The 230,686-nt window shown below is 37.7% G+C and carries 176 protein-coding genes, 9 pseudogenes and 2 riboswitches (2 of these 187 running past the window's edge); of the genes and pseudogenes, 53 read left to right on the top strand and 132 right to left on the bottom strand.

What is annotated here, in order from left to right; genetic code table 11:
• On the top strand, positions 1-828 hold the 3' portion of the coding sequence (locus tag ABLC00_RS07170) for a LysR family transcriptional regulator (RefSeq protein WP_044423691.1). 84 nt of this gene lie to the left of the window's left edge; the window shows 828 of its 912 coding nt (coding positions 85-912); its start codon lies beyond the left edge, outside the window; the stop codon is at positions 826-828.
• A 57-nt stretch (positions 829-885) separates the two neighbouring features.
• On the opposite strand, the gene ABLC00_RS07165 is transcribed toward ABLC00_RS07170, so the two are convergent.
• The 10 genes from ABLC00_RS07165 to ABLC00_RS07120 all read right to left on the bottom strand — a co-directional run bounded on the left by ABLC00_RS07165 (position 886) and on the right by ABLC00_RS07120 (position 10,615).
• Positions 886-1,269: a carboxymuconolactone decarboxylase family protein gene (locus ABLC00_RS07165; protein WP_000064100.1), complete on the bottom strand. Its 384-nt coding sequence runs from the start codon at positions 1,267-1,269 to the stop codon at positions 886-888.
• Complete coding sequence (locus ABLC00_RS07160) at positions 1,266-2,723, bottom strand: NAD-dependent succinate-semialdehyde dehydrogenase (protein WP_033846830.1); 1,458 nt, start codon at positions 2,721-2,723, stop codon at positions 1,266-1,268. Before ABLC00_RS07160 ends, ABLC00_RS07165 begins: the two co-directional genes overlap by 4 nt.
• 138 nt (positions 2,724-2,861) lie before the next feature.
• Entirely contained in the window at positions 2,862-4,031 is a 1,170-nt protein-coding gene (locus ABLC00_RS07155) for a hypothetical protein (protein WP_033846831.1), read from the bottom strand.
• A gap of 25 nt (positions 4,032-4,056) precedes the next feature.
• The gene (locus ABLC00_RS07150; protein ID WP_033846832.1) at positions 4,057-5,463 is read right to left on the bottom strand and encodes a cytosine permease; all 1,407 of its coding nucleotides are present in this window, start codon (positions 5,461-5,463) and stop codon (positions 4,057-4,059) included.
• A gap of 38 nt (positions 5,464-5,501) precedes the next feature.
• Positions 5,502-5,645, bottom strand: a complete 144-nt coding sequence (locus tag ABLC00_RS07145; protein ID WP_000934372.1) for a hypothetical protein — start codon at positions 5,643-5,645, stop codon at positions 5,502-5,504.
• A 123-nt stretch (positions 5,646-5,768) separates the two neighbouring features.
• Positions 5,769-7,238 carry a (Z)-2-((N-methylformamido)methylene)-5-hydroxybutyrolactone dehydrogenase gene (gene tgnC / locus ABLC00_RS07140; protein WP_033846833.1) on the bottom strand — a complete coding sequence of 490 codons (1,470 nt, stop codon included), beginning with the start codon at positions 7,236-7,238 and terminating at the stop codon, positions 5,769-5,771.
• 11 nt (positions 7,239-7,249) lie between these two features.
• Entirely contained in the window at positions 7,250-8,287 is a 1,038-nt protein-coding gene (tgnB, locus tag ABLC00_RS07135) for a flavin-dependent trigonelline monooxygenase oxygenase component (RefSeq protein WP_033846834.1), read from the bottom strand.
• Positions 8,288-8,289: 2 nt separating this feature from the next.
• Complete coding sequence (gene tgnA, locus ABLC00_RS07130; RefSeq protein WP_033846835.1) at positions 8,290-9,222, bottom strand: flavin-dependent trigonelline monooxygenase reductase component; 933 nt, start codon at positions 9,220-9,222, stop codon at positions 8,290-8,292.
• A 30-nt stretch (positions 9,223-9,252) separates the two neighbouring features.
• Complete coding sequence (locus ABLC00_RS07125; protein WP_000987218.1) at positions 9,253-10,044, bottom strand: alpha/beta fold hydrolase; 792 nt, start codon at positions 10,042-10,044, stop codon at positions 9,253-9,255.
• On the bottom strand, positions 10,013-10,615 hold the full coding sequence (locus ABLC00_RS07120) for an amino acid synthesis family protein (RefSeq protein ID WP_000420415.1): 603 nt from the start codon (positions 10,613-10,615) through the stop codon (positions 10,013-10,015). Before ABLC00_RS07120 ends, ABLC00_RS07125 begins: the two co-directional genes overlap by 32 nt.
• Positions 10,616-10,767: 152 nt before the next feature.
• Between ABLC00_RS07120 and ABLC00_RS07115 the strand changes: the two genes are divergently transcribed.
• Together ABLC00_RS07115 and ABLC00_RS07110 are read left to right on the top strand one after the other, a co-directional pair.
• Positions 10,768-11,430 (top strand): GntR family transcriptional regulator, encoded by a 663-nt coding sequence (locus ABLC00_RS07115; protein WP_001049495.1) that lies wholly within the window; start codon positions 10,768-10,770, stop codon positions 11,428-11,430.
• Positions 11,431-11,492: 62 nt separating this feature from the next.
• Positions 11,493-11,777 carry a DUF1330 domain-containing protein gene (locus ABLC00_RS07110; RefSeq protein ID WP_001277471.1) on the top strand — a complete coding sequence of 95 codons (285 nt, stop codon included), beginning with the start codon at positions 11,493-11,495 and terminating at the stop codon, positions 11,775-11,777.
• A gap of 139 nt (positions 11,778-11,916) precedes the next feature.
• Here the strand turns inward: ABLC00_RS07110 and ABLC00_RS07105 are convergent, their stop codons facing one another.
• Positions 11,917-12,489 carry a cytochrome b gene (locus ABLC00_RS07105; RefSeq protein ID WP_033846837.1) on the bottom strand — a complete coding sequence of 191 codons (573 nt, stop codon included), beginning with the start codon at positions 12,487-12,489 and terminating at the stop codon, positions 11,917-11,919.
• Between the two features lie 12 nt (positions 12,490-12,501).
• A complete protein-coding gene (locus tag ABLC00_RS07100; RefSeq protein ID WP_033846838.1) occupies positions 12,502-13,566 on the bottom strand; it encodes a catalase family peroxidase in 1,065 nt (354 codons plus the stop codon).
• Positions 13,567-13,802: 236 nt separating this feature from the next.
• On the opposite strand from ABLC00_RS07100, the gene ABLC00_RS07095 reads away from it, so the two are divergent.
• A complete protein-coding gene (locus ABLC00_RS07095; protein ID WP_032046163.1) occupies positions 13,803-14,207 on the top strand; it encodes a helix-turn-helix domain-containing protein in 405 nt (134 codons plus the stop codon).
• On the opposite strand, the gene ABLC00_RS07090 is transcribed toward ABLC00_RS07095, so the two are convergent.
• Together ABLC00_RS07090 and ABLC00_RS07085 are read right to left on the bottom strand one after the other, a co-directional pair.
• Positions 14,191-14,754, bottom strand: a complete 564-nt coding sequence (locus tag ABLC00_RS07090) for a TetR/AcrR family transcriptional regulator (protein ID WP_033846882.1) — start codon at positions 14,752-14,754, stop codon at positions 14,191-14,193. The genes ABLC00_RS07095 and ABLC00_RS07090 overlap by 17 nt on opposite strands.
• Positions 14,755-15,408: 654 nt before the next feature.
• Positions 15,409-15,753 carry a DUF6864 domain-containing function gene (locus tag ABLC00_RS07085; RefSeq protein WP_033846839.1) on the bottom strand — a complete coding sequence of 115 codons (345 nt, stop codon included), beginning with the start codon at positions 15,751-15,753 and terminating at the stop codon, positions 15,409-15,411.
• Between the two features lie 346 nt (positions 15,754-16,099).
• On the opposite strand from ABLC00_RS07085, the gene ABLC00_RS07080 reads away from it, so the two are divergent.
• Positions 16,100-16,684 carry a hypothetical protein gene (locus ABLC00_RS07080; RefSeq protein WP_033846840.1) on the top strand — a complete coding sequence of 195 codons (585 nt, stop codon included), beginning with the start codon at positions 16,100-16,102 and terminating at the stop codon, positions 16,682-16,684.
• A gap of 143 nt (positions 16,685-16,827) precedes the next feature.
• Here ABLC00_RS07080 and ABLC00_RS07075 read toward each other — a convergent pair whose 3' ends face one another.
• The 13 genes from ABLC00_RS07075 to paaA form a co-directional block, all read right to left on the bottom strand.
• Positions 16,828-17,211 carry a PaaI family thioesterase gene (locus ABLC00_RS07075; RefSeq protein ID WP_033846841.1) on the bottom strand — a complete coding sequence of 128 codons (384 nt, stop codon included), beginning with the start codon at positions 17,209-17,211 and terminating at the stop codon, positions 16,828-16,830.
• Positions 17,212-17,286: 75 nt separating this feature from the next.
• Positions 17,287-17,892 carry a DapH/DapD/GlmU-related protein gene (locus ABLC00_RS07070; protein WP_033846842.1) on the bottom strand — a complete coding sequence of 202 codons (606 nt, stop codon included), beginning with the start codon at positions 17,890-17,892 and terminating at the stop codon, positions 17,287-17,289.
• The gene (gene paaX / locus ABLC00_RS07065; RefSeq protein WP_000062822.1) at positions 17,879-18,844 is read right to left on the bottom strand and encodes a phenylacetic acid degradation operon negative regulatory protein PaaX; all 966 of its coding nucleotides are present in this window, start codon (positions 18,842-18,844) and stop codon (positions 17,879-17,881) included. Before paaX ends, ABLC00_RS07070 begins: the two co-directional genes overlap by 14 nt.
• 53 nt (positions 18,845-18,897) lie before the next feature.
• Positions 18,898-20,187 (bottom strand): phenylacetate--CoA ligase PaaK, encoded by a 1,290-nt coding sequence (paaK, locus tag ABLC00_RS07060; protein ID WP_033846844.1) that lies wholly within the window; start codon positions 20,185-20,187, stop codon positions 18,898-18,900.
• A gap of 40 nt (positions 20,188-20,227) precedes the next feature.
• Complete coding sequence (gene pcaF / locus ABLC00_RS07055; protein ID WP_000390396.1) at positions 20,228-21,436, bottom strand: 3-oxoadipyl-CoA thiolase; 1,209 nt, start codon at positions 21,434-21,436, stop codon at positions 20,228-20,230.
• 12 nt (positions 21,437-21,448) lie between these two features.
• Positions 21,449-22,987, bottom strand: a complete 1,539-nt coding sequence (locus tag ABLC00_RS07050) for a 3-hydroxyacyl-CoA dehydrogenase (RefSeq protein WP_033846845.1) — start codon at positions 22,985-22,987, stop codon at positions 21,449-21,451.
• A 2-nt stretch (positions 22,988-22,989) separates the two neighbouring features.
• Positions 22,990-23,781 (bottom strand): 2-(1,2-epoxy-1,2-dihydrophenyl)acetyl-CoA isomerase PaaG, encoded by a 792-nt coding sequence (paaG, locus tag ABLC00_RS07045; RefSeq protein WP_002046513.1) that lies wholly within the window; start codon positions 23,779-23,781, stop codon positions 22,990-22,992.
• Positions 23,781-24,554, bottom strand: coding sequence for an enoyl-CoA hydratase-related protein (locus ABLC00_RS07040; RefSeq protein ID WP_033846846.1), 774 nt, complete (start codon positions 24,552-24,554; stop codon positions 23,781-23,783). Before ABLC00_RS07040 ends, paaG begins: the two co-directional genes overlap by 1 nt.
• An 8-nt stretch (positions 24,555-24,562) precedes the next feature.
• Positions 24,563-25,624: a 1,2-phenylacetyl-CoA epoxidase subunit PaaE gene (gene paaE, locus ABLC00_RS07035; protein ID WP_004709490.1), complete on the bottom strand. Its 1,062-nt coding sequence runs from the start codon at positions 25,622-25,624 to the stop codon at positions 24,563-24,565.
• 23 nt (positions 25,625-25,647) lie between these two features.
• On the bottom strand, positions 25,648-26,148 hold the full coding sequence (gene paaD, locus ABLC00_RS07030) for a 1,2-phenylacetyl-CoA epoxidase subunit PaaD (protein ID WP_005070011.1): 501 nt from the start codon (positions 26,146-26,148) through the stop codon (positions 25,648-25,650).
• Between the two features lie 16 nt (positions 26,149-26,164).
• Positions 26,165-26,920 (bottom strand): 1,2-phenylacetyl-CoA epoxidase subunit PaaC, encoded by a 756-nt coding sequence (paaC, locus tag ABLC00_RS07025; protein ID WP_001016793.1) that lies wholly within the window; start codon positions 26,918-26,920, stop codon positions 26,165-26,167.
• 12 nt (positions 26,921-26,932) lie between these two features.
• Positions 26,933-27,223, bottom strand: a complete 291-nt coding sequence (paaB, locus tag ABLC00_RS07020; RefSeq protein WP_000389648.1) for a 1,2-phenylacetyl-CoA epoxidase subunit PaaB — start codon at positions 27,221-27,223, stop codon at positions 26,933-26,935.
• A gap of 32 nt (positions 27,224-27,255) precedes the next feature.
• On the bottom strand, positions 27,256-28,194 hold the full coding sequence (gene paaA, locus ABLC00_RS07015; RefSeq protein ID WP_000431128.1) for a 1,2-phenylacetyl-CoA epoxidase subunit PaaA: 939 nt from the start codon (positions 28,192-28,194) through the stop codon (positions 27,256-27,258).
• A 265-nt stretch (positions 28,195-28,459) separates the two neighbouring features.
• On the opposite strand from paaA, the pseudogene paaZ reads away from it, so the two are divergent.
• A pseudogene (gene paaZ, locus ABLC00_RS07010) lies at positions 28,460-30,562 on the top strand (phenylacetic acid degradation bifunctional protein PaaZ).
• A gap of 43 nt (positions 30,563-30,605) precedes the next feature.
• Here paaZ and ABLC00_RS07005 read toward each other — a convergent pair.
• A complete protein-coding gene (locus ABLC00_RS07005; RefSeq protein WP_033846848.1) occupies positions 30,606-31,985 on the bottom strand; it encodes an L-serine ammonia-lyase in 1,380 nt (459 codons plus the stop codon).
• Between the two features lie 449 nt (positions 31,986-32,434).
• Between ABLC00_RS07005 and ABLC00_RS07000 the strand changes: the two genes are divergently transcribed.
• The 3 genes from ABLC00_RS07000 to abaF all read left to right on the top strand — a co-directional run bounded on the left by ABLC00_RS07000 (position 32,435) and on the right by abaF (position 37,190).
• Complete coding sequence (locus ABLC00_RS07000) at positions 32,435-34,006, top strand: APC family permease (protein ID WP_000203776.1); 1,572 nt, start codon at positions 32,435-32,437, stop codon at positions 34,004-34,006.
• Positions 34,007-34,158: 152 nt separating this feature from the next.
• Positions 34,159-35,739, top strand: a complete 1,581-nt coding sequence (locus ABLC00_RS06995) for an aldehyde dehydrogenase (NADP(+)) (protein ID WP_033846849.1) — start codon at positions 34,159-34,161, stop codon at positions 35,737-35,739.
• 161 nt (positions 35,740-35,900) lie between these two features.
• The gene (gene abaF / locus ABLC00_RS06990; RefSeq protein ID WP_033846850.1) at positions 35,901-37,190 is read left to right on the top strand and encodes a fosfomycin efflux MFS transporter AbaF; all 1,290 of its coding nucleotides are present in this window, start codon (positions 35,901-35,903) and stop codon (positions 37,188-37,190) included.
• Between the two features lie 67 nt (positions 37,191-37,257).
• On the opposite strand, the gene ABLC00_RS06985 is transcribed toward abaF, so the two are convergent.
• The 6 genes from ABLC00_RS06985 to ABLC00_RS06960 all read right to left on the bottom strand — a co-directional run bounded on the left by ABLC00_RS06985 (position 37,258) and on the right by ABLC00_RS06960 (position 42,432).
• The gene (locus ABLC00_RS06985) at positions 37,258-38,010 is read right to left on the bottom strand and encodes an AraC family transcriptional regulator (RefSeq protein ID WP_033846851.1); all 753 of its coding nucleotides are present in this window, start codon (positions 38,008-38,010) and stop codon (positions 37,258-37,260) included.
• 44 nt (positions 38,011-38,054) lie between these two features.
• Entirely contained in the window at positions 38,055-39,317 is a 1,263-nt protein-coding gene (locus tag ABLC00_RS06980; RefSeq protein WP_033846852.1) for an FAD-dependent oxidoreductase, read from the bottom strand.
• Entirely contained in the window at positions 39,317-39,547 is a 231-nt protein-coding gene (locus tag ABLC00_RS06975) for a 2Fe-2S iron-sulfur cluster-binding protein (protein WP_016804807.1), read from the bottom strand. The genes ABLC00_RS06980 and ABLC00_RS06975 overlap by 1 nt, the downstream gene beginning before the upstream one ends.
• Positions 39,548-40,651 carry an FAD-binding oxidoreductase gene (locus ABLC00_RS06970; RefSeq protein ID WP_033846853.1) on the bottom strand — a complete coding sequence of 368 codons (1,104 nt, stop codon included), beginning with the start codon at positions 40,649-40,651 and terminating at the stop codon, positions 39,548-39,550. It abuts the gene before it with no gap.
• Entirely contained in the window at positions 40,648-41,580 is a 933-nt protein-coding gene (locus ABLC00_RS06965; RefSeq protein ID WP_033846854.1) for a 4-hydroxyproline epimerase, read from the bottom strand. Before ABLC00_RS06965 ends, ABLC00_RS06970 begins: the two co-directional genes overlap by 4 nt.
• A 168-nt stretch (positions 41,581-41,748) precedes the next feature.
• Positions 41,749-42,432, bottom strand: a complete 684-nt coding sequence (locus ABLC00_RS06960; RefSeq protein WP_025466272.1) for a GntR family transcriptional regulator — start codon at positions 42,430-42,432, stop codon at positions 41,749-41,751.
• 417 nt (positions 42,433-42,849) lie between these two features.
• Here ABLC00_RS06960 and ABLC00_RS06955 point away from each other — a divergent pair, with 417 nt between their 5' ends.
• Positions 42,850-43,758 carry a DMT family transporter gene (locus ABLC00_RS06955; RefSeq protein WP_033846855.1) on the top strand — a complete coding sequence of 303 codons (909 nt, stop codon included), beginning with the start codon at positions 42,850-42,852 and terminating at the stop codon, positions 43,756-43,758.
• A gap of 56 nt (positions 43,759-43,814) precedes the next feature.
• Here the strand turns inward: ABLC00_RS06955 and ABLC00_RS06950 are convergent, their stop codons facing one another.
• A complete protein-coding gene (locus ABLC00_RS06950; RefSeq protein WP_033846856.1) occupies positions 43,815-44,750 on the bottom strand; it encodes a dihydrodipicolinate synthase family protein in 936 nt (311 codons plus the stop codon).
• Positions 44,751-45,095: 345 nt separating this feature from the next.
• On the opposite strand from ABLC00_RS06950, the gene ABLC00_RS06945 reads away from it, so the two are divergent.
• Positions 45,096-46,228, top strand: a protein-coding gene (locus ABLC00_RS06945) for an IS3 family transposase (protein WP_223235881.1) whose coding sequence is annotated in 2 segments (ribosomal slippage) — positions 45,096-45,348 and positions 45,348-46,228 — 1,134 coding nt in all. Because the reading frame shifts where the segments join, the coding sequence is not laid out codon by codon here.
• A gap of 431 nt (positions 46,229-46,659) precedes the next feature.
• On the opposite strand, the gene ABLC00_RS06940 is transcribed toward ABLC00_RS06945, so the two are convergent.
• From ABLC00_RS06940 to ABLC00_RS06930, 3 genes are all read right to left on the bottom strand, one after another.
• A complete protein-coding gene (locus tag ABLC00_RS06940; RefSeq protein WP_044423672.1) occupies positions 46,660-47,094 on the bottom strand; it encodes an I78 family peptidase inhibitor in 435 nt (144 codons plus the stop codon).
• 160 nt (positions 47,095-47,254) lie between these two features.
• Entirely contained in the window at positions 47,255-47,707 is a 453-nt protein-coding gene (gene soxR / locus ABLC00_RS06935; protein WP_002048264.1) for a redox-sensitive transcriptional activator SoxR, read from the bottom strand.
• A 211-nt stretch (positions 47,708-47,918) separates the two neighbouring features.
• On the bottom strand, positions 47,919-48,206 hold the full coding sequence (locus ABLC00_RS06930) for a hypothetical protein (protein WP_016804812.1): 288 nt from the start codon (positions 48,204-48,206) through the stop codon (positions 47,919-47,921).
• A gap of 422 nt (positions 48,207-48,628) precedes the next feature.
• On the opposite strand from ABLC00_RS06930, the gene ABLC00_RS06925 reads away from it, so the two are divergent.
• Entirely contained in the window at positions 48,629-49,288 is a 660-nt protein-coding gene (locus ABLC00_RS06925) for an epoxyqueuosine reductase QueH (protein WP_080775672.1), read from the top strand.
• Between the two features lie 318 nt (positions 49,289-49,606).
• Positions 49,607-50,062 carry a GNAT family N-acetyltransferase gene (locus ABLC00_RS06920; protein ID WP_080593639.1) on the top strand — a complete coding sequence of 152 codons (456 nt, stop codon included), beginning with the start codon at positions 49,607-49,609 and terminating at the stop codon, positions 50,060-50,062.
• A 65-nt stretch (positions 50,063-50,127) separates the two neighbouring features.
• Here ABLC00_RS06920 and ABLC00_RS06915 read toward each other — a convergent pair whose 3' ends face one another.
• The 3 genes from ABLC00_RS06915 to ABLC00_RS06905 all read right to left on the bottom strand — a co-directional run bounded on the left by ABLC00_RS06915 (position 50,128) and on the right by ABLC00_RS06905 (position 53,079).
• Positions 50,128-51,285, bottom strand: a complete 1,158-nt coding sequence (locus ABLC00_RS06915; RefSeq protein ID WP_033846859.1) for a winged helix-turn-helix domain-containing protein — start codon at positions 51,283-51,285, stop codon at positions 50,128-50,130.
• A gap of 130 nt (positions 51,286-51,415) precedes the next feature.
• The gene (locus tag ABLC00_RS06910) at positions 51,416-52,597 is read right to left on the bottom strand and encodes a cyanate transporter (protein ID WP_033846860.1); all 1,182 of its coding nucleotides are present in this window, start codon (positions 52,595-52,597) and stop codon (positions 51,416-51,418) included.
• Positions 52,597-53,079, bottom strand: coding sequence for a nucleoside deaminase (locus ABLC00_RS06905; protein ID WP_033846861.1), 483 nt, complete (start codon positions 53,077-53,079; stop codon positions 52,597-52,599). Before ABLC00_RS06905 ends, ABLC00_RS06910 begins: the two co-directional genes overlap by 1 nt.
• Positions 53,080-53,347: 268 nt before the next feature.
• On the opposite strand from ABLC00_RS06905, the gene ABLC00_RS06900 reads away from it, so the two are divergent.
• A complete protein-coding gene (locus tag ABLC00_RS06900; RefSeq protein WP_033846862.1) occupies positions 53,348-54,199 on the top strand; it encodes a LysR family transcriptional regulator in 852 nt (283 codons plus the stop codon).
• 4 nt (positions 54,200-54,203) lie between these two features.
• Here ABLC00_RS06900 and ABLC00_RS06895 read toward each other — a convergent pair whose 3' ends face one another.
• The 13 genes and pseudogenes from ABLC00_RS06895 to ABLC00_RS06835 all read right to left on the bottom strand — a co-directional run.
• The gene (locus ABLC00_RS06895; protein ID WP_033846863.1) at positions 54,204-55,157 is read right to left on the bottom strand and encodes a M15 family metallopeptidase; all 954 of its coding nucleotides are present in this window, start codon (positions 55,155-55,157) and stop codon (positions 54,204-54,206) included.
• A 7-nt stretch (positions 55,158-55,164) separates the two neighbouring features.
• Complete coding sequence (locus ABLC00_RS06890) at positions 55,165-55,764, bottom strand: hypothetical protein (RefSeq protein WP_033846864.1); 600 nt, start codon at positions 55,762-55,764, stop codon at positions 55,165-55,167.
• Between the two features lie 12 nt (positions 55,765-55,776).
• Entirely contained in the window at positions 55,777-56,583 is an 807-nt protein-coding gene (icmH, locus tag ABLC00_RS06885) for a type IVB secretion system protein IcmH/DotU (protein ID WP_348941280.1), read from the bottom strand.
• Positions 56,584-56,600: 17 nt separating this feature from the next.
• Positions 56,601-57,965 (bottom strand): type VI secretion system baseplate subunit TssK, encoded by a 1,365-nt coding sequence (tssK, locus tag ABLC00_RS06880; RefSeq protein WP_004702450.1) that lies wholly within the window; start codon positions 57,963-57,965, stop codon positions 56,601-56,603.
• Positions 57,966-57,981: 16 nt separating this feature from the next.
• Positions 57,982-59,076 carry a type VI secretion system protein TssA gene (gene tssA, locus ABLC00_RS06875; RefSeq protein WP_033846866.1) on the bottom strand — a complete coding sequence of 365 codons (1,095 nt, stop codon included), beginning with the start codon at positions 59,074-59,076 and terminating at the stop codon, positions 57,982-57,984.
• 21 nt (positions 59,077-59,097) lie between these two features.
• Positions 59,098-61,782 (bottom strand): type VI secretion system ATPase TssH, encoded by a 2,685-nt coding sequence (gene tssH / locus ABLC00_RS06870; RefSeq protein ID WP_080775676.1) that lies wholly within the window; start codon positions 61,780-61,782, stop codon positions 59,098-59,100.
• Between the two features lie 217 nt (positions 61,783-61,999).
• A complete protein-coding gene (locus ABLC00_RS06865; RefSeq protein ID WP_002048345.1) occupies positions 62,000-62,263 on the bottom strand; it encodes a PAAR domain-containing protein in 264 nt (87 codons plus the stop codon).
• A gap of 16 nt (positions 62,264-62,279) precedes the next feature.
• Positions 62,280-63,047 carry an OmpA family protein gene (locus tag ABLC00_RS06860; RefSeq protein ID WP_002048340.1) on the bottom strand — a complete coding sequence of 256 codons (768 nt, stop codon included), beginning with the start codon at positions 63,045-63,047 and terminating at the stop codon, positions 62,280-62,282.
• Positions 63,048-63,049: 2 nt separating this feature from the next.
• Entirely contained in the window at positions 63,050-64,009 is a 960-nt protein-coding gene (tagF, locus tag ABLC00_RS06855; protein ID WP_017398210.1) for a type VI secretion system-associated protein TagF, read from the bottom strand.
• Positions 64,010-64,046: 37 nt separating this feature from the next.
• Positions 64,047-67,886, bottom strand: coding sequence for a type VI secretion system membrane subunit TssM (tssM, locus tag ABLC00_RS06850; protein WP_033846868.1), 3,840 nt, complete (start codon positions 67,884-67,886; stop codon positions 64,047-64,049).
• A 30-nt stretch (positions 67,887-67,916) separates the two neighbouring features.
• Positions 67,917-69,329, bottom strand: coding sequence for a hypothetical protein (locus ABLC00_RS06845; protein WP_033846869.1), 1,413 nt, complete (start codon positions 69,327-69,329; stop codon positions 67,917-67,919).
• Positions 69,326-70,324, bottom strand: a complete 999-nt coding sequence (gene tssG / locus ABLC00_RS06840; RefSeq protein ID WP_001190390.1) for a type VI secretion system baseplate subunit TssG — start codon at positions 70,322-70,324, stop codon at positions 69,326-69,328. The genes ABLC00_RS06845 and tssG overlap by 4 nt, the downstream gene beginning before the upstream one ends.
• A pseudogene (locus tag ABLC00_RS06835) lies at positions 70,288-71,178 on the bottom strand (type VI secretion system baseplate subunit TssF); the annotation flags it as partial. The pseudogene ABLC00_RS06835 and the gene tssG, both read right to left, overlap by 37 nt.
• Positions 71,179-71,265: 87 nt before the next feature.
• Here ABLC00_RS06835 and ABLC00_RS06830 point away from each other — a divergent pair.
• Positions 71,266-71,436 (top strand): annotated as a pseudogene (locus tag ABLC00_RS06830) (IS3 family transposase); the annotation flags it as partial.
• A gap of 106 nt (positions 71,437-71,542) precedes the next feature.
• Here the strand turns inward: ABLC00_RS06830 and ABLC00_RS06825 are convergent.
• Positions 71,543-72,675, bottom strand: a protein-coding gene (locus ABLC00_RS06825; RefSeq protein ID WP_225367773.1) for an IS3 family transposase whose coding sequence is annotated in 2 segments (ribosomal slippage) — positions 71,543-72,423 and positions 72,423-72,675 — 1,134 coding nt in all. Because the reading frame shifts where the segments join, the coding sequence is not laid out codon by codon here.
• A 77-nt stretch (positions 72,676-72,752) separates the two neighbouring features.
• Here ABLC00_RS06825 and ABLC00_RS06820 point away from each other — a divergent pair.
• Positions 72,753-73,684: pseudogene (locus tag ABLC00_RS06820) on the top strand (IS3 family transposase); the annotation flags it as partial.
• Between the two features lie 51 nt (positions 73,685-73,735).
• Here ABLC00_RS06820 and tssF read toward each other — a convergent pair.
• The 7 genes and pseudogenes from tssF to ABLC00_RS06785 all read right to left on the bottom strand — a co-directional run.
• Positions 73,736-74,671, bottom strand: a pseudogene (gene tssF / locus ABLC00_RS06815) (type VI secretion system baseplate subunit TssF); the annotation flags it as partial.
• Between the two features lie 16 nt (positions 74,672-74,687).
• Positions 74,688-75,164, bottom strand: a complete 477-nt coding sequence (gene tssE, locus ABLC00_RS06810; RefSeq protein ID WP_002048404.1) for a type VI secretion system baseplate subunit TssE — start codon at positions 75,162-75,164, stop codon at positions 74,688-74,690.
• A gap of 79 nt (positions 75,165-75,243) precedes the next feature.
• A complete protein-coding gene (locus ABLC00_RS06805) occupies positions 75,244-75,747 on the bottom strand; it encodes a type VI secretion system tube protein Hcp (RefSeq protein ID WP_000653195.1) in 504 nt (167 codons plus the stop codon).
• Between the two features lie 49 nt (positions 75,748-75,796).
• Positions 75,797-77,278, bottom strand: coding sequence for a type VI secretion system contractile sheath large subunit (gene tssC, locus ABLC00_RS06800; protein WP_044423635.1), 1,482 nt, complete (start codon positions 77,276-77,278; stop codon positions 75,797-75,799).
• Positions 77,271-77,774 (bottom strand): type VI secretion system contractile sheath small subunit, encoded by a 504-nt coding sequence (gene tssB / locus ABLC00_RS06795; protein WP_001119042.1) that lies wholly within the window; start codon positions 77,772-77,774, stop codon positions 77,271-77,273. Before tssB ends, tssC begins: the two co-directional genes overlap by 8 nt.
• A gap of 16 nt (positions 77,775-77,790) precedes the next feature.
• On the bottom strand, positions 77,791-78,480 hold the full coding sequence (locus ABLC00_RS06790; RefSeq protein ID WP_022574829.1) for a hypothetical protein: 690 nt from the start codon (positions 78,478-78,480) through the stop codon (positions 77,791-77,793).
• Positions 78,481-79,560: 1,080 nt separating this feature from the next.
• The gene (locus ABLC00_RS06785) at positions 79,561-80,457 is read right to left on the bottom strand and encodes a LysR family transcriptional regulator (protein WP_033846872.1); all 897 of its coding nucleotides are present in this window, start codon (positions 80,455-80,457) and stop codon (positions 79,561-79,563) included.
• 98 nt (positions 80,458-80,555) lie between these two features.
• Between ABLC00_RS06785 and ABLC00_RS06780 the strand changes: the two genes are divergently transcribed.
• The 4 genes from ABLC00_RS06780 (at position 80,556) to ABLC00_RS06765 (ending at position 84,211) form a co-directional block, all read left to right on the top strand.
• Entirely contained in the window at positions 80,556-81,896 is a 1,341-nt protein-coding gene (locus ABLC00_RS06780) for an MFS transporter (protein WP_033846873.1), read from the top strand.
• On the top strand, positions 81,889-82,290 hold the full coding sequence (locus ABLC00_RS06775) for a hypothetical protein (RefSeq protein WP_033846874.1): 402 nt from the start codon (positions 81,889-81,891) through the stop codon (positions 82,288-82,290). Before ABLC00_RS06780 ends, ABLC00_RS06775 begins: the two co-directional genes overlap by 8 nt.
• 95 nt (positions 82,291-82,385) lie before the next feature.
• Positions 82,386-83,330 (top strand): ABC transporter permease, encoded by a 945-nt coding sequence (locus tag ABLC00_RS06770; protein WP_033846875.1) that lies wholly within the window; start codon positions 82,386-82,388, stop codon positions 83,328-83,330.
• Positions 83,330-84,211, top strand: a complete 882-nt coding sequence (locus tag ABLC00_RS06765) for an ABC transporter ATP-binding protein (protein WP_004709570.1) — start codon at positions 83,330-83,332, stop codon at positions 84,209-84,211. Before ABLC00_RS06770 ends, ABLC00_RS06765 begins: the two co-directional genes overlap by 1 nt.
• Before the next feature lie 51 nt (positions 84,212-84,262).
• Here ABLC00_RS06765 and ABLC00_RS06760 read toward each other — a convergent pair whose 3' ends face one another.
• From ABLC00_RS06760 to ABLC00_RS06740, 5 genes are all read right to left on the bottom strand, one after another.
• Positions 84,263-85,285 carry an ABC transporter substrate-binding protein gene (locus ABLC00_RS06760; protein ID WP_033846876.1) on the bottom strand — a complete coding sequence of 341 codons (1,023 nt, stop codon included), beginning with the start codon at positions 85,283-85,285 and terminating at the stop codon, positions 84,263-84,265.
• Entirely contained in the window at positions 85,282-87,093 is a 1,812-nt protein-coding gene (gene atzF, locus ABLC00_RS06755) for an allophanate hydrolase (RefSeq protein WP_032009808.1), read from the bottom strand. The genes ABLC00_RS06760 and atzF overlap by 4 nt, the downstream gene beginning before the upstream one ends.
• A gap of 12 nt (positions 87,094-87,105) precedes the next feature.
• Entirely contained in the window at positions 87,106-87,540 is a 435-nt protein-coding gene (locus tag ABLC00_RS06750) for a CopG family ribbon-helix-helix protein (RefSeq protein ID WP_001125932.1), read from the bottom strand.
• 4 nt (positions 87,541-87,544) lie between these two features.
• The gene (locus ABLC00_RS06745) at positions 87,545-87,670 is read right to left on the bottom strand and encodes a hypothetical protein (RefSeq protein ID WP_001000625.1); all 126 of its coding nucleotides are present in this window, start codon (positions 87,668-87,670) and stop codon (positions 87,545-87,547) included.
• Positions 87,671-87,863: 193 nt separating this feature from the next.
• A complete protein-coding gene (locus ABLC00_RS06740) occupies positions 87,864-88,217 on the bottom strand; it encodes a helix-turn-helix domain-containing protein (protein ID WP_004709577.1) in 354 nt (117 codons plus the stop codon).
• Positions 88,218-88,309: 92 nt separating this feature from the next.
• Between ABLC00_RS06740 and ABLC00_RS06735 the strand changes: the two genes are divergently transcribed.
• A complete protein-coding gene (locus tag ABLC00_RS06735) occupies positions 88,310-88,846 on the top strand; it encodes an NAD(P)H-dependent oxidoreductase (RefSeq protein WP_033846877.1) in 537 nt (178 codons plus the stop codon).
• Positions 88,847-88,882: 36 nt separating this feature from the next.
• On the opposite strand, the gene uca is transcribed toward ABLC00_RS06735, so the two are convergent.
• The 5 genes from uca to ABLC00_RS06710 all read right to left on the bottom strand — a co-directional run bounded on the left by uca (position 88,883) and on the right by ABLC00_RS06710 (position 96,682).
• Entirely contained in the window at positions 88,883-92,488 is a 3,606-nt protein-coding gene (gene uca, locus ABLC00_RS06730) for an urea carboxylase (RefSeq protein WP_033846878.1), read from the bottom strand.
• A 2-nt stretch (positions 92,489-92,490) separates the two neighbouring features.
• Positions 92,491-93,144 (bottom strand): urea amidolyase associated protein UAAP2, encoded by a 654-nt coding sequence (locus ABLC00_RS06725; RefSeq protein ID WP_004709583.1) that lies wholly within the window; start codon positions 93,142-93,144, stop codon positions 92,491-92,493.
• Between the two features lie 15 nt (positions 93,145-93,159).
• Entirely contained in the window at positions 93,160-93,900 is a 741-nt protein-coding gene (locus tag ABLC00_RS06720; protein WP_033846879.1) for an urea amidolyase associated protein UAAP1, read from the bottom strand.
• A gap of 28 nt (positions 93,901-93,928) precedes the next feature.
• Positions 93,929-94,024, bottom strand: a riboswitch (guanidine-I (ykkC/yxkD leader).
• A gap of 189 nt (positions 94,025-94,213) precedes the next feature.
• Positions 94,214-95,377 (bottom strand): zinc-dependent alcohol dehydrogenase, encoded by a 1,164-nt coding sequence (locus tag ABLC00_RS06715; protein ID WP_004887832.1) that lies wholly within the window; start codon positions 95,375-95,377, stop codon positions 94,214-94,216.
• A gap of 231 nt (positions 95,378-95,608) precedes the next feature.
• Positions 95,609-96,682, bottom strand: a complete 1,074-nt coding sequence (locus tag ABLC00_RS06710) for an alpha/beta hydrolase (RefSeq protein ID WP_170318187.1) — start codon at positions 96,680-96,682, stop codon at positions 95,609-95,611.
• A gap of 101 nt (positions 96,683-96,783) precedes the next feature.
• Here ABLC00_RS06710 and ABLC00_RS06705 point away from each other — a divergent pair, with 101 nt between their 5' ends.
• Both ABLC00_RS06705 and ABLC00_RS06700 read left to right on the top strand, forming a co-directional pair.
• Positions 96,784-97,815: an AraC family transcriptional regulator gene (locus tag ABLC00_RS06705; protein WP_033846880.1), complete on the top strand. Its 1,032-nt coding sequence runs from the start codon at positions 96,784-96,786 to the stop codon at positions 97,813-97,815.
• 127 nt (positions 97,816-97,942) lie between these two features.
• Positions 97,943-98,374, top strand: coding sequence for an SRPBCC family protein (locus ABLC00_RS06700; protein ID WP_004887840.1), 432 nt, complete (start codon positions 97,943-97,945; stop codon positions 98,372-98,374).
• A gap of 55 nt (positions 98,375-98,429) precedes the next feature.
• Here ABLC00_RS06700 and ABLC00_RS06695 read toward each other — a convergent pair whose 3' ends face one another.
• Positions 98,430-98,984: a TetR/AcrR family transcriptional regulator gene (locus ABLC00_RS06695; RefSeq protein ID WP_004709592.1), complete on the bottom strand. Its 555-nt coding sequence runs from the start codon at positions 98,982-98,984 to the stop codon at positions 98,430-98,432.
• Between the two features lie 729 nt (positions 98,985-99,713).
• On the opposite strand from ABLC00_RS06695, the pseudogene ABLC00_RS06690 reads away from it, so the two are divergent.
• Positions 99,714-99,863, top strand: a pseudogene (locus ABLC00_RS06690) (transposase); the annotation flags it as partial.
• 63 nt (positions 99,864-99,926) lie between these two features.
• On the opposite strand, the gene ABLC00_RS06685 reads toward ABLC00_RS06690, so the two are convergent.
• A protein-coding gene (locus ABLC00_RS06685) for an IS3 family transposase (RefSeq protein WP_225367773.1) occupies positions 99,927-101,059 on the bottom strand; the annotation gives its coding sequence in 2 pieces (ribosomal slippage) (positions 99,927-100,807 and positions 100,807-101,059; 1,134 coding nt in all).
• A 90-nt stretch (positions 101,060-101,149) separates the two neighbouring features.
• On the opposite strand from ABLC00_RS06685, the pseudogene ABLC00_RS06680 reads away from it, so the two are divergent.
• Positions 101,150-102,132, top strand: a pseudogene (locus ABLC00_RS06680) (IS3 family transposase); the annotation flags it as partial.
• 276 nt (positions 102,133-102,408) lie between these two features.
• Here ABLC00_RS06680 and ABLC00_RS06675 read toward each other — a convergent pair.
• The 13 genes from ABLC00_RS06675 to ABLC00_RS06615 all read right to left on the bottom strand — a co-directional run bounded on the left by ABLC00_RS06675 (position 102,409) and on the right by ABLC00_RS06615 (position 117,444).
• On the bottom strand, positions 102,409-105,414 hold the full coding sequence (locus tag ABLC00_RS06675; protein WP_049082713.1) for a TrlF family AAA-like ATPase: 3,006 nt from the start codon (positions 105,412-105,414) through the stop codon (positions 102,409-102,411).
• A gap of 245 nt (positions 105,415-105,659) precedes the next feature.
• The gene (locus tag ABLC00_RS06670) at positions 105,660-106,880 is read right to left on the bottom strand and encodes a chloride channel protein (protein ID WP_033846117.1); all 1,221 of its coding nucleotides are present in this window, start codon (positions 106,878-106,880) and stop codon (positions 105,660-105,662) included.
• Positions 106,881-107,183: 303 nt separating this feature from the next.
• On the bottom strand, positions 107,184-108,902 hold the full coding sequence (locus tag ABLC00_RS06665) for a biotin carboxylase N-terminal domain-containing protein (RefSeq protein ID WP_033846262.1): 1,719 nt from the start codon (positions 108,900-108,902) through the stop codon (positions 107,184-107,186).
• Positions 108,902-110,485 carry an urea amidolyase family protein gene (locus ABLC00_RS06660; RefSeq protein ID WP_033846118.1) on the bottom strand — a complete coding sequence of 528 codons (1,584 nt, stop codon included), beginning with the start codon at positions 110,483-110,485 and terminating at the stop codon, positions 108,902-108,904. Before ABLC00_RS06660 ends, ABLC00_RS06665 begins: the two co-directional genes overlap by 1 nt.
• A 31-nt stretch (positions 110,486-110,516) precedes the next feature.
• Positions 110,517-111,323 carry a putative hydro-lyase gene (locus ABLC00_RS06655; RefSeq protein WP_022574807.1) on the bottom strand — a complete coding sequence of 269 codons (807 nt, stop codon included), beginning with the start codon at positions 111,321-111,323 and terminating at the stop codon, positions 110,517-110,519.
• Between the two features lie 11 nt (positions 111,324-111,334).
• Entirely contained in the window at positions 111,335-112,099 is a 765-nt protein-coding gene (locus ABLC00_RS06650) for a LamB/YcsF family protein (RefSeq protein ID WP_000496072.1), read from the bottom strand.
• A gap of 34 nt (positions 112,100-112,133) precedes the next feature.
• Positions 112,134-113,387, bottom strand: coding sequence for an NRAMP family divalent metal transporter (locus tag ABLC00_RS06645; RefSeq protein ID WP_080775662.1), 1,254 nt, complete (start codon positions 113,385-113,387; stop codon positions 112,134-112,136).
• A gap of 344 nt (positions 113,388-113,731) precedes the next feature.
• Positions 113,732-114,643, bottom strand: a complete 912-nt coding sequence (mumR, locus tag ABLC00_RS06640) for a LysR family transcriptional regulator MumR (protein ID WP_004709605.1) — start codon at positions 114,641-114,643, stop codon at positions 113,732-113,734.
• A 90-nt stretch (positions 114,644-114,733) separates the two neighbouring features.
• The gene (locus ABLC00_RS06635; protein ID WP_002048456.1) at positions 114,734-114,913 is read right to left on the bottom strand and encodes a zf-HC2 domain-containing protein; all 180 of its coding nucleotides are present in this window, start codon (positions 114,911-114,913) and stop codon (positions 114,734-114,736) included.
• On the bottom strand, positions 114,907-115,527 hold the full coding sequence (locus ABLC00_RS06630) for an RNA polymerase factor sigma-70 (RefSeq protein WP_033846121.1): 621 nt from the start codon (positions 115,525-115,527) through the stop codon (positions 114,907-114,909). Before ABLC00_RS06630 ends, ABLC00_RS06635 begins: the two co-directional genes overlap by 7 nt.
• Positions 115,524-116,285, bottom strand: a complete 762-nt coding sequence (locus tag ABLC00_RS06625) for a DUF2063 domain-containing protein (protein ID WP_033846122.1) — start codon at positions 116,283-116,285, stop codon at positions 115,524-115,526. Before ABLC00_RS06625 ends, ABLC00_RS06630 begins: the two co-directional genes overlap by 4 nt.
• On the bottom strand, positions 116,236-117,099 hold the full coding sequence (locus ABLC00_RS06620; RefSeq protein ID WP_033846123.1) for a DUF692 domain-containing protein: 864 nt from the start codon (positions 117,097-117,099) through the stop codon (positions 116,236-116,238). The genes ABLC00_RS06625 and ABLC00_RS06620 overlap by 50 nt, the downstream gene beginning before the upstream one ends.
• A 69-nt stretch (positions 117,100-117,168) precedes the next feature.
• A complete protein-coding gene (locus ABLC00_RS06615; protein ID WP_033846124.1) occupies positions 117,169-117,444 on the bottom strand; it encodes a hypothetical protein in 276 nt (91 codons plus the stop codon).
• Positions 117,445-117,608: 164 nt separating this feature from the next.
• Between ABLC00_RS06615 and ABLC00_RS06610 the strand changes: the two genes are divergently transcribed.
• Positions 117,609-118,211, top strand: a complete 603-nt coding sequence (locus ABLC00_RS06610; RefSeq protein ID WP_033846125.1) for a DoxX family protein — start codon at positions 117,609-117,611, stop codon at positions 118,209-118,211.
• Here ABLC00_RS06610 and ABLC00_RS06605 read toward each other — a convergent pair.
• From ABLC00_RS06605 to ABLC00_RS06580, 6 genes are all read right to left on the bottom strand, one after another.
• Positions 118,208-119,005, bottom strand: coding sequence for an SDR family NAD(P)-dependent oxidoreductase (locus tag ABLC00_RS06605; RefSeq protein ID WP_033846126.1), 798 nt, complete (start codon positions 119,003-119,005; stop codon positions 118,208-118,210). The two genes, ABLC00_RS06610 and ABLC00_RS06605, sit on opposite strands and share 4 nt — an antisense overlap.
• A 91-nt stretch (positions 119,006-119,096) precedes the next feature.
• Positions 119,097-120,041, bottom strand: coding sequence for a DUF4424 family protein (locus ABLC00_RS06600; protein ID WP_033846127.1), 945 nt, complete (start codon positions 120,039-120,041; stop codon positions 119,097-119,099).
• Between the two features lie 194 nt (positions 120,042-120,235).
• Positions 120,236-120,634, bottom strand: coding sequence for a multidrug efflux SMR transporter (locus tag ABLC00_RS06595; RefSeq protein ID WP_033846129.1), 399 nt, complete (start codon positions 120,632-120,634; stop codon positions 120,236-120,238).
• A complete protein-coding gene (locus ABLC00_RS06590; protein WP_002048441.1) occupies positions 120,631-120,990 on the bottom strand; it encodes an EamA family transporter in 360 nt (119 codons plus the stop codon). The genes ABLC00_RS06595 and ABLC00_RS06590 overlap by 4 nt, the downstream gene beginning before the upstream one ends.
• A complete protein-coding gene (locus ABLC00_RS06585) occupies positions 120,987-121,871 on the bottom strand; it encodes a carboxylesterase (protein WP_033846131.1) in 885 nt (294 codons plus the stop codon). The genes ABLC00_RS06590 and ABLC00_RS06585 overlap by 4 nt, the downstream gene beginning before the upstream one ends.
• Positions 121,868-122,587, bottom strand: a complete 720-nt coding sequence (locus tag ABLC00_RS06580) for an MtnX-like HAD-IB family phosphatase (RefSeq protein WP_033846133.1) — start codon at positions 122,585-122,587, stop codon at positions 121,868-121,870. The genes ABLC00_RS06585 and ABLC00_RS06580 overlap by 4 nt, the downstream gene beginning before the upstream one ends.
• A gap of 434 nt (positions 122,588-123,021) precedes the next feature.
• Between ABLC00_RS06580 and ABLC00_RS06575 the strand changes: the two genes are divergently transcribed.
• From ABLC00_RS06575 to ABLC00_RS06560, 4 genes are all read left to right on the top strand, one after another.
• Positions 123,022-123,777 (top strand): MipA/OmpV family protein, encoded by a 756-nt coding sequence (locus tag ABLC00_RS06575; RefSeq protein WP_002048463.1) that lies wholly within the window; start codon positions 123,022-123,024, stop codon positions 123,775-123,777.
• A 78-nt stretch (positions 123,778-123,855) separates the two neighbouring features.
• Positions 123,856-125,295: an aspartate aminotransferase family protein gene (locus ABLC00_RS06570; protein WP_004709630.1), complete on the top strand. Its 1,440-nt coding sequence runs from the start codon at positions 123,856-123,858 to the stop codon at positions 125,293-125,295.
• A 9-nt stretch (positions 125,296-125,304) separates the two neighbouring features.
• The gene (locus tag ABLC00_RS06565) at positions 125,305-126,372 is read left to right on the top strand and encodes a GNAT family N-acetyltransferase (RefSeq protein ID WP_033854469.1); all 1,068 of its coding nucleotides are present in this window, start codon (positions 125,305-125,307) and stop codon (positions 126,370-126,372) included.
• Positions 126,369-127,259: a hypothetical protein gene (locus tag ABLC00_RS06560; RefSeq protein WP_348941182.1), complete on the top strand. Its 891-nt coding sequence runs from the start codon at positions 126,369-126,371 to the stop codon at positions 127,257-127,259. The genes ABLC00_RS06565 and ABLC00_RS06560 overlap by 4 nt, the downstream gene beginning before the upstream one ends.
• Before the next feature lie 33 nt (positions 127,260-127,292).
• On the opposite strand, the gene ABLC00_RS06555 is transcribed toward ABLC00_RS06560, so the two are convergent.
• From ABLC00_RS06555 to ABLC00_RS06515, 9 genes and pseudogenes are all read right to left on the bottom strand, one after another.
• Entirely contained in the window at positions 127,293-127,610 is a 318-nt protein-coding gene (locus ABLC00_RS06555; protein ID WP_033854467.1) for a hypothetical protein, read from the bottom strand.
• A 249-nt stretch (positions 127,611-127,859) separates the two neighbouring features.
• Positions 127,860-128,927: a PoNe immunity protein domain-containing protein gene (locus tag ABLC00_RS06550; RefSeq protein ID WP_033846134.1), complete on the bottom strand. Its 1,068-nt coding sequence runs from the start codon at positions 128,925-128,927 to the stop codon at positions 127,860-127,862.
• A gap of 2 nt (positions 128,928-128,929) precedes the next feature.
• A pseudogene (locus tag ABLC00_RS06545) lies at positions 128,930-129,022 on the bottom strand (hypothetical protein); the annotation flags it as partial.
• 29 nt (positions 129,023-129,051) lie between these two features.
• Positions 129,052-130,191 carry a hypothetical protein gene (locus ABLC00_RS06540; protein ID WP_227555079.1) on the bottom strand — a complete coding sequence of 380 codons (1,140 nt, stop codon included), beginning with the start codon at positions 130,189-130,191 and terminating at the stop codon, positions 129,052-129,054.
• 75 nt (positions 130,192-130,266) lie between these two features.
• Positions 130,267-130,362 (bottom strand): annotated as a pseudogene (locus ABLC00_RS06535) (GAD-like protein); the annotation flags it as partial.
• A 61-nt stretch (positions 130,363-130,423) separates the two neighbouring features.
• On the bottom strand, positions 130,424-131,698 hold the full coding sequence (locus ABLC00_RS06530; protein ID WP_033846135.1) for a type VI immunity family protein: 1,275 nt from the start codon (positions 131,696-131,698) through the stop codon (positions 130,424-130,426).
• Entirely contained in the window at positions 131,695-132,693 is a 999-nt protein-coding gene (locus ABLC00_RS06525) for a hypothetical protein (RefSeq protein ID WP_033846136.1), read from the bottom strand. The genes ABLC00_RS06530 and ABLC00_RS06525 overlap by 4 nt, the downstream gene beginning before the upstream one ends.
• A gap of 2 nt (positions 132,694-132,695) precedes the next feature.
• The gene (locus tag ABLC00_RS06520; RefSeq protein ID WP_033846265.1) at positions 132,696-135,527 is read right to left on the bottom strand and encodes a type VI secretion system Vgr family protein; all 2,832 of its coding nucleotides are present in this window, start codon (positions 135,525-135,527) and stop codon (positions 132,696-132,698) included.
• Positions 135,528-135,727: 200 nt separating this feature from the next.
• The gene (locus ABLC00_RS06515) at positions 135,728-136,291 is read right to left on the bottom strand and encodes a TetR/AcrR family transcriptional regulator (RefSeq protein ID WP_205200729.1); all 564 of its coding nucleotides are present in this window, start codon (positions 136,289-136,291) and stop codon (positions 135,728-135,730) included.
• A 688-nt stretch (positions 136,292-136,979) separates the two neighbouring features.
• Between ABLC00_RS06515 and ABLC00_RS06510 the strand changes: the two genes are divergently transcribed.
• The 3 genes from ABLC00_RS06510 (at position 136,980) to ABLC00_RS06500 (ending at position 139,621) form a co-directional block, all read left to right on the top strand.
• Positions 136,980-138,227 (top strand): serine hydrolase, encoded by a 1,248-nt coding sequence (locus tag ABLC00_RS06510; RefSeq protein ID WP_033846139.1) that lies wholly within the window; start codon positions 136,980-136,982, stop codon positions 138,225-138,227.
• Between the two features lie 162 nt (positions 138,228-138,389).
• Positions 138,390-139,067, top strand: coding sequence for an HAD family hydrolase (locus ABLC00_RS06505; protein WP_033846140.1), 678 nt, complete (start codon positions 138,390-138,392; stop codon positions 139,065-139,067).
• Between the two features lie 125 nt (positions 139,068-139,192).
• Positions 139,193-139,621 (top strand): GNAT family N-acetyltransferase, encoded by a 429-nt coding sequence (locus ABLC00_RS06500; protein WP_033846141.1) that lies wholly within the window; start codon positions 139,193-139,195, stop codon positions 139,619-139,621.
• Between the two features lie 95 nt (positions 139,622-139,716).
• On the opposite strand, the gene ABLC00_RS06495 is transcribed toward ABLC00_RS06500, so the two are convergent.
• From ABLC00_RS06495 to ABLC00_RS06485, 3 genes are all read right to left on the bottom strand, one after another.
• On the bottom strand, positions 139,717-140,175 hold the full coding sequence (locus ABLC00_RS06495; protein WP_002054486.1) for a hypothetical protein: 459 nt from the start codon (positions 140,173-140,175) through the stop codon (positions 139,717-139,719).
• A 251-nt stretch (positions 140,176-140,426) separates the two neighbouring features.
• Positions 140,427-140,621: a hypothetical protein gene (locus ABLC00_RS06490; RefSeq protein WP_080775675.1), complete on the bottom strand. Its 195-nt coding sequence runs from the start codon at positions 140,619-140,621 to the stop codon at positions 140,427-140,429.
• 156 nt (positions 140,622-140,777) lie between these two features.
• Entirely contained in the window at positions 140,778-141,734 is a 957-nt protein-coding gene (locus tag ABLC00_RS06485) for a 3-hydroxyacyl-CoA dehydrogenase NAD-binding domain-containing protein (RefSeq protein WP_033846142.1), read from the bottom strand.
• Positions 141,735-141,978: 244 nt separating this feature from the next.
• On the opposite strand from ABLC00_RS06485, the gene ABLC00_RS06480 reads away from it, so the two are divergent.
• A complete protein-coding gene (locus tag ABLC00_RS06480) occupies positions 141,979-142,677 on the top strand; it encodes a DUF1826 domain-containing protein (protein WP_033854465.1) in 699 nt (232 codons plus the stop codon).
• Here the strand turns inward: ABLC00_RS06480 and ABLC00_RS06475 are convergent.
• On the bottom strand, positions 142,674-143,159 hold the full coding sequence (locus ABLC00_RS06475; protein WP_033846144.1) for a hypothetical protein: 486 nt from the start codon (positions 143,157-143,159) through the stop codon (positions 142,674-142,676). The two genes, ABLC00_RS06480 and ABLC00_RS06475, sit on opposite strands and share 4 nt — an antisense overlap.
• A 224-nt stretch (positions 143,160-143,383) precedes the next feature.
• Between ABLC00_RS06475 and ABLC00_RS06470 the strand changes: the two genes are divergently transcribed.
• On the top strand, positions 143,384-144,412 hold the full coding sequence (locus ABLC00_RS06470) for a MerR family transcriptional regulator (protein ID WP_033846146.1): 1,029 nt from the start codon (positions 143,384-143,386) through the stop codon (positions 144,410-144,412).
• Positions 144,413-144,489: 77 nt separating this feature from the next.
• On the opposite strand, the gene ABLC00_RS06465 is transcribed toward ABLC00_RS06470, so the two are convergent.
• Positions 144,490-144,702, bottom strand: a complete 213-nt coding sequence (locus tag ABLC00_RS06465) for a cold-shock protein (RefSeq protein WP_002054492.1) — start codon at positions 144,700-144,702, stop codon at positions 144,490-144,492.
• A 754-nt stretch (positions 144,703-145,456) separates the two neighbouring features.
• Between ABLC00_RS06465 and ABLC00_RS06460 the strand changes: the two genes are divergently transcribed.
• Positions 145,457-146,200 (top strand): type 1 glutamine amidotransferase, encoded by a 744-nt coding sequence (locus tag ABLC00_RS06460; RefSeq protein ID WP_033846147.1) that lies wholly within the window; start codon positions 145,457-145,459, stop codon positions 146,198-146,200.
• A gap of 204 nt (positions 146,201-146,404) precedes the next feature.
• On the opposite strand, the gene metC is transcribed toward ABLC00_RS06460, so the two are convergent.
• From metC to ABLC00_RS06445, 3 genes are all read right to left on the bottom strand, one after another.
• Positions 146,405-147,586, bottom strand: a complete 1,182-nt coding sequence (metC, locus tag ABLC00_RS06455) for a cystathionine beta-lyase (RefSeq protein ID WP_033854537.1) — start codon at positions 147,584-147,586, stop codon at positions 146,405-146,407.
• A 239-nt stretch (positions 147,587-147,825) separates the two neighbouring features.
• Positions 147,826-148,554 (bottom strand): AAA family ATPase, encoded by a 729-nt coding sequence (locus ABLC00_RS06450; RefSeq protein ID WP_033846149.1) that lies wholly within the window; start codon positions 148,552-148,554, stop codon positions 147,826-147,828.
• 41 nt (positions 148,555-148,595) lie between these two features.
• Positions 148,596-149,066 carry an Lrp/AsnC family transcriptional regulator gene (locus ABLC00_RS06445; protein WP_002054496.1) on the bottom strand — a complete coding sequence of 157 codons (471 nt, stop codon included), beginning with the start codon at positions 149,064-149,066 and terminating at the stop codon, positions 148,596-148,598.
• 238 nt (positions 149,067-149,304) lie between these two features.
• On the opposite strand from ABLC00_RS06445, the gene ABLC00_RS06440 reads away from it, so the two are divergent.
• Complete coding sequence (locus ABLC00_RS06440) at positions 149,305-149,625, top strand: pyrimidine/purine nucleoside phosphorylase (RefSeq protein ID WP_004709670.1); 321 nt, start codon at positions 149,305-149,307, stop codon at positions 149,623-149,625.
• 121 nt (positions 149,626-149,746) lie between these two features.
• Here ABLC00_RS06440 and ABLC00_RS06435 read toward each other — a convergent pair whose 3' ends face one another.
• A complete protein-coding gene (locus ABLC00_RS06435; RefSeq protein WP_033846150.1) occupies positions 149,747-150,451 on the bottom strand; it encodes an SDR family oxidoreductase in 705 nt (234 codons plus the stop codon).
• 314 nt (positions 150,452-150,765) lie between these two features.
• Here ABLC00_RS06435 and ABLC00_RS06430 point away from each other — a divergent pair, with 314 nt between their 5' ends.
• From ABLC00_RS06430 to ABLC00_RS06415, 4 genes are all read left to right on the top strand, one after another.
• Positions 150,766-151,584 (top strand): isocitrate lyase/phosphoenolpyruvate mutase family protein, encoded by an 819-nt coding sequence (locus ABLC00_RS06430; RefSeq protein WP_033846151.1) that lies wholly within the window; start codon positions 150,766-150,768, stop codon positions 151,582-151,584.
• A gap of 47 nt (positions 151,585-151,631) precedes the next feature.
• Entirely contained in the window at positions 151,632-152,216 is a 585-nt protein-coding gene (locus ABLC00_RS06425; protein WP_033846152.1) for a GNAT family N-acetyltransferase, read from the top strand.
• A 159-nt stretch (positions 152,217-152,375) separates the two neighbouring features.
• On the top strand, positions 152,376-154,541 hold the full coding sequence (locus ABLC00_RS06420; RefSeq protein WP_033846153.1) for a TonB-dependent siderophore receptor: 2,166 nt from the start codon (positions 152,376-152,378) through the stop codon (positions 154,539-154,541).
• A gap of 48 nt (positions 154,542-154,589) precedes the next feature.
• Positions 154,590-155,267, top strand: coding sequence for a hypothetical protein (locus tag ABLC00_RS06415; protein WP_033846154.1), 678 nt, complete (start codon positions 154,590-154,592; stop codon positions 155,265-155,267).
• Between the two features lie 53 nt (positions 155,268-155,320).
• Here ABLC00_RS06415 and ABLC00_RS06410 read toward each other — a convergent pair whose 3' ends face one another.
• Positions 155,321-155,791: a spore coat U domain-containing protein gene (locus ABLC00_RS06410; protein ID WP_004709675.1), complete on the bottom strand. Its 471-nt coding sequence runs from the start codon at positions 155,789-155,791 to the stop codon at positions 155,321-155,323.
• 521 nt (positions 155,792-156,312) lie between these two features.
• On the opposite strand from ABLC00_RS06410, the gene ABLC00_RS06405 reads away from it, so the two are divergent.
• On the top strand, positions 156,313-156,750 hold the full coding sequence (locus ABLC00_RS06405; protein WP_032012109.1) for a DUF2147 domain-containing protein: 438 nt from the start codon (positions 156,313-156,315) through the stop codon (positions 156,748-156,750).
• Positions 156,751-156,842: 92 nt separating this feature from the next.
• Here the strand turns inward: ABLC00_RS06405 and ABLC00_RS06400 are convergent, their stop codons facing one another.
• Positions 156,843-158,147 carry an MFS transporter gene (locus ABLC00_RS06400; protein ID WP_033846155.1) on the bottom strand — a complete coding sequence of 435 codons (1,305 nt, stop codon included), beginning with the start codon at positions 158,145-158,147 and terminating at the stop codon, positions 156,843-156,845.
• A 169-nt stretch (positions 158,148-158,316) separates the two neighbouring features.
• Positions 158,317-158,880: a TetR/AcrR family transcriptional regulator gene (locus tag ABLC00_RS06395; RefSeq protein WP_205200730.1), complete on the bottom strand. Its 564-nt coding sequence runs from the start codon at positions 158,878-158,880 to the stop codon at positions 158,317-158,319.
• Positions 158,881-159,953: 1,073 nt separating this feature from the next.
• Between ABLC00_RS06395 and ABLC00_RS06390 the strand changes: the two genes are divergently transcribed.
• The 5 genes from ABLC00_RS06390 to ABLC00_RS06370 are packed head-to-tail and all read left to right on the top strand — an operon-like array spanning position 159,954 to position 168,008.
• Positions 159,954-161,351 (top strand): TolC family protein, encoded by a 1,398-nt coding sequence (locus ABLC00_RS06390; protein WP_080775678.1) that lies wholly within the window; start codon positions 159,954-159,956, stop codon positions 161,349-161,351.
• Positions 161,341-163,035, top strand: a complete 1,695-nt coding sequence (locus ABLC00_RS06385; protein WP_033846158.1) for an efflux RND transporter periplasmic adaptor subunit — start codon at positions 161,341-161,343, stop codon at positions 163,033-163,035. Before ABLC00_RS06390 ends, ABLC00_RS06385 begins: the two co-directional genes overlap by 11 nt.
• Positions 163,036-163,039: 4 nt before the next feature.
• On the top strand, positions 163,040-165,208 hold the full coding sequence (locus ABLC00_RS06380) for a site-2 protease family protein (RefSeq protein ID WP_033846159.1): 2,169 nt from the start codon (positions 163,040-163,042) through the stop codon (positions 165,206-165,208).
• A complete protein-coding gene (locus ABLC00_RS06375) occupies positions 165,201-167,201 on the top strand; it encodes a hypothetical protein (RefSeq protein WP_045127003.1) in 2,001 nt (666 codons plus the stop codon). Before ABLC00_RS06380 ends, ABLC00_RS06375 begins: the two co-directional genes overlap by 8 nt.
• Positions 167,202-168,008 (top strand): efflux RND transporter periplasmic adaptor subunit, encoded by an 807-nt coding sequence (locus tag ABLC00_RS06370; protein WP_033846160.1) that lies wholly within the window; start codon positions 167,202-167,204, stop codon positions 168,006-168,008. It begins immediately after the preceding gene.
• A 72-nt stretch (positions 168,009-168,080) separates the two neighbouring features.
• Here ABLC00_RS06370 and ABLC00_RS06365 read toward each other — a convergent pair whose 3' ends face one another.
• The 8 genes from ABLC00_RS06365 to ABLC00_RS06330 form a co-directional block, all read right to left on the bottom strand.
• A complete protein-coding gene (locus tag ABLC00_RS06365) occupies positions 168,081-169,178 on the bottom strand; it encodes a hypothetical protein (RefSeq protein WP_033846161.1) in 1,098 nt (365 codons plus the stop codon).
• A 68-nt stretch (positions 169,179-169,246) separates the two neighbouring features.
• The gene (locus ABLC00_RS06360) at positions 169,247-206,695 is read right to left on the bottom strand and encodes a CARDB domain-containing protein (protein WP_111937050.1); all 37,449 of its coding nucleotides are present in this window, start codon (positions 206,693-206,695) and stop codon (positions 169,247-169,249) included.
• A 548-nt stretch (positions 206,696-207,243) separates the two neighbouring features.
• The gene (locus tag ABLC00_RS06355; protein WP_050675168.1) at positions 207,244-207,807 is read right to left on the bottom strand and encodes a TetR/AcrR family transcriptional regulator; all 564 of its coding nucleotides are present in this window, start codon (positions 207,805-207,807) and stop codon (positions 207,244-207,246) included.
• A gap of 652 nt (positions 207,808-208,459) precedes the next feature.
• On the bottom strand, positions 208,460-208,684 hold the full coding sequence (locus ABLC00_RS06350) for a hypothetical protein (RefSeq protein ID WP_004887932.1): 225 nt from the start codon (positions 208,682-208,684) through the stop codon (positions 208,460-208,462).
• Between the two features lie 179 nt (positions 208,685-208,863).
• On the bottom strand, positions 208,864-209,319 hold the full coding sequence (locus tag ABLC00_RS06345; protein WP_348941232.1) for a hypothetical protein: 456 nt from the start codon (positions 209,317-209,319) through the stop codon (positions 208,864-208,866).
• A 277-nt stretch (positions 209,320-209,596) separates the two neighbouring features.
• On the bottom strand, positions 209,597-210,970 hold the full coding sequence (locus ABLC00_RS06340; RefSeq protein WP_071210006.1) for a bifunctional diguanylate cyclase/phosphodiesterase: 1,374 nt from the start codon (positions 210,968-210,970) through the stop codon (positions 209,597-209,599).
• Between the two features lie 365 nt (positions 210,971-211,335).
• Positions 211,336-212,382: a sodium:calcium antiporter gene (locus ABLC00_RS06335; protein WP_228128008.1), complete on the bottom strand. Its 1,047-nt coding sequence runs from the start codon at positions 212,380-212,382 to the stop codon at positions 211,336-211,338.
• Positions 212,345-212,540, bottom strand: a riboswitch (yybP-ykoY riboswitch). Its footprint overlaps the gene before it by 38 nt.
• 61 nt (positions 212,541-212,601) lie before the next feature.
• Positions 212,602-213,795: an MFS transporter gene (locus tag ABLC00_RS06330; RefSeq protein ID WP_033846163.1), complete on the bottom strand. Its 1,194-nt coding sequence runs from the start codon at positions 213,793-213,795 to the stop codon at positions 212,602-212,604.
• Between the two features lie 102 nt (positions 213,796-213,897).
• Here ABLC00_RS06330 and ABLC00_RS06325 point away from each other — a divergent pair, with 102 nt between their 5' ends.
• Complete coding sequence (locus ABLC00_RS06325) at positions 213,898-214,809, top strand: LysR family transcriptional regulator (protein ID WP_004887938.1); 912 nt, start codon at positions 213,898-213,900, stop codon at positions 214,807-214,809.
• Between the two features lie 156 nt (positions 214,810-214,965).
• Here the strand turns inward: ABLC00_RS06325 and ABLC00_RS06320 are convergent, their stop codons facing one another.
• The 5 genes from ABLC00_RS06320 to ABLC00_RS06300 are packed head-to-tail and all read right to left on the bottom strand — an operon-like array spanning position 214,966 to position 219,748.
• Positions 214,966-216,789 (bottom strand): acyl-CoA dehydrogenase, encoded by a 1,824-nt coding sequence (locus tag ABLC00_RS06320; protein WP_033846164.1) that lies wholly within the window; start codon positions 216,787-216,789, stop codon positions 214,966-214,968.
• Between the two features lie 13 nt (positions 216,790-216,802).
• Entirely contained in the window at positions 216,803-217,258 is a 456-nt protein-coding gene (locus ABLC00_RS06315) for a MaoC family dehydratase (RefSeq protein WP_033846165.1), read from the bottom strand.
• A 1-nt stretch (position 217,259) separates the two neighbouring features.
• Positions 217,260-218,168: an SDR family NAD(P)-dependent oxidoreductase gene (locus ABLC00_RS06310; protein ID WP_033854532.1), complete on the bottom strand. Its 909-nt coding sequence runs from the start codon at positions 218,166-218,168 to the stop codon at positions 217,260-217,262.
• 47 nt (positions 218,169-218,215) lie between these two features.
• The gene (locus tag ABLC00_RS06305; RefSeq protein ID WP_348941230.1) at positions 218,216-218,971 is read right to left on the bottom strand and encodes a glucose 1-dehydrogenase; all 756 of its coding nucleotides are present in this window, start codon (positions 218,969-218,971) and stop codon (positions 218,216-218,218) included.
• 12 nt (positions 218,972-218,983) lie between these two features.
• The gene (locus ABLC00_RS06300) at positions 218,984-219,748 is read right to left on the bottom strand and encodes an SDR family oxidoreductase (protein ID WP_002051051.1); all 765 of its coding nucleotides are present in this window, start codon (positions 219,746-219,748) and stop codon (positions 218,984-218,986) included.
• Positions 219,749-220,250: 502 nt separating this feature from the next.
• Here ABLC00_RS06300 and mutS point away from each other — a divergent pair.
• The 5 genes from mutS to ABLC00_RS06275 all read left to right on the top strand — a co-directional run bounded on the left by mutS (position 220,251) and on the right by ABLC00_RS06275 (position 225,823).
• Positions 220,251-222,896: a DNA mismatch repair protein MutS gene (gene mutS, locus ABLC00_RS06295; RefSeq protein ID WP_004709731.1), complete on the top strand. Its 2,646-nt coding sequence runs from the start codon at positions 220,251-220,253 to the stop codon at positions 222,894-222,896.
• Between the two features lie 64 nt (positions 222,897-222,960).
• Positions 222,961-223,491, top strand: a complete 531-nt coding sequence (locus ABLC00_RS06290; protein WP_033846269.1) for a GNAT family N-acetyltransferase — start codon at positions 222,961-222,963, stop codon at positions 223,489-223,491.
• A gap of 345 nt (positions 223,492-223,836) precedes the next feature.
• Positions 223,837-224,160: a ferredoxin FdxA gene (gene fdxA / locus ABLC00_RS06285; RefSeq protein ID WP_002051033.1), complete on the top strand. Its 324-nt coding sequence runs from the start codon at positions 223,837-223,839 to the stop codon at positions 224,158-224,160.
• A gap of 132 nt (positions 224,161-224,292) precedes the next feature.
• The gene (locus ABLC00_RS06280) at positions 224,293-225,015 is read left to right on the top strand and encodes a D-Ala-D-Ala carboxypeptidase family metallohydrolase (protein ID WP_174876286.1); all 723 of its coding nucleotides are present in this window, start codon (positions 224,293-224,295) and stop codon (positions 225,013-225,015) included.
• Between the two features lie 139 nt (positions 225,016-225,154).
• On the top strand, positions 225,155-225,823 hold the full coding sequence (locus ABLC00_RS06275) for an O-methyltransferase (protein WP_033846168.1): 669 nt from the start codon (positions 225,155-225,157) through the stop codon (positions 225,821-225,823).
• Between the two features lie 116 nt (positions 225,824-225,939).
• Here ABLC00_RS06275 and ABLC00_RS06270 read toward each other — a convergent pair whose 3' ends face one another.
• The 5 genes from ABLC00_RS06270 to ABLC00_RS06250 all read right to left on the bottom strand — a co-directional run.
• Positions 225,940-226,782, bottom strand: coding sequence for a universal stress protein (locus ABLC00_RS06270; RefSeq protein ID WP_002051066.1), 843 nt, complete (start codon positions 226,780-226,782; stop codon positions 225,940-225,942).
• A gap of 155 nt (positions 226,783-226,937) precedes the next feature.
• Entirely contained in the window at positions 226,938-227,549 is a 612-nt protein-coding gene (locus tag ABLC00_RS06265; RefSeq protein WP_017393719.1) for a chloramphenicol acetyltransferase CAT, read from the bottom strand.
• The gene (locus tag ABLC00_RS06260; protein ID WP_004709741.1) at positions 227,542-228,141 is read right to left on the bottom strand and encodes a YigZ family protein; all 600 of its coding nucleotides are present in this window, start codon (positions 228,139-228,141) and stop codon (positions 227,542-227,544) included. Before ABLC00_RS06260 ends, ABLC00_RS06265 begins: the two co-directional genes overlap by 8 nt.
• A 93-nt stretch (positions 228,142-228,234) precedes the next feature.
• Positions 228,235-229,425, bottom strand: coding sequence for an HlyD family type I secretion periplasmic adaptor subunit (locus tag ABLC00_RS06255; RefSeq protein WP_002051055.1), 1,191 nt, complete (start codon positions 229,423-229,425; stop codon positions 228,235-228,237).
• Between the two features lie 3 nt (positions 229,426-229,428).
• A protein-coding gene (locus ABLC00_RS06250) for a type I secretion system permease/ATPase (protein ID WP_002051058.1) crosses the window boundary here: on the bottom strand, positions 229,429-230,686 show its 3' portion. Its footprint extends 878 nt past the window's final position; the window shows 1,258 of its 2,136 coding nt (coding positions 879-2,136); the start codon falls outside the window, past its right edge; its stop codon occupies positions 229,429-229,431.

Genomic DNA, 230,686 nt, shown 5'->3' with positions numbered 1-230,686 from the left:
TTAACTCGCTCAGCCATTAGTAAAAATATTGCTCGGCTTGAAGAACAGCTTGGTGTGGCTCTATTTAAAAGAACAACACGTTCACTCAGCATGACTGACGAAGGTGCTTTGTTTTATGAACATAGCCGCCGAGCATTAAGTGAAATACAAAATGCGGCGGCGTTATTAGACCAAGGGAAAATTAACGCAACAGGCCGTTTACGAATGTCTGTGCCAGTGCTGTTTGGGCAACTCTTTGCTGCCCCGCTTATGGTTAAATTTGCTCAGCAACATGCGGACTTACAGTTAGAAATTTCATTTAATGATCGAACTGTAGACTTGGTTGAAGAAGGTTTTGATTTGTGTATAAGAATCGGGGCACTGCCTGATACCACTCAGCTCGTTGCCAAACCGATTGGTCAGCATCGAATGCTACTTTGTGCCTCACCTGACTATTTAAATAAAGCAGGTCCCCTACAACATATTGAGGACTTAGAGCATCACGCCACGATTGCCGATCCGCATTTTGGTCAAATGCAAAAATGGCGACTTCAAAAGGAAAATGACGCGCCTTTATTTATTAAGCCCAAAGCAAAACTCCTTTTAAATGACTTACAAGCCATTAAAAATGCAGCGCTTGCTGGAGCTGGTATCGCATGGCTACCCGATTGGCTCATTCAAAATGAATTACAGGCTGGTAAGCTAGTACAAGTGTTAGAAACCATGTCGAGCATTGCTTTTCCGATTCATTTGGTATGGCCTGCACTGCCGTTTATGCCATTAAAAACCCGTCTTGCAATTGATTATTTAGCGCAGCATTTACCCCCTGAACTGAACAAACAAGCTTAAAATAGATAAAGCCTTGTCCACTTGAACAAGGCCTTTTTAAATATTCAAAGCTAACGTTTATTGCTCAGATTCAAACTCTTTAATTGCCTCTTTTGCAATACGAAAGCTATCTACAGCAGCAGGTACGCCACAGTAAATTGCAACCTGTAAAAGCACTTCACGAATTTTCTCTTTAGGTACGCCATTTCGAAGTGCACCTTTAACATGTAGTTTTAATTCATGCGGACGATTTAAAGCTGAAATCATTGCCAAGTTAATTAAACTACGCTCAGGCTTACTTAATTCTTCACGTCCCCAAACAGCTCCCCAGCAATATTCAGTGACTAATTCTTGAAGAGGAAGATTAAATTCATCGGCATTGTTGATTGAATTATTTACATATTCTTCACCAAGAACTTGTTTACGGATTGCTAAACCCTTTTCAAATTTTTCATTACTCATATATTCAATCCTCCAAACAAGGTGTATTTAATTTCCAGATAATCTTCAATACCGTATTTAGAACCTTCACGCCCCAAACCAGACTGTTTAATTCCACCAAAAGGTGCAACTTCATTTGAAATAAGGCCTTTATTAATTCCGACCATGCCATATTCAAGCTGTTCACTCATTCGCCAAGCACGGCCTAAATCTTTGGTATAAAAATATGCAGCTAAACCAAATTCAGTTGCATTTGCCATTTCAACAGCTTGTTGCTCGGTTTCAAATTTAAATACGGCTGCAAGCGGTCCAAACGTTTCTTGGGTTGCTACATCCATATCAGCGGTAACATCTGCAATCAGTGTCGGTTCAAAAAATAATTCACCCGCAGTATGCCTTTTACCACCAATCACAAGACGACCATTTTTATCTAATGCATCTTGAATATGTGCTTCAACTTTTTTCACCGCATTGACATTAATTAATGGCCCAATGTCATGCTCTGCTTCTAATCCATTACCAATATTAAAGTTTTGAATTTTTTGGCTTAGGGCAGCAATAAATTTTTCATAAATGCCAGCCTGCACTAAAAATCGATTGACGCATACACAGGTTTGCCCTGCATTTCTAAATTTGGCAATGAGTGCTCCCTCAACTGCTACATCTAAATCGGCATCATCAAATACAATGAACGGCGCATTGCCACCCAACTCTAAGGAAACTTTTTTTAAGGTTTTTGCTGAACGCTCAAGCAACATTTTGCCGACTGGTGTTGAACCGGTAAAAGTAAACTTGCGTACGACATCACTTTCAAAAATCGCATCACCAATATGAACTGCATCACCTGTAATCACACTAAAAATTTCAGCAGGCACACCCGCTTGCACAGCTAAGTCCACTAAAGCCAAAGCAGTAAAAGGTGTTTCAGGTGCCGGTTTTACAATGCAAGGACAACCTGCCGCCAAGGCTGGAGCAACCTTACGCGTAATCATGGCGGCTGGGAAATTCCAAGGTGTAATGGCTGCAACGACGCCAATAGGCTGTTTATTTACAACAATACGAGCATCTGGATATGGGCTTGGAATAATATCGCCATACACTCGTTTTGCTTCTTCGGCAAACCATTCAATAAAACTGGCAGCATATAAAATTTCACCCTTGGCTTCGGCTAAAGGTTTTCCTTGCTCACTCGTTAAAATAAAAGCCAAGTCATCTGCATTTGAAATGATTAAATCGAACCATTTTTTTAAAATAATTGATCGATCTTTTGCGGTTTTATTTTTCCATAACGGCCAAGCTTCTTTGGCAGCTGCAATGGCACGCTCGGCTTCAGCCTTACCCATATTTGGGACAGTACCAATAATCTCTAATGTCGCCGGATTTAAAATTTCAGATGTTTGTTGATGGTCTGCATCGCACCACTTTCCAGCAACAAAAGCTTGCTGATGAAATAAAGCGAGTTCATTAAGCTGCATGATCATTATCCTGTTGAGATCTTCTGCATTGATAGTAAAGCGATGCATAAAATAAATTGCTTACCATCAACTTTGTATTATGGCATACCAAAAATTAATTTAAAAAAATTTTCGGTATGTCCGAATGTTTAAATGTCTTTAGAAATAATAAAACAGCGTCAAGTTAAGCAACTTATTCCACTGGTTATCGTCTCCTTGTGCCAATGAATCTTGAGTCCCACCAATGAATGGGTCATTTTTACTCATGATGTATTCAGCCACCAACGACAGCTGTTTATGGTCAATAGACACACCAATAATATTACGGATTGAATCTTTCATATTGTCCTGATCTTTGTCGTACTGACTGTACATAAAGTACGGCGTAATGTTTCCGATCTGCTTAACATTTTTGAAAGAGTAGCCTACATCTGCCGTATAGAACGTTCCTTTGTTAGCGACATAATATTCACTATCGTAAGAACCCATGAGCGAATTATTAGGATTGAGCTGATCCTGATTAGTTACGTCATTTTTACCACCTGTAAGGGTCACATTAAAATTGCCATAATTGGCTTTACCAAAAAGTGCCCATGCATGACGACGCCCATCACTCGAAGCAGTTTTATTTTCAATATCAGATGTCCAATAGGAGCCACCGAGTTGTGTGGTTAAACCATTAACTCCAAGATTTATATCTTGAGTCAATCGGCCTACCCACATGTTCTTTTCTTGCAAATCGGTTTTATTCGGATCATCTGAACTCACATAATTTGCAGTGTAGCGACCTGAATCTTGGGTAGAACCTGTGTAGTTCCCACCGTCTACCGCAAAATAACCCACATCAAACTTGGTTGCTGTCGGCAATTCAAAGTGATAATTCAAACCAAGATTATGAACGTCTTCTAAACCTGCGGTTGTGCTCATACTTCCATATAAGCTATTACCCCAGAAACGTCCCGGTCCAAATGGAATCGGCTGAACACCTGCCACCACCTGATCTGTTTTATTTAATTTGTAGCCTACATAACCATCAACCAACGTAGAAAAATCACATAGACGGTCATATTGATAACAACGATATTCTGCATGACCAAATAACGGTCCACGCTCGTAGTCCAGTTTTAACTGCGCAGCATCAAAACGAATTTTTTGATCAGAAGCAGACTCTCCATAGTGTTTATCTTGATAGTTAGCGCGAACATAGCCTGATACGGTGAGCTTGCCGTATTCACCAGCGGTGTCTCCAAAACTTACACCTGCGTAACTTGGATAGATTACAGCCATCAATGCTGTGCTTAGAGCCGCTTGTAAGTAGCTTTTTTTCATTGTGGGATTCCTTTCACTACAATGCTTATTGAGGTAATTTTGCGTTTAATGCAGGTGCAGAACATTTAATCTTTCCTAGATTAAAGACGTAATACACCACCAGACTCACCACCAATCCAATCACCCATGAAATATCCGCATCCGGAATTACATCGGCCAATGCACCTGTGAAGAAGGCATTTTTTAAGAACGGAATTTGTACCGCAATCCCAATGAAATAAGCCGTAAGCGCTTTTGCATTAAATTTGCCGTAAATACCACCATCACGCGCAAAGATCGATTGAATGTCATAAGACTTTTTATTCACGACATAGAAATCTAGTAAATTAATAGACACCCATGGCACCAAAATAAATAACAGAGCAAAAATCACATTCAAGAAGAAACTAATAAAGTTACTTGATGCCCAAAGCGCCGTTAAAGTCGCTAGAATTAATACAATGATTGATAACACGACTCGGATATTTCGGCTTGGCATCCACTGCCCTGCAAAAGTCTGAATAGAGGTAATACAGGAAAGAACCGCACCGTATAGGTTCATGGCATTGTGACCAATGATATTGCATAAGAACAAAATCATAAGGACATAACCAAATAACCCAGTACCTGTCTTTACCGCTTCCATTGCATCTGCCGTTGAGCCAATACTGACCGCAATCGTCCCAAATGCCATCGCAAAAATAGTTCCTAAGGATGCGCCCAAATAGGTAAAGATAAATGGCTTATAAATACCAATCGACTTCGGTAAATATCGTGAATAGTCTGAGGTATAAGGCGAGAAACTAATTTGCCATACCGCACACAAACCAAACATGGCAAACCAGCCTTTCATATTGAAAGAACCTTTGGCGAGTACATCTGCATTAATATGCGGCACCATAATCATGAGGCCGATGAGCAACGAACCACCCATAAACCAAGTTCCAATTTTATTGAACTTATGGATAAAGTGGTAACCGATCACGCCTATGGTGGTTGCTGCAATTGCGCCAATCACGGTCGCGGTCGGCACAGGAATGGCAGGAACAACGGTATGTAGGGTTTTCCCTGACAAAATAATGTTAGAGATGAAAAAACCTAAATAAATGAGGGTCGTGAACAGTACAACCAGCAATGCTCCATAACGCCCGAACTGTGCGCGGCTCTGAATCATTTGAGGAATGCCGACCTGTGGACCTTGTGCAGAGGTTAAGGCTAGAATCGCTGCACCAAAAAAATGTCCGCAGCAGATCGCAAGCAATGCACTTACGATATTGAGGTTAAAGGTTAAAATTGACATTGCACCCGTAATGACTGCAAGCGGTGCAATATTGGTACAAAACCATAATGTGAATAGATCGCGAACTTTCCCATTACGTTCAGAGGGAGCAACATAATCAATGGAATGACTTTCGATAGCGAAAGCATTATTGCTATTTTCGTTTTGGCTCATATCCTTAATCTCTCTTTGAGGAATTCATTTCCTCAACATCAAAAAATCTGCCCAGCCAAAGTCATTTCAATATGACTCGGCTTCATCTTTTTATTTCCTTTTACAAACAGCTCATATCTCTGTTTGTGTTGTTTTAGCCAAGAAAAAGGTAAAGCCAGTCCAATCAATACTTGATTAAGCATCGATACATCTAGTTTTACGTTTTCAACTATTTAAAGCTTTAGGCGATTGATAAGTTTGACTGATTCATTTTTTCATCCTTGAAATTAAAATCCCGATATATTTTTCATGCCTCAAGTCATGATTTATCTCATGACAAATGGGTCATCAATTGGCTCATCTGAGGTACGTAACCAAACTGTTTTGGTGGTGGTGTAATCTAAAACAGCATTTGCGCCACCTTCCCGACCATGTCCCGAAAGCCCATGTCCACCAAAAGGTGCAAGTGGAGAAACAGCACGGTAAGTGTTTAACCAAACAATTCCCGACCCAATCACTTTTGTCATGCGGTGCGCACGGCTTAAATTGGTGGTAAAAACGCCTGCTGCCAACCCGTAAGGCGTACTATTGGCTTTTTGCACGGCTTCCGCTTCATCTTTGAAACTATCTACTGATAACACCGGACCAAATAATTCCGTGGTAATGCAATCTGCTTGAGGTGCATCGGTGCAATCTAAAATGGTCGGTGGATAGTAATATCCTGCTCGCTCAAGGCTTTTGCCACCAGTAAGAAGTTTTGCACCTTGCTGGATTGAACTTGCAACGACTTGCTCGATTTTTTGGCGTTGGCGTAAAGTACAAAGTGGTCCAAACTCGGTTGCCATCTCATGAGGTAAACCAATTTTTATAGTTTGTACACGCTCAACCAAACGCCGAACAAATTCATCTTTAATGCTTTCTTCAACCAGTAAGCGTGAACCTGCCACACAACTTTGCCCTGTGGCAGCAAAAATAGCAGCGACCTGAGCATTTACCGCACTTTGAATATCTGCATCAGCAAATACAATAAATGGTGATTTTCCACCTAATTCGAGTGAAACTTTTGCAAGATTTTCAGCCGAGTTACGTACAATGTGTCTTGCCGTTTCTGGACCACCTGTAAACGCAACATGGGCAACATCAGGATGACTACTCAACACGGCGCCACATTCAGGCCCAAAACCGGTAATCACATTGACCACTCCAGCCGGAAAACCTGCCTCATGGAACAATTTAGCAAAGGCTAACAATGGCCCAGGGCCGTCTTCAGATGCTTTTAGCACAACAGTACAACCTGCCGCTAAAGCTGGACCCACCTTCACTGCCGATAGAAATAACTGACTATTCCAAGGGACAATTGCAGCAACCACACCTACAGGTTCACGAACAATCCATGCTTGCATGTCTGCCTTATCAATTGGTAGAAAACTACCCTCTAATTTGTCGGCAATACCGGCATAGTAGCGATAATACTCAGCGACATAGGCAATCTGGCTCGATGTTTCGCGAATAATCTTGCCTGTGTCACTGGTTTCAATTTGAGCCAGTTGCGGTGCAGCTTTTTCAATTAAATCAGCCAGTTTATAGAGCAATTTACCACGCTGGGAGGCCGTTAAACCTGCCCACTCCGGTGTTTTTAATGCCCGAGATGCGGCTTGAACTGCTCGATTGACTTCATCGGTTCGAGCTTCCGGCATGTGTGCCCAGACTTCACCTGTTGCAGGATTAATACTTTCAAACGTCGCTGCACCAGATTCAAACTGACCATTAATATAAAGCTGAAAGTCTGCTGTCATGATATTCGCCTCTATGCAAATGCCGGCATAACTTCATTGATCATACGTTCTAATGAGGCTTTTTTACGTTCAAAGCTCATGCCCGTATCAATCCAGAAAGAATATTCGTTATAGCCCATTGCTTCATAGGCTTTTAAGCGGTCAATCACTTCTTGGGCTTGTCCAATCACGTTATTTTTGCGCATCGCTTCTGGTGTATAAAAAGGATGTGCAGCAATTTCTTCAGCACTTAAAGGTGCGATTAAACCTTGTTTAATTTCACGCTCATTTTTAAACCAAGCGCCGAAGTAGTTATAGAAGGTATTAATTTCATCTGCTGCCAGTTGAGCATCTTCTTCACTATCTGCCACATAGGTATGGCGGAGCAACATAATTTCCGGACGCGGTACATCACTGAACTTTTCACAAGCTGCATTGAAATGCCCCATGAGCTTTTCAACTTCTTCGTCACCTAAATGCAAAGGCGTTACCTGTACATTACAGCCATTTTGCACAGCAAATTCGTGGCTATTTGGATCACGGGCTGCAACCCAAATTGGTGGATGCGGTTGTTGAAGTGGTTGAGGAGCTGAAGTCGTTTTTGGAAACTGCCAAAATTCCCCATTATGCTCATAATCGCCTTTCCAAAGGTTTTTAATTGCGGGAATCATTTCACGTAAACGCTGACCTGCACTCCACGCATCCATGCCCGGAACCATACGTTCATATTCAAACGAATATGCACCACGAGCAATACCAATATCTAAACGGCCGTTGGTAATAATGTCAGTCATTGCAGCTTCACCTGCAAGTTTAATCGGATGCCAGAATGGCGCTACTACCGTACCCGTACCTAAACGAACATTTTTGGTTTTATTCGCTAAATCGACCAAATTTAAAAATGGGTTTGGTGCAATGGTAAAGTTCATGGCGTGGTGTTCGCCTGTCCAAACCGCATGCATACCGCCACGATCCGCAATCTGACAAAGCTCAATCATTTCATCATAAAGCTGCTTCTGGGTTTGCTGATCAGAAACACGCTCCATATGCACAAATAATGAAAAACGCATGATTAAACTTCCTCTTTAACGATTTGACGAACTGTACCTGTTGTCTGATTTCCGTAATAAACACCATACGTTTTCAAATGGTTTTCTTTGCGATAGCGCATCAGCATACTTTCTAAAGCACTGTCTACAAACTCAAGTTTTTCAAGATCATTTAAATCGACAAACTGACCTTTGGTGGCTTGAGCTACGGGTGTGTTGCATAAAAATGAAATATATTGCTGCTGGTTTTCAACGTTTTCATATACGGAGTAAATGAAGTTGGCAGAAGCATCTGGCTGATATTGTGCAAAGATTTTCTCGAGCGCTTTATCTGCACCGTCTTTATCTACCATGACATGTGGAATAGTCCATTTATGATCGGCAGTTTCTTCAAGTAAAATGGTATTTTCATGTCCGATAATGGCACTTATCACCACTTTAGGACCAGAGATCACCTCGGCAGAAAGCTTGGCTGGTGTGAAATATCCACCACGATAATAACCAAGACCTGCAAAACCGCTTGAAGCAAAATCTTCCACTTTACCAATTAAAATCGCATGGTCGCCTGCATCGACAACTTGGTAAGTTGTACAGTCAAACCATGCACTGACATGTTCGATCAGCGGATTTTGACAAGCGCTTTTTGACCATGAAATATTTGCAAAACGGTCTTCACTTGGACGAGCAAAGGTATTTGAAACATCCTTTTGCTCTTCTGCCAAAATATTGATTGCGAAATGAGTGGTATTTGCAAAGTTATGATAATTGCTTGATGTCTTGGCAATACTCACTAGAAGTAAAGCTGGGTCCAAAGACACCGAAGCAAAAGAGTTCGCTGTAAAGCCAAGGGGCGTTCCATCTTCTTTACAGGTTGTGACCACCGTAACGCCCGTCATAAATGACCCGAAAGCATCACGTAGTTCACGCATTTTATTGATAGTATCCATTTCACTCATTGTTATATTCCTTCAGCAATGTGTGGCAAATTAAACGCTGGTTTCCAACCACGCTTGCATTGCATTATTCACTTTGTCAGGTGCAGTTAAGTTCACCATGTGACGTTCATTTTCAATGACAATTGCAGTGCCATGCTTTGCCTGTTTTGCCATTTGTATTGCCATTTCTGCTGTTGAATTCGGATCATCCGTTCCGGTCAACACCAAAGCAGGACAAGTGATCTTTGACCAGTCATCTGCATAGGTTTCATCGCCTTGTGCAAACGCAGAATACGCAGTGGTATAACCAGACAAGTCGACATTTTCGAGCCAAGTTTTTACTTTGGCAGCTGCTATACGCTCGACTTCGCTTTCACCAAACCAGCGTTGTAGCGGAGTTTCAACATCAATACGGCCTGTTTTTAACTCTTCAGCTCTTTGGATGACTGCATGACGTGCCTGTGGTGTCCGTTTATACACACCATTGAGTACAGCCATCCGTTTAACTAAATCAGGACGGGTAACACTGACGCCTGTCGTAATGAGTGATCCCATTGAGTGCCCTGCTAAATTTACCGGACCTAAATTTAAGGCTGTAATAAATTCGATGGTCCATTCAACAAAATCTTGTAATTTTGCTTCTGCCGGTAATTTGGTACTTTGACCATGTCCCGGCATATCTACTGAAATCACATGATAATGTTTAGAAAAATATTCAATTTGTGGATACCATGCCGCAGCTTGCATTCCCACTCCATGGATCAGAACCAGAGGCTCTCCTTCGCCTTGCTCAAAATAGTGAGCAATACGGTTATTTGACAGCTGCAGGGTTTTTGACATCATGACCTAACTCTTCCAAATCTTTATAACGATCACCAATACGATGATGTGGTCGACCACCTGTTGCTGCACCAATCACAACAACCAGCTCATCGGCAGCAGGTGCATCTGGAATTGCAAATTGCAATGTTAAGTAATGAGAACGGCGGCCTTCGTCATTTTTATCCATCATTGGAATTAAAATCGGTGCATTTGCTGGGCCACGGGTATTGTTAAATGCCAAATAAGATTTCGCACCAACAGCACTACGGTAAGTATTACCAAAATGTAAGGTGTGAATTAAAGCTGATGCATGCTCAAGTTCACCATTTAAGCCCACCACCGCACTTTTACCAAAAGCTTCAACAGCCTCGCCCGAACCGACTTCATCAAGAATAAGCTTGGTTAAATGCTCGCTTAAGATTGGAGCGATACGACGAATTTCAGGTGTTAGGTTTTCTACATAACCTTGCCCTGCCCAAGGATTTTTAATCACCGCTGCGGCTGCCACCATTTTTAAAGGCTTTGCTGCTTCTTTACCGCCATCTACATAAGTGGTTTCTACATGAAGCACAGTTTTACGTATGAGTTCCATTGCTCTTCCTTGCAAGTAAATTATCTTGTCATTCGTATTATGGTATACCATAATACATACTGAAAAAAAAGCAAGAGTTTGCTATGCTAATTTTTATTGAAAAACATGTGATGAAACTCAACATGTTCAAAAACAGGAAAATTTAATTATTTATGAATCTTAAAATTGAAAACCCGCCCGTAACTTTACGAGAGCTGTGTTTAGACAAAGTGCGTAATGCCATTATTACGGGCTATTTCCCTTCAGGAAAAAGACTGGTTGAAAGAACCTTATGTGAAGAACTTGGCGTGAGCCGTTCTGTAGTTCGCGAAGTGATTCGTTATTTGGAAGCAGAAGGTTTAGTCGAGATTTTGCCAAATAAAGGCCCTATCGTTTCGCTACTTAACTGGGACATCGCTTCACAAATTTATGAAATTCGTCTTTTGTTAGAGCAAAGTGCTGTGGTCGACTGCACTAAAAATCTAGATGAAAAAACTGCTGAAAAATTAAAACTTCTATTAGAAGATCTTAAAGCTGCGTTTGCCGCCGATGACATCAATCTCATTATTGCGACCTCTACCCGGCTTTATGAAACTATTTTTACTACAGCCAATCACCATATTGCTTGGGAAGTGGTTCAACGTTTAAATGGCCGAATTAGCCGTCTTCGTGCCATGACCATGAAATCGACAAAGCGTGAAATTTCAGGTTATCAACGTATTAAAAATATGTGTGAGGCCATCTATCTTCACAAAGACCCTGAAAAGGCAAAACAAGCTGTTGCTGAACATATTGCTGAAGCTGCTGCTGTCGCAAAAAATATTTTAGATGCGTGAAGTCACAAATTTTAGGAAAAGGTAAATAGGCCTTTATTCATTAAGTTATAGGGAAATACGATATGTCTGCGTACTGGATTGCTCATGTCACCATTCATGATATGGAACAATATAAACAATATATGGCCACTGCTCCGCAAGCTTTTCAAAAGTACGGTGCCAAGTTTCTTGCCCGTGGCGGTGCCTCAGAAGTCTTAGAAGGACAAGAGTTTGAACGTCACGTGGTGATTGAGTTTCCAGATATGGAAACTGCACGTGAATGTTATTTTTCACCTGAATATCAGCTTGCCAAAAGTAAACGCCAAGGCTGCTGTGATGTCATGGTGAGTTTTGTTGAAGGGATCTAAATAGCTGAATTGATTTCTCAACTTGAGAAATCAATTCTATTTTAAGTCGTTATATCGGCGAGTTTATTTATATATTTTAAATAAACCCTATAAAAACCTCACCATTAACTCATCGCTCAGTCAAAAACATTCAAGTAAACTAATCAGCGTCCTCTTTTTTAGAAGAAGGCCCCAAAGCCATACTCGAAAATACGCCATCGCGATAAATCCATGCATGTAATAACGCAGCAGATAAATGACCAATAACGACAGCAAATAATAGCCAAGCCAAAATTCCATGTAATGTACGGAACCAAGCGTAAAGCGTAGAGCTGGTTGGTGCTATAGGCGGAAGGTCCCAACCCGGAAATAAAGTGACAGGCCAATTACCTGCCGATAGTGTTGCCCATCCGAACAATGGCAAACTAAACATCAAAATATAAAGTAGCCAGTGTGATGCATGGGCAAGAAATGCCTGCCAGCGCGGTACAGTCGGCGGCAAAGGTGGAATTGGGTAACAGAGTCGGTTTATTAATCTTATGATGACCAATAGTAAGATTGCGATTCCTAAAGGACGGTGAATATCGATTAACCACGGACGCCAAGTAATTGAGGTGGTCATGCCTACCCCAATAAATAGCATGGCCAAAATTGCTGCCGCCATAAACCAATGCAGTATTCGAGCAGTCAAATTAAAATGACGTGGAGCATTATCGTTAGATTTATTTTGCATTGTTCAGCTCTCCTATTTGCCCACGGCATCCGTTGCTTTGCCAAATCCGATTTCACGTAATCGAGCATTGTAAGACTGTGAATAGATCGCCGCTCGTGCTGCGAGTACTGGATCATCTGATAACTCAATTCCGGGTGGCACCAAAGTCGGGTCAAAGTTAATATCACGACATGCGCCATTTACCTGATCAGTTACATTTTTGACCTCTAATGTTCCGGCTATAACTTCTTTACGTTCTTTTGGCCAAGGCTGAGATGGGTCATTCACTGGGTCTCCTGGCTCGGCAAGTTGCAAAACTAGGTCCCAATAGAGCGGCCCCTCAGCCAAACGTTTTTTGATGTCTTTAAATAAAAAATCAGGGTCAGCTTGATCACGTTGCTCTTTGGTCAAACTAATAAATTTTGAATGAGGACGCATAGACCAACGGACTGGCTGTTCTTGTCCATTGGCCGCTCGTAATATAAAGGCATTTACGACATAAAATTCTGCACCGCTAAAACTACCGGTTAATGGCATTTTTGCCTTTTCCTCAATAGACTTACGCGCTTCGGGATATTCTTTTAAAAATGCCTCCACAAGGGCTGGATCAGGTTTGCCAGTAGATGGAACGGGTTTAAATGCTTTTTGCTGCGCCAAAAAACCTTCAGCATTTCGAGTCGGGAAATAGGGAAAGTTGTTTAATTTCATGCGCCACTGCGAATGATCGGCTGCGGAAAGTAATAAAGCCATGCTCACTGTTGCGGTAGAATTATCCGGTGCATGCGGGTTACCGCTACCAATAGAAAACCGGCCAATTGCCGGTATATCCGACTTGGCAAATACAGTGGCTTTCGAGAGTGCCGCTGCCGCACTATTACTGTGGTAAGTGCCATCAAAACAAATCCCTTTACCGTGTGCACGTCGATATCCGGGATCAAAGTTTTTTAATGTGTCACCCAAAAAAGTTTTGGATGTTGTTCGATGTCCAAATAGACCAGCGGTCCAAGCAAATGCCAATACTAAAGCGCCTGCGATTACAGCAATACCCACGAATCGCAGCCAGTACTTCTTTAGCGTTTTAAAATTCAAATTATTCATTCTTCATCCTGTGTAAATTGTATAGCTGCATCTATAAAAAAGTTTGATCCTATAAAAAGAGTATTACTTACATTGATGGAACCATGTTCAAAATTAGTTGAGTAAATAAAATCCTAAAATTTCTGGATCCAATATAGAGATGAGCCTTAATATAATATTTATTCCTGAGCCATATAAGGTACGTACCTCAAGGTTAGTATTAAGCTTATTCACATTTGAATGGAGATAAATAAAGCATGGGTACGAAAAATGTAAAAGTTCCCACCTTGACCGAAAGAGTCCGAAGAGGCGATCTTTTTACTGGAGAGAATAATTGTCAGTCTCGAGAAGCATTTGCTCATGTTACAAGCCTCTGGGGAGTGATATGCCTGATTGCTTTACGTGATGGCACCCATCGTTATAGTGAGTTACGCCGTAAAGCAAACGGAGTCAGCGAAAAAATGCTGACTCAGACCCTCCAGCATTTAGAAAGAGATGGTTTTATACGCAGAACTTCTTATCCAGTCGTCCCTCCCCACGTCGAATATGATTTAACCTTATTAGGTGAGGAAGTCGCTAAACGTGTTGCTGCACTTGCCGATTGGTTAGAGGTTAATTTAAGCGATATTAAAGCAGCCTCTTTAGCTAGTGAGGATGGATAGTGGCGATAAGAAAACGCTCAAACATATTTTCCCGCTCGATTGCCCCATCTGAGCTTAAAAGCTGAATGATTGTACCCTCCACCATATATACAAATAGCTTGGCATCGGTAAAAGAAGCATCCGCGCTTAACACTCTAAGCTGGCTATAAATTTCATTTTTTAGCCATGTTCTGTATCTCACCGCGGTTTGATAGGCGTTGGGATAATTATTTTTAGTTTCAAAAATGGCTTTAAACAATAAGTAATACGGCCCTTCTAAATCGGTATGTAAGTCATAAAGCTTTTTGAGTTTATCTATGGCGGCAGTACCTAGGTCGTACTCGACCATTGCAACCACTTGGTCTTGGAGTCGTTCTTTTTGTACGATCAGGCAAATTTCAATAAAGCGTTCTTTAGAGTGAAAGTAGTTATAAAACGTCATTTTATTCACTTCGGTTTCTTTCACAATTTTGTCGACGCCCACCATGTGAAAGCCACCGTGATGAAACAGATTAATCCCTTTTTTTACTACTTCTAAAGCACGTGTTGAGAGAACTAAATTTGGCATAGTTTTACCGTTATAAATTCTTGTTGTTTGTAAATGAGATACTTTTTTGGGAGAAAAAAAGGCACAGCAAAGCCGTAAAGACTGTGCTTGGCACATCTCAAGTTTTGTTGTTGCTAAGTTTTAAATAAAAAAGACTTTAAGCCTGAAAACCTTAAAGCGTTCAAGCTGCTTTAATTTTTAAGCTGTGTCGTTATAGCTTTTGGCATGGAGAGCCAAGAAATAATGGATGTGCAAAGCCAACTCCTTTTTATTGGGAGTTCTGCCGACATGAATAGAAATTATGGTGGCAGAACGAGAAAGGGTTCGCGGACTGGTACAACAACCAGCACACCCGTAGGTGTCCCTCTCCCGTCCTACCGCTACGGGAGGAGAAGAGGAGATGCTCACACAAAATTATCCCTCAGAAAGGAATAATTCTGATGTTGTTGTAATCGGTCCGCGACGACCGGCTGGCAATGTGGCCAGCAGGCAAAGAATAGTGCCCAACCCTTTTACAGTCAAGCACGCAAAATGCCATTTGTTTTAAATTAAATCATTAGAAAAGTAAGGCTAAATAATGGGTGGGTTATTGTTAAGTGGGGGTTGTAGAGGGGGAAATAAAAAAACAGCCTTGGGAGGCTGTTTTTGGGTAGAGGTTATTAATTATAGAAAAAATTAATAATCTGCAAAAATACTAAATGTCAACTTTCGAGCAATCTTTTCAAATGGCTGAACTATAAATGTTATGTATAAACTTCCCTCAATAGAATTTTTCACTTTATATGGTTCAAAATGGCCTGTACCCAAACCATTTTGAGCATTAATAACAAAAAAAGTTATCTCTCCATTCTCTATATTTTGTACTTTGAATGAATCTGATGGTTCAGCATCATTATAAATAAAATTAAATTTAACCTTTCTTCCATCAATATCAATTTCAATTAGTTCTGCTTGAGTATGAATTACCTCTGATTTTATCAATTTCAGACCATTTACTTTAGTCACTATATTTACAGTCATATCTTATCTCTTATAAATTAAATTTAATAAACATATATATAAGATATTATCAATTTATTCAATACAGCATATTAACAATAAAAATTTAATTTATAAAAATTAAAACCATAAAAGAAACAAGCAAGAATAAAAGATGATCTTTTTCTCATTTTCAATACTACTAAGGTAGTATACCAATAAAATAATATGGCAAATAATCATTTTTGATTTTTTCAATCATCTTTCAACAACCTCATTCTGGAATAACTTTTAATCCTAGTTATAAAAAATTTAGTTTTCCTTAATAACATTTTACTAATAAAATTAGTATTATTAATTGCTAATTTTTTCTTGTAAGGAATTATTGATGTTTGGTTATATACTCTCTTCCTTTAAGGAGTCTTGCTTTAAAATAACTATTTATGCATTTTTTTTTGGATGGATCCCTTTAATTTTAACTTCAAATTTTGTAATAAATCTGATAGATAAATATTTCTATTTTGGTTTTCTAAAAGGAATTAGTGATGCTCAAGCAGGCAGAAATCCGTTAGAGGAAATGTTAAGTGGACTCATTCCATCTAGTAAACCTCTATTAGCGGTCCTTTTTCTGTATGCTTACATACATATATTTCTTTTAATGATTGGTTTTTCATATAGATTTCTTATATATATGAAAAAAAATTTATACAAAAAAAACTATGAATACAAAGATGTTGTTCATTTTTCAATCAACTACAAGCTTTATAGTAAAAAAATGAAATCGCTCATAATTCTTTCAGATTTTATATTTGAAGTTTTATCTGGTGTAATAGGAGCATTTATTGCTTATATTCTATTGACTCAGTCTATATCCAATGAAATATCAAGCTTATTAGATCTAATCTATAATGTTTTTTTATTATTATGGAGTAAAAAATTCCTCGAAAAAACAGTTATTATCTCAAGTCAATAATAGAAAATAGTACTTATACATGTATCTATGATTTTTACATATTTTTTATATATACTCAATTAAATAAATTATTGATGTTAATATTCATCTTATGTGAAAATTTATAATATTTGACTTTACTCTAATTTTTTATGCTTAAGTAACTATAGTGCTAGTCTGTAACACGTAGATGTAAACAAAGCGACTCTATTATTCAAACCGTCTGTTATCAACACTTCATAATGCGCGAATTTTTTACTACTGCCGACCTTGGTTGCCGTTGCAAATAACACCCTATCTTTCGCCCCGCTCATATAGCGAATATCCGCCTGTAGGCCTGTATATGGCGCATCCCCTGCATTACAAGCCATCGCAAAAGCGATATCGGCTAAAGAAAATATGACGCCACCATGTACGCCACCCAAGGCATTCATGTGTTCGTCTTTCACATTAAGCTGACAACGCGCTTCGTCAAAACTGCGATGCAGCACTTGAACACCCAATAGCTCTGCGAATTGATCAACCGCAGCAGTTTCCATTTTTTGCACAAACGTCTCCCTACTCGTGCGAGTATTCCTTAAGTGTTAAACCTATGTATATTGAAATCGACTGATTAAAAGCCGTTAAACACTATCTTGTTTAATCTGATAGTTTGAAGCACTAAAGTCTTTATAGGTCAGGCGGTCATCTGACTCTGAGCTTAAAGGCTGAACTTCTTGCATTGAATTTAAGCAGCGCTGTGCAAGCTCAATGTATTCTTGCGTGCCTCTGGTTTTCCACTTTTTTTCTTGTTCTGATAACTCACGTGCAACCTTAGCAGGACTACCCATTGCCAAAACATTTGCCGGAATTATATCTTTGGTTTTGACCAAGCTATTTGCGCCAATAATGGTGTTTTCACCAATTTCAGCATAGTCCAAAATTACGCTGTTCATGCCGACCAAAACATTTTTACCAATGCGGCAACCATGCAAAATTGCCCCATGCCCTATGTGGCCCATTTCCTCAACTAAAGTCACGCTTTGTGGAAAGCCATGTACAGTGCAGCTATCTTGTATATTGGCATTTTGCTTAATATGAATACGGCCAAAATCGGCACGCAATGAAGCAAATGGTCCTACATATACGCCCGCTTCAATAATCACATCACCAATTAAAACAGCAGTTGGGTGTACAAAAGCCTCTGGACTTACGACAGGAATAACACCGTCAATACTATAACAAGGCATGATTTAACCTCTCATTTGTCGCCACCAAACCTCCGAAACGGCGCCAATAATGTGCTGTGGCATTTGGCATTGGTCCTTCTGCTGTTGCAGCAACAGACAAGAAGTATTCATCCGCAGGTTCAAATACTTTTTTATAAATATTCATGGATAACGTTCGCGCACTAATCGCCGGCCAGTCAGTTGGCAACAACTCAAGCGGTAGTGCAGGGTCTTTCAATAAAATCCGTCGATAATAATGGATCAGCAAAGTTCGAATCTGAAAGGCCTGAACAGGTTCGAGTTGTTCATTTTCCTGCATCAGCAACACGCCAATTTCCCTAAAAATATCGAGAAACTGTAAATATCTTTGGCGTAATTCATCGATAGGCCAGTTGGTTCTGAGCATACGACCAATGGTATCGACCGAATTATTAAAGAGCTGCAAGGTTTCGGCTTTAAACACCACCACTTGCTCACTCATATTTAAATCAACCAACAAGCGTTGCAGTTCAATACGGTTACAACCCGGATAAGCCATTAAGTTTGTCGAAATATTGGCAAACCCTAACCATTCGAGTTCTTTCTTTAACAACGCTTTATTTTCAGTGTCGAGACTAGACATCAGAATAAGATCCCAATAGTGGTCCCACTCTTTCATCTGGTCGTTATAAATACGTTGTTCGGCTTGCAAATAAGTCGAACGGCTCGAATCGGTAATGCGATAAAAACTGGTTCTACCGATTTTGTCCGAACATAACCAATCATTTTTAACTAAACGAAAAACAGAGGTTCTTACAGCACGGTCATTAAAACCAAACAGCTCTAATAACTGAATCAGGCTTGCAAGACTAATGTTTCCACCCCGATGAAGTACTGAATCTCCAAAAATTGTCGAAATAAGCGAAGTTCCACTTAAGGTTTCATTCTTTACAACAGAATCAATTATTTGCTGTATTTTTGCACTCATACTCATGTCTTGGCGTTTAGTTTCAGGGTATAGATTCTATACCCTGAATGATCTTGATGTTAAGCAATCTGACGCATATCGATTACCCGCTTTGCCTTTCCTTCCGAACGAGGTAAGGTCGCTTCTGTCACAACTTCTACAGTAACGCTAATCCCAATCATGGTTTTAATGCGTTTCATCAACTCCTGAGCAAGTTGATTGGCCTGTATAGTACAGTTATGACACATCTCTGTACGGATATGCAAAGTATCCATATGGCCTTTTTTAGTCACCAAAATTTCATAATTTGGAACTAAATGCGGAACTTGCAAAATTTGCTCTTCAATCTGGGTCGGGAAAACGTTCACGCCGCGAATAATCAGCATGTCGTCACTACGGCCCACAATTTTATCCATTTTACGCATTGCCAGATTTTCGCCCGGTAGTAAGCGGGTCAAATCACGAGTACGGTAACGAATAATCGGTAAGCCTTCTTTGGTAATAGTCGTAAAGACTAGCTCGCCAAGTTCGCCATCTTTACAGACTTCACCTGTTTCAGGGTTAATAATTTCTGGGTAGAAATGATCTTCCCAAATGGTTAATCCTTCGCCCTCACCTAAACACTGCATGGCAACACCCGGCCCCATGACCTCAGACAAGCCATAAATATCGAGTGCTTTAATATTAAGGCGTTCTTCGATTTCACGGCGCAGTTCGTTAGTCCACGGCTCGGCACCAAAAATACCGACTTTTAAAGACGTATTACGTGCAGTACCAAATTGTTGTTCGAGCTTTTCAATAATGCTCACGCAATATGATGGCGTAACCATAATTGCGGTAGGTTTAAAGTCTTGAATAAGCTGAACTTGCTTTTCAGTTTGACCGCCAGACATTGGAATAACCGTTGCACCTAAGCGCTCGGCACCATAATGTGCGCCTAAACCACCTGTAAAGAGTCCATAGCCATAAGCCACCTGAACCATATCTTTAGCAGTTAAACCCGCCATGCGTAAGCAACGCGCAACAATGTCCGACCAAGTATTAATATCTTTTTGGGTATAACCCACCACAGTCGGTTTACCCGTTGTGCCCGATGATGCATGTAAACGCACAATTTGCTCTTGCGATACGGCAAACATTCCAAACGGATAGTTGTCTCTTAAATCCTGTTTGGTGGTAAATGGAAACTTTGCCAGATCGTCTAAAGTCACGAAGTCATCAGGATGTACACCCGCTTCATCGAACTTTTTCTTATAGACCGGACTATTTTCATATACAAAAGTCAGGGTTTGTTTTAACCGTTTAGTTTGCAGTTCTCTAAGCTCTGCAAGTGTTAATTGCTCAACATTATCCGTTGTGAGGCTGTCCATCGCCTATCTCCTCATTATGTAATTTTTAAAACCGTCTAAATTAATTTAAATTTTCCAAAATCAGTGCAACGCCTTGTCCAACACCTACACACATCGTGCAAAGTGCATAGCGTCCACCGCGTTTTTTTAGCTCACGTGTTGCCGTAATCACTAAACGTGTACCGCTCATGCCTAACGGATGTCCTAACGCAATCGCACCGCCATTTGGGTTCACGCGTTCATCGTCATCTTTTAGCCCAAGTTCACGCATACAAGCCAAAGATTGGGCTGCGAATGCTTCATTTAGTTCGATCACATCCATCTGATCTAGCGTTAAACCTGTTTGCTTTAAAATTTTCTGCACAGCCGGAACAGGACCTATACCCATATATTTGGGTTCAACCCCTGCACTTGCAATGCCAATCACGCGTGCTAAAGGTTTTAAACCATGTGTATCTGCAAATTCACGGTTGGTAATTAGCACACACGCGGCGCCGTCATTTACACCAGAGGCATTTCCGGCAGTCACCGAGCCACCTTCTTTTTTAAATGGGGCTTTTAGTTTTGCGAGTGCTTCAAGTGTTGTTTCACGCGGATGTTCATCGCGGTTCACCACAACCACGTTTTTCTTACGATCTACAATCTCGACAGGCAAAATCTCATCGTTAAAGAAACCGTTTTGTTGTGCAGCAGCGGTTTTTTGTTGGCTACGTAATGCAAAAGCATCTTGGTCTTCACGACTAATCTGATATTTTTCAGCTACATTTTCAGCAGTTTCGGGCATGCTGTCAGTGCCGTATTGCGCTTTAAGTTGCTTATTTACAAAGCGCCAGCCAATCGTGGTGTCATAAATTTCAGGTGTACGGCTAAACGCTTCGGTCGGTTTAGCTTGTACAAATGGTGCGCGGCTCATTGACTCCACACCACCTGCCAACACAAACTGCGCTTCACCAGCCTTAATTGAGCGTGCTGCAAGGCCTACTGCATCTAAGCCAGAAGCACACAAGCGATTGACCGTCATCGCTGGTACTGTGTCAGGTAAGCCCGCTAACAGTGTCGCCATACGTGCAACGTTACGGTTGTCTTCACCTGCTTGGTTAGCACATCCTAAAAATACTTCGTCTACCGTATTCCACGGTAAGTTCGGGTGTTTATCTTTTAAATATTTAATGGGCAATGCAGCTAAATCATCTGCACGTACTGCACTTAACGCACCTGCATATCGTCCAATTGGGGTACGAATAAAATCGCAAATTAAAACGTCTTCCATGTTGACTCCTGATTATGCAAATTCGGTCATATCACGTGAATATTGAGTAGCAATGTTTTGGGTTTTCGCTACATATTGCTTGAGGTAGATACTCGCGCGATATTTTTCCTCTCCATACAGTACATACAAGTTATTTAAGGTTTGGAGCACATAAGCACCGCCCATTTGTGTCAACCACTGGTAAGGACCTTTAGGATAATTCACTCCATATTTCATGGCATTATCAATATCTTCCAGACTCGCAACACCATGTAAACTTGCTTCACAGGCTTCATTAATGAGTAAAGCGATGGTGCGTAAGGTTAACAGTGCTGGATGGTCTTTAATCCACATCACGCTGATACCAAACTGTGCAAAATAAGCTTCAACTTTAGCCAGATCACTTGCTTCACAAAGCTCGTTATGACTGAGTACTAAAGCCTCTGCGTGCTCAAAATCATGATGCCAATCCATCAAAACCACTTTACGGCTTAAGTAATGAATATTGGCCGACTCCCCTTGGCTTAAACGCAAGTCGATATCATCAATTTGAAGGATATTGTCGTCACTCGCAGATCCGCTTTTTAAACCTAAACGCGTTAAAAAAGCAGGTAGCTGAGACCAAGTCCCTTTTAGCTGAATATGGGCATCGACTGGTTTGGCGACCACAGCTTGAGGCTGAAATGTCTCGTACTGATTTTTTTCGTTATAGCTATAAAAGCCCTGTTTTGACTTACGGCCCCAAGCTCCTGCATCGACCAATTCTTTTTGAATGAGGCTTGGACGGTAGCGTGGCTCGTAAAAAAATTCTTGGTAAACGCTTTGCGTCACCGAAAAGTTAACATCTTGCCCAATGAGGTCGGTTAGTTCACAAGGCCCCATCGCAAAACCACCACATTGCTTTAAGGCATAATCTAGCTGTTCATAGCTGGTGACTTGTTCTTGCAGTGCTCTAAAGCCTTCTGCATAAAACGGCCGTGCAATTCGGTTAACAATAAAACCGGGAGTCGACTTGGTGAGTACTGGAATTTTTTTCCAATTCAACATCAAATTTTTTAGAGCCAAACATAAGCTGTTTGGTGTTTTTAAGCCTTGTACAATTTCAACCAGTTTCATGACTGGCGCAGGGTTAAAAAAGTGTAAACCCACTACGCGCTCGGGGTGAGCAATACCCGCCGAAATTGCAGTCACTGAAATTGAAGATGTATTGCTTGCAAAAATGGTTTGCGCACTACAAATTTCAGCGAGCTGTTTAAATAAAGACTGTTTAACTTCTTTTTTCTCGACGACCGCTTCAATCACTAAGTCAGCATCACGCAGCGCTTCAACTTGATTGACCACCGTTAAACGCGCTAATGCTTCATCAGCTTGCTGTTGTGTGAGCTTGCTCTTTTCAACCAGCTTTTTAAACGTCTGCTCTAAGCCTTGAGCGGATTGTTGCGCTTTTTGAGCATCTAGATCATATAAAACGGTCGAGTGCCCATTAACGATGGCTAACTGGGCAATGCCGATGCCCATGGTGCCAGAACCAATAACGGCAATTCGGGCACGAGATAAGTCTAAATCTGTCATGCTTAACGCCCTTTAAAATTTGGTTCACGTTTATTCATAAAGGCTTGTACCCCTTCACGATAATCTTCGGAACGGCCCGCAATACGTTGTAAGTCACGCTCTAACAGCATTTGCTCATCAAAGGTGTTATTGCTTGATTGATGAATCGCTTTTTTAATGAGAGATAAACCAAAAGTAGGCTGTTTCGCTAAACGTTCAGCAAGTTCAGTCACTTTTGTTTTAAGCTCAGCGTCCTCAACCACATCCCAAATCATGCCCCATTCTTTTGCGGTTTCTGCTGGGAGCTTGTCACCTAACAAAGCCAATCCCATCGCACGCGCATGACCTACAGCACGTGGTAAAAACCATGTACCCGCCGAGTCTGGAACCAAACCTAAGCGGCAAAATGCTTGTACGAAGTTTGCCGATTTGGCTGCAATCACCAAGTCACACGCCAGTGCAATATTTGCCCCTGCACCTGCTGCTACACCATTTACGGCGCAAATCACAGGCTTTGGCATATTTACAATCGTTTTAATGAGCGGGTTATAGTAAGTTTCAATGGAATATCCTAAATCTGGAGCTTCAGCGTTTGGGTCTACTACACGATCACCTAAATCTTGCCCTGCACAAAAGCCGCGACCTTCGCCACTAATCACCACACAGCGAACATCCGGATTTTTGGTCCATTGGTTTAAAACCTCAGCCACTTCACGGTGCATATCAACGTTAAAGCTATTCAGTGCTTTTGGGCGGTTAAATGTCAGGTAGCCAACACCATTTTTTTCTTCAGCAATAATATTTTGATAGTCCATCACTCACCTCTAAACACTGGCTTTCTTTTCTCAAAGAAAGCATTAATCCCTTCGTTTCGATCTTTTGTAGCCGCCAGCCAGACAAAGTTTTGACGTTCAAACTTGAGTCCCTGACTTAACGTTGTTTCATGAATACTTTTAATTGATTGTTTAATCACGCGAATCGCTAAAGGCGCTTGTTTGGCAATCTTGGCTGCCAGTTGAACCGCATATTCAACGGTTAATTCAGTCGGCACCACTTGACTGCAAATGCCATGTTGCTCTGCCTGTTTTACCGAAATCATCTCACCTGTCATGGCCCAGCGCATGGTGAGTTGTTGCCCAACCAAGCGTGCTAAACGCTGTGTTCCGCCGGCACCCGGCAACATACCCAAGGTAATTTCAGGTAAAGCGAATCGGGCATTTTCACCGCAAATCACCATATCTGAATGCAAAACCAACTCAAACCCAGCGCCTAAGGCATAGCCATTGACTGCACTAATCAGCGGTTTACTAAACGCATCAATTTTTTGCCAAAGCTTTGGGCGAATATCGAGTTGCAAAGACACCGCGTCCATTGCAGCTAGCTCGCTAAGATCTGCTCCAGCTGCAAAACATTGAGCATTACCCGTTAAAACCACTGCTTTGACTTGAGCATTATGTTCAGCTTCTTCGAGCAACTCGCACAAACACTGCAAGGTTGAATTGTTTAATGCATTTCTTTTTTCCGGACGGTTTAGGGTTAATAACAAAACACCGTCAGTTGCTGTGCTGGCTTTGATCAACTCTTGCATGACAGCCTCTATTCATCAAAACTCAAGCGAACATTTGAGCCTTTTGGTAAGGTCTGACAGCTCAGCACATAGCCCTTTTCAACTTCATCTTCTTCAAGACTATAGTTCAGGAACATGTCGACTTCGCCTGAAAGCACCTTACAGCGACAGGTCGCACACACCCCACCTTTACATGCATACGGTAAGTCGGCACCTGCACGTAAAGCCGCATCAAGAATACTTTCATCTTCTTGAGCTACAGAAACAATCAGTTCACGACCATCTAAAATGATATTGACCTTTTCTTCTTTACGGTTTGCATCCGCTTCAACACTACGTTTACGCGCTTGTCCTGTATGGAAACGTTCGGTGTGGATTCGCTCTTTGGCAATACCAAAGTTCGGCAACGTGTTTTCTACGGCATTCATCATTTCGTCTGGGCCGCAGGCAAACACATGGTCAAAGTTTGTTTCAAGCACTTCATAATCAAAAAGTTGCTTAAGCTTTTCTGCATCAATACGACCGTTCATGAGCTCGCTGTCATTGAACTCACGAGAAAAAATATTGATGAGTTGAAAGCGTTCTTTAAACTGATCTTTCAAATCCATAATTTGCTCGGCAAACATGGTTTGTTTCCATGAGCGATTGCCATAGAGCAAGGTAAAGTTAGCTTCAGGTTGTTCAAATAAAACTTGTTTAATAATTGATAAAATTGGCGTGATACCACTGCCTGCCGCAACACCTAAATAGTTTTGTCCGCCCATCTTGGCTGCTTTTTGAAAAAACACACCTTGTGGTGGCATCACTTCAAGCACATCGCCCACTTTCAAATGGTCATTTGCCCAATTTGAAAATTGACCCTGATCAATTTTTTTAACCGCAATACTGATGTCTTCTTTGCCCGCATAGCTACAAATTGAATAACAACGGCGGATTTCACCCGCTTCAGTTAAATGGCGAATGGTTAAATGTTGACCCGGTTGAAATTGAAATTGTTCTTGTTGTTCAGGTACAACGTCAAATGCAATACAAATTGCCTGATCGGTTTGAGGCGTAATACTTTTTACTTTTAATGGTACAAATTGGCTCATGGCTGATTTCCTTATCTAAAGACTTAAATACATTTGAAGTAATCAAAAGGCTCAAGACAGTCCTGACATTTATAAAGTGCTTTACAGGCGGTGGAACTAAACTCTGTTAACAGTCGGGTATGTCGGCTTTTACAACGTGGGCACTCGACACCATCATTTAAATGAACGTGAGTTCCGCACTGATGCGCCAACCCTTCAGGTGGTGCAATGCCATAAACTTGTAGTTTCTTTTTCCCTGCTTCAGACATCCAGTCCGTGGTCCATGCTTCTGATAAATCGACCATGACTTTGACCGGTGTCAAAGCTTCTGCGGTAAATGCCTCAACAATTTGTGCTTTGAGCATATCTGTTGCTGGGCAACCGCTATATGTCGGAGTTAGACGAACAATAATTTCTTGTTGATCATTAAGCTCTACACCGCGGATCATGCCTAAATCGACAACCGATAATACCGGAATTTCAGGGTCACTTACCGTTTGTAGAACATCCCAACATTGGTCGATGCAATGACGAATCATTTGCATGGCTCACCTCCTTGTCTTACCAGGTCATTCCCGGATAAGTTCTTTGAATACATTGCATTTCAGCCAATAAATAACCTAAATGCTCGGTATGTAATCCTTGTTTCGCACCACGGCGATAAGCACCGTTCACAGCAACATTTAATTCAAAACGCTTAAGCTCATCTGCAATGGTTTGGTTCCATTGTTCTTTTTCATTTGAAAAATCTGGAATCACACCTTCTGCAACTAGTGCTTGCTCGTCTGCACTCAGTTCAAATAATTCAGCGGTAAAGCGCCATAAATTATTTAATCCGTCTTGCACACGTTGATGTGCTTCATCTGTGCTTAAACTTAAACGTTCCATCCAGCTTGTCGAAAAGCGGATGTGATACTTCACTTCTTTTAAAGATTTCACAGCAAGCGCACTTAATTCAGGAAGTGAGCTTTGCGCTAAAGCCGTAAATAAATGAAGATGATAATGGTCCATCAACCACTGACGTACTATCGTTTGTGCAAAATCGCCATTCGGCTGTTCACACAACAATAGGTTTAAAAACTCACGCTCAGTACGGAAATACGCAAGTTGGTCTTCATCACGTTTAGCTTCATCATATTGACCAGCCAAAGTCAGAAAGTTTCTTGCTTGACCTAACAAGTCCAAGCCGATATTGGCTAAGGCAATATCAATTTCTAGCTCAGGTGCATGCCCGCACCATTCAGCCAAACGCTGAGATAAAACCAGTTGACTGTCGCCAATATGTAATAAGAATTTAGATAAAACTGAATGATTCATTTGCCATTCCCCTTACATGTGCTCAATGCCATCTGGGATATGGTAAAAAGTCGGATGACGATAAACCTTGTCTAAAGAAGGATCGAAAAATTCAGCTTTTTCATCTGGCTGTGATGACTTAATCAGTTCTGAACGAACTACCCAAATGCTAATTCCTTCATTACGACGCGTGTAAACATCACGAGCATGTTGCAGTGCGATTTCATCATCAGGTGCTCTTAAGCTGCCTACATGGCGATGGCTTAAGCCTTGTTTACTACGTACAAATACTTCGTAGAGCGACCAGTTGTTTTTATCTTCCATTTTTATTTCCTCAAATTTTTCCATAAATCTTGTTAAGCCACTTTGTTCGCTTCAAGCTGCTGTTTTTTCGCGTAGACTACTGCTGCATCACGAACCCATTTGCCGTTTTCCCATGCTTTACGGCGTGCTTCGATACGCTCGTGATTACATGGTCCACGTCCGGCAATCACTTCATTAAATTCGTGCCAGTCAATCTCGCCAAACTCATAGTGGCCTGTTTCTTCATTGAACTTTAAATCTGGGTCCGGTACTTCCAAGCCAAGTTGCAACACTTGAGGTACGGTGTTATCGACAAACTTTTGACGTAATTCATCATTACTAAAACGCTTGATTTTCCAAGCCATGCTTTGTGCACTGTTTGGAGAGTGCTCATCACTTGGACCAAACATCATCAGGGCTGGCCACCAGAAACGGTTCACTGCATCTTGTGCCATCTGTTTTTGTTCCGGTGTACCGTTTGCCAAAGCCATCATGGCTTCAAAACCTTGGCGTTGGTGGAAACTTTCTTCTTTACAAATGCGTACCATCGCACGTGCATATGGCCCATATGAAGTACGGCAAAGCGCAACTTGGTTCACAATGGCTGCCCCATCGACAAGCCAACCAATTGCAGCGACATCTGCCCAAGTCAAAGTTGGATAGTTAAAGATTGATGAGTATTTCATTTTCCCATTAATCAACTTTTCCATCATGTCATCACGGTCAGCACCTAAGGTTTCTGCCGCGCTATACAGATATAAACCATGACCCGCTTCATCTTGTACTTTCGCGAGCAAAACCGCTTTACGTTTTAAAGTCGGCGCACGCGTAATCCAGTTTCCTTCAGGCAACATACCTACAATTTCAGAATGGCCATGTTGCCCGATTTGACGAATCAATGTTTTGCGGTAGGCATCAGGCATTTGATCCTTAGCCTCGATCGTAATTTCATTGGCAATATTTTGTTCAAATTTCTGGTAATTGTTTTCCATTCTTTCATTCCCTGTAGGTATCACCCTTAAATCTATTTTTCGATACACAAAAAACAAAGTCAACTATTTTTTTAGTATCAAATTAAATCCACAACAACAAAACAATTTAAACCATTGAAATAAATAAAATTAAGTTAAATGTAAAAAACTTTTTTACTTTTAAAAATCAAAATAAAGTTGACTTTTATACAAATTAATCTGAAATTATGAATCATATTTTTGCAATTTTTATAATTGATGTATCAAATAAAAAAGGAGTTTGGTCATGCTTGAACAAGCACACCTAGAAGGAACCTCAACTGACACAGATTTTCAGCAGTCTGAACAGCAACAGCCTCATCTTGCTTCTTATGTCTATGGAACATGGCATTCGTCTGACGAAGAATTACGTACCGTTTATCATGCCATTACAGGTGAATCGATTTATGCCGTAAGTAGTCATGGCATAGATATGAAACGTGTTGTTCAATATGCCAAACAGAATGGTTCAGAACTGGCTAACTGGACGTTTCACCAACGTGCCAATGCGTTAAAACAAATTGCCCAACATTTACTTGAACGTAAGGAAGACTTCTACAAACTTGCTTATGCGACAGGCGCCACTCGTAAAGATGCGTGGATTGATATTGAAGGTGGCATCCAGACATTATTTGCTTATTCAAGTCTGGTTCGCCGTGAACTCAATGATGAAAAAATTATTACTGAAGATAGCTGGATTCAATTATCTAAAAATGGCACTTTCGGCGCTAAACACATTTTAAGCCCTAAAGCAGGTGTTGCCGTTCATATTAATGCTTTTAACTTTCCAATTTGGGGAATGCTTGAAAAGATTGCACCGACTCTACTTGCAGGCGTGCCATGTATTGTGAAACCAGCAACCGATGGTGCCCAATTAACTCAAGCCGTTGTAAAAGCAATTGAAGAAACACATGTCTTACCAAAAGGCGCACTACAACTTATTTGCGGTCAGACTTATGACCTGTTCGACCTCCTAGGCCCACAAGACTGCGTTACCTTTACAGGTTCTGCTTACACAGGTCAAAAATTACGTAATCACCCTCACCTTAATAAATATTCGATTCCATTTAGTATGGAAGCCGACTCGGTAAACAGTGCAATTTTAAGCCCTGAGGCAAATGAAGAAACTGTTGATTTATTTGTACGTGAAGTCTTCCGTGAAATGACCACCAAAGCAGGCCAAAAATGTACTGCAATTCGTCGTGCTTTCGTTCCTGAAAATTTGTTAGCGACTGTGCAAGAAAAGCTAACTGCCAAACTTGCTAAAGTTGTGGTGGGTGATCCTCAAAAAGAAGAAACCACCATGGGAGCTTTAGCGAGCATAAAACAAAAACATGACGTTGCAGAAAAAGTTGCCGAACTCAGCAAAGATGCAAAAATTGTTTTTGGTGGCAACAATAGCTTTAAATTTAATGCAGATCATCCTGAAAAAGGTGCTTTTTTCGCTCCAACTTTATTGGTGTGCGAACAACCTTAACAAGCAACGAATGTTCATACCACAGAAGCTTTCGGACCGGTATGTACACTCATGCCATATCAAAACATTGAAGAACTCGCTGACCTTGTTTCACGTGGTGAAGGTAGCCTAGTGGCTTCTGTCGTTAAAAATAACGATGAGAATATTGAGCAGATTATTCAAAAAATTGCGCCTTGGCATGGGCGTGTGCATGTACTCGATGCAGAATCGGCAAAAGAAAGTACAGGACATGGTTCACCACTTCCACATTTAGTACATGGCGGACCTGGTCGTGCAGGTGGCGGTGAAGAGTTAGGTGGTATTCGCGCGGTTAAACATTACATGCAGCGCACTGCAATTCAAGGCTCTCCAAACAGTCTGACGCAAATTACTCACTCATGGACTGCCGGTTCGAAAGTTAACGAAGACCGCGTACATCCATTTAAAAAGTCTTTTGATGAGTTAGTGATTGGTGAACGTTTATTAACGGCGCGCCGTACAGTCACCGAAGCAGATATTGTCAATTTTGCTTGTTTAAGTGGTGACTATTTCTATGCGCATACTGACAAAATTGCAGCGGCCGAGTCTTTCTTTGGTGAACGTGTGGCACACGGCTACTTCATTGTGTCTGCCGCAGCAGGTCTATTTGTCGATGCAGCACAAGGCCCTGTGATTGCCAATTATGGTATGGACAACTTACGCTTTGTTGAACCGGTTAAAATTGGTGACTCGATTCAGGTTGAACTCACCTGTAAGCAAAAAACACCTAAACCACAAAAAGACCCTTCTCAGCCTGCGCATGGGGTTGTGGTATGGGATATTAAAGTCAAAAACCAACGTGGTGAACTTGTCGCAACTTACGACATTTTAACTTTAGTTGCTCGCGAAGCTTAATGGTTAAAATGAGATGGGGTCACCTCGTCCCCATCTCTTTTTTTTAGCACTCAATGGCGTTAACAGCGAGACCACCTTTTGAAGTCTCTTTATATTTCTCAGACATATCTCTGCCTGTTTCTTTCATGGTCTGAATCACTTTATCGAGCGTGACAAAGTGTTCATCGTCATCATGAAGTGCCATTTGGGCTGCATTAATGGCTTTTACAGCTGCAATTGCATTTCGTTCAATGCAAGGCACCTGAACCAAACCACCAATCGGGTCACACGTTAAACCCAAGTTATGCTCAAGCCCAATTTCAGCCGCATGTTCCACTTGCTCAGGTGATGCACCTAAAATCTCGGCTAAACCTGCAGAAGCCATCGCACACGCCGAGCCGACTTCACCCTGACACCCTACTTCTGCACCAGAAATAGAAGCATTGAGTTTACATAAAATGCCGACGGCTGCCGCACTTAGAAAAAAGCGAACCACTTTATCTTCAGAAAAATCTTTAGAGAAAGTCACGTAGTAATATAAAACTGCCGGAATAATCCCTGCTGCTCCATTTGTAGGTGCCGTCACTACTCGACCGCCAGCGGCATTTTCTTCATTTACCGCTAAGGCAAATAAATTGACCCATTCCATCGCATGAAAAGTCGTCACAATCAGGTTTGAATTTTTCTTATTTAATAACTTATCGTGAATTTTCTTGGCCCGACGTTTTACGTTTAATCCGCCCGGTAATATGCCTTCATTAATTAATCCGTTGTGAATGCACTGCTGCATCACTTTCCAGATTTCCATAATCTTGCTACGAATCTCAGTTTCACTACGCCAGCTTTTTTCATTTTCAAGCATTAACTCACTTACTGATAACTGATGGGTTCTACATAAGCTTAAAAGTTCAGCCGCACTGTGAAATGGATATGGAACCTTAACATCGTTAGTTTCAGTTTGGGTGTGTGCTAATTGTCTTTGGCTAACAATAAAGCCACCACCTACCGAATAGTAAGTTTCTGCATATAAAATTTCTTGAGCCTCGTTATACGCACTTAACTCCATTGCATTGGGGTGATAAGGCAAAGATTCATCTAAAAAAAGCACATCATGCTTATAGTCAAAAGAAATAGTCTTTTGCCCATTAAGCCGGATGGCTTTATTTTCAAGAACATCTTCAATCAAATTTGTACTTACTTGAGTATCAATATGTTCAGGGTCAAAACCCATTAAACCTAACAGAACAGCCTTGTCTGTCGCATGACCGACACCGGTTGCCGACAGAGAACCGTATAACTTCACCTGAACTCTAACCGTTGCCTGTAAATCGTTTTGCTTCAATAAATCATCCACAAAACTGTATGCCGCACGCATTGGTCCAACTGTATGGGAGCTAGATGGGCCGATGCCAATTTTAAAAAGATCAAATACACTAATAAACACGTAGTCCTACCTTCGATTCATTATTATTCGTATGTTCGTCATTATTGTGTCCTTTCGGATAGCTCTAAAATTATCATTAAGCCATCTATAAAGCACTGAAAATAAATGGTTCATTGCCTAAAAACAATACAATCAATTGCTAGTACAGTCTTTTTAAAAAATTGAATTTTCCATTAATTTAAATGGTAAATGACTCACCTCATATTGAAGAATTGTTCTTTTGAGCAAATAAAATCACGAACCTTTGCCAATTTTTTATAAAAAATATTTGGTTTTCAAGTTATTTAGTTGAAATTTAAACTATTTTAAATATATTAAAAACAAATATTTACGTAATTTTCAAATCATTCATTGCCGATAAATAGAATAAAAATTCCCCTATTTACCAATAACCATATATCGTATACGATATATGAAAGAACAATAGTTCCGTCGTTAAGGAAAACGTAATGACAAGTCAGTTTAAAAAACAGTTATCTCTAATGGATCTTACATTCATTGGCTTAGGCGCCATTTTCGGTTCAGGATGGTTATTTTCAGCAAGTCATGTGGCCTCTCAAGCCGGCCCTGCAGGTATATTGTCATGGATTATTGGGGGCTTTGCCGTTTTAATTCTGGGAATTATTTATTGTGAGTTAGGCGCAGCCTTACCCCGAGCAGGCGGTATTATCCGTTATCCCGTATTTTCACATGGCCCATTACAAGGATATTTATTGGGTTCTGTGACCGTCATTGCCTTTTCAAGTTTAATTGCAATTGAAGTCGTCGCTGCTCGTGAATATGCAGCCGCATGGTTCCCTTCTCTTACCGCCGTACATGATGGTGTTCGAACTCCAACTACCATTGGATGGTTGTTTCAGTTCGCGCTTTTATGCGTATTTTTTGCATTGAACTATTACAGCGTAAAGACCTTTGCAATTGCCAACAACCTGATTAGTGCATTGAAATTTGCTGTGCCGGTTTTAGTGATGGTTGCACTTCTATACCATTTTAAACCTGCAAACTTTTCAATGACCGAGTTTGCCCCAATGGGCGCTCACGGCGTACAAGGTGCCGTATCTGCTGGCGGTATTATTTTTGCGTATTTGGGATTAACGCCGATTATTTCGGTGGCAAGTGAAGTAAAACGTCCTCAATTTACGATTCCTTTTGCACTCATCTTATCTGTCGTTTTGGCAACGATTATTTATGTAGTGCTTCAAGTCGCTTTCTTGGGTGCAGTACCTACCGATATGCTAGCAAATGGTTGGTCAGGACTCAGTGACAAGTTCCCATTACCTTACCGTGACATTGCCATGTTATTAGGTTTAGGATGGTTAGCACTGTTAGTTGTTTCAGATGCCATTATTTCTCCATCTGGCTGCGGCAACATCTATATGGCTGCAACTCCACGTGTCATTTATGCATGGTCAAACAGTAATACATTCTTCCGTATTTTTACGCGTGTAGATCCAAAATCAGGTATTCCTCGTTATGCCTTATGGTTAACGTTTGCACTTTCAGTATTTTGGACCATGCCGTTTCCATCTTGGGATAAATTAATTTCTGTGGTTTCGGCAGCTTTAGTTTTAAGTTATGCCCTTGCTCCTGTCACAGTAGGTGCCTTACGCCGTAATGCTCCTGAGCTTGAACGTCCATTCTATGTAAAAGGTTTTACCGTTCTTGGTCCACTGGCTTTTGTCATTGCGTCTTTTATTGTGTATTGGTCTGGCTGGAATGTCATTTCATGGTTGTTAGGCGCACAAATCGTGTTGTTTGCACTCTATGTCATTTTTAAGCGCTACGTGCCAACCCAAGAAGTCAGCCTTGCCCAACAGTTAAAGTCATCAACATGGCTCCTTGTTTACTACATCTTAATGATTCTTGCCTCTTACCTTGGCAGCTTCGGTGATGGCGCAACACACCTATTGGCAGCGCCATTCGACACCTTATTCGTCATGGTGATTTCTCTTGGTTGTTACTACTGGGGAATACGCTCAGGTTTACCAAAAGCACTGATTAAAAATGATGATGAAGCTTAGCGATCATTTGCTTAAACACATATAAGTTAAGGTTTTCTTTTGATTAATACCGTATACAAAATACAATATTTTCAAATGTAAAACCTTCACTTTGATAACTCTCCAACGTCAGAAGAACCACTTTTGACGTTCACTCTCAAGTGAGGTTGATAATGTTAAATATTACTGGTCAAAATTTTATTGCAGGTCAACGTTCAAGTGCAGGCAGTAAGTTTGTATTAAGTTACGATGCTGCAACAGATGAAGCATTACCCTATCAATTTGCTCAGGCGACTCCTGAAGAAATTGATCAGGCAGCTCAAGCAGCTGCATTGGCTTATCCTGCTTTTAGACAAACTACGCCAGAACAACGTGCTGTTTTTCTAGAAACGATTGCCAGTGAAATTGATGCGCTTGATGACCAGTTTATTGCGACAGTCTGTCAAGAAACTGCCTTACCAGAAGCTCGTATTCGCGGTGAACGTGGGCGAACTACAGGTCAATTACGCTTATTTGCCCAAGTATTACGCCGTGGTGATTATTTAGGTGCCCGTATTGATTTGGCTTTGCCTGAACGTCAACCGCTTCCACGTCCAGATTTACGTCAATATAAAATCGGTGTTGGACCAGTTGCCGTATTTGGTGCAAGTAACTTCCCTCTTGCCTTTTCTACTGCTGGTGGCGATACCGCTTCAGCACTTGCGGCTGGATGTCCAGTTATTGTGAAGGCTCATAGCGGTCACATGGCAACGGCCGAATACATTGCAAATGCCATTTGTAGTGCGATTGAGAAATGCGCTATGCCAAAAGGCATCTTTAGCATGATTTATGGTCAAGGTGTCGGTGAGCCACTGGTAAAACATCCAGCAATTAAAGCCGTTGGATTTACTGGTTCACTCAAAGGTGGTCGTGCTCTATGCGATTTAGCTGCCGCACGTCCTGAACCTATTCCTGTTTTTGCCGAAATGTCGAGCATTAACCCAATGATTTTATTACCCGAAGCTCTAAAAGTGCGTGGTGATAAAATTGCGACCGAACTTAGTGGTTCAGTGGTTTTAGGCTGCGGTCAGTTTTGTACCAATCCGGGTTTAATTATTGGAATTAAATCATCTGAATTTAGCCAATTCCTTGACCATTTCAAGGTTGCAATGGCTCAGCAACCGCCACAAACCATGCTTAATAAAGGTACTTTAAGAAGCTACGAGCATGGCCTGAAAGCATTACTCGCACATGACAAAATTGAGCATTTAGCGGGTCAACCACAGCAAGGCCATCAAGCCTATCCTCAGCTCTTTAAAGCTGATGTATCTCTTTTACTCGAGCATGATGAATTACTTCAAGAAGAAGTGTTCGGCCCAACGACGATTGTGATTGAAGTTGAATCGGCAGAGCAGCTCGCTCTCGCATTAAGCGGTCTACGTGGTCAACTTACAGCATCTTTAATTGCCGAACCGCAAGATTTTGAGAACTTCGCGATCCTTATTCCATTACTTGAAGAAAAAGCAGGACGTTTACTTCTAAATGGTTACCCAACAGGTGTGGAAGTCTGTGATGCCATGGTTCACGGCGGGCCTTATCCTGCAACTTCAGATGCACGCGGTACATCGGTAGGAACCTTGGCAATCGAGCGTTATTTACGACCAGTATGTTATCAAAACTATCCAGATCACTTACTGCCACTCGCCCTTCAAAATGCCAATCCGCTTGGTATTGCGCGTTTAGTCAATGGTGAAATGAGTAAAGCTGCTCTTTAATATTTTTAAAGGAGTTTATCCAAGTGATGAACTCCTTTTTATTTAGATCAAAACCTCACAAAGTAACCGCACATTATTCAAATAAAAAAGTGCAAAAAATGAATAGCAAGATGCTTCATCAAATCAATGCGTAACATATTTTTAAATAAGGATATTGGTATATGACGACAACACTAAAAAAGGTTGTAGCGGCCTCCATGGTTGGCTCCGTAGCAGAATGGTATGAATTTTTCCTTTATGGCACCGCTTCTGCCCTTGTCTTTGGCGAACTTTTCTTTCAACAAACTGGCAATGCTATAGATGGTATTTTGGCGGCCTTTGCCCTGTATGCCGTTGGCTTTTTAGCAAGACCTCTCGGTGGCCTCGTGTTTGGTCACTACGGTGATAAAATTGGACGCAAGAAATTATTGCAAATTAGCCTCATTATTGTCGGTATCACTACTTTTTTAATGGGCTGTATTCCGACCTTCCATCAAATTGGCTATTGGGCACCTACACTCCTAGTGATATTGCGTTTAATTCAAGGTTTTGCTTTTGGTGGTGAATGGGGCGGCGCAGTTATTTTAGTTTCAGAGCACAGTCCAGATGATCGCAGAGGTTATTGGGCAAGCTGGCCACAAACTGGCGTACCCCTCGGGAATTTAGTAGCCACGCTGGTTTTATTATTACTTTCAAAAAACCTCTCACCCGAACAATTCCTAGATTGGGGATGGCGCTGTGCATTTTGGTTCTCAGCAGTTGTGGTACTGATTGGTTTATGGATTCGAAAAAATGTAGACGATGCCGAAGTGTTTAAAGAAGCACAGGCCAAACAACGGCTTCTTGAAAAGCAACAACTCGGGATTATTGAGGTTTTAAAATATCATAAGAAATCTGTTATTGCGGGTATCGGTGCCAGATTCGCAGAAAATATTTTGTACTATATGGTGGTTACTTTTTCGATCAGTTATTTAAAGTTGGTCGTCCATAAAGATACTTCGCAGATCTTACTGCTCATGTTTGGCGCTCATCTGATCCATTTCTTTATTATTCCTTTTATGGGGCATTTGAGCGATATATTTGGCCGTAAACCTATTTATCTTATTGGGGCTGTACTTACTGCTTTTTGGGGTTTTGTCAGCTTTCCTTTAATGGATACAGGCAATGACTGGCTCATTATGCTAGCAATTGTGCTCGGTCTATTTATTGAGTCCATGACCTACTCGCCTTACTCTGCGTTAATGACTGAGTTATTTCCAACTCACATCCGCTATACGGCGCTTTCATTTTGTTATCAAGTTGCGCCAATTATGGCAGGTTCGCTTGCTCCATTAATTGCCTTAACCTTACTCAAAGAATTTAATAGCTCAATTCCGATTTCTTTATATTTGGTTGCTGCAAGTCTGATCTCTATAGTCTCGATTTTGCTAGTGAAAGAAACCAAAGGCCGGTCATTGGCTTTCAAAGATTAGTCTTTAATATATAAATTCAGCACTTAATAATCATTTTGGGTTGTTTTATACAGCCCAATTTTTTTGTCTAAATATTTTTGATAGAGGCCCGATACAAAGTAGGTGACATGCCTGTATGCAACTTAAACTGACGACAAAAAGCACTATGGTCGGTATAACCACAGCGCAAACCAATTTGAGTGATTAGTAAATCTGTCGCTAGTAGTTCAGTGGCGACTTGAAGACGAATTTTGCTAATCATTTGCCTCGGCGTTAAATGGTATATTTTTTTGCAATAACGTTCTAACTGAGCCACTGACACGCCAGCAATTGCGGTCAAATGCGCCAAAGTAATGGTTTCGGCATAATTCTTTTTAATATATTCCTCAACCTTAACCATTTTGTAAAAAGCAGGATGTGTATTTTCAGGCACATTTAAATCATTAGAAATTCCAGCAATTCCTACTAACTTTCCATCCGCATCAAATAAAGGTTCTTTATAAGTTAAACACCAACCCGACTGATTTTTTGCATATAAATGCAGCTCTAATTGCTCTGTTAACTTTTTACCGCGGCGAATAACTTGCAAGTCTTGCGATGTATATATTTTTCCAAGTGAATGAGGAAAAACTTCAGAAGAGGTTTTTCCCAATATTGCATTTTTATCCTTTAGACCGCAGCGATTTACTAATGTTTGATTGACAAAGACATAGCGTGCTTCGGTATTTTTGATGAAAAAAACCACCGAAGATAAAGCATCAAACAATGGTTCTATACTTTCCAGATTTTTTAAGAAATCTTCCAAAGTGGTAGTTAATTTCGGAATTTGAACCAAAGTCATGAGCTAGAGCGGACAAAGTTATAACTTGTCTACTCTAGAACATTTCATTTTTGATTTAAAGGAGAAGTAGACATCGCCATGAGACTTTTTACACGAGTAGGAAGTAATGGTGGTCGAGAGTTAGGCAACTGCCAATCAAATAAACAAGCTGCTGCTGTTGCACACGTGCTTCCTTGGCACGCTCCCATTCCACAACGTGTATGTAATTTTGCATCAATCCAACTACTACGCTCGGCAACTTTATCAAAAGTCACATCTTCACATCGACAAAAAATAGTTTCTGGACGTGCAAGCGTTTTTAACTCAGCACGTATCTTAAAGCTTTTCTCAAGAAGATGTGCAAACAAACGATACCGTTGTCTTTGAGCAAATAATTGACTGGCTTTTTCATTTTGACCTATAGCCGCATAACCTGCGATGCTACCTTCAACCATCGCCAACTCACTTCCACCAAAACCTGTACACTCACCTGCTGCCCACACCTGTGGCTGTGATGTACGCTGATAGTCATCAACCGTAATCGCATTATCTTTAATTTGACAACCCATTAGCTGACCTAATTGAGTATTCGGTACTAAGCCAAACCCGCACGCGAGTCGATCACACTCAATTTCAATGATTCCTTTCGGCGTTTGTAGTTTTACTCGCTCAAGACGTTCCTGACCAATCGCTTCGATCACATAACTGTCAGGTTGATATAAACGATAAGGTAAAGATAACGCCTGTATTACTTTCGAAGGCCAACGCCAAAGTTGTAGTGCAAATTTACGAACAGAAGATGAAGCCGCCTGTTCAGCAACATAGAGAACTTGAGCCTCTGCTTTTTTTGCTGTGTCCGCACTTGCTAAAAGTAATGGTCCGGAACCTGCAATCACAACGCGTTCATTTTTTACAGATGTGCCTGCTTTAATTAAGGCTTGCAACCCACCTGCACCCGTTACGCCAGGTAAAGTCCAACCGGGAAAAGGCAAAAACAGTTCTCTTGCACCCGTACACAATATAAGCTGGTGATAAGACAAGTTTAGGCTGTCGTGAGGTCGCTCAACGAGTAACTGGCCTGCAAAAGGCGCGGCGACAATTTTCGCACCAAACATAAATTCAATATTAGGATGAGCCTTGATTTGTTGATATTTCTGCTGCGCCATTTCAGGCACAGGAAAAATCGGTCCAGCCCGCCAGATTTGACCGCCCGCCTGTGGGTTATTATCCAATATTAAAATTCGCCCGCCACTTTCGGCGGCTGCAATAGCAGCTGACAACCCCGCAGGACCTGCCCCAACAACCACCACATTGTATTGTTTTTCCATTATTGTGTTTCCACCTTCATGTCTTGCTGGCACAGCGTCTGACACGCAAGCACTCTGAGTCCATTAATATTGACACGACATTCCTGACAAACTCCCATTCCACAAAATGGAGTGCGTTTCTCACCACAGACAGACAAACGGCTATAAGACTTCGTTTGTGCTAAAGCAGCAGCAACACTGGTGCCCTCAATCACAGAAACCGATTGGCCGTTAATAAAAAGCTGAATCATCTATGCAGCTCCTATAAAACGATGAGGTAAAAAAGGTTCTGGATCTATATCAAAAGTTAACCCACACACGTGTGAAGCAATCAGTTTTGCCGTACCTGTCGCTGTGGTGACACCTAATCCTTCATGACCTACCGCTAAATAAACCGATTGAAATGCAGGATGTCGTCCAATTACCGGAATGCCATCCGGAGTGGCTGCGCGAAAGCCAGTCCATGCCCGAATAACATTAAGATCAGCCAAAGCTGGAACATAATCGGCAGCTTCTTTAAGCACACGAGTAAAGACTTCCGGCTCCACGGTCGGATCAACCGTATTAAACTGACGAGATGACCCAATAAAAAGCTGGCCTGTCGGTCTAGGCTGAATATTACAAGCCACCGAAATTCCACTTGTCGCTTGAGTGCTGGCTGCATAGGCCAAAGCCACCAATGTATGTTTTACATTTAATTCGGGATAACGGTCAGTAATCGCCAAATGACCTTTTTTAGGTTCAATCGGTAGCTCTGGAAAAAAATCTGTCGCATGAATACCGTTAGCCAAAACGATATGCGCAGCTTCTAGCCATGTGCCATCACTTAACTGAACCCGATTTTCTTCAATATGAATAACTTTAGCTTGTTGAACCTGAACCTTGTGGGGAAATTTTTTTAATAGCCATTCAGCAGCACAAGGTGCATATAAAATTCCATCATCAAAAACTTCTAAACCACCATAAAGACCGTGCTTTAAGTGAGGTTCAAGCTGATGAACTTCATCTGCGTTTCGAAGTTGGCAACGGACACCTTGTGCAGTGAGACGTTGATATTTTTCCTCAGCAATCTGCATTTCTTCTGCGCTACTTGCCAGCCATAAAGTTGGCGTTTGGCGATAGGCACAGTCTTCCGAAAGTTCGTGTCCTAATTCATGCCATAGCTGAACTGACCAATGACTAAGTTTTAATTCGGCTTCCAAGTCATCCATAATGACCAAATGCCCCATGCCCGCGGCTGTTGCACCACCGATCCGAGCATCCAAAACTTGCACATTTAACCCTTGCCGAGCCAATTCATAAGCACATGCCGCACCTACAATACCTGCACCAATGACGATGGCATCGGTTCTCATAGCTGAATACCCCAAGCAAATGGGTCATTTTCATCCATAAATAAAGTTGCTTCGGCACTCATGTAAGCTTCACCACGAATGGTTGGAATCACATATTCCCCTGCTTGCTCATAAGAGGCAATAAACTGGCTACCGATAATACTGGCTTGTTTCCATAACTTTCCTGGCTTAAGTTTGCCATCTGCAGCCAAACAAGCAATTTTCGCACTGGTTCCGGTTCCACATGGTGAACGGTCATAGGCCTTGCCTGGGCAAAGTACGAAATTTTTACTATCTGCTTCGGCGTCACTTGCAAATAACTCGATATGGTCAATTTCTTGCCCATCTTTACCGGTTATTCCTTGTGCCGTAAGGGCTTGTCTAACCGTCCACGCATATTCAGTAAGTTGATCTAAATTATCACTTGCAACACGTTGTCCATGATCATTAATCAAGAAGAACCAGTTACCGCCCCATGCAATATCACCAGTAACTTTTCCATATTTTTCAACGTCAACTTCAACCGCTTTCTTATAACGATATGCAGGTACGTTTCGCACACTAACCGAATGATCTTCATGCAGTGTCGCTTCAACATCGCCCACTGGAGTTTCAATTAAGTGTGTACCCACTTGTATTTTGCCCAAGTGTGCTAATGAAGCTACCAAACCAATCGTGCCATGACCACACATGCCGAGGTAGCCTGTGTTATTAAAGAAAATAACGCCAGCACTCGCTTTGGGATTCACTGGCTTACACAATAATGCGCCAACCAAAACATCATTACCGCGCGGTTCTAACATAGTTGCTCTACGGAAATGGTCATATTGTTCTGATAATATTTTTCGGCGGCTTTCCATATCTCCTGTGCCTAAATCAGGAAAACCTTCAAGCACTAATCGAGTTGGTTCACCGCCAGTATGAGAGTCCAAAATTTTTACTGTTTTCATAGAAGTATCCTTACATTTTCCTTTAGGATGACTGATCTCAAAACAGCAAGCTTGATCGTTTTCTTATAAATCTATGACGAAATCAGCATAGTGAAAACTTGCTTCAGCTAAAATAAAGACAAAAAAATTAGGCCATTGGCCTAATTGAAATGATAAAGAATGCAGCGCTTATTTTTTCACATTTTTATGAGGAGGTAAGTGCTCATAAAGTGATTGGCAAACACCATTAATATGCTCTTCAATTAACTTAACCGCCAAATCAACATCCTTGGCTTTACAGGCTTTCACAATTTCTTTGTGCTCATCATTTGCACGTGATTTGCCTTCGGAAACATTCATCTGCAATCTTAAATAGCGCTCAATTTTATCGTAAATAGAACGAATTAATCCGAGCATATAAGGTCGCTGTGCTGGCTCATAAAGGCACGCATGTAACTGCCAATTTAATGTAGTCCAGCTTCCAATATCCATGTTATCAATAAAGGCATTACAAATTTCATCTGCCTTTTTATAAGTTTCTTCTGTCATATTCGGCACAGCGAGCTGAATTAATTTCGTTTCTAACATAACCCGTACTTCAAAAATCTGAGCTAATTCTTCTTCAGAGATTCGGGTCACAATTGCACCGCGATTTTTTATAAACTCTACCAAGCCTTCGGCTTCAAGTTGCTTTAAGGCTTCACGTACCGGAATTTTACTGACATTAAATAGCTTGGCAATTTCGTCCTGACGGATAGGCTCACCTTCAGCAATATGCCCTGCAATAATTGCTTCTCTAATATATTTGACAATAACTTCTGATACCGAAGGCATTGCACCAAGATTTGATACATTAAAAGATGGTAGCGTCACGAATATTCTCTTAACCTCAAAATATGACACAAACAAAAGGATGATAATTTTAGTCACCCACCATAATGAAATTATTGCTTTGAAAGCATCATTTTCGGTACGGTTTATCCTTCATATAAAGCTTTTAAAAACTATTTTTATATCACTATAAGCCAATAATTTTTAAAATCATTCCTATACAAAGTATACTTTATACCATTTAATTCACAAAACTATTATTAGACTATGCCGAAATCGTCATTATTTTATTGTATTTAACCAAGCAAATCGTCATAAATACCAGCATACTACCCTGTTCTCTTGACGGGAAACTGTCAAAAATTCTTATCCATTGAGCTGATTATTGCTTACAAGGTAAAAATTATTATCTTGTAGAAATCTTGCTGCATAAAACTTTCAGAGTTTGAGTCACTTCATATGAGTACGCCAACAGAAGCAAAATTTTCCCTGACTTATTATACGGGTTTCTTATCTGTACTATTTGCTGCTTTTCTATGGGGTACGGCAGGCACTGCAGCATCTTTTGCAAAGGGCATCAGTCCACTTGTAATTGCTACTATTTCTGTGGGCTTCGGTGGTTTAATTCACACATTTTTAAGTTTAAAAGCCATTAAAAAAGATTACCGAAAGCTTTTTGACTATAAAACCAAAGTTTTGATTGCCGTCATTGTTTCTATTCTTTGTCCGTTTGCTTTTTATTCCTCGGTCTCATTAGCTGGTGTTTCTATTGGTACTGTTATTTCAATTGGCTGTGCCCCTTTGTTCTCAGTCATGCTTGAGTGGCTATTAGATAAACGTAAGCTTTCATTAAAATGGCTTATCAGTTTTATTCTTGGCTTTTTAGGAGTTGTTTTACTCTCATATGCAGGCGAACATAGTCACCAACATCAAGGCATTCAATCCGAACGGCTATTAGGTGTATTTTTTGGCTTACTCTCAAGTCTGAGTTATGCAACATATTCATGGATTATGAAAAACTTAATCCATAAAGGCATCGACTCAAGAGCTGCCATGGGCGTGATCTTTGGGATTTCAGCAGTTCTGTTATTACCTACTTTATTAATTACAGCAACTCACCTATTTAATTATCCAAATAATATTTGGGTGGCACTTTATATCCCAATCGTACCTATGTTCTTAGGCTATTTATTTTTTAGCTTTGGTTTAAAACGTATTCCAGCCAGTCAAGCCATGACGTTAGCTTTGGTCGAAATTCCTGTTGCAGCTTTATTGGCAGTTGTTGTAGTAGGCGAAAGTTTAACAATGAATAGTTATTTAGGTTTAGTTTTAATATTCCTCTGCGTTATTGTTCTCACTAAAAAATAAATAATAGAAGTAAAAAAGAGGCTAAATCGTTAGCCTCTTTTTTTATAGATATTTGCTTAGATTTCAGCTGACCAGTTACGGTACCAAGTACGGAATAATTCATACTGAGTTTCAACGTATTTACGTTGTGATTCACTCAATGCATCCGTCTCGTTAAAATGTAAGGAATATTCTTTATCGCCATTAAGTACCATTAAGTACTTGTAATAAAGGACTAAATCAGTACCTTCATCAAAAGACGATAAAACTTCTAAAGCGCTTGATAATTCTTGTGCCAAACGACGAGCTTTCGCATCCCCTGCTGCAGCTTTCTTACTAAGGTCAACTAACTGTAAAACTTCTTTAGGCAAAGCATTACCAATACCTGTAATTGCACCCGTTGCATTGCAGTTAACAAAACCATGGAAAACTTGAGTATCTACACCAGCCATTAATGTTACAGAGTCATCTTGAGAAGTGATGAACTCGGCTGCATAACGCATATCAGCAGCACCGCCAAACTCTTTAAAACCAATTAAGTTTGGAAATTCACGACGCAATTCAAAAAACAAATCTGCACGAGTCGCAAATCCATAATACGGGCTATTGTAAATTACCGCAGGTAAGCTAGGCGCAGCTTTTAGAATCGCAGAAAAGTGTGCCTTTTGTGCAGTTGGTGATGCACCACGTGATAATACACGTGGAATTACCATAAGCCCTTGTGCACCTACTTTTTCTGCATGAGCTGCATGAGAAACTGCTTCTTTTGAATTAACTGCCCCAGTACCCACAATTGTCGGAATACCAGCAGCTACAAGTCGTGCTACGCCTTCTTGACGTTGAGCTTCGGTCAATAAAGGCCAATCGCCCATTGAACCACAATACACTACCGCACTCATTCCCGCTTCAATAAGCTCATGCCCTTTTTTCACAAGCGCATCAAAATCTGGCTCACGGTTAGGAGTACATGGAGTCATTAGCGCCGGGATACATCCTGTGAAGATATTACTCATAATTATTCCTCAGTAATATAGTTAAAACTATTGGTAGTTGTACTTTTGAGTTAATCCATCTCAAAAGTTATGGAATGGGTATCAATAGCTGTCCAATCATTCTTCATATATCGTATACGATATACATAAAAAAGAATAGTCTTTGTTCTAAAATTCTTTTCATCAAAAAAAATGTATGAAAAACAAAGATAAGAACTATAGAACTCATAAATAGAATAAGTCTTGAAAGCTGTTTTCTAATTTATTAATAATAAAAAAGAGGTGGATCAGGAAATTTGAACAACACTTATAAGTGATATTTTGCTCCCCAAATGATGTTATAAACATCAATATATGGAGTATTTTATGGCACGTAGACCAAGAAGAAATCATTCAAATGATTTTAAAGCTAAGGTAGCACTTGCTGCGATTAAAGCAGAAAAAACACTTGCTGAATTGAGTGCTGAATTTGATGTTCATCAAAACCAAATTATCGACTGGAAAAATCAACTGATTTCAGCTTCCTCGCAAGCTTTCGATCAATCAAAAGCTCCAACAGAACCACCCATCGATCTAAAAAAACTACATGCAAAAATCGGTGAGCAGGCATTAGAAATTGATTTTTTAGAAGGTGTGTTGAAGAAACTGGGCCGCTTCAACCACAAAAGTTAATCGATGACTCACTTCAGATTTCAGTATCTAAGCAAGCTCAGCTGCTGAAAGTCTCCCGTGGTTGTTATTACTATCGCCCAAAACCTGTGAGTGCATCAGATCTGAAGCTGATGCGCTGTATGGATGAGTTACATATGCAATACCCTTTTGCAGGTAGCCGTATGATGCGTGATTTGTTGAATCGTCAAGGACATCATATAGGACGACGTCATACACGTACTTTAATGAAGAAAATGGGCATTAATGCGTTATATTGCAAACCAAATTTAAGCCAGGCTAATCAAGCTCACCGCAAATATCCATATCTGCTCAAAGGATTGGCTATTCAGCGCAGTAATCAAGTGTGGTCTACGGATATAACGTATATCCCTATGGCAAAAGGCTTTGTTTATTTATGTGCTGTGATTGATTGGCATAGCCGCAAGGTACTTGCGCATAGAGTATCGATTAGTATGGAGGTTACATTTTGCATAGAAACATTAAATGAAGCTATTGAAAAATATGGTCGACCTGAAATATTTAATACAGACCAAGGCAGTCAGTTTACCAGTGATGCATTTATTGATGTATTGAAATCAAATGGCATTCAAATCAGTATGGATGGTAAAGGTCGATGGGTTGATAATGTGATGGTTGAACGATTATGGCGGAGCGTTAAATATGAAGAGGTGTATCTCAAAGCCTACAGCAATGTTTTGGATGCGAAGAAGCAATTAAACGCATATTTTGAATTTTATAATTTGAAACGACCTCATTCGAGTCTGGACAAAATGACTCCAGATGAGTTTTACTATGACCAGCTACCACAACAAAATAAGGTAGCTTAACTAGAGCAGAGTATCACTTATAAATAAGCTTTTAGTTGTTCAAACATGTGGGACCACCTCTAAAATTCAAAAATTAAACGTGGCTAAAGAAAATTATTTACCTTCAAAAACGGTTAAAAAAGATACAGCAAACATTAGCCATTAGTCGCACATCCCTATTTTTACTCATTTTTACTGGTAAAGTGCTTTACATGGTTTGATACAACCTACTTAACTCAGATGCATAATTCACCTGTTACCTGCATCTGAAGTTTTTCTGCCTCTAGTCCGCTAGGGGCTTTTTTTTGTAATAGATAAAAACTGCTATATCAGGTTCATAAGCCTAGCGAAAAACAATATTCGCTCAGCCATTCTTCTTAAACTAAAAGAATAAAAGCCCATCTTTTGACAGGCTTTCTTATTCAGTCTTAAATCAATTTTTAATTAAAAAATTAACCGCAGTTCGCGTTGGTAATTTTTTTAGTTGCTGGATCAATAGTAACAGTTACTCGGTTTGAACGGTAATCCATCGTCATTGGCTGACCAGGAGCAACTTTACGAACAATTTCTGACTTCGTTTTTTGCTTAATTTGATCATCGGTTAAACCAGATTGCCCAACTAGTTTTTGAGCTTCTTCTGAAACACAGTTCGCCTGATTATCACGGAATAATTTCCACTCTTCGACGACTTGTCCATTTGGCAAATGGCAATAACCTACCTGACCATTTGCTTCATTTCTAATTTCTAACTTTCCGCCCTGTTCAACACAATATTGACTAGCTGGATTTGGTGAACCAATTTTTGGAGGAGTTGAATCTTTATGCTGTACTGCTGAACAAGCCGTTAACGAAACAAGCGCTAATCCAAGAAAGATAGTTTTTTTCATAAATTTTACTTCTTACTAAAAAAACTAAAGATATCAAAAAAATTCATGTTTTATATAAACTGTTTACAATAAAAAACCTTCATAGAGAGTAACTTACAAAATAATTAATTATTCCAAGCGGTACATTATTAGCAATAGAATCAATTAACAAATTTATGCACTATGATCTTTCTAAAATACGTGCCCCAACGCCTTCTTGTCCCAATACATCATTTGGATTTCTTAGTGGACATTGCTCTAATGACAAGCACCCACAACCTATACACCAATCCATCTCATCTCTAAGTCGCGTAAGTTTTTGAATACGATCATCCAAACTTTTCCGCCAATCAAGAGATAACTCTTTCCATTGCTGTGCAGTTAATTTAGACCCCATCGGATACTTACTTAAAGCTTGTTTAATTTCATCTAATGGAATCCCAACTTTTTGGGCAATTTTAATGATCGCAATGTAACGCAACACCACTAAAGTAAAACGACGTTGATTACCATTGGTTCTTATACTTTTAATTAAACCTTTAGATTCGTAAAAATGAAGCGTTGAAACTGCAACACCACTGCGTTTTGCAACTTCACCTACAGTCAACAAACGGCTTTGATTCGTTTCAGTCATTTCTATTAATCACAACTTTAGTTGAGGTTTTATAAAAGGATGCTTAAACTTTGTCAAATAAGACAATTTAATTTTAACAGTTCAAGCATTTAGAATATTTATCTAAATTTTAAACTACTAGAATGAATTAAGAATATATATCCAAAAACGAACAAAAAACAATCAACTTGTTTAAATTAATACTTCAGGTCAGGCCATATAAAACAAAATACTATGGTCTATTTTCACAACCACAAACCCAAAACATATTGTAAACAAACGGCATAGGTGCGCCGAGTGGATAGACTTTAGCTTCTTCTATTTTATATGTCTTTTTTCTCGATTCGATATGTAGAATATTATCACAGCGTGCAATCACTGTTCCTTTTTTATATAGCTTTTTTCTTTCATTTTTTGCATCAAATTTATATACCAAAAAGTAAACTTTTTCCCCTACCTCTATATTTGAATGATTAACCATAATGTAACCATTACAATACTTACATTGCCAATCGTCCATATCTTAAAATATCACATACTCAAATTAAAAAAATAGAATAACTGTTTTAGTATAAATTTAATAAAAATATAAATCTAAAAAAATATTTAAAATTAAAAAATAATACTTATTTGTGACGTTTATCACACTAATTGGCTGTCAAATTATAAAAAATAAATATATAAAAGACAAATAGTTAACAAAATATAAAATAATTATCATTTTCAATTAGATCAAATATTTTAAAATCAAAATTAATACTTATAAAATTACATAAACATAATATTTATATTATTATATAATAAAAAAATAATTTAAATTATTTTTTAAGAAATATATTGAAATCAATAATTAAATATTTTTCATCTTGAATTGAAAAAAATTCACTCCTATATTTATTTAAAAAACTTAGAATATATAGAAATATATCTTGATTTTTCCTTATGACTACTCAGAGACAAAAACTTGAACTTCCTTTAGGACATAATAAATTATTGCTTCATTCATGTTGTGCTCCCTGTTCTGGAGAAGTCATGGAAGCATTAATTGAGTCCAATATAGTCTTTTCTATATTCTTTTATAATCCTAATATCCATCCAGTGAAAGAATATCTCATTCGTAAAGACGAAAATATTCGATTCGCAGAGAAACATAATATTCCGTTTATTGATGCAGATTATGACACAGACAATTGGTTTGCTCGTGCTAAAGGAATGGAAAATGAACCTGAACGTGGTATCCGATGTACCATGTGTTTTGATATGCGCTTTGAGCGTACTGCTTTATATGCTTATGAACATGGTTTTAGCTTAATCAGTAGTTCTTTAGGCATTTCAAGATGGAAAAATATGGCACAAATCAACGATTGCGGGATTCGCGCTGCTTCACACTATCCAGAAATCCAGTACTGGGACTACAACTGGCGAAAAAATGGTGGCTCTAGCCGTATGATTGAAATTAGTAAGCGTGAAGAATTCTATCAGCAAGAATATTGTGGTTGTGTCTATTCTTTACGTGATACAAATCGCTGGCGTATGAGTAATGGCCGAGATCGTATTAAACTTGGTGTTAAGTTTTATAGTAATGCTATGGAAGAAGATTAAAAATCTCTCTAGCTATTTAAAAATAAATAAGTTAATTACATTTATTTCATTTTCTAAATTTTTAACCTTAAATAAAAAGAGCCACATCTGGAGAATGTGGCTAAAAGGTATACTTAGACGAGCTTTTATGTTTTTATAATAATTAAGTTAGCTTAAAATAAGATTAATAAAAATTTTTTATTTTAAAAAGTCATAAAAATAAGCAATTTCTTTTCTCATTAGATTTATTGTGTTAGTTTTTAATACTTTAATGTTTCTATAAACTATTTATATCCAACATATAATTTCATCAATCAGTCAGAATGAAGTGTAATTATGATTCAAAATGAAATAATCAAAGTCTCGCCAGTTCAACAACAAGACTATACTCAATGGTTAGAATATTGGGTTGCCTATCAAAATTTCTATCAGGTCAATTTACCCCTCCCTATCACAAAAATGACTTGGGAGCGTTTTTTCGATGAAAAAGAACCCATTTATTGTGCTGTTGCCAAAAATAAACAAGGTATCTTAGGTTTTGTCACTTATATGTTTCATAGGTCTACTTGGGCAGAAAATAACTACTGTTATTTAGAAGATCTGTATGTATCACCTGAAGTTCGTGGACGACACATTGGTAAACAACTTATTGAGTATGTTCAGAAGCAAGCCACTGAACATAACTGCGACCGTTTATACTGGCATACACAAGAAAGTAATCATACTGCTCAAAAACTCTATGACTGGATTGCACAAAAGCCCGGCGTTATTCAATATCGTATGTCTTTAAACTAACAAGTAAAACACCAAAAGCCTCAATTCTTTTGGTGTTTTATTTTTAAACCTAGAATAATGTTTATTTATTTCTTGCTGCGAATAAGCTTACTTACTTTATCATTAACAGCTAAACACTGATTAAATGCTGCAAAACGTTTGAGTTCTTGCTCTAGCTCGAAAAAGAAATGCTCTTTATCTTTCACTGTTTTTTCTAAATGTAAGCTAATTACTTCTAACTCTTTCACACTCCGATGCGCTTTACAGTCAATTCGGCCTACCAACTCATCTTGATAGAGAATAGGTAAACAGAAATATCCAAATACCCGTTTGGCTGCTGGTACATAACATTCGATCCGATAATCAAACTCGAATAAAGAAGTTAAGCGGTCACGATGTATAAGCGAGTTATCAAAAGGCGAAAGTATTTTTAAACCAAATTCACTATCCACTTTTTGCTCTATTGCTGCTACATCCACATATAGGCTTTGACCGTCAGCAAGTTTAACCGCTGATACAATACCAGCATCAACCTGCTCTTTGAGCACAACACGCATAGCCTCTTTTAAATCATTTTTCTTTAAATGAACTAATTGTTTCCATGTAAATGCCCCATGTGCTCGAAGCGTATTATTAAATAAATACTGCGCATATTCGTAAAGCGTGGGCATTGTTAAATCAATATTTTCAGGCAAGCAACGCTCAGTCAAATCATAGACTTTTTCCATACCGTTACGCTCACAAATCATCAGATCGCCCTGCATATATAACTGCTCAAAAGCACGGCGTCCCGGACCTGTATTCCACCAATTCCCTAAACTTTTTTTATTTTTCTTGTCAATATCACGTAATCGAATTTTACCTTCAGCACGAACACGCGCCAATATTTCATTCATCAGGTGTTGATCACCTCTATTGAAATAACGGCTTTCCCCTTTCTTAACCGACATCATGGCAGGTAAAGCATAGCGATAATCTTTCATAGGAAGATAAGACGCCGCATGATACCAATATTCGAAAATCTGACGTTCGCGAACCAAACTATTTAAATGGCTTAACTCATAGTCACGCACTCGGTTCCATAATATATGGTGATGAGCACGCTCAACCACAGAGATGGTATCAATCTGCACATATCCTAAATGTTCAATCGCCTGTAAGGTTCCATCTACTCCTGTCGCAAATGGACTATTTTTTCCTAAGCCTTGTTTAAGTAAGGCAATTTTTTTCAAAGTAGATGTCATAAAAATCAAATATTGTTGTATTCATTTCAAATCTAAAAATTTCAGAATCATCCTATCACTATTCTTTAATATTCTTTGCAACCAAATCGTATTTCTTTAGATGGGTGGTATTCTCTAATCACATCATATTTTATAGGTGAATTTTGCGATAACTTTTAGGTGCCAGTCTTATCACCAAAGCCATCACGAGCACCACACAACATAAATGAAAAATCCATCCCGCTTTATAAGCACCCGTAAAATCATGTAATGCCGCTACGAACCAAGGTGGTATTGCTGCAAGTAAAAAACCACCCCCTTGCATAAGTGCAGATAAAGCTCCTGCATTGCTAGGTTCTTCAAAATGGTCAAGTGCAACAATAAGTGTTAGAGCAAAACAGCCTCCCAAGCCAATCCCTAAACAAATTGCCCATAAAATAGATGCAAACTCGGGCACAAATGCAAGTCCAGAAAAACCAGCAAATTGCATGAATAGAGTAAACCATAGCCATGGACGGCGATCTTTATATTGTCTAGCTAAAATAGGCAAAATCAGTGCCGATGCTGCTTGGCTTAAAGCAAGTAAAGCGAGCAATTTTCCACTTTGTCCACTACTCCAACCATGATCTTGAAAAGACGGTGCTAACCAAGCAACAACCGAAGAATAACCACCATTAACAAGCCCAAAACACAACATTAATAACCATGTTCTAGGTTTCTTAAGCAATGTCTTGACAGGTGCTGGAGGTGCATTCGAACTTACGATAGAGGGTAAAAAAATAAATGTTGAGATTAATGCCAATACAGCTGGTAGAGCAAAGAAAGCCAATCCCACAGGCCATAAACCCGTTATATTTGAGACCACAGGCGCTAACCATGCGCCTAATGCACCGCCCCCCATAAGCATAGCTGAATAAAGTCCCATCATCGGACCAATATGTTGACTAAACTCTCTTTTGATAATGCCTGGAAAAGCTGCTTGTATCAGCGCGACGCCTAAACCGATCACGACCGCACTGATAATTAAACCCTCAGCTGTAGGAAATAAAAATCTAAGGCCACATCCAATACAAATAGTCAGTAGAGCACTCAAAACAACTCTGCGCTCGCCAACTATGCTTTGTACGATTGGACCAATAAATGCAATGACTCCCATTAACATCATGGGCAATAAAGTGAGTAAAGCTATTCCTTGTAGACTCAACCCAGTGCCTGCTCGGATACTGGAGACTAATGGACCAATGCTTGTCATAAAAGGTCTTAAATTGAGTCCAACCAAGGCGACTGTAACAATAAGCATGGATCGAGCAAAAGAAGCTCCAGACTGATTCATTACTTTAGGCCTGACTGATTGCTTTGATAATTGTTCCACAGTACGTAAAGATCGGTACGGCCTTCAAATCGGACAGGTACATATTCAATTTTCATAGTCTGCTCAGCAAATGGTTTTGCAAGATCAGCATATATTTCAGCTGTAGATAAACCAAAAGGTTTTCCGTCTTCATTAGAATAAGCATAATGAACTGTTTTTATACCTGCTAAACGCATTGCAGCCATACACATAGGACATGGATGCCCACTTGCAAACACAGAACAACCTTCTAAATTTGCAGTTCCTAGAACTTGGCTAGCTGCACGAATTGCAAGTAATTCAGCGTGAGCCGTTGGATCATTAGTCGTCAAAATTTGATTTACACCCGAAGCAATCACTTGGCCATCTTTTACAATCACTGCTCCAAATGGTCTGCCGCCTTTTTCAATATTGTGATAAGCAAGTTCTAACGCTTGGCGTAAAAACATTTGATTTTCTTTCATCATTTATCCTCAACCAACTTTGCGCCGACTAAAAGAAGTAACTTTCAATTTCACGGTATTCACTTGAATGTACATGCTGTAGCAATGATCCAATTATCTAGATAAGAAACTTAGGTATGAAAAACTCTAAATAAGCTTTAAGAGCAGAACAATTTGGAACTAGAATAAATGTGCTTAAAAGTATTTGGAAATTAAATTATTTAATCGATTGTATTAAGATTATAAATACTTAAGCGTTCCGCTCTTTGCCTAGTTGGTGATAATTCTTATGTTTGACCCTCGTCTTCTTCGTGCATTTGTGACTATTTTTGAAAGTGGCAGTTTTACCATCGCTGCTGATAAGTTACATCTGACACAATCAACGATTAGTCAGCAATTGGCACGTCTTGAAGAATCTGTTGGTCATACTCTCATTGATCGTACATCACGACCTTTACAATTGACTGCCTCAGGTGAATATTTAATTGGTTATGCTCAAAGAATTTTGACACTTCAACAAGAAGCAGAAGCTGTTTTAAAAGATCCAGCAGGTAGTATTCCTATTCGGATTGGCTTACCAGAAGATATGATGAGTACTGCTATGGCAGAAATTTTCGGCATATTCGCACAAGCCCATCGGTCTATTCGCTTAGATGTTACTTCTGGTCTAAGCCGTAACCTAACAGAGCGTTACCGAAATGGTGAACTGGATATTGTTATTGTGAAAGAGCCTACTGCCAGTGCTGATTGCTATGCATCTTTTCCTGAAGAAATGGCTTGGTTTGAAAGTGAAAATACGATTACACCCATAACCGATCCCATTCGTTTAGTGACTTTTCCCCAAGGTGGACTTTATCGAGACGAAATGTTTGAAACCTTAGAGCGAGAACGGAAACGTTGGTATATTGCTTTTACAGGCAGTAGTTTAGAAAGTGTTTTAGTCAGTGTCGAAACAGGTTTGGGAATATCTTTACTTCCTGTAAGTACCACTAAAGGTCGTCGTGTACGTAAATATAGGTCGTTAGGTGAAGCTTCACCTATGGTAGTTTCAATTTACACATGGGAAAAAGCTGGGTTGATTTCCCAGCTTGCTGATAAGATGACTACTGTATTGCAGGATCGTTTCGAATCGCTCTCTTAAGCTTTTAACTTATTTCATTTAAGCTTTCAGCAATCAATTTTTCCGCCATTTCCTGAGTTTTCTTCAAACCAGGCATTCTATACTCGGTATGACCATAGTCTTGTATAGATTTCCAGCGTCCACCCCATGTCAGTCCAACGGACTCTGCAACTTGCCCATACAGACGATACCCCTGCATAGCCCATGGATCACGTTCAGAAATAACCACTTTACCATTTCGTTTAAATGCTACATCTGCTGCTAAACCAAATTGATGGTAGCTCTGATAACCTTTTGCCTTGGTTGTATTCGGGTTGCCTGCCAACATATTTTGGCGCCCTGGACTGCGATAACCTTCAAGCAAGACTAACTCATAACCATATTGCTCTTTCATAATTTTAAAGACCATAAGCAAGCGCTGCTTATAGCGTGGGTTCATTTTGTCCCACTTACGATTGACCATATTGGTATCTAAAATTGCACGGCCATCGAAACTTGCTTTATCAATAGGTGAAGAATTAATTGCACCACTGTCTTGAGAAGCATATTGTTGTTCTAATTGAGTCGCTTCAACAATTGCCGCTTCAATCAGACCTTCATCCACTTCAGGTGGTGGTGATAAGATTTCTCCATTTAATAATGTGTAAATTTGCGGATCAGTTTTTTTTAAGTATTCGGCTTCAATCCGAGTTGAACTAATCGGACGAGTAAAGGCAAAAACTAAAATGCTGGCAAATAAAAAAAATCCTGCAATTACAATCCACCATTGTTGCAAATGCCAATGAGATTGTAATTTTTCAGGTGCAGCTGCCTGATTCATGGTCTGGGCAAATTGCCTGACCTGATTTAGTTGCCGACGTCCCTGAGGTAATAACGATAAAACAAATGTTCTACCTTTACTTCTGAGTTCGTAAGACATTAAAAATGCCAGCCCTATAGCAAGGCAGGCAAAACAAAAGAAAATTAGAAAAATCATCATGACTTAACTAATTCACCGCAAATGGACTGCGAGTCACTTTGATATCAACCGATGCTTTCGGTGTTTCCGCCTCAGCCTCTGGCTCAACTGGAACTTTCTTAGCTTCAGCAGGTTTAGCTTGAACTACCTTAGGTTGAGCGATAGGTTTTTGCTGAGCTGGTTGTATTGCTTGAGTGGGTTTAGCCACAACTTGTTGCTTAGGTGCTACCCGTTCACCTGTTAACTGTGCATCAAAAGGTGAAACACGTTGCTGAGTTGGAGCCGCATTTTTATGAGGAGCAGGTTTAAAAATACCACTCAGTTCATTTTCTTTAGGTTGCTCAAAACCATCATGGCTCATTGGATCAGCTTGCTCTTGCTGATCAACTGTAATTTGTCCATGCGTAGAAGAATTCGTCATCAATACTGGATCACGTTCCTGATCTTGATTTGACTTACTCTCAACAGTGGTAGGATCTGACGAATACGGTTGAGACAAGAACAGGAACAGTGAGATGCTTACAAACACCCCGGCAATAATACCAATGATGATATAGATTACTGGTGATCTCGACTTTTTTTTATTCGATTGCAAAACTCGAATAGAAGTTGGTTTTTCCTGAGCCATTTCGTTCCATCATCAAGGTAAATAAATTGTAATATGTGCCTGCTCTTGTGGGGCAGAAATCACATTTTGATAAGTAGATAATGCTTTATCATTTTGATTATTCAACATAAATCTTAGACCCGCGAAGGTAAGCAATGCAAAAATCAATAAGAAAATCAAAATCCAGAAAAAAGGTAATTCGCGATGAATAATATTTCGTATCTGATCAGGAATTGCCGAGAACGGCGAAAAAGCAACTTTTTTACCTTTTAAATAATCAATTACGTCACCTACTCGCGCAACCAAATGATTTAAGCTTTCGATAGACTCAATTCGATATTTACCCTGAAAACCTAATAATAGACAGTAATGGAATACTTCAAGAGCAGCCAAACGATCTTTTCCACGGCTTCTCAACTGTTCTAATATTTCGAAGAACTGATAACCCGCCAATTGAGAACCAAATAAGCTCAATTGCAACGGACTAATCAACCAAGCATTTTGCAAATTAAAATAGCTTGGGTCTTGTTGGGTCACGATTGTTTCATCAATCAATGCACAAAATGCATATTTAGCATCATGAATATCATCTGCTGAAAACTGCAACTTTTTAGCTTGTTGTTCAAATCGATTAAGCAAATCTAAAATCTTTTCACGAAACCGCTGCGGGTCAGCTGGCACATACTGATTTCGAATCAAAAAGATTAAATAAAAACCATCGTGCAATAAATCGATCAGATTAATCGCCTGTAGTTTTGATTGGGACTGGCTATTATTATTTCCCCCTGTCCCGATTTGCCCGTCATCAAATAAAGAAGGAGCACCTGTAGATTGTGACATTTTTCTCTCCTTTATCTTTAAGCGTTCATGACCGCAATCAGCTCAATACTGATATCTTGGAAGCCCGCTGGAACGTAAATACAAATCGTCTCTGAATCTAACATGCGCTGATAGAGTTCATGATGCGGTTCGATTTCGAAATAGCTCACGCCAGAACGCACTGGAATAGCCGTTGGAACTTGAATTAAGTGGTGTAATGGAATGGCTGGTAATGCTGCAACAACACGCTGTTCAACATCCAGCGTACTACCGATTTTAAACCGTAGAGGTACAATCTGAATCAACTCGTGAGTCTGCATTGCACTGCTGGATACGGCTATATAAAGTCTAGTATCACGAGTAATCTTATCTGTCTCGAGGCTTCCTACCCAATATGAAGGACGAATTTCTTTAAGGGCAATACTGATGTAGCGACTAGAAATAATGGTATCTAATAAATCACGCAAAATGGTGTCGAGCTGGGTAAAACTCTCTTGCAAATTGTGATGTTTATAGGCTGGTAACTGATCAACTTCATAAGCTGTCGAAAAAGTTAATAATGAGCCCGCTAAACGCAATAATTCAAAAAACAATCGTTCCGGATGAATTTGTGGATATTGCAAGAAATGATTCAGACCAGCATGTGCAGTGTTTAAAGCATTGACTAACCAAAACGAAACGATATCACCTGAACGGAATTCAATTAATTTCTGTTCATTTTCACGGTTGTTGGTTTGAATGGTTTTAATTTTTGCCTTAATAACATTCAATGTTCTTTTTAAATTCGAAACCAATGTCTCAGATGCATCGACATGCAAAATAGGTGGAATAAATTTACGATCAATTTCAAAAGCACCTGAACTCTGACGTTTGATTTTACCAATTGGCAAATAAAGAAAACCATCCAGATTATGATCAGGATTACTGTTTGCATCTAATAATTTAAACACAGCTCGACGACGCAATAAGCTGATATCAGCTTCTGTCGCATTTGTGAACAGATCGTGGGTCTCAACCAAATGTGATTGATAACGCCCCTTCTGTGATTGATTTTGATCAATTAAATTCTGTTTATTGGCTTGTAATAATGGTAATGCCAAATAAATGACCATCTCACCACGTAAATTAAGCTCATCAAGCAGAATTGGTTCAGGTAATAAATCGTAAGCCGGTGCCTGATATATTTCGCCGTCTTGCCAAATCATTTCTACCGATTCAAGCGCAAGAATATGTGTACTAAGCTGTGCTTCATCAAAACTTAATTTTTGAACACCATATGAAAATGGCACAACAGCACGAACAGTGTGATTTAAGCGTTGTTCATGATAGGTATCTTGAATTTGGAAATGTTGAGGTCTTAAAAATAAACCTTCGCCCCACAGGACTTTTTCAGCTTTAAACATATGTCTTTACCAATCTTTATTCATATTCATTTTTAGGCTGCACACCTAACATTTCCTGAACCATTTGTAATGGGTTTTCATCTTTAATGACTTGTGCCAACCATTCATGTAATGGCATTTGACTCCATTTAATGGTCTTTTGAAGCATATAACTCACAGGACTATGTGGCTCGTTGGCCTGAAAATAATCGGCTATTTCTTGTAGCACTTTCATTGCTTGCTCACGGTTAGCCAAGTGAGTTTGTGCTTGAGGCTGAAACATAGGCTGTTCTGATACGATTTGTACAGGCACTTGATTTTCCATAGATGGAGTCGTAATAACAGCGGCCTGTTCTTGGGTTTGGGCAAGCCCACTACCAAAAGCCTCTGCTTTATAAATCTTGCGTAAGGTGCTGTGAATGGTTTCAAATGCAGAATCAATTGCAGCAAAACTTGGTGCATCTAATCCCATTAAGTGATCAAGCGTCTGTTTTAAAACATTCCACTCCGTTAGAACTAAAGTAAACTCTTGATAATTTGAATATTGAAAGGTTTTAGACGTATTAAAAATCGCTTGATCAAATTGTTCCAATTCAGATGGACCTGATTGGCTGTCGTACTCTTCTGTTTGCTTACGACGAATGTTTTCGTGGTATAGAAAATTATCGTAATCAAGTAAGTTGTAATAAGGAGCTGTGTTAGTTAAAGATACTTTCTTCAACAAACCAGGCAACTGATTAATTAAACCTTGTAATAAACCAATACGTTGGTCTAAATCATCATCTTCAATAATCGGATGAATATCCTGCCAATATTGGTTCAGCATGGTATGGGTTAAAGTTAAACCCTTTACCATACCCTCAAAGCCATTTAGATGAGTCCAGGCTTCTATTAACCATGTTAATAGACGGATATCTTTGGTTTTTTCTGTGAGCAAATTACTGACGCTCTTTGCGACAAAATCCCAATCTGCCTGTTTCCGCTCAGCAACCCAATCCCCCTGATCTAATAATAGATCATCCTCAGTTCTCGCTTTCTTTATTTCGTGAAATTCATTAGAAAATGAATAATCCTCTCCACAAAGTAAGCTGTCATTAATGGGTTTAAGTAGTTCAGAAATATCAATACTCATCTAATTTTAGCTCTATTAATTTTAAACTTCTGATTTCAACTTTTTACTAGTCCGTTTTTTAGCAGGCTTCGCCACAGGATCTAGTAAATATTGGATTTCATCATCTTTGGCATCAATCATGATTACTTTCGGCAATTTTTGATCTGCTAACGCCACTAAAATTTCAGTTGCCAAAGCGGGTAAAACTGTCGAATTTAAGATGTTATCGACATTACGGGCGCCACTATCCACTTCAGTACAACGGCTAAGTAGTAACTCGACTAAATCCTCTGAATATTGGACTGCTGTTCCATATTGTTTTTCGATTCGAGCGGTAATTTTGCCCAACTTGTGTTTAATAATTCGAACCAATAAATCGTCATGCAACGGGAAATATGGCACAACTCTCATACGTCCTAAAAAGGCTGGTTTAAATTGTTTATATAAACTTGGTTTTAAATGCTCAATTAACTCTTCTGCTGTAGGCCACTCTTCAACAGGCTGATTTAAACACGCCTGCATAATTGCACTAGAACCTGCATTTGAAGTTAATAAAATTGTCGTGTTTTTAAAATCAATAACACGACCTTCACCATCTTCTAAAGTACCTTTATCAAATACTTGGTAGAACAGCTCTTGCACATCGCTATGTGCTTTTTCAATTTCGTCGAGTAGTACAACACTATAAGGATTACGACGTACTGCTTCGGTTAACACACCGCCTTGACCATAACCCACATATCCTGGAGGTGCACCTTTAAGTGAAGATACCGTATGCGCTTCTTGATATTCAGACATATTAATCGTGATTAAATGCTGCTCACCACCATACAGCTCATTTGCTAAGGTAATTGCGGTTTCAGTCTTACCCACCCCGCTAGGGCCAACTAAAAGGAATACACCTTGAGGTTTATTTGGATCTTCTAATTTAGCCTTTGATGTTTTAATACCTTGAACCAATTGTGTAAGTGCATAATCTTGGCCCATTACACGCTCGCCCAATTTATCTTCAAGCGTTAAGATTTGCTTAATTTCATCATTTACCATTTTCCCAACAGGAATACCGGTCCAATCAGAAATAATTTCATTAATAATTTGAGAATTTACACGCTCAAAAACTAATGGCTGTTGGCCTTGAATATCAGCAAGATCTTTGCGCATTAAATTAATCTGATCATAGGCTTCAGACTCATTAGAATGGCTTTGCGCTTCTAATTCCTGAATTTTACGAACTAGCTCTAATTCTTTTTGCCATTGTTCCTGAGTTTCTTGAATCTCGTTTTGTAAAGACTCTAAATGATTCTTCAGATTCTCTAATCGTTCATGGTGTATTGGAATCTGACGATGTTCATTTTCCAAAATCTGTTGCTCAAGCTTTAAGTTATGTTCTTGTGCCTTCAATTGATCAAGTTTGACTGGCTGTGCATTTTGGGTCAACGCTACACGTGCTGCCGCAGTATCAAGAACACTTACTGCTTTATCCGGGAGTTGACGACCACTAATATAGCGATGAGAAGCATGTACAGCTGTGATAATTGCTTCATCATCAATTTGTAAATTAAAGTGCTTTTGCATTACTGGAATCATTGCACGTAGCATATCAACAGCAACTTCTTCGGTCGGCTCTTCAACCTTCACAACCTGAAAACGGCGGCTTAAGGCAGCATCTTTTTCAAAATACTGTTTATATTCAGCCCATGTTGTTGCAGCAATCGTTCGTAGCTCACCACGTGCAAGTGCAGGTTTTAAAAGGTTAGCAGCATCGTTTTGCCCTGCTTGGCCACCTGCACCAATAAGCGTATGTGCTTCATCAATGAATAAAATAATAGGATGAGCCGAAGCCTGAACTTCCTGAATCACTTGTTTTAAACGGTTTTCAAACTCACCTTTAACACTTGCACCTGCTTGTAAAAGGCCCATATCTAAAACATGCAAATGTACATTTTTTAAAGCCTCAGGAACTAAACCTTGAGCAATTTTTAAAGCTAGCCCTTCAACTACAGCTGTTTTACCTACACCAGGTTCGCCAGTTAAAATCGGGTTATTTTGGCGTCTGCGCATTAAAATATCGAGCATTAAACGAATTTCAAATTCACGCCCAATAACTGGATCAATTCCACCATTCTTCGCTTTTTCAGTTAAATTAATCGTATATTGATCTAAAGCTGGTGTTTTTTGAGTTTTTACATTTGGAGTAGCAACTTGTTCTAGCTCAGCTTCTTCGTGTGAAGAAGTTTTAGGTTCTTCTTGTTGTTCTACACTCTTTTCACAAATCTCAAGAAATTTATGCTTCATTGAGTCTATCGGTAAAAGATCAAATAAACTCGAAGCTCTTGTTGCAATTTGATATAAATCTGGTGCAGTTAATAATGCAACTAACAAATGACCACTACGAATGACAGGGTTTTGTTCTGCCGAAGCCAATAACCAAGCTTGCTCAAATAAACGAACAATGGATTTAGCAAAAATTGGAGTACGTGTATTACCTTTTGGTAATTGAGAGATTGTCTCTTTTAAATCATCTGCCAAAGCATCAGCTGAGATTTTATATTTTTTTAATAAAATTTTTAAATCATTTTCTAAAGACTGATTAAGTAGCTCTAAAAATAAATGTTCAATTTCAATTTCGTAGTTTTGCTGAAGGACACAAGCATTAGCCGATTTTTCTAAAGCAGTGCGCGCAACTGTAGAAAGTTTTGTAATTAAAATTTTTAAACTACTCATCATTACTCTCAATATTTTTAAATAATTTAATACTTAAAATCATAATGCCCGTATATTACCAAAATTTAGCTTTATCCGACAAATAACCTAGCATCATAATCATTAATATGATTTGTTCGATTTCTTATTTCTATATAAAAAATCTAATATCATTAAGAACATTTAATTAGTACATATATCTTTTCAAGTTAATAATTTAAGTGAAAAGATATATCCTCTACTATCCTTGATTAACCAAACTTTGTTTCGGTAATAATTTACAACCACAAGATAATGAATCATTTACTCTTGCTGCTGATTTTCCCATGACTTGCATATTTGGATCTCCAGAAACAATCGTAGAAACCGTTTTATGAGCCGGACAAGTTGCTTTGTCACCTACACATGCAATTGCAATTCCATCTATTAAAAATGCACTATTACCAGAAATGACTTGCCCTCCACCTGTCGTTGGGCAACCAATCGTAATATAAGGGCTAGCCATATTCTTCTCCTTATGTTTATAAAACGGTGAACTCAATTCGACGGTTTTTCTTTCTGCCTTCTGGAGACGTATTATCTGCTACAGGTTTAGTGGAACCTAATCCTTCTGCAGACAAATGATCAGCAGGAATGTTCTTACTCACCAAATAATTTTTAACTGCTAATGCACGGTCTTGACTGAGTTTTAAGTTTTTAGTCGCATCTCCAGAACTATCAGTATGTCCTACAATTTTGACTTTTTTACCGCCAACTTTATTTAAAGCAACCGCCATTTCATCAAGAATTTTTTGGCCAGCATCTGTGAGCACTGCACTACCAGATTCAAATTCAATAATTCGATTTTTTAAAGCATCATCAATGACTTTCTGCTCAGCCTGATTTACAGAAAGCTGTGAAAATAATTGATATGGTGGCTGTACTAAACCCTGAAATATCTGAATAGTTGGTTGTATTTCTGTAGGATTTAGCATTTTTCCAGTCAGTTCAAATCGCGTGCCGTTAACACTTAACTTGCCCTGAGAAACTTTTTTAAGATCTGGTGTAATCACTCTTGTTACAGAGTCACTCCAGCCATTTGGAGCTGCTACTGGTCGAACTTGTATTTTATCTACCACTTGGTCTGCACCATAAACAGACTGCATTTTCATTAAAATAGCCTGTTTACTTGCTTCGTTTGGCACGACACCTTCAACAACGATTGGCTGTGCTAAAGCATAATTCGCAATCGCATAGATACAACAGCCTTTTATTAATTGTGAAAGTTTAATTTGATATTTTTGATTCATTGTTATTCACCCAAAAAAGTCTGTCTAAATAGTTTTAAACCTTGATTTAAACTTAATTGGCGTTGGCATAAAGATTGTTCTAGCGTAGCTAAACCAGCATTTTGTTCCAAATAAGTATCAATCCATTGAGCTTCTATTAAAGAAACCCAATGTTTACTATCCATATTCTGAGTAAAAATATCGCTAAGAGCTAAAATATCCGCACCCTGAAAACCAAAGAATAATACTGGCTGCTCTCGATGTAACAATCCAATCAAGACTTCAGTATTATGTTGTTTTAAAAAACGACAAATGATACTGACCCAGAATGCTGCTATTTCATAACAATAAGCAGGATTATTAATCGGCAAAATTAGCACTTTATTTAAGCGACTGGTTCCATTTTGTAAAATGGGCTGCAGTAATAATCCTAGCCCAATCATACTTTGAGCTAATTCATAAATACTTAGCTTCATTAACTGAGCAAACGAATGCATTGTATGGTTTTCATAAAAACCGACACATTCACGTTCAGATAAAACTTGAATTTGATTTGGTAAATGATTGAGCTTACCAAATAATAAATCAGAATCTTTAATACCTCTTAAAGCACGATTATTTTGAAATAAATCAACTAAAACATGCTTATAACTATAAGGTGCATATAATAAATTTTCGTATGGTAAATCAATCTCAAGTAAATGACTGAGTACCATTGGAAAAGCTCGGCCTGAACTGTCTTCGCTCGCCAGTAAATTTGCAGCTAAAAACATATTCTCTTGTGGATTTGCAATAAAGAAGTCCAATGGAGGCAACGTACCATATGCCTCTTTGAACGTAGTGGATTGCATTGCATATTCCAGCGCTTCTGTAATCCACTGGTCAAGGACCTGTATTAAGGCATATTGACCCTTTGTTTTTAAGAAATCACCGCGTGCCGGACTCTTCCCATAATACAGAGGAGTTGTTTTTAATGTATGCATTAGCTCCCCTCCTTTAATGTTGAGGTTACTTTCCCTGTCATGGCTTAACTCCCGCAGTTGGTTGAGTTGCAGCAGGTTGTGTTAATGCAGCAACTGGATTTGCAGGTTTTGTAGGAGCAGCAGCCTGAGCTGGTGCTTGCTGCGCCGATACAACACGGGCAGCTTTATCAGCAGTAACTTTGTCAACCAATTGCATACCAGAGTAACCGCGACTTGAGCCGATACTGCCTGAGTTACTACTAATAAGACGGAAGTTCATTTTCACAAACAATGATGGATCCGTCTTACTGCGCCAAAGCATTTCGAAACCACCGTTCTGCTCTTTACGCTGTGCACTATCAATTAAGCGGTTAATACCATATTCACCTGGCTCATCAAAAATCGTATGAGTTTGACCTTGTAAATCTACAGCCGTAATACGCGCACCAGGAATGCTGCCTTGATTTGGCCAAATAAAGTTAACCCATTGCTGTACACCATTTTCATAAGTCATACGCTGACCATCAATATCAACGGTATATGAAAGCAATTGCGGGTTTTGAATTGGGTAGAACTGGAAGTTAGACTGATTTGTTGCCGGAACCGCTGGTGCCTGACTATTTAATTCCCCAGTTGCCATACCATTTGTAGGTGCAACATAGCGCTGGAAATTCATTACAAATTGCGGGTTTAAACTAATACCCAAATCTTTCCATGTTTTTGAAGTTAAGGTATAGCCACGACGAATAACAAATGGGTCTAAGCTCTCTTTAACAAAACGGGAAATGCTACCGTTTTCACCAAGAATTTGACCAATTTCACTACTTGTTGCTTGTAAAGAAGCGGATGAGTTAAACGGATATTTCTTAGCAAGATTTGTAGTAAATGGCTGATACGCTTGCATAACCCAAAGTTTATTAATTTCATCTTGAGTAGGCGTAATTAAACTTTCAAAGGCTTGTGTAAGAGGACTTACCACTAATTTTTGTAGCAATTGCTGATCAATTTCACTGAAACCAACCGCCATTTTTTCATCAACAATTTTTTGAGTCTGATTAAATACCGATGTCTGCTCATTTAAGGTTTGCTTAACCAATGTCATAGCACTTGGCCCAACCTCACCCGCATTTTTAAGTTCATTAAACTTACTACGCACTAAAGCAAGATTTGTCATATATTCATCAAGTAAAGATTTACCCTGTTGATCATCACGTTTACGGACCAACTGATAGAACATTTGATATTCTTGAGAAATAGCACCTTGAGCATTAGCAACTGCTTGATTTGCTAATTGTTTATCATCACGGTTTAAGACTTTGCGTTTGAACCATGCAATAAATCCTTTTTGAGGAGCAGCTAATTCTGCTTGAACAACTGGATTGTCCCAATTTGTTTCAATAGCTACACGTTCAATAAGCGTGCGAATTGGTGAATTTTGTGGCTCACCTAATACATCAATATTTTTGACTTGCTGAGCAAATTGATTTGCTTTTGCATAGTGAATACCACTTAAGAATTTTCTCCATTCCGCAATATATTCTTGCTTATAAAGTGCTGTGAGCTGCTTTCTAATTTGCTCTGGGCTACCCGAGAAAGTTAAGTCATCAGATTGACGACTATTAAGCACCCAGTCTTTACTATCTGTAGGCTTATCTGCTGCTTCCTCAATGGCTTTTTCTACGTAGTCATTCCAAGCTTTTTGAGTAAATACACCTGGTAATGCATAGCTGCCTAACACAACATTTTTATTTGCCTCACCAACAATTTGACTTACTGTCAAAGCTGGGAAGCGAACAGCAGCACGCATTTTAATTTCGTTATAAACACGGTCACGTGCTGGCATACCTCTAATCACAGAGAGCAATACTTGACGTGTCTGATCAACTAATTGAGAGTCAGCATCCAAAATTGGGAACTGCTTATCATTTGCTAATGTCATTGCATACGACAAGATCTGTTCAGCTTCCTGAATCATATCTGCACGTGGCATTTGCCCTTTATTAGCATCCAGCCAAGAACGCCAGAAACGTGTTACCTGATCACTTAAATGACTTGCATCCATATACTGTGGATTACTCATCATCAAATATGCTTTTAATGCATTATAAGCATCTTGAGGGTTGGTATCTGACGGCTCTAAATATTGCTGAGTTTGAGCAGTTTGCTTAATCTCAACGTTGGTATGATTTGCTTTTAAAGTCGCTTCGTTATTTTTTACACGTTGCAAATACTGAGCAATATTTTGCTGAGTAGGTGTTAAAACAATTTGTTTAACGCCTTTTAAATATTCAGCTTTTAATTTTTCACGTAATTCATTGCCTTGATATAAACCAAAACTAAATTTTAGAGGTCTATTTTCATCAAACTCGTCTAATTGCTGTAGACGTCTTTGTAAAATAAGTAGGGCTTCCAATTGAGTTGATAATTGTTGACCCGAACTCTTCTCTAACTGAACAACTTTATTTAAATCGGCTTGAACTTCACCAATAAGTTGTTGGTTATTGCGATACGACCAAATCCACACACCCAGAATAATTGAAACGCCAGCTAAAGCACCAATAAATGCAATATAACGCTGACGCTTTTTACCTGCATTTACATGCTGTTTAACTAAATCTTTATCTCTTAAAATAATATCTGAAAATAAGCCTTTTAAGAAATAACCATGGTTAGGCGTTGTTTTTAATTGATCTCTTACTTCATTTTGAGCAATTTGAGAAAGCTGAAATTCTTGTGCAATTTGCTCAGTCATTGGGCTTTCTATTACACCCTCTTGCAAGGCACTTGTGAAATAGAAACCACGGAAAACTGGTTGGAACTGGTAAGGGTTATCTTCAAAAAGTGTAGCAATAAAACTTTTTAATGCAGGTTTTAATGTTTTAAATTCTAATGGGAAGGTCATCACACTCGGTGAGATATTTTGAGAGTGTCTACGACTAAGATGGGTCGAGCTTACCCCTTTTAAACCATCGTAAAGAATATTGTAGTGTTTCTCAAAAAGATCTACAGCATTATGAGAAGAATTCTGCTCGTATGGCAGTGTTGCACCCCATGCCTGATTATATTCTTGTACTTCATAGAACTCGAAAAATTCGGTAAAACCCGCAATCAAATCCATTTTTGAAAAGACTAAATAAACGGGTACTACAACTTCTAAACGTTCCGTTAAATCTTGAATACGAGCACGTAAATTTTTAGCAAGCTTCAATGAATGTTCAGGACTTTGGCTCACCAGTTCAGCAATACTTACAATAAGAATTAAGCCATTCACTGGAGCTTTAGAACGGTTTTTCTTTAATATATTTAAAAAACCTAACCACTCTGAATGATCTTCGCTATATACCGAATAACGACCAGCCGTATCTAATAAAATACCTTCTGTAGAAAAGAACCAGTCACAATTACGGGTACCACTTAAACCGGCCGAAACCATTTTTTGATGTGTTTCTTCAAAAGGAAACTTTAAACCAGAATTATAGATTGCAGAACTTTTACCAGCGGCTGGATTACCAATAACCATATACCACGGCAACTCATATAGTGCTGCATTACCCTTCTTATCTCCTAGCTTTGACTTACGAATCAATTGAATAGATTCTTTCATTTGTTGGCTGATAAGTTGCAGCTCTTCTTTATCTTTATTTTTGCCGTACTCAGCTTGGGTATCTTTTTCTATCGCTTCAGCAAGCTCTTCACCTTGAACGGCATGCTTTTTTCGCTGAATTAGCCAATAAATTCCATAAACAATGAGCCCTAAAGCATAAGCAGATGCTAAAGCCCAAAATATATGGCGAGGAATTGAAGTATAGGAAGACATCAATGCCACGAACAATGACAAGGCGATAATTGCTTTAGGATTCGTGATGTACTGCCACAAGTAGCCTAAAATTGTATGCATTCTATTCTCGTTCTAAGTTCAAAGTTTAAATTAGCTATTCAACACCATCGCATCATCTTCTGAATTTTCAGTGACACTCTGCACAAAGGTATGTGCTGACACCGTATTTTCGCCAAAGACAAAAGGAACGATATGTTCAGGAAAATGCATACTGAGCATAAAGCCATAAATATCAACTAAATGCTGAGTATGCCCCAATGAAGATTTCACATAAATAAAGTGATGCGGTTCAACAGAAGTTTGCGTAAGTTGCTGCTGCAAATGCTTCGCTGCTTTTATATCTGTCTGATCTGAAACAATAAGTACATATGGCTCATCCCCCTCGTACTGCGGCAATTCATTTAAATTCAGGATATTAAGAACTTTTGCAGTTTTTTCTTGACCAATTACGACTTTTAAATTTTTAGCGGGTTCAAGTTCTTCAATTTTTAAGGAGGGATCTGCAATAAGGCAGCTTGTAGCAAACTCCGCCGGAATATAATCTTTAACCATCCAAGACTTTTCATCAATCAGGTCTTGATCAATTTCTGAATCAACGGCAAGCACGAGAAATATTTCATGCTCTTTCTTTTGAATACGTTTTAATAAATGAATAAACTCTTGATAAGCCACACGTTCTCCCAAAAAGTGATATTCGATATGAACTTTTTGGGAAATAATGCCAATTTCAGTAAAGAACTCTAAAATTAAATCGTTACTTTGCTCATCATTCCATATATGCAATAAATCTTCTGGAAGAAGAATATGTAAATTCAGTCGATTTAAACGATGTACTTCAACTACAGGTGTTTCTGTATCTTCATATTCAGAATTTGGATCAGCCCATGCAGGATGCATGTGATATTCACGGATCTGATGAGATTCATAAAATAAAATTGAACGCTTTAAATGTTCAGCCAAGCGATACAAATTCTCTATGTTTTGTTCTAATTGCTGTCTTATTAAAGACATGATACGAACTTGTCTTGGTGAAGCTGCGTATTCGAAATTCTCTTCATCCGACTCGGCCAAATCTTTAATTCGATAAGATAAAAGTGGCAATCCATAAGAATTCAACAACTGATCATCAAGCTCTGGACTTTTGAAATCTTGTATTTCTTTAATAATAGTTTCATTCTCGCCCAATGCATGAATAGCAAAAGCAGAGTAAATATGAAAATCTAACTGCTCTAGAGGCTGATCAGGTGTAGTCGTTTGTTTTTGGCTATCATCATTTTGGCTTTGATTTACAGCTTTCTCTTTCTTTTCTTTATAACTTTTATAAGCGCTATAAATCAGCCAAGGCGATAAGATCGCCAATGTAATAATTGCCGGTAATAAAAGAAAATAAAGGAAAAAATCCCCTTTATCAGGGTTATATTGAACATCGCGCCAGTAGAAAATAATCAATCCACTAACAATTGTAAAAATAGCGATGAATGAGAGTAATATTTTTTTAATCATATTTGCTCTCCAATAAGGCTATAACATGTTTCATGGCTATGGGTGCTAGGCTTGCGAGACATTAAAAAAGCACCTTGCCCTAAGCCATTGGCTTGGCTTTGAGTCAGGCGAACAGGTTGTATTTCCGACTCATCTAATATCAGTCTTAGATCGATTGAAAGTGTCGGACTGCACCATGTTTCTACAATTTTTTTAAGCTTTAAACTAAGCTCTTGGTGAGGTAAAAACTTTAAATATTGCTGACGCTTAAGTGGACCTATCTGAATCTCAATTTTTCCATCAATTTGTTGAATCGTTTCCCCACAAAACGTGTTAATACCAAGTAAGCTAGGCTGGCTTCCACCTAAAGTTGTTAACTGATCACTTGCTAACTTAAATGATTCTTGTATGAACTCTTTAATTGTAATTTCATGCTTAAATATACAACTCAACATTGTTTTCAAAGCATGAACGGTATTATTTTGCCCCTGCATTAAACCCGAAAATTCAGCAAAATATTCATCCAAATCTTGTTGTTGATGTTGTGATCGAACATAACCATTTAAAGCATGCAGGATATCCAAATAATCATTTTTATTTTCTATTTCATATCGCACAGGCAAGTGATAAGTAATACTTGACTCTACATACTGACCAGTTAACTTATGATTAAATAAACTCAAAAACTCTTTAGTTTCAGCTCGTTGCTGCCGTGGAGCCTGCTTAATTTTATTTGTATAAGTATAAGGTAATGCCCCTTGTATACCGGTAAGGCCAACGATCAAGTTAGTTAAATGAACACGCTCATCTACTAATTCTAAACTTTCAATTTCAGTGGCCGGAAAGTTTAAGTTAAACGAGGTCTCAAATTTAAAATGATCAGTCCATGACGAACAGGCATCATTAGCTGGGCTATGACGCAATAACCGTGTTGCTTGAATAAATTCAAAAGATTTAGGGCGTTGAAACAACTCAGCCGTTATAGAAGAGTCTTGCCACCAACGTTCTGACTGCATTGGTATAACTCCTGCTGAGATGAATAATCCTTAACCACCAAATCAACAAAACTATTAATTTGAACCTTTAAATTAAAAACACGACTTAATAGTTGACTAAAAATATATAAGCTATGCCCTCTAAATACAGATGAATCAATTTGTAATTCAGCTTTTACCCCTCTCACAAACATTGGAAATGGTTTGCCATCTACAAGTTTATGGGTAAGTGAAAATTCTAATTTTTTAATTGATTCAATAATTAAATAATTTTCTTTTGACTGCGGTAAGTTATATAAAGCCAACAGCTCTTTAACATGAGAAACAGCATCCCCTTTCATAAGCGCTAAGCTATTTAATGAAAGATGTGAAATTACACGCCATTGCTCACTTTGGCCTTGTTCAAACTTATAAGGTTTGGTTGGTCGCTTTAAGACAATGGCACGTCTCGCCAAACTACTATCATTTAAATTTAATACGTTATTAGACTGACCGAGTGCTTCATGAGGCAAATCACGGTTTGAACATAATAATTTGGTACTAATAAAATCTGAGCGTGTTGAAAATGGATTTAGATTTTTAGAAATAATGGAATAGCCCATTTCAACAAAATTAGACTGTAACTTTTGATAATTCACTGAGTAAAAAAAGCGAGCTGTATCATTGTGATAATGACTCATCGCAAAAAACGGTAAAACAGGAACATAACTTTCTTCCTGATTTGTTTTTTCACGCACCATGTTCATCTCAAGTATTGAATATACTTGATAAAATTCAGGATGATGAGCATCTGTAACCAGTGGATATTCGAGTTGCTTATGAACTATCTTTTGAGGTTCGGCATATTTTTCAAATAAGTTAATTACTGGGGTAGAGAGGTGGATCAGGAAATTTGAACAACACTTATAAGTGATATTTTGCTCCCCAAATGATGTTATAAACATCAATATATGGAGTATTTTATGGCACGTAGACCAAGAAGAAATCATTCAAATGATTTTAAAGCTAAGGTAGCACTTGCTGCGATTAAAGCAGAAAAAACACTTGCTGAATTGAGTGCTGAATTTGATGTTCATCAAAACCAAATTATCGACTGGAAAAATCAACTGATTTCAGCTTCCTCGCAAGCTTTCGATCAATCAAAAGCTCCAACAGAACCACCCATCGATCTAAAAAAAAGAGGTGGTCCCACATGTTTGAACAACTAAAAGCTTATTTATAAGTGATACTCTGCTCTAGTTAAGCTACCTTATTTTGTTGTGGTAGCTGGTCATAGTAAAACTCATCTGGAGTCATTTTGTCCAGACTCGAATGAGGTCGTTTCAAATTATAAAATTCAAAATATGCGTTTAATTGCTTCTTCGCATCCAAAACATTGCTGTAGGCTTTGAGATACACCTCTTCATATTTAACGCTCCGCCATAATCGTTCAACCATCACATTATCAACCCATCGACCTTTACCATCCATGCTGATTTGGATGTCATTTGATTTCAATACATCAATAAATGCATCACTGGTAAACTGACTGCCTTGGTCTGTATTAAATATTTCAGGTCGACCATATTTTTCAATAGCTTCATTTAATGTTTCTATGCAAAATGTAACCTCCATACTAATCGATACTCTATGCGCAAGTACCTTGCGGCTATGCCAATCAATCACAGCACATAAATAAACAAAGCCTTTTGCCATAGGGATATACGTTATATCCGTAGACCACACTTGATTACTGCGCTGAATAGCCAATCCTTTGAGCAGATATGGATATTTGCGGTGAGCTTGATTAGCCTGGCTTAAATTTGGTTTGCAATATAACGCATTAATGCCCATTTTCTTCATTAAAGTACGTGTATGACGTCGTCCTATATGATGTCCTTGACGATTCAACAAATCACGCATCATACGGCTACCTGCAAAAGGGTATTGCATATGTAACTCATCCATACAGCGCATCAGCTTCAGATCTGATGCACTCACAGGTTTTGGGCGATAGTAATAACAACCACGGGAGACTTTCAGCAGCTGAGCTTGCTTAGATACTGAAATCTGAAGTGAGTCATCGATTAACTTTTGTGGTTGAAGCGGCCCAGTTTCTTCAACACACCTTCTAAAAAATCAATTTCTAATGCCTGCTCACCGATTTTTGCATGTAGTTTTTTTAGATCGATGGGTGGTTCTGTTGGAGCTTTTGATTGATCGAAAGCTTGCGAGGAAGCTGAAATCAGTTGATTTTTCCAGTCGATAATTTGGTTTTGATGAACATCAAATTCAGCACTCAATTCAGCAAGTGTTTTTTCTGCTTTAATCGCAGCAAGTGCTACCTTAGCTTTAAAATCATTTGAATGATTTCTTCTTGGTCTACGTGCCATAAAATACTCCATATATTGATGTTTATAACATCATTTGGGGAGCAAAATATCACTTATAAGTGTTGTTCAAATTTCCTGATCCACCTCTAAAACTACATGCAAAAATCGGTGAGCAGGCATTAGAAATTGATTTTTTAGAAGGTGTGTTGAAGAAACTGGGCCGCTTCAACCACAAAAGTTAATCGATGACTCACTTCAGATTTCAGTATCTAAGCAAGCTCAGCTGCTGAAAGTCTCCCGTGGTTGTTATTACTATCGCCCAAAACCTGTGAGTGCATCAGATCTGAAGCTGATGCGCTGTATGGATGAGTTACATATGCAATACCCTTTTGCAGGTAGCCGTATGATGCGTGATTTGTTGAATCGTCAAGGACATCATATAGGACGACGTCATACACGTACTTTAATGAAGAAAATGGGCATTAATGCGTTATATTGCAAACCAAATTTAAGCCAGGCTAATCAAGCTCACCGCAAATATCCATATCTGCTCAAAGGATTGGCTATTCAGCGCAGTAATCAAGTGTGGTCTACGGATATAACGTATATCCCTATGGCAAAAGGCTTTGTTTATTTATGTGCTGTGATTGATTGGCATAGCCGCAAGGTACTTGCGCATAGAGTATCGATTAGTATGGAGGTTACATTTTGCATAGAAACATTAAATGAAGCTATTGAAAAATATGGTCGACCTGAAATATTTAATACAGACCAAGGCAGTCAGTTTACCAGTGATGCATTTATTGATGTATTGAAATCAAATGGCATTCAAATCAGTATGGATGGTAAAGGTCGATGGGTTGATAATGTGATGGTTGAACGATTATGGCGGAGCGTTAAATATGAAGAGGTGTATCTCAAAGCCTACAGCAATGTTTTGGATGCGAAGAAGCAATTAAACGCATATTTTGAATTTTATAATTTGAAACGACCTCATTCGAGTCTGGACAAAATGACTCCAGATGAGTTTTACTATGACCAGCTACCACAACAAAATAAGGTAGCTTAACTAGAGCAGAGTATCACTTATAAATAAGCTTTTAGTTGTTCAAACATGTGGGACCACCTCTGTAGTAAACAATTTAAAGTTTGCAATATTTAATTCAGAATAGTTTCTAACAACGGCTTGATCGTTTAAATTTAATTTGAAATGAATGAGAAGCTCAAATTCGGATACTTGCTGAGGTAACCCCTTTAAAAAATCTAAATCAAGTTTCAGATAGCTAAACTTTTCTGGGAAACAAAAATACTCCATTAATAAACGATAAGCATGATGCGTATGTTGATCGAGGGGTAATAAACTTTCTTGTTCAGAAAAACCTATCAACTCGAATGGATTTTTACCCAACTCTACAATCTTTTGCCCATGTTTAAGTGCAAAACTGGTCCCTTTTTTAAAAATGCTATCAAGTACTTGAAGAGGAAAATTAGAAATAGCATCCAAATAAATAGGAAGCTTTTCGTGAACTAAAGATGCATGAGCGCTATTAAAAATTTCAAATTTAAAACTTAACGTCGCATTTTGATTTAAGTGCATATGTGCACTAGGTGTAGTTTTAAAATCTAAACCACTTAAATGAATAGGTAGTAATTTTACATCTTGAGTTGTATTGAACTCACACTGTACCCCTTTAAAACTACGAGATTTCAAAACGGTATGATCAGGTACAAGATGAGGTTCGGTAAGCTGTTTAATTTTATTAATATCTTCAAAACTAACGACAGAACAAGCAGGAAAATGACGTAAGTATTGAGGAAACATTACCTCAAATAAAGAACGAGTAAAAACATCATAACTGTCTGTAAGTTTTTTATCGATTCGAGCCGCAATCAGCGAAAAAGCCTGAATCAGACGTTCAATATGCGGGTCATCAATTTGCTCTTGATTTAAAGATAAGCGCTGAGCAATTTTTGGATATTTTTGGGCAAATTCTCGAGATTGCTGACCAAATTCTTGTAATTGTTTTTCATAAAACGGTAAAAGCTCTTCTATCACAACACACCCACTACGCTTAAGTTCTCGCTGAAATTACATACTGCTGCGTTGTTGGTTTTAACAATGCATCAAATACAACAGGTTCATATAGAGGGTGAATATTTAGATAAGCCTGAATACTTAAACATAATGCGCCCATATTATGTCCATCTAACAACATCTCTACCCGTATTTGTCTTAGCCGAGGCTCATGAGCTGCTATGGATTGCTCAATGGATTGGCAAATTTTATCTCGGTCTAGAGGGTTGGCTGTAGAGAGCCCTACAAAATCAATAATCCCAAACTGAAGTATCGATTTCTTTACAAGTGGATAGTCATCAACTACATGATCTAACTTTGCTACCCGACTATTGAGCAAATCTTCTAAATCCTTTGCTACAGATTCTCTTAATTGCTGAATAGAAAGACCTTTTGCATAATCTTCACTTTCTGGAATTAAGCGATCAAATAAAGTTGAACGAAATCCGTATGGATAAAGCCGATCTAAGTTCATTCGAGTTCACAACAAAGCATATTTAGAGACAGCAGAGGCTAACTTTATGTCAGCCTCCACCAAATATTCACTTAAATAATTAAGCTGCGTAAGAAGCTGTATTATTAGAAAGTGACCATTTCTTAGTAACAGCACCTTTAGCAGTACCGTTAATATCTTGTTGGTTATAAGTCCACTCAACAGCAGCATATTTCAAGCCAAATGCTTCTGTAGGAACGCCTTCTTCGTTAACAGTTGGAGTCACGCTAGAAACTAGAACGTGCTTCAATTTGATTTGTAAGTACTTGATACGTTTATCGCCATTTGCACGATAAAAGTCGATTTGTACTTCATCAAATGTATAACCAGCTGAACATGCTTCCCATAATTTAGGGCTAGTAGCATCTAAGTCTTTCACGAAAACCATGTCAGAATGTTCAACACGCTCAGCAGTGTGACCACCTACGCTACTTGAAGTAGCAGATTTAGGTTGACGAATGTTATGAGACCAAGAGTTAACTTCTAACCAACCTTTGTGCTCAGAATCACGAGATTCTCCATCAACTTTATATTTACCGCGAAACTCAACGTATATATCTTTCATTTAGAACTTTCCTATTTTTAATTTAAAGTTATTCTTTAGCTGACCTTGATTAATTTGAGGACTGAGGTAACTCAGTGACAAGTCGTAAAGAAACCGACAACTCATCCAGCTGGAAGTGTGGTCGCAAGAAAACCACAGATTTGTAGTGACCTGGTTGAGCAGGATCTTCTACAACTTTTACAGACGCTTCACGTAATGGGTATTGAGCTTTTGCTTCTTGAGAAGCGCCATCATCAAGTAATACATACTGTGACAACCACTCGTTTAAAAATGCTTCGACATTACCAGCAGAAGCAAAACTACCCACTTTATCTCGCATCATTGCTTTTAAGTAATGTGCAATACGTGAAACAGCCATGATGTACTGAATTTGACTTGATAAAGCCGAGTTTGCATTGGCAGTATCGTTGTCATATTTTTTAGGTTTTTGAGTTGATTGCGCACCAAAGAAAGCTGCGTAATCTGTATTTTTACAATGTACTAATGGAATAAAGCCTAGATCGCTTAGCTCTTTCTCACGACGATCTGTAATTGCAATTTCAGTTGGACACTTAAATACCACTTCACCATCTTGTGTTTTAAATGTATGGACTGGTAAACCTTCAACCAAACCACCACCTTCAACACCACGAATAGCAGCACACCAACCATGCATATCAAATGCATTTGTTAAACGAGTACTAAAAGCATAAGCTGCATTCATCCACAAATATTCATTGTGATTTTCACCAGAAACATCTTCAATAAAATTAAAGCCTTCCGTCGCAGTGCCTTCTTTTGGATGATATGGGAGACGACCTAAAACATGCGGTAACGTCAATGCAACATAACGTGAATCTTCACTGTCACGGAAAGAACGCCATTGAACATATTCAGCAGTTTCAAAGATTTTTGAAACATCTCTAGGACGATCAATATCTGTAAATGACTCAAGGCCTAAAATGCTTGGGCTAGCAGCCGAAACAAATGGTGCATGCGCTGCTGCAGCAACATGAGAAATTTGTTCAAGTAAATACATGTCAGATGGCGTGCGGTCAAACTCAAAATCACCAATTAATGCTGAGTATGGTGCACCACCAAAAGAGCCATATTCTTCTTCATAGATTTTCTTAAATAAAGTGCTTTGATCAAAATCTGTAGCACCTTGAAAATCTTTTACCAACTCTTTCTTTGTCGTATTTAACATACGAATTTTAATGAGCGGATTTGAAGGTGTTTCTTGGCAGAAGTAATAAAGACCACGCCACGTTGATTCAATTTTTTGAAATTGTTCATTGTGCATAATCTGACTTAACTGACTTGAAATCAGCGCATCGATTTCTGCAATACGCTTATCAATTGATAAAGTCATATTTTCAGAAACAGTAATGGTTCCAGCCATTACTTCTTTGGCAAGTTCACCAATTAAACTTTTAGCACGTGAATGTTCTTCTTCATTTCGTGCAATGCGACTTTGTTCAACAATCGAATCTAAAAGATTAACTTCTTCATTTTCAACAAGTGGCATCGCTGCTGATTGAGTATTATTCATGGTCAGCCTCCGCACTTAATTTACGAATCTGATCAGTATTTTTAAGAACTTCATCAAGCAAATCTTCTAAACGTTCACTGTTAGAAATTTTATTTCTTAAATCAGTTAAACGTTCGCGCGCCTCCACTAATTTCTTTAATGGATCAACTTGTTGAACAACATTTTCAGGACGGAAATCTTCCATTGACTTAAATGTTAAATCAACAGCCATCTTCCCCCCCTCTTCAGTTAGCGTATTATCTACCTGAAAAGCAGCTCTTGGAGACAACGACTCCATTACTTCATCGATATTATCTAAATCTACATTAATAAATTTTTTATCTTTTAACTTTGTACGTTCAAGCTCAGATGCTGCGGAAAAGTCACCCATCACACCAACAACAAACGGGAGTTCTTTCGCTTCTTTTGCATCACCAATTTCAACATCGTAAGTAAGCTGAACACGAGGAGGTCGAATTCGTTGAAGCTTCTTTTGTACGCTTTCTCTTTTAGCCATAAGGTTCTATCCCAGATTATTTAGTTAAAGGGTCAAAAGGCGAACTTTTTGATTTACTAACACTCGCAACAGGCGCAGTTTTTGGTTTAACTGCAGGTGTTTTTACTGGAGTTACTGTATGTTTAGTTGTCGTTCGAGGAGTAGAAACTCGATTACGTACTACATTTTGTTTTCTATAACTTCTTTTTTCATTATCAGCTGAACCACCTTCCGAGCTCGCTTTGAAACTCGATGGATCAGGTGCAGGCATTGCTGTATGGATATTTTCAATTAACTGCTTTGCAGGAGGATATGTTACGTCATTCGTTAAATATCGCATTTCCTGACCACGCATTTGTTGCAAAGAGTTATTTGCAATGCTTACGCCAGATAAAAACAATACATCTGTTAATAATGAACCACGAACGTTTTGACTCTGTAATTGACTAGCTAAATTTAAGGCTTTAACTGGTTGGTTGGTCTGATAAAAACGCATTGCTGCTTTAGCTAATAAATCATTTTTTTGAGTAGAATTATCTGTATCACATACTTGTTTAAAAAGATTTAACAACTCTGGATCAGTTTGACCTTCAATTATAGGATTTTTCTTAATACAGCTTTTCTTTAATTTTATAGGTTCTAATTCTGCAGCTTGTGCACAAGATAAACCAACATAGTTACCAATTAAAAAAAGTATCAAAACACTTTGCTTTAACACAACTTTCATTCCTCTATCTTCTTATTTAATCAAGGTTTTACTGAAAAATTAACATTTTATAAATATCAAAAAATCAGGCTTAAACCTTATATTCAAAAAATTTGAACGCAGTTTATCATATAATTAAACATATTTTATATAAAATTCATATCAAACTAAACTAAAAGTAAATAGTTTAGATGCTTATAAAATATGGCTTAATAAAGTTTTTCTAACAAAAAAATAATATTGTTAATTTTTGTAAATAAAAATAAATAATTGATATATATGAAATTTATTAGGAATTAAAATTACTATAAATTTATCCAAAATATTGAACCTTTATAGCTTATGAAACAATTTCTTAAGAATATTTAATCTTAGATGACATTAAAGTTAATTTTATTTGGTTAGTAACAACTCAAATCACTTTACAAAAGTTTTCCTACTACATAAAGCTAATAAAGTTGTCAAGACTAATCTGTCTATTTATTTTAAATAAAGTTCTAAACAGTAGTAAGCATACCTTATAGAAGAATTTTTCTAGATATTTCTTAATACAGACATGAAAATTAAAATAGAAAATGAATGCTAGCTGATGATGATAGCTCTACATGTTTTCATAGCTTAAAATTTTATAAGGTTAATCTAGATTTATAAGCGTCAATTTTATTCTTGAAATTTCAAAACTAATTAACTTATTTTTCCCTAAAACTCTTTTAGTCAATTATTCTAATTCTTAGATAAAAAACTTAATAATATTTATTTTTTAATCAACATTAATACATATTAAAACTCTTAGCATAACACCCCGACAGACTTTAAATATTTTTCCATCAAATGCATCTCCTCCTTTTAAATCTTCTTAGGCTATCACCACGTTCAGACGCTTTGTTGATAATCCAATTACAATTGTATTTCTTGATCAAAATAATCTTTCAATTGTAATGCTCCACTACTTTTTTGGTTTCTATTCATTAGTTATCTTAGATGCACTTAAAATACCTTTTGATATAGACCGTTTTGAATCATGAATATTTTATGAAAAAAAGACAGAATTGTCTATTCATTTAAAATCTTTTATCTTCCATGATTTACAAAATTTTTAGTCTAATTAAAAGAAAGACGCAACACCAAAAAGTCTATTAAGGCGCGTGTTTTGGCAGGCAAACTAGAGGTGTGAGGATAAAGTAATTGAATACTTTGTAACGGTAACGAAAAATCTGGAAATAACCGAATTAGGTGATTGTTTTGAATATCTTCATCAACTAACCAGGCAGGACAAATTGCCACACCTAAAGATGAAAGAGCCATTTGATGAATTACAGTAACCGAGTTTGATTCATACTGACTGCGAACAAAAGGTAATGAATATTGCTCCCCTAAACTGTTTTGCAAAATATATTGTGAATCTTGCCAGTTTAATAAAGAGTGGCCAATCCAAGGAACATTTGCCAAATCAGATATCTTTTCTATTGGATGATCTTTTATAAACTGCGGAGTAGCCACAAGATAAATTGGATATTCTCCGATTTTTCGAGTTTTTAGAGATGAGTTTTTTAAATTTCCTAACCGAATAACAAGATCTAACTTTTCAGTAACTAAATCGTCAAGAGAAGAGTTGAAAGAATACTGTAAGCGTATATGTGGGTAAAGCCGGCAAAACTCAGGAAGCAAAGGCAAAATGAAACGTTGGCCAAACTCATTGGTAGACGAAAATCGTAAAGTGCCTGTAATGCTTGTACCTAAGTGTTGGCTTCGTTCAAAGGCATCATCAATTTGAAGTTGGATTTGTTTGAAATCTTCATAAAATTGCTGACCTATTTCAGTTAATGCAATATTACGGGTGTTACGAATTAATAGGCTTGTATTTAGCTGCTTTTCTAATTGTTTTATATCAATACTCACCATTGATCGGCTTAAGCCTAAAATTTCCGCAGCTTTGGTAAAAGAGCCAGAATCAACGACTTGTAAAAAACTGGTTATTTGTTTGAGTTTTTTTTGCACAATTAAGCCAATTGTTTAAAATTATCAAACAATGATTTTACTTCGCTTGCATCGACAATAAAAGAGCCGGATCTTACCCTGCCTGCACGGAGGTAGGTATGTCATATCGATATAAAATAGCGACAGTGTTTTTACTTGGGTTCTTTATTGATTGCATCAACATTTTTATGTCTGCAATTGCATTGCCTAATATTGCATCGTCACTTTCAGTGAGCCAATCCATGGTCGCATGGGTAACAAATGCTTATATTCTCGGCCTCATTTTAATTATGCCCATGAGTTTATGGTTAGCCACCAAACTTGGGGACCAAAAATTATTGTGTTATTCGATGCTGTTATTCTCGATAAGCATCTGCTTTATGAGTTTTAGTGAATCGATTTATAGCTTAATTTTTTGGCGATTTATTCAAGGAATAGCTGGAGGTTTATTAATTCCAGTCGGGCAAGCACTCGTATACGCATTTTTCCCGAACCAAGAACGCCAACGCATTTCTACTATGATCATGGCAATTGCACTGATTGCGCCAGCTTTTTCACCTGCCATTGGAGGCGTAATTATTGATTCATTGAATTGGCGATGGGTATTCTTATCTAACCTTCCTTTTTCTTTACTGGCAGCAGCTCTGGCATGGTTATGGGTTAAAACAACAAAGAATGTTTCGAGTGAAAGACCAGATATTAAAGGCTTGGTTATCTTTAATATAAGTCTGTTATGTTTATTACTCTCCTTTTCATTCTATAGTGATTACCATAATGCCCTATTCGCTATAACGAGTTTTCTAATTTCAGTGGGAATGCTTATTTTTTACATTCAACATGCGAAAAAAATTTCCCATCCTGTTCTTAATCTTGAGTTATTAAAAAATAAAAATTTACGTAATGCATTTATTGTCTATTATGCCGTACCGGGTATTTTTACAGGCGTTAATTTACTCAATATTTTTAATTTACAACTTAACTTTGGCTTTAATGCAAAACAAACTGGTTTATTTATGTTGCTTTATGCAACTGGGGCACTCGCAGCCATGATTAGTGGCGGCCTACTCTATCAACGGTTAGGAAAAAAGTATCTTCTTATTATTGGAATAACCCTACATAGCTTTGGCATATTTCTTTTGTTTTCTATTTCAAACGCTAGTCCCTTAAGCTTTTTAGTGATTGCTTATTTATTAATGGGTATGGGAGGCGGCTTAAGTGCCAATATTGCCCAAATTAGCTCATTGATTGATTTTTCAGGCCAAGATTTATTACAAGGAAGTGTGCTCTGGAATATTAATCGGCAAGTTTCATTTAGTGTCGGTACTGTTGTTCTCATTTCGATATATAACTTAATGTCCAGCTCAAGCGAGCTACTTCGCTATCAACATACTTTTTTAATTGCAGCTTTACTCTGCTTACTTTCACTCATTCCCGTTTTAAAGGAGAAAACTTATGTCTAATCAAATGGATCAAGCCATTCAAAGTGTAATAGACCTACATGTTTTAATAGAAAATGTCTTTACAGGCAAAAATACAGAGCAAAGCCTGAGACCGCTTCTCGATAGCTTTGATCAAAATTTTAAGATGGTTACGGTTCAGGGTCACACCATTGGTTTCGCCGAAGTGAATAGTTTATTTAGCCAGAATATCGGAACGAAACCTTCTTTAAAAATCGACATTATTAAAAGCGCAGCTTTATACGAATTTGAAAATTATTGCTGGGTGCAATATCAGGAACATCAGCAAACTGATGAAACCGAGACAGTACGGACTTCTACAGCCTGCATTAAAGTGGAAGACAAAAAATGTTATTGGGTTTATTTACATGAAACTTTAGTTCCCTCGTCTTCTTAACTCATCTAAAGCATATTAAAGATGGCACTTATTTTGCTTAACAATATTACGTTTTATGAAAATCGTAATACTGATCAAAATGGGGAGCTCTTGATATGGGTTATGTTGCAAAGGAATTTACGCGAAAGAACAAGCTGATTCTCAGTATTTGTTCTTTCGTGATCCCAATATGTCTTTGGTGCGCAATCAGTTACTTACCTTTTATTTGGCATCCTCAAGTACAAATCACGAGTTCAGGCAGTGTTCCTTACTTACAAGTAGGCAGTCGTGTTAATAAAAGTGTGTTCTATCTCGAAGCACAAAATGCAGTCAACCGAAATTCTGCACCACCACAAGGTATTTTGGTCAACCCTATTTATTTACCCGCTCCCCATGAAGTCGCTAAGGCTTTGGTCACCGCGTTTACCACACCACCTGAACAACCTGATTCGCCGTGGTTTCATCAAAGTTTATGGCACAGTATTAAACTGGTATTTTCAGCTTTTTTTATTTCTTCATTGATTGGGATTCCACTGGGTATTTTGTGTGGTTTTTCTAAGAGGATCTCCCTGTTAACAGAACCGTTTGTCGAGTTTTTCCGTTACCTACCCGCACCAGCATTTGGTGCACTTGCAGTGGCAATTTTAGGGATTAATGACGCACCTAAAATTGCCATTATTGTAATTGGTACGCTATTTCAGCAAATTCTCATTATTGCCAATACCACCCGAATGGTAGATCGAAGCTTAATTGAAGCTGGCTATACGCTTGGTACCAATAAACTCAAAAGTTTATTTCACGTGGTGATTCCTGCGGCCTTACCTGATATTTACCGTGACTTACGTGTGCTATTGGGCTGGGCTTGGACCTATTTAATTGTTTCGGAGTTGATTGGTACGACCTCGGGTATTACGTGGTTCATTACTCAACAGGCACGCTATCAAAACTTTGACAATGTCTATGCAGCTATTTTGATTATTGGGGTGATTGGTCTGGTTTGTGATTGGGTATTAATGAAGTTAGGTGAGCGGATGTTCACTTGGAAAGTGGGAGCAAAATAATGAATGATTCAACATTTAACGCGCATGAATACTTTCAAAAAATTTATGAACGTCCTGTTATTTTAGAGGCCAAACAACTGAGCCAAGTGTTTAAGCATGGTCAAAGCGAACGCACTGTTTTAAATAAGCTCGATTTAAAAATTCATAAAAGAGAATTTATTTGTGTGATTGGTCCTTCTGGCTGCGGTAAATCGACACTGAGCCGTGTCATTGCGGGTTTAGACCCATATCATAGTGGAGAAGTTTTAGTAGACGGCGAATGTATTACGGGGCCATGTCCTGAACGCGGTATGGTGTTTCAAGGTTATACCCTTTTCCCTTGGAAAACCGTAAAAGAAAACGTGATGTTTGGTCCGCAAATGCGTGGAGCTAGTCAAATGACAGCCGAAGCTCAAGCACGTGAATGGATCAATATTATTGGATTAGAAAAATATGAAAATCAGTATCCACATCAACTTTCTGGCGGTATGAAACAGCGCGTTGCGATTGCTAGAGCTTTGGTTAATCAACCTAAAATTTTACTCATGGATGAACCTTTTGGTGCACTCGACCCACACACCCGTCAAAAAATGCAAAAGCACTTGATGGATTTATGGCAAAACATTGATATCACCATTATTTTTGTGACCCATGACATGGATGAAGCCATTTTACTGGCAGACCGAATTGTGGCACTCAAAGCCAACCCCGGTGAAATTAAGGAAATTATTGAAGTTAATTTACCTCGTCCACGTTCACTCGATTTAATGAGTACATCTGAGTTCAAACAACTTCGGGCACGAGTTGATTATCTGGTTCACGCTGAAGAAGACGAGCTTGACCCTGCGTTGCAAGACTTACCAAAAATACCGCGTATGACTCAAGTCAGTACAGAAAAATAAGCCAAACACAAAAAAGCCCAAGTTCAACTTGGGCTTTTTGATTTATGGGGTTTATTTAAGTTGCTCTATGAGTGTTGGATAAATCAGCCCATCTACATTTTGTTCAGTTTTATAAATACCGTTTTCGACATTAAATTTATTGACGTGATAAGTAGAGCCATAAATCGAGTCAAAACCTTGAGATTTAGCAAATACTTTTTTATTGGCATTGATATCTAATAGATGCGTACCACTTACCATCAACTCATATTGTTTTGGGTCAACCCCTGAACGATTTGCCATGATTTTAACCGCATCGGCATGGGTTGCAGGGTCATTAATATATTTAACGGTTTTATCCCACACCTGAATGATTTTTTTCCATTCGTCTTGATGAGCTGTTAAATGACTCATGTTGACTGTTAAGGTGTCGTAAATTAAACCCGGCTTGTCTTTAGAGGTATAGATAATTTTAGAGCCTGCCACTGCTTTTAATGCCTGACCTGCAACGGGTTGCCAAACAGCAATCGCGGAAATATCTGGGCTATTAAACACTTGAGGTAATTGGTTCGTCGCTGAATTTACCAGCTTCACCTCATTCGCTTTAATGTTATGGTCGGTTAAAGCTGTTGCTAATAAAAGATGGTCAACCAAGCCTTTTTCGACACCGATCGATTTTCCTTTTAAGTCTTGAATGGTATTAATGCCCTCTTTTGCAATAATGACATCATTGCCCGCGGAATAATCCGTTGCCATGATCATCATGCCTTGCGTACCACCCGAAGCTGTTACCAAGTTATCGCCATTGGTGACCAACACAGCGTCGAGCTGATTTGCCGAAAAAGCCGAAAGCGACGCGGAATAATCAAACCATTTAAACTCTACATTTAACCCTGCTTCTTTTAACCAGCCTTTTTCAATAGCCACTTGCCAAGCCACCCAGCCCGGCCAATCACTATAGCCGATGGTAATTGGTTTTGTATTTGCGGCTGCCTGAGCATCTTGTTTAGCCTCGGGCACTTTAGCCGTATTGTCACATCCACCCAATACAACTGCCGATAAAATAGATACGGATAACAACGCTTTTTTAATCATATAGAAACTTCCCCAACATTTTTACTAACGACACTTTGAGCGGTTTGATTGAGTGACTGTATGTAAGCTCGCCAACCTCCAAAATGGCTAATATCGGTTGCATCATGAATGGCATACGCTTCGCAAATAAAGCCTTTAACCCATGTACCATCTTTTAGTTTCAGATTCCCAATACCAAGTGGTGCGGGTACTTCAGCCACAATGGCTCCAAAATGTGCTAATGGAACATCCCACACTTCAACTTCAATAGATGTCCCTGCTTTATCGAATTGCAGTCCCGGTTTTGGTGGCGTGGTATTTTTTAGGGCAAAGAGTTTATAAGTCTCTGCGGTCTGGGTTTTCTTGAGCAAAGTAGCATTACGGCTAGTAAGCTGAAAATTAAGTGGCATGCCTGTTAAATGCGCTCCTACCACTGCAAGCTGTACTGAATGATTCGAGTAGATGTTTATACTTTTTTGATAATGTTGAGTTGATTTACCTAAACTCAGCGATGTTTCGGCTTGCCAAAGCTGCGCAAAATTGGCGAGTGCCTGATCGTGCCACGCAGGTGCAATAAAGGTTACCCCGCTTGGTAGGCCGTCTTCACGGAGTACATTTGGTAAAGCTAAAGCCGAAAGATCAGCAAAATTGACAAAGTTGGTATAGGCTCCCATGTGCGCATTTTTAGTCAATGGGTCGGCTTCAACTTCAGCAATGGTGTAAATGGTTGGCGCTGTCGGAACCATCAAGGCATCAAAAGGTTGTAAAGCCAAATTAATTTTTCGAGAAAGCACGGCGCGGTTATATTCGGCTTGAAGTGCATCTGTTGCCTTGAATTTATCTGCCTGCGCAATAATTTGAGCAATAACAGGATGAGCCTTTTCACGTGTTGTCATGCGTTCAACGGCGACTGTTCTTTCTGCCACCCATGCATCGTTATACAGTGCGGCAGCAAGCTCATTAAACGCACTGAAATCAATACTCTCAACTTCGTAACCCAGTTTTTTGACACGCTCGACTGCAACTAAAAAGGCCTTTTCAGATTCAAGATCACCATAAAACTCAAGCTGAGCTGGAATAGCAATTTTCTGTTTAGAAAATTGAGTCGGTACATTGGCTGGATGTGCTCGTGAATATTCATCTGTTTCATCGTAGCCCTGCATTAAATTGGCGACTGCCCAAGCATCATCAATATGCAGTGCAAAAATAGAAATGACGTCAATAGTCCGACAGGCTGGAATTAAACCTGTGGTAGAAAACCAGCCCTTTGTCGGCTTAAGACCCACAATATTGTTATGGCCCGCAGGAACACGACCTGATCCCGCCGTGTCTGTCCCCAAACTAAAAGGCACAATACCGTTGGCGACCACCACTGACGAACCCGAGCTTGAACCACCACTAATATATTCGGGGTTAAAACTATTTTTTACTGCACCGTATGGAGAGCGAACGCCAACTAGTCCCGTTGCAAACTGATCGAGGTTAGTTTTACCAATCACAATTGCCCCTGCTTTTTTCAGCTTGGCTACTACGGCAGCATCTTGTGTCGCTAAATATTGAACCTCTTTACAGGCAGCAGTGGTGTGAAAGTCAGCGACATCAATGTTGTCTTTAACTGCAAATGGCACACCGTATAGAGGTAAGTCAGCAATATTCTGGTCTTTTAAAATATCAATTTGCGATTGAATCTGCTCGTTCGATGCAATTTCAATCCATGCATGATCATCATTTTTAATTTCTGCCACATAGCTAATCAGATCCTTAAGATGGATTTGCCCGTTTTGATATGCTGTTTTCCAGTCTTGAATAGTCCATAAATTTTTCAACACGCTACTCCTCATTTAGTCATTCTGCTGTATAGGCGGCATGACGGCATCCATCAGTTCTAGATGTCCTTTGATTACCCCTTTCAGCACAATAAATTGCTGGCTAATTTGTCTAAGCTCAGAACTTGCGCCCTGCATTAACATGACTTGCAATATCTTTTGTTGGTCGAGCTGAATATGAAGTGAGCTAATCACCTGTGCTAAAAACTGTTGTTGTAAATCGACCAATTGATTGCGCAAGGTCATTTGGCTAGCGTCATAAAGCAGCGTCAACGTGCCCACCATGACTTCATTAGCCTGTGCTTGCTCTGCAATCAGGTGTTTATTAATCATGTCGACAATGGCTTGCGAGCGACTTTCATAGTTCTGCTCGACAATTTTTTGATCGAGTGCGTTAAGTGTCGTTTCAGGTACGGTAATACTGATTCGAGCCAGCTTTTGTTTCGGCACAGTCTTATCCTTTTGTTTTAGGCGGCTGATTGTTTTGCTTGATATATACGCCTGCACGTACGCTGAGCAATTCGACTAAAAAGGCTTTTAAAGTTGGCTTTGGTTGAACCACAGGTTTTACATCGTTCATATCGCACCTCTAGTTTGGTATTACCAAATTCAGTTTTTGTATTACTGGTAAGAGATGCAGAAAATGTGCCAGTTTTTAAGCGTCGTTTTGATGGGATTTATGGGTATTTATGAATGATTTTTGGGCAAAAAAAGCCCCATGCACAGGGATGGGGCTAAATATTTATATTTTTTTAAAAAGTTAATTTGTCATCTTATGACTGGTTAATCATTGTATGTGCCCATAGCGATAAAGACTCTAAAACAGGTTTAAAAGACTGGCCTAATTCAGTCATTTCATAGACCACTTTAATCGGTGCTTTTTCACCATAAACGGTTCGAGAGATTAAGCCACTTTGCTCTAATTGCTTGAGTTGAAGGCTTAAAGTCATTTCTGTGATAGTTGGCATTAATTGATTGATTTCATTAAAGCGTTTTGGCCCATCTTTTAGATAATACAAAATAACGCTTTTCCATTTTCCACCCACCAAATCCATAGCCATACTGATATGACATGGATAGGTTTTTCCATTCATGGTGATTTCACATTTATTTTCAGTATTTGCCATTTTTAATGCCACCTATCAACTTTGATAGTTATTGTACACCCATACTATAAAAATTATAGTGACTATTATTTTTATAGTTAAAAGGCATAATTATGGCTTTACTCATTTTGGCTCATCCCTACTACGCTCAATCAATTGCAAATAAAACGATTGTGAATGAACTCGTAAAAACCTATCCAGACCTTGAAGTGCGAGATATTTTCCAGCTTTATCCGGACTATAAAATTGACGTCAGCGCTGAACAAGAAGCCTTATTACGCCACGACACCATCATTCTGCAATATCCAATGTTCTGGTTTAATATGCCGGCAATTTTGAAGTTATGGTTTGATGAAGTTTTTACTTATCAGTTTGCTTATGGCTCTCAGGGCGACAAATTAAAAGATAAAAAAGTCATTATTAGTATGACGGTCGGGCAAAAAGAAGCAAACATGGTGAACGACCAAGAAAACTTAATCGATAGCTTTTTAAAAGCGGTTCAACATTCAATTCAATATACGCAAATGCAGTTAAGCGGCACATTTTTGCTTTATGACGTATCGCCTTTGTCAGGTAATCCAGAGTCGAAAATTAAATTAGAAGCTGTTGAACATGGTCATAAAGTATTAAAGCATTTGACCCAAGCATAATAAAAAAGAGCATCAATATCGATGCTCTCTTTTGATTTAAGCGACTGGCGCTAAGGTAAATAGCACTTGCCCCGTTTTTACGGTTTGTCCTTTTTCAATAGTAATGGTTTCGACCTTCATGCGTTCGGGTGCAATAATTGGAATTTCGATTTTCATCGCTTCAATTACTGCAAGGGTTGCACCTTCTTCAACAATATCTCCCGATGCACATTCAATTTTCCAGATTGAGCCTGGCATGTGCGATTCGACTGCACAGCCGCCTTCAGGGATCACTACGGTTTCGCCTTCATCTACAGCATCTAAGCTTTCAGAGATATATTCTTGTAAGCCCGCTTCGTGCCAACGGCGGCGCTCAGCCTCAAAGTTAGCTTGTTGCATATCTTTAAAGGCTTGAATGCTGTCTTGATGCGTCTTTAAAAACTCGTTGTATTCTTTTAAGTTAAGCACACCATCTTCAATGCGAAGTTGTAGTCGGCCTGCTTTAAAGTCTTCACGCATTTGCAGAAGTTCAGCCTCAGACACTTCATAAAACTTAACTTGGTCAAAAAAGCGCAGTAACCATGGTTTGCCTTCTTCGAAGTTGGCATTTTTACGGTAACGGCTCCACATTTGAGTGGTACGGCCAACGAACTGATAGCCGCCCGGTCCTTCCATACCGTATACACACATATACGCCCCGCCAATGCCCACGGCATTTTCAGGTGTCCAAGTTCGTGCAGGGTTATATTTTGTGGTGACTAAACGTTGGCGCGGGTCGAGTGGTGTCGCCACGGGAGCACCTAAATATACATCGCCTAAACCCATTACTAAATAGTTTGCGCTATAGACCACATCCTTAACCGCTTGCTTGGAAGCTAAACCATTAATACGACGAATAAACTCGACGTTATCTGGGCACCACGGCGCATCTGGACGAACAATTTGCGTATAGCGCTCGGTGGCAAGTTGAGTTTGTGAATCTTCCCAAGCTAAAGGCAAATAGACAGTCCTTGAAGGCACCTGCATATTTTGAATATCGGGTAATTCGGCTTCTGCCTGTTGAAGTTTCTGTAAAAGCTCAAGTTGATCGAGCTGGATTGAATCAAAATGAATTTGTAGTGAACGAATACCCGGTGTTAAGTCGATAATACCCTGAATGTTTTGATCTTTGACCCATTGCATCAGCGCATGAATACGGAAGCGTAAATTTAGATCGAGTACTAACTCGCCATATTCCACCAATAAATAGCTATTTCCTGCTGGTCGATAGGTCACGCTTGGTAAGTCAGCTTCACCTTCTAAAGTGGCTAAAACCGCATCTTTTAAAGTGTCGGGTTCTGCTTGAATGGTTGGATTAAAATCGATCTGAGTTGTATCGGTCGCGGTTAAGCTTTGATGATATTTTTGATCGAGTGCTTTTGCTTGCGCATAACTCACAGGTACAAATTTGACCTTATCGCCTGCTTTTAGCTGCCCGATTTTCCAAAGCTCGGAATGAATGACTACCGCAGGGCAAACAAAGCCACCTAAGCTCGGACCATCTGGACCTAAGATAATTGGCATATCACCTGTAAAATCAATTGCCCCAATTGCATAAGCGTTGTCGTGAATATTGGAAGGATGTAAGCCTGCTTCACCGCCGTCTTCACGTGCCCACTCAGGTTTTGGCCCTATTAAACGAATGCCTGTACGGCTTGAGTTATAGTGAATTTCGAACTCATTGGCAAAGAACGTATCAATATCTTGTTTGGTGAAAAAATCTGGTGCGCCATGTGGCCCATACATCACGGCAATTTCCCAGTTTTGGGTAAAGCTAGGAATTTGTGCTTGAGTCAGAGCTATGGTCGTTTGAGCGGAATATTCAGTAATTGGCAGCATATCGCCAATTAATAAATTACGACCTGCATGCCCACCAAACTGCCCCAAAGTAAAAGTCGCCTGTGACCCTAAATACTCAGGAACATCGAAACCACCTTTCACACCAATATAGCTACGGCAACCTGAACGGATAAGTCCGCATTTTAAAACTTGGCCTTTTTTCACATTGATGGTTTGCCACATCGGTACCAGTTCACCATCAAGTTTTGAAGGCATATCACCGCCCGTAATGACAATTTGGCTGTCGCAGTGAAACTTTAAAGTTGGCCCTTGCAAGGTACATTCAAGCCCTGCGGTATTTGGCTCATTGGCTAGAAGCTGGTTTGCCACAGTTAAACTGAGTGGATCGATGGCACCTGATGGCGGCACCCCAACATCCCAATAACCTAGTCGACCTGTTACGTCCTGAATGGCAGTTTGAATGCCAGCCTGCAACACCTCAATTTTTTGAGTTTTCCATTCAAACGTATTTAAAAATCGGGTGGTTTGAGTGCCTAAAGCAAACACATCGCAAGCAATAATATTTTGTAAATATTCTAAATTGGTTTCGATACCAGCGACTTGCGTGTTGGCAAGACTAATACCCATTGCCTGTATGGCTTGGTCTCGTGTTGCAGCCGTCACAATGATTTTGGCAATCATTGGGTCATAAAAAGACGACACCGTTGAACCTGTTTCAACCCATGTTTCGACTCGTGCTTGCGGGTCAAATTTAACATGCGTGAGTAAGCCTGCACTCGGCTGGAACTGTTTAATTGGATCTTCGGCATAAAGACGAACCTGAATGGAATGTCCTGTTGGCTCTAACTTTTCAGTCGGTGCTGACCAGTCACCGCTTGCCAAAGTAACCATCCACTCGACTAAATCGACACCAAATACTTGCTCGGTCACGCCGTGCTCGACTTGCAAACGCGTGTTGACCTCTAAGAAATAAAATTCTTGGGTTTCGGTGTCCATAACAAACTCAACCGTGCCTGCCGAGCGATAGTTCACCGATTGCATGAGTTGAATCGCAACTTTTTGCAAGTAGTCGCGTTGCTGTTCATTTAAATGTGGCGCGGGTGTTTCTTCAATCACCTTTTGATTACGGCGTTGTACCGAACAATCACGCTCACCCAACGCTAAAACTTGCCCTTGCCCATCACCAAAAATTTGTACTTCGATGTGGCGTGCATGCTGTACAAATTTTTCTAAATACAAACCTGCATCTTTAAAATTAACCTGTGCTAAATAAGACACGGTTTGATAGGCATCTTTTAATTCGGTTTCATTCCAGACCAGACGCATGCCAATACCACCGCCGCCCGCGGTACTTTTTAGCATGACTGGATAACCAATACGGGCTGCCTCAAACAAGGCTTCGGCCTCATTAGCAAGTAGTGAACTACCCGGAAGTAGAGGCACATTGCTTTTAATAGCCAGCTCACGTGCAGTATGTTTTAAACCAAAATCGAGCATTTGGCTTGAAGTTGGCCCAATAAAGGCAATTCCTTGGCTTTCGCATAAATCACAAAACTCGGCATTTTCAGACAAAAAACCATAACCGGGATGAATGGCTTCTGCTCCCGACTGTTTAGCAACCTCAAGGATTTTTTCAATATTTAAATAACTTTGATGTGCAGGTGCAGGGCCAATCAGAAAAGCTTCATCGGCCAAAGTCACATGTAACGAATCACGGTCAGCTTCCGAGTAAACAGCCACCGAAGCGATCCCGAGTTTTTTAAGAGTGCGAATTACGCGACAGGCAATTGCACCGCGGTTGGCAATCAGAACTTTTTTAAACATGCTTACACCCCTTCCGCTTCACGGACAACCAGTTGAATTTTGGTTGGGTTATAGGCGTTACATGGGTTATTGAGCTGCGGACAATTTGAAATTAAAACAATTAAATCCATTTCTGCCCGAACTTCTACATATTTACCCGGTCCTGAAATTCCATCATCAAATTTAAGCTGACCGTCTGGTGTCACAGGCACATTCATAAAAAAGTTAATGTTAGGGCCGATGTGACGGACATTTAAGCCATGCTTTTTTGCAATCGGGTGTTTTGCCAAGGCATACATAAAGTTGTTACGGCAACTATGCATTGGGTAGGTTTCATGGGCATAGCGAACCGTATTGCTTTCACATGAACAGGCACCGCCAATGGTGTCATGGCGCCCACAGTTATCATCATGAATAATGGCAATTGGACGGCCAAAGTTACTATAGAGCTTAGTACCCTTTTCTAAATAGATTTGTTGATTGATGGCCAAGGTATCCATTGCGCTATAACGCTCAGTCGGATTTTCGGCACTCATAAACAAAGTATCGACCGCTTGGTTTCCCTCAAGGTCAATAATTCGGAAATATTGACCCTTTTTAACCTCGCACATCCACGCTTCACCCGCAGGACAAACTTCATTTAAAACTGCTTTTTCAAATGATTGTAAAACTGTCATGATGCTTCTCCTGATTTAAATATTGCTAAGCGCGTAGTAGCGGGCAGTGTTTTGAAACGCGCGCTGATTTTGCGAACATGCATCACGACAAATATCGCTGTCTGTTAGTGAATTGGCTTTAAATAAACTGAGTTGAATATCAGCAGGTTGATAGTTTGGGCTGGTGTCTAAACCGTGCGGCGCAGCAGATAAAAATACTAAGCAGTCCATTTCAAAACGTAGTTCAATGCTTTGATTGGTGTTATCAGAACTGACATAAGACAAAGCACCGTTTTCATCTGGTGCAACTTTAGAAAATAGGTTAACCGCGGCACTCAGGTCTTGGCTGGCAAGCCCGTATTTACACATTTCAATGAGTAAGCTGTCTAAGCCGTTTTGGTACATATCATTGCGGGCATCTTGAAATGTACGTATCCCAAATTGCTTTTCAATTTGCTCAGGTCGGCTTGGGCCACAAAGCGCATCATTCCAACCATGATCATCATGAACAATAGAAGCCATCACACGGCCTAGGTCTGAATACAGCACGTTGGAAGCTTTTAAATAGGCGGTATGTTGTCCTTTTAAACTGTCTGGCATGTTAAAACGTTCAAGCACATCGGCAGCATTTACACAAAACAAAGAAACATTTGCCTGAGCGCCAAGCGATGTAAATCTAAGAATAGTTCCTTTTTGAATACGACCCGACCAGTGATGTCCGCCGGGTAAAAGTTCGGTCCAAATCGCCTGATTGTTATGATAACTTGTAGTGTTCATAGCTACTCCTGTCGGATAGTTTTAGACTTCCTCCCGGGCTTTTATCCCTCCGTGTAGTTCGCTAGGAACCGTGAACTCTCGGTCCAGTCATACGTAAAGTATCGGAACCCTAGATCACTTTTGATTGCTTAAGACTATGCAAAGGACATGCCAGCTTAGTATTACGATTTTGGTTAAAAGTAATACTAAACTTGGGCTGTTTAGGTGCGATTTAAGTTCAAAAATAAAAAGCTGCACTCAAAATTGTGCATTTCAAAATAGAAAAGCCCCTTTTAGTAAGAGGCTTTTAAAGTGAAACTGTAAACTGAAGGATTTAAGGAATCAAAATTACCTTACGACATTCCTGTTCTCTTTCATTAAAAATGCGATAACCCTCTGCGGCATCTTCTAATTTCATTCGGTGGGTAATAATCGTTTCAGGTGACAAGTCACCACGCTCAATAAATTCTAGTAAAAGCGGTAAATATTGATGCACATGAGTTTGGCCCATTTTAAAAGTCAGTCCTTTATCAAAAGCATCACCAAACAAGAAACCATGAATTGGACCTGCATATACACCTGGTACACTTACCACACCACCACGGCGAACCGCGGCTATACATTGACGAAGTGCTGCACCACTTGAACCTTCAAGCTTTAAATTGGTGAGCACTGTTTCAATGACACTGCCTTTTGCCTCGAAACCAATGGCATCAATCACCGCATCGACGCCACGGTAATTGTCGGTATTTTGAATAATAAATTCGGCCGCATCGACTTCATCAAAATTAACCGGAATAGCGCCGTAGGTTGCCGCCGCATAGTTCAATCGATATTCATTGTGATCGACCATAAATATTTTTTCTGCACCAAGCATCTTGGCACAAGCGGCGCTTAATAGTCCGACTGGCCCTGCACCATAAATTGCAACGGTTGAGCCACGAGTAACTTGAGCGTTGGTCACTGCCTGCCAAGCGGTAGGCAAAATATCGGTCAAGAAAAGCACTTTTTCATCTGACAATGACCCGGGCACTTTAAAAGGCCCCTTATTGGCTTTCGGGACACGAACATATTCTGCTTGGCCGCCCGGTACTCCGCCATATAAATGGCTATAACCAAATAAAGCTGCACCAGGTGGAATTTGCTTTTTATTAATAATTGCACCACGTCCTGTATTGGTGGTTTCACAGGCAGCGGTCAGGTCAAGTTGGCAAAAGAAACATTCACCACAAGCAATCACAAAAGGTACAATTACACGGTCGCCTTTTTTCACGTGAGTGACTGCGGGGCCTACTTCTTCCACAATACCCATAAATTCATGCCCAAAGATATCGCCATGTTCAGTCTTTGGGATTTTGCCTCGATATAAATGTAAATCAGAGCCACATATGGCTGTGGCGGTTACACGTAAAATAATGTCATCTGGTTCTTGAATAATAGGGTCTGCAACCGTTTCAACTCGAACGTCTTCGGCACCGTGGTAAGTAAGAGCGCGCATTTATTATTCCTCAATTTCCTATCATGTCATTTGATTATGAGGAGGCTTTCTTTACGGTTTGCAACGATTCTTACTTTTCACGTAAGGCTTATAGCTCAAATGCAAAGTGATCTATATTTAAGTAACAATAAAAGTAAAATATAGTTTCTTAACTTTTTCTTGGGCAGACGTGATTTGAGCTCCCTTTGCCCTCTATATTTAAAATTTAAAAAACGGGTAAGAACCTACCCGTTATTTCACTGTCGTTGTATAAAAACTATCTATTGCATCAACCATTTGAGATAACCCCGGTTGCTCTAATGGATAGTGGCCTGCATTTTCCAATATCACAGTTTTTACCGGCACTTTATGAATACGGCCAAGAAAAGGCGTACTTAAATCAAGTGGTGTCCAACGGTCTTTTTCAGGTTGGGTCAATAAGACAGGACATACGTCAAAGTCTTCAGGTGCAACCTCAGGTTTATAATGTATATATGAATCTAAAAAGGTTAGAGAAACCGAGTTACCTGCTGAAGTTTTATCTTTCATAAAGGCTTTTAAGGCATCTTTATTATTCACCAAAGTACTCATTTTACTTGCCCAACTCATCGGAACACGCATTGATGCTAACGGCGTTTTAGCAGTTAAATGTGTAATTGGCGTTCCTACCCGACTCATAAACAAATTGCTTGCTACAGTATCTTTCACTTTTTGATTGCTTGTATCAAGGAAGGTCATTCCCACTATAGCTTTAACCTTTTTATTTTTGGCAGCAACATGGTAAGTCAACATACCACCAGCACTTAGGCCATACAATACAACTGGACGATTATCTTTGGCCAATTCCACATCAATTAAATCGCTACCAGCTTGCACCCAATCGTTATAACTAATCGGCTTACCCTTTTTAACTTGAGTGACACCATAGCCGGGCATATCGACAGCAATTGTTTCATAACCTCGATCAGCCAAGGGTTTTCCTAAAATCATCGACATTTGTCGACCATTGGTCCCCACACCGTGAAATAAAATCACTTTAATTTTGGCATTGGGATTACGGTAAGTATCCAAATGGATGTTATGACCATTCCAAGACCACCACTCTTCTTTTGGTAACTGGTCTTTAGGAATATGAAATTCTTGAGGAAGGAATTGTTCAATTTGTTGCCAAGCTGCTTGATTTTGATAACCCATGACAGACTCTCCTGATTTTATTTCTTGAGCTGAAGATACACCTGTTACACAAACCATTAGGCCAATTACACCTAATTTACTCATTAATTGCCGCATCATATTTATCGGCTTTGCTGGTTGAACGGTATTCATTGTTTTACTACTCGTTGCTATCTGATGACTAAATATTAGGCTTTAGTCTTCTCATCAACCATGCTAGATTGGGACATGCATTTTAGTTTTTAGGCCAACTGATGTTAGAGTTTCAAGATTATTTACGAGCTCCATCTAGCGTACAGCTATTATTAGAACTAGGTGAACAATTAAAAATTCAAAGAACACATCTGTTAGCCAGTACTGGTTTAACCCTAACTCGTTTAAATGATACTAACAGTGTTGTTACACCCGATGAAGAACTGGGTGTCATCAATAATTTAATTAAAATTTTATCTGCGCACACCGCAGGTTTAGGTCTCATTACCGGTTTTAACCATCAACTGACAACTTATGGGATTTTGGGTTACGCATTAATGAGTAGTGCAACGGGTTTAGAAGCAATGCAACTTGTGCAACGTTATCTGGCCCTCACCTATACCTTTGTTAAAATAAATTTTCAGCAAAAAAATAATGAGTGCGTGATTTGCTTTACTGAACCTGTGGGCCTAACACAGGAGTTACAACGGTTTGTACTTGAACGTGCGATGGCTGCAACTCTTCGTGTTATTAGCGATATTTATGAAAGTTCATTTCAATTAGATGCATTTCATCTTAAATATGATGAACCTGAGTCTTGTTTGTTAAATATACCTAAAGAATATTTAGGCGCTCCAATTCAATTTAATCAAAAAGAAAACATTTTAAAATTTAATAGTTCGCAATTGCTCCACGCTCTACCCCATGCAAACCCGAATACCGCAGCCATGTGTGAAAGGCTGTGTATGGAACTTATTAGCCAACGCCATACCACCTTAACAACCACAATGATTGTCCGCGATTTTTTAATGAACGCTCCTTCTGGGACATTACTTAATATTAAAGAAATTTCAAATAAGTTAAATATGAGCGAACGGACGCTAAAAAGAAGGTTACAAGACGAGAATATCTCTTTTAGAGCACTTCAAAATGAAACCTTGCATCGACGCGCCGATTCCCTTTTAGCGCAAAATCTAAATTTAGGCCAAGTGGCAGAAATATTAGGCTTCTCAGATTTATCAACTTTTTCTCAAGCTTATAAACGCTGGACTGGCGTTGCTCCAAGTCATTATAAAAAGCAAATGATTAAATAAATTCTATTTAAAATGTTACTTTTATCCGGAGTTACTCCGACGAACTAGAATTCCACCCTAGTGAAAAGCGTGCTAATATCCAAATTCTGACAATTAATCATGTCAAATTTACTTTAGAGGGAACAAGATGTTAAAAACTCAAAAAATCAACATCGTACAAGAATTTGATGCACCCATAGATAAAGTCTTTGCGACCTTAAGTGAACACGAAAATTTAAGCAAAATTTTTGCCCCTGCTAAAGTTACTCGCATTAGTAATGGAAAGGATGCACGTAACGGTGTTGGCTCTGCTCGCAAGATGACTATTCCGTTTACACCTTCATTTGTTGAAACAAATTTAGTCTATAAAGAAAATGAACTGATCGAGTACGCGATCACAAGTGGCATTAGCCCAATTAAGGCACATCGTGGTGTGATGCAATTTACTGACTTGGGAAATAACCGAACTCGTTTGAATTACACTATCAGCTTTAAAGGCCGCGTTCCTTTTATTGGCCCGATTATTAAAGCGGCCTTACAAAATGGCGTGAGCCGTGGACTTAAAAAGCTTAAATTTTAAGAAGCCAATACCATAAGAAAGCCCAATGATGGGCTTTCTTATTTTAGATTGAATACTAAGATAGGGTTATTAAAAAATATTCTAATAATTTATCTCGTTCATCTGTTTCCTCTTTACTTAAAAGCTGAACCATTGCTCCATCAATCACAAACAAAAACATGTGAGCATCTTCCATTAAAGCTGTGGGTTTGATGGTTAAAAGTAGGCCATGTATTTGGGTCACTAACCAGTTTCTATAATCCACCACCACTCTGTAAGCAGTTGGATAAAACTTTTCAATCTCCAAAATGGCCTTAAAGGGCAAACGGTACAGCCCTTCGAGGTTGGCATGGAGATAAAATATTTTTCTTAGCTTATCAAATACCATAAGTTCACGATATGAATGAATAATAGATAACACCTCTTCTTTTAACCCATCTTTTTGAAAGGTTAAGCACATTTCAATGAACCTTTCTTTTGAATGAAAATGCTTATAAAACGTGGCTTTATTCACTTTGGATTCGGCAATAATTCGGTCAACACCGACTTTGTGAAATCCATACTCCATAAATAAATCTTTTGCTGTATGAAGCACTCTGAGTGCTCTAAATGAAGCTTCTAAATTTGGCATAGTTATACCGTTTAAAATAATTTTTTGTTGTATGTAAAAGAGATAGAAATGCCGTCACTCTTAAATTGAGTGCTAAAAACGGGCATGCAAAAGCGGCACAATAAAGGTGTGCTCGCCTATCTCAGGTTTATTGTTGCTATGATTTTTGAGTCGTAACGATTCTTAAGGTGTAGAAAACCTAGAGTCGATTAAACCGATTTAGAGAGTATTTAAACGGTATAAATAGAGAGATTTTGGCAAAGGCCAAAAATTGAGAAGAATTTGTACGCATGAGCGAACTCCTTTGGCTATAAAAGAAGTTTCACCGCATTACTGCTAAATAATGGTGGCGAAACGAAAGAGGGTTAGCAGACTGGAGCCAAAGAATCCAGCACACCCGAAGGTGTCCCCCTCCCGTTCCGCCGCAGAGGGGGCACGCAGGGATTTCCACAAAAAAGTTAGACTTTTTCGTGTACTTTGGCTGATGGTCTGCTAAAACCAACTGGCAATGTAGGCCAGCCCGCAAAGGATAGTATTCGCTTTTCTTGTCGTCAAGCGTAGGAAATGACATTTGTATTAAAGTAGATCATTAAAAAGAAAGGGCAAATAATTTAGTTTTTATATTTAGAATTAATTTATTAAACCAGTTTATAAAGTCTTTAAGAGGTGGATCAGGAAATTTGAACAACACTTATAAGTGATATTTTGCTCCCCAAATGATGTTATAAACATCAATATATGGAGTATTTTATGGCACGTAGACCAAGAAGAAATCATTCAAATGATTTTAAAGCTAAGGTAGCACTTGCTGCGATTAAAGCAGAAAAAACACTTGCTGAATTGAGTGCTGAATTTGATGTTCATCAAAACCAAATTATCGACTGGAAAAATCAACTGATTTCAGAGGTGGTCCCACATGTTTGAACAACTAAAAGCTTATTTATAAGTGATACTCTGCTCTAGTTAAGCTACCTTATTTTGTTGTGGTAGCTGGTCATAGTAAAACTCATCTGGAGTCATTTTGTCCAGACTCGAATGAGGTCGTTTCAAATTATAAAATTCAAAATATGCGTTTAATTGCTTCTTCGCATCCAAAACATTGCTGTAGGCTTTGAGATACACCTCTTCATATTTAACGCTCCGCCATAATCGTTCAACCATCACATTATCAACCCATCGACCTTTACCATCCATGCTGATTTGGATGTCATTTGATTTCAATACATCAATAAATGCATCACTGGTAAACTGACTGCCTTGGTCTGTATTAAATATTTCAGGTCGACCATATTTTTCAATAGCTTCATTTAATGTTTCTATGCAAAATGTAACCTCCATACTAATCGATACTCTATGCGCAAGTACCTTGCGGCTATGCCAATCAATCACAGCACATAAATAAACAAAGCCTTTTGCCATAGGGATATACGTTATATCCGTAGACCACACTTGATTACTGCGCTGAATAGCCAATCCTTTGAGCAGATATGGATATTTGCGGTGAGCTTGATTAGCCTGGCTTAAATTTGGTTTGCAATATAACGCATTAATGCCCATTTTCTTCATTAAAGTACGTGTATGACGTCGTCCTATATGATGTCCTTGACGATTCAACAAATCACGCATCATACGGCTACCTGCAAAAGGGTATTGCATATGTAACTCATCCATACAGCGCATCAGCTTCAGATCTGATGCACTCACAGGTTTTGGGCGATAGTAATAACAACCACGGGAGACTTTCAGCAGCTGAGCTTGCTTAGATACTGAAATCTGAAGTGAGTCATCGATTAACTTTTGTGGTTGAAGCGGCCCAGTTTCTTCAACACACCTTCTAAAAAATCAATTTCTAATGCCTGCTCACCGATTTTTGCATGTAGTTTTTTTAGATCGATGGGTGGTTCTGTTGGAGCTTTTGATTGATCGAAAGCTTGCGAGGAAGCTGAAATCAGTTGATTTTTCCAGTCGATAATTTGGTTTTGATGAACATCAAATTCAGCACTCAATTCAGCAAGTGTTTTTTCTGCTTTAATCGCAGCAAGTGCTACCTTAGCTTTAAAATCATTTGAATGATTTCTTCTTGGTCTACGTGCCATAAAATACTCCATATATTGATGTTTATAACATCATTTGGGGAGCAAAATATCACTTATAAGTGTTGTTCAAATTTCCTGATCCACCTCTTTTCAGCTTCCTCGCAAGCTTTCGATCAATCAAAAGCTCCAACAGAACCACCCATCGATCTAAAAAAACTACATGCAAAAATCGGTGAGCAGGCATTAGAAATTGATTTTTTAGAAGGTGTGTTGAAGAAACTGGGCCGCTTCAACCACAAAAGTTAATCGATGACTCACTTCAGATTTCAGTATCTAAGCAAGCTCAGCTGCTGAAAGTCTCCCGTGGTTGTTATTACTATCGCCCAAAACCTGTGAGTGCATCAGATCTGAAGCTGATGCGGTGTATGGATGAGTTACATATGCAATACCCTTTTGCAGGTAGCCGTATGATGCGTGATTTGTTGAATCGTCAAGGACATCATATAGGACGACGTCATACACGTACTTTAATGAAGAAAATGGGCATTAATGCGTTATATTGCAAACCAAATTTAAGCCAGGCTAATCAAGCTCACCGCAAATATCCATATCTGCTCAAAGGATTGGCTATTCAGCGCAGTAATCAAGTGTGGTCTACGGATATAACGTATATCCCTATGGCAAAAGGCTTTGTTTATTTATGTGCTGTGATTGATTGGCATAGCCGCAAGGTACTTGCGCATAGAGTATCGATTAGTATGGAGGTTACATTTTGCATAGAAACATTAAATGAAGCTATTGAAAAATATGGTCGACCTGAAATATTTAATACAGACCAAGGCAGTCAGTTTACCAGTGATGCATTTATTGATGTATTGAAATCAAATGACATCCAAATCAGCATGGATGGTAAAGGTCGATGGGTTGATAATGTGATGGTTGAACGATTATGGCGGAGCGTTAAATATGAAGAGGTGTATCTCAAAGCCTACAGCAATGTTTTGGATGCGAAGAAGCAATTAAACGCATATTTTGAATTTTATAATTTGAAACGACCTCATTCGAGTCTGGACAAAATGACTCCAGATGAGTTTTACTATGACCAGCTACCACAACAAAATAAGGTAGCTTAACTAGAGCAGAGTATCACTTATAAATAAGCTTTTAGTTGTTCAAACATGTGGGACCACCTCTTTAAGCGTATAAATAGAAAGACTTGGACAAAAGCAAATAGAGAAGAACTAGTACGGATGTAAAAATCTGTTATGTGTAAAGAAAACTAATCAATTACTTTCAAATGAAAGTGATAGAGCAAAAGAAATAATTAAAAGCCCCTTTGAAGAGGCTTTTTAACAGACAACTATTATAGATTAAAAGAATTTTTACTAGTTAAAGTATCATGCAAACAATTAGGCGAAATATTTACTTCGTCTATTATTGAATGCTTCCAATGTTCCTTCCAATATATTCACAGCATGTTGATTTAAATCATAACTCTCTATCGAACCAGAGGTATAATTAATCGAAAAATTATCTTCTCTATAAAAATCTGTGTAAATAATTTGTTCAGCATCACAAACAATTGCAAGATTCGGATTGTGAGTAACCATTATTATTTGTCTGGTTTTTTTAGCCTCATTCAAAATTGGGACCAAAGAATTTACTACAGTATCATTATCCAAATTTTCTTCTGGTTGGTCTAGGATAATTGGCGTCTTATCTTGATCTACTAATAAATAGAATATCAGTAATAATGCCCCACGTTGACCAGGAGATAATTTTTCTACCTCGGCATTCTGAAAGCGTAAAGAGTACTTAGATTTTATGAAATCTAAACTATAGATAAAATCATAAACATCTTTAGGTGTTGTATTTTTTCTCACCATATCCCCTATACCAGTAGCACCATTTACTTCTTCTAACTTTCCAATAAGTTTTTCAATAAAATTAATACATCCTTCCTTCGTCTCAAGATCATCATGCTTAGATAATTCCTCTAAAGTTTTTTTAATATTATCGGGTGTAAACTCTAACCTACGTTGCATGATTAAGTTTGTTAATTCATCCTGAAAATGTTCAGTTGAGAAGTTCAGTTTTGATACAAACTCAAATTTATTTTTCTCATTAATAAACTTATTTTTCTCGATAGCCTGTTGCACTGGTCCATAGAGAGATTCCCGTATAAGCTTTTTACTTTCCAAAACTTCAAATATTTTGATTGAAATATCTTTTCTCTCAAGCCTTTTTTGAATTAACCGCTGAGGCAATTTTTCTATTAGTTCTAGTTGATATTGAATTCCAAGTAAAGAGTCTTGGGACGAATTGTCTCCCTTTAATTCCAATTTCTTATTATCCCATTTTTTTAAGTTCTCCAAATATTCATTATATTTTTGCAATGGCTCAGATAGTTGTCCTCGAACAGTTTTAACTACGTCACTACAAGTTTCAATTTCTTTTTCTAAATCAACAATTCTGAGAGAATTTTCTGTATTTTTTACATTTAAACTCTCAATTAATTCCACAATTTTCGTTGTATCGATGTCAAATGTAACAATATCATTTTCAATAGATAAAACTTTTAAACTTTCACTAATTTGGTCTTTAAATGTTTGAACCTGTTCTTTTAAAAATTTAGATTTATCAAAAATTTGTTTAGCAAGAAAAATCTTTCTTTGATTCTCAACAATTAATTCGTTGAGTTTTTTCACTTCATCCAATAATTCAATCTGGCGTGAATTATTAGCATCCATCTTTGTCTTTAAAGACTGTTGTTCTGGTGTAAGCACTTCACTTGGAGATTCAACTTCAATAGGCTTAATTGATTCATGATCTTGCAATTCCTGTAACTTTAATTGTCTTTTACTTTCTAAAATATTCCTAACACCTGCTTGTGCTTGAAATTCTAAGTCTTCAATCTCTGTATTTAACTTACTTAGAACAAGTCTGAGTGAAGATAATTGATCATTTAAAGCACTTTCTTTGAACTTAATTAATGAGTCAAGAGATGTACACCCATTTCTATCCTCTTCAGACAAGTAAGAAAATATTACTGAATTGAGTTCATTTTGAAATTCTTTATCCCCCTGATCAGGATTACAAAGTTTTTCAAAATATACCTGTGGAATATAACGGACTCTTTCTGCTTTTCCATGGTCGACACTTGAATCTAATGATTGACATTCTTTTGTACCATTCAACCATGTTATGCTTGCTTCAAAATCTGATGCAAATCCGCCTTTACCTTTGAACCGACCATCTTTTAGGAATGAAAAGAATTTACTACTCGACTTAGAATTACCTAGAAGGGAAATCACGTCAGCCAAGGCGCTCTTTCCACTACCTTTTTTTCCAATTATTGCTACAAGATCATGGCTAAGTTTAAGGTTTGTTCCATCAAGCCAAGTATGATCACTAGATGCAGAAGATTTTTTTGAAATTTCGATTTTATCAATGAAGTAACTGCCTTTACCCTGTTTAACTAATTCTTTTTCTGGCAATTCACCAATATAAATTCTATTTTGGGGTTCTAATGTGGCTTGTACTAAACCCGCAAAAGTCGGATCAGCTTTTATCCATGTGAAACAATTTCCGATTCTATCTTTGTCACTTGTTTTATCTGAAAAATTATGAGCATCGCTGCAATCTAATAATAAATCATTGACACCATTCTGCTTTAGCTTTTGTTTAGCATTATTGAACGTTTCATATGATTCTGCTGAGGTAAAAACAATATGTGCATTATTAATTAAACTTTTTTTAACCGCTATAGAACCATCTGTCCACTTAAGCTGATCCCATTCAGTTTTTCCAATAGCAATTAAGTACTTACCCTTAAAACAACTTTTATCTAAACTTGAAACAATTGATTCAAGACTTAAATTTAGATTATTAAAACCTTCAATTAAATCTGAACCATAATTACTTAATTGATTCTCAGGTACATTTTTCTTAATAGATTTCCCAAGAAGTTCTACTGATTCTCGTGTAACACTATAATTCCAAGGGGACTGCTCTTTCTCTAAAATGTATTTAGCTTGTAATGTATTTAAAAACTGTGATTTTATCTGATCTAAAGGTAAAACTTTTTCATCTGCAAAAATAACATGAAGATTTATACGGTTTAACTTTCCAAATTGAACGCCAGCAAATTCCTGTAATCTGAACTCCACAACTGGTAAAATCAAATCAATATTCTGCAATCGCCCTTTAGCTTTTTCTTGTAGAATACGTTCATATCCATCAATAAAAAAATAATCGTTAATGCCTAATACTTTGAAGGAATCAGGTAGGTTTTCTAAATCTGTTAGATATTTTTCCCAAGTAGCTTCACAATTATCTCCATATTTATGATCAAGAGATTCAGGCGTATGTACATGTAGATCCCACTTTCTCCATTCTGACCCTTTACTAAACATAATAACCCCTTTATTTTTTTAAATTAAAATTCAGTCATTTTAAGTTATTGAATTCTTAAAAATGCTTAGATATTGCACGAATATGTTATCAAACTATAAAACATATAGCTTAAAAAATTCATTAAATTCAAGCAAAAAAGCGTCGAAAATTGAATTTTAAGTTCGAATCAAAAGTTATTATTAGATACAATGTCAAAAATGAGCTGATTAGATTCCCCCCAATCAAGCCCCATGTAAACTACTCACTAATCCATCAACTTTTTACGTCGATACAACCCACAATTTCCAGAAAATAGCGCTGCTAATAAACAAGTAATAATGGCATAAGTCGCAACATTCATTCCAAATAACTCAACAGCTAAAATAATTGAGGTTAACGGTGCCTTACTTGCCCCTGAAAACAGACTGACCAAACCCAAGCCAGCAAGTAATGAGAGTGGTAGGTTTAAAACCGCTCCTAAAGCATTACCTAATGTCGCACCAACATAAAACAATGGCGTAATTTCACCACCTTTAAAGCCTGAACCTAAAGTGATGGCGGTAAATACAGTCTTGTTAAAAAAGTCGTAAAACTCAATCGGCACATAAAAAGATGCAATGATTTTATCTGTACCTAAACCGTTGTACTGCTGATGTGCAGTAAACAGCGTAAGTAGCATAATGATAATACCGCCTACCATTGTTCTTAATGGCAAATAGCGAATGTATTTATAAAATAGATCACTTGCCAAATGAATGGCAGCAATAAAGAAACGTGCAGCAAAGCCAAATACTAACCCCGCTGCAATTAAGCTCATGAGCGTGCCAAAATGAATGGCTGGAAACTCACTTATGACGTAAAAAACATGTGGATGAACTATATCGAATAGCTCAGGAATGGTCGAAGCAATCAGCGCCGACACAAAACATGGAAAAATAGCTGAGTATCTTAAATTACCTAAAGCGGTAATTTCTAAACCATAAATTGCACCCGCCAAAGGCAGGCCAAACACCCCAGCAAAGCCCGCGCCAATACTGGCGATTAAACAGATTTTTCGGTTGTCTTCCGAGATTTTTAATATATAGCTTAAATGGTCAATTAAGGCACCCGAAAGCTGAACTGCTGGCGCCTCACGCCCTGCTGATCCACCAAACAACTGCGTTAAAATTGAGGTAATAAAAATGATAGGACTCATTCGTTTTGGAATAAACGATTTGGGTTGATGAATCTCATCTATGAGTAAATGAGTTCCCCGTTCAATCGGCGAACCATATTTTTTAATGAGATAACCAATACCAAAGCCCACAAAAGGCAGAAAGTAGATGAGCCAGTGATGCAGACTGCGGACTTTGTTTGAAATATCAAAAGCCACAAAGATTAGAGTGGATGCCAGCCCGGCAACGACTCCAATCACAATTGATATGACGAGCCAATAGACACTGTATTTTAGAATTTGATCATATTCAGATGAAGGTAGAATTTTCATTCGCTTTCTTCAATTCGCCTGTGAGTGAGTGCCAAATTCTCAAATTTTTTTTATGCTGCCAGTTCATTAAGTGAGAAATGCTTAAACTGGGCTAAAAATTAAAGCTCGCATAAGCGAGCTTCAAATACAGTGATCAATATTTATACCACTAATCTGTGACAAATATCTCATAACCCGTTCTGGCTTTCAAGTTGAAAATGGTTAATGAAAACCTAAAATATGCCTGATTGAGTTAATTAATAAGCACTCGATTTGACCTGATCAAGCTAAAAACATTATCAGACCAAATAACCTATTCAAATTTTAATTAATACTGGCAATCATGGTTTCAGCATGGCAGGTTGCGCCCTTCTCTGCACTAATCTGAATAACACCACTCCGGTGTGCAAGTACCTGAACTTCCATTTTCATGGCTTCCATAATGGCAACTACTTGGCCTTCTGTCACTTGCTCACCATTTTCCACTTTCCAAGCACTAATCACACCATTAATAGGCGCAAGTAAATGCTCGGCACTGACTTCTGGCTCGGCAATCTGCGCTTGAGCTGCGATTACTGGGCCTTGTGCAAACATACCCGCAGGTAAACCTAAACGGTGTAACTTGCCATCAATTTCAATGTAGCTGAGTAACATCGGTTGTTGATGATTTGGAATACCACGTTTGGTTGGCTTTAACTCTTGCTTAAAGTCATTTTCAATCCAACGCGTATGTACATTAAATTCATTTGTAAAGTCAGGTTCATTAAGTACCGCACGGTGGAAGTCTAAAACTGAAGCCACACCTTCAATTTTAAATTGCTGCAAAGCACGTTTAGCACGAGCAATTGCAACTTCTCGGGTTGGACCCGTCACAATCAGTTTTGCCATGAGTGAATCAAAATGACTAGACACCAATGATCCAGTTCGAACACCTGTATCAACTCGTACCCCGTTACCAAACGGCGCTTCAAACAAACTCAACACGCCAAAGGCAGGAATAAACCCGCGAGCTGGGTCCTCGGCATTAATACGAAACTCAATGGCATGGCCTTGTGCTTTTGGTGTTTCTTTAATAGAAAGCTCATGGCCCTGTGCCACGCGAATTTGCTCAACCACCAAATCGACTTTTGAAGTTTCTTCGGTCACTGGGTGTTCTACTTGCAAGCGCGTATTTACTTCTAAGAATGAAAGCTTACCGTCACGGCTCAGTAAATATTCAACTGTTCCCGCACCCACATAGTTTGCCGCCTGACAAATATTTTTTGCCGAGCTTAAAATTTGTTGATAAATCTCATCGCTAATAAATGGCACTGGCGCTTCTTCGACTAACTTTTGGTTACGGCGTTGCAACGAGCAATCACGTGTACCAAGCACGACAATATTGCCATGTTGGTCGGCTATGACTTGCGCTTCTACATGGCGTGGCTTATCTAAATATTGCTCGACAAAACATTCACCACGGCCAAAGGCAGCTTTTGCTTCACGTACTGCCGACTCATAAAGCTCTTTGACTTCTTCGAGTTTCCACGCAACTTTTAAGCCGCGGCCACCGCCACCAAACGCCGCTTTAATGGCAATTGGTAAACCATATTGTTTAGCAAACTCTAAAGCTTCCTCTGCATTATTGAGTGGGTCTTGCGTACCCTGAACCAAAGGTGCACCAACTGAAGCTGCAATTTTACGTGCTTCGATTTTATCGCCTAGTTTTTCAATGGCACTTGGTGATGGCCCTACCCATTTTAAGCCCGCATCAATCACGGCTTGGGCAAACTCAGCACGTTCAGATAAAAAGCCATAACCCGGATGAACCATGGTTGCTTTCGATTTTTTTGCAACTTCAATAATGGCTGGAATATTTAAATAGGTTTCACTGGCAGTCGCACCAGCCAAGCCCCATGCTTCATCTGCAAGTTCGACATGCATGCTGCCAATGTCGTCATCTGCATATAACGCGACCGATAAAATTCCCATATCACGGCAAGCATGGATAATACGAACAGCAATTTCACCACGATTAGCAATCAATAATTTTTCTGTATTCATCATTCATTCTCAAAATCTGTAAATTCGGCAATTTTTTTAAATTTGATGTGGCAACCTGCCGGAATCTGTGCCACCAAGTCCCAATGGTGTTTAGCAACAGAGGCAATGACCGGATATCCGCCCGTTAAAGGGTGATCATTCATAAATAAAACGGGCTGACCACTCGGTGGAATCTGTAATGCACCAATGCAAGTGCCTTCACTTTCCAGTTCATGGGTAATTTTGCGAGTTAGGGGCTGTTCACCTGAAAGCCTTAGCCCAACTCGGTTGCTTTCATTGGTCACGAGCCATTCTTGCTGACAGAGCAGTTCAATACTGTCTTGTTCGAACCAGTCTGTGCGTGGCCCCATCACAATATCTAGCTCAACCATTTCACCAGCTCGTGGCAAATCGCTTTTGCCCACTTCATTTACACTAATGTTGGCTGCTTTCACATGTCCTTGATAAATGGTATCTCCGAGCTTTAAAGGCTCTGGTCCTAACACCGCCAAGCTGTCAAACGAAGCACTATTAAGTACTGGTTCAACGTCTATACCACCGCGAACTGCCAGATAGTTTCTTAAGCCTACTGTCGGTGGCAGAATTTGAAATTCATCGCCTTCATCCAAATCAATCGGCTGATAGCTTGCAAAGTCTGCGGTTTGACCATCAGCAAATTTCACTCGAATGTTTGAATTTGCCCCAGTAACTGCAATAACACCCGCATGCTGCATTTTGGCTTTTAGCCCACCATTTAAAACTTCAATAACGGGTGTATCAGTTGGGTTACCCACAATACGGTTGGCACTATGCATGGCAGATAAATCCATTGCTCCCGCTACGCCAACACCAATATTGGTCTGGTTTAAACGCCCTTCATCTTGAATGAGCATCTGCAAACTTGGCGCAGTAATCGTAAATAGTGGCACAGATTGTTTAGTCTCCACCTTACGCGTAATTTGCTCCAGCACATTCACTGTTGTTGGGTTATGCGTAACATCCTCAAAATGTACAGTCATGCCCGGTAACAGCAATGCAGGATTTTTACGCTCTAAATCCCACATTTTTTCTGTTGTTGTACCAATCAGCTGCCAGCCACCTGGACTGTCTTTTGGGTAAATACCAGAGTATTTTCCAGCCAAGCCTAAAGAGCCTGACGGTATTTTTTTACGTGGAACCGTTAAGCGCGGAATATCAGTAAAAGGCTTATCGGGACTACTCATATACGCAAAGCCCGGTGCAAAACCAATAAAAGCCACATTCCACACGCTTTGGTGATGTTTTCTAATCACATCGGCAACAGATAAACCTTGCAACTCAGCAACCTGCGCAAGGTCTTCGCCGTTATAGCAAATCGGCACAATCACTTCTTGGCCGCTACGCTCAAATCCAGAATCAACTTTGAGGCTCTGAATTGAAGCAACTAGCGTTTTAAAATTGGTTTCGATCTCATTAAAAAAAACCAAAATTGTTTTTGCAGCAGGGACTAAGTCTTTAATTCCATTCAATTGCGTATTTTGCAATTTATTGTACAACGCCAAAGTTTCCTCTAAGCTCGCAAGCTCAATTAGAAAACAATCGGCGTTTACCGATAAAAAACGCATTTGCTTATCCTTTTAATTCTTCTTTAGCTATTTATCTCATCCAAGCGCGGTCAGGAATATCGGTAATAAACATGTAGCCCGGTGCATGACTAATGGCAAAAGGAATTTTCGAGTTCATCACTGCTGCTTGCGGTGTTACTCCACATGCCCAAAACACAGGAATTTCACCCGCTTCAATACGGGAAGCATCACCAAAGTCAGGTTTATTTACATCCTTAATACCTAAGCTTTCAGGGTGCCCGATATGGACAGGTGCCCCATGTACACTTGGCATACGCGCTGTAATTTTTACTGCTTCACTAATTTGATGAGATGGAATTGGTCGCATGGAAACCACCATATTTCCTGAAATACGCCCTGCCGGTTCGCACTCTATATTGCTTAAATACATCGGAACATTGGTATCGTCATGAATATGGCGAACTTCAATACCCGCTTCTTGCAAAGCGGTTTCAAATGAAAAACTGCAACCAATTAAGAAAGTCACCAAATCAGGATGAGCATTATAAATCTCTCTTGCATCGGTCACTTCATCGACCATTTCCCCATCTTTCCAAATGCGATAACGTGGGAAGTCGGTTCGAATGTCTGAGTCTGCTGCAAGCTTAGTTGCATAAATACCTTCTTCGAGCACATCAAGCACTGGACAGCTTTGCGGGTTACGGTGTGCATAAAGTAAAAAGTCATACGCCCAATCTTTTGGCACCGAAATCATGTTGACCTGTGTCATACCCGCAGCCATGCCTGCTGTTGGTTTATCAAAACCTGCACGGATTTTTAAACGTGCATCTAATGCGGCTTCAAGCTGAGCTGGGTCGACTTTAATATCCTTATACATTGCGCTCTTCCTTATGCTTTATTTACAAATGGGCGAATTTCAATATTGTTTTTTACAAGCTCGGCTTTAATGGCTGCCGACATCTCTAGTGCGCCGTCGGTGTCGCCATGTAGACAAATAGTGTCGGCTTGAATTGGGGTAAATACACCATCAATTGACTCGACCCCACCATTTTTAAGCATAGACACCACACGGCTCGCAACAAATGCCGAGTCGTGTAAAACCGCACCTTCTAAACGGCGAGATACTAGTGAGCCATCACTGTTATAAGCACGGTCTGCAAATGCTTCGGACACAACTTTTAAACCCGCAGCTCTTGCCTGTTCGACTAAGTTCGATCCAGCTAAAGCAACTAGTACGAGTTCAGGGTTATACATTTTAATGGCATCAATTACTGCGGCTGCCTGAGCTTGGTCATGGGCAATGGTGTTGTAAAGCGCACCATGTGGTTTAACGTACTGCACTTTTGAGCCAGCTACTTTAGCCAAACCATCGAGCGCAGAAATTTGGTAAAGCACATCGGCAATAAGCTCATCACGAGACAAGTCCATGTTACGGCGGCCAAAACCTACAAGGTCTGGGTAAGACACATGAGCACCTATGGTCACGCCAAGTTCAACTGCTTTACGAACCGTTTTTAAAATGCCGAGCGGGTCACCAGCATGAAAACCACAGGCAATATTGGCACTGGTCACGACAGGTAAAATCTGGTCATCATTACCCATTTTCCATGAGCCAAAGCTTTCACCCAAATCACTATTTAAATCTACAAACATGGCATTATTCCTTTATCAATTCATGTTGTCTGGCTTAAAGTTTGGTCAAATAGTTAAACACTGTCGTAAATGACATATAACCCATCCACCACGTTAACAGACATGTTAATCCACCTAAAATAAGTAACCATTTTGGATAGTTATAATTACCCATTAAATCTTTACGGCGCGCAGCTACGTATACAAAAATTGTAAGGCCAATTGGTAACACCAAACCGTTAAAACCACCCACAAAAATGAGTAGACCTGCCGGAGTTGCACCCAATAACACATACAGCAATAAAGCCAATGCAATAAAGGTAATGGTCGTATAATTGGTCTGTTTTGGTGTTAAGTTCTTTTTAAATGCAGTAAAGAATGAAACTGAGGTATATGCTGCACCAATCGTGCTACTAATACCCGCCGCCCAGAAAATTAAACCAAATAATTTAAAACCAAATGTGCCTGCCGCATATTGGAATGCTTGGGCTGCCGGATTGGCGTCATGGCTGGCTAAATCAATATGGGCACCGCTCACCACCACACCTAAGAACGCTAAAAACAGCACATAACGCATGATGCCAACTACAACAATGCCTTTGGTTGCAGCTTTAGCAACTTCATCAATATTTTCAGGGCCAACAGCGCCTTTATCGAGTAAACGATGTGCGCCTGCATAGCAGATATAGCCACCCACTGTACCGCCCACAATCGTAGTAATAATGGCAAAGTCGATATGATCTGGAGCAAATGTCTGATGTACAGCTTGACCAACAGGAGGCATTACAATGACGGCCACAATAATAATCAGCAAGATTTTAAGCAGTCCCAACACGATCATGCTTTTATCCATGGCAAGTGTGGCTTTTTTGGAAGCAAAAATCAAAATCGCTAACGCCCCACTTAAAATACCGCCCCACTTTGTATCTAGGCCAAAAAGTGCATTTAAACCTAAAGCTGCACCTGCAATATTACCGACACTAAAGAAAAACCCACCCAAAATCACCAGAAATGCCAGTAAATAACCACTGCCCGGTAAGGCTTTATTGGCAATATCTGATGCACGCATTTGAGTAAGTGTTACGACTCGCCAAATATTTTGCTGGACGACATAATCAATCAGAATGGAAACTAAAATGGCAAAGCCAAATGCCGCACCTAATTTAACTGTAAATACAGCAGTTTGGGTTAAAAATCCTGGCCCCATTGCAGAGGTCGCCATCATAAAGATTGAGGCAACAATGGCCCATTGGCGATCTGATAAAAAAGAAGATTTCAGTAAAGACATATTAATGCGTTCCTCATCCATTTGAGCTTAACAACGCTATTTTCAAGTTGAATCAAGAACACCATTTTTATCCTAAACGATATTCTTTAATCCTTTAAAATGACAAAGATTCCCTATTCCCCAATCAACTTAATCGGTGATCAAATCTTGTGTCTAAAATAAAAACATAGCTAATCCCTACGAACAATAAGACTTTTTACAGAAATTTAAAATTTTAAATAATTGATTTTTATAGTTTTATATTCAAATTGAAATACAGGATAAATTTTACTTATCGATGTGCATAAGCTGTTTTTATGGTTTTACATATAAAACAGCTTTTTTAAACAAGGAAGAATAAGAATAAATGATACTCAAAAAACAGCTTATTTTTTGATTTGCTCATTAAGCCTTTTCATAGCACTCGCCGAGACTTTAACAGCAACCTCGGTTAATTTTTCTTTCAAGGCAACATCGTTACCGTGAATATAAATAGACGTGAAATGAAAAGTTTTTAAGCGAATAGGTGTATTTAATATTTCTAGACGCCCGTCGGTAATTTCCTTTAACGCCGTTAAAGTTGGCACTACCGCAATACCTAAGCCTTGCTCGGCAAGACGCAATAAAGTCGCTAAAGAATAGCTAGTAATTGATAGTGGTTCATCAATCCCTTTTTCTTTCATTCTTGCCTTTAATTCTTTATAGGGGTAGGTAATTTTTGGATAGGTTAAAATGGTATGTGACATCAAGGTCTTAAAAGACATTTGCCCAATTCCACCTTTAAAAGATGGCGCTGCCAAAAAACTTAATTCAAAATCACAAAGTGCTTGTTCAATACACTCAAAAGCTAAGGTTGGCCCGAGTAAAAAGGCCATATCCAAGTCCCCAGTACGTACCCCTTCTTGTAGGTTAGGCGTCAGATCCACCACAATTTCGACCGAAACTTTAGGAAACTCTTGTTGAACTTTTTCGATATATTCGACTAGCCATGTATACACAATCGTTTCGGAAACGCCTAAACGTATAGTTCCTGTGAGATGCTGATTTTCAGTAAGTTCTGCAACTAGGTCGGTTTCTAAACGCATAAACTTTTCGGCATATTTAAATAATGTTCTGCCTTTATGGGTCAATTTAAACTGTCGCAAGCTTCGGTCTAAAACTTTAAAACCTAATTCATTTTCAAGAGATGTGATTTTTTGAGATACCGCAGGCTGTGTCGTTTGTAATTTAGTCGCGGCCTTATTGAAGCTATTTAAAGTCACAACCCAATAAAATGCTTCAAGATTCTTTAAATTCACGTTTCATCCTATCTTAAAAATTCCTTTACTTTTATAGTATGGGAGCTTTTAGCGTGTTAAGGCTAGCAATAAATAAATTTTTAACTAAAGTTAGCCATCCAAATTTTTAAATGCCTTGGAAAGCTGACTAATTGTTTTGATCTGTTTTGCATAACGACGGCATGATCGGCATGCCAATAAATGTAATTGCAAACTACTTTGCTCACGTAAAAACAAAGGTCTATCTTGTTTCTCAGACAAAAGTTGAGTGGCTTGTCGACATGTCAACATGAACAATCCTCCTTCAATAACCATTTATTTTCTAAGCATTCGCGTAATCGAGTACGACTTCGATACATCAGCACATTAAAGTTGGAAATAGATAACTCTAGCTTGCTACAAATCTCATTAGAACTCAGCTCTATCACTTCTCTCATCATAAAAACTTGAGCATATTTGGCTGGTAAATGATCTAAGCAAGCTTCAAAAATTATCCAAAAATCTGACTGCTCTATCATTTCTTCAGGGCTTTGCCATGCTTGAGGTGCTTCATATTTATGCCAGTGTCCTGAAGCATCAAATAATTCATCAACACTGAGTTCACTTTCTTCGTCTTTAAATAATTCAGAGATGGCAACCAAGCGCGACTTTTGCCGAAGTACATCAATAATTTTATTTTTTAAAATAGAAAATACCCATGTTTTGAACGCAGCTCGTCCTTTAAATGAATCTAAATGTTGAAAAGCGCTCGTTAATGCTTCTTGCACCACATCTTCAGCTTGCGGAAGTGAGGACAACTGTAAAAAAGCAAATTTAATCATTTGCTGCCTTAAATCTTGTAAAAAGGCTGGGCTATGCAGTTGATCCCCTAGGTCGTCATGATGTGATGCCGCGGCTGAAGTCATCCTTGTACCTCTTTAAAATCATGGGGAGTTTGAATTAATTTTAGTCGTGTTAAGAGGTTTTTGAGTTCTTGAATTTGCAGATAAATTTCAGACTCAGACAAGTCAGTGAGTACAGAATGAATGAGTGTGAAAATATCATGGTCAGTTAACGCTATATTTTGCGTTAACTGTTCAATCAGCATAGCAAACAAAGGTGAAAGCTGTTCAATACATACTTTATCTTGTTCATCGCGCCAGACCATTACTGCACCTGGTGCAAGTTCAACTTGTTCTGGCATCATTAAGGTCGTCCACGTATAAACGGGATATTGATAAACCAATACCCATACTTTGGTGGTTAACTGCCAAGCACAATTTTTGTGTAAAACATCATTTTCAATTTCGACAGTATCTAAATACAGTTCAAGCCATTCAAACTGCAATAATTCAGCCAGCCAAGAATATTCTTGCAATATCGGATGCTGTTGCTCTGTTAAATACTCTCTAAATTCTAAAGAAATATCATTATATAAAGGTGAGCGGCTCTTAGCTTTTTGAAAGAACTCTAACAGCAATTGTTGCCACTTTAATTCTGGCAACATCGCACGAGCTACCGGATAAACTAACTCAATAAATGAGCTGACATTATTAAAAAGTAAGTCCCGATAAATTTGCATTCGTTGAGCAGGAAGTGCTTGAGGTAATTCCAAATCAGGATCACGAATCCAGTCACAAAACTGTCGTTGCATGGTTTGGAAGGATATTTGATTTCCCTTCATAGCCACTCTCCTGTTGTTGAATGAGTTTAATTTTGGCGAGTTCCTCTTCTAATTCTTGCCATGATGGAATATTAAAGTCGCGTTCCAATAATGTCGGTTTTACTCCACACACTTGATAGGTATATCTCAATAGCTCCCAAACACGGTCACAAACTTCTGCCCCATGGGTATCGATTAATAAGTTCTTCTGAACTTTTTCATGCCCCGCAATATGTAAATAACGGATTCTTTCTTTTGGCATTTTCTGGATAAAACCAAATGCATCGCTACCATGATTGATACTGTTGACATAGATATTATTTACATCAAGGAGCAAATCACAGTCTGCATGTTGCATTACTTCACGGATAAATTCAGCTTCACTCATTTCGGCATTCGGCATTAAATAAGTAGAAACATTCTCTATAACTAATCTTTTTCCTAAAATATCCTGCACACGTAAAATACGTTCAGCCACATATTTAACAGCGGCTTCTGTCATCGGTATGGGCAACAAATCGTATAAATAGCCGCCATCATTTGTATAACTTAAATGTTCAGAATAAATTGGTACATCATATTGTTCTAAAAAGTGTTTTACTTTACCTATAAATTCGAGATTAAGCGGATGCGGCCCTCCAATAGATAATGACAAGCCGTGACAAATTAACGGTGCTTTTTCAGCACACTGTGCAAGTAGTTTTGCATGTCGACCACCAAAACCTAACCAGTTTTCTGGGGCAACTTCGATAAAGTCCGGATATGTTTTTGCAGCTAGAAACGAATCTATAAAGTCACGTCTCAAACCAAGCCCCACACCATTCAACTCCATCATGGTGATTACTCCTTTTGGAAATGATGCCGACACTTACTAGAAGGCCGACATCATCCATGATTAGATTGTTTACTTGGCGCCACACTTGCCATCAGCAACTTTTTTATCTGCCCCGCACTTGCCATCCGCTGCTTTTTTATTTGCTCCACATTTTGCTTCAGCAGACTTTTCGTGTTTTTTCATTTTGTTGGCTCCGCATTTCGCTTCACCACATTTACCATCGGCTGCTTTGGTTGCATGTACTTCGGTTGTTGTATTGGTTGCTGCTACAGCCACTTGCGTAGCACCCGCAAATGAAAGTGCTAATAATGCTGCCACTGAAGTCATTGAGTTGAGTTTGTTCATTTTCGTATTCCTTTAATGCTAATTTCTCGGTTTGTACATATGTACATAAAGTTAGACGGACTAAATCCCTTTTTATTACACCGTAAATAAAAAAAATTTTTATGTAAGAAATACAGTTTCCATCCGACTAATTATTATTCAATCGCATTGGATGTGAAATTAACATGAAGAACTTTATTTATGGCTTATCTCGATATTATCAAAACCTCGGTAAGTCTTTACAACATATTGACGGCATTGCCGCATTGGCTATTCGATTGTACCTAGTCCCCATATTTTGGATGGCGGGCACAAATAAACTGATGCACTTCAATGACATTGTAGAATGGTTCGGCAGTTCAGATGGAGGATTGGGCCTTCCTTTTCCCTATTTAATGGCCGTGCTTGCAACGTCAACTGAACTAGCAGGTGCCATACTTTTAACATTAGGTTTATTTACCCGTTTAATTAGTATTCCTCTTCTTATTACCATGTTAGTTGCAATATTTACGGTACATCTCCCAAATGGATGGCAAGCAATTGCAGACCCGCATGCACCCTTTGCCAACATGCAAGTATTGGCTTCCGCTGAAAAGTTAGATAAAGCTCGAGAGATTTTACAGAACTATGGCAACTATGACTGGCTTACATCGAGCGGTTCGTTTGTTATTTTAAATAACGGAATTGAATTTGCCGCGACCTATATGATTATGCTACTTGCCCTTCTTGTACTTGGAGGCGGCCGTTATTTCAGTTTAGATTATTGGATTAAAAATAAACTACGCTAATCGATTATTGTGCCAGCAGTCATGTTTACAACCGTTGCGGTCATTGAGTTCGCATGTTCCGATGCAAGAAAAGCAACGGTTTCTGCAACTTGTGAAAGTGTCGGTAGTCGTTTTAGTATGGTGCTCTGAGCAGCACCTTCAAGCCATTGTCCTATGCTAAGTCCCATTGCCTGTGCTTTAGACTCAAACAATTCACGTGTATAAGAACCCGCTTGAACAGCATCAATAATTGCATGTGAGCGCACACCGAGTACCCGTATATTCTTAGGGCCTAGCTCACTGGCAAGAGCTTTAATAAAGGCCTCAATTCCAGCACAGCCCACAATATGTCCTAAATGCCCGGGTATCGCCATTCGTGCTGAAGGCGCCACAATTGAAATGATGGTTCCGCCGCGCTTACCGCCCATATAAGGAACCACAGCTTTAGAGATATTAAACTGCGCCGTTAGAAATGGATTTATTGCCCCGACAAACTCCTCAAGGTTTAACTCTAGAATTTCTTTGCCTTGATTATGAATAAAACTGGTCGCATTGATGACGATATCTAAACCACTCGTCGCTTGAGCCATTTGAGCAACTACCTCACTGGTTGCTTGGCTATCTAGCACATCAACACTAACGGTATGTACCGCGCCTTCGTATTTTTGCAGTTGTGTCGCAATGTTTTGCAGTTTATTTAAATCTCTTGCGCATAAATAAACATGTGCTCCTTCACGAAGAAAAACCTGCGCAATCGCAGTTCCAATCGCGCCACTGCCTCCAAAAATTACTGCTACTTTTCCCTTGAGCAACATACGGCATCCTCTTGTTATTGTGCGCCATAGTTAGGTTATGACACACAATCAAAAGTGATGCAATTTTATACAGATTAAAGTTTGTATGAGCTTATGGCAGATGAACAAAAATAACGTCTAAGTCTTGTTTTGGTACAAACTTGGTTTTAGTCATTTGAAATTGAGTCGGACTAATTTTATTGACTTTACCATCCCAACAAAATGAAACCAGTTCATCTTTATCACGTTCAATCGTTAACTTAAAGTTTTCAATAGGCTTTGCCCAGTTAGCACCTGTCGTCAAAATATAACCTAAAGCACTAAACGGCGAATGTTCTGCCTGAGCTTTTTTAAGGCCCTGCTTAAATTGTTTATCCATGCAAAATTGCTTGCTATCTTCATCTGGATAAAGCGCAACAGAACCGCCGACCAAAGGTTTATATTCATGATGAATTTTAGTCAAACCATTTGCTTTAAAAGTTTGCTTCCAGCTATAAATGACTTGAGATGACCACGGGATTACATCATCTTTTTTAAATTGGGCTACAATTTTCTGCATTTGTGGTTTATTACATTGTTTTAGTTTGTCTACATAATCGTCATAATTATCATTGTTGCGCATCCATGGATTGAGCATATCTTTTTCACTAAAACCGCATTGCTTAAACTCTTCAGTTACATCCATTAAAGGAGATTTTTCATCTTTTTGAATAAACGTTCTGACATGCATTTCAGGTTTTATATTTTGGCCATCCACTACAATTTTAAAGCTCTTTAAAAGTGCTTCAGTATTTGCAAAATCTGCTTCAAAAAAGTTATCTACACGTGGTAGCGGAAATAAAATAGTTTCAGTGACATCCTTATTACTTAAATTTTTATATAGATAATCAACTTTAATCATCTTTTTACTAATAAATAAATCTTCACTTTGCATGGCAACTTGTGAGTTTTTTAAATACTGAATGCCACCTGTTCCGACGTAACCCGTCGAGTCATTGGCTAAGCTATAACTTGAGAGCAGAATCAAAACAGCTAAAGTCATTACAAGCTTTTTCATTTTAAAGTCTCTATGTCATTTTTTGATTATGAAATATCAACCTAAATGATAGCTGTTTTAAGACTGTTGAGGTAAGTACGTTAAAAGTAATTAAAAAGAGGTAAATAATTTGGCTAAAACAATCTTTTATGAGCCACTCACTTTCATAAAGTCAGCGGCTATAAAGATAATCGCTTTAAAAGAATTCATATATTTTATTTTGTGACGACTTCTTCATGACTATGGCTCTCTTCTTCGTCTTTAGCCAAGAAGCAAACACCTGCAAAAATAAGAATAGCGCCAGTAACTTTTGTAAATGTTAGCGGTTCATTAAACAGCCAAATCGACAAAAACATCACCGTGATGAGTTCTAAATGTGAAGCTGCAAAAGCCGGCCCTATAGGCGCATGCTTTAATAAGTTCATCCAGATAAAAAAGGCACCTATATATCCAATAAAAGCCCCATAAATCCAAGGATGTCCAAAAACTCGGAACAGCCAATCTACATCAAAAGTTAAAGGCATCGCATGAATGGAAGCTAACTTAAAACTGATTTGAGCCAATGTATCGAAGAGCATTAATATTAAAAAACCAATAATATAAAATTTTTTCATGCTCCAATCCCAACAATAGTGACACCGACCGCAATCAGAACTACACCAATTAAGCGATTTCGAGTTAGTTTTTCATTAAAGAATAAGCGCCCAGCAAGCATAATCACGACAATGTTGATACAGCCTAACATGACCCCAATAGAGAGTGGAACTAGCGAGAGGAAAGCAAGCCAAACGACAAACTCAAAGATATAGCAAAAAATACCGAGCCATATCCATGGACGTTTCGCCATGAACCACCAATGCTCAAGCCCTTCATTGGTTTTACTTTCATGAGCAGCGGCCTTAAAAGCCAACTGCCCAACAGTATCAATCAAAATGGTTAGCATCCATACACTGAACACCACAATATTCATAAAAGCTCACCAATTTTTTCAGGTGAAGTTTTACGTTCGTGACGAGTTGATGGATGCTCTGACTGCTTTTTTGGATGTTGGTATTGTTCAATAAATCGAATGGATTCTTCAATGACTTGTTTACGGTCATTATCAATCGTGATCATGTGATAGCTGTTATAAAGCCAGATTAAGGTCTTAGGACCCTTCACTTTGGCATAAATTAACTCACTATTTCTTCGGTGAGCAATATCATCGTCATAAGCATGTAATAACAGACATGGAGCCGTAATATTTGATAAGTTTTTACGAACATTACGCGAAAGACGCTGTAACTGGAACAATGAATGCCACGGGTTTCCCGGTAAACCTGCTTCACTACTTTCACCGCTATTCATAGCCTGAACAATACGCGAACGTAATACCTCATTTTTGATTCCGTATGGTTCAGCTTCGTCAAAGGTATTATTACGGCAGATATTTAAATAATGAACACTCGGCAAAACAATAGGCGCAAGCACTTTTGACCACAAAGGAATGCTCCAGCCATCGTATTGAAAGGTTGGGCTATAGGCAATTACGCCATCGACAGAATAAGCTGAGGCATACTTTAATGCCAATAAAGATCCCATCGATAAGCCTGCCACAAATAGCTGATCTGTATGCTCTCTTAGCTTTTCTGCGGCTGCAACTACACTATTAAACCAGTCTTCCCATCGGCTATTTACCAAATCTTCGACATCACCACAGTGTCCAGCCAACTGCACGCCATATACACTATAGCCAGCCTGATGAAGTACACGTGCAATTCCTCTCATTTCATTTGGCGTACCCGTCAAACCATGAATGAGTAAAATACCAGTTCGGTTCCCCGATAAAAAAAATGAGTTGTCTTTTATCATGTAATCACCGTCACTGGAGTATCTATTCCAAAATCACTGCTTAATAGCTTAGCCAAGGGTTGATAAATTTCTACAAAGTTTTCAAACTTTGTATGGAAAATATGGTTTTCTCTACAATGGTCTATCAAAGATTTTTTTGCAAAAACATAATCTGCATTTCCAGCCAGACAATAATCTGAACGCCCATCTCCAATCAAAATAATTTGATTTTGAGGTTTCTGGTTTGCAATCTTACATTTGCAAGTTCCACTTTGACTTATGCAGCTCGCTTCTTGATTTGGAAACTCGAGTCGCCATGATCTCTCACCTGTCTGAACGAGATGGTTTGCTATTACAGGCAAATGTTCCAAATTATATTTTTTTAAAATATGACGAATAACGAAATCAAGCCCATCACTTACAATCGTCAACGGAATTTTATACTGGGCAGTAATCTTTACTAATTCAATAAAGCCGAGGTCAATTTCAATTTGGTCAAGACATTGCTGCAACTCATCAATAGAGGCATCCAACAGCTCAATTTGTTTTTGCATACAGACTTTGGAACCAATTTTGCCTCGCTCCCACTCTTCCTCAATTTCTTCCCAACCAGCTTTTGCATAGGTTTCAAGCAAATAGTCCGTCGTATCTTTTAAGCTGATTGTCCCATCAAAGTCACATAAAATATGCCAAGGTACAGTGTGATCTGTATAGTAATGCTGGTTGACCATGAACATAAAATGCCTCACACGAATAATTTAAGAATTTTTATAAAAAACACCGTCTGACTTTAGGTGGGAAATCTTAAAAATTTCTTTAATTAAAAATATTTCAAAAAAATATGAAAAGATGATTATATTATTCTGTAATTTACAAAATTATAGGTCGTTAATAATTTAACTCAAAAATGTTGAGCCACTTCTTAAAATAAAAAAATAATTAATAAAAATCAAAAATTTAATAAAATAAAATGTATAAATAATCAATCATTATACCTTCTTCAAAAATCTATTTTTATGCAAAATTAAAGGGTTTTAATAGAAAAATACAAAATTAAGATTTTTTTAATTTTTCATTAAGATTTGTATAAGAATTAACTTTTATATTCAAGAAAATTTTGAACAGAACACAACCAGAAAACGATTATTTTTTCACCCTAGAAAGACTGATTATGATTAAACCATTGAAAAAAATCTCCATAGCAGTAGCAATAACCAGTAGTTGTTTTTACTGCCCTGCTTATGCACAAGAAAGCTCCTCACCAGATTTAACAATGGGTTTTAACTATTCTGTAAATTTTCAAGCTTATAAAGGTCATAAAACCTATCAAACAATTTTACCTGTTTTTTTCTATGACAATGACAAATTCTATATTGAAGGCGACGATGCCGGTTATTACCTCTTCAAAGATGACAAAAATCAATTACGCCTCGATGGACACTATGATGGCAACTCATATGATCCAAGTGGTGAACTTTACTTATTAGATAAGCGCAAATGGTCTGTTCTAGCGGGTGCAAGTTATATGCGTATTACACCGTATGGCGGATTTAAAGCACGGCTTAATACCGATGTCCTGTCGCGTAGTAAAGGTACTATCTTAAGGGCTTCTTATCTTGCTGAGCTAGACAAAGGCAATTTGACCGTCTATCCGGAAGCTGGTTTCCAATGGAACAACGCAAAATATAACCAGTATTACTACGGCGTCAGTGATGCTGAAAGTAAACGGAGTGGTATCGCAGCATATGAACCGGGCCAGAGTATATCGCCTTTTGTGAGCATGACAGCCAACTACAAACTTTCCAAACACGTGAACGCTTTTAGTTCTGTTGAATTTAACTATCTATCAAACGAACAGTTTAAAAGTCCAATGGTAAAAAAACGCACAGATATTACACCTGCTGTGGGGCTTACCTTTACTTTTTAACTCTAACCAATTTTTTCACTCAGCCTCTGTATCTAAAACATACATACTGAAAATACCAACCGTAAAAGGAATAGAAGTATGAACAACAATCATACATTCAAGCAAGAAAGCGCTTCTGCAACTAGTTCTAATAATCGCGTTCCACTTAATGAAGCGCAACTTCTAGCAGATGAGGCAAAGTATTGTTCACACGGCGATACAGTACACTATGTAAACCCACCTAAAATTTTTACGGATTGTCAGGGCAGCTATATTTTTGATGACCAGAATATCCCCTATCTAGACTTACAAATGTGGTATTCAGCGGTTAACTTTGGTTATAAAAACCCACGTTTAGATCAAGCGCTCATCGACCAAATTCATAAACTTCCTCAAATTGCCAGCCAATATTTGCACCCAACTAAAATTGAACTCAGCAAAGTCATTGCTGAAGACATGTTTAAAAAAACAGGTGTACAAGGTCGTGTTCACTATAACGTAGGTGGTTCTCAAGCAATTGAAGATTCACTAAAGCTTGTACGTAACTTCTGCAAAGGCAAAAGCCGTATGTTTGCCTTCGAAGGTGGTTACCATGGCCGTACTTTAGGTGCATCTTCAATTACTTCAAGCTACCGCTACCGCCGCCGCTATGGTCATTTTGGTGAGCGTGCTCAGTTCATTCCATTCCCATATCCGTTCCGTCGTCCTAAAGGCATGACACCAGAAGAATATGCAGATAAGTTAGTTGCCGAATTCGCGCGTCTTTTTGAAAATGAATACCACGGCGTTTGGGACCCTAAAGTTCGTGAAAGTGAATTTGCGGCTTTTTATATTGAAACAATTCAGGGTACTGGCGGTTACGTTATTCCACCGAAAAACTTCTATAAAGGCCTGAAAAAAGTTCTAGATGACCACGGTATTTTATTGGTTGTCGATGAAATCCAAATGGGCTTCTACCGTACCGGTAAACTTTGGTCTTTCGAACATTTCGATATTACGCCAGACGTTGTTGCATTTGGTAAAGCGTTGACCAATGGATTAAACCCACTTGCCGGTATTTGGGCAAAAGAAGAAATGATTAATCCTGAAACGTTCCCAGTGGGTTCAACTCACTCAACGTTTGCGTCTAACCCGCTTGGTACGGCAGTTGGTCTTGAAGTCATGAACATGTTGGCTGAAAAAGATTACGAAAAACAAATCATGGAAAGTGGTGCTTATTTCCTAGAAGGTCTAAAAGACTTGCAATCACGTCATCCAGAAATTGGTGATGTTGATGGATTAGGACTAGCATTACGTGCAGAAATTTGTCAGGCTGATGGCTTTACTCCAAACAAAGAATTGTTGGATAAAATGGTCGATATCGGTCTTTCAGGTACCCTTGAATACCAAGGTCAACAATGTGGTTTGGTGTTAGATGTAGGCGGTTATTACAAGAACGTAATTACATTCGCACCTTCACTAGAGATCTCAAGAGCCGAAATCGATCAAGCGATGGTATTACTTGACCAATTATTAGTTCGAGCTAAACGGGAAATATAAAATTAATTTATGACTATAAACCTGAATCAGTTAGAACCTCAGGCGGTGGTGGATGCTTTTTTAAAGCATCCACCTTTAAGTTTTCAGGTTCATTCGCCTAGCGATTTTTTACCTTATTTTTATACAGAGTTTGATTTATTAACGACTCTAGATACAGACCTTCTTAAAAAAATTAAAGCATTACCAGGCTATCAAATCTGGGGAAAACTCCTTCATTTTAAAACGTGTTTTATCGGGACAACGGTCACAGAATACAGCTTATTACCTAATGGACTTCCTCTGGACTCAATAGCAGATTTTTTAAAAAATAATGACCAGAAAATTAAGTTAGGTATTATTAAAGATCTTCCTTTAGACTCACCTTTGCTCAGCGATCTTGAAAATAATTACAGTCAAACTTTTATTCAAGAAGCAGAAAAAAAAGGTTTTCTATCTGTAGAAGGACAAGCTTTAGCTTATGTTCCTATCGATTTTTCAAGCCGTGAAGAATATCTTTCTCGACTCTCTAAACCACGCCGTAAAAACTTTAATCGTAAACTCAAAAGTTTAAATGAATTAAACATTGAACAGTTATCTACGGGCGATGAGCGCTTTAATGATCATGAGTTTAGAACATATTTATATGAACTCTATCTGGCCGTTTATCACCAAAGCGAAATACATTTTGACCTACTCAGCCCTGAGTTTTTTTCAGAAATTCTTCAAGATGTGCACAGTGGCGGTAAAGTCTTTTTATATTGGGCAGATACAACCCTAGTCGGCTATAACATTTGTTATGAATACAAAGATAATCTGGTTGATAAATATATTGGTCTCAATTACCCGCTCGCAAAAGACTACAATTTATATTTTATTAGCTGGTTCGTAAATTTAGACTATGCCCTAACCCATAACCTCAAATTTTATATTGCGGGTTGGACAGACCCTGAAGTCAAAGCTCAACTGGGTGCTAAATTTACATTTACCCGTCATCTGGTATGGATACATTCACCTGCTTTACGTTTCATTTTAAAGAAATTACGTCCTTTATTTGAAGCAGATCATCAGTGGCATGTTAAACAGGAAACACGATCATGAGTTCAGTAAATAATAGAACACCTGTCGTTTTAAATTTTGATGATTCTGCTGGTGATCCTGATAATGCTGTACGCGTTGATCTCACCTCATGGCAAGAAGTCATTCGCTTTGGTTGTAAATTAAAAGAGTTCGACGAGTTACGTACTTACCTAAACCAGCATTTACCTTCAAAAATGGGTTGTGTCCTGTTAGGTAGCGGTGATTATCACCATGTTACTCAGCTTTTACTGGAAAGATTGCCATCTGCTGAACCAATTCATCTTATTGTCTGTGATAACCACCCTGACAATATGCGTTACCCTTTTGGTATTCACTGTGGTTCATGGGTGTATTGGGCAAGTAAGCTTCCACAAGTTGCCAGAATAGATGTACTTGGAATTAGCTCAAGTGATATTGGATGGCTACATGCTGTAGAAAACCATTGGTCACCTCTATTTAAAGGAAAGCTGCATTACTGGAGCATCCAGCAAAATGCATCATGGGTGCGTTTTACAGGCAAAAAGAAAGCATGGCAAAACTTCGATCATCCAGATGAGTTACTAACTGCATTTCTCACAGAAATAAAAGCATCGAACTTACCTGTTTATTTATCGATTGATAAGGACGTGCTGTCGAGCGAAGTCGTCATGACGAACTGGGACCAAGGTAAGTTTCTAGAGAAGCACTTACAGAGCTTGATTGAAGCGTGTAAGGGTCGATTAGTAGCTGCGGATATTACTGGGGATGTTTCAGCCTATCATTATAAAAATTACTTTAAACGGTTTTTAGCAGCTTCGGATGGACAACAAGAACCAACTGCCGAAGAACTCTCAAATTGGCAATTAGAACAGAAAGCACTGAACCTACGGTTAATTCATGCCATAGATTCAGCTTGGTCAGATCAATAAGAAAAAACCCACAAGCTGTGGGTTTTCTTTTAATTACTTCGCTGCGTTTACGCCAACGATAAATTGGCTACAATTCGAGCCTTCAGAAGCATTGCCTAACTGCTTTTCAGAAAACTTAAATTTTGATGCCACAGAAGCATAATCTTTCTTAAGGGTTTGACCTGTAAGCTCACCTAACTCTTTTACTTGTTCAGGCTTTAAAATTCCGTGTTCAACTGCTTGATTGACCATTACACATGCTGTGGTCATCGCATCATAACGTGCGGCCGTTTTCGAATAACCTAGAGCACCCACTATACCACCAACAATTAAACCGACTACTACAGCCAAAGTTACATGCATTTTATTCATTTTAAATACCTAAAAATTTAACGAAAAGACGAGCACCTTAAGAGTTTGTGCCCAAGTACAATTAAGATAACTGCTTTTATTTGATATAAAAAGTTAGATTCTGTCAGATTTATTGATAGTTGAGGTATCTGTTAAGTCCTGAATAACTCGTTATGATTGCTACCCTTTCTATTTTGAGTTCTTTGTTTTGCCAGCATTTACTTTGACTACTAGCGTTACATTTTAATAACTAATAATCTCAGTCCTCATTTAATTCTCACCATCCCAGCACCAATGCACTTCACCCCAGTGCATTTCTGAAAGTATTGGCAATATGGCACCTTGCGTAAAATACAGTCGTGTATCTGGTTTAGCTGGAGTAATCCAATGACCTGTTTTAATACAAGCTTCACCACCTTTTACTTTTATGCGTTCTGGCTCTTCCTTATTTGGAACCACATTTGATTGTGTACGTGCAAAATCTACTAAGTCTTTTGGATAGAACTCATGCTCACGATATAAGGTATCATCTATCCCCAACAGCCATGTCACCGCTGCGGCTTCCCATGACCAATAGCCGTAATATGTGAAACCGTCATTTATATCCGTTTGTGAATGTTGATCATGATAAGGCTCTCTACGGCTCGCCTCATACCAACCTTCTAAATATTGCAGCATTAAAGCGGGGCGTTGCTCAGGTGCAGCATTAAACACCTTAATTAACTTTCGATAAGGTAAATGTCTTCTGGCTTCATCTGGTGGTGTGCCGCGGTCTGCTACAAAGGGAGCAACCAGACGCTCGATTAAACCATCTTTCTCTTGCCCTTCTGGTGTGGCTTCAACATAGTCAATAATCGGCATAATACGTGCCATTTGGTCTGCGTAACCTGTCAACAAACCAAAACAGACTAAACGTAAAGCAACATACCAATAGTCTTCTGTACCTAAACTAATATGCCAGACATAACGACCATCGGCTTCAGGGCTTAAATTATATAAATGACTGGTTTCAGCATATTCTTCAGTCCAATGAAGTACGTAAGGATAAAGCTCCTTGATGAAGCTGATATCTCCACCTGCTGAATAGTGTAAAGACATTAAATCTAGAGCATCAATGATTCTTCTTCTACCTGCTGCAATATAGCCACCAAACTTTTTTTCGTTTTTATAATTACAAAAACCATCTGTAACCGAATACAATCCATTAAGAAATATGTCAAACCTTTCATGATATATATCTTCAGGCAACAAAGTATCTCGATATAAATGCGTATCCTGTATCTCCAATTCTTGCCATCTTTGCCAATCTATTTCCTGATCATTGACTGTTATTGACATTCTTAACGCTCCAGCATTTCATTTGGCATTAAAAATTCTAAAGTAATTGCATGTGCAGTCACTGTACGAGTACATTTCGGTTTATGAATCAGTTGCAAATAAAAATGCCCTTGTGGACATTCAATTAATCCTCACCATCCCAAGTCCAATAAACTTCCCCCCAATCAGTTACTAACTGAGGAAAAGCATCGCCTTGTTTAAAATAAGCTCTCGAATTAGGTTTCGCAACTGTATACCAATATCCAGTTTTAGGACATTTTTCATTTGCACTAACAGTTAAAGATATTTTTTGATATTCTTTATTATCTGGATGATCAAAAATTTTCCAAGAATTTCCATCATATCTACCTATAAGTTTATTCGTAAAAATCCATAATATATTTTCAGTAGAATCTACTTTAAAAACAAGATTATTATCTATATCATCATGAATATTCACTTTAGTAATTTCATTTTCATAAAATTTATATAAACCGCATGCCGAACCTATATAAAGAATATCATTAAATTCAGTTAAAGAATAAAAATCATCTTTTATACTTAAGTTTGTTTTCCGATTAAGAGTAGCATCCTGATTAATTTCTATTAAATTTCCATATGTTCCACATGCGATTAATTTTCCATCTTTTTTCGGAATAATTGAATATAATGTAGCAGGTGTAACTTTTTTCAATATATTCCATCGCTTACCATCATAATTAGCAATTAATCCATTATCTCCTATACGACCTACACAGAAATAATTACCACTTATTTCACATATATCTATAACAGAAATATCATCCTCATTTTCAAGAGATTCAAAATCTAGTATTTGATTATTACTCGATTTTAAACCAGTTGATAAGTCAAGCCAGTTAAATTCGTTAATATAAACTTGGCCATCATAGCCACAAGCAAATAACTTATTATTTTGAAATTTTATTGTGGAGAGATAACCACGATCTTTACTCCACTCTTGATTTAAACCAGCTCCATCTATATTTTTAAAATTACTATCTTCACCATCAAACTCTTCAATTTCACCTTCATCACTTAATGCTATTAACTTTTTATTATTTTCAATATTATAAAAACATACATCAACTACAATAAAATTAACATCATGATAATACCATCCCTCTCCATTCTCTTCAGTATAATCGTACATAAACAATCGACTAAACTGTTGATTGTCATCAAAGCTATCCAGTGAGCTTGCTACATACACCATATCATCTGAGATAACGCATGCTGAATTAAAAGTAATAGGTTTTTTTTTCATATCCCAATAACTTCACTATTTTTTCACGTTTGCATTCATATATTTAAAAATAGAATAAAAAAGCCCTAACGGGCTTTAATCATCCTTTCCTAGGCCTTGTTCATCCACAAACTTGCCAATATCCAGCATCATTCGTGGTGTATCAAGAGAATCTAAAAACTCTAATAAGCTATTCCAAAATTGAAGTAGCTTATTCATTGAGCTTTATAAAAATATCCTTATTAACGCCCTTTTATTCAACCAAATACCAAATGGTTTCACCCCAAGAGTTATCTTTAATTTCTGGCATAATTTCGCCCTGATTAAAATGACGCTTTTGCATGTCATTCGCTGGACTATACCACTCACCTGTTTTCGGGCAAATTTCACCACCCAGTACCTTAATGGTATTTTGCTCTAACTGTACTGCATGAATTTTATTGACTCGTTTACCCTCCGGCCAATGGCTATCTTTATCAAAACGAGCAATCCATTGTGGAGAGTTCTCTATATCAAATCTTGGGTTTGGATCATCATCCCATGCATCTAAAGTCGTTAATTTTAAATCGTTACAACGAATTGGCTTAATAAGCTCATTTGCCATCACCAATAAATCTGGGACACCCTCTTCAACTGGATAAAGTGATAATTCTCCAAGTCGAATCCATAGACTGAATTTTTCAGGATTTATTGGATCTGGTAATTTAGTAATCGTAATTCGTGGATCATTGAGTTTTAGGCGGATTTGCTCCTCGCTTAACCCTAACTTTTCTATCCAATAAGGGGAAAGTAAAAAACACCATGTAGGAGTACGTAATCCAGCTCCAAGAACAGGTAAATACTCAAAACCATCTTCATCATAATGAGAATGAAATGCCATCGCAGCTGGATGATCAATATCTAATCCATAAAAGTAATCGGTAAATATTCTTTCTGCTGTCTCAAACTCTGGAGAAATTGATGATAGTTGTGTGCTATTTCCAATTTCATATCCACTATATGATTGAATTGGATTAAATTCTTTCAAGCATCTTTCAACAAATTCTTCCCACTTATTTTTATTATTTTTATACCATTTACTGCTAAATGTAATCTTTAAATAAGAGTAGGCGCTAGCTTGGGATAACATCGCCGAGTATGCCCATTGTGCACTTTGTAAATTTGAGTCAGCACTTGATGCCCCCATAAAATAAAATAAATCTGACTCTAAAGCTTTAGTCACGTCAGTGATGATATCTTTCTTATTTGGTTTCTTTTTAACAATTTTCTTCCAATGGCTATCTTCATTTCGATAGAATAAGTTTAGTGGTTTATCGATTATTTCTTCTTCAAAAACATTACAAATAGATAAAATTTTATCTGCAATTAAAAGCACCTCATCATCACTATTTAAAATATAGAATGTTATAAATGGGCAAATACCAAACTCTTCCCCTTCATAACCATACATATAATCACTATTCTGACCAAATCCAGATAAAAAACTTTTAATTTCATTTTCAGATAAAAATAATTCCGACGTACTCATTTTTTCCCAGTAGCTCCTTTAGTTTTACTTTGTGCTGGTTTCTTCTCTTCTAACATTCCAGCATCCTCAGGATAGCGGAACAATGATAGTTTAAACCCTTCATTGGCAGTAATTTTGCTAGTAAATTTGGCTTTTGCGCATTGTAGCTTCAAGTCATTATATGCTTGAAATTGACTATCTTTAATCACATCATTCTGAAATTTAACTTCAACCAGTGCAAAAATATTAGTCAAAGTTAAAGGTTCACCACGATACTCAGGAATAATAATATCTGCTCCTATAATTCCTTTTCCCTTGTAAGGCATTGGCCAAAATGGATTTAATTCTGAACCGACTCTTTTAATACGTGTCTGACCATCTAATTGAGGGGCTAAATATTTCTTAGTTTTTATATCATAACCAAAACATACTTCTGCTTTTAAAGGGCTACGCCATTTTAAAAGCTCATCCATAAACTCAAACATGAAGTTTACGGCAAGCTGCTTTAATCTAATAATAATGTATTCATCAACACTGGCTCCTGCTAACTCTTGAGCCGTCATTTTTAATAACTTTGCAACAATATCTACCTTACTCTTCGGTATAACATCTTTTAATTTTTTACCTTTTTGTTTTCTTAACTGGATCATCGGCAAATGATCCGCTTTCTCACATATTTGACTAATAATAGGTCTAAAAGGAATTTTCTGCTTTATGGCAGCAGTAATTACATTACTTTTTACCTGTGGTCTTCCAGAGGCCGACTTTGTAGCATTAGTTTGTTTATCACCAGCGGTTAAAGTCGTTAATAATACTTTCTCTCGTTGCCGATCAATTTTGTCAGTAATCTCCTTATCAAGATTTTTCATTATTTTCTTGATTTCTTCTTTTGCCTTTTTAATATTATCTTGATAGTTTTTAACCTCATCATAAGCATTTGCTGCTGTACGATACAATTCATATGCTGTTATTGCATATCCAGCCAGTTCAATTATTCCAATCACGACAGGAAGCATAATTATTTTTCTCCCCCACTCATTTTATTAGCCATCTGTTCTAGCTTAGCTTCCCAATTCTCAGTAATACGCTCACTTTCTCTCATTACAGATTTATAACCTATGATCCTTTCTCTACTCTCAGTCACTACTTGTTCAGTCAAACCTTGATTATCAGTAACCCCTTGCTTTATTAAGTTATTTTTTGAGTCATAAATAGAATATTTATAACCTTGGAAATTTCTCCCATCCGCTTTAAATAATTGATATTGAGCAGAATAAGGAGATTGAGCAAATTCCAACTTAGGCAAAGCAGGTAAAGTAGCAGAAGCACTCCCTCCCCCCATAAACACATGCTGTCCAGCCTTCACTTCAAACTTACCGCCAGTGACAGGGAAAATGCCTGAGCCATTAATCTTGATTTGAGAACTACCGGCTGTAATAACAATTTCTTTAGAAGCACTAATTTCAACTTTGTCTTCTGTGGAAATAATTTGGATGCCTTTACGGGCAATTAAATCTGCCCCATCACCTTGAGCTTGTATTTCAACCTTTCCTTTGCCCGCATACAGCCGTGCTCCCTGTTGCGCTGCAAAAAGGCTAATCTTATTTTGAGCATGTGCAATCAGGTTCTTTTGAGTGCTTATATTAATGCTGTCGCCGGCACTTTGGCTTAACTGGCCATCTGCGCTTAGGTGTATGTCTTCATTACTCGCTACCGCAATACTGTTGGGTGCAGTTAATACCATCAAGGCTTGCTTGAAAGCAGCCGCTTTGTCTTTATCTTGCTGTTCAATCTGTTCTAAGAAAGTTTTTAGATTATCTAATACTTCCAATGGGTCAGTTTGCTGGTTTTTAGCCACTTCGCTAAGTGCCTTAGCATTATTAAGACCACCTTCTATTTGTTGTTTGGCATCGGCTGCGTCTAAATGTGTGCCTTGAGCTTGGTCCTGTTTATGAGTGGTAATGAGTAAGCCTTTACCTGCTCTAACAGCACCCCACTGGTCAGTTCTCAATTCAAAACCTTCACCACGACCATCACTTTCCGCTTTGTCTTTTGGATGGCTTAAGTTACCTAAGTTTAACTGACTAGCCGCATGGCTACTTTGTAGCTGAGCACTAATTTGTCCAGTCGTATCATCAAGACGTAACTGGTTAAAACCTTTGCCACCTACTTCTTCTGACCGAATACCACTCAGCTTTTTAGTGTCAGGTAGATGTCCTTTCTGGTCAAACTGGGTCGGGTAGCGTTCAGCTTCGTGAATACGTCCAGCCACAAATGGTCGGTCAACATTACCGTCAAAGAAATCAATCACAACAATTTCACCGATACGTGGCAAGAAGCGTGCCCCATAACCTTTTCCCGCCCATGGGGTTAAAACATCAACCCAAGCCGAGTCTGTGTCATTGTCATTACTTCCTGCTCCACCATCATGGCGGTGGTCATCAGCTCGGGTAAACAAGAAACGGACTTTAATGCGTCCCCACTGGTCAACATAAATTTGCTCGCCTTCTGGCCCAACTACACGTGCACGTTGTACAGAGACTTTAGGCCGATGTTGCAAAGGTTGATACGCAGGAACAACTTTAATATTACGGCGTTGTAAAATCAGTTCATTACCTTGGCGCTCATCTGTTTGACTCGCTTGCCAATGGCTTTGTTGAACTAAGGCTTGAATTTGCTGGTTTAAATCTTTGGGTAAGTTATTTTGGTTGTAATAATGCTTACCAATGATCAGAAACTCTTTATCCGCACCGTCATGAAGATCAATTTCAGGGTGTTCATTAAGTTCAAACCAATAGCCGACTTGTGTATCTCTTACTGTGGTTTTAGCAATAAACTGTTTAGACTGAGCATCATAATAAGCACTTAGGTTCTGATTGAACTTTTCAAGTTGTTGATTACTTGCTGAAGTTGCACCATCTTCACCTTTTAAATCTTGCATCCATGCGGGACTAAAGTGCCATGCATCTTCAAGACTTAAACTTTGATTGTCATAGTTAGAGCTATGCTGATGTTTACTTTGTACACTACCAGCCCCATCTGTTTGTTCTAATACATCTGATTGCCAACGCTGCACAAAAACAGAAGTCGGCTGCAAACTACGGTCAGCCTTTAAGCTGGTCATGCTATCAAATTGTTCAGTTGCATGACTTCGATGGTAGCGAATCGTTCTTCTTGTTAAGGCTTGATATTGGTTATTATCGTCAATAAGACGTAATTTTTGTGGCTGAATATGGTCCGTATTGCTCGGTACAGTAAGCTCAGCTTCATCAATGAGCCAGTTAATGCCTTCACTACGCCATAAGCGGGTTAAAAAATCATAGTCACTTTCATTGAGCTGCATCACAAAAGGACGGACATCATAGGTCTGTTTCAACCCACTCAAATCTAAAGTCAGACTAGATGCAAATAATGGACTTTTCCCCTGCCATTCTTGAAACAGAATTTCACTAATTTCTTTCACACTCTTGTTCATAAACACACGACTGTTTCTGCGTTTATGCCAGAGATAAGTTGGATCACTTATGGTGAGTTTATATAAGGTTAGAGCACCATCACTTTGTCCCTGCGATGCTCCAGTAATAATACCTGTAGTACGGAAAAGACTGCCTCGATCTGTTACCTGATCAACAGCAACCTGCACCCCAATAAATGTCTTGAGTGAAATATGCGCATTGGTTGATAAACAAATCAGCTCGGCTGTTGTACCCTGATTAAGATAATGTTGCCCATCTATACGTTGTAAAAAAACCTGACTATTCAACGATGCATCTGAAAATTGGAGATACACCGAACGATGTTGTGAGAGAAAACCTACGCTCTCTAAGATTTGGGAAATATTATTAAACATTACATTTTTATAAATTGGGGTCATAATCAACTATATTTTATAATAAAATATACAGAACTGTCTATTTTATGCTATTGCAAAATAAGTTTGCACACTCATAAATGACATTCAATAAATACTAAATTAATGGCGAGCACTACTCACCTACAATACTCATAGCGTAGTAATCCTGAGCTCTGCCATTAATCTAAACAATTCATTTATCTTAAACAGATAGGCTTAAAGAAACACTCCACCGCTGCATCCCTGTTCTCTACACTGTCTGTACTTAAAAACTCAAACATTAAGCCATCTATTAAGTTTAAAACCATGTCGGCATCGGGTTTTAATACACTCATTTCTAAGCTAAAAATCAGTTCAAAAATTTCACGGGTCAGCCATTTTCTATACTCAACTGCCATACGGTAAGCCTGCGGGTAAGTCACTTTAATTTCAAAAAAAGCTTTAAGTAATAAGTGGTACAGGCTGTTAGAGTTAACATGTAAGACCACGATTTCTTTGAGCTTATCAATAGGTGTGCGGTAATGGCTTGAATAAATAATGGCGAGTACTTCTTCTTTGAGTAAACTTTTTTGAAAGGCGATACACATTTCAATCAGCCCTTCTTTTGAACGAAAATAGTTATACAACGTCGCCTTGGGTACTTCGCACTGTTTGGCAATCAGGTCTACACCTGCGGTGTGAAAGCCATAAGTTGTAAATAGACCAATAGCCGTTCGAATAATGTGTAATTTTTTGGAAGAGATTTCTAAATCATTTGACATAGTTTTACCGTTATAAATTCTTGTTGTTTCTAAACGAGATACTTTTTTGGGAGAAAAAAAGGCACAGCAAAGCCGTAAAGACTGTGCTTGGCACATCTCAAGTTTTATTGTTGATACAAATTTTTGAGCCGTAATGACTTAAAGTCTGAAAACCCTAAAGGCCATCAAACTGTTTAAAGATGATTTAAGTGGTGTCGTTATAGCTTTTGGCATGGAGAGCCAAGAAATAATGGATGTGCAAAGCCAACTCCTTTTTATTGGGAGTTCTGCCAGACATTAAAATTATGGTGGCAGAACGAAAGGGGGTTAGCAGACTGGCCGAAAAAACCCAGCACACCCGAAGGTGTCCCCCTCCCGTTCCGCCGCAGAGGGGGCACGAGGGTTCGTCACTAAAAGATTGCTCTTTTAATGCTTTTCGGAACGGTCTGCTAAAACCGACTGGCAATGTGGCCAGCAGGCAAAGAATAGTGTCCAAGTCTCTTGTCGTCAAGCACACAAAATGACATTTGCTTTAAATTAGATCACTAAAAAAGTAAGGCTAAATAATTTAGCTTTATTATTAAAATTTGGTTTATAAAATCGAAGAAATTTATATAGATATATGATTTTTGATAGGTCAAAATGAACGTTTATTTTTAAAGACATTTATAAAAAATTATAGATGAGACCGAGTATAAGAGGACATTGAATGAAGAACTTTCTAACTAAGAAAATGTACGCGTCTAGAGCTTTATTTTTTGCTGTAGGCGTTATGGCTTTAAATGTGTCCCCTATTGTTGTTTCTACTGCTCATGCAGCAGCAGAACAAAAAATAGATACTTTATCTAGTAAGCTTTCATCGATTTTTGCAGATAAACCCATAGAAGCTTCTTTATTTAGCTCTCAATTTTTAGGACAAGTTTCCATAACACAAATTCAAAAAATCGTTGATGATTTAAAAGCCTCTTTAGGCACTCTTAAAAGTATTAATGTTTCTAATGGTTCAGGAACGATTGATTTTGAAAAAGGAGAATTACCTGTTTCAATTAGCTTAGATCAGCAAGGGCAAATTAGTACCCTTTGGTTTAGCGCACCTCATTTTAAGACAGTAAGCTTAGATGAAACAGTGAAAGGTTTACATGAAAATGCGGTGGGTAAAACTTCTCTTTTAGTTATTGTAGATAACAAACCTGTCGTCGTTGAAAATGATAAAACCCCTATGGCTGTAGGTTCGACTTTTAAGTTACTCGTTTTAAAAGCATATGAAGATGCTATAAAAAAAGGCGAATTAAAAAGAGAAACTATTGTTTCTTTAAAAGAAAAAAATCGCTCATTACCAACAGGAGTTTTACAAAACCTACCTGCTGGCACACCTGTAAATCTCGAGCTTCTCGCGCAGTTAATGATACAAATTAGCGATAACACAGCGACCGATAGCCTTATAGAGGTATTAAAAAAGCCTCGTATAGAAGCGTTGTCACCTAGAAACTCTCCTATGCTGACCACACGAGAACTATTTCAACTGATTGATTCGAGTAATGAACAGCTCAGAAATAAGTTTAAAACAGGTACAAAATCAGCTCGTTTAGAAGTGCTCTCTGAGCTAGATAAACTGCCATTACCAAGTGTGAGTAGCATTGGAAAATCGGCTACTTGGCAAGATGCTGAATTGTATATGTCAGCCAATGAGGTTTGTCCTCTTCTTGAAAGTGTTCAAAATGCCCCTGCTCTGAACAGTTCTTTAAATCCACTGTTTAAAAATTTAAATTGGCAAAAAATTGGTTTTAAAGGTGGTTCCGAATACGGCGTGATTAACTTTTCAGTGATTGGAAAAACTCAAAAAGGCCATAAAGTTTGTGCAGTATTTACCGCAAATGGAAATGAGCCACAACCTGAGTCAAAACTAGCAATATTATTTACAAGCTTACTTCAAGCAGTTGATTCTATAAATCCTTAACTATAAAGACCCATCATGACTAGAAGACTTTTAGTAACGCCTTATGATGGGTTGTTTTTGATTTGGAGTTATTCAGAAAAGAATCGTAAAAGTATTTTAATTAAACTGAACAATAGATAGAAATTCGCTATAAGTATTAATCTATTTCTTAAAGATTTTAAAATGAAAAAAGTACTTTTGTTTGACCTAGACCAAACCATTCTTAATCGCAATGAATCGCTTATAAAATTTCTAAATTGGCAAGTAAACTTCTTCAAATTAGTACCACAAGAATTAAAAGAGTCTTTTATTAAAAGCTTCATCAAGTTAGATAACAATGGAAGTGTTTGGAAAGATATTGTTTATGATCAATTAATTAAAGACTTTAATATCAAAGGATATGATACAAATGAATTGCTACAGTCTTATATTAATAATTTTAATAAATTCTCTACAGCTTTTGAAAATGCTCAAAAAACCATTCAAAACCTTCATGCTCAAGGATATACATTGGGCTTAGTATCAAACGGAAAAACACCGTTTCAAGAACATAATTTTTATGCTTTAGGAATAACAGATTATTTTTCAACTATCGTGATTTCTGAAGCCATAGGTTTAAGAAAACCTGACCCAGCAATTTATCTATATACTTGCACTCAATTGGGCTGTAACCCATCCGATTGCATTTTTATTGGAGACAATCCCAAAGCAGATATACAAGGCGCCAAAAAAGTGGGTATGCAAACAATATTTTTCCACCCAACTCTCACTCTTGAACACCCTCTTTCTGATGCAAGTATTCATCATTACGATGAACTTGAAGAAACAATTAAGAGATTAGTTACTAATCCCCTTTATTAAGCCAATCAATATTATAAAAAGCTTAATTTAAATGCTTTGATAAAGTATTTAGCCTATTTTGAGTTTTATAGCTATCATCGAAAAGCCAAACTTAAAAATTACAGATAGTACTTATAGGAAGAGTAATGGAAATTTCATTAAGACTTGCTAACACTGTTGATATCAAAGCTATAAACGAACGTTATGCCGAGGTTGATTTTGTACCATCACATGAAGATGAACTTATTGTACTAGCTTCTATTGGTGAGAAAATTGTTGGTCAAGGTAGAGTTGTCTCCATTGATTCGAACAGCGGTGAACTCGGTGGAATTTATGTTTTTCCTGGCAATGAAGGGTTAGGAATTGCTCGTAAAGTGGTCGATTTTCTAATTAAAAACTCGGAATTTTCCAAGCTTTACTGTTTACCCTTTGCTGAACTGGAAGGCTTTTACGGATCAATGGGTTTTAACCCTGTAAAAGATATGGTTCAGGTTCCCAAAGCTGTACTCAAAAAACATGAGTGGTGTAATAGTAATTACGACAAACCAGTTTTACTTTTACAAAGAAGTGAATGAGGTAATACCCATAAAAAAAACCGCCCCAGAAGGCGGTCGCTGAGTATAACCAGCAGGTATATAGAAGTATGGTGGACGAATACTTCTATATTCTTTTATGAAGGAGCTTTATTAGATTTCATAAAATCTTCAGATTTAAAATAATTAATGATCATATCTGCATGCTCTTCTTTTGGAGGAGCAACTGTCACAGGAAGTGATTCTTTAGACATTTTAAATCCGTGTGGGATTAACTGTGAAATTGGCGGGAATTTAGGTTTTCCTCCTTCTGTAACCCGCTCAATAAAACTGGCTAACCAGAGTAAATACTCTCCTTCATTTTCAAACTTTGGCATTACACTTACATCAACTTTAACCTTGCACTCACTAAGCGGTTTAGTTAATTGCTCATCAAAATCGATATAATTAAACTTAAGTTTGAATTCAGTTCCTTTAATGGCCTTACGAATCTGACTGATTAAACAATTCAGATTTTGTGTAAGGTCATTGGTGAATAAGTCATCTTTTTTAATATTCTTATAAACCTTTTCAGCCACGGCTAAATATTTTGGCATTTTTAACCTCCTCAATCTCAATTGTTATAAAGTTTTGATCTTAAAATGATTTATGGTTCTGATTATGGTGAAACAAATGTTAAGGAGTGAAATGTTATTATTGTTGAATGTAAGTAGTTAAAGCTTTCTGTAAGTTGCACCAAAAAAACACCGAAAAAAATTATGGTTTTGTTAAATCCTCCGCAATATTTTTTAAATTATTCTCTTCTTTTGAAACATTTATTTTCAATTAAAATTTACCATTTGGTAAATTAATACGATCTCATTTGCTGATCGCGTCTTACCAGTCCTAAAACTGCTCTGCGAATCCTAATTTCTTCTTCAGAAAATGGCAGATGTTGTTTCAACTCATCAATAGAAAGAGAATTATTTTCTATTAAAAAACAGTCTTGTTCGGTCGTCCATTGAGAAACTACCGATTCAGTTTGCTTGTAGTAACGTTTCATATGTCCTAGTAAATTGATGAGGCTAAAAAGCTTATAAATAGAACAAGCTTTTTAGTTTTCGAGCAGAAAGAAGAGTAAGAATACTACCGAAATACACAACAATATAAAAGCCAAACATCACAGTAAAGCATTGTTTGGCACCTGTTAAAAATTAGCTTAATCCAACTTTAATTGCTGTCTCAGCTTTAAAATATCGACCAGACCTTTATCTCTTTTTTGAGATAAGTCGATATGTTTATAGTGGCTTAAAAGCTCTTTTGTTTGTGCTTCTAGTATCTCTGTAGTCTCATCAGAATGCTGAAACGCCTGCATATCATTCCACCATTCGGTCATAGGTGGCCCTAAGTGATGAATTGCCTCTTTAAAACCCTTCTGGTTTGCAAGCTCCATATTTATATAAGGGCCAAATAATGCCCATCTCAGCCCTGGCCCACTGGTAATTGCGATATCAACATCTTCTGCTGAACACACACCTTCTTTCACCAGTGAAAATGCTTCTCGCCATAATGCTGCTTGCAAACGGTTTGCAACATGACCTTTTACTTCTTTATTTAAAATAATCGGATGCTTACCCAAACTTTGATAAAACTCGGAAGCTTTCTTTAAAATTTGCGGATCTGTTAATTTTCCACCGACTATTTCAACCAAAGGTAATAGATGAGGTGGGTTAAATGGATGACCTAAAAAAATACGCTCCGGATGAGTTGCCTCTTTTTGAAAATCAGAAACTTTTAGACCAGAAGAACTTGAGGCAATCAGCGTTTTTTCTGGACAATATGACGTGATGTCTTGATATAACTTTTGCTTTATGTCCAAACGTTCTGGTGCATTTTCTTGAATAAAATCGACATCGGTTACTGCATCTTTTAGGTTGTTATAAAGCTCTAGATTTGACAAAACGTCTTGTAAATGACGGCTAGGTTGCGTTTGTAAATCTAAATCGCTTAAATCTTTCAAATTTGCTTGTAGTCTTTTTTTAAATAACTGTTCATCTATTGGGTAAGGGTAAGGGTCATATACCTTTACTTTAAAGCCTTTATATAAAAATAAAGCTGTCCAGCTTGCACCAATGACACCGACACCAACCACACCAATTGTTTTAATTTCTTCCATATTTTCCTCGCGAACCTATTGCTTTTAAGACTTCCCTTTTTGACTTATCCAATTATAAAAATGTCGACTTCTCATCTTTTCTCAATTCATCAAAGCCATTTTATAATAGGTAAACTGAAACTAAAGATCATATATTTATTGTACTTTTCTTGCATTTCAAATGCTGAAATTGTGGTTGAGCATTACAGCTCTATAAGCGCTAAACGTGTATGATTAGCAGGTTTTTGACCGATTTAACTTTAATATGACCAATACACTTTCTGAGCACAAACAAGTTGAAGTGGTAACTACTTTTGCTGAACTTGTAAATACACAGTTTCAGGGGGATAAGAACGCTATTTGTTGGGCCAGAAATTTGGCAGGCGACTTTAAAGAAATTGTGGAAAAACTTCAGTTAAAAGAAAATATTACTGAAATTTCTATTGAAGACTTGTTAGCACTGCCGCTTTCAGAACAAGGTGATTTGGCTCGAGACATTATTTTAAAGGATATACAGCTCTTAACTAATATAGGTGCATCACCTGTACTGAACTTACTTAAATATTATGAGCGTGATGATGAGCTAGATTTTATTTCAACAGATGTCTATTCATTTCACGTTGATCGCTCCCCTATTGAAACCGATACGTTCTTATGTACTTATCACGGTGCAGCTAGCGATATTGTGCCTAATGATCAAGTTGAACAAAAAGTTTTAATTCCAGAAATTAGAGAAAAGCTTAGAGCTTTACACGACGGGTCAGAAGCCGAATTTGAAAGCTTTTTAGCAGAGTATTTCTTTGATTTACATTATCAGCCTAAACCCAATGCACAACCTATAAATTTAGGTACGGGACACTTGTGGCGTTTGGCGGTAGACCATCCCACTCAAAAGGTTTTACCGTGTGTGCATAGAGCACCCGTTGAAAATGACGGTGAATATCGGTTGCTGTTGATTTGTTAAGTATTACCACTTAACCACTGTAAAAGATATTTATTAGAATGCTTATATTTTAAAGCTGACAAAAAATCATTCAAGAAAGCTCGCAACATTTTTAATAAATCTGATTGACTGACATTTTCAACATAGCTAGGTGTCCAAGTTCCATCATGACTTTGCCCATAGCAAGTATAATTTCCTTGATTAAATTTAAATAAAATTTCTCTATTTATTCCCTGCTCATATAAATCAACTGAACAATCAGATCCTAAATTTATTTCTCTTATACAAGCAGGTAATTGCTCTAAAAAAACAACCAGATCAGTTTCGATAGCTACAGGCCAAAGCTCATTTGAAAAAGCCTGAATCTTAAACTGATTGAGTTTATTCTTAGAAAATTCAGCACAAATGTCAGCCAACACACTAATTTCATTGTCATATTCATCATCGTATTGTCGCAACTGTGTAATATCTAGTTCTGTTATTAGTTCTAATTGAATTAACATACCCTTTTATTCCTGAGTTACTTCAATACTGGATGAGAGCTTTCTTATATTATTCATCTTTTATAGTAGACGGAACTACTTTTATTGCGTTAATTATAGACCTACTCAACGTAGTAACTTACTCCAATCAAGCAAAAAATTAAAAATATTGAGCTAAAGTAGTTGACCCTCACGTAACGTAAGCCCCTAGCATAAAACACGCCTAAGGAAGAAGGAGCAAAAAGATGCTGTTAAAAGTTGGTGAATTGGCTAAGCAAACAGGACTTACTGTCCGTGCTCTTCATCACTATGACGATATCGGTTTACTTCAGCCTTCGGTCCGTTCCGATGCTGGTTATCGACTATATACCCGTAAAGACATTACCCGTTTGCATCAGATTCAAGCATTACGGGGACTGGGAATGTCGTTAGCCGAAATCCATACGGTTCTTGAAGACCCCAATCTTGCACTTCTACCAATTATTGATCAGCAGATTCAAGCAATAGATCAGAGATTGAACGAGCAAAAGAATTTGCGAAATCAACTCAGCAAATTGAAATCTCAAATTATAAGTGGTGAAGAGCTTGGATTGGAGGATTGGCTAAAAACACTGGAGCTTATAGCAATGTTTGAGAAATACTTTACAAAAGAAGAGCTTGAAAAACTTACTTTCTTACAAGCAGGTACTAAAAGTCATCAAGAGTGGCAAGAATTAACACTGGCAGCAAATGCACTATTTAATGCAGGTGAACCATTTAACAGTGAAGCAGCTCAAAATTTAGCACGAAAGTGGATGAAAACTCTTGAGTATAATACAAGGGCTAACCCAGAATGGCTTGTTAAATTAAATACCATAAATTCAGCCGAGCCTGAATTTCAGGAAAAATTAGGAGTAACACCCGAAGTTGTTGAGTTTTTACTTCAAGCGTTTTCTGAAAGTAAGCTGAGTATTTTTGCCTGTTATTTATCTGATGATGAGTTTAATTTTCTCAAAGAAAATTACATTCGTGAGATGAAAAAATGGCCTCAGTTATTGGTCGATATTGAAAAATTGATTGATGCCGAGGTCAAACCAGATAGTGAAGGCGCGCAGCGTTTAGCAAAACAATGGCTTGCTATGTTACAAGGCTATGCTGGCAATAACCCAAGTACTCAAGCAAAAATTCGTACTGCAATGCAAAATGAACCAAGCCTTGCTGACGGCACTTGGCTCAAACCAGTTACTCTACAATTTCTGGAAAAAGCCGTAGCAGCCTTAATGCGTAGTGCCTAGTTATAAGGAAAAGCTAAATCTTATTGACAAAAAAAAGCCCTCTTTAGAGGGCTTTTTTATTTATTCTACAGAAATAATTACTGTGGAATAATGTTAGTAGCGCTAGGGCCTTTTTGACCTTGCACAACATTAAAAGTCACACGTTGACCTTCATGTAAAGTTTTGAAGCCAGAAGATGCGATTTCTTTGAAGTGAGCAAAAACGTCTGGACCTGAATCTTGTTGAATGAAACCGAAACCTTTAGTTTCGTTGAACCACTTAACTGTACCAGTAGCTGTGTTGTTAGACATGATATACATCCTATTGAATTTTAAGAACTTAAAGTCATGAGACATGACGGGTTTAACTTGGAAAAAATAACGAATTGAGCTTAAGATCTTAAAAACGGAGGATTATGAATAAAGCTTCGATACTAAAAGAGGATTTACTAAACTAATAAGTCTTTTTTCTAGTTAAGCTAATTATACACTAAAAAATCACTTATACAAACATTTTATATGAATTATTTATTACGGTTATTCTAAATATTTGTTTACATCTGTACAAATAATTACACATTATTATCTAAACATATAACATTTTATTTGTTATAGAGACTTTTAAAAAATGATATTTATAATCATTTGAAAGTTTGATTTATATCTCCGGTATTTATTAATTACAATAACTTAGGCTATCTATCCACCCTCCTCTATAATATGCATTAATATTATTAATATTTAGATCTATTCCATATTTTTTCATTTCACAAATATAAGGCAACATAATTATCTTTTAAAAATCTATTAGAATAAATATAAATCACATTAAATTTAAAATAAAAAATTCTAGTCTTTAATATATTTTAACCAATTCTGTTAAAACTATGTTTAAAACATATAGGCTCCTGCCAAATTTATTTAATTTAAGCACTCTCTACTCTCACTGGACCATATAACTTTAAAAAACTGGATGTATTCATTAGGCCATAAGCTTCGTAACCTATAGATGGCTTATATCTAGCAATGAATCTATCACTACACTCTTTAAATTTTGAGGACTATTATGCGCCTACATTTTATTGTTCATGAAGATTTTGAAGCACCGGGTGCATATGAAATTTGGGGGCAAACTAATAACTTTGAAATGACATATTCAAGAGTGTATTTAAACGAACAATTACCCTCTACAGTTGAACATATTGATTTTCTTATTGTGATGGGTGGTCCACAAAGTCCTGATACGACAGTTGAAATGTGCCCTCATTTTAATTCGCTCGCAGAACAAGCTGTCATAAAGAAAGCTATAGAGGCGAATAAAGTTGTGTTAGGTATATGTTTGGGTTCACAACTCATTGGTGAAGCTTTGGGTGGACAATTTGAACATAGCCCTGAAAGAGAGATTGGTAAGTTTCCTATCATGCTGACTGAGTATGGTGTTAAAGATTCTCTATTTTCACACTTAGGAAAAATGACAGAAGTTGGCCACTGGCACAATGACATGCCTGGGTTAACAAGCAATGCCAAAATTATTGCTTTTAGTGCAGGTTGTCCGCGACAAATCGTGGAGTATTCGAAATTAGTCTATGGCTTACAGTGTCATATGGAGCTAACGCCTGAAGTCGTTGAACTACTCATTCAACACTCAGCAACCGAACTCGACCAAGCCCCTGCTTATAAATTTGTTAATACCCGTGAGGAATTGAGAAATCATGACTATCAAGAAATGAATCAAAACTTGTTTATTTTCCTAGATAAATTAAAAGATGAGTATTTAAAACTTAACTCAATCACAGCAAAGCCCTTTTAATAGGGCTTTCTTTCATAAAATTAGATGATCTATAAATTTTAAATTCCATTTTGCACCGACAGTAAACGAACATAATTTCACAGCAATAAAATCCCAAGTAATAGATGGTCGCTATACTGATAGCCAAGATCTAACAAAATGATAGCGTCTGTCACACATGAAGCAACTGACGTGCAGAAAGTTAGCTTTTAGGTTTTAAGACGGCTATATAACACTTTCAACACGCATTTGTTCTGCACACTGTAGGGCATATTGCAAATCTTTTTGTAAATCGACCACCGATTCCAGCCCAATATTTAAGCGCACTAAATAGCCATCTTTAGGTAAATTGGTATGTGTTCGATAAGCTTGCCCAACAGGTAAAATCAAACTTTCAAACCCTCCCCAAGACAAACCAATATGAAATAATTGCAACGAATCAAAGAATTTTTGCACATATGAAGGTTCAGATTCTTTTAAGTAAAAAGCAAATACTCCAGATGAACCATCAAAATCTCTCAACCACAAATCATGATAAGGACTTGTTTCTAAAGCAGGATGAAGCACTTCTTTAATAGCCGGATGTGTTGCTAGAAATCGGGCAATAGTTAAAGCACTATCTTGATGCTGCTTTAACCTTACCGCCAAACTTCGCAAGCCACGTGATGCCAAATAAATGTCGTCTGGGCTTGTGGTCTCACCAAACAAATGACCTGTTTTAGTGAGTTGTTGGTATGTTTCGGCATTTGCAGTAGCCACACCCATGAGTATGTCAGAATGGCCACCAATGTATTTGGTTACGGACTGAATAGAAATATCAGCACCGTGCTTTAATGGTTGAAAAAGTAATGGCGTTGCCCAAGAGTTATCGACTAATACTTTTGCGCCGTATTGATGACTAATTGTAGAAATCGCTGCAACATCACTCAATTCAAATGTCATTGAACCGGGTGACTCAATAAACACCGCAGTGGTACGATCATTAATTTTTTCGGTTAATGCTTCAAGATTGGTAGAGTCAAAATATTCAACACTTACCCCCATTCGAACCAATATATTGTCAGCGAAATTTCGTGTTGGACCATAGATATTATCGGCAATCAAGACATGACTATTTGCCTCTACACAAGCCATAAGTGCATGTGTACATGCCGACAACCCAGATGGAAATACTATACTACCCGCACCGCCTTCAAGCGCACTGATTGCACTTTCAAAAGATTTAGCTGTTGCGGCGCCGAAACGGCCATAATGTCGATATACCCCACCATTTCGCTTAAATTCTTCCCACTCACTAAAGCTATTTACAACAATAGTAGAACCACGAAAAACAGGTGTGTTGACTAGACCATCAAAGCGCTCGGGTGTTCGTCCTAAATTAATGACATCTGTACTGAATTGATTCACTTTTATATTCCGAGAAACATATCAACTTTATTACCAATTCATGATAGTGAGGTTTCAATGGATATAAATTTTAATTTTTCTACTTTTTATCTTAAAATTAGATTTATATTTCCTGTTTTTACTTAAAATTAGAATTTAAATCCGATATTTATTTCTTAGGGTAAAATATTATTTTATAACGCTCTATGCATTGGTCTACTTGTTGTTCGAACTAGCTCTTATGAAAGGTACTTCTCACACTATCCTTCATCTATGATTTGCTGGATACGCTTTTGGTAATTATTTAAAAAATCATGTGTCACACGGAAATGTTCCGTTTGTTCATACTGGATTTCACGAATCCCTGTGTCAGAAAATTGATAGATTTTAGCGTTAGGGTAAGCTAGTAAAATTGGGGAATGTGTTGCAATAATGAGTTGTGACTGGTTTTTGCATAATTCATGAATAGCCGACAAAGCTACAAATTGCATGGTAGGTGAAAGAGCAGCTTCAGGTTCATCTAATAAATAAAGCCCCTCACCTTGTAATTTATGAGTGAGCAACTTTAAAAAACTTTCACCATGTGAACAAGCATGGATATTGCCACCATAACTTTTTACATAGTTCAATTCATTCATATATGTGCCAATATTGTAATAACTCTCAGCTCTTAAAAAATAATAGTCTTTCGGCTTTTTAAAGCTTTTAATCATTCTTAAATGCTGAAATAAATTTGATGAACTACTGGCTGAATTAAGCCGCACGTTTAGAGTGCCGCCTTCTTCGGAAAAGCCAAGTGCCAAAGCGATGGCTTCCATAATAGTCGACTTACCAGAACCATTTTCGCCAACAAAAAAAGTAACGTCTGGATGGAAGGTTAATTGTTCAATATCATTAACGGCTGGTATCGAAAATGGATAAATTGACCAGTCTGCCTGCATATTTGCTTTAATTTGTACCGAACGTAAATAAGGTTTAGCTTGTAGCATTTTGTCTGGTCCTTAATTTTTAATAGTATCTTCAGTTTTTATTAGAAAAAATTTAAAGGAAGTTCTGTCGTATATTTAATTTGCTCCATGGCAAAACTCGAACTCACATCAGCCAAACCTTTAATTTCAATTAATTTTTTATAAACTTTATCGTATTCAGCAACATCCGACACGGCGACTTTAAGTAAATAATCTGTTTCACCTGCCATTCTATACACTTCAATCACTTCATCTATGTTATAGATATGAGAGTGGAATTTCTCAATCCACTCAATATTGTGTTGTGCAGTTTTAATAAACACCATCACAATCACATTAATGTTGAGTTTTTTACGATCTAGCAAAGCGACTTTTGCACGAATAATACCTTCTTCTTCCATCTTATGTATTCTGCGCCAGCAAGCCGTATTGCTTAACCCCACTTTTTCAGCAATATCACCTATTGCCAATGTGCAGTCCTTCTGTAGAAGATCTAATATTACACGGTCATATTTATCTAAATTTAACTTCATACCTTCAAGCTTCTCTGCACAATGTATTTGCAATAAATCAAATCAATAAACAACATATTAAATTATTATTCTAATTTTAATAAAAAGATATTTGCCCTACATTTTAAACAATCACCTCATATTCGAAATGCATTTATTTCTAGTGTCCATCGAACAATCTATTTTTAAAGCTTGAAAGTTGAGATGAGCTTTTATTATTATCTTGTACATATTCGGTACAATAAAAGAGACAAGAAAAATGCCAAATCAATTTGATGCTGTTTCTATAACAAAAAAAGCGAATGTTCATTACGAGGGACACTCCATTAGTCATGTTATTGAACTTGAAGATGGTACAAAAAAGACTTTAGGGGTGATTCTTCCAACAGAAAAAGCTTTAACTTTTAAAACCCACGTTTCGGAACGCATTGAGATCATTTCGGGTAAATGCAGTGTTCAAATTGGCGATGATCCGGAGACTAAAATCTATTCAAGTGGTGAATCTTTTAAGGTTCCAGAAAATAGTAAATTTAAAATTATTACAGATGAAGTGATTGATTACGTCTGCCATTTAGAATGAATCAACATTACAAAGTTATAGCTTTCATAGGATGTGGTTTTCCTGTGAATGTTCCTATCTTTTTCAAAAATTAGACAAGATGAAGTTTAAGTTTTCAGTACCTAAGCATTGTTACGATTATCTATAAGCTTCCACCACCATCAACATTGAGAACTTGGCCGGTAATAAAACCTGCATGATCTGACAGTAAAAAAGCGACTGCATGTGCAACATCTTGTGGAGTACCTATTCTTCCCAAAGGAATACTTTCTAATATTACTTTTTCAGCCTCACTTCCAACGGGTCTAGTTTTTCTAAAAAGTTCCGTTTCAATTGGTCCTGGTGCGATACAATTTACCGTTATTCCAAACTCAGCCAACTCAAGTGCCCAAGTTTTTGTACAACCGACCAATGCACTTTTTGCTGCCGAGTATGCTGTCCGTTGTTTTGCCCCGTAAATTGCCCTACTGCCAATATTAATAATTCGCCCAAAACGCTGTTCTTTTAGTTGCGCAACAAAATGCTGAGTCACTTGTATCGCAGCTCTTACATTTAAGTTCCAAACCTCCTCCAAGGCAAGAAAGGAAATCTGGCCTAAAGATTGGGGCAAACTAATTCCTGAGTTATTTACGATTCCATGTATGACATGAGATTTAGCAATTAATGCTAAGGTTTCTTCAGTCTGTTCTATATTGGATAAATCACAACTAAAAAGCTGTCCGGGAAAGTCTATATGGTCGATATTTCTGGCAATACCAATCACGTGATGCCCCTGCAAGGACAGTTCGTCGCTAATTGCTTTTCCAATACCTTTCGTAGCGCCTGTAACTAAATAAGTGTTTTTCATAGCGGATCCTTATTAGACATAAAATAGTTTCTGGTTCGTTCTCCCCTGTTAACTACAAAAATAATAAAACGCTCACTATGATTTTTTATGACGATAAACAGATTTATATAAATTTAAGAAAACTATAATCAATATCTCCAAAATGGACATGACTTTATTTTGATTTTCTTATTTGAAATTAAGAAGTGGTTGTATTTGTATACGTTAAAAAGTTGTTATAGTCATTCGACTTGAATTGGTCTTTCAATCTCTGAATTTAAAGGCAAAATTGAGTGGCTAAGTTTAAGTAAATACATTAAAAAGAGTACGAAATAATGAAAAATTCAGTCGATGAGAAAAGAAGAATTTTCCGCGATCTCCATAAAGACGGATGCTTTATTTTACCCAACCCTTGGGATGCAGGCAGTGCAAAAATACTCGAACAACTCGGCTATAAAGCACTTGCCACCACAAGCTCAGGTTATGCATGGTCTTGCGGAAAGGCCGATGGTCAACTCGACCGAGATGAAACCTTGGCACATCTCCGTTATATGGTTCAGTCCACTAACCTGCCTATCAATGCTGATTTTGAAAGTGGCTTTTCAGATACAACTCAAGGCGTCATTGAAAATGTTCTAATGGCAATTGATACAGGTATAGCGGGTATTTCTATTGAGGATTCAACTGGAAATATGGAGAAACCACTACGAGATATCTCCGATGCAATTGAAAGAATACGAGCAGCTCGCGTAGCGATCGATCAAAGTGGAACTAACGTGATGCTTATTGGCCGTGCTGAAAACTTCTTTGTGGGTGTACCTGATTTAGAAGACACCATTAACAGATTAAAAGCATATTCAGAAGCTGGTGCTGACTGCCTGTATGCGCCTGGTATTAAAACTCGTGAACAAATCATCGCTGTGGTGAATGCCGTTTCACCAAAACCAGTAAATGTTTTAATTGGTTGGGATAGTGATTTAACGGCAGCAGAACTTGCAGACTTGGGTGTAAGACGTATTAGTCTTGGTGGTGCATTAGCACGTTCAGCTTGGGATGGTTTTATTAAAACAGCAAGTGCGATTGCCGAGTCAGCCAATTTCCATTCGCTCAAGACTTCGGTTTCAAGTGGCGATCTTAATAGTCGATTTAAATAAGATTTGGATAGACCTTTTTTTAGTATCTTTTAGCTAGGACCTCTGTTATGCCTTTAAATATAACGCTTTCAAGCCATCATATACGACTGCGCCTATTCACTATTGAAGATTCAAGAGACTTAGTTACTGCTGCTTCAGATGGAGAACTATGGAACCTCCCTTTCACTGTAGTCCCTTCAGCAGAAACAATAGATGACTATATTCAGCATGCGCTAGAAGGTTACCAAGCGGGTACGGTTCTACCTTTTGTAGTCGAAGATATTGCTACAGGAAAAGTTATTGGGTCTACCAGACTTTGGAAAATAGATAGAAAAAATTTAAAATTAGAAATTGGAAGTACTTGGTACTCAAAATCGTGGCAGCGAACATACGCAAATACAGAGGCAAAATATTTGCTGCTTCAATATGCCTTTGAAGAGCTAAATTGCGTTAGAGTTCAGTTCACAACAGATGTACTTAATGAAAAATCCCAGAATGCGATTTTAAGACTCGGTGCCCAGAAAGAAGGTGTGGTAAGAAATGAGCGAATCATGCCTGACGGCAGGAAAAGGAATTCAGTCAGATTCAGTATTATCGATGAAGAGTGGCCGATCATAAAAGATAATCTAATTAAAAAGTTAAATTATTATTAATTTTTCCCACCCCTTTATTCACTCCAAACCATTGCAAATGAGTCTCATTTATATATACTTTACTCACTTTTTTTGAGTCTAGTCGGCACTCTTGTTTGTTCGCTTGAATAGTCGCTCTTTTTTAGCCTTTCACGATTTTTATATCACTTAGGTATACTTATGTTTGCTTTCTCCCCGCGTAAAAATTTAATTACTGTTGAAATTTTAAAACATAGTAGCCCCTTACTCTTATCCCTCATTCCCATGATGTCTTGGGCAGAAACAAGCGCGATTCAACCGGCACAACTAGAAACGATTAAGGTTCAGGCTGAAGCAGACTCAAGTTATATCGCAACACAAACGGCGTCGACGCTAAGAGGCAAACAAAAAAATCTAGAAAGCCCGCAAACTGTAAACGTTGTATCTAAGCAATACATGAAAGATTATTTACCTGCGAACTTGGACAATGCACTGACCCAAGTCAGCGGCATTACGCAGGGTAATACTTTAGGCGGTACACAAGACACCGTAATGAAACGCGGCTTTGGTGATAACCGTGATGGTTCAATTACCGTAAATGGTATGCCAATTGTGCAAGGCCGTACCATGAATGCGGCCGTTGAACAAGTTGAAGTCTTAAAAGGTCCATCTTCATTGCTCTATGGCATTATGGATCCGGGTGGTGTGGTCAATGTCATTACAAAGAAACCTGAGACGACTCAGAAAACTGAACTTTCCGTTTACGGCTCAAGCTTTGCTGCGGGCAAAAATGGTTTAGGTGCAAGCATAGATACTACAGGTGCAATTGGTGACAGTAACTTTGCTTATCGCTTTATTGCCGATCATTCTGACGCGGACTATTGGCGTAATTTTGGTAATCTCAAACAGACTTTAATTGCTCCGTCTGTAGCATGGGATAATGGTCAAACTAAAGTGAACCTGAGTTATCAATATCGTCACTTTGATGTACCTTTTGACCGCTCTACCGTTTTTGACCTGAAAACCAATAAAGCCCTACCGATCTCTAAATACCAACGTCTAGATGAAGCGTTTAACCAAATGAAAGGTGAAGATCATTTGGCGCAATTGTTGGTAGATCACCAAATTAATGATAACTGGTCAGCTCACTTCGGCTATACCTACAACTACGAAACCTATGATGCCAACCAGTTACGTGTACTTTCATTAGATACTGCTAATCACACGGTGACACGCCGTACCGATGCGACTTTAAATGCACAAAGCGTAGATAGTAATGCTCAAGCCTATATCAATGGTTCAACCAATCTGTTTGGTTTAAAGCATGATATTCAATTCGGTTCAGACATCGAATACCGTAAGTATTTCCGTCCAGATATGGTTCGTGGCAATACCTCAACTTTAGATTATTTAAATCCAAGTTTTGGAACTGTTGAGCCATCTCAAAACGTTGTTGCATCAGATAGTGATCAAACCGATAAACTGCATACCTATGGTTTTTATGTACAAGATGCAATTCACCTAAATGAAAAATGGATTGCAGTGCTTGGTGGACGTTATCTGAACTACCAGCAAACTGCTGGCCGTGGCAGACCGTTTAAAGAAAACACCAACACCAATGATGATGCTTGGCTTCCACATGCAGGTTTAGTTTATAAATGGAATGACCAGCTTTCATTCTATGGTAGTTATACCGAGTCACTTAAGCCGAATTCTACAATTGCTCCATTAGGTGATGCGGTTATTAACTCTGATGTACAACCGGAACAAGCCAAGTCTTATGAAGTGGGTGCAAAATATGAGCTAAATGACCGTATTAAAGCCAACTTTGCACTCTACGACATTAAAAAACGTAATGTTTTAGTAGCAATCACTAAACCTGGTCAAGAAACGGAATTACGTACTACCGGAGCAGTTCGTTCTAAAGGTGCTGAACTCGACCTGACAGGACGTGTGACCGATCAGCTTGATGCGACCCTTACCTATGCCTATACAGATGCTAAAGTCACTAAGGATGAAACTGGCCTTGAAGGCAATCGCTTAAATAATGTAGCGAAAAATACTGCATCTTTGGCACTAGCGTATAACTATGGCGAACTTTACAACGGTAATTTACGTTTTGGTATAAGCGGTAATTATGTTGGCAAACGAGCTGGAGACGTAAAAAACACCTTTGACCTGCCTGACTATACCCTTGCCAATGCTTTTGTCAGTTATGACACGACCATTGCCAAGCAAGCAGTTACGTTCCAATTTAATTTAAATAATATCTTTGACAAAACTTACTACACAGCCAGTGTAAATAATTTGGCCGTGTCTCAAGGTGATTCTCGCCAAGCGGTATTACGTGCAACCTTTAAATTTTAAAACATGGGATTAGAGCAGTGCCTAAATCGCTGCTCTTTTGAAATCAATATGAAAAAGCTTCTTTCTATCGTAGTGTTGATTGGCACATTGTTTAGCTCTGCTGTTTATGCTCAAACGCGAATTGCCTTGATCTCTCAAGTTAAAGGTGCCTCGGCGAGTACAGATATTGCCATTCAAAAATACTTGCAAAGCAAGGGCTATGAAGTTGAGGTGTTAGATCAATCTGTTTCACCAAATAGTTTAAAGAACACAGATTTAGTCATTATCTCTTCTACTGTTGCTTCTAAAAACCTTCAATCTGGTTGGCGTCAACTTCCCCTTCCAATCATGACATGGGAAAACGACTACCTTGATGATTTGGCCATGACTGGTAAACGTATTAATACCGATTTTGGCGAAGTCGAGAAAGAACGTTATTTGTGGCTAGTCAATGCACCGCATCCCCTCTCTGCACAGCTTCCTGCGGGAACTCGCAATGTATATAAGGCTCAAGCGCCTATGAGTTGGGGTAAGCCCGGTTTAGGTGCCACCATTATTGCAACGATTTATGGTCAACCTGAAAAAGTAGCCATTTGGGGATATGAGAAAGGTGCAACAATGGATTATGAATCTTTAGCGCCTGCAAAGCGTCTTATGTTCTTCCTTAACAATGACACCTTTACCAATCTATCTGACGATGGTTTAAAGCTGTTTGATGCCTCAATTCAATGGCTTACCCATAAATAAAACCATTTATGATGCAGCTCTCAAGGTTTTTATAACACTTTGGCGAGCTGCAATTAATAGACGACATTTACGCGCACCCAATCCTCATACTTTGTAGCCTGAACATTGGTACTTGATGTAATTACCCCATGTATAGGAATATTTTCTTTCATTCCCGTTGCAACACCTGAGTGTATTTTACTTCCTGCCCCGCCCCAAATTTGAGTATGACCAGCATCCTGATACAGGACATATGCCACAGAAGCTGTGCTTGCAGCAGACTTAAGCTCAAAGTTATTGTCTGAGGTGACGGCGACTTGATACGGTGTATTTTTGCTGCATTGGACAGAGACATCGGTTCTTGTGGCTGAAACTGGCTGCGCACGTACAACTGTACCAAAATCTAGATTTCCTTGGGTTGAAACTTCGCAAGTGTCTACAATGGTTAAACTCACTTTTAATGAGGTAGATGCATTTCCAGCATGTGCGCTATTTATTATCAGCATTCCCATTAGGGAAAATAAGGCGTACTTAATGACTTTCATTTCTTCTCCTTATCTTTTTTTGTTCTATTTTCTACTCATCTTTATATTGTCATTTTTCTGTTTTACTAAAGAAACAGTTTCAGGGTCTTTTAGTTATAAAACTTAATATTGCCTACTGTCAATCGATAATAATCACATGATTTTCATATTAATCTTATAATTTGTGATGAATTAAACGTAATTTATTTAGTTTAAAAAGTAGTTAATATTTTTTATTTTCATCCACTATAAATTAATTTCTTTTGGCGCTTTTTCTAATTATTTTTAAAAACCGATTGTCTGATCTGAGCTGCATATTGTTTACTTAATACCCAATGAAAGACTGCCTAAAAACCCAATAATTCTGACTATTTTAGCCATTACATAAAAAATTGATAAAAATAATATAATAGAAAATATTTTATAAAACTTAATATTGTTTGTACTTATAGATTTAACACTTATAGAACTGTAATGTTAAATTTAAAATGCATCTCTAAAGCCTTTAAAACCATCCACTTTTAATTCGAGAATTCATTGATATGAAAAAATATTTATTATTAATTTTACTTAGCTTTTATTCGATTCATTCCTTTGCTTCGGACAAACTCAATGGCACTGTTTGGAAAACCATTGATGATGAAACCCATCAGCCTAGAGCTTTGGTAAAGTTTAGCGAAGACAAAAACGGTCTTCTCACTGCAAATATTGAAAAAATCCTTGTTACAAGTGAAGCCAATAAATGTACGATGTGTGAAGGTACTTATAAAAACAAATCTTTAATTGGTTTAACCATTGTCAAAAATTTAAAAAATGTTGGTCAAAACAAATATGACAAAGGGTCTATTCTTGACCCACAGTCAGACACAACCTATCGCTTTAGCGTAACTGTATCACCAGATGGCGAAAAACTTACTGCGCGTGGCTATATTGGTATTTCTGCAATTGGTCGAAACCAAACATGGTACCGAGTTAAATAATTCATGAAGTGGCTTTTGACCAACGCCCTGTAGCTACTCACCGATCATAAATACGGTCTATATGTGATGTAAAAATTATGTAGTAGACAGTGTTATGATCGGTATTTAGCCTGAATGATCAGTGTGATAATCACAAGTAACGAAGGGATTGCAGCAATCACAAACAAATGGGTAATAACCAGAAATTGAGAAAGATACCCGCCAAATAACGGCCCAATAACCGAACCCAAACGGGCAATTCCAATACTCCAACCCACCCCTGTAGTACGAAGTGAAACTGGGTAATAACTGGCAGAAAGAGCATTAATGGCAGGTTGTCCACCAACAATGGCAAAGCCAGCAATAAAAATAATAATAAACAATAAAACGATATGACTAACAGCATAGCCAATTAAAGCAACACTAATCACTGCGACCAAAAAAACAGGAATTAATACTTTATAAAATCCAGTCTTATCAATTTTAAGGCCCATCACAACACTACCAATCGTACCGCCTAATTGTAGGGTGGATCCGATCATTAATGCCTGATTCAATGAAAGTCCTGACTCTTTGGCCAAAGTCGGTAGCCAGTTCGACAGGAAATAAAGGCTGATCATATTTAAAATACTGATGATCCAGATGGAATAGGTAAAAAAGGCACGCTTATTTTTAAACAACTCTAGCGGCGACTTTTTAACCTCAACTTCAGTGTTATTAATGATTTTTATTTCTGAATTAAACGTTAGTGCGGGATAAAACTTCTTTAACCAAAATAAAATTTTAGGGTTGTTTTTGTTGTCTTCACTCAAAAAATATAAAGACTCTGGCATTTTAAAGAATGTAATAAAGAAAATAATTAAAGGGATAATTCCGCCAAAATAGAAAATCGACTGCCAACCGCCCCAAGGAACCAATAAGGCTGATATACCGCCCCCTAGCATTGCCCCAACCGTATAGCCACACGATATGACCATCATGGTAAAAATACGAGATTTATATGGAACTATTTCGGAGCTATAAGCCATCACATTTGGCATGATACCGCCTAAAAAAACTCCTGTAATAAAGCGAATTACGGTCAATTGCTCGATATTGCCTACATGTGGTGTTAACAACATTAATATCGAAAACATAAAGGTCGAGATGAGCAGTATAGGACGGCGGCCAAACCGATCAGAAAGTGAACTTAATAAAAATGATCCGACAAATAAGCCAAATAAGCTTGCGCTAAACACAACGCCGAGCATGGTTTTTTGAACGCCCCAGTCTTCTATAATCATTGGAGCGGCGTAAGCCATGGACTGAATGTCATAACCATCCATAATCATCAGCAATAAACAGGTGACCAAAATAAATTTTTGATAACGCCCAACTTTCTGCTGATTGATCAAATCACTTAATGCAACTTCTTTCATGGTATTCCTTTCTCCATGACGCGCTTTAAATTAATTCCATTTTTACGATATACATAATCAATTTACGATTAGCGTAAATAAAATAACACACCTCATCTCACGGCGTCTATGGTCTGCTCATCTCATAACAATCAAGCAAACCATATTCCCCTTTATTTAAATAACTCGTTTACTTCAAACAAATAGGTTTAAAAAAGCAGTCCATCGCCATATCCCTGTTTTCCACACTATCTGTACTTAAAAACTCAAACATTAAGCCATCTATTAAGTTTAAAACCATGTCGGCATCGGGTTTTAACACACTCATTTCTAAGCTAAAAATCAGTTCAAAAATTTCACGGGTCAGCCATTTTCTATACTCAACTGCCATACGGTAAGCCTGCGGGTAAACCACTTTAATTTCAAAAAAAGCCTTAAGTAATAAGTGGTACAGGCTGTTAGAGTTAACATGTAAGACCACGATTTCTTTGAGCTTATCAATGGGTGTGCGGTAATGGCTTGAGTAAATAATGGCGAGTACTTCTTCTTTGAGTAAACTTTTCTGAAAGGCGATACACATTTCAATCAGCCCTTCTTTTGAGCGAAAATAGTTATATAGCGTAGCTTTTGGAACGTCACACTCTTTAGAAATCAGGTCTACTCCTGCTGTATGAAATCCATAAGTGGTAAATAGACCAATAGCCGTTCGAATAATGTGTAGTTTTTTGGAAGAGATTTCTAAATAATTTGGCATAGTTTTACCGTTATAAATTCTTGTTGTTTCTAAACGAGATACTTTTTTGGGAGAAAAAAGGCACAGCAAAGCCATAAAGACTGTGCTTGGCACATCTCAAGTTTTGTTGTTGCTAAGTTTTAAATAAAAATGACTTACGGCCTGAAAACCTTAGGGCGTTCAAGCTGCTTTAATTTTTAAGCTGTGTCGTTATAGCTTTTGGCATGGAGAGCCAAGAAATAATGGATGTGCAAAGCCAACTCCTTTTTATTGGGAGTTCTGCCAGACATTAAAATTATGGTGGCAGAACGAAAGGGGGTTCGCGGACTGGCCTTAAGATTCCAGCACACCCAAAGGTGTCCCCCTCCCGTTCCGCCGCAGAGGGGGCACGAGGGTGTACACACTAAAAGTATAAAACCTTTAATGCTCTTAAGGGGCGGTCCGCGACGACCGACTGGCAATGTGGCCAGCAGGCAAAGGATAGTGTCCTAGCTTCTTGCAGTCAAGCACACAAAATGACATTTGCTTTAAAATAACGCATTAAAAAGTAAGGATAAATAATGAGTGAATTATTGTTAAATTGGAGTTTATAAAGTGTGTCTTATCTACATTACAACCTCTACGCTATAAATAGTACTTTGAAATAAAGTGTAAAACCCTTCTTGCTCATGCTACCAATTTACTTAAAAAGTTTTATAAGCAATATAATTTAAAGTTTTTGTTTAAAAATTAGGTCTCACAATTTTCCTATTAATAGATTTCTAATTTTTGTTAAATCTAATTTGTTATCTTTTGATCTATTTCAGACTAAAAATTATGTGATTTATATTATTTAAAAATCAAAATTTATTAATTTAAATTAAAAATCTTAAATTTTAAAATGTTAACCAATCAACATTTCAAGATAAAAACAGGACTTATCATTTCATTTAAAATTCAATTTTAATATAAGAACAATGACCCAGTTTATTAAAACTTAAATAGTTTTTTAATTGCTAAATTTTCCTTTTTAATTTAATTATTTCAATACCAAGATAATCCAAAATAATTTTAATAAAACAATTTTCAATTCCTCTACCAAGTTTATTATTTTTATGAGAAAATTACAAAAACATACAATTTTTTACATGATGAACAAATTGGCTTCTTTATTTTTACGAAACACATTTGCTGGGGCATTCTCTCTTTTAGCAATAAATTCTGCTCAAGCAGATGATTTATATACATTATTTAATAAAGCAAAGTTATATTCTCCACATCTACCATTGGCCTATACACAAAGTGAAATTGCTAAACAAAAAACAAACCAAGCACTTGCAAGTAAAGATCCAAAAATCAATTTTACAGCTCAAGAGAAAAAGGGATTTAATAAACAACCAGCCCACGAAGAAACTGATTATCGTTCAAGAAATTATGCAGTTCAGTTTTCAATTCCCGTTTATAACAAATCTCAAGATGAAGCAATTAAAACAAATAAAATTGGAGAGAAAATTGCTTTAGAGCAACTACAAGCAAACTACAATGAACTCTTACAAAATATTGTGGAGCAGTATTTTAAAATTTTAAATCTCAACTCTAAACTTAATCTTATTCAACAACAGCAAATTTTAGTTCTTGAACAAAAGAAAATGGCAACTGCAAATTTTAATCAGGGAATGGTATCTATTACTGATTTAAGAGAAGCAGAAGCAAAGCTATCTACCCTGCAAAGTCAAGAAAATAGTATGCGTTTTGAAATTGCGAAAGAAAAAAGTATATTAGCCGAGTTTATAGGAACTGATACCATCAGTTTTGTTGAAAATAAAACATCTTTAGAAAAACTCCCTCCTCTATCATATACCGATCAGGCACACTACAATCAGTTACTACTAGAGAAGAATAATCAAATTAAATTGTCAGAACTCAATCTAGATGTAGCTAAAGGTGAGATTAAACAATCTGAAGCAGAAAGATATCCTGTTTTAAATTTTTCTGCGAAATTAACTAGAAATCTGGATTCACAAGATTCTGCGTTTACCAGTAAACAAAATGGCCTAGATTACTTATATGGCTTTGAATTAAATATTCCAATGTACAACACCGAAACGTCTTATAAAATTAAGGAGAAAAGAGCAAGTTTAGAAAAAAGTAGATATGAGCTACAACTCTCAACTCAAAAACAAAAAGCACAGATGCTCGATGCCTTTTACAGCACTTTATCTGCAATTAATAAAGCAAATGGTATGAAAGATGCCGAAGATTCATCTCAAAAAGCATGGATTGCCAATAAGCGTGCCTATGAAGTAGGAATGCGAGTAAATGCTGAGGTCTTGGAAGCACAAGCAAAATATTTTGAAAACAAACAAGAACGTTTAAGTGCGTGGTATGAGGCTTGGCAAAACTATATCAAACTGAAAATTACGACAGGTATTTTAACTGAACAGCAAATCATTGATATAGACCATATTTTTTATTCAACCTCTTCCCAATTAAGTTCTCGTTATGACAGATAATAATTTACAAAATTTACCAGATGCTATTCAGCACTGGTTACTTAACCTTAAACGTCTGAATATTAATGTATTGGCTGTTTGTTATGAAAATTTAACAGATTTTGGTAGCCATGCTTTTGAAGACTCTCAGATTAATGAATTATGGAATGTAATCAAACAACAGTTAACACTAGATAAACCTGTTGCTATTCAAAAAAGTGAACAAGGTTATCTTATTGGCTATTTACTGATAAATTCTAGCTCATCCTCGTATCTTGGGTTATCCATCACACCACCTATTCATGAAACGACACTGGAACTTATACGAACCAGCATGGGGTGGTTGTTTTACGAGCAACAAAGTCAAAAGCTTCAACATGCGATTCAAGCAGAACAACTTCTTGAAATTTTTGCACATGTCATTAATCAAACACAGTTCCAAATTGCGGCACAAGAATGGGTCAATCAAACCACAACTCAAATTCGTAAACAGTTTGCGCAATATCAGGATATTCAATTAAATTATTTCTTAGTTAAAGATACTCATAAAGTGAAATGGGTTGTCTCCTCTGAACTGTCATGGACAGAAAAAGGAGCAGCAGAAATGCAAAAACTCAATGAAATCGCATTACAAGCATTATTTTTACAGCATGACCTCAAAGAATATCAGTGGTTCGCCTATCCTATTTTTCATCATGGAAAAATTCAGGCTATTTTAGTGGCGAAAGACCGTGATTTTGAGCAATATGAAGTACATAATGCGTTAAGCTTATACTTAAAAAGCAATATCGATTTAATTCATCCGCTTTTACAACATTGGTATCAATCCGAACAAAATCTACTTCAACATAGCTTCAAGTCTGGAAAAAATATATTAAAAAAATACAGTGCTGAAGGTCACTATGCTTGGAAAATTATTACGGGCCTTATTGTTGTATTCCTACTGTGTATTACTTTAATACCGGTTGATAAGTTAGTCACTGCTAACCTAAATGTTGAAGGGAAAACTCGCTGGATTATTTCAGCACCAACTCAAGGTTTTATACAAACAGTCTTTGTCCGACCTGGAGATAAGGTTAAAAAAGATCAAGCCTTAATCCAACTCGATAATACTGATCTAAAAATACAAATTGCTGAACAGCAAAGTTTACTTGATCAGGCACAACATCAGTTCCGTGTGGCTATGGCAGATCAGAACCTGACAGATAGCGGTTTAGCGGCCAATCAGATTAGGCAACAAGAGGCAAAAATCCAGACTATTCAAAGAAAGATTAATCAAACTAAAGTGACTGCGCCAATTACTGGAACCATTATTGACGGTGACTGGGCTCAACAAATTGGAACACCTGTTGAAGATGGTAAAGAATTATTCCAAATCGCATCACAGGATGCCTATAAAGTCATTTTACATGTTGCAGATAAAGACATTCACTTCATTCAAAAAAACCAGAACGGCGTTTTAAAGCTAACAGGCTTACCAGATCAAACTTTTCCAATTCGTATCACCCGTATTACTCCGGTTGCTTCGGTTCAAAACAATGTAAATGGCTTTAAAGTTGAGGCTGCATGGATAGGTTCTCCGCCTGCCCTAACCCCTGGTATGCAAGGTGTTGGGAAAATTACAGTGGGTAAAACCAATCTACTCTTTCGCTGGTCACGAGATTTCATTAACTGGATGAAATTAAAGATCTGGTCAAATTGGTAAAGTCATGCAAAGTTTGTTTTCAGAACATTGGCATCTTGTACGTCATTTAAAACCTCAATTGCGACAGAATGTTGAGGTTTTACCACGTATTTTACGAGGCCGTGCTTGGTTTTTATTATTTGAACCGATGTCACAACGCTTTGTTAGAGTTAACCCCGAAACATGGTATGTGATTACTCTTTTAGACGGCAAAACTAATGTTGAACAAATATGGGATAAAGCGGCTGAATATATTGAAAAACAAAATGTCAATTTCGACCAACACTACCGAGCAATTAGTCAAAATGAGTTAGTACAATTACTCACTCAGCTTTATAACAATGACTTATTACAAACTGAGGTGTCTTTTGACTCTGAAGAACTATTTAAGCGCTATAAAAAACAAAAATTTAATAAATTAAAGCAATCATTTTTAAATCCAATTAGTTTAAAAATACCCCTGCTTTATCCTGATGCTTTTTTTGGTCAATTAAGTAAATTAGCTCGTTCCATTTTTAGTATATGGGGATTTATACTCTGGTTTTTAGTCGTAACTCCTGCACTTTTATTGCTGAGCGAGCACTGGCAAAGTTTAACGAGTAATTTATCGGACCGAGTGCTATCAACCAGTAATCTTTTTATTCTTTGGCTGACATATCCGCTTGTTAAATTAATACATGAATTTGCTCATGGTTTAGCAATAAAAGCATGGAATGGAAATGTCAGAGAAATGGGACTTATGTTCATTATGTTCATTCCCATTCCCTACGTCGATGCTACCTCTTCTTATCACTTTGTTTCTAAATGGCAAAGGATTGTGGTATCGGCTGCCGGAATCCTCACTGAGCTTTTACTGGGCGCAATCGCAATTTATATATGGCTATCGACTGAACAAGGCTTGATTCACGCATTTGCTTATAACGTCATTTTTATTGCCACTATTTCTACAGTATTAGTAAATGGTAACCCACTCATGCGCTATGACGGTTACTACATTTTGTCAGATTTGCTTGAGATTCCCAATTTGGCAGGTCGAGCGACTAAATATTGGATTTATTTATCGGACCATTATTTGTTTGGTGCAAAAACAGTACAGCCACCTTATGCAACTGAAAATGAAAGATTTTGGTTATTCATTTATGGTTTGCTGTCTCCTATTTACCGCATCACCATCATGTTCAGTTTAGTCTGGTTTATAGCACAAAAGTACTTTTTCTTTGGTGTGATGCTGGCTGCTATCTCTGGTTTTATGACTATTGTTTTACCTCTATACAAAGGAATAAAACATATTTATCAAGGAGCGACCTTGTCAAAATATCGTGAACAAGCCATTCAACGTTTATGGATTATTATTGCGGCAATTGTTCTTATATTTTTTATTATCCCGTTTCCATATTACAGTACTCAACAAGCTATTGTATGGATGCCAGAAGAATCGATTATTCGCGCGAATGAGTCAGGGCATATCCAAAGCATTAATTTTAAGAACAACCAGATTCAACGAAACCAAATTCTTTTTCAACTTTCTAACCCCGATTTACTTGAAAAATATGAGTTACAAAAACTTCAAGTTGAAGAGTTAGATTACAAGCTTAGACAAGCTTCTCTGGATGATCTGGCTCAACGTCGCAAATTAGAATATCAAAAGCAAGGTGCTGTTCAGCAGCTTCAACAGTACCAATATAAAATTGAACAGCTTCAAGTAACGAGCACAGTTTCCGGAAAATGGTTTGCTAAAGATGCTATTGAGATTAAGCAAAGATACTATAAACGTGGTGATATTATTGGTTATGTTATTAACCAACCAGCACAAATTGTTCGTAGTGCGGTTTTACAGCAAGATTATGATTTAATTCAGAACCGCTTAAAAAATATTGAAATCCGCTTTAAAAATCATTTTGATGTGATTTATACAGGGAAAATCATTAGAAGTACCCCGCAAACACAAAAGAAACTTTTATCTTCAGCCTTAGGTAGTCAAGCGGGTGGAAATATTACAGTTGATCCTAATGATCAGGAAGGCAAAACAGCTTTACAGAATTATTTTGATTTAGATATTCAACTGTCACAACCATTAGACTCTTCTGTTTTCGGTGATGTTGCATATGTTCGTTATCATTTAGGCTACTCGCCTCTTGCATGGCAGTGGACTAGAAAATTGCGTCAATTATTTTTGGAGCAATTCTATGTCTAATCTACGTGCCATCAAAAATATGTCACTGCACCCTTTTTATTTATCGAATGTGGCGCGAGTAGAACAAAAAGATATAGAGCTACATAAGCTTGAAATATTTTTTGCAAACTTATTAGGTTGGATTCCCGCAAAGAAAATTTCCAGAAGGCATATTCATAAATTTGCACAAGCAATAGCAGGTCATAAAGATGCTTTAAAAGAGCTGGACCAATCACAGCTTGTACAGAAATTTCAGCATACTGTTCAATTATTATCACGCGAGACCAATCATAATCAGTCTATCGCTTTAATATTTGCATGTGTTGGAGAAGCGATTTCTCGTGTTTTTAATATCTATCCGCATCCTGTTCAATTTATGGGGGCATATATATTACTAACAGGCAGACTTGCTGAAATGCCTACAGGTGAAGGAAAAACGCTTGTAGCAAGTATGGCCGCAACCATTATGGCTGCAACTGGTAATTTCGTTCATGTTTTGACTACAAATGCTTATTTGGCTCAGCGCGATGAAGAAGAATTACGTCCCCTATTTGAGTTTTTCCAACTCAGCAGCGGCGCAATTCATAGTGAAATGGAACTACCAGAAAGGAAAGAAAATTATCAAAAGCAAATTTGTTATGTCAGTGCAAATGAAATCGTCTTTGATTACTTAAAAGATCACATTTCTGGAAAAGGTACTCAACCTAGACAAATTGAAAACTTACGTTCATTGGCAACTGGAAAAGTCGCTGATGATACGATGATTGTACCAGCTCTACACTTTTGTATTGTAGATGAAGCTGACAGCGTATTTATTGATGAAGCCCAAACACCAATGGTGATTTCGCAAGAAACCGAAGGACTTATTGAAGCGCCAGTTATTCATTGGGCAATTGCCCAAGCAAGAGAACTTATTCGAGATGTCGATTTTACGATACTTGAGGCTGAGCACCATGTTGAAATAGAAAATATTTCTTCAGAAAAACAGGTTCCCTTACCTCAAGATGTCAGACCAATCTGGTATAACCATGCATGGAAAATGCTACTGGTTAAACAAGCACTCACTGCTTTATATCTTTATCATAAAGACCAGCATTATATTATTCAGGATAATAAAATTCAGATTGTGGATGAGTCTACAGGCCGAATTATGGCTGATCGCTCATGGGAACAAGGATTACATCAGCTCATCGAAGCTAAAGAGAATATTGAGCTCACCAAAGGCCGCGACACTCTAGCCAGAATGACCTTTCAACGTTTCTTTAGAAGATATTTACTTTTATCAGGCTTAACAGGAACTGGGCTAGAAGTTGCACGGGAACTGTGGATGATCTACCGATTAAAAGTATGTCAGATTCCTCCTAATATTCCGTCCAAGCGTAAACAATTTAGACACCGATATTTTAAAAATAATGAACAGAAATATCAGGCAATTGCAAAACATGCTAAAGCAATTGCCGATACAAAACGCTCAGTTTTAGTTGGTACACGTAGTATTGAAGCCTCCGAAGCTATTTCGGAAGCACTTTCCCGCCTTAACATTGAACATATTGTATTAAATGCCCGCCAAGATGCACACGAAGCTTCAATTATTGCTGAAGCAGGACACAGTGGAAAAATTACAATAGCCACCAATATGGCTGGCCGTGGTACAGATATTAAATTGCGTCCTGAAACCAAACAAGCCGGTGGCCTACATGTCATTTTGACGGAGTTTCACGAATCAGCTCGAATTGACCGACAACTTTATGGCCGAGCTGGTCGTCAAGGAGATCAAGGGTCATGTGTTGCCTATATTTCTGGTGAAGATCAGTTAATGCAACAAAATATCCCATGGCTTATAAAGTTTATAAACTTCATTCCCTTCATTTATTTGCAATATATTTTTTTAATTTTTGCGGTAAAACGTATGCAAAAAAAATGTCAGAAACGTGCTTACCGAAACCGTATATCCATGTTTAAACATGACAAAAAATTAAATTCTCAAATTGGCTTTGCAGGAAAAATGTATTAAATGAAATATTCTCTTATTGTTCCTATTACACTTCTTTTATCGGGTACGACTTATGCGGAAGCTATCAATTTCGCATGCATGATACAACCTGCAAAAATTGTTGAAGTACGAAGTCCAATTACGGGGGTCTTACAGAATATTCCTGTAAAAGCAGGAAGTCCGATTAAAAAAGGACAAGTTCTCGCTCAAATCGAATCGAGTGTTGAAAAATCTGCAACTCAATCTGCTTACTATAAAACCCAACTTAAAGGTTCAGCCAACATAGCAAGATCTAAAATTGAGCATGCTGAAAGTAAAGTACAACGTATGAAACAACTATTGGCAGAAAATTTCGTTTCCCGTCAGGCCTATGAAGATGCTTATAGTGAGCTACAACAAGCTCGCTCAGAGCTACAATCAGCTCAAGAAAATATCAAGCAAGCAGAATATGAATACAAACAAAGCCAAGCTGATTTAAACCGTAGAAAAATTTATAGTCCTTTTAATGGTGTAGTTATACAACAGTACATCCATGCAGGTAGCTTAGTCAGTCCAACTGAGGGTAAAAACCCAATTTTAAAAATTGCTCAAACTGACCAATTTAAAGTAAATGCAATTGTGCCTTTAAAGTACTTTAATCAAATTAAAAAGGGTCAAAAAGTAAAAATTGTCCCTGAAAGCCCATTTGAAAAGTTTGCTACTAACATTCAACTTGACCATGTTGATCAAGTCATTGATGCAAGCTCAGGTACTTTTAGTACAGGCGCAACTATCAAAAGTAATAGCGTAAAATTTCCAAGTGGTATTCGCTGTAAGATGTATTTATAACTTTGCGTTAACTTTCTTTTGAATGTATGAGTATAAAAAGACGTGAAGATCCTTTTATACTCATTCAGTATATTAACTTTCTAAAATATTTTGAATTTCTTGTTCCAGTCTTTCATGAAACTGCTCTACTGTCATATCTTTAAAATACCTATGTCTATTTACATAAGTCATAGCTTCACTAACCAATTGGTCATATAAAGGATCATTCACATATTTTGCCAACACTAAACGAGAGATTGTCCCCAACCCCGTAATATATTCTTTTTCATCACCATGGTTCAGCCATTGATTTAATGTTTCTATATCTTTATGTTTCTTTGCATCATAGATTAGAAAATCATGCACTTGGTCTAAAACATGTTTTAGTTGGCTTGGCTCACTAAAATGGCTTGGCTCACCTGTTATACCATGAACTTCTGGTAAATATTGTAAAGTATAACCATCAATTAAGTGCTGACGAAAAATACGAATAGCCTTTTCAACTGAGACTTGGATATAACTACAAAGACTAATATTCTGATACGCTAAAAAATCTTTTTTGTTTGAACATATTATTAATATATCTTCATAAATCTGTGAAGTGAAATCTCTATAATAATTATTTATTTGGTTATATTGATTATATTTTACTCTATTCGTAAAATCTAAAGTTTGTTTATTTAACTCTAACCATTGATCTGCAAATATACTCAATTTTTCTCTTGTAGGAGGAATCGCCTTAAACTGTTCAAGTTCTTCTTTAGTAACAGACTTTACCGCATCTAACATTTTTTCAATGCTTTGCTGATCAGGGAATATTTTTTCACGACTAAAAAATGTATATGATCTTGCATCAAAGGCAACCAAATCATGTTGGCGTAAAGTTTCAACTAAAATTTTATATAAATATTTACTTTTAGCCAACAGGCCTTGTTCAATACAAAATACATTTTCGGAATAATCAAAATAAGCTTTTACATTTGTAAATGAGCTGATAATTTCTTCATCAAAGTTAGCCGCTAGTTCTGACTGGCCCACAATGCTTTCAACTGCCAGTAACCAGTTTTTTAACTTGTCTGTTAAACCTGTTACTTGTGCATGAGTTGCATAATATTCTGCTTGTTCTAATGTAGTAATTTTCACATCAGGATGATGCTCATTTGCATCCCAAATATAAAATAATGATGACACGTGATTCCCCTTTCTAAATTTAAATTATAGATAAAGTAGGGATGAATGGATCATCCCTACTTTTTTAATTAAAACAATTGTTTCCAGTTTTGTTGTGCAGTTCGCTCCAAGGCTTTTAACCATGCGTCAGATTGCTCTTCCTGACCAAGTATAATCAGATCTTCGTCTTCATCTTTTGGCAGAATATTTAAATCTAACTGGGCTGAAAGCAGTGGAATTTGACATGACCAATGCGCTTTGACATGTAATGGAATAGATTCAACGTGGTTTACCCATGTAGAAACAAAACCATTTACCAATTGCCAAGGGCTTAAACATGCTTGTCCACCTAGCATTTTCACTGTGACTGTTTTTAGAGTACTCGTACTTTGCTGGTTACTTTGCTCAATTGATGTGGCCTTAATCTGAATAGTCATATCCTGATTAGAGTCACTTGCAAAGTGGATTTGAGTCCAGTCCCATAGTGTTATATCCACCAGTTGTTGAGTTGAACTTACAGTAGCGTAATGTGTTCCATCGGTGAGCACCGTACCTTGGTTAAAACCGCTAAGCTCTAACTTAAGTTGCTCTGAACCATCTTGGTCATTACTACGTGCAGCAATTATTGGTAAATAACTGGTTTGCCCAATCATTGCATAGACTAGATTTTCAGTTGAGGTGTAAGTTTCAACTAAGCGAATATTGCTTACAAAAGCAGTTCGACCAAATGTATTACCCTCTAGCTGTAAACGAATTGTACGATTACAACCATTCCCCTCAAAAGACACCTGTTGCTCTTGCCAATTTAATGCATTTTGACCGCTAGGAGCATCAAATACCGCGATCTGCTGCCCATCAACATAAACGCCGATACACCCCATATTTGCTGCTTGCCCCAACAGGCCAGCTAAATCAAAACTTAAGCTATAAGTTGTACCAGCAACTGTATTTACTTGACGTTCTATTGCAGTTTGCTGATATAGCGTATCTTTACCATCATTTAAACGAATCCAGATATTTGAGTTTAAACCTTGTAAAGGAATGTTTTGACCAGAAGTATTTTTGAGTTGATCACCAGAGTGCCACACTTCAAAGGCATCTAATTTAAACAATTGCTCTTTGTGTGTTGTCCAACCATCCAAACTCCAACCATAAACAACCGTCGGATTCTTATTTAGGATTGAATTATACACTCCACGCCATTCTGTATGGAAAACTTCTCGACTCGTTAGAGCATGCTGCGATTGATGAGTTTCCAAGCTTGGCGCATCTGCAACTGCTTCTACAAATACAGTAAGCTCCTGAGTAGATGTAGCAATACTTGAATTTGATTGTTCAATACTACTTGCAATGACTTGTAACTTTAACTCTCCACTAAAATCTTTTGGTGGTGTCAATTTCAAGGTATCGAGATTCCAATTGGTAATATCTACTATTGTATGCAGTTCAGTTACTATGAACTCATTTACACCATCATTAACTTTACTACCTAATGGTAAGCCTGCTAACGCAAGTTTTAATTGTTCAGAACCATCGTTATCTGTCAATTTGGCATGAATACTTGAGAGCGCAATGGGTTGATCTTCTTTACCATGATTTAAAAGCTTAGATTTAGATAAAACAATATTATCAATCATTGCTCCTCGACCATGTGTATGAGTGAGCGGAGCCTCAATGATAATTTGAAGATTTTGTATTTGCCCAGTTCCCGTAAAGCTAAACTGAATATTTTGCCAGTTCAGTTGATCATTAGGACTCGTATTGGCATAGCTTGCAATACGCTTGCCATCTACATAAATACCAATTTGAGTAAAGCTTTGGCTGAAACCTAGACGTCCTGCATAATCAAAAGTCAGCGTATATTTTTGTCCAAATACAGTTTGTACTTCACGCTCAATCCCTAAAGTTTGTGCCACAAATGCATCAGCATCATTGAGTTCTAACCAGTTTTGTCCAGCTACCGTCTTATTCGCATATACAGTAATCATCTGATCAGCTGCATTTTGCATTTGATCGCCATTACTCCATATTTCAAACCCATCACGTCCTGTTTGCGAACGATTAGGAGTTTTAATTAAGCGCCAGCCCTCCAAATAACGACGTTCTAAAAGTGTAGATGTCTTATCTTTATTTGGAGCAGCTTCCCAAGTGGTGCGGAACAATTCCTCTTGGTCTGTTTGCGGCTCGCCAATAACTAATTCTGGCTTATCGGCAACAGCTTCAATGTCAATAGTCATTACAGTGTTTTGACTTTGTGTTTTTCCATCTAATGCGACATACACAAATTGAGCATAGTGCTGTTTTTTGTTACCCAAACCTTGTGCGAGATAACCTTGACTACCCGAAGCATTAAGTTCCGGTATAAATCTTAATTTTCCTGACTCTATTTCAGACTGCGTAAATACATCATTAATTCGAACAACAACCCATTGACCTTCTGAAGTTAAGTGCTGTAACTGACCACTGGCTGGTAACTCAGTAATTTTAATAGTTATTAAATCACCATCAATATCACTTACCAAGAAGTCATTCCAGTGTAGTAGCAGAGCTTGATCTTCTGAACCATAAATAGTTTTCGGAACTGCTACTGGTGCATCATTTACTGCGTTTACTGTAATAGACACATTCACTACTTGCGAGTTTAATTTTCCATCAGTCACAAAGTAACTAAAGCTATCGGTACCAAAGTAATTTGCGTCTGGCACATATTGGTAATGGCCATTTGCTAACTGCTCTAAACGACCATGCTGTGGTAACGCGCTGAATTGGGCAGTCAGTTGGTCGCCCTCTGCATCATAAGCACTTACTAATGGATCGAAAGCTAAAGTTTGATCTTCATCAGTACTTATAATCTGTTCATGTAACACAGGGGCTGTATTTGATGCCAATACATGAATAGTAAAAGTATAAGGTTGTGAAGATTCTATACCATCCGTTAACACAACGCTAAACGCATCATCTCCAACAAATGCTTTATCAACCAAATAAACATAATGCCCTGTTGCTGCATCATAACTGATCACGCCATTCTGTGGCTGCTGGGCAATTTGTACAGTAATCGGGTTGTTCTCAGCATCTTGAACATAGGCATCAAAATCTAATACCAATGGCTCACCTGCCACAATTTCCCATTGCGGTTGTGTATTGAATACTGGCGCATCATTTACTGCGTTAATCTCTAATTGCACTGTAGCAACTTTAGATTGTTGACCATCAACAGTCGTAAAATAATAGCTAAACTGGTCTTGACCAAAATAATTCGCGTGCGGTACGTAACTGAACTCACCATTGGCAAGTAATACTAATTCACCATGTTGTGGTGCTGTTACTAAAACGACATTTTCAATTGATTTCCCAATCAATAAGTCATTATTTAATACATTGCCTGTAATGGTTGTATCTTCATCGAACTGGTAGTGATCATTCACTGCTAATGGTTCAGCGACTAAACGGATATTGTTGAGTGTGACAGAACTATCTGCTGCACCAAAGCCAAGTAAGTCGAAAGATAATAAAACATCTCTACCTGCTAGCGCTTGGTCTAAGTTAATAAAGAAAGTTTGGCTACCATCGCTATTGATTACTCGCTCAATTCCATGTGCCAAATAGTTTTGACCATTTGCCTGTAGATTAAACAAGGCATCGGTATTGTTCAGGTCACTCACCTTAAACAATGCTTCGCCAGTATGAGCATCTAACAATGCCACCTCAAAAGCATCATCTGGACTATTGTTATAGTCTGCTAAATGTTGATCTTTTACAGTGAACGTTAAGACCTTATCTTGTGCACCAAGTTTAAAGGCTTGTGAAAGATTAGTATGTTGTTGATGAGTTTCATTTAAAACAATATCTTCTTGATTTTGTTTTATTTCTCCAAAAATTTTCCAGCCTGATAATCCAGTATTGGTATTTTGGAACATCTGCTGAATTTGTAAATTTTGACTATTCCATAAAGGTGCCGTTTTAGGGTTAATACTCAAAGCACCCACTACAAAATAATGAGTTGGGTCATTATCTTCTTGTTGAGTATTTGATGGTTTTTGCGCTTGCCAACCTTGTAAGTTTTGCTGAGTTGGTAATAAACGTATACCTTGTTGAATAAATCCACCCATTAAATCTTGACTAATAAATGTATCAGTCAAACCAATTGTATGCCCCAACTCATGAATAAGTACCGTAAGTAAATCAATTTGAGTCGATATCTGACTATTTGAAGCCACTCCATAATTTTGGGTGGAATTCATTGTAAACTCAGTATGTTCAAATGGAGATTCGTCTATAAACCAACCATAGCCTGCTGCGTTTGGTGATAAAACAATGTGATTGCCGTTTTCTACATAAGCAATTGTTCCATTAATATTAATATCTTGAATAGATAGGCTAACCTGATCAAATAATGAGGCATCTACACCTAAATTAATCCAATATTGCTGAGCCGACTCCAACAAATGCTCTATTGACACACGGTTAAGCTGATACTGCTGTTCAACTATATTTGAAAGAAGTATCTGCATAGCCTGATCTTGATTTTTAGCTCGCTTCACCGTCCCATCTGCAAATTGAGTATAGTTACTACTATTCACAATATAATATTTATCATATGGATTCGCTTTTTTAATGTTTTGCTCAGCCGTATCAGAAGAAGTAGTTTTTTCATAGAAACGTAAATACAATTCTAGACTTTGGTTGACCCCCACAGAACCACTATTTTTTTGGATATTACCTTGTTTTTTAAGATAATAACCGCCATCGTCTGCTTTTGTGATAATATTAATTCCAATATCTGATTGTATTTCCTTAAGTCTTTTAATTAAATCTTCATTAAAAATCCGAATAACGATTTCTTCATTTTCATCATCCTGTTTCAAAATATCTCGATAAAGATATTTTTGATTTGGTTGATAACCAATTGAATTTTTGATTTCTTCATACAGATTATCTAAGAGTTGGGCATTTAAACTATTTATTCCATCTTTGACGGCATCTTTCATATATTGCTGTAATGAAGACTTTGCTTCGACAATTTGCAGAGCCATATTTTTAGCATCAAAGTAAAGTCCATCAAAATAGCCACGAACTGATTGTTCATACGCGCCCGTTTTTGAATCTATAAACTTATATACTTTTGGTACATAAATATCTTTACCGTCTGCATCTTTTGACTTGACATATAGCTGATAATTAACCTGTCCAAAATACTCACCATTTGAAAGATTATGCGTTTCTTGTATATGCTTTTGTACAGCTTCCTCATGTAGGCTGCCCATCCATTTAGATTCACCATAAGGAGAGGTTTCATCATTTAAATAGCGATGTAATGTTGTGCCATCATCAAACTCCACAGCTAACTGTTCTGCCAGCAGTTCATCGCTAGCACGCTTAGCAATCTCATGCTCGTCATAACGTCCGTCTGTCAATAATACTTTCAATGCAGCAGCATTTGACTTCAACTTACTGGCTTTCATATATAATTGACTTATTTCCGTAAGCTCGTGCTGAATTACAGAAGCAAATAAATTTTTATCTCTTAAAGCCTTAAGATTTAAGTCAATTTCAATTGTATCTCCCCACATTGCATCAAATACAACTTCGTTATTTTCAGATCTCACATTAATTGTGAAACCAGCCATAATTTTATTTTTATTTTCTAAAGCACTCGTATCATAAGTGTAGTTGTACTGATATTTTTCCCCCTTTAAATCTTTCTTAGTAATGTAATGATCAAATAAGTAACTTAAATTTCTGGTATTGATCTGAATCGTTTTCCACAGCACTTTAGATGATGTAACAACATTACTCTCTACCACTAAACCTTCATTTTCGCTACCTGTTGGGCTCATAGGTAAATATAGTTCTATGGCAACTTGAGCAAAACCTTTACTATCACTAGTTTTCTGTCCAGTTGTTGATAATGTTACAACTTTCGCTTCAACGAGATTACTCCAACCTGCAAATAAAATTTTGCGGTCGATTAAATCTTCTAAATACTCCTTCAATAAACTTGCTTGCGTTGTAGAATCATATTTAATGCCATCGCCGTTCTCTATCAGATCTTTAAATATATTGTAAGTCTTGTCAGTTAGAATGGAATTACCACCAACAAAATATGAATCCGTATTTTTACGCTTTTGCTCTTTTTTCTCCGAACCACTTGAAGTACCTGAACCAGGGTTAGTCACACCACTTGATTGAGAAATTATTGAAGATACAGATGCAATAGCTGCTGTAGTCGCTGCAACTTGTTTAATCGTCTTCGCATTCTTTGCAATCGCATCTCTAATAGCAGTAGCAACACTCTTTTGTATTTTTACAATCTGATTTTGCTCTTTAATGATACTTGAAACATTTTTAGTTGCTACAGATGCAGCCGTTGCAGCTAAATTTTTAGATCGTTGTAGACTCTGTTTAAGGAGTTGAGGACTAACCTCTTTTGCGATTTGAGCAGCAGTACGGAATGAACTTCTGACAACATTGGTCGCCACCACAGTTTCTGCTTTAGAAGCCATATATATAGTATTTGGTGGAGCACCTTTAGTTAAACTTAAGATTACAACCAAAGCCTGCCCAGCTCCTTTTAATGACATCGCATTATCAGTGAGCTGGATTTCTACATCTTCACCGTTTAATAAACCATTTAAAGATTCTAAATTAATTGAGTCGTTTAATGCTTCAATTGAAATTGTTGGAGTTGGAAAAACAATATTTAATTGATCCAACATCCATTTCATATCTTTATTTAATAGATGCTCCCCTAAAATTGAAAGTCTGAGCGTAACTTCAATCTCTTGAATTGACATATTAATGAGCTGGCTGAATACACCAAATAACTCGGTATCAGCTGTAGTTAAAGCAAATTCCGCACTTTTAGCATCAGCAAATGTTGATAAGAATAGCTGCTTAGCAATATCAACTTTTTCTAATTCCGGAGTCGCTGAACCATACAAGTTCTTTACAAGCTCGACTTGAACCATAGATGAAATATATAGATTTTTTGCATATTCTCTAACTAGAGAATTTCCTACTGAACCCATAGATTTAATGTCAAGACCACTATAATCAGGTTTTTCTGAAGAAGGTGTAGGTGCAGCTGGTTGATCATCCTTATCTGATTCAGAATGTAGATAACTATCTAAATCAAATATAGAACTCTGCTCATGTGAATAACTTTGAATAGTTTTCACAGAGTTATAGAAAACATTAGTTCCTGTTAAATCATCAAATCGAGAAGGTAAAGCCGCATCAATTGGCTTTTGAGTATCCACCTTACCAGCTTTAATAAACCTATCAGCAGAATCTAATAAGTCTTGAACATTCCAGACAAAAACACTTCTAAACATCCGTGAATAATAGCTATCATCAGGGCCTCCCATTTCATCCATCCAGACACTAGCTTGTAATAAACCATTATCAGTAATAGTCAATGTCTCTATAGATGCACCAATAATAGGTATTGTTGAACCAATAAACATTGGTTCACCATAATACCCAAATGGGTCTTGGATAATCCCTATTTTCCCACCTATTCTTTTGTTTACACCCCACATACCATACTCTGATACTGAAGTATCATTAAACCAAAAATTATAATCAGCAACCAAAGCATACATCATATTGTTATAATTGACTAAAACGACATCAGAGGAGTTTTGAATTTCCTGTCTATTTGTTCTAGCTCTTGGATTATAGTCTCTTTGAGTATAGGTTGGCTTTAGTCTAATTTTTTTATGCACAGAAGATTGCGTGAGATTACCTTGGTTATCCAAACCAACTTTAATGGTGCTTACCCCTTGATTTACATCTCGCAAACTCGTCATTATAAACTCACCTGCATATAACCCTTCGGCAATACGCATTGGACGCTGACCTATATTACCTAGGTCAATGGCATTAATAATATCTACCCCATTATTGTCAGTAAATTCACCTTGATAATTTATTTTATTTAAATCAATTACATAAATATCACCAACAGGGTCTTTTGTCCAATAAACTGCTCCGCCTATCCCACCTAGAACACCACGATTTGAAACTGATGCAATCACAGCCAAGTAACGTCCATGACTAATTGCCATATCTCCAAAGCCAGTTACAGCAGCAGTCGAAATATCTAAACTTTGTTGTACTTTTAGAAACTCTGTTGATAACTCATCAACATTAATACGAATCAGTGGTGACGGTCCATAACTACTGACATACAACCAACCATCATTGTATAGAAGTGCAGAGATGTATTCGCCTGAACTATTAACAGTGATAGAATCTACGATTTTATAAGAAATCATATCTAACACATAAATTGTGTTTCTCCCCGCAATAAATGCTAAGGTTCCTTGTTCATTGTATGTAATTGGATCAGTTTTATTTGATGGCAAATATAAGAACAATCCATTGCCTTTTTCATCAGCATTAACAATACGCTTAACTCCAAAATCTGAAGTTTGCTTACCTTGCTCTGTAATAATAATTTCTTTATTACTCAATGCTATTGAAACTTTTGGTGCTTGAACTTTTAAACTTACAAAATCTGAGTATTCAGAATAATCACTCGCTATTCGAATACCATTATCTGTGTAAGTATATAATTTCTTCTCGAGGTAAATGTTATGTAAACCTAGAGCAATACCATCATCTATTACAATTGAATACGTATTTCCACTTTTCCAATTAGCTTTATAAGACTTCCATATGAGCCCATGTTCTGCTTTATTGCGTGGATGGTCAAGTTGATCACCTTGTGGAACCAACCATATATTTAGATCAAATGCATTAGATACATTTTGTACATCAACAGTTAACTCATTTGTATTTGCATTAAATGAATATCCAGAAATACTTGGTTCCTCTACATTATTATTTTTTGGAACTTCAATTTTATTAATGGTTATTCCACCATCATCTTTATTTACTGGCACTTCTTTACTATAGCTACCTGCAAGCGTATAAGTCACGACAGAGAAACTATCATAAAGTGTGAAAGCAGAGTCTATCGCTAAACCTACCAAACCACCACGACCAACGCTCATCACAGCATTAGCTGCCATACTATATATGAAGGAATAATCAGTAGATGACTGAACAATTGTCATTGCTCCAGTCTTTTTATCCACATTTTTTATCCGTGTTGTAATAACCACTGTTCCTGAAACTGACACGCCTCCAAATGGCGGACTTGCTGTTCTTGCCATCCCTTTCGCATCAACAAATCCATTATCCAGTAACCACCATGTTTCACGTTCAACGCCATTGGCATCAGTAAATATACCTTTCCTCCAAAACAACACCTCTGTTCCTTCATTCAGCTGTTCTGTACTTCCTGTTTGAGGATCAATATAAGAATCACCAACTTTGATTCCGAGTTGTAATGGTTTAGTTGCAGTTTCACCAGATAAATCAATTGTGAAAGCACCTAAACCAGCTAAATATTCTTTGGCTGGCAATGGAATACCAACGCTATCTAAAGCAACTTTTTCGATTGATACGGCTGTACCATCAGGTAAGGAGCCTGAGGCAACCATAAGAATATTCCCCGAAGAATCAGATGTAATTCCTCCCTCTTTATTCGATACTTTAATTGTACCCAAGAGTTCTTGCTGAACATTAAGTACAATTTCTGTCTGCATATTTTGATAAATAATCGTGATTTTTGCTTTGCCAAGTACTTTAGGAATCACTAAACCGTCTGCTGTAATATCTGCAATATTACTATCACTAATATAGTATTTAATCCCTGTAGTTGCTTGAGAAATATAATTACCATCAGCATCATGAACTTTGAGCTGTCTTGTAGCAGAAAGAGGTAAATTTACTGCTCTTGGATAAACATCTACTTCAAAACCATCTTGGTCAGCATAAGGAGTATAAATACTGTGATCAACAGAGATGACATTCACCCCCTCAATACCTCTAGCAGACACATGGACTGTGGCAATACCCGACTTTTTCGTTGTGATATTACCTTTGGCATCTACCGTAAGCACATCTGGGTTATCGCTCACAAACTGTAAATAATCAGCAGTTAAGGTAACGCCCTCTTCATCTGCAAAATCACCTCTTACATGCAAGCCAGCACTATTGCCCAAAGCGACAGCAGCTAACCGCTCAATATGAATTAAGACTAGTTTTGCATCGCTGACATATATTTTCAGTTCAATTGGCTGTCCTTTGCTATATCCATCATCAGCTTGCAAAGTTACCGTTGCGTAACCTGAGAAACCTACTTCAGGTTTAAAACTTAAATTTTTACCATTATATGAGAGCTGAGCAACACCATGAGTACTGCTTAAGATATTCCAATAAACTGCATCACCTTCGCGATCAACTGCGATCTGGTCTAATTGACCAGTTACAGATAAATCACGATGTGTTTTTAACGCTTGCGTCCCTTGCGGTACAACGTTGACAGGTGCCTTATTTGATTTCCAACCATAGTTTGCATACAAAATTTGTAGATCAGCATGATTAATAAGACCATCACCATTTAGATCAAACTGATTTTGTCCTTCTTGAGCTTGTTGCAACAAGGTACTATCTAAACCATCGACATTACCATCATGGTTAAGATCCCCAACAATAGACAGTCGAACGGCGACTGCACCAACTCCACTTATAGCTAATTGCTTAAAGCCTGCTGACGTAATACGTACTAGGGTAACTGTATGGTCACCATGTCGTTGTTGTGACACAATAGTTGCATCGGCAACATTAATATTTTGAACATTACCTTGAGTTTCAATTGCAACTAAAACAGCTCCTGTTGCACCCATCGCTTTAATGGTTGATGCTAGTTCTGATTCACGAATAGCAAAATCAAAATATTGAGTTTGATTATTTAGATCGCCTTGCCATTGTGGTGCAGAATGGTTTTGATTCAACCAATCAACACTTGCACCTAAATAAGCTATCGCTTTTTCTAGACGGACTTCTCCTGTTGCAGTGTAACTATAGCGTTGAACTACTTCTCCAGTGATTAGATTACGTACTAACTCAAGTTGGTTGGCACTATTGTATTTATACAACAAGCTGACCTGTTCACCTTGAATACCTTGCCCAAGAATCTGGCTAATACGGCCTTGGCTATCACGTTTAAACTCAATACTTTGAGAGGTTTTTCCACCTACCAATACAATATTATTTTGACTAACAAGCCATTGCTCGCCTGTATTAAAGTGGATGGAAAGCACTTTGCCTGCTTGGTCTAGTAAATAACGTGTACCATCTGGTGCAGTCAGATTGAAATAACTCGGAACCCAAGCCAGACCTGTACTTTCGTTATATAAACTCTGACCTTGTTGAATCAAGTTGTCGATATGAAGATCGGCGGAGCTATGTGCAGTCAAACTCCAACCTTGCACATTACTAAACTGTGGTGTGAACTGATGAATACCCTTATTTTCGCCAGTCACATCTTGCGTCTGCAAATTCAGCGTAAAGTTCAAATATTGAGTTTGTATTGCAGTTACACCTGTTAAACCTTGTGGGATTTGCAACCAGACTTTTGCTCCAGTTTGCCAAGCAGCAACAGTACCAACACTGTTATTTAAACGTTGGTTATGAGTCAGTTGGGTATCAAATAGTCCAGTTGTCCAGTTGGAGAAATCACCATGGCTATCTGTCGTAATTGAGCGAACCAGATCAATTGTTTGTGAACCAATTTGTAAGCTAGCATCTACATATGTTGCTTGATTCAGTTGTTTTGTGACGCTATTGATCTCAATATTGGCATATAGCTCTTCAACTCGACCAACCAAATCCCAAGCAGTTAAGCGTAATTGATATGCTCCATTTACAAACAATGCTGGATCAATTGTAAAAATATCTAGCGTTTGATTGCTATAACTTGCTTTCAACGACACATCTTGCAAGGTATGCCATTGCAATAGTCCTGTCGTATTACGGGCAATTTCTAATTTATAGCCCATAAGCTGCTGTTCTTTAATTGATGCAGTCAGGTCAGTAATGTTTTGTACCACAATAGGTGCCGTCGTAATTGCTGCACCTTTAAGTTGTCCTTGCCATGTTAAAACTGGGGCCAAATTATCTTGCGGATCTTTAACACGAATTGTTTGAACTTGTTGCTGACTAAAACCATCAATATCTATAGCAGTTGCACGGATTTCTATAAGTCCTGGCTGTTGCCCAATCAGTTTAATTCGCCCAGTAGAATCCAAGCTTGCGACTTGCCATTGATCAGTTCCTAACGCACTGCCTCGAACTTCAACCATAGTATTAGCAATAGCACTAAAGCTATCCGCTCGTACCGTCGCTGTGACAATTTGTCCTGCAACCACTGGAATTGCCGGGGTAGTTTCAATATGTAAAGTAGGTTCATAAGCATTACGATCTGCAACTACATTAAAGGTAATTGCTTGACGAACCGTATCATAGCCATCTGAAACTTTAACATAGGCTACAAACTTACCAATTTGCCCTGCATTTGGTATCCATGATAAGCGTCCTGTAACAGCATCGTAGCTTGCGCCTTGTGGCAATTGGTCAAAGCTTACAATCAAACCTTGAGTCTGCGCTTGGCCATCAATATCAGATACATAAATATTTCTATTATTGTTTAAGCTATTTTGAGCCGACTTCACAATGTCAAGTTGGAACTGTTGGCCTACCACTAAAGTACGGTTACTACTTTGAATTTTCGGTGCCTTATTCACATCAAGAACACGAACCTGTACAGTTTTGAGAACAGATATTTGTCCATCAGTCACCATAAATGTCAGGTCAAACGCCTTCTGATCACCAAATTGGTTATCGACAATATTATTCGCTGGCGTCCACTCGACGTAGCCTGTCGTTGCATCAACATAAATATCTGCTGGCGTATTAGCATCATGTACTAATTGGTAACGCAGCGCATCATTGTCACCATCTTGTGCTAATAAATTAAATGAAAGGGTTTCACCTTCATAAACCAGTTGTAATGGCAGGCTTGTAAATACAGGTTGTTGATTAACATTTGCAACCTGTATTTGGACATTACGATTAAGTTTGGCACTACCATCGGTTACAGTTACGGTAAAGTTGTAGTTACCTAACTGGCTGCTTCCCAAACTGCTTTGTGCAGCAAACATAGATGGCAACCACTTCAATACAAGTTGGCTTTGTCCATTACCTAATGCTTGAGTAGTGATATTGACACCTTTTGGTAAAGCACTAAATGACCAGTAGAGTTGATCTAGATCAGCGTCCTTAACCGTCATAGTCCATGTAAGCGGCTGTCCTTCTTGTGCCTGAAGAATAATTTGATCTGCTTGTTGTACAACACTTCCACCTTGTTGAACCTGTATATCAAGTAATTCTGGCGTAAGATTAGTTGCCCGTACTACTATGCGAATATCTTGTGCAACTACATTTGGTACAGCGACAAAACCTTCTGGAACTGGATAACCTAAATCTTTTGGCGGTAAGCCCTGATCTGATACCTGAACGCTTAAATCGTATTGACCTACTTGATTTGCCGTTGGAGTCCAGACAATTTCTGCATAACCATATTTAGCACTTTGAACAAGTTGTGCACCCGCAGGTAAACCCTGCACGATATAATTTAATGTGTCCTGATCTAAATCGGCTACAGTTATTGGTACACGTATTTGTTGCCCAACTACGGCGACGTTTCGTGTAGGCACACTGAGGTTAGGTGCTTCACTATAGCTTCTAACTGTAACGACAAAACTCTTACGCTCTACCTGTACTTGATTAATATCGCCATCACCATTATCTCTTGCTGTCACGGTAATCGTGTAATCACCTCGGTGACCTGCTTGCGGAGCAAAATGGATTACCCCCTTAACATTACTACCCGACTGGCTTTGAGTATATGTCGCAAAATTTGGTAAACCTTCAATTTGCAATTCAATCGGGTTACCATCTTTATCTGTTGCTGTAATTGGAATTTCAATCACAGCCCCTTTATCAACAATTATACTTTGAACATCACCAATTTCAGGTGTACGGTTCGCATTAAGTACATTAATGGTAAAAGTGCGTTCTGTAGAAAGCGGTTGTCCAGTACCGTTACCATCATCAGTTGCAACCACTTTAATCTTGTAAATGCCTGATTGTTGGTAATTTGGATTCCACTCAATTTCCAGTGTTTCAGGGTCAAATGTTGCTCCTTCCGGTAAACCTGTTACCTCATAACTTACGGAAGCAGGAACATCAGACATTTGAACTGCTTTGCTTTGCGGATGCGATTTAAAAGCAGGTTCAAACCCTGGATTATCTGGATCAAAAGCAAATATATTTAAACGAACACTTGCACCTTCGAGCACAGTCCATGTTGGACTAGATTCAAATTGAGGCGCAGCATTAACATTGTTGACCACCAAAGATAATGTTTGCGCTGCAACTGTGCGAACAGGAATACCGCCATTAGTTGGGGTATATGTTGCCACTAAGCGAATTGGAATATCATAACTACCCGCCTGTGCATAACCTGGAGTCCATTCCAACCAACCTGTATCTTTATTTAAGATCGCACCATTCGGTAACCACTCAGCGCTATAGTTCAGTTTAATATCCTGACCCGCATATTGCATTAGTCCATGTGGTAAGCTTCCTGCTAACTGCAAACTAAAACGCTCACCTTCACGCAATTGCTGTGCTGCCACTGGCAATAACACAGGTTTTTCATACCCTTGTTTTACCGTAATATTAAACTGATAACGGCTTTCGTGTTTTCCATCAGATACAACTAACTCAATATTTTCATATTTACCGGCCTGATCATAAGCAGGTGTCCAAGTCAACATACCTGTAGTCACATCAAACTCAGCCCCAGCAGGTAAATTACGTACCACCATACTGATACGATCACCATCTTCATCTGCAGCCAATAGCTGTTGACTGAGACTTTGTCCTTCAGTTAAGTCGATATCTCGTATGGTAGTAATAACTGGCACATGATTCGCACCATCAACTTGAATTTTAAGTCGCTTAAGTGCAAAACCTCCGCGGCTATCAACGACTTTGACTAGAATTTCGCTATCTACGCGATCTTGAGCCGTTGGTGTCCAATGCAACTGTGCATGTGACTGATAGCCTTGATCAGAAGCTTGTCCTATATTCCCAGCATCGATACTGACACCTTTCGGTGCTTCTACAATACTCCAGTAGAACTGTTTACCATCCTGATCAGTGGCTGTTAAATCTAAATTCCAGCTCTCATTTACTTTGGCCTTGAGTTTAGTTTCATCATAACTAATTACAGGTGGCTGATTATCATAAGGAAGTGCATAAACTTGGTGTGTCAGATCAAATTTTAATAAGCGAGCTGCATCGTTAGATAATGCTAAATCTTCAGCTTTAACTACAGATACAGTAATGCCTGTGAGTTTCTCTCCAACTTTTAGAGATCCACCATGAGCCTGTAAATAACTGCTGACGTCGAGTAACCATAATTCATTTTGGATACCTTGCCCTTGCGTTGCCGAGACAATCCCGCCATTAAAATAATGCCCTGGATCGAGTAATAACAACAATGGACCTTGAATATTATCCTGACCGATATTGGTGATTTTTACATCATAACTCACTGTACCATTTAAACGGTCTGCACGAGTTTTATCAAACTCAATGCTAACGAAAGCACTGTAATCGGTCACGGTAGTGAAAGCTGCGGTGTACACTCCCTCTAGGCGAGTTTGTTTTACACTTTGCAAATTAGATGACACTTCAAGACGCCATTGTCCAGCTGCAATATTTGGCAAAGTTAAAATGACACTATTGGTTGCGTTATCCCATTGCACAGACTCAGGAGACAAGACTTGATTAACATTTTTGCCCATCCCAACAAATCGGTAATTTGTTGGATTTAAAACACTCGCAATATCCGTACTATCATTTCCATTATTTCCTAACCACATTGCTTGATCGAAAGAAATAGTTGCATTAGCAAGTGGTAGTGGAATATATGCCCCATCCTGAATTGAACTCGCAGTAATAGTTGGTGCTTTGAGTAAGGCAATTTCATCAATGCGATTGGTTTGAGCAACTAAAATACGCTGGTCATGAGTAATCAGGATTGCTTCACCACGGGAACCACCTTGAGCCAATTGAACCGCTTGACGTTTTGCCAAGCTAATCATCCAAACAGCGGCATTATCCAGTTTTGGCAACGACTTACTACTATTGCTTAATTGTTGGTTATTATTTGCAGAAGCAAATAACAAACCTTCAAATGCAGTGCCCTTTTGACCAAAGACTAAACTATCAATTAAGCCATTTAACGTATATTCAACTTCGGCACGGCCTTTCGTTTTCCCAGTTAATGGCAAACTAATAATATCGGTTTTACCTAAATGAGACAGAACATTAGCACTCGTCCAACGTACAGCCCATAAACGCCCATCTGGTGCGAAACTTAAATCTGAGACTAATGCATTAGAGAAGTGTGTCCATTGCTGTCCTTTTGGCGCATTAGCATCAAAAATCTCAATACCATTTCCTGAAGAAACATAAATACGATCGGTTTCAGGCTCAACCGTTAACGCATGTGTTAAAGGTTCATTATCAGGACCTTTAATACGCTCAATAATCTGACCAGTTGAATAATCCAACAACCACAACTCTTGGCCAGTTAATACCCATAGTTGGCCCTTAGAATCTAAGGCCATATCCATAATCGGCTGTTCAAAAGTATAGAGAGGTTTTTGTTTGGTGCCTCCATGCTCCCCATAAATAAACAACTGATTACGATATTGCCCAGCACTGACTAAAATACGATGGTCAGGCAACTCAACCATTGCGAGTGCGCCTACTTCACCTTGGCTAGCATTAAAACCACTAGCAAATGCATTTAAAGTGAATGGAGATAATACTGTATTTAAATCGGTGTTTTTATTTTTATCCGTTTGACCCACTAGACCTTTTTGAGCCTCTGCAAAAATAGTGTTATTTAAATAACTACGATCTTGTGTTGCTTGAGGGATTTGCGCAGTTTGTTGCAATGCCTCATTACTACCAATTTGAGTTAGTAGTTGTTGACGTGAACCATCATCTGGAATTACTGCGTTAGATACTTTAGCAATTTCCTGATTACCTGCCACATCTGTAGCTACCGCTAAAAATTCGTACTGGGTACCTGTTTGCCCTACAAATAACAGCTCACCATTGGCTTGTGTCAGCTGCTTCTGCCAAATCTTAAAGTCTCTGCCATTTTCTGCAACATACAATGTGACATGTTTAATACCACTTACATCATCTTGTGCAGACCATTTGACTTTGTAATGTACTTGATTTTCAACGGTACTTTGCTCAGATACAACCTGTACTGTAGTAACAGGACGTTGATTATCTAGAATATACGTTGAACTTTGACTATCAACAGGTGGTGTATTATTTAAATATATACGCGCTTGCGTGATAATTTCTTCATTAGATTTTGCCGTCTCCGCTGCTTGAATGGTATAACCAACAAAACCTTTGTTATTTTCACTCAATTTTAATAAACGATGTAAATTTTGCGTTGAGACTTCACCTGTATTTGGATCAATCGCTTGAATCAACCATGTAACGATATGGCTTTCAGTATCAACACCTGCACTGACTCGTAAAATAAAGCCCAAGCTACCTGTAAAATCGAAGTCACTGCTAAAACTACTACGATTTTCTGGAATATGAATATTAATATCACCAATTTTCATATCCGTTAAACGTAGGCTATATGGATCTAGCTGCTCATCAATAGCTGTAACTAACCGAATTTCATGAAGTGACTGCTCGGTAGTATTTTGGAAATTTAGTTTAAATGGTAACGCCGTCTCACTCGGGACATAGCTCTTACCATCAGTATGTGGCATTACTGATGGGCCTTGTACATACACCATATCGGTATTTACAGCGGCCATTTGCTGAAGATATTGACTCAAAGCAAGTGCTTGGGCACCTATTGGGCGGAACTTCTCATCCAATAATCCTAAATGACGTAAATACTCTAATTGCGACCTATCCCCAGCAAAAATATTAAAATTGATAAAGTGCTTATTACTCTCATTACTTAAGATAAGATCTTCTTGAGTAATATTTTTAGGAACTGGGCTTAATGCAACATTTCCTTCATCATCTATACGATATTCAGTATATTCAATTTGAGCTTTCAAAGCTTCTGGATCACCAGCTCGTTTAGAAGTATCACCATACCACTTTTGCATTTGTTCAAAGAAAGTCAATACGCTTGCTTTCGTTTGGAAATTTTCACCAGCTTTCGATAATAAAATGCCACTTGCTAAATTTGCAGTAAGACTAAGGACTTGAATACTTTCTTTAACAGCTGGTGCCTGATTTTCAGGTCGTAATAATCCTGCATCTTCTAAAGCAGCTAACCAACCCTGTGTCCATTGAGCTTCATCTGCTGCTAATACTTTCAGACTTGTACTAGCAGAAGTATCTTTCAAAATTGCATCACGCATTTTCAACGCATGCTTGATTTGATCTTGAATAAATTCATTGCGGGTAATCGGAGTTGCCGCTGCAGCAATATTAAAGCGGAAATCTAATGCTAAAGTTTCTTTTTTAGTTAAGCGTTCCTTTGGATCTAAGAAACGTGCTGTAAGTCCACGTTGAATATTATCAAGATCTGAAACACCTCGATCTAATAGACCTTGTAATTTCCACTCTGGATGTATGATATAGAGTTGCTCACGTAACCCTTCAAAATCCATTTTCATCCATTCGGCTAAACCTGGATAAGTTTTAATATTAAAGGTAAATCCAGTATATCCGGCAGCATTAACATCAAAAGCATAGCCAGGTGCCAAGTTAATTCCAGCAGTATTTAATGTTCCATCTAGGCTTGCCCACGGAATTTGACTAATTTTACTTTTATCTGTTGGAGTAACACCGTATTGCTGTGTATTTGCCTGATCGCCAATGACAATACCTGCGGGCTGCCCCCCTACATTTGAACCAAAAATTAAGAAAGGTAAATTTAGCCCTTCAATAAGTGATTCGTTATAACCCATCTCCACAGCACCAATATCCAGACGGACATAGGGTGTATCAACATTGGTTAAACTTTGAAGTGAAACGCTGTAAATACCTGTTTCACCTGGGGCGATTTGGCTTAACCCACCTAAACCAATAGTAACATCTGGTTCAATCGCACGTTCAACTAAGTAGTGATATGGCTCAACAACTCGGTCACCATTTGGATTAGTCACTATAATGTCATATAAGCCATGTGGTACTTGGCGTAAATCAAATATTGCACGAATATGTGTAGCATCTAAAACTTGCCAACGCTCTGGTTCGATCTCATAAACACCAGGACGGCTGAGCTTGACTAATGCTCCAGCTGCAAATTGAGCACCATAAATATCCATCGTTACCCAACGATAGTCATCTGTACCTGTACCACCTTGATCTGGCGTCACTTTAGTAATAGATAATGGCAAAGTTTCCGCAAGGATTGTTGCAGCAGTATCTTTAGGAGAGTTGCTTGCTTTTACGAGAATATAATAAGTACCCGCCTGTGTAGTTGGAACTATTAACTCCTGATCAGGAGAATTAGGCACGCTATAAGCATAATCATATTGCCCTGCACTAGGTACGGCTTCATAACGGATATACAGCTCCGTAGAACCTTTCAATGCACTAGAGTCTAGACGAACACGAAGTGTTTCATCCTGTCCAACCTGAAGTTTGTAAAGATACTGATCACCACTACTTAATTGTAAGTCAGTGCTAGTATTCAACAGTAAGGTAGGAACTGTTACGCTAAAAGTAGTGGCTGAGGCTGTTTCATTATTCGCTTCAGCAGGGGCAATGTTTAAACCTGTTTCGGTATAAACAATATCACCTTCATATACTTCGTTATAAATATCTGGGCGAACAACAATGTACCATTGCCCATCCTGAATCATTGGTAAAAGTGCATCCACAAATCCAGTATATTGTTGATGAGCATCTAACCCACCTTGACGTGTAAATCTTCCCAACAAAATATCCTGGTTATCCCAGCTATTATTTCTAGACAGATATACTGCATCTGACCACTGACCATGAGCTTGGTAATCAGCTACATTTTTTACAGTGTATTCAATACGAACTTTTTCACCTGTTTTTACTTGTTTAGGCAATAAAACATCAGTGACCTGTAAATCGACTGGATCAGGTTGAATGATTAATAATGGTTGTTCAGATGTAAGCGTATTATTTAAATCATTTTCAAACTCTAAAACCTTACCTGTTGCACCATCTCGATAATAGGCTGGATCTGTTACAACAAAGACATAATATGTCCCTTTTAGTTCTGTAGGTATTTGCGCTTGAATAGAGGCTGAATATTCGGCATTTGTATTCAGTCCCCCCGTATGATTAACAAAACCTAAAAGTTTATCTTTAGTTAAATCTAGCACTCGGTCGGTAGATAAATAAATGAGATCAGTCCAAGTAGCTTGATCTGAAGGAGTTCGACCACCAAGATTTTTGACTTTATATGTAATATCAACTTTTTGCCCTGAAATAACACTAGTTGGGCTAGTAACTTTTACAACTTGTAGATCGGGTGGACTAACATAATTGATTGTTAAAGCAATTGAATTTTCATTATTCGCTTCGTCTCTAAACTCAAAAACAGCTCCTTGATCGTATCTAGGTAACTTATCAAGTGTATCTAAAGAGTTTCTAATACTTGAAGGTGTCACATATCCAAGAACATAGTTAGTGTCAGCTTTGACAATAATATTAAAGTCTCCACCGATTGCCGATGGTATGGTAAAGGTGGCCGTTTGAGTATAGCTATCGCCAATTTTCAGAACATCTACTTTGCCTTCTGCATTTTGAATAATCGTTTGCTTAACTTTTAGGTTAACTTCAAATTCATTACCCCGATCAAATAATGGATAATCTGATCTATTAATAGTTTTATCATTTGATAGATAGATACCATCAAACCAAGAGGATACGCGTGTATCGCGACTCCCTTCATTTTTAACTGTCCAGCTAACTGTAACAGTATCCCCTGCATTTGGATTCGGATTAGAAATCTGAATATCTTTAATAACCAGATCTGGCTCACGGTAAATAATATTTAATGAGGCCGAAGCAAGGTTATTTTGAATAACATTCTTTTCAAATACGGTCTTTTCATAAAACTCTAAAACATCATCATTATCAAAACCATTTAGAGCATCTCTTTCAAAATAAGGTTTAGCATCAAAATCCAATCTAGCATCGCTAAATACAAAAATATAATATTGCCCATCATAGCCGACCGGTACGTTAAATTGACCAGTTGAGGTATAACGCTCTCCTGTCTTCAAACCTTGAGTATTAAAATGCTGCACAGCACCTATTAGAGTTGAATACTGTGGAATATATTCTGGATAAGCACTGATAACAATATAGTCATTCCAAGACCTTGTACCTGCCCAAACATCTGCGCCCTTATTTTCTACAGTCCAAGTAATATTAACAGCTTCGCCTGAAAATACGTGTTGATCGACTACAACCTGAGTAACAGCCAAATCTGAAGCAGATGCTGTCACCTGTGAGGCAACAGCAAATGTATTATTCTGTTTGTTCTTTTCTATTTTTGATTTGCCATTCGAGTCTTTTAAATCAGTTACATTGGTTTGTACAACTAACTGAAGACCAGTCACCGATGGCGCCAATAAAGGAATCGTCTGCTCAACAGTATAGGTTTCCTTGTAACCTAATTTTCTCTTTTGAGAAAACTCGCCTAACCTCCATTTTATGGTTGCTTTAGATAAGTCAGCTTGGTCAGCTAACCAGACTTCATCAGTCCAAGAACCTTCAAACTCATCGGCTAGATTCTGAACTATATAACTAAATTGATAACTTCCTCCCGCAACTGCCTCACGAGGTGCCCGAATATCAATTACAGAGAGATCTGGAGGTGCAAAACCTAAAATATCAATAACTCTGGCTTTAAAATTATTGTTATTTACCTGAGACGGATCATCAGGATTGATATTCGTCGCAAGCATATCTTCTAAAATTGCATCATAGGTATCGCTCCAGACAGTAATATAGTACTTACCTGAATATGTTCCCTCAGGTATGGTTACAGTGATTTGTCCTAGATAATCTTCACCGACCTCAAGATGACCAGTATGGCGAATATCACCTAACTTAATGTCACCTTTTGATGGATTAGGTTGACGTTTATCTACAGTTAACCAAACACTATCTACCCAACTATTAATATTACTTTGATCGCCTTGAGTTTTTGCCGATCCCTTATTTGTTACCTTGTAGTCAACTGTAATTTTGCTACCATGACTTGCTTGATCTGGTGCAACTACATCACTTGTCACCAAATCAGCAAAAGGTATAGGTTCAATATAAAGTTTTTCTACTCGAATATTATTGTTTTCATTTGGATATTCATCTAAAACATTACCAGAGTCGGCTATCACAATAATGTAAACATCACCTCTATAACGTAAAGGTACAGTAAATTCATCAGTGATAGTTGTATAACTCTGAGTAGGTGCTAAAGCTGCTCCACTGCTATAACGACCTACTAAAATATCATCTGAACTGAGATTTCCATCAAGCGATAAGTATACTGAGTCACTCCATTGAGTATTCGTCACTAAAGGACCCATATTACTTACAGTAAATTTTACACTTGCTTTACCACCAGCGATCACTTTATCTGGAGCTTCAATTGCTGTAACTCGTAAATCAGGTCTTGGATTTAGATTTATACGTAAAATATCATCTGAAACCAAGCTATTATTTTGACGTGCAGTAGCGTACTCATAAATTTGACTAGCTGAATTTTTACCCAAGTCAGCATTAGTGATAACTTCTAAACGCCACGCTCCCTCCATACGAGAAGGCAGGCGAACTTTTTCAGTGCGGCTATAAGTCTTACCTGACTCTAAACCTTGAGTATAAGTATAACTACCTAAAGAAATTGCTGTTTTATTACCATCGAGAGAAATCAGGCGAAGACTATCCGTCCAACTACCATTTGCATTCTTTGGACCTTGGTTAGTAACAGACCATGTAAACTCAACTTCTGAACTTTCAGTTGCCGTATCAGGTAAAGTAATATTTGTTACAACAAGGTCAGGATATTCAGCAAGTTGTATAGGAACAACTAAACCAGTTTTTTGGTTATTATCATTATAAATAAACTCAAATACACTAGAACTAACATTCGTACCGACATTTAAGTAATAATTTCCAGACAGACCATCAGGTAGAGTAACAGTAAGCGAATGTTCATAACTATCACTCGCTGCCAAATAACCTAAATGTTGAACTGAACCAAGATCCCAGTTTTGTCCTTTCCCATCTGCCTGACTGCTAAGCCACACATGGTCTAACCATGAATCTTTGTCTGTAATACCAATACCGTTATTATTTACCGCCCATCGAACAGTTGTTGATGACCCACTCATCAAATTTTCTGCATTATCGATTGATAATGAAGTTAATTGTAAATCAGCATAAGCTTTTGGCATTACATCAACAAGATGATCGAATTCTACTGAATTATTCGATTCCAGATCATTTTCCCAAACTTGCTTCAAGCTATCTGTTTGGACAAAAATGTGACCATGTCTAGTAAAATTAGGACCAAAACGATATTGAATAGACGAAGTATAACTATTGTTTTTTTCCAAAGCTCCATCGTGTACAACTTTGCCTAAAACAATATCATCTGAGTTACCGATAATATCGTCAGTAGAGTAAACAACTGTATCTGTCCATGTCGTGTTTAATCCAGTGCCTGTTCCAATGTTAGACACGGTCCACTCAACACTTAAAGAAGCAGGATCACCAATAACTTGGGTTGGAGCCTTAATATTGCTTACGATCAAGTCTGCATATTCTGCTTTAGCAATCTCTAGACTTTGCTGATATTGATTATTTTGTTCAGCATTGTATTCAAAGTTTTTATTGTCAGCATCAGTGACAATAAGTAAACGCCAACGCCCAGATAAACTTTCAGGAATTTTATAATTTAAAATAGACGAAATAGATTGTTGACTATCTATTGCTGAGTGAACTACTTCGCCAATTTTAATATCTTTATAATCAATCACATCATCAAGTGATAAATAAACGATATCTTTAACCTGAGCAGCTTTTGTTGTTCCTTGATTATAAGTTGTCCATGAAATATCAATATTTTGTCCACCTTGTAAAAGCCCTGTTGTTTTTACATTACCAACAACAAGATCTGGACTCACAATTTCAATGCTTTGTGTACCTTGATGGCTTACTAAATCTAGCTCACGAACATAATTATTAACATCAGAAATAACTTCTAAACGCCAAGCTCCTAAACTAAGCGCAGGTACATTTATCGTTATTTGCTGTGTAAAGCTTCCTCCTTTTTGAATGCTGCGATTAAAAGAAGGTGTAGCTAATGCATAAGTTTGACTTGGGTTTGTGATATTTACTAAACGGACATAATCATATACGAAACCTGTAAAGTCAGCTGTCCCCATGTTAGTCAATGTATAAGTCAATTGAACCTGATTTCCAGTCCTCCACTGGCTCTCGACTGAAATATCAGATACTTGAATATCTGGAAGTTTTTCCGCTTCTAAAGCAATTGATTGAGAAACAACAATATTATTTTCAGTATGATCTGGCTCATACACAGCGCCATAACTATCTGTTTTAAGAAATAAATAATATTGATCAGCATTCCCGTTCAAAGCAAAATCTAGATATGCTTGATAGGCACTGCCAACAGCTAGACCACCCGTATGTGTAACAGAACCCAGCACACTTGCACTTGAATCAAAAGATGATTTAGTTGAAATATAAACTGTATCAACCCAACGATTTACATCTGTTGCTAAAGTTCCATTATTTGTTACTTTCCAGGTAATACGTCCAGATTCATTTTTCCCTAATACTTTTGGAGAAGAAATAATTTCAGGACTAAGATCAGCATAAGTTCTAACAACATTAAACTGAGCAGAAATTGCCTGATTGTTCGCTTTAGTATCTGGTTCTTTAACAATTTGATTAATATCGCTTATTACAGCAATATAGTAACTTCCTTCAAGACGAGCTGGCATAGTAATCGAAGCTTTTTGCTGGTAACTTTCTCCAACATTTAAATCTTTCACTCTATTGTAGCTAGCCAAAATAATATCGTCAGCATTACCAATGATTGAGTCACGACTTAAAATAATACGATCAACCCACTGACCCTCCGCAGCTTTATCGCCACGGTTTGTCACAGTCCATTGAACTTGAGTTAAATTACCCGCACCAATAGTTTCTGGAACAATAATTTGAGATACTGCTAAGTCAGCATACATTTTGGGCGATGAAATGAATGTTTCAGTCGAGCTATTATTGATTTCTGCATTATTTAATGCATTTACTTCATAAATAATTCCTTGGCCAGTAATATTGCTATCTGCAACGACCTCAATAACAAATTGTCCAGCACCTGCCACTCCTTCCGGCATAGTGAAACTGAAACTACGATTGCGCACCTCACCAGCTTTAATTGGTAAAGCATCTTGACCATTAAATGCCACGGCAAAATTTAATATAGTTTTACCGATGCTACCATCTGTATTTCGTGCTCGAACAATAATTCGATCTTGAAAGTTTGTTGGAGTTGTAACACTACCTTGGTTAACATCCTGCCATACTACTGTCACAAGTTCCCCTGCTTGGATTTGCGGCTGTAACAGTTGGATGTTCTTAACAACTAGGTCTGGTCCTGCGACTACTTCAATCGTTCCTTCATTGTCATTTTCTAATGAACCATTTTGGTTAAATTCAAAAATAGTATTGAGAGCATCTACTTTGACTTTTATAGCGAATTGCCCAACCGCGTATTTATCCGAAGGCCAAATAAAATTAAATTGACGTTGAGTAGAGTTGCCTTGCTCTAGGGTTTGATTAGAGATAAGAAGATCTTTACTAACAACAACTGTTCCTGTTGTAAGATTGATAATTTCAATTTTCTCTATCCATGATCCAATCGCTGGAGCTTGTCCAGAGTTTTTAACCTCCCAATTTAAAGTAACTGAATCGCCCGCCTGCCAGTTTAGTGCAGGTGACAGAGAAATATGTTCGATAGTTAAATTAGGATAAGCCCTTAATTCACTTTTAAATACATAAGATGTTTGATTGTTTATTCTTGATTCTACAGTTTCATTTTGTTGATTATAGACATCTGCCTCAACTATAACCTCAAAATCTCCAACTCCTGAAATACCTTCAGGCAACTTAATTTTAGTAGTACGTACAATAGATTGATTAGAAGATATAGAACCATCATTCTGTTCAGAATAAGGCACTAGGCTCTCTGCAATAATCTCTCCAGTAGTTTTATTCTTGATCAGAACTCGATCTGTAAAGTCACCAAACGAACTATTATTACCAATATTTGCCAATATCCAGTTAATTTCTAACTGGCTTCCAGATTTGATGGTTTCGTGGTCACTACTCTGAACAGTTAAATTTTGAACAGAAAAATCAACTTTTGATGTATTATTATTTAAATCAATCACAATTGGGTTTGATGGAGCATGAACATATACCGCCATATGGAATGGTACTTCAATGTCATAACGGTCTAATTCATCAAATAATATGGTGTACTTACCCGAGACACTAGCAACAAATTCAGACCCCAAATTATTTAAATCATTTCGGGATATTATTTGCTTACGACCATAAGGATCAATTACGACTAAGCTAGTAAGATAGTTTTGTTTCCATACTCCATTGAAATAGCCATATGTTTGCGTAATCAACTGATCAAAATCAATAAACACTCGGTCGCCAGCATCTACATCAATCTGATATGAAAGCATTTCACCTTCTGGTTTAAGACGCCCCACTACTGCTTGACCACTTTCGATCTGCTGTACTTGAGCCAAATTGAGGAGCTTAAAACCATATTTTTGCTGTGCTAGACTTGTAGTTTTAACTTTAACTGTATAGCTACCTACATTTAAGGTTAATAATAAAGCATTTATATTATTCGAAGAATTTGAATAAACAATATTTCCATTATAATCAGCAATTGAAATCTGCACTTCTGGATCAGTTGAATTCAACAAATCAAATAATAAATTCGATTTTTCATTTATCTTTAATTGATATATCACTTCCTGTTTATCTGGATTTAATATACCTGTTACTTTTTCATTAAAACTTACTATTGGTAAATTTTTCAAATCGACATAATCTATCTGAAATGATACCGACCCCGAGTACTGGTAATATTCAGAACTATATCCTGTAGATATATCATCAAAAACAATATAATAATTCCCAGAATATTTAATATTAATTGGTTGACTATCTAAAGATGCATATAAATTAACATCCGAAATATTTTGACCATATTCGTTTATGATTTTATATTTTGGCGCAGTTCCAGATATATTACCTAGACTATTAAACTGTAGGACTTGATTAGCATAGGCATAGAACTTATAAATACGATCAGCAGTTGCATTTTTTGAAAAACCTAATGAGACTGACTGACCAAATTGAATTTCTTTTGCTTGTGAGCTTAAATTCACCCATTTAAAATCGATATAATCATTATTATATCTCTTTAAAATCGTATATTTATACTTACCTGCTTTAAGGTAATATGCTGCATTAAAGCTGGTCCCTAGTACTCTAGACTGTAAATCTATTAAAGTCACTTGATCATAATTTGAAGCATAATAACCAGCAGCTGTCCGATCTAAATAGTACAGACCATCAGTTTTTACATCTAGATAGAAGTCTTGGGTTGTACCATCTGTTAGGCTTCCAGACCAACTTTCAGTTGAAGTCACATTCTCAGGTATTAAAATTTGCTCAGAAAATTGAGTAACAGGATGAATGAAGCCACTTTGACGGCTTAATACAACACTATTTAGCCCCGTATTAGAACTATAAGTATTTTTTCCAGTAATTGGGTCATAGTTATTATTCTGATTTCCACTAAATCCAATATAATAAACACCAGTTTGCTCAGCAGTATATGAACCTGTGCCACCAGTACTATAAACTCGATTACCAGAAGAATTAAAAATTTGAGTTAAGAAACCATAGTTCGAATAGGAATCTATATTTAATTTTTCACCTGCAACTAGCATAATTTGGTAAAGATCAACATCTTTATTTGTATTTACACTATCACCAATATTAGTCTTAATTTCAAATTTAATACCTGTCTTAAAATTCAGCTCTTTAGCATTTTCAGTAGTATCACCTACATCATCACTGATTAATTTATCTAATTTGCTACGAGTGAAATTTAAGACTTGCTTATTAATCTTAGTTTTATTGATAATTTTAAGATAATAAATACTCGTAGAGGTAGCGCTATATTGCAGTTCACCGGTAGAGCTAATTGCAATTTCACTACCTGCTACATCGAGTAAAGATAGACTTCCTTGTAAGCCAGAAAGCTTAAGACCAAAAACATCACCTTGATTTAAAACAAATCGATATAAGTAAGGTTGTTCAACAACTGGTTGTAACAATTCTATTTTAGATTGCGTTGGTAAGTATAATTCATAAGCCGTAGCAAGACTTTGACCAGCTTGATCGTATTGATCTGCCTCATGTATAGAAGCCTTTAACTTCAAATAACTAGATTGTGAAGTATTAGAGTTTAATCTTAAGGTGTAATTTCCCTCAACGAGGTAGATACGACTACTTCCGTTAATAGCAGGCAAATCACTACAGTAAAAAAGCTGGTCGTTAGTTTGATTCAATAGTCCTAAAGAAATATTTGAATGACTAGAAGATACATCACTAAGATCTAACCAACCCTCTTTAGCTATACTAAAAGTATAATCTATCTGATCAAATTGAGTTGAAAATGAAGCTTTAATTAATTCGCTAAATTCTAACTGCTGAGTAGTATACAATACTGGTAAAATTTTAATATTAAAATTATTAACAGCATTAATATTATAGTCTCTACCAATGACAATATAAAAATTATCTGCTAACGCAGTAAAAGTAGAATTATTATAATCATTTCCTGACTGTAAAACTTGTCCATTTATATCAACTATTTGATACCAAAGATTTGTACGTGATAAAAATTCTAGGCTATATTTTTGGCCTGCAACGGTATTAAGCTGTAAAAATTTAAATCTCTCATTTTCTTGCAATGTTGAAGAAATATTACTTAAATCAGTAACTTCTTGAGCTTTTTCAATATAATCAATTAATTTAAATGAATACTTAGGCGTCTGCGTATTTTTTCCTTTAAATACTAAGTGATAAATACCAGCTGGTAAATATTGGATTGAATAAGCATTGGAATCAATCAGAGAACCATCTTCTCTTAAAATTTTAAAGAATGTTTGCTCTAATGTAGCATCAAAAATAAAGGGTGTTAGCTTATCAAGCTTCAAATCATAGTAGTGAACATCTCCACCATTCATAATTTGACCAGAAACTTGCTCACCAATTTTAACTGTTTTTCTTACTTCAACAGGTTTCGTAATTAGTATTGAAGTCTCTCGGTGTGTAGTTTGTTCCACTCCAAAAACTAATAAAATATATTGACCAGATTGAGTTAATGTATATTTAACTGCCTGATCTTCATTAGCATACTGATAAGATGATGTAACTTGTTTCCCTGAAGGGTCATATAGCTCCCAACGAATATTTTGATCAATTTCTCCGATATTTCTTAAATCAATTAGCCAAGAATCACCAGCTACACCCGAAATAGACTGTACATTAGCTTTACGACTATTATTAACACTTATAATAAATGGATGTTCAAGACTAAAGTTTGGATTACTTGAATTTAATAAATCAATAATCTCCAAAGAATAACTAACTGGATAATTATTATAATTATAAATCGACATTTCATAATCACCAGCATTCAAATCGAGAGCTTCTGACTCATTTAAATTAAAATCTATCAAGGAGCTTGCTGAAGATTTTTTATAAATAAAAATTCGAGAATCATGATTAGAATAACCATTTATTTTATATAAAGAGTCCTTCGTAATAGTAAAATTATATTTCTGTAAACTATTACTCTTAATAGAAACATCAGAAACAAGTTCTCCTACAGCTAAATTCAAATACTTATCTTTACTAATTACAGAAAAAGAGACATTTCCTGTATAATCATTATTATAATTAAATGGTTGTAGATAATAAGTACCTGTTTCTTTTACATCAAACCAACCATTATAACCACCAATCTCTTTTACGACATTCCCTTTTTCATCATAAATAATAAATCCAGAGTTATAGTTAGTATTAAAATCATAAATTTTATCTTTATCAAAAACAGCCTTAACAATATTATCAGGCAAACCCTGATTAATATTAACAGACATATTAGAACTAAAATTAACATCTAAAAAACTATTAGTTGTAAGTGCTTTAAAATTAATAGCACCAACAATATCATTTGGCTCCTTATTACTATTAACTAAAAGAGTATAGTTACCAGTAGATAAAATATAAACACCATGACTTAATTTCACAATCAAACCATTACTATCTATAATTTTATATGTATTACTCGAACTATTAGTCGATTGCTCTATAATTTTTAAAGCTATCATTTTATTAATAGTAAATGAATATTTATTTTGTTGTTCAAGCCCTACAAATTGATCATTTACAGTAGTATTTAAATCGATAACTTTTGGCTGTGAAACTTCCTTTTTAATTAAATCAACTTTAAAAACAACCTGTGTATTGCTTAAATTTTCAATTAACAATATATATTTAGAATTTAGGCTATTTTTAGGTAAGGTTTGGTACAATGATGAAAGAGTGCCAGTAGAGAATATCGTACCATCTTGACTATACAAGCTAAATTTCAGGTTAGATATATTCTGGCCAGATGTATTATAGTGCAACCAGTATTCAGTATTACTATCAACAGATAAATTAAAGAATTGATAATCACCTTTTGTGGTTAGACTCACTGATGAAGGCAGATTCTGTTCAATATTTAAGAAACTACTTTGATCTTGCAAAATAAACTCAAAATTATTTCCGTCAATTTTCCCATAGAACTCAATTTTATAGACGCCTGCTTTAAACCAAAAATCTTCTAATCCTTTACGATTTATGTCATTCAAAATTCTTGGAGAACCATCAAACACTAATCCTGATGGACCAGTAATTTTAATATTTTCAAAAGCATTTTTAATAAAGTTAAATGAGATAAAACTATCTTCTTTTAAAGCAAAACTATACGCGATACGATCATCTAATTCATTGCTATTTTTAACAATTTTCTGATCCACGCTAATTACTTCACTTTGAACTGGCTTATGAATTAAATCTTCTTTATTTAATGAAAACTTAATACCAGTTTGCTTCTCAGAACCAATGTTTATTGCTGAAATATAGAAAAATGGCTGTGTTTTTAATAATTCAATTGGATTATCACCAATTTTTATTCCATCTTGAGTCCAAAAATTGAACTCCACACCATAATTTTCTGATATATCTTTAAAGGTAAAACGGTTATAGTTGTCTGTATAAGTAGCAAAATAGTCTTGAGAGACTTTATATAAAACTGTCTCCCCTACCTCTAATTGCTCAATAATAGTTTCATTATTAACAAGTAAATTGTGCGCTTGGCTAGCCGATAAAATTTCAAATGAGGCAAATCCAGTTAACCAATTAGATTTAGCTACAATTTTATAGATACCTTTTTGAAGGTGTGTAGCTTGCAAATTTAAATTTCGATTAGTAGAAATTAAGGAACTTGCAAACATAGGTTGATTATTTGGAAGATTCCCCCCTACACCTACTAACTGGTAATCGAAGCTATCAAAAGCCGAAACATTAAAGAAATAAGTTCCAGCTTCTTCAACATTTAAAATAATTTCCTGTTGCTGATATTGGAAATCAAAATTTTGATCAACCTTTAAGTTCGTACTAGAATTGACTGTAAATTGTTGCTGTCTTTCAATTTTATAAAAATCTAAATTCGCTTCAACTCCGTTAAGATTTTCAACAATCAACCAATATTTTTTATTATGCTCCAGTAAAGGTAAGGAAAATGTTCTATAATAATAATCAGATATTATAATTTGTCCATTTTCATCCATCAACTTCAATAAAAAGCTTGAAGATTCAGGATTATTATAGTCTGGAAAATTAATAAAATATTGAAAGCTACTATCAGCAATAAAATTATAAATTTGGATACCATCTTCTGAAACAGTATTATGTTCAACCAAATCAATGGTTTTATTTTCATCAAACTTATTAAAATTAATATTTATAGCGCCATCAGAATTGGGGATATAATTAAAATACATTTTAATTACATAATTACCCGCCCCAAATAAATTCACTCTTGAATCAATAGCACACTCAGCACCATTCACTAATTTAAAAAATTGATATGAAGCACCTAAATTTTGTTCAAAATTGAAAGAGAATAAATTTTCCTCATCAATATTAAATTCAAATTCAATACCATTATAGAGATCTTTGTAATCAATTAAATTATCACGATAAATATCAATATGCGGTCGTTTATTTACTACTGTAAAATTAATATCTCTGATAGTATCAGAAGAAATATTAGTAATACTTAAGCATATTAATCTCGACAATTGTTTTTGTTTTATAATAATATCAAATGCATTTTCAATATTATTATAAGAACCAATATAATCTCCATTATCAGTCCACAAATCAACTTTTAGCCCAGAAAAACTATTAAAAGTTTTGAAAGACAATTCTTCTTCTAGACCAACAGATAGTTTATAAAAAACAGACTCATTTTTAGCAAGAGAATTTATATTAATAGAACTATTTTTTAATAATTCATTTTCTACAGATATTGAAGAAAAAATACTAAATTTATAATTAAGAGCTTCGTGATTACTATTAGCAATTGCTAAAAAATAGACTCCTCTTCTTAAATACAAACCATCCAGTGAGTTAATACTATTATATTGAATTCTTGGACCTAACAAACTCCAGTTTAATAGATTACCTTGCTGTAATTGATTAAGAAAATACAAACCGTCTTGATTGATCTCAAGTGTAACAATTTGAAAATCTTGATTAACATCAATCTGCCCATCCAAAATTAGTTCTTGGTCTGGTTCAACCATCTTTTTTGAAGTGACTGAAATACTATTGTTTAAATTTTCTGTTTCTTCAAGTAAAACAATCGGATTAACTAAATTTTGATCTGCTGCACTCCATATCACCAACTTATATTTCTGAGAAAAGACAACAGGTCCTAAATCAGTTGACTCAGATGTTAGCTGACCAGAAAACCATTCAGTGCCATCCATTGTTAGTAAACGGAATTGAATATTACTTACATCATTTAATAGCTTTATACTATAACTTTTTGAATTTGATACATTAAACTCATAAACTTGATAAGCACCACTACTGATTAAATCAACTTCAGTATTCTGATTTAGATTAATTAATTGAGTTTGACTATCATCAGATATGTTCAAGTAAAAATCATTTATTGAACTGTTTTCTACCGTATTAGTTAATTCAAATTCTAATTTATACTTACCAGATTGTAGCCATAGCGTTTGATAAGCCATTCCACTGATATTATTAACATATTCGGCAGCTCCTGAATAAACCTCTCCATGAGTATCAATTACTTTAAAACTTTGATAGTTTTTACTTAAAAATTCAATGGTTATAAAACCATCATTTACGATATCAAATGAAAAGAGTGGTTCAACATCTGAACTCAAGGAATTAAAGTGTAACTCTTGATTGATATCAATATATTGATATTTGGGTTCTAAACCAAACTTTAACGCACCAACTTCATTACTAGATTTGTTATGTATAGAAAAATACAGATAATCTAAGTTATCTTCAACATTTAACGTAAAATCATTGTCAAATGATTTATATAACTCTCCATTTTGATTAAAAATCTGAATAGTTACATTTGGATTATTAATATAATTTAACTTAAAGTCTTCATAAGAACCTGTAGCTAATTTCAACCAAGAAATTTGATTAGCTTCAAGAGTAGGCACAATTAATTCGGAACCTACCTTTTCCAGAACTGGAATATTAGCAACTGACTGAATGTTGAGCTTAGCTCTAACATCGTTGTTGTCCAATGCAGTTAAGTAAACTTTATGCTTTCCTTTTGTCAGAGCAAAGGATAGGGCTTGATAGTTAGTCTCTTCACTATTCTGTGATCCGATTGTCTGATAAAAACTTCTTTCATCAAACCGAAAGTTCAATGAACCTGTATAAGTCAAATCAAAAAAGTATAGTCCATCGGCATCAACATTAATCTCAAATTCCTGATCTCGTGTAGAAGACAAATTAACGAAATCCATAACAGTAGAATCATTAATTTCTACTTTTTTAGGGAATGAACTTAAACGAAAGTTCAATTCGGAATTTTTATTATTGGTTGATTCTATAATTAATATATAGTCATCAATTAAATCTTTTCTATTTAAATAAAAATTATAATTCGAAATTTTACCATCAAATAGTGTAAATCCATCTATACTTAAGATCTTAAAGTTGTAATCCTCAGAATATTGATTCGCACTAATTGAGTAATCATGCTCCTCATCCATACTAAAATGGTAGACAGCCGCTTGTGATGAAAGCTCAACTTGTCTTGTAATATTTTTATCTAAATTTTCAAACTGACTAACATCTCTTACTTGAAAAATAAAATTACTATTTTTTATTTTATTTTTAAATTCAATGTAATATTGCCCTGCAACTAACCAGCCTGCATATATATTAGTTTGATTTAATAAATTTTCCCCTTCTGGACCTACAATTAAAACTTCTTCATATATATTCTTTAAAAACTCAAAACTAACAAAACTATCTTTTTCAAGTTTAAAGTCATAATTAATATTTCTTGGTAAATCTTTAGCAAAATCCTCTACAGTTTGTCCTAAAGAGATTGACTTAATAATGTTTACTGGCTGATCATGAGTAATTGTATTGACTTTAAAAGAAATACTATCAATAGCTTCTACCAGACTATCGTTTGCAATAGTTATAAAAATTATATTTTGCTCATAATCTTGATAAAAATTAGTATTATCTGTTAAATAATTAGAAAGAATTTTTCCATATTGATCCCAAACTGTAATATTCAGATCAGGATTTGTTATATTTAGTTGAAAACTATATTCGTCTAGAATTTTTGAATCTAATTGATAAGTAATAAATTGACCAGGTAGTAAATGTTCTACTGTATAGTCCTGACCTGATTGAATTGGAGCGGCTAATTTACTTGAAATGAAATCTAGACCAAAACTTCCGACTGAGTCATAGTTTGAAATAGAAAGCTTATAAAAACCTTTTGTCAAATATACTGCTTGTACTATATTATTTCCTTGTGTAACATTATTACTCCACTCTAAATTTTTTACTCCAGGTCCACTTAAGTTCCATTTTGTATTTACCAGTGTTTTTTCAGGATAAATAAAATATGTTCCAGACCCCGTGACATTCAACTCTATGTCATATGTCTGAGCAATGCTATCGAACTCATATTCTATTTTTCTACTATCATTTAAATCAAATCTATCTTCCTTTAAATTTGAAAGTCCAATATTATACTCAAAACTATTTACATTTTGTGATGAAGAATCAACCCAAAGATAGTACTCTTCATTTAAACTTATTTTCTGTTTGATTAAATCCAGTTGATGAATATTAGTATCTAAAATTAGATTCCCATAACGATCCAGCAAATATACTTTAGGAATATCTGCAGTAGTTAATTTTATATCTACGGTTATAGTTCCTTTAATGGATTTTCCATAATTACCAGAATTTTCATAATTTGGATTGTAATATCTATTATTTTCTGAACTAAATGCTAAGTAATATTCACCATCTGCATTAAATGTATAAGAAATTGCTGAATTACTAGTTTGTACTAACTCTCTTCCATTTATATCAAAGATTTTTAAAAATCCCTGTATTTCAGTACTGCGTGGTGCTGAAATATTGATTGTGTTACCCTTTTTTACTTGGAATTTATAAAAATCAACATCATTATAATTCGTTTCGTTATCACCAATAGTAACTTGTAACCTTTCTGTTTTTAAAATATCAAGTTGTTGTGCTGTCGAAATCGCATCTCTCACATCATCTAACTGATTATCACTTTCAATAGCCGATTTATACTTTATTTTTAATAGTACGTTTTGATCGATGCCTTTTTCTGGTTTACTATTAATATTATAATTATTATTATCAGTTGTACTGATACCTATATAATATAAACCATTCTCACTCACATTAAAGCTTAAGTTATTTGCTTCAGCTTTGACAATCTCATTACCATATCTATCAAAAACTCTAATGAGTGTATTAGGTTGTTCTTTTTCAAGAAGTAATTTATCATCTTTGTTTAGCTTTAATTCAAATAAATCATAGCCAGTTAATGCAAAGTGACTGTTTACTAACTTCTCAGTGAAATTTTCTAAATTAATATTTTTAGCATACTCAATCTCTGAAATATATCTTTCAGAAATAAGTGAAATGAGTTCATTACTCCCACTGTCAATTTTTATAAATTTTGACCCAGTACCAATATTATTTAATATCAATCCTTTATTTTTTTCGTCAATAAGATCATCGACTTTAGAGTTTGTTTTTACAATAAATTCAATTTCACCAGCTGTAATATTTAAGCTATTTATTTCTAAAGTATAAGTACCTGTTTTTAAAAATTTGGGTACTGCTTTACTTTTACTTTCTAATGTACTAAGTGGCGAAAAAATAATATTTGAACTTTCATCTTTAATAGACCATTCTGTATTTTTTAATCCTTTTGTAATCTGATCAAATACCACCCATTGATCATGGTCTATTTTAAAATTAAATTGCTTTGACTCAAATGGTTTATTAAAGTTTACTGTCTGTTCTTCATTTATATTTAATGATGAAATTTCAGACTTTAAAACATGTAAAGTAAAGTTACCTTCCAAATTACTATAATGAGTACTACTATCTATAGATAACCAATAAGCACCACTTTTTTCTGCTACAAATCCTTGACTATCATTTGTACTTAAACGATTTTTTACTAATTGAGCGTTATTATCAAAAATACTCCATGTTGCATCATTAATATGACTTTCAAAAAATATACGATCCCCTGCTGCCACATCTATTTGATATAAAATAGCTTGACTTGCAGGGTTAAGATTCAGATGTGTTTCTTGATTTGGCTCTAAATTTATAGCACTTTCTTCGCCAAATAATCTAAATTTATAGTTTCCAACCTGATCATTATTACCGTCAATAGTTAGTTTATATGTGTCAGGAGTAAGCTCTAAAAATTTATGACTATCTTGATTTAATTCAATTGCAGAAAAATTTTTACCATATTCTTTACCTTGCAATGACCAGTTAAAATTTTCGCCTTCTACGCCATCAAAAAAGAATTTTGTTTTCTCTTTAATAACAAACTCATATTGTTTTTGTTGACCTGGTTGATCAATAGCTCCAGTAATTTCTTGTATTCCTGGCATTAAATCTGCAGAAAGCAAAAGCTTTGGTTCAAGTTGTTCAACTGACCACATTTGCTCTTGTGCATTTGTATTCGTTTCTTGTTGGCTCATGCCTCACCCCAATTGTTACTAATTTGTGATTTTTTGTTAAAACAAGTTTATATATGAATTGTAAAGATTGTTTTTATAAGGATCAATTTATTTTTAATTATTTAAATTAATAAAATCAGTTCTTTAAAAAATAGGATGCCTTAGCAACTTTAATTTACGTATTTAAATTTAATTAATCTTTACAAAAACAAAATAAAGTCACAAAAATGCATAAATATATTAAATTAAACTAAACAATAACTATTTTTTTAGTATACTTCTCCCTTAAAATCCCAAATTTATTTTTACTAATTATTTCGTAAAATAAAAAAATTAATTTTCTATTATTAGATATAAATATTTTCTTATAGGTATGCACAATATATGAAAATTACTTCTTTAAAATTTATAAATTGCAAAAAATCTAAATTTAAAAATTATCACCTTTTTCAAAAATTAATTGATTTTAATCACATATATATTTATTTAAAAATTTATCAAATTGGCAGCATTATTAAATACTGCCCGTTATTCTTTTAATCTTTTCTAATTCTATATTACTTTATTTTTCAATCTTTTTTAATGAATGCTTTAGAAAAGCAAGCAAACATATCTTCTCTATCATCTCTTTTCTCTAAGCTTAAAAGCTGAATAATGGTGCCTTCAATCATATATAAAAATAATTTGGCATCATGAAATAAGGCTTCCCTATTAAGTGCCCTAAGCTGTCTATAGATTTCATTGGTCAGCCATGTTCTATATTTAATGGCGACTTGGTAAGCATTTGAATAAGTATTTTTAGTTTCAAAAATGGCTTTAAATATTAAATAATATGGCCCTTCTACCTCAGTGTGTAAATAATAAAGCTTTTTGAGCTTATCTATCACGCTTGTGTGTTTGGCGTACTCAACCAGTGCAACTACTTGGTCTTGAAGCCGTTCTTTTTGTACGATCAGGCAAATTTCAATAAAGCGTTCTTTAGAGTGAAAATAGTTATAAAACGTCATTTTATTCACTTCGGTTTCTTTCACAATCTTGTTGACGCCCACCATGTGAAATCCACCGTGATGAAACAGATTAATCCCTTTTTTTACTACTTCTAAAGCACGTGTTGAGAGAACTAAATTTGACATAGTTTTACCGTTATAAATTCTTGTTGTTTCTAAACGAGATACTTTTTGGGGAGAAAAAAGGCACAGCAAAGCCATAAAGACTGTGCTTGGCACATCTCAAGTTCTTTTGTTGCTAAGTTTTAAGTAAAAATGACTTACGGCCTGAAAACCTGAGGGCGCTCAAGCTGCTTTAATTTTTAAGCTGTGTCGTTATAGCTTTTGGCATGGAGAGCCAAGAAATAATGGATGTGCAAAGCCAACTCCTTTTTATTGGGAGTTCTGCCAGACATTAAAATTATGGTGGCAGAACGGAAGAGGGTTAGCAGACTGGTGAAAGATATAACCAGCACACCCGAAGGTGTCCCTCTCCCGTCCTACCGCTACGGGAGGAGACTAGGAGTTTACACATAAGAGTATCCCTCAGACGGAATAACTCTGATGCGATCTTTCATCACGGTCTGCTAAAACCGACTGGCAATGTGGCCAGCAGGCAAAGGATAGTGTCCAAGCTTCTTACAGTCAAGCACACAAAATGACATTTGCTTTAAAATAACGCATTAAAAAGTAAGGATAAATAATGAATAAGATATTGTTAAATTGGAGTTTATAAAGTGGTGAGATCAAGCCATAAAAAATCCCGCAGCCTATTGCGGGATTTTTGTAGTGAGTTGAATTACATATGACCACGTCCGTGGCTATGCATATCAGACCCATGATCACCATGGGCTTTATTATGATAGTAGCCCTTACCATGATGATTACCACGATAAGCATAAGCTTTACCATAATGACTGCCGTGATAACCATGATGTGAGCCGTGGTAAGCGTGACCTTTTGCAAAGGTTGGAGCAGAAAGCGCGATGACTAATGCGGCGAAAATATACTTAATGTACTTCATAATAAATTCCTTTTTATTGTAGTACTGGAATTTAAAGTAATACATAAATGTATAACTCGTATCAATAGATGATCTGTACTGGAGTGTAAAGTTTACTAAGCAAAAATAGGCTTACTTATTCGTTTTTAACCCAATAAAAAAAACCGCGATTAGACGGTTTTTATAAATACACTCAACCATTACTTTTTCACAGTTTTGGTAAATGCTTTTGAATTAAAATAGTCGGTAATTTCTTCGCCTTTATTTAAAAACTTTTCCTTTGGAACAGTTAAAAAATCTAGTTCTGATTCGAGACTAATAAATTCAGGAATATATTTCTTAATTGGTGGTGGCGGTTTGGGCCCACCCTCCGTAATTTTTTCAACAAATCCAGCTAGCCATAAAATATATTCGTCTTCCATACTATGGTGTGGAATAAGGCTAACATCTATTTTTACTTTACATTCACTTAAGGGTTTTGTTAAAGCTTCTTCGAAATCAATGTAGTTATACTTTAATTTGAATACACTCCCCGTGATCTCTTTACGTATAAAAATCATTAAATTATTAAGATTTTCAATAGTGTCATCTGAAAAAAGCTCAACTTCTTTAACTTTCCTATACACACTTTCTGCAATAGCTAAGTATTGTGGCATTAAGGTTTTTTCCTTATCTTTGAAGCGGCATTAGGTGTCTTTCAAAGTAAGTATGCTTCAAGTTATATTTCAACTTGTAATCTTATGTAACAACAAGTAACTACTGTTAATTAATTGTTAAAATTGAGTTAATAAATAACCATTTTTTGTTTTGCTTTAAGCTTTTTTTAATTTTGTAATATAAAAAAAGCTCATATAACATTGGATTGCGTGATTTTTATCATTAATAAAATAATATACCTTTATCTTCTATACTTTCTATTAATTAATTTTTCAACTACTTATGAAAATATGGCAACTGTTTAATAAAGTCATTTAAAGGCATCGGACAGCCCCATAAATAGCCTTGAAATTCAGTACAGCCATTACTTTTAAAAGCGTTAAATTGTTCAGTCGTTTCTATTCCTTCTACAAGCACACGAAGGTTTAAGTCTAAACCGATTTTAATAATACCTGTGACCAGTTTGTTGCTACGCTTATCATCCAAAGCAGCTTGTACAAAACTTCGATCAATCTTGATTTGACTCATAGGCATTTTTTGTAAATAGCTTAAAGATGAGTACCCTGTACCAAAATCATCAAGTGAAAGCTGAATGCCATGTCTAGACAAGAAATTCATTTTTTCGATCATGCTTGCACAATTATTTAAGGCAATATTTTCAGTAACTTCTAAAATGAGCCGAGATGGATTTATGTCATATTTTTGAACCATACCTATCACGGTTTGCTCAAAAAGCGGCTGCATAAAATGATCGGCGCTAATATTAATTGAAAGTGTAAGATCTTTAGTTTCTTCTTTTTTGCTCCAGTCTTGCAAAACTTTGCAGGCTTCAACTAATACCCATTCCCCTATCTCTGGCATTAACCCAAACGTTTGCGCTGCCGGAATAAAGTCCTGAGTAGGTATATATCCTAAAGTTGGATGGTGCCATCTTAACAGGGCTTCTGCACCTATTAGCGTTTCAGATGAATTGATTTGCGGTTGATAAAAAAGTTCAAACTGTTCTTTAGCAAGTGCCGAACGTAAGTCATGTACCATGCTATTTTCGATTTGTATCTCTAATTGCATGGTATAAATTGAAATACAAATCATTAGTGTAGCAACACCAGTTGCGATCCATCCGCCATGATTACGAATATCTTCAGGTAAAGGTGCTGCACTATTGAGAGTAAAAGAGGTCGCGCTAAAAAATATAAAGCATCCAATCGACAATAGAATTAAAAGAATTTGTAAAAAGCTTGGGTCTCTGCGGTAATTTAAATACCCCAATATTGCTCCGGCTGGTAAAAACAAGTGAGCGACTTGAGGCCGATGAGGTGTAGCAATATCAAAAAATAAGCAAAAGATGACCGGAAAAACCAGTAAAACCATTTGCGATAAAAGTATGCCCGCTGAAATCCGGTTTATATAAATGAGAAAAAGACTAAATATGGAAATTAATGTGAAAGTAATATCTATGTAAACAATGAGCCATAGGTTTGCAAATGCAAAATAAATGGTCCAAAACAAACAAAAAATAATACAAATGAAGATATTGGCTTTGGCTGCAATTGTAAGCTGTTGGTCCTTTACAGTACGGTAATTTTTTTTGCGTTTTTTAAAGTAAGACGAAGCTATCATAAATAAATCAACCGTAAAATATTTCTTCAAAGACCCCCAACTTGGTCATTGATACTCCATTTCAATGTTTACCAATAAAGCGTAATATTTTCGTCCTTTATTATTTGTAATCATTATTTTGATATTAGGTATTATTCTATCGTAGTAGTAAAGCCTATTAGGTCACTTGAACGATACTGCTTTTTAAACACCTTATAATTTTAAAGTATCATGATCTAACGATACATGCCTCTGCGACTTAGGTACAGTCCCAAACTCGTGAAAAATTAGGCGAATTCTAAAGAATTTTCTGTATTGTCATCTTTATCACCCACCGTGAGAGCATAAGCCGACCTGCCATATAGGCATAAAAATAGCTGGATCGGCGGCAAAACCGTCCAGCTCATAAATGTGTATTAGAGATAAATCACAACAAGAATTGCAAAAACACCGTACAGTGCACTGACTGCAACCAATGATCGATCATCGACTGCACCACGGCGGAATAAATTCCACAGGAACACAATGGCTAGTGCAGTAATAATGCCAGATGCTAATAGCAATGTATCAAAGCGCCATGGCGTAAAGAAAATACCTAATGCACTTGGTATGGTGGCCTGAATCATCATGGCACCAGAAATATTTGCTAAAGCCAAACGCTCTTTACCTTGGCGCACCCAAATCAACGCATTCATAATTTCGGGTAATTCAGTCGCAACCGGACTAAGCAACAAAGCAACCAGATGCGGTGGCCAACTTAATGCTGTACCAATCGCTTCAAGCTGAGCAACAAAAGTATGTGAAGCGATACTAATCACTACTAAAGCCAGCAGTACTTGCAGACCAGCCCACCCTAGGGATGGTTCGGCTGTATTTGGACGAAACTTGAGAGGTTCAAGTTCTTCTTCATCGGCAGATGTGTCAGCTTCCTTAATCTCACGCCAAACATAAGCTGCATAAGCTGCTAAAAATAGCACGCCTAACCACGGCTTAATGGCAAATGCGACTAAACCAAGTGCTACTTTTAAAACAAAGATAGCAAGAAAAGAAACTTGGTCTCGGCTTAAACGGGCGTAATCAACTTGTACTTTATGTGAAGTTCGAGCTAACTTTTTACGATGAAGAATTAATACCAGACCGACTACGGCATAACCTAAAGTCGCTAAAACCAATGGACCACCCATTGCAGCTCCAACACCAAGATCTTTTTGCTCTGGGGTATTGCCAAATACGACCGCCATGAAAGTGACTGCACTTTCAGGTAAGGCTGTACCGAAAGCTGCGAGTACGGAACCTACTGCAGTTGCACCTAGATTAAGGCGCTTACCGAACCATTCGATACCATTGACGAAATATTCACAGGCGAGATAAATCGCTGCGGCGGACACAAAGAATAAGATAAAAGTGAGGAGCATAGGAATAGTTCCAGCCGGGCGAATAAGAAACCATTGGCGCGTCAACACGCCTCGCCCGACTAGCAAAGCACGTTGCGGCCAAAGGTCTCGCCTAGCTCATACTGTATATACAGTGGCTGAACACGCCATGAGATACTCATCTCAAGTTTGTTGACGTGGTCTTCCTAGCTGGGTACTAGGAATGGCTACTCCCCAATGACAATGGGTGAAGTTTACCAGTGATTTAAACGTAACTCTACAGAGATAGTCAGACAAAACCACAAGAGCTTATAAAAAGACATGAAAACGTTTAGCCAGTTTCTTTTGCAGAACAATCACAAGAACTGGGAACCCTGCTGCTGAAATTGCACATATCGCTAGTAACTTATTTACACTTTGTGGCGCCATACCCTGTTCAGGCAATAAAAAAGCAGATAAGAAAAATGCAACGGTTGTCATTAAATACATGATGGATGTCTGTAATGAAGAAAATCCAGCTCGTTGTTGGTCGTTAGGAAACTGAATCGTAAGCACTGAAGATGACACCAAACGGCTGTAAGATGCGCCGAGAAATAAACCAATAAATAACGCTGCATGCTGATAGCCTAGCATTGGTATTAGCAAACTCAGTATAAAAACAATGGTTGAACCTGTACCCAGCACTAAAGCAGAAAAACGAGAGGTTAATACTCCTGTAATTTTTGTAGATAGGTAACCTATAACACCTCCACTGAAGAAGAGCCAAGGCAATAGATTTTGTGAAGCACCCAACTGCTGAATCATTAAGGGTGCCAAAACAGGAATGACGAGCATAGGACTAAACTGTACGAGTGCATTAGCAGAGGCGAACAATAATGTGTTCATATCCAGAGGCAGCGCACGAGGCGTATCTAAATAGACTTGGTCTTTGGGTATAATGGATACAATTAATGGCAATGCCAACACACAGAATGCGCTTATGAGCCACAAACCCACATGCCAACCATAGTGAGTGCATAGAAATAATATGGTAGGCATTCCGACAATACTTACTATTGAAAATGATGCAATCACCGTCGCTAACATTTTCCCCCGTAAATTAGGCGGAGCGTTGTTTATTAATATACTTATACCCACTCCCATTGTGGTACCGCCGACCAACCCTGCACAAAATCGAAGTGCAAGTAGCAGACTAAAACTGGATGTGCAGGTAGTCAAAAATGTGAGTAGACCTAGTAACGCCATATTAATAATTAAAAACCGCTTTTTATTGAAATGATCAATCCAGTAAAAAGCAATAATTCCCGAAAGAACGGCGCCAAGCGTATACATCCCTGAAACATAACCTGAGAATGATACTGGCACTGCGAAATCTGTCGCCATAAAAACAAAAATAGGATTGAACACCATATATTCCAGCGCATTCGTGAACTGGACGAAAGCAATTACAGTGGCTATCCGCATGAGGACTTTATAATTAAACGTCTGTGTGGCTAGGGACATCACAGTAACCTATAGATAAAAGATGTCCGAGTTTAACTGCTATCAATAGTATTGATTATATGGTAGAAATGGCTTTTATTATTATCAAATATGGGACAATTGATGCGTCCGGCTCTAGATTTTAATACCCTGAAAGTATTCATTGCTGTGGTTGAAAAAGAAAGTTTTGTGGGGGCATCGAAACTGCTTGAAATGCCAACATCAAACGTGAGTCGCTGCATTTCTCAGTTAGAAGAAAAACTCGATCTTCAGCTCATTGAGCGCAGCACCCGACATATGAAACTCACTCAGGCAGGGCAGCTACTCTATACCAGAGCAAAGCCATTACTCGAAGCGCTTGAGCAAACTGAGACAGAGTTAACGTTGCGGCAAATGCAGCTTAAAGGTCCTTTACGAATTTGTATTCCAAATGAAATAGGTCCTGCATTGCTAGGTTCTGTGATTGCAGAATTCGCCTGTCAGTATCCAGACTTAGAAATCAGCTGTGTCACAAATTTGTCGGGTTTTGAATCTCTGCGAGATGATTTGGATTTAGCGATTATCATTAGCCGCGGTCAGATGGATAACAGTGACTACATCGCTCGTCATCTAGTGACTATCCCTTGCACGATTGTTGCAGCCCCTTCTCTCATTCAGCGTTATGGCACCCCTACTCGTATCGAGCAATTTGAAGAGTTACCCTGTATTACAACAGTTAGTGCACTCAAAGGTGCTCCTTGGCAATTTGTCAATAAAAAGGGGGAATTCGAGGCCATTAAGGTTAAAGGACATTATCGAGTAAACAGCGGAGAGATGGCAGGACAAGCTGCTGTAGCAGGTATCGGTTTTGCAATTCTATCGAAACAAACTTGCCAACCCTACATTAGCGACGGACGGCTAGTCGAGATTGAGTTTGAACAAAAGGCAGCCCCTTTGCAGTTATTCGCACTGTATTCAAATCGTCGTTACTTACCCGCTAAAACAAGAGCGCTCATTGACTTCATACATCAAAAATTGAGTCATATTTCTTTATAAACTTGGGCTTTCCACAAACAAGTCCAAACCAATATATTTCACTATATGGCTTTGAGTTTGTTTATCTAATACTGTTATACCAAAGTTATTAAAAATCATAACTTCATTACGCTTATGGTCAGCGTAATGAAGTATAAATGAGATTAATTTTGGTGATTAAAACCAAGCTTCCGGCATATTTAGTGGCGTAGTTTCAATGGGATCAAGAACAGCGAGCCAACTGTAAATTTTAGGCATTTCCCAACCAAAAAAATAATCACAGGCAGCTAACTTGCCATTTAAAAAATCTGTTGCTGATGAAGTGGCTAGATTTTCATGAAGGGTTATTGCCTGATCCAGCCATAACCAACCAACCACCAAATGTCCAAATGCTTCTAAATAATTGGCAGCGTTTGCCAATTGCATATCCATATCCTTAATAGCATGTAATGCTGCCGTTACCTCCTGAACCCGTTGCCATGTCTGAGCAAGAGTATTGGCATGGCGCTGTAATGCTGCTATTGACTGAGCTTGAGCAATTGTTCCTGTGATTTTTTCGTTCAAAATGTGCATCGCCAGACCATCATTGATCCGTGTTTTGCGTCCGAGTAAATCCATCGCCTGAATGCCAAATGTACCTTCATGGATTGGATTGAGTCGGTTGTCCCGATAGAACTGCTCTACATTGTATTCACGGGTATAACCATATCCCCCATGTACTTGAATAGCTAAATCATTGGCCACGAGTCCCCATTCTGATGACCAGCTTTTTACCACTGGTGTAAGTAAATCGAGGAGTAGTTGTGCCTTTTTCTGTTGCTCGCTATCTTCAAGAGAGTGAATATCATCTGTTAATTTTGCAGCATACAAACAAAGTGCAAGTGCTCCAGAGGCATATGATTTTTGTGCCAAGAGCATACGGCGCACATCTGCATGTTGGATAATTGGAATTTGTGGAGAACTCGGATCACGTTCACTACGAGAGCGACCTTGTAAACGGTTTTTTGCATAGTCCAGTGCATGCAAATAACCTGTATATCCTAAGGCGGCTGCGCCCAGACCAACTGAAATTCGGGCCTCATTCATCATATGGAACATATAAGATAGCCCTTTGCCAGCTTCGCCCACCAACTCACCAATAGCGCCTGCTTCTCCTTCTGGTGTATAACGACCTTCACCAAAATTTAATACACAATTGACGGTACCACGGTAGCCCATTTTATGGTTGATTCCGGCCAAAGCGACATCATTGCGCTCACCTATATTCCCCTGCTCATCAACTAATTTTCGAGGTACGGTAAATAGCGAAATGCCTTGTACGCCGGCAGGTAATTTCCCGTGTTCATCTGGAATTTTGGCCAGAACCAAATGAACAATATTGCCTGAAATATCGTGCTCACCACCTGAAATCCACATTTTATTGCCAAATAAACGGTAACGTCCGTCGGCTGTTGGCACTGCACGTGTCCGAATATCTCCCAAACTAGATCCGGCCTGTGGTTCAGATAAGCACATCGTACCAAAGCAGTCACCTGCAATCATGGCATCAATATATGGCTTTACTTTTTTAGGGTCTCCATGGGCCATCAATAAGTTTGCATTACCAATCGTTAAAAAAGCGTAGCCTGTCGTACCCGGATTTGCACCCATCAGGTAAGCCATACCTGCCCGTTCAATGGTATTGGGTAAACTCATTCCGTTCCATTCGGTGGAAAAAGCTGTGCTCATCAAACCTGCATCTGCAAAGGCTTTTAAGGCGACACTTACCTCTGGATTAACAGTTACACGCTCATCATCAAAGCTAGGTTCATGGCTATCATTTTTTTTATTGTGGGGTGCAAAAAGATCAGTTGCCAAGTCTTCATATACATTCAATACTGCCGCATAATCACTACGCTCTTGCCCTGCAAAACGAGGACGCTGATTGAGTGCTTCAATGTTAAGCCAATCAAACAGTAAGAAATCGACATCCTGTCGAGAAAGGATCATTTCATTATTCACACGGTTCTCCCAATTAAAAATTCATCAGCGTTAACCATTCGGCAACGAGCGCTGGTTTGGGGTGGTTTTCGATTTCAACTGTCACACCTAAGGTCAACTGATAGCTTCCCGCTCTTTTTTCTATGATTTGTTTTAAGCTAAATCTTCCCCGTACACGATGTCCGCTCGGCACAGGGCTTAGAAAGCGTAAATTATTCACGCCATAGTTTACCGATGAGGTTTGTCCCTCTACAGTGGGCAATACTTCGGCCGCCATAGCCGATAGTAAAGATAAAGTCAAAAAACCATGAGCAATCGTGCCCCCAAATGGAGTTTGTTTGGCTTTTTCGGTATCAATATGGATGAATTGCCAATCTCGCGTAACATCCGCAAAAGCATTAATCATGGCTTGATCAATGGTCAACCAATTAGAGACACCTAGTTCTTTATCTTGCAAGTCAAACAGTTGCTCAATCGTCACTATGCTCATGTTAGTCCCCGCTTAAACCCGCTTTTTGCAACTCTAAATTGCCTTGCGCTGCGCCCATCGTAGGAACGATTTCATTGGTACGATCACTAAGCTCACTTAAATGCTGGACTAAGTTATGCGCCACCTCATCGCCAGTTCCTAAATGAATGCCTTGGGTCAAGGTAATATGTGCAGCTTCAAAACTTCCGGCCCCTGCACAAATAATCATTTTATTAGGGGCTTCTTCGCTGACTAATACAGCAATCGCTGGACTAACTGCACTTGGTGCAAGTGCTTCGAGTGAGGTTTCTGGTAACAAGCCTTCCAGCATTCGGGTTGCTGCTGTTGGAGCAATGCAATTGACTCGAATGTTATATTTTTCACCTTCTAAGCCTAAGGTTTGCATTAATCCTACTAAAGCCATTTTTGCAGCACTATAGTTAGACTGACCAAAGTTTCCGTATAAACCCGATGATGATGTGGTCATGACAATACGACCATATTTTTGCTCGCGCATGATTTCCCAAACTGCTTTAGTGCAGTTCACGGCACCCATCAAATGCACATCGATCACTAGCCGAAAATCTTCCAATGTCATTTTGCTAAAGGTTTTATCACGCAAAATGCCCGCATTATTGACTAAAATATCAATGCGTCCCCAACGGGCCATAGTGTCATCGACCATACGCTGGACTTGCTCAGCATCGGTGACTGAAGCACCATTGGCGATCGCCTCACCACCGGCTGCAATAATTTCATCAACCACTTTCTGTGCAGCTGAAGTTGATCCGCCATTGCCATGTACATCACTGCCTAAATCATTGACTACAACTTTTGCGCCTAAACGAGCCAGTAATAGCGCATGCTCACGTCCTAAGCCTGCACCGGCACCTGTAACAATTGCAACACGGTTGGTTAAATTGATTGTCATAGTTTTTTCCTAAATAGATTTATTAATATTTTGTTCTTAATAAGTATTTAATAAGCCGTAACACCACCATCAATTGCAATGGCCTGACCTGTGAGATATGAATTTTCTTTAGCGCACATCATCAGCATCATTGCAACAACTTCACTCGGATGGGCAAGACGCTTCATCGGAGAAGCCTGTGCCAGAAAGTCTTGTTTTGCGTTCAGTTCACTGTCGAGCACCATCGGTGTAGTGGTATAAAATGGACAAATTGCATTGACCCGAATCCCTTTATTTGCATATTCCACTGCTGCTGTTTTGGTTAAACCCACCACTGCATGTTTTGCTGCCGAATAAGCTGCCAGTTTTGGAGCTGCACCTAAACCTGCAATAGAAGCAACATTTAGAATAACGCCACCACCTTGTTGTAGCATTTGCCGAATTTGATGCTTCATTCCAAAAAATACGCCTTTGGTATTTACAGCAAAACTCAAGTCCAGATCTGCCTCATTGGTATCAATAAAGCTTTTCATTGGCGGACTCATACCCGCATTATTTATACTGACATCAATTCTACCGAAATGATCCACCGCACTTTGTACCAATGCCTGTACTTCTGCTTCAAGACTAACATCACAAGCCTGCGAAATTACTTGTATACCCGCATGTTGTAACGGTTCAACCACTGCATTCAGCGCTGCGATATTGCGGTCTCCCAAGACTAATTTTGCTCCGTGTTCTGCCAGTTGCTGGGCCAGTAGTGCACCAAATCCACTCGCCGCGCCTGTGATTAAGACCACTTGATCTGAATACTGATCGTACATTGCTACCCGTCCTTAAATGGTTAAACCACCATCAACCACAATACATTCACCATTGGTATAACTTGCTGCATCAGAGACAAGATATAAAACCGTTCCAGCCATTTCACGTGGCTCCGCATGACGGCGTAATGGGATTTCTTGCAACCAACGGTTATATACCTCTTCATTGCTAAATAGGGCGCCAGCAAATTTGGTTTTTGTTAGACCTGGGAGTATCGCATTAACACGAATCCCTAAAGGACCGCATTCTTTGGCAAACGCTTTCGTCATATTCACCACGGCTGCTTTGGTAATTGAATAAATAGCTTGGCGGTCGCCTGGTTGTAATGCATTCACAGAAGCGGTGTTCACAATCGCACCACTACCTTGGGCTCGCATCAGCTTTCCAGCTTCAATCGACATAAAGAAATAACCACGAATATTGACCTCAACCGTTTTGTTATATGCCGCAAGGTCTGTATCAAGAATGTGGCCATAGTAAGGGTTTGCTGCAGCATTATTGACTAGAATATCCAAACGCCCATGCTTAGAACGGATATGATCAAAAATAGCCGTAATATCCTCCATTGAACCCACATGACATGCAAACGCTTCTGCCTTACCACCGGCCTGAATAATTTGATCGGCAACCGCTTGGCAATCATCAATTTTTCTACTCGAGACAATGACATGTGCGCCATACTCAGCTAAAAGTTTTGCAATTTCTTCACCAATCCCACGACTTGCACCAGTTATTAATGCGATTTTTCCTGTTAAATCAAATAAATTGGTTGGCATATTTTTACTCCTGAGCTTGGTCTATTTTACTGTTGGGCTTTTAAATTCTTGTGTTTGCCTATCAGTTTTGGAAACGAGTTTTTATTTGCTATCGAACATATAACATCGCTGGTACGACGTTTATAAACATACCCAACCTATAACAATGAATAAAATGAATTATTTGAATATTCAACTATGCATAAAATTAATATGTATGTTTCTTCTCTCTTATAAGGTTAAAGTTATATTCAAGAAAATTGTCTTTTAAGCTTAAGTTTTGTTTTCAACACATCTTTACAATGTTCAATTATTTCAATAGTTCACTACTCTTTTTTTCAATAACTCAAATTTGTTACCATTGCACCGCTGGAATGGTCTGAAAACACTTTATACTAGGGATGCTGGTTCTAAGGTTCATCCAGTTATTGTACTTTTCTTGAATTACATTCATTTTTTAAAAACTTGAAATTGGCTCATTAGCCAAAAGTAAATTTTTCGTTTTTTTAAGGGTTTTTTACGCATGAATAGCGCTGAAATCATGGCTGATCTCTCTAACCACACTCCAATGATGCAGCAATATCTCAAAGTCAAAAAAGACTATCAACATGCGTTGCTGTTTTATCGTATGGGCGACTTTTACGAACTGTTCTTTGAAGACGCGCATTTAGCAGCCAAACTTTTAGGAATTACCCTAACCCATCGTGGTAAAGCAAATGGCAACCCAATTCCAATGGCGGGCGTTCCCTACCATTCAGCCGAAGGTTATCTGGCACGTTTGGTAAAAGCAGGTCGCACTGTAGCCATTTGTGAACAAGTGGGTGAAGTCACAGGCAAAGGTCCTGTTGAGCGTAAAGTTGTTCGTATTCTTACACCTGGTACATTAACTGACGATGCCTTACTCACAAGTTATCAGTCTTCTAACCTTGTGGCGCTATGCATCCATCAAAACCAGATCGGTTTTGCTTTACTCGACTTAAGTGCGGGTATTTTTAAAGTTCAACAACAAGACTACAAACCGGAACAACTTCCAATTGAACTGGCACGCCTCATGCCAAGTGAAATTTTAATTGATGAAGATCTGGTTGACCCAAATATTATCGAACAAATTAAAAAGCATTTAGATTGCCCAGTAACCAAGCGCCCAAATGTCGATTTTAATTTAAACAACGCACAAAAAACCTTATGTGACCAGTTCTCTGTATCGACGCTTTCTGGTTTTGGTTTAGATCCGCTACCTTTGGCTAAAGCTGCTGCCGCGGCTCTAATTCACTATGCCAAAGAAACCCAAAAAACGGCGTTACCACATATTCGTTCAATTCTTTTAGAACAAAGCACTGACTTTATTGCGCTCGACCCAATCACGCGCCGTAATTTAGAAATTATTGAACCTTTGTTTGAACACGGCACATCATTATTCCAACTGGTGAACGATTGCCAAACGGCAATGGGTGGCCGTTTACTCAGCCGTACACTCATGCAACCTGTCCGTGATACCGCGTTGCTTGATGCCCGTTTAGATGCAATTGAACAGTTAATTCAGGGCTACCATGAAAGTCCGGTTCGTTTAGTGCTTAAAGAAATTGGGGATATTGAGCGTGTTCTTAGCCGTGTTGCGCTGGGTAGCGCACGACCACGTGACTTAGTTCAGCTTCGTCACGCTTGTGCACAAATTCCATTTTTAAGAAATGCTTTAGCACCTGTTGTACAAGCGAAGAAATCCAAGTTATTGGGACAGCTTGATCAAGAACTAGGTGATTTTAAATCGTTACACCAGCATTTAATGGCAGCCATTGTTGAAAACCCACCGGTATTACTTCGTGATGGCAATGTAATTGCAGAAGGTTACGATGCCGAACTCGATGAATTACGCCAAATCCGTGATCATGCAGGCCAATTCCTGATTGATTTAGAAATAAAAGAACGTGAACGTACCGGCATCAATACCTTAAAAATCGGTTATAACCGTGTGAGTGGTTACTACATTGAACTCACTCGCGCTCAAGCTGAGCAAGCCCCTGCCGATTATATTCGCCGTCAAACCTTAAAAAATGCCGAGCGCTACATTACGCCTGAACTAAAAAGCTTTGAAGATAAAGTTTTATCAAGTGAGTCTCGTGCATTAGCACGTGAAAAAGCGTTATTTGAAGCTTTACTTGAAAACCTTCGTGAAAATATTGCTCACCTACAAATGATGAGTTCAGCAATCGCGCAAATTGATGTAATTGCAAACTTTGCTCATCAAGCACGTTTAAATAACTGGGCACGTCCTGAATTTACACCAGAAACGGGTATCAAAATTCAAGGTGGCCGTCACCCTGTGGTTGAAGCATTAAGTAAAGCGCCCTTTACACCAAATGATACGTTCCTTGATGCCCAGCACCGTATGGCAATTATTACCGGTCCAAACATGGGTGGTAAGTCTACCTTTATGCGTCAAACCGCATTAATCAGTTTGCTTGCTTACTGCGGTAGTTACGTTCCGGCACGAGCTGCCAAACTTGGCCCAATCGACCGTATTTTTACCCGTATCGGTTCAGCCGATGACTTATCGACGGGCAAATCGACCTTTATGGTTGAGATGACTGAAACTTCACAAATCTTGCACCATGCAACGAATCAGTCTTTGGTGTTAATGGATGAAGTTGGCCGTGGAACGAGTACCTACGATGGTCTTTCTTTAGCATGGGCTTGCGTGGTTGACTTAACGAAGCGTGTTAAATGTCTGTGCTTGTTTGCAACTCACTATTTCGAATTGACAGAGTTAGGAAGTGAAGCAGGTATTGATAACTATCACGTTACTGCTCAAGAGTTAAATGGCAACCTGATTTTATTGCATAAAGTTCAACAAGGACCTGCAAGCCAAAGTCATGGTTTACAAGTTGCGAAATTAGCGGGTATTCCTGCTAATGTTATTAAAGAAGCTCAAAAGCGTTTACGCATTTTAGAGAAGCAACAACAGCAACACTTACAAACCAGTGTACAAGATGATTTGTTTGCAACTTTAGATTCGGAAGCTAAAACCAATACTCAAGTCATAGAGAAAGTGATTGAAATCGAAGTACCTTCACCTGCCCTAGACTTACTTAAGCAAATTGAAGTCGATAACTTGACGCCTCGCCAAGCACTTGAACAACTTTACGAGCTAAAAGCTGCGCTTAAATCATAATTATTGATTGAGCAAACATGTCTATGGGCATGTTTGCTCTTACTTTGAGGAGAATAAAATTTCTATTTTCTTAAGGCCACTACAATACAAAGAGATCGATTTAATTTGGCAACAAATTAGTCGACGTGAACTGATTACCCAACTCTACATACAAAAACAAGATCAACTCGAATTAACAGATTGTTTTTATGATGTTGAAAATTGGGATGCCTATCATTTAGAAAATGACCCATCAAAATTAAAAGAACTCTATCAACAAGGTGCTTCATTTGTAGGGGCTTTTAATACGGCTGAACAGCTAGTGGGCATTAGTGTCGTATCTAATCAACACATTGCTGATTATCCCAATGCTAAATTACTGCAATATTTTTATGTCGATGCCGATCAACAAGGCCAAGGTATTGGCGCAAAGCTGATGCAAGCGGCAAAAGAATCGGCCAAGCAACTAGGTGCCCTTCAACTTTATATTTCAGCCACGCCAAGTAAACGTACAGTAGACTTTTATATAAAACATGGTGCGACAGTATTAAAACACCCAGATCGGGAATTATGGGAGTTAGAACCAGAAGACATTCATTTGCTTTGTATGCTTTAAGACCCATAATTTAAGGATTTTTTAGCTATAAATGCAGCATAAAAGCAGAATTTAAACGCAAGAGTCGGATTTAAGGTATCTAATCAAATAGATACCTTGACCCAAATGACATTTAAACCCATCAGAAAAAATTTATTTAACCTTTTGTTTTTAAAAATATATTTTTATCTCAATTTTACAATCTGACCAATCTTAAGACCAGAACATTCCTTTGAATATCAAAGTTTTAACTTATCTTCATATGTATAAATAAACAATATCAATAAAAGCAATTGTTTGTTTACCCCTTTTTTGCCTAAAATAAGCTATTCGAAATGAAACCATATTTTTTAGGTAGCTGTCGCCATGACCTTTGTTGTCACTGAAAATTGTATTAAATGTAAATACCAAGATTGCGTAGAAGTTTGTCCTGTAGACTGTTTTTACGAAGGTCCGAATTTCCTAGTGATTAATCCGGATGAATGTATTGACTGCGCATTATGTGAACCAGAATGCCCTGCAAATGCAATTTTCTCTGAAGATGAGTTACCAGAAGGTCAGGAAGTATTTATTGAGTTAAATGCTGAACTTTCTCAAAAATGGCCTAACATTACTCAAATTGGCGATCAACCTGCTGACCGTGAAGAATGGAACGGCAAACCAGATAAGTTACAGTATCTAGAAAAATAATTTCAAAAAAAGATCAGCAACCGCTGATCTTTTTTATACCCTATTCAAACATTTCATTGCAAATTCCTCGTAATTTGTGCACTGTTTTGCATTAAAATAGGCGCAATATTTATTAAGCTTTTGATTTTTCTTATGCGGAAGTTTTTGCAGAGTCTGCTGCCCCTATGCATAATCCCTGCGGTTATGGTAGGTTGCGCCAGCTCTCCCCAACACACAACAACAGGCAAAACCTCTCCAAGTGGTAAACGCATCTTTATTCCTCAAGAACGCGTTATTATCGAACGTCCAATTCCACCTAAAGTTGAGCCTGCTTCTTATCGTGCTTGGTTAAATACTGGCGATCATTATGAACGTGTACGCGAATACGAAAAATTTCTAGCGCGTCATGATGTTGCTGGCATCGTACCAAGTTTTGAATTATTAAGATCAGCTCGCGATTGGCAAAAATGTGGCAGTTCAGAATATGCTGTTCCAAACCGTGAACTTTGGAATAACTCTTTATCGACCTTACGCGTCTTTAAATATTTAATTGCTGCAAAAGTTTTAACCGACTTTGAAGTGACTTCGGTTTATCGTGACTTACCTTTAAACCAATGTGCTGGTGGTGCAAGTTCTTCTAAACATTTGTTTAACTCTGCCATCGATTTCCGTATTGGACCAGAAGTTCCACAACCGCAAGACTATGCGTTTATTGAAAATACCAAGTTTAAATTGTGTCAGTTCTGGGCCCAACATGGCCAAAGTTTAAACTTAGGTATTGGTTTATATAGTTCAGGACAAATCCATATTGATACTCAAGGCTATCGTACTTGGGGACCTGACCTAACCCGTAATACTTCTATGTGTAATTTCTAAAATATAAATCCCCTTGTGCGCTTCAGTTTAAGGGGATTTGTTCATTCTATAATCAACCAAAATTTCTTAATCCGAAGATTTTTGCACTCTAGTCATAAACGTTTAAAATACGCCTATCAATATACAGGTAAATTTGACTATGCAGCAGTTGTGGACAGACATTGACGAATATATCGACTCACATTTAATTCCCGAAGATCCTCGACTCGACTTTGCATTAAAAAATACCGACGAACACGGCTTTTCAAATCATCTTGCAGTTGCTCCAAACCAAGGCATGTTTTTACAAATGCTTATTCAGATGAATAAGTGTAAGCGAGTTTTAGAAATTGGAACTTTTGCTGCCTACAGTACGATTTGGCTAGGACGTGCCCTGCCTGAAGATGGCTATTTGCTTACCATTGAAGGTCGCGATACCCATGCAGAAATGGCTCAAAAAAATATCGACCATGCGAATCTTCCTGTAAAAGTTGAACTAAAAGCTGGCCGTGCTGCCGATATACTTTCAGCGATAGATCCACAGTCGATTGAGCCTTTCGATTTTATTTTCATTGATGCAGATAAACAGGGTTATCCGGAATATTTAGAACTCAGCTTTAAGTTCTCAAAATCAGGTACGATTATCGTGCTAGACAACGTCATCCGTGCGGGCGATATTTTGAATCCTGAAAACAAAAAACCGAGTATTGAAGGTATTCGTGAAACCTTTAAAGCTTTAGAAAACCATCCGCAAATTCTGTCTTGTACAGCTTTACAAACGGTTGGCTCAAAAGGTCATGACGGCTTCGCGATTGCAATTGTCAAATAGTGATCAAAAAATCATCTTTTCCATTTTGTTATTTATAATCAAATAATTACTTTTATTACCCTTGCTTTTCCATATAGTTATCCACAAGATTTGCGGATAACTATATGCTGATCTCATCATTTAGCCACAAGTAATGGCACAGTCGCGTTTCGGAATATGGTCGTTGCAATACTTCCCAAGAAGAACTGATGAATTTTGCTATGGCTAAAAGCACCGAGCACAATAATCTGAATACCGTGTTCTTGTTGGTACTCAAGAATATTCTGGGCAACATCACCATATCGGTAAACGGTGACGACATCTAGGCCGGCTTCTTTAAGGAAATGTTCTGGTTCATTCAATATTTCAGGATGATCGCCCACATACACTAAATGGCACTGTAAAGTCCGTAATAAATCACTTTGTGCAATACGGCGCATCATTTTTTGACAGGTAGGAGAATATTCATAAGCAAATATAAAACGTGTCGGTACTTTGAAGTTTTCACCAATAGTCAGAACCGTGCAATTTGCGCCCCGAATGAAGTTTTCGACATTGCTACCAATTGGTTTATGCTTTTCGGCAGCTCTTTCGCCCACTCGCCCTAAAATAACAATATCGTTTTCATGCAAGAGATTGAAACTTTGCTCTAGAAAATCCCCTTTTTCCTGAATTTTGGAGCATGTAATTCCGTGTTTTTCTTTAATTAGGTCAGAGATATGTCTGAGTAAGTTATTGCTGTAATCCAAAGCGAGTTCACTTTGTTTTTGCTCTAATTCAGCCAACTCTTTAAGCAACATTGCATTGCTTTCAAAGCCGATTACACCACTTATTTCACCTAAGTGATAACTTGCTGGGTAGTAATCTAGAATTTGTAATAACACAAGCTCTCGTCCAGTTGCTTTCGCAACCCAAGCCGCTGCATCTGCAATAGCATTAATACAAGGTGATGAGTCAATACACGCAATAACACGGTTCATTTTTGCCTCTCTTCTTCAGGTCTATTTGCCTTGGAGATTTTTCTATAACTTAGCTTTAACTTAACATAGATAAAAATCCGTATGTTAAGGTTTATGTATTAAAATCCACTTTTTTGTTTAAAGATCAAACATTTTATTACATTCTTAAGACTGTATTATTCTCTTAAACGGATAAATTTTGCTGGGTTTCCACCCACTATATGGTACGGCTTCACATCTTTTGTCACCATACTATTCATACCAACTACAGCATGTTTACCAATTTTAATTCCGTCTTTAATTCCCACATGCGCGCCTAACCAAACATCTTTTTCAATTTCGATTCCCTGTGAACGAACAGGCTGTTGATATAGCGGACGGTCTAGTTGCATACCATGGTCAAAGGCATATAGATGACAATAAGCAGCAATACGAACTTGATCGTGTAGTTTTATACCAGCTCGGCCACCATCTAAAATACAGTGGTGGTTAATAGCGACTTCGTTACCAATCTCAAGCGGTCCATGTAAACTACAATCTGCCGCGATAAAACAATTGTCACCAATCTTAATTTTCCGACCCGGCTCGGCAAAAATATGGGCTAACGGTGAAATAAAACAGTTCTCCCCGATCTCGACTGTTTCCATATCCATTAAATAAGCCTGATATTCTTTTTGCCATTCTTCTGCCCAGGCACGGTGTTTGGGCTTTAAAGTCCAATATAACCATGGCATATAATTTAAACGGTGCTTATGTTGCTCACGGTATTTGAGTAAAGAATCAGTCATCTGCTAACTCCTCCTCAACTTTTAATTCTTCTCGGCCACGAGTGACATCACGGAGCTTTAAAGCAAGTGGCTCAATCTGGTGGATTTGTAATCTAGCTTCAATATCTACCCCTGTTGCAGTATAGGTTTCCTGAAAATCAATTTGCTGCTGTGTAAGCTCATATTGAAAAATAGCCCATTCATTAAAATGACAAGAAAAGTGAATGGTCTTCTTTTCAATAAGTTCAATTCGCTCAGCTAACAATAAGGATTGCCCAGCACAACCGCCATAGGCCCGTACTAAACCACCAGTTCCCAGTTTTATACCCCCATACCAGCGGTTCACCATGACGATAATATTAGTTAAGTCGTTGCCTTCAATAGTTGCCAGAATTGGACGCCCTGCTGTACCAGATGGCTCACCATCATCATTAAAGCGAACGTTATGCCCAATTTTCCACGCCCAACATTGATGGGTAGTCGATATATCTTTATTTAATTCTAAAAATTCTTTCACTTGCTGTTCATTTTCTACTGGCGCAGCAATAGCCTGAAATCTACTTTTTTTAATTTCTTCTTCAAATGTAACCGGTGCTGCAATCGTAAAAGCCATAAATTAAATAAAGCATAATAAAAATCAAATTATAACGTGAATTTAATAGAAGCGAACCTATAAAAAAAGCCCCGAATTTCGGGGCTTCTTCTGTTATCTTTCTCGTAATGCTTCTTTCGCTTTATTAAATGGTTTAAGCAAGTAATCGAGTACTGTTTTCTCACCAGTACGAATATCTACCGTTGCCACCATACCCGGTGTAATACCAAAAGCCTTACCTTGTTTATTGTAGAGCTTGTCTGTATCAGTTCGGATATAAACGCGATAATAGAATTGATCCTGTTTAACTTCATCACGAATCGTGTCTGGAGAAATAACGGTAACTTTACCTTTTAAACCACCATAAATTGAATAATCATAAGCTGTAATTTTTACTAAAGCTTCCTGACCAGGGCGAATGAATGCAATGTCACGTGGCAAAATGCGAGCTTCAATCAGTAACTGTTCATCAATTGGAACAATCGTCATTAACTTACCATTTTGCGGAACGACACCACCATGAGTTGTTACTGTAATTTCTTTTACAACACCGCGTACAGGTGCTCTAAATACGGCACGCTCTAAACTGTCATTACGGCCCATCACGACCTGTTGTTGAGTTTGAGTGTCAGTATTTGCTTTAGATAACTCTTCACGTGCTTTAACGTAATATTGGTTACGTGCATCGTTCATTTTATTTTGCAAATCATTTGCTTCACGGCGTAAACGTAAAACCTCAACCTCACTGGCAGCGCCTTTGGCAACTAAAGGTTCAGTCATCGCTAATTCTTGTTGAACCAACTGTAATGCTTGCTTCAAGCCAGAAAGCGTTTGCTGTAAATCAGCTCTGCGAGACTCATATAAAGCAGTCTCTTCGCGTACAAGCTTCGGATCTTTCGCTACAATTTCAGGAAAAACCAACGGTGTACCATTCACTTCTGCACGCAAACGTGCCGCTGTTGCCTGAGCTGCAATTAATAAAGATCTTGATTCACCTACATTCGAAGCAAAACGAGTCGGGTCCAACTGAGCAAGGATTTGTCCTTTTTGAACAATGTCACCTTCTTGTACATTTAATTTAGTTAAAATACCGCCTTCTAAAGACTGAATAACCTGTTCTTTAGATGATGGAATGACTTTACCTGTACCTGTAGACACTTCTTCTAATTGGAAAAACCATGCCCAAATAAAGAAAATAACGAGTCCAATTCCCACAATCCAAATGACCAAACTGGCACGTGGTAATGGTGGTTCACTATAAGATACATTCATTGAACGGGTGAGTTCTTGTTGTTGTTCGCTCATGAATTATCCCCCTTGGCTTACTTGTTTTTGTTGGGCTGTTGATTGATTAAGTACTTGATCTCTTGGTCCATCCATCACGATCTTGCCCTCATTCACGACAATAATACGATCGACCAGTTCTAAAACAGCGCGGCGGTGTGTTGCCACAATCAATGTGCGATGCGCCAACCATCCTTTAAGATGATCAATGAGTTGCTTCTCGGCAACATCATCAATGGCTGCTGTTGGTTCATCGAGTAATAGAATATTCGGTTGACGTATTAATAAACGTGCAAGTAATAAAGCTTGTTTTTGACCACCAGAGAAACCGACACCACCTTCTAAAATGAGGTGATCCAGCCCTTCTTTTTTCTCTTGAATGAAAGGTAATGCGCCTGTCACGACCAAAGCACGAAGAATATCCTCATCGGTTGCAAGTGGTGCACCTAAGGTCAGGTTTTCACGGATTGTTCCGTAAAATAAATGAGCATTCTGGTTGAGTAATCCCATATCACGACGTACATCGGATGGGTCAATTAAAGACAGATCTAAACCGTCCAGATGCACAGCACCTTGAGTCGGAGATTGCATGCCAGATAAGAGTTGAAGTAATGTCGATTTACCTGCTCCATTACGACCTAAAATTGCAATCTTTTCACCCGCACGAATTTGCAGATGGCGAATTGCCAGACTTGGTTTTGGGTCATCATCCCCGTATTGGAACATGACATTTTTTAATTCGTAATTACCGTTTAAAACAGCTTTATGAACCAAATGTGCACGATCAGCCTGATCAATTGGGCGTTGCATGAGTTCATCAAGACTTTGTTTAGCAACTTTTGCTTGCTGTAAACGACCTAATACCCCTGTAATTTGGGCAATCGGTGCCAACATACGTGAAGAAAGAATTGAACACGCAACGAGCGCACCCGTGGTCATTTCCCCATCCATTACCGCAAAACAGCCCACTAACACCACAATAGCGTAAGTTAAGCCCTGAACCATTTGGGTCCAAGCCATTAAAGTACCCACAATTTTACGCTGTCTCATACCAATGTCGGCTGAAACTTCATTCATGTGGTTCCATTGGTTTTGGAAACGTGATTCAGCACGTAATAACTTGATGTCTTCAATACCCTGTACTGCTTCTACAAGTATTGCGTTACGAATTGAAGACTCTCTCATACCTTCTTGTGCAAGTTGAGCCAATTTCTTTTGTACCAGAACACCCGGCAAAATCATAAGCGGCACAACAAGCAACATAACCCAGAATAATTTTCCT

Origin of the sequence: Acinetobacter nosocomialis, from assembly GCF_041021905.1 — a bacterium.
GTDB classification, from domain to species: domain Bacteria; phylum Pseudomonadota; class Gammaproteobacteria; order Pseudomonadales; family Moraxellaceae; genus Acinetobacter; species Acinetobacter nosocomialis.
This window is presented reverse-complemented; position numbering and strand designations above follow the sequence as displayed.

Coding starts and splice junctions, on each gene's coding strand:
- ABLC00_RS07165 (WP_000064100.1), bottom strand. CDS start 1,269: ATGAGTAATGAAAAATTTGAAAAGGGTTTAGCAATCCGTAAACAAGTT.
- ABLC00_RS07160 (WP_033846830.1), bottom strand. CDS start 2,723: ATGCAGCTTAATGAACTCGCTTTATTTCATCAGCAAGCTTTTGTTGCT.
- ABLC00_RS07155 (WP_033846831.1), bottom strand. CDS start 4,031: ATGAAAAAAAGCTACTTACAAGCGGCTCTAAGCACAGCATTGATGGCT.
- ABLC00_RS07150 (WP_033846832.1), bottom strand. CDS start 5,463: ATGAGCCAAAACGAAAATAGCAATAATGCTTTCGCTATCGAAAGTCAT.
- ABLC00_RS07145 (WP_000934372.1), bottom strand. CDS start 5,645: ATGCTTAATCAAGTATTGATTGGACTGGCTTTACCTTTTTCTTGGCTA.
- tgnC (WP_033846833.1), bottom strand. CDS start 7,238: ATGACAGCAGACTTTCAGCTTTATATTAATGGTCAGTTTGAATCTGGT.
- tgnB (WP_033846834.1), bottom strand. CDS start 8,287: ATGCGTTTTTCATTATTTGTGCATATGGAGCGTGTTTCTGATCAGCAA.
- tgnA (WP_033846835.1), bottom strand. CDS start 9,222: ATGAGTGAAATGGATACTATCAATAAAATGCGTGAACTACGTGATGCT.
- ABLC00_RS07125 (WP_000987218.1), bottom strand. CDS start 10,044: ATGATGTCAAAAACCCTGCAGCTGTCAAATAACCGTATTGCTCACTAT.
- ABLC00_RS07120 (WP_000420415.1), bottom strand. CDS start 10,615: ATGGAACTCATACGTAAAACTGTGCTTCATGTAGAAACCACTTATGTA.
- ABLC00_RS07115 (WP_001049495.1), top strand. CDS start 10,768: ATGAATCTTAAAATTGAAAACCCGCCCGTAACTTTACGAGAGCTGTGT.
- ABLC00_RS07110 (WP_001277471.1), top strand. CDS start 11,493: ATGTCTGCGTACTGGATTGCTCATGTCACCATTCATGATATGGAACAA.
- ABLC00_RS07105 (WP_033846837.1), bottom strand. CDS start 12,489: ATGCAAAATAAATCTAACGATAATGCTCCACGTCATTTTAATTTGACT.
- ABLC00_RS07100 (WP_033846838.1), bottom strand. CDS start 13,566: ATGAATAATTTGAATTTTAAAACGCTAAAGAAGTACTGGCTGCGATTC.
- ABLC00_RS07095 (WP_032046163.1), top strand. CDS start 13,803: ATGGGTACGAAAAATGTAAAAGTTCCCACCTTGACCGAAAGAGTCCGA.
- ABLC00_RS07090 (WP_033846882.1), bottom strand. CDS start 14,754: ATGCCAAATTTAGTTCTCTCAACACGTGCTTTAGAAGTAGTAAAAAAA.
- ABLC00_RS07085 (WP_033846839.1), bottom strand. CDS start 15,753: ATGACTGTAAATATAGTGACTAAAGTAAATGGTCTGAAATTGATAAAA.
- ABLC00_RS07080 (WP_033846840.1), top strand. CDS start 16,100: ATGTTTGGTTATATACTCTCTTCCTTTAAGGAGTCTTGCTTTAAAATA.
- ABLC00_RS07070 (WP_033846842.1), bottom strand. CDS start 17,892: ATGCCTTGTTATAGTATTGACGGTGTTATTCCTGTCGTAAGTCCAGAG.
- paaX (WP_000062822.1), bottom strand. CDS start 18,844: ATGAGTATGAGTGCAAAAATACAGCAAATAATTGATTCTGTTGTAAAG.
- paaK (WP_033846844.1), bottom strand. CDS start 20,187: ATGGACAGCCTCACAACGGATAATGTTGAGCAATTAACACTTGCAGAG.
- pcaF (WP_000390396.1), bottom strand. CDS start 21,436: ATGGAAGACGTTTTAATTTGCGATTTTATTCGTACCCCAATTGGACGA.
- ABLC00_RS07050 (WP_033846845.1), bottom strand. CDS start 22,987: ATGACAGATTTAGACTTATCTCGTGCCCGAATTGCCGTTATTGGTTCT.
- paaG (WP_002046513.1), bottom strand. CDS start 23,781: ATGGACTATCAAAATATTATTGCTGAAGAAAAAAATGGTGTTGGCTAC.
- ABLC00_RS07040 (WP_033846846.1), bottom strand. CDS start 24,554: ATGCAAGAGTTGATCAAAGCCAGCACAGCAACTGACGGTGTTTTGTTA.
- paaE (WP_004709490.1), bottom strand. CDS start 25,624: ATGAGCCAATTTGTACCATTAAAAGTAAAAAGTATTACGCCTCAAACC.
- paaD (WP_005070011.1), bottom strand. CDS start 26,148: ATGCAAATGATTCGTCATTGCATCGACCAATGTTGGGATGTTCTACAA.
- paaC (WP_001016793.1), bottom strand. CDS start 26,920: ATGAATCATTCAGTTTTATCTAAATTCTTATTACATATTGGCGACAGT.
- paaB (WP_000389648.1), bottom strand. CDS start 27,223: ATGGAAGATAAAAACAACTGGTCGCTCTACGAAGTATTTGTACGTAGT.
- paaA (WP_000431128.1), bottom strand. CDS start 28,194: ATGGAAAACAATTACCAGAAATTTGAACAAAATATTGCCAATGAAATT.
- ABLC00_RS07000 (WP_000203776.1), top strand. CDS start 32,435: ATGACAAGTCAGTTTAAAAAACAGTTATCTCTAATGGATCTTACATTC.
- ABLC00_RS06995 (WP_033846849.1), top strand. CDS start 34,159: ATGTTAAATATTACTGGTCAAAATTTTATTGCAGGTCAACGTTCAAGT.
- abaF (WP_033846850.1), top strand. CDS start 35,901: ATGACGACAACACTAAAAAAGGTTGTAGCGGCCTCCATGGTTGGCTCC.
- ABLC00_RS06985 (WP_033846851.1), bottom strand. CDS start 38,010: ATGACTTTGGTTCAAATTCCGAAATTAACTACCACTTTGGAAGATTTC.
- ABLC00_RS06980 (WP_033846852.1), bottom strand. CDS start 39,317: ATGGAAAAACAATACAATGTGGTGGTTGTTGGGGCAGGTCCTGCGGGG.
- ABLC00_RS06975 (WP_016804807.1), bottom strand. CDS start 39,547: ATGATTCAGCTTTTTATTAACGGCCAATCGGTTTCTGTGATTGAGGGC.
- ABLC00_RS06970 (WP_033846853.1), bottom strand. CDS start 40,651: ATGAGAACCGATGCCATCGTCATTGGTGCAGGTATTGTAGGTGCGGCA.
- ABLC00_RS06965 (WP_033846854.1), bottom strand. CDS start 41,580: ATGAAAACAGTAAAAATTTTGGACTCTCATACTGGCGGTGAACCAACT.
- ABLC00_RS06955 (WP_033846855.1), top strand. CDS start 42,850: ATGAGTACGCCAACAGAAGCAAAATTTTCCCTGACTTATTATACGGGT.
- ABLC00_RS06950 (WP_033846856.1), bottom strand. CDS start 44,750: ATGAGTAATATCTTCACAGGATGTATCCCGGCGCTAATGACTCCATGT.
- ABLC00_RS06940 (WP_044423672.1), bottom strand. CDS start 47,094: ATGAAAAAAACTATCTTTCTTGGATTAGCGCTTGTTTCGTTAACGGCT.
- soxR (WP_002048264.1), bottom strand. CDS start 47,707: ATGACTGAAACGAATCAAAGCCGTTTGTTGACTGTAGGTGAAGTTGCA.
- ABLC00_RS06930 (WP_016804812.1), bottom strand. CDS start 48,206: ATGGACGATTGGCAATGTAAGTATTGTAATGGTTACATTATGGTTAAT.
- ABLC00_RS06925 (WP_080775672.1), top strand. CDS start 48,629: ATGACTACTCAGAGACAAAAACTTGAACTTCCTTTAGGACATAATAAA.
- ABLC00_RS06915 (WP_033846859.1), bottom strand. CDS start 51,285: ATGACATCTACTTTGAAAAAAATTGCCTTACTTAAACAAGGCTTAGGA.
- ABLC00_RS06910 (WP_033846860.1), bottom strand. CDS start 52,597: ATGAATCAGTCTGGAGCTTCTTTTGCTCGATCCATGCTTATTGTTACA.
- ABLC00_RS06905 (WP_033846861.1), bottom strand. CDS start 53,079: ATGAAAGAAAATCAAATGTTTTTACGCCAAGCGTTAGAACTTGCTTAT.
- ABLC00_RS06900 (WP_033846862.1), top strand. CDS start 53,348: ATGTTTGACCCTCGTCTTCTTCGTGCATTTGTGACTATTTTTGAAAGT.
- ABLC00_RS06895 (WP_033846863.1), bottom strand. CDS start 55,157: ATGATGATTTTTCTAATTTTCTTTTGTTTTGCCTGCCTTGCTATAGGG.
- ABLC00_RS06890 (WP_033846864.1), bottom strand. CDS start 55,764: ATGGCTCAGGAAAAACCAACTTCTATTCGAGTTTTGCAATCGAATAAA.
- icmH (WP_348941280.1), bottom strand. CDS start 56,583: ATGTCACAATCTACAGGTGCTCCTTCTTTATTTGATGACGGGCAAATC.
- tssK (WP_004702450.1), bottom strand. CDS start 57,965: ATGTTTAAAGCTGAAAAAGTCCTGTGGGGCGAAGGTTTATTTTTAAGA.
- tssA (WP_033846866.1), bottom strand. CDS start 59,076: ATGAGTATTGATATTTCTGAACTACTTAAACCCATTAATGACAGCTTA.
- tssH (WP_080775676.1), bottom strand. CDS start 61,782: ATGATGAGTAGTTTAAAAATTTTAATTACAAAACTTTCTACAGTTGCG.
- ABLC00_RS06865 (WP_002048345.1), bottom strand. CDS start 62,263: ATGGCTAGCCCTTATATTACGATTGGTTGCCCAACGACAGGTGGAGGG.
- ABLC00_RS06860 (WP_002048340.1), bottom strand. CDS start 63,047: ATGAATCAAAAATATCAAATTAAACTTTCACAATTAATAAAAGGCTGT.
- tagF (WP_017398210.1), bottom strand. CDS start 64,009: ATGCATACATTAAAAACAACTCCTCTGTATTATGGGAAGAGTCCGGCA.
- tssM (WP_033846868.1), bottom strand. CDS start 67,886: ATGCATACAATTTTAGGCTACTTGTGGCAGTACATCACGAATCCTAAA.
- ABLC00_RS06845 (WP_033846869.1), bottom strand. CDS start 69,329: ATGATTAAAAAAATATTACTCTCATTCATCGCTATTTTTACAATTGTT.
- tssG (WP_001190390.1), bottom strand. CDS start 70,324: ATGCAGTCAGAACGTTGGTGGCAAGACTCTTCTATAACGGCTGAGTTG.
- tssE (WP_002048404.1), bottom strand. CDS start 75,164: ATGAACTTAGATCGGCTTTATCCATACGGATTTCGTTCAACTTTATTT.
- ABLC00_RS06805 (WP_000653195.1), bottom strand. CDS start 75,747: ATGAAAGATATATACGTTGAGTTTCGCGGTAAATATAAAGTTGATGGA.
- tssC (WP_044423635.1), bottom strand. CDS start 77,278: ATGAATAATACTCAATCAGCAGCGATGCCACTTGTTGAAAATGAAGAA.
- tssB (WP_001119042.1), bottom strand. CDS start 77,774: ATGGCTAAAAGAGAAAGCGTACAAAAGAAGCTTCAACGAATTCGACCT.
- ABLC00_RS06790 (WP_022574829.1), bottom strand. CDS start 78,480: ATGAAAGTTGTGTTAAAGCAAAGTGTTTTGATACTTTTTTTAATTGGT.
- ABLC00_RS06780 (WP_033846873.1), top strand. CDS start 80,556: ATGTCATATCGATATAAAATAGCGACAGTGTTTTTACTTGGGTTCTTT.
- ABLC00_RS06775 (WP_033846874.1), top strand. CDS start 81,889: ATGTCTAATCAAATGGATCAAGCCATTCAAAGTGTAATAGACCTACAT.
- ABLC00_RS06770 (WP_033846875.1), top strand. CDS start 82,386: ATGGGTTATGTTGCAAAGGAATTTACGCGAAAGAACAAGCTGATTCTC.
- ABLC00_RS06765 (WP_004709570.1), top strand. CDS start 83,330: ATGAATGATTCAACATTTAACGCGCATGAATACTTTCAAAAAATTTAT.
- ABLC00_RS06760 (WP_033846876.1), bottom strand. CDS start 85,285: ATGATTAAAAAAGCGTTGTTATCCGTATCTATTTTATCGGCAGTTGTA.
- ABLC00_RS06745 (WP_001000625.1), bottom strand. CDS start 87,670: ATGAACGATGTAAAACCTGTGGTTCAACCAAAGCCAACTTTAAAAGCC.
- ABLC00_RS06740 (WP_004709577.1), bottom strand. CDS start 88,217: ATGGCAAATACTGAAAATAAATGTGAAATCACCATGAATGGAAAAACC.
- ABLC00_RS06735 (WP_033846877.1), top strand. CDS start 88,310: ATGGCTTTACTCATTTTGGCTCATCCCTACTACGCTCAATCAATTGCA.
- uca (WP_033846878.1), bottom strand. CDS start 92,488: ATGTTTAAAAAAGTTCTGATTGCCAACCGCGGTGCAATTGCCTGTCGC.
- ABLC00_RS06725 (WP_004709583.1), bottom strand. CDS start 93,144: ATGACAGTTTTACAATCATTTGAAAAAGCAGTTTTAAATGAAGTTTGT.
- ABLC00_RS06720 (WP_033846879.1), bottom strand. CDS start 93,900: ATGAACACTACAAGTTATCATAACAATCAGGCGATTTGGACCGAACTT.
- ABLC00_RS06715 (WP_004887832.1), bottom strand. CDS start 95,377: ATGCGCGCTCTTACTTACCACGGTGCCGAAGACGTTCGAGTTGAAACG.
- ABLC00_RS06710 (WP_170318187.1), bottom strand. CDS start 96,682: ATGAATACCGTTCAACCAGCAAAGCCGATAAATATGATGCGGCAATTA.
- ABLC00_RS06705 (WP_033846880.1), top strand. CDS start 96,784: ATGTTAGAGTTTCAAGATTATTTACGAGCTCCATCTAGCGTACAGCTA.
- ABLC00_RS06700 (WP_004887840.1), top strand. CDS start 97,943: ATGTTAAAAACTCAAAAAATCAACATCGTACAAGAATTTGATGCACCC.
- ABLC00_RS06695 (WP_004709592.1), bottom strand. CDS start 98,984: ATGCCAAATTTAGAAGCTTCATTTAGAGCACTCAGAGTGCTTCATACA.
- ABLC00_RS06675 (WP_049082713.1), bottom strand. CDS start 105,414: ATGTTTAGTAAAGGGTCAGAATGGAGAAAGTGGGATCTACATGTACAT.
- ABLC00_RS06670 (WP_033846117.1), bottom strand. CDS start 106,880: ATGAAAATTCTACCTTCATCTGAATATGATCAAATTCTAAAATACAGT.
- ABLC00_RS06665 (WP_033846262.1), bottom strand. CDS start 108,902: ATGAATACAGAAAAATTATTGATTGCTAATCGTGGTGAAATTGCTGTT.
- ABLC00_RS06660 (WP_033846118.1), bottom strand. CDS start 110,485: ATGCGTTTTTTATCGGTAAACGCCGATTGTTTTCTAATTGAGCTTGCG.
- ABLC00_RS06655 (WP_022574807.1), bottom strand. CDS start 111,323: ATGTATAAGGATATTAAAGTCGACCCAGCTCAGCTTGAAGCCGCATTA.
- ABLC00_RS06650 (WP_000496072.1), bottom strand. CDS start 112,099: ATGTTTGTAGATTTAAATAGTGATTTGGGTGAAAGCTTTGGCTCATGG.
- ABLC00_RS06645 (WP_080775662.1), bottom strand. CDS start 113,387: ATGGATGAGGAACGCATTAATATGTCTTTACTGAAATCTTCTTTTTTA.
- ABLC00_RS06635 (WP_002048456.1), bottom strand. CDS start 114,913: ATGTTGACATGTCGACAAGCCACTCAACTTTTGTCTGAGAAACAAGAT.
- ABLC00_RS06630 (WP_033846121.1), bottom strand. CDS start 115,527: ATGACTTCAGCCGCGGCATCACATCATGACGACCTAGGGGATCAACTG.
- ABLC00_RS06625 (WP_033846122.1), bottom strand. CDS start 116,285: ATGAAGGGAAATCAAATATCCTTCCAAACCATGCAACGACAGTTTTGT.
- ABLC00_RS06620 (WP_033846123.1), bottom strand. CDS start 117,099: ATGATGGAGTTGAATGGTGTGGGGCTTGGTTTGAGACGTGACTTTATA.
- ABLC00_RS06615 (WP_033846124.1), bottom strand. CDS start 117,444: ATGAACAAACTCAACTCAATGACTTCAGTGGCAGCATTATTAGCACTT.
- ABLC00_RS06610 (WP_033846125.1), top strand. CDS start 117,609: ATGAAGAACTTTATTTATGGCTTATCTCGATATTATCAAAACCTCGGT.
- ABLC00_RS06605 (WP_033846126.1), bottom strand. CDS start 119,005: ATGTTGCTCAAGGGAAAAGTAGCAGTAATTTTTGGAGGCAGTGGCGCG.
- ABLC00_RS06600 (WP_033846127.1), bottom strand. CDS start 120,041: ATGAAAAAGCTTGTAATGACTTTAGCTGTTTTGATTCTGCTCTCAAGT.
- ABLC00_RS06595 (WP_033846129.1), bottom strand. CDS start 120,634: ATGAAAAAATTTTATATTATTGGTTTTTTAATATTAATGCTCTTCGAT.
- ABLC00_RS06590 (WP_002048441.1), bottom strand. CDS start 120,990: ATGAATATTGTGGTGTTCAGTGTATGGATGCTAACCATTTTGATTGAT.
- ABLC00_RS06585 (WP_033846131.1), bottom strand. CDS start 121,871: ATGATAAAAGACAACTCATTTTTTTTATCGGGGAACCGAACTGGTATT.
- ABLC00_RS06580 (WP_033846133.1), bottom strand. CDS start 122,587: ATGTTCATGGTCAACCAGCATTACTATACAGATCACACTGTACCTTGG.
- ABLC00_RS06575 (WP_002048463.1), top strand. CDS start 123,022: ATGATTAAACCATTGAAAAAAATCTCCATAGCAGTAGCAATAACCAGT.
- ABLC00_RS06570 (WP_004709630.1), top strand. CDS start 123,856: ATGAACAACAATCATACATTCAAGCAAGAAAGCGCTTCTGCAACTAGT.
- ABLC00_RS06565 (WP_033854469.1), top strand. CDS start 125,305: ATGACTATAAACCTGAATCAGTTAGAACCTCAGGCGGTGGTGGATGCT.
- ABLC00_RS06560 (WP_348941182.1), top strand. CDS start 126,369: ATGAGTTCAGTAAATAATAGAACACCTGTCGTTTTAAATTTTGATGAT.
- ABLC00_RS06555 (WP_033854467.1), bottom strand. CDS start 127,610: ATGAATAAAATGCATGTAACTTTGGCTGTAGTAGTCGGTTTAATTGTT.
- ABLC00_RS06550 (WP_033846134.1), bottom strand. CDS start 128,927: ATGTCAATAACAGTCAATGATCAGGAAATAGATTGGCAAAGATGGCAA.
- ABLC00_RS06540 (WP_227555079.1), bottom strand. CDS start 130,191: ATGAAAAAAAAACCTATTACTTTTAATTCAGCATGCGTTATCTCAGAT.
- ABLC00_RS06530 (WP_033846135.1), bottom strand. CDS start 131,698: ATGAGTACGTCGGAATTATTTTTATCTGAAAATGAAATTAAAAGTTTT.
- ABLC00_RS06525 (WP_033846136.1), bottom strand. CDS start 132,693: ATGCTTCCTGTCGTGATTGGAATAATTGAACTGGCTGGATATGCAATA.
- ABLC00_RS06520 (WP_033846265.1), bottom strand. CDS start 135,527: ATGTTTAATAATATTTCCCAAATCTTAGAGAGCGTAGGTTTTCTCTCA.
- ABLC00_RS06515 (WP_205200729.1), bottom strand. CDS start 136,291: ATGTCAAATGATTTAGAAATCTCTTCCAAAAAATTACACATTATTCGA.
- ABLC00_RS06510 (WP_033846139.1), top strand. CDS start 136,980: ATGAAGAACTTTCTAACTAAGAAAATGTACGCGTCTAGAGCTTTATTT.
- ABLC00_RS06505 (WP_033846140.1), top strand. CDS start 138,390: ATGAAAAAAGTACTTTTGTTTGACCTAGACCAAACCATTCTTAATCGC.
- ABLC00_RS06500 (WP_033846141.1), top strand. CDS start 139,193: ATGGAAATTTCATTAAGACTTGCTAACACTGTTGATATCAAAGCTATA.
- ABLC00_RS06495 (WP_002054486.1), bottom strand. CDS start 140,175: ATGCCAAAATATTTAGCCGTGGCTGAAAAGGTTTATAAGAATATTAAA.
- ABLC00_RS06490 (WP_080775675.1), bottom strand. CDS start 140,621: ATGAAACGTTACTACAAGCAAACTGAATCGGTAGTTTCTCAATGGACG.
- ABLC00_RS06485 (WP_033846142.1), bottom strand. CDS start 141,734: ATGGAAGAAATTAAAACAATTGGTGTGGTTGGTGTCGGTGTCATTGGT.
- ABLC00_RS06480 (WP_033854465.1), top strand. CDS start 141,979: ATGACCAATACACTTTCTGAGCACAAACAAGTTGAAGTGGTAACTACT.
- ABLC00_RS06475 (WP_033846144.1), bottom strand. CDS start 143,159: ATGTTAATTCAATTAGAACTAATAACAGAACTAGATATTACACAGTTG.
- ABLC00_RS06470 (WP_033846146.1), top strand. CDS start 143,384: ATGCTGTTAAAAGTTGGTGAATTGGCTAAGCAAACAGGACTTACTGTC.
- ABLC00_RS06465 (WP_002054492.1), bottom strand. CDS start 144,702: ATGTCTAACAACACAGCTACTGGTACAGTTAAGTGGTTCAACGAAACT.
- ABLC00_RS06460 (WP_033846147.1), top strand. CDS start 145,457: ATGCGCCTACATTTTATTGTTCATGAAGATTTTGAAGCACCGGGTGCA.
- ABLC00_RS06450 (WP_033846149.1), bottom strand. CDS start 148,554: ATGCTACAAGCTAAACCTTATTTACGTTCGGTACAAATTAAAGCAAAT.
- ABLC00_RS06445 (WP_002054496.1), bottom strand. CDS start 149,066: ATGAAGTTAAATTTAGATAAATATGACCGTGTAATATTAGATCTTCTA.
- ABLC00_RS06440 (WP_004709670.1), top strand. CDS start 149,305: ATGCCAAATCAATTTGATGCTGTTTCTATAACAAAAAAAGCGAATGTT.
- ABLC00_RS06435 (WP_033846150.1), bottom strand. CDS start 150,451: ATGAAAAACACTTATTTAGTTACAGGCGCTACGAAAGGTATTGGAAAA.
- ABLC00_RS06430 (WP_033846151.1), top strand. CDS start 150,766: ATGAAAAATTCAGTCGATGAGAAAAGAAGAATTTTCCGCGATCTCCAT.
- ABLC00_RS06425 (WP_033846152.1), top strand. CDS start 151,632: ATGCCTTTAAATATAACGCTTTCAAGCCATCATATACGACTGCGCCTA.
- ABLC00_RS06420 (WP_033846153.1), top strand. CDS start 152,376: ATGTTTGCTTTCTCCCCGCGTAAAAATTTAATTACTGTTGAAATTTTA.
- ABLC00_RS06415 (WP_033846154.1), top strand. CDS start 154,590: ATGAAAAAGCTTCTTTCTATCGTAGTGTTGATTGGCACATTGTTTAGC.
- ABLC00_RS06410 (WP_004709675.1), bottom strand. CDS start 155,791: ATGAAAGTCATTAAGTACGCCTTATTTTCCCTAATGGGAATGCTGATA.
- ABLC00_RS06405 (WP_032012109.1), top strand. CDS start 156,313: ATGAAAAAATATTTATTATTAATTTTACTTAGCTTTTATTCGATTCAT.
- ABLC00_RS06400 (WP_033846155.1), bottom strand. CDS start 158,147: ATGAAAGAAGTTGCATTAAGTGATTTGATCAATCAGCAGAAAGTTGGG.
- ABLC00_RS06395 (WP_205200730.1), bottom strand. CDS start 158,880: ATGCCAAATTATTTAGAAATCTCTTCCAAAAAACTACACATTATTCGA.
- ABLC00_RS06390 (WP_080775678.1), top strand. CDS start 159,954: ATGAGAAAATTACAAAAACATACAATTTTTTACATGATGAACAAATTG.
- ABLC00_RS06385 (WP_033846158.1), top strand. CDS start 161,341: ATGACAGATAATAATTTACAAAATTTACCAGATGCTATTCAGCACTGG.
- ABLC00_RS06380 (WP_033846159.1), top strand. CDS start 163,040: ATGCAAAGTTTGTTTTCAGAACATTGGCATCTTGTACGTCATTTAAAA.
- ABLC00_RS06375 (WP_045127003.1), top strand. CDS start 165,201: ATGTCTAATCTACGTGCCATCAAAAATATGTCACTGCACCCTTTTTAT.
- ABLC00_RS06370 (WP_033846160.1), top strand. CDS start 167,202: ATGAAATATTCTCTTATTGTTCCTATTACACTTCTTTTATCGGGTACG.
- ABLC00_RS06360 (WP_111937050.1), bottom strand. CDS start 206,695: ATGAGCCAACAAGAAACGAATACAAATGCACAAGAGCAAATGTGGTCA.
- ABLC00_RS06355 (WP_050675168.1), bottom strand. CDS start 207,807: ATGTCAAATTTAGTTCTCTCAACACGTGCTTTAGAAGTAGTAAAAAAA.
- ABLC00_RS06350 (WP_004887932.1), bottom strand. CDS start 208,684: ATGAAGTACATTAAGTATATTTTCGCCGCATTAGTCATCGCGCTTTCT.
- ABLC00_RS06345 (WP_348941232.1), bottom strand. CDS start 209,319: ATGCCACAATACTTAGCTATTGCAGAAAGTGTGTATAGGAAAGTTAAA.
- ABLC00_RS06330 (WP_033846163.1), bottom strand. CDS start 213,795: ATGTCCCTAGCCACACAGACGTTTAATTATAAAGTCCTCATGCGGATA.
- ABLC00_RS06325 (WP_004887938.1), top strand. CDS start 213,898: ATGCGTCCGGCTCTAGATTTTAATACCCTGAAAGTATTCATTGCTGTG.
- ABLC00_RS06315 (WP_033846165.1), bottom strand. CDS start 217,258: ATGAGCATAGTGACGATTGAGCAACTGTTTGACTTGCAAGATAAAGAA.
- ABLC00_RS06310 (WP_033854532.1), bottom strand. CDS start 218,168: ATGACAATCAATTTAACCAACCGTGTTGCAATTGTTACAGGTGCCGGT.
- ABLC00_RS06305 (WP_348941230.1), bottom strand. CDS start 218,971: ATGTACGATCAGTATTCAGATCAAGTGGTCTTAATCACAGGCGCGGCG.
- ABLC00_RS06300 (WP_002051051.1), bottom strand. CDS start 219,748: ATGCCAACCAATTTATTTGATTTAACAGGAAAAATCGCATTAATAACT.
- mutS (WP_004709731.1), top strand. CDS start 220,251: ATGAATAGCGCTGAAATCATGGCTGATCTCTCTAACCACACTCCAATG.
- fdxA (WP_002051033.1), top strand. CDS start 223,837: ATGACCTTTGTTGTCACTGAAAATTGTATTAAATGTAAATACCAAGAT.
- ABLC00_RS06280 (WP_174876286.1), top strand. CDS start 224,293: ATGCGGAAGTTTTTGCAGAGTCTGCTGCCCCTATGCATAATCCCTGCG.
- ABLC00_RS06275 (WP_033846168.1), top strand. CDS start 225,155: ATGCAGCAGTTGTGGACAGACATTGACGAATATATCGACTCACATTTA.
- ABLC00_RS06270 (WP_002051066.1), bottom strand. CDS start 226,782: ATGAACCGTGTTATTGCGTGTATTGACTCATCACCTTGTATTAATGCT.
- ABLC00_RS06265 (WP_017393719.1), bottom strand. CDS start 227,549: ATGACTGATTCTTTACTCAAATACCGTGAGCAACATAAGCACCGTTTA.
- ABLC00_RS06260 (WP_004709741.1), bottom strand. CDS start 228,141: ATGGCTTTTACGATTGCAGCACCGGTTACATTTGAAGAAGAAATTAAA.
- ABLC00_RS06255 (WP_002051055.1), bottom strand. CDS start 229,425: ATGAGCGAACAACAACAAGAACTCACCCGTTCAATGAATGTATCTTAT.